At 67.2% G+C, this 224,415-nt stretch carries 209 protein-coding genes, 1 tRNA gene and 2 rRNA genes (2 of these 212 only partly in view); 114 read left to right on the top strand and 98 right to left on the bottom strand.

The window, feature by feature from the left end; translation table 11 throughout:
• The 10 genes from FHR21_RS04995 to FHR21_RS05040 form a co-directional block, all read left to right on the top strand.
• A 23S ribosomal RNA gene (locus FHR21_RS04995) occupies window positions 1–510 on the top strand; it begins 2,283 nt to the left of the window's first position.
• Window positions 511–642: 132 nt separating this feature from the next.
• Window positions 643–757, top strand: a 5S ribosomal RNA gene (gene rrf, locus FHR21_RS05000).
• Window positions 758–865: 108 nt separating this feature from the next.
• Window positions 866–942: transfer RNA gene (locus FHR21_RS05005), tRNA-Met, on the top strand.
• Between the two features lie 251 nt (window positions 943–1,193).
• Window positions 1,194–2,099, top strand: a complete 906-nt coding sequence (locus FHR21_RS05010; RefSeq protein ID WP_184095946.1) for an SPFH domain-containing protein — start codon at window positions 1,194–1,196, stop codon at window positions 2,097–2,099.
• Between the two features lie 108 nt (window positions 2,100–2,207).
• Window positions 2,208–2,411 (top strand): type II toxin-antitoxin system antitoxin, encoded by a 204-nt coding sequence (locus FHR21_RS05015; protein ID WP_184095948.1) that lies wholly within the window; start codon window positions 2,208–2,210, stop codon window positions 2,409–2,411.
• Window positions 2,411–2,692, top strand: coding sequence for a hypothetical protein (locus tag FHR21_RS05020; RefSeq protein WP_184095950.1), 282 nt, complete (start codon window positions 2,411–2,413; stop codon window positions 2,690–2,692). The genes FHR21_RS05015 and FHR21_RS05020 overlap by 1 nt, the downstream gene beginning before the upstream one ends.
• A 108-nt stretch (window positions 2,693–2,800) precedes the next feature.
• Window positions 2,801–3,475 (top strand): ribulose-phosphate 3-epimerase, encoded by a 675-nt coding sequence (gene rpe, locus FHR21_RS05025; protein ID WP_184095952.1) that lies wholly within the window; start codon window positions 2,801–2,803, stop codon window positions 3,473–3,475.
• Complete coding sequence (locus FHR21_RS05030) at window positions 3,441–5,258, top strand: heparinase II/III family protein (RefSeq protein ID WP_420825270.1); 1,818 nt, start codon at window positions 3,441–3,443, stop codon at window positions 5,256–5,258. The genes rpe and FHR21_RS05030 overlap by 35 nt, the downstream gene beginning before the upstream one ends.
• Before the next feature lie 240 nt (window positions 5,259–5,498).
• Window positions 5,499–7,091 (top strand): bifunctional phosphoribosylaminoimidazolecarboxamide formyltransferase/IMP cyclohydrolase, encoded by a 1,593-nt coding sequence (gene purH, locus FHR21_RS05035; RefSeq protein ID WP_184095954.1) that lies wholly within the window; start codon window positions 5,499–5,501, stop codon window positions 7,089–7,091.
• Between the two features lie 212 nt (window positions 7,092–7,303).
• A complete protein-coding gene (locus tag FHR21_RS05040; protein ID WP_184096483.1) occupies window positions 7,304–7,954 on the top strand; it encodes a YqaA family protein in 651 nt (216 codons plus the stop codon).
• Between the two features lie 39 nt (window positions 7,955–7,993).
• On the opposite strand, the gene FHR21_RS05045 is transcribed toward FHR21_RS05040, so the two are convergent.
• From FHR21_RS05045 to FHR21_RS05065, 5 genes are all read right to left on the bottom strand, one after another.
• A complete protein-coding gene (locus FHR21_RS05045; RefSeq protein ID WP_184095956.1) occupies window positions 7,994–8,557 on the bottom strand; it encodes a VOC family protein in 564 nt (187 codons plus the stop codon).
• Window positions 8,558–8,690: 133 nt separating this feature from the next.
• Window positions 8,691–9,791, bottom strand: coding sequence for a 4-hydroxyphenylpyruvate dioxygenase (gene hppD, locus FHR21_RS05050; RefSeq protein ID WP_184096485.1), 1,101 nt, complete (start codon window positions 9,789–9,791; stop codon window positions 8,691–8,693).
• Between the two features lie 164 nt (window positions 9,792–9,955).
• Complete coding sequence (locus tag FHR21_RS05055) at window positions 9,956–11,842, bottom strand: ABC-F family ATP-binding cassette domain-containing protein (RefSeq protein ID WP_184095958.1); 1,887 nt, start codon at window positions 11,840–11,842, stop codon at window positions 9,956–9,958.
• A 241-nt stretch (window positions 11,843–12,083) separates the two neighbouring features.
• Entirely contained in the window at window positions 12,084–14,279 is a 2,196-nt protein-coding gene (locus tag FHR21_RS05060; protein ID WP_184096487.1) for a M3 family metallopeptidase, read from the bottom strand.
• A gap of 80 nt (window positions 14,280–14,359) precedes the next feature.
• Window positions 14,360–15,229 carry an SMP-30/gluconolactonase/LRE family protein gene (locus FHR21_RS05065; RefSeq protein WP_184095960.1) on the bottom strand — a complete coding sequence of 290 codons (870 nt, stop codon included), beginning with the start codon at window positions 15,227–15,229 and terminating at the stop codon, window positions 14,360–14,362.
• A gap of 457 nt (window positions 15,230–15,686) precedes the next feature.
• On the opposite strand from FHR21_RS05065, the gene FHR21_RS05070 reads away from it, so the two are divergent.
• The 4 genes from FHR21_RS05070 (at window position 15,687) to FHR21_RS05085 (ending at window position 19,391) form a co-directional block, all read left to right on the top strand.
• Complete coding sequence (locus tag FHR21_RS05070; RefSeq protein WP_184095962.1) at window positions 15,687–16,841, top strand: acyl-CoA dehydrogenase family protein; 1,155 nt, start codon at window positions 15,687–15,689, stop codon at window positions 16,839–16,841.
• Window positions 16,842–16,897: 56 nt separating this feature from the next.
• Window positions 16,898–18,067 (top strand): acetyl-CoA C-acetyltransferase, encoded by a 1,170-nt coding sequence (locus FHR21_RS05075; protein ID WP_184095965.1) that lies wholly within the window; start codon window positions 16,898–16,900, stop codon window positions 18,065–18,067.
• A 102-nt stretch (window positions 18,068–18,169) separates the two neighbouring features.
• Complete coding sequence (locus tag FHR21_RS05080) at window positions 18,170–18,952, top strand: SDR family NAD(P)-dependent oxidoreductase (RefSeq protein WP_184095966.1); 783 nt, start codon at window positions 18,170–18,172, stop codon at window positions 18,950–18,952.
• A gap of 1 nt (window position 18,953) precedes the next feature.
• Window positions 18,954–19,391, top strand: coding sequence for an acyl-CoA thioesterase (locus tag FHR21_RS05085; RefSeq protein ID WP_184095968.1), 438 nt, complete (start codon window positions 18,954–18,956; stop codon window positions 19,389–19,391).
• 122 nt (window positions 19,392–19,513) lie between these two features.
• On the opposite strand, the gene gmk is transcribed toward FHR21_RS05085, so the two are convergent.
• Window positions 19,514–20,176 carry a guanylate kinase gene (gmk, locus tag FHR21_RS05090; RefSeq protein WP_184095970.1) on the bottom strand — a complete coding sequence of 221 codons (663 nt, stop codon included), beginning with the start codon at window positions 20,174–20,176 and terminating at the stop codon, window positions 19,514–19,516.
• Between the two features lie 49 nt (window positions 20,177–20,225).
• Here gmk and FHR21_RS05095 point away from each other — a divergent pair, with 49 nt between their 5' ends.
• Window positions 20,226–20,789, top strand: coding sequence for a DUF2585 domain-containing protein (locus FHR21_RS05095; RefSeq protein ID WP_184095972.1), 564 nt, complete (start codon window positions 20,226–20,228; stop codon window positions 20,787–20,789).
• 296 nt (window positions 20,790–21,085) lie between these two features.
• On the opposite strand, the gene FHR21_RS05100 is transcribed toward FHR21_RS05095, so the two are convergent.
• The 4 genes from FHR21_RS05100 to FHR21_RS05115 form a co-directional block, all read right to left on the bottom strand.
• Window positions 21,086–21,451, bottom strand: a complete 366-nt coding sequence (locus FHR21_RS05100; RefSeq protein WP_184095974.1) for a hypothetical protein — start codon at window positions 21,449–21,451, stop codon at window positions 21,086–21,088.
• A 124-nt stretch (window positions 21,452–21,575) separates the two neighbouring features.
• Window positions 21,576–22,991, bottom strand: a complete 1,416-nt coding sequence (fumC, locus tag FHR21_RS05105; protein WP_184095976.1) for a class II fumarate hydratase — start codon at window positions 22,989–22,991, stop codon at window positions 21,576–21,578.
• A complete protein-coding gene (locus FHR21_RS05110) occupies window positions 22,988–23,299 on the bottom strand; it encodes a hypothetical protein (protein ID WP_184095978.1) in 312 nt (103 codons plus the stop codon). Before FHR21_RS05110 ends, fumC begins: the two co-directional genes overlap by 4 nt.
• Window positions 23,300–23,302: 3 nt before the next feature.
• Complete coding sequence (locus FHR21_RS05115; RefSeq protein ID WP_184095980.1) at window positions 23,303–23,797, bottom strand: SspB family protein; 495 nt, start codon at window positions 23,795–23,797, stop codon at window positions 23,303–23,305.
• A gap of 87 nt (window positions 23,798–23,884) precedes the next feature.
• On the opposite strand from FHR21_RS05115, the gene hisB reads away from it, so the two are divergent.
• From hisB to hisF, 4 genes are all read left to right on the top strand, one after another.
• Window positions 23,885–24,472 carry an imidazoleglycerol-phosphate dehydratase HisB gene (gene hisB, locus FHR21_RS05120; RefSeq protein ID WP_184095982.1) on the top strand — a complete coding sequence of 196 codons (588 nt, stop codon included), beginning with the start codon at window positions 23,885–23,887 and terminating at the stop codon, window positions 24,470–24,472.
• 67 nt (window positions 24,473–24,539) lie between these two features.
• Window positions 24,540–25,184: an imidazole glycerol phosphate synthase subunit HisH gene (gene hisH / locus FHR21_RS05125; protein ID WP_184095984.1), complete on the top strand. Its 645-nt coding sequence runs from the start codon at window positions 24,540–24,542 to the stop codon at window positions 25,182–25,184.
• A gap of 145 nt (window positions 25,185–25,329) precedes the next feature.
• Window positions 25,330–26,082 (top strand): 1-(5-phosphoribosyl)-5-[(5-phosphoribosylamino)methylideneamino]imidazole-4-carboxamide isomerase, encoded by a 753-nt coding sequence (gene hisA, locus FHR21_RS05130; RefSeq protein ID WP_184095986.1) that lies wholly within the window; start codon window positions 25,330–25,332, stop codon window positions 26,080–26,082.
• Window positions 26,083–26,157: 75 nt separating this feature from the next.
• Window positions 26,158–26,937, top strand: a complete 780-nt coding sequence (gene hisF, locus FHR21_RS05135; RefSeq protein ID WP_184095988.1) for an imidazole glycerol phosphate synthase subunit HisF — start codon at window positions 26,158–26,160, stop codon at window positions 26,935–26,937.
• On the opposite strand, the gene FHR21_RS05140 is transcribed toward hisF, so the two are convergent.
• Complete coding sequence (locus tag FHR21_RS05140) at window positions 26,934–28,070, bottom strand: beta-ketoacyl-ACP synthase III (RefSeq protein ID WP_184095990.1); 1,137 nt, start codon at window positions 28,068–28,070, stop codon at window positions 26,934–26,936. The genes hisF and FHR21_RS05140 overlap by 4 nt on opposite strands.
• Window positions 28,071–28,259: 189 nt before the next feature.
• On the opposite strand from FHR21_RS05140, the gene FHR21_RS05145 reads away from it, so the two are divergent.
• A complete protein-coding gene (locus tag FHR21_RS05145) occupies window positions 28,260–28,811 on the top strand; it encodes a hypothetical protein (RefSeq protein WP_184095992.1) in 552 nt (183 codons plus the stop codon).
• Between the two features lie 19 nt (window positions 28,812–28,830).
• On the opposite strand, the gene FHR21_RS05150 is transcribed toward FHR21_RS05145, so the two are convergent.
• Window positions 28,831–29,598 (bottom strand): sulfite exporter TauE/SafE family protein, encoded by a 768-nt coding sequence (locus FHR21_RS05150; RefSeq protein ID WP_184095994.1) that lies wholly within the window; start codon window positions 29,596–29,598, stop codon window positions 28,831–28,833.
• Between the two features lie 121 nt (window positions 29,599–29,719).
• Complete coding sequence (locus FHR21_RS05155; RefSeq protein WP_184095996.1) at window positions 29,720–30,649, bottom strand: LysR family transcriptional regulator; 930 nt, start codon at window positions 30,647–30,649, stop codon at window positions 29,720–29,722.
• Window positions 30,650–30,732: 83 nt separating this feature from the next.
• Between FHR21_RS05155 and FHR21_RS05160 the strand changes: the two genes are divergently transcribed.
• Window positions 30,733–31,071: a hypothetical protein gene (locus FHR21_RS05160; protein WP_184095998.1), complete on the top strand. Its 339-nt coding sequence runs from the start codon at window positions 30,733–30,735 to the stop codon at window positions 31,069–31,071.
• A 229-nt stretch (window positions 31,072–31,300) separates the two neighbouring features.
• Window positions 31,301–32,083: a FadR/GntR family transcriptional regulator gene (locus tag FHR21_RS05165; protein WP_338113074.1), complete on the top strand. Its 783-nt coding sequence runs from the start codon at window positions 31,301–31,303 to the stop codon at window positions 32,081–32,083.
• 12 nt (window positions 32,084–32,095) lie between these two features.
• Here FHR21_RS05165 and FHR21_RS05170 read toward each other — a convergent pair whose 3' ends face one another.
• The 10 genes from FHR21_RS05170 to FHR21_RS05215 all read right to left on the bottom strand — a co-directional run bounded on the left by FHR21_RS05170 (window position 32,096) and on the right by FHR21_RS05215 (window position 44,242).
• Window positions 32,096–35,245 (bottom strand): alpha-L-rhamnosidase, encoded by a 3,150-nt coding sequence (locus FHR21_RS05170; protein ID WP_184096001.1) that lies wholly within the window; start codon window positions 35,243–35,245, stop codon window positions 32,096–32,098.
• Window positions 35,208–36,119, bottom strand: coding sequence for an amidohydrolase family protein (locus FHR21_RS05175; RefSeq protein WP_184096003.1), 912 nt, complete (start codon window positions 36,117–36,119; stop codon window positions 35,208–35,210). The genes FHR21_RS05170 and FHR21_RS05175 overlap by 38 nt, the downstream gene beginning before the upstream one ends.
• 1 nt (window position 36,120) lies before the next feature.
• Entirely contained in the window at window positions 36,121–36,873 is a 753-nt protein-coding gene (locus tag FHR21_RS05180) for an SDR family oxidoreductase (protein ID WP_184096005.1), read from the bottom strand.
• Window positions 36,861–37,712, bottom strand: coding sequence for a fumarylacetoacetate hydrolase family protein (locus FHR21_RS05185; protein ID WP_184096007.1), 852 nt, complete (start codon window positions 37,710–37,712; stop codon window positions 36,861–36,863). Before FHR21_RS05185 ends, FHR21_RS05180 begins: the two co-directional genes overlap by 13 nt.
• 10 nt (window positions 37,713–37,722) lie before the next feature.
• Window positions 37,723–38,946: an L-rhamnonate dehydratase gene (gene rhmD, locus FHR21_RS05190; protein ID WP_246427066.1), complete on the bottom strand. Its 1,224-nt coding sequence runs from the start codon at window positions 38,944–38,946 to the stop codon at window positions 37,723–37,725.
• Window positions 38,943–40,367, bottom strand: a complete 1,425-nt coding sequence (locus FHR21_RS05195; RefSeq protein WP_184096492.1) for a glycoside hydrolase family 140 protein — start codon at window positions 40,365–40,367, stop codon at window positions 38,943–38,945. Before FHR21_RS05195 ends, rhmD begins: the two co-directional genes overlap by 4 nt.
• Window positions 40,368–40,501: 134 nt before the next feature.
• Window positions 40,502–41,266 carry an L-rhamnose 1-dehydrogenase Lra1 gene (locus FHR21_RS05200; RefSeq protein WP_184096009.1) on the bottom strand — a complete coding sequence of 255 codons (765 nt, stop codon included), beginning with the start codon at window positions 41,264–41,266 and terminating at the stop codon, window positions 40,502–40,504.
• A 19-nt stretch (window positions 41,267–41,285) separates the two neighbouring features.
• Window positions 41,286–42,422 (bottom strand): FMN-dependent L-lactate dehydrogenase LldD, encoded by a 1,137-nt coding sequence (gene lldD, locus FHR21_RS05205; protein ID WP_184096011.1) that lies wholly within the window; start codon window positions 42,420–42,422, stop codon window positions 41,286–41,288.
• A gap of 10 nt (window positions 42,423–42,432) precedes the next feature.
• Window positions 42,433–43,416 (bottom strand): TIM barrel protein, encoded by a 984-nt coding sequence (locus tag FHR21_RS05210; protein WP_184096013.1) that lies wholly within the window; start codon window positions 43,414–43,416, stop codon window positions 42,433–42,435.
• A gap of 40 nt (window positions 43,417–43,456) precedes the next feature.
• Window positions 43,457–44,242, bottom strand: a complete 786-nt coding sequence (locus tag FHR21_RS05215) for a DeoR/GlpR family DNA-binding transcription regulator (RefSeq protein ID WP_184096015.1) — start codon at window positions 44,240–44,242, stop codon at window positions 43,457–43,459.
• Between the two features lie 231 nt (window positions 44,243–44,473).
• Here FHR21_RS05215 and FHR21_RS05220 point away from each other — a divergent pair, with 231 nt between their 5' ends.
• The 5 genes from FHR21_RS05220 to FHR21_RS05240 all read left to right on the top strand — a co-directional run bounded on the left by FHR21_RS05220 (window position 44,474) and on the right by FHR21_RS05240 (window position 50,712).
• Complete coding sequence (locus FHR21_RS05220; RefSeq protein ID WP_184096017.1) at window positions 44,474–45,349, top strand: transketolase; 876 nt, start codon at window positions 44,474–44,476, stop codon at window positions 45,347–45,349.
• On the top strand, window positions 45,346–46,302 hold the full coding sequence (locus FHR21_RS05225; protein WP_184096019.1) for a transketolase family protein: 957 nt from the start codon (window positions 45,346–45,348) through the stop codon (window positions 46,300–46,302). Before FHR21_RS05220 ends, FHR21_RS05225 begins: the two co-directional genes overlap by 4 nt.
• The gene (locus tag FHR21_RS05230; RefSeq protein ID WP_184096021.1) at window positions 46,302–47,777 is read left to right on the top strand and encodes an FGGY family carbohydrate kinase; all 1,476 of its coding nucleotides are present in this window, start codon (window positions 46,302–46,304) and stop codon (window positions 47,775–47,777) included. The genes FHR21_RS05225 and FHR21_RS05230 overlap by 1 nt, the downstream gene beginning before the upstream one ends.
• 89 nt (window positions 47,778–47,866) lie before the next feature.
• Window positions 47,867–49,138: an MFS transporter gene (locus FHR21_RS05235; RefSeq protein ID WP_184096023.1), complete on the top strand. Its 1,272-nt coding sequence runs from the start codon at window positions 47,867–47,869 to the stop codon at window positions 49,136–49,138.
• Entirely contained in the window at window positions 49,135–50,712 is a 1,578-nt protein-coding gene (locus tag FHR21_RS05240; protein ID WP_184096025.1) for a DUF5060 domain-containing protein, read from the top strand. Before FHR21_RS05235 ends, FHR21_RS05240 begins: the two co-directional genes overlap by 4 nt.
• 145 nt (window positions 50,713–50,857) lie before the next feature.
• Here the strand turns inward: FHR21_RS05240 and uxaC are convergent, their stop codons facing one another.
• Entirely contained in the window at window positions 50,858–52,315 is a 1,458-nt protein-coding gene (gene uxaC, locus FHR21_RS05245) for a glucuronate isomerase (RefSeq protein WP_184096027.1), read from the bottom strand.
• Window positions 52,316–52,521: 206 nt separating this feature from the next.
• Between uxaC and FHR21_RS05250 the strand changes: the two genes are divergently transcribed.
• The 4 genes from FHR21_RS05250 (at window position 52,522) to FHR21_RS05265 (ending at window position 59,836) form a co-directional block, all read left to right on the top strand.
• On the top strand, window positions 52,522–54,006 hold the full coding sequence (locus FHR21_RS05250; protein WP_184096029.1) for a UxaA family hydrolase: 1,485 nt from the start codon (window positions 52,522–52,524) through the stop codon (window positions 54,004–54,006).
• Window positions 54,003–55,442, top strand: a complete 1,440-nt coding sequence (locus FHR21_RS05255) for a mannitol dehydrogenase family protein (protein WP_184096032.1) — start codon at window positions 54,003–54,005, stop codon at window positions 55,440–55,442. Before FHR21_RS05250 ends, FHR21_RS05255 begins: the two co-directional genes overlap by 4 nt.
• A 51-nt stretch (window positions 55,443–55,493) precedes the next feature.
• Window positions 55,494–56,783 (top strand): MFS transporter, encoded by a 1,290-nt coding sequence (locus tag FHR21_RS05260; protein ID WP_184096034.1) that lies wholly within the window; start codon window positions 55,494–55,496, stop codon window positions 56,781–56,783.
• 272 nt (window positions 56,784–57,055) lie between these two features.
• Complete coding sequence (locus FHR21_RS05265) at window positions 57,056–59,836, top strand: TonB-dependent receptor (protein WP_184096036.1); 2,781 nt, start codon at window positions 57,056–57,058, stop codon at window positions 59,834–59,836.
• A gap of 288 nt (window positions 59,837–60,124) precedes the next feature.
• Here the strand turns inward: FHR21_RS05265 and FHR21_RS05270 are convergent, their stop codons facing one another.
• The 4 genes from FHR21_RS05270 to FHR21_RS05285 form a co-directional block, all read right to left on the bottom strand.
• On the bottom strand, window positions 60,125–60,511 hold the full coding sequence (locus tag FHR21_RS05270) for an L-rhamnose mutarotase (protein WP_184096038.1): 387 nt from the start codon (window positions 60,509–60,511) through the stop codon (window positions 60,125–60,127).
• A gap of 8 nt (window positions 60,512–60,519) precedes the next feature.
• Window positions 60,520–61,251: an SDR family oxidoreductase gene (locus FHR21_RS05275; RefSeq protein ID WP_184096040.1), complete on the bottom strand. Its 732-nt coding sequence runs from the start codon at window positions 61,249–61,251 to the stop codon at window positions 60,520–60,522.
• A gap of 19 nt (window positions 61,252–61,270) precedes the next feature.
• On the bottom strand, window positions 61,271–62,302 hold the full coding sequence (locus tag FHR21_RS05280) for an aldo/keto reductase (protein WP_184096042.1): 1,032 nt from the start codon (window positions 62,300–62,302) through the stop codon (window positions 61,271–61,273).
• Between the two features lie 180 nt (window positions 62,303–62,482).
• Window positions 62,483–63,202, bottom strand: a complete 720-nt coding sequence (locus FHR21_RS05285) for a GntR family transcriptional regulator (RefSeq protein ID WP_184096044.1) — start codon at window positions 63,200–63,202, stop codon at window positions 62,483–62,485.
• A gap of 58 nt (window positions 63,203–63,260) precedes the next feature.
• On the opposite strand from FHR21_RS05285, the gene FHR21_RS05290 reads away from it, so the two are divergent.
• Both FHR21_RS05290 and FHR21_RS05295 read left to right on the top strand, forming a co-directional pair.
• On the top strand, window positions 63,261–64,409 hold the full coding sequence (locus tag FHR21_RS05290; RefSeq protein WP_184096046.1) for a mandelate racemase/muconate lactonizing enzyme family protein: 1,149 nt from the start codon (window positions 63,261–63,263) through the stop codon (window positions 64,407–64,409).
• A 46-nt stretch (window positions 64,410–64,455) separates the two neighbouring features.
• Entirely contained in the window at window positions 64,456–65,757 is a 1,302-nt protein-coding gene (locus FHR21_RS05295; protein ID WP_184096048.1) for an MFS transporter, read from the top strand.
• A gap of 15 nt (window positions 65,758–65,772) precedes the next feature.
• Here FHR21_RS05295 and FHR21_RS05300 read toward each other — a convergent pair whose 3' ends face one another.
• The 12 genes from FHR21_RS05300 to FHR21_RS05355 all read right to left on the bottom strand — a co-directional run bounded on the left by FHR21_RS05300 (window position 65,773) and on the right by FHR21_RS05355 (window position 81,449).
• Window positions 65,773–67,899, bottom strand: coding sequence for a right-handed parallel beta-helix repeat-containing protein (locus tag FHR21_RS05300; RefSeq protein WP_184096049.1), 2,127 nt, complete (start codon window positions 67,897–67,899; stop codon window positions 65,773–65,775).
• An 18-nt stretch (window positions 67,900–67,917) separates the two neighbouring features.
• Window positions 67,918–68,688, bottom strand: coding sequence for an enoyl-CoA hydratase/isomerase family protein (locus tag FHR21_RS05305; protein WP_184096051.1), 771 nt, complete (start codon window positions 68,686–68,688; stop codon window positions 67,918–67,920).
• The gene (locus FHR21_RS05310) at window positions 68,685–69,806 is read right to left on the bottom strand and encodes an extracellular solute-binding protein (protein WP_184096053.1); all 1,122 of its coding nucleotides are present in this window, start codon (window positions 69,804–69,806) and stop codon (window positions 68,685–68,687) included. Before FHR21_RS05310 ends, FHR21_RS05305 begins: the two co-directional genes overlap by 4 nt.
• Window positions 69,806–70,993, bottom strand: coding sequence for a CaiB/BaiF CoA transferase family protein (locus FHR21_RS05315; RefSeq protein WP_184096055.1), 1,188 nt, complete (start codon window positions 70,991–70,993; stop codon window positions 69,806–69,808). Before FHR21_RS05315 ends, FHR21_RS05310 begins: the two co-directional genes overlap by 1 nt.
• A gap of 21 nt (window positions 70,994–71,014) precedes the next feature.
• The gene (locus FHR21_RS05320; protein WP_184096057.1) at window positions 71,015–71,761 is read right to left on the bottom strand and encodes an SDR family NAD(P)-dependent oxidoreductase; all 747 of its coding nucleotides are present in this window, start codon (window positions 71,759–71,761) and stop codon (window positions 71,015–71,017) included.
• On the bottom strand, window positions 71,758–72,948 hold the full coding sequence (locus FHR21_RS05325) for an aldose 1-epimerase family protein (protein ID WP_184096059.1): 1,191 nt from the start codon (window positions 72,946–72,948) through the stop codon (window positions 71,758–71,760). The genes FHR21_RS05320 and FHR21_RS05325 overlap by 4 nt, the downstream gene beginning before the upstream one ends.
• Window positions 72,949–73,015: 67 nt before the next feature.
• Window positions 73,016–74,140, bottom strand: coding sequence for a fumarylacetoacetate hydrolase family protein (locus FHR21_RS05330; protein WP_184096061.1), 1,125 nt, complete (start codon window positions 74,138–74,140; stop codon window positions 73,016–73,018).
• Window positions 74,137–74,934, bottom strand: a complete 798-nt coding sequence (locus FHR21_RS05335) for a kinase (protein WP_184096494.1) — start codon at window positions 74,932–74,934, stop codon at window positions 74,137–74,139. Before FHR21_RS05335 ends, FHR21_RS05330 begins: the two co-directional genes overlap by 4 nt.
• Window positions 74,935–74,959: 25 nt before the next feature.
• Complete coding sequence (locus tag FHR21_RS05340; RefSeq protein ID WP_184096063.1) at window positions 74,960–75,937, bottom strand: 2-hydroxyacid dehydrogenase; 978 nt, start codon at window positions 75,935–75,937, stop codon at window positions 74,960–74,962.
• Window positions 75,938–76,052: 115 nt separating this feature from the next.
• The gene (locus FHR21_RS05345) at window positions 76,053–77,690 is read right to left on the bottom strand and encodes a rhamnogalacturonidase (protein WP_246427067.1); all 1,638 of its coding nucleotides are present in this window, start codon (window positions 77,688–77,690) and stop codon (window positions 76,053–76,055) included.
• A 40-nt stretch (window positions 77,691–77,730) separates the two neighbouring features.
• Window positions 77,731–79,368: a rhamnogalacturonidase gene (locus FHR21_RS05350; RefSeq protein WP_246427068.1), complete on the bottom strand. Its 1,638-nt coding sequence runs from the start codon at window positions 79,366–79,368 to the stop codon at window positions 77,731–77,733.
• Window positions 79,365–81,449 (bottom strand): right-handed parallel beta-helix repeat-containing protein, encoded by a 2,085-nt coding sequence (locus FHR21_RS05355; protein ID WP_184096065.1) that lies wholly within the window; start codon window positions 81,447–81,449, stop codon window positions 79,365–79,367. Before FHR21_RS05355 ends, FHR21_RS05350 begins: the two co-directional genes overlap by 4 nt.
• A gap of 145 nt (window positions 81,450–81,594) precedes the next feature.
• Between FHR21_RS05355 and FHR21_RS05360 the strand changes: the two genes are divergently transcribed.
• Window positions 81,595–84,177, top strand: a complete 2,583-nt coding sequence (locus FHR21_RS05360; protein ID WP_221235012.1) for a glycoside hydrolase family 2 TIM barrel-domain containing protein — start codon at window positions 81,595–81,597, stop codon at window positions 84,175–84,177.
• Between the two features lie 20 nt (window positions 84,178–84,197).
• Here the strand turns inward: FHR21_RS05360 and FHR21_RS05365 are convergent, their stop codons facing one another.
• The 6 genes from FHR21_RS05365 to FHR21_RS05390 all read right to left on the bottom strand — a co-directional run bounded on the left by FHR21_RS05365 (window position 84,198) and on the right by FHR21_RS05390 (window position 90,962).
• A complete protein-coding gene (locus FHR21_RS05365) occupies window positions 84,198–84,962 on the bottom strand; it encodes an SDR family NAD(P)-dependent oxidoreductase (RefSeq protein ID WP_184096069.1) in 765 nt (254 codons plus the stop codon).
• Window positions 84,963–84,987: 25 nt separating this feature from the next.
• Window positions 84,988–86,430, bottom strand: coding sequence for an aldehyde dehydrogenase family protein (locus FHR21_RS05370; protein ID WP_184096072.1), 1,443 nt, complete (start codon window positions 86,428–86,430; stop codon window positions 84,988–84,990).
• 133 nt (window positions 86,431–86,563) lie between these two features.
• Window positions 86,564–87,277 carry a tRNA (guanine(46)-N(7))-methyltransferase TrmB gene (trmB, locus tag FHR21_RS05375; protein ID WP_184096074.1) on the bottom strand — a complete coding sequence of 238 codons (714 nt, stop codon included), beginning with the start codon at window positions 87,275–87,277 and terminating at the stop codon, window positions 86,564–86,566.
• Between the two features lie 52 nt (window positions 87,278–87,329).
• Entirely contained in the window at window positions 87,330–88,553 is a 1,224-nt protein-coding gene (gene metK, locus FHR21_RS05380) for a methionine adenosyltransferase (protein ID WP_184096076.1), read from the bottom strand.
• 49 nt (window positions 88,554–88,602) lie between these two features.
• Window positions 88,603–90,258, bottom strand: a complete 1,656-nt coding sequence (gene lnt, locus FHR21_RS05385; protein WP_184096078.1) for an apolipoprotein N-acyltransferase — start codon at window positions 90,256–90,258, stop codon at window positions 88,603–88,605.
• The gene (locus tag FHR21_RS05390) at window positions 90,255–90,962 is read right to left on the bottom strand and encodes a sterol desaturase family protein (RefSeq protein WP_184096500.1); all 708 of its coding nucleotides are present in this window, start codon (window positions 90,960–90,962) and stop codon (window positions 90,255–90,257) included. Before FHR21_RS05390 ends, lnt begins: the two co-directional genes overlap by 4 nt.
• Window positions 90,963–91,274: 312 nt before the next feature.
• Here FHR21_RS05390 and crtY point away from each other — a divergent pair, with 312 nt between their 5' ends.
• The 6 genes from crtY (at window position 91,275) to FHR21_RS05420 (ending at window position 96,767) form a co-directional block, all read left to right on the top strand.
• A complete protein-coding gene (crtY, locus tag FHR21_RS05395; RefSeq protein ID WP_184096080.1) occupies window positions 91,275–92,432 on the top strand; it encodes a lycopene beta-cyclase CrtY in 1,158 nt (385 codons plus the stop codon).
• Window positions 92,423–93,904: a phytoene desaturase gene (locus FHR21_RS05400; RefSeq protein WP_184096502.1), complete on the top strand. Its 1,482-nt coding sequence runs from the start codon at window positions 92,423–92,425 to the stop codon at window positions 93,902–93,904. The genes crtY and FHR21_RS05400 overlap by 10 nt, the downstream gene beginning before the upstream one ends.
• A 121-nt stretch (window positions 93,905–94,025) precedes the next feature.
• Window positions 94,026–94,607, top strand: coding sequence for an LOG family protein (locus FHR21_RS05405; protein ID WP_184096082.1), 582 nt, complete (start codon window positions 94,026–94,028; stop codon window positions 94,605–94,607).
• Between the two features lie 107 nt (window positions 94,608–94,714).
• Window positions 94,715–95,686, top strand: a complete 972-nt coding sequence (locus tag FHR21_RS05410) for a phytoene/squalene synthase family protein (RefSeq protein WP_184096084.1) — start codon at window positions 94,715–94,717, stop codon at window positions 95,684–95,686.
• The gene (pnuC, locus tag FHR21_RS05415) at window positions 95,683–96,252 is read left to right on the top strand and encodes a nicotinamide riboside transporter PnuC (RefSeq protein WP_184096086.1); all 570 of its coding nucleotides are present in this window, start codon (window positions 95,683–95,685) and stop codon (window positions 96,250–96,252) included. The genes FHR21_RS05410 and pnuC overlap by 4 nt, the downstream gene beginning before the upstream one ends.
• Window positions 96,249–96,767, top strand: a complete 519-nt coding sequence (locus FHR21_RS05420) for an AAA family ATPase (protein ID WP_184096088.1) — start codon at window positions 96,249–96,251, stop codon at window positions 96,765–96,767. Before pnuC ends, FHR21_RS05420 begins: the two co-directional genes overlap by 4 nt.
• A 215-nt stretch (window positions 96,768–96,982) precedes the next feature.
• Here the strand turns inward: FHR21_RS05420 and FHR21_RS05425 are convergent, their stop codons facing one another.
• The gene (locus tag FHR21_RS05425) at window positions 96,983–98,515 is read right to left on the bottom strand and encodes a class I adenylate-forming enzyme family protein (protein ID WP_184096090.1); all 1,533 of its coding nucleotides are present in this window, start codon (window positions 98,513–98,515) and stop codon (window positions 96,983–96,985) included.
• Window positions 98,516–98,588: 73 nt separating this feature from the next.
• Between FHR21_RS05425 and FHR21_RS05430 the strand changes: the two genes are divergently transcribed.
• The 4 genes from FHR21_RS05430 (at window position 98,589) to FHR21_RS05445 (ending at window position 102,337) form a co-directional block, all read left to right on the top strand.
• Complete coding sequence (locus FHR21_RS05430) at window positions 98,589–99,311, top strand: response regulator transcription factor (protein WP_246427069.1); 723 nt, start codon at window positions 98,589–98,591, stop codon at window positions 99,309–99,311.
• A gap of 61 nt (window positions 99,312–99,372) precedes the next feature.
• A complete protein-coding gene (locus FHR21_RS05435) occupies window positions 99,373–100,905 on the top strand; it encodes an acyl-CoA synthetase (RefSeq protein ID WP_184096092.1) in 1,533 nt (510 codons plus the stop codon).
• 4 nt (window positions 100,906–100,909) lie between these two features.
• Window positions 100,910–101,521 carry a 2-hydroxychromene-2-carboxylate isomerase gene (locus FHR21_RS05440; protein WP_184096094.1) on the top strand — a complete coding sequence of 204 codons (612 nt, stop codon included), beginning with the start codon at window positions 100,910–100,912 and terminating at the stop codon, window positions 101,519–101,521.
• 12 nt (window positions 101,522–101,533) lie between these two features.
• Window positions 101,534–102,337 carry a crotonase/enoyl-CoA hydratase family protein gene (locus tag FHR21_RS05445; RefSeq protein WP_184096096.1) on the top strand — a complete coding sequence of 268 codons (804 nt, stop codon included), beginning with the start codon at window positions 101,534–101,536 and terminating at the stop codon, window positions 102,335–102,337.
• Between the two features lie 82 nt (window positions 102,338–102,419).
• Here FHR21_RS05445 and FHR21_RS05450 read toward each other — a convergent pair whose 3' ends face one another.
• The 8 genes from FHR21_RS05450 to FHR21_RS05485 are packed head-to-tail and all read right to left on the bottom strand — an operon-like array spanning window position 102,420 to window position 108,463.
• Complete coding sequence (locus tag FHR21_RS05450) at window positions 102,420–103,124, bottom strand: META domain-containing protein (RefSeq protein ID WP_184096098.1); 705 nt, start codon at window positions 103,122–103,124, stop codon at window positions 102,420–102,422.
• 59 nt (window positions 103,125–103,183) lie between these two features.
• Window positions 103,184–104,011, bottom strand: coding sequence for a TrmH family RNA methyltransferase (locus tag FHR21_RS05455; protein ID WP_184096101.1), 828 nt, complete (start codon window positions 104,009–104,011; stop codon window positions 103,184–103,186).
• Window positions 104,012–104,015: 4 nt separating this feature from the next.
• The gene (locus FHR21_RS05460; RefSeq protein WP_184096103.1) at window positions 104,016–104,294 is read right to left on the bottom strand and encodes an HPr family phosphocarrier protein; all 279 of its coding nucleotides are present in this window, start codon (window positions 104,292–104,294) and stop codon (window positions 104,016–104,018) included.
• Entirely contained in the window at window positions 104,291–104,695 is a 405-nt protein-coding gene (locus tag FHR21_RS05465) for a PTS sugar transporter subunit IIA (protein WP_184096506.1), read from the bottom strand. Before FHR21_RS05465 ends, FHR21_RS05460 begins: the two co-directional genes overlap by 4 nt.
• Before the next feature lie 38 nt (window positions 104,696–104,733).
• Window positions 104,734–105,672, bottom strand: coding sequence for an RNase adapter RapZ (gene rapZ / locus FHR21_RS05470; protein WP_184096105.1), 939 nt, complete (start codon window positions 105,670–105,672; stop codon window positions 104,734–104,736).
• Window positions 105,669–106,115 carry an HPr kinase/phosphorylase gene (locus FHR21_RS05475; protein WP_184096107.1) on the bottom strand — a complete coding sequence of 149 codons (447 nt, stop codon included), beginning with the start codon at window positions 106,113–106,115 and terminating at the stop codon, window positions 105,669–105,671. The genes rapZ and FHR21_RS05475 overlap by 4 nt, the downstream gene beginning before the upstream one ends.
• A 52-nt stretch (window positions 106,116–106,167) precedes the next feature.
• Window positions 106,168–107,760: a sensor histidine kinase gene (locus FHR21_RS05480; RefSeq protein ID WP_184096110.1), complete on the bottom strand. Its 1,593-nt coding sequence runs from the start codon at window positions 107,758–107,760 to the stop codon at window positions 106,168–106,170.
• The gene (locus FHR21_RS05485) at window positions 107,753–108,463 is read right to left on the bottom strand and encodes a response regulator transcription factor (RefSeq protein WP_184096112.1); all 711 of its coding nucleotides are present in this window, start codon (window positions 108,461–108,463) and stop codon (window positions 107,753–107,755) included. Before FHR21_RS05485 ends, FHR21_RS05480 begins: the two co-directional genes overlap by 8 nt.
• A gap of 268 nt (window positions 108,464–108,731) precedes the next feature.
• Between FHR21_RS05485 and FHR21_RS05490 the strand changes: the two genes are divergently transcribed.
• Window positions 108,732–110,333, top strand: a complete 1,602-nt coding sequence (locus FHR21_RS05490) for a phosphoenolpyruvate carboxykinase (protein ID WP_184096114.1) — start codon at window positions 108,732–108,734, stop codon at window positions 110,331–110,333.
• A 48-nt stretch (window positions 110,334–110,381) separates the two neighbouring features.
• On the top strand, window positions 110,382–110,834 hold the full coding sequence (locus tag FHR21_RS05495; protein ID WP_184096116.1) for a hypothetical protein: 453 nt from the start codon (window positions 110,382–110,384) through the stop codon (window positions 110,832–110,834).
• Between the two features lie 109 nt (window positions 110,835–110,943).
• Here FHR21_RS05495 and FHR21_RS05500 read toward each other — a convergent pair whose 3' ends face one another.
• Window positions 110,944–112,839: a DUF885 domain-containing protein gene (locus FHR21_RS05500; RefSeq protein ID WP_184096118.1), complete on the bottom strand. Its 1,896-nt coding sequence runs from the start codon at window positions 112,837–112,839 to the stop codon at window positions 110,944–110,946.
• Between the two features lie 260 nt (window positions 112,840–113,099).
• Window positions 113,100–113,492, bottom strand: coding sequence for a DUF3597 domain-containing protein (locus tag FHR21_RS05505; protein WP_184096120.1), 393 nt, complete (start codon window positions 113,490–113,492; stop codon window positions 113,100–113,102).
• A 159-nt stretch (window positions 113,493–113,651) separates the two neighbouring features.
• On the opposite strand from FHR21_RS05505, the gene FHR21_RS05510 reads away from it, so the two are divergent.
• Window positions 113,652–114,242 (top strand): DUF937 domain-containing protein, encoded by a 591-nt coding sequence (locus FHR21_RS05510; RefSeq protein WP_184096122.1) that lies wholly within the window; start codon window positions 113,652–113,654, stop codon window positions 114,240–114,242.
• A 142-nt stretch (window positions 114,243–114,384) separates the two neighbouring features.
• Here the strand turns inward: FHR21_RS05510 and FHR21_RS05515 are convergent, their stop codons facing one another.
• The 3 genes from FHR21_RS05515 to rplU all read right to left on the bottom strand — a co-directional run bounded on the left by FHR21_RS05515 (window position 114,385) and on the right by rplU (window position 116,050).
• Complete coding sequence (locus FHR21_RS05515) at window positions 114,385–114,999, bottom strand: GNAT family N-acetyltransferase (RefSeq protein WP_184096124.1); 615 nt, start codon at window positions 114,997–114,999, stop codon at window positions 114,385–114,387.
• A 241-nt stretch (window positions 115,000–115,240) separates the two neighbouring features.
• Window positions 115,241–115,510 carry a 50S ribosomal protein L27 gene (rpmA, locus tag FHR21_RS05520; protein WP_184096126.1) on the bottom strand — a complete coding sequence of 90 codons (270 nt, stop codon included), beginning with the start codon at window positions 115,508–115,510 and terminating at the stop codon, window positions 115,241–115,243.
• 45 nt (window positions 115,511–115,555) lie between these two features.
• On the bottom strand, window positions 115,556–116,050 hold the full coding sequence (gene rplU / locus FHR21_RS05525) for a 50S ribosomal protein L21 (RefSeq protein ID WP_184096128.1): 495 nt from the start codon (window positions 116,048–116,050) through the stop codon (window positions 115,556–115,558).
• 230 nt (window positions 116,051–116,280) lie between these two features.
• On the opposite strand from rplU, the gene FHR21_RS05530 reads away from it, so the two are divergent.
• On the top strand, window positions 116,281–116,811 hold the full coding sequence (locus tag FHR21_RS05530) for a hypothetical protein (protein WP_184096130.1): 531 nt from the start codon (window positions 116,281–116,283) through the stop codon (window positions 116,809–116,811).
• Window positions 116,812–116,824: 13 nt separating this feature from the next.
• Here FHR21_RS05530 and pspF read toward each other — a convergent pair whose 3' ends face one another.
• Window positions 116,825–117,844 (bottom strand): phage shock protein operon transcriptional activator, encoded by a 1,020-nt coding sequence (pspF, locus tag FHR21_RS05535; protein WP_184096132.1) that lies wholly within the window; start codon window positions 117,842–117,844, stop codon window positions 116,825–116,827.
• Window positions 117,845–118,020: 176 nt separating this feature from the next.
• Between pspF and FHR21_RS05540 the strand changes: the two genes are divergently transcribed.
• From FHR21_RS05540 to FHR21_RS05585, 10 genes are all read left to right on the top strand, one after another.
• A complete protein-coding gene (locus FHR21_RS05540) occupies window positions 118,021–118,194 on the top strand; it encodes a hypothetical protein (RefSeq protein ID WP_184096134.1) in 174 nt (57 codons plus the stop codon).
• 88 nt (window positions 118,195–118,282) lie between these two features.
• Entirely contained in the window at window positions 118,283–118,945 is a 663-nt protein-coding gene (pspA, locus tag FHR21_RS05545; protein ID WP_184096136.1) for a phage shock protein PspA, read from the top strand.
• A 12-nt stretch (window positions 118,946–118,957) separates the two neighbouring features.
• Complete coding sequence (pspB, locus tag FHR21_RS05550; protein ID WP_184096138.1) at window positions 118,958–119,236, top strand: envelope stress response membrane protein PspB; 279 nt, start codon at window positions 118,958–118,960, stop codon at window positions 119,234–119,236.
• A gap of 1 nt (window position 119,237) precedes the next feature.
• Window positions 119,238–119,618 (top strand): envelope stress response membrane protein PspC, encoded by a 381-nt coding sequence (pspC, locus tag FHR21_RS05555; protein ID WP_184096140.1) that lies wholly within the window; start codon window positions 119,238–119,240, stop codon window positions 119,616–119,618.
• 34 nt (window positions 119,619–119,652) lie between these two features.
• Window positions 119,653–119,952 (top strand): hypothetical protein, encoded by a 300-nt coding sequence (locus FHR21_RS05560; protein ID WP_184096142.1) that lies wholly within the window; start codon window positions 119,653–119,655, stop codon window positions 119,950–119,952.
• 25 nt (window positions 119,953–119,977) lie between these two features.
• Entirely contained in the window at window positions 119,978–120,298 is a 321-nt protein-coding gene (locus FHR21_RS05565) for a hypothetical protein (protein WP_184096144.1), read from the top strand.
• Window positions 120,299–120,314: 16 nt separating this feature from the next.
• On the top strand, window positions 120,315–120,581 hold the full coding sequence (locus FHR21_RS05570) for a hypothetical protein (protein ID WP_184096145.1): 267 nt from the start codon (window positions 120,315–120,317) through the stop codon (window positions 120,579–120,581).
• A gap of 22 nt (window positions 120,582–120,603) precedes the next feature.
• Window positions 120,604–120,882 (top strand): hypothetical protein, encoded by a 279-nt coding sequence (locus FHR21_RS05575; protein ID WP_184096147.1) that lies wholly within the window; start codon window positions 120,604–120,606, stop codon window positions 120,880–120,882.
• Between the two features lie 24 nt (window positions 120,883–120,906).
• Window positions 120,907–121,167 carry a hypothetical protein gene (locus FHR21_RS05580; RefSeq protein ID WP_184096149.1) on the top strand — a complete coding sequence of 87 codons (261 nt, stop codon included), beginning with the start codon at window positions 120,907–120,909 and terminating at the stop codon, window positions 121,165–121,167.
• Window positions 121,168–121,283: 116 nt separating this feature from the next.
• Window positions 121,284–121,694, top strand: coding sequence for a SufE family protein (locus FHR21_RS05585; protein WP_184096151.1), 411 nt, complete (start codon window positions 121,284–121,286; stop codon window positions 121,692–121,694).
• Window positions 121,695–121,885: 191 nt separating this feature from the next.
• Here the strand turns inward: FHR21_RS05585 and FHR21_RS05590 are convergent, their stop codons facing one another.
• The 5 genes from FHR21_RS05590 to FHR21_RS05610 form a co-directional block, all read right to left on the bottom strand.
• On the bottom strand, window positions 121,886–124,396 hold the full coding sequence (locus tag FHR21_RS05590) for a TonB-dependent receptor (RefSeq protein ID WP_184096153.1): 2,511 nt from the start codon (window positions 124,394–124,396) through the stop codon (window positions 121,886–121,888).
• A gap of 335 nt (window positions 124,397–124,731) precedes the next feature.
• On the bottom strand, window positions 124,732–126,000 hold the full coding sequence (gene clpX, locus FHR21_RS05595; RefSeq protein WP_184096155.1) for an ATP-dependent Clp protease ATP-binding subunit ClpX: 1,269 nt from the start codon (window positions 125,998–126,000) through the stop codon (window positions 124,732–124,734).
• A gap of 195 nt (window positions 126,001–126,195) precedes the next feature.
• Window positions 126,196–126,846, bottom strand: coding sequence for an ATP-dependent Clp endopeptidase proteolytic subunit ClpP (gene clpP / locus FHR21_RS05600; RefSeq protein ID WP_184096157.1), 651 nt, complete (start codon window positions 126,844–126,846; stop codon window positions 126,196–126,198).
• A 217-nt stretch (window positions 126,847–127,063) separates the two neighbouring features.
• The gene (gene obgE, locus FHR21_RS05605; RefSeq protein ID WP_184096159.1) at window positions 127,064–128,107 is read right to left on the bottom strand and encodes a GTPase ObgE; all 1,044 of its coding nucleotides are present in this window, start codon (window positions 128,105–128,107) and stop codon (window positions 127,064–127,066) included.
• A gap of 232 nt (window positions 128,108–128,339) precedes the next feature.
• Entirely contained in the window at window positions 128,340–128,948 is a 609-nt protein-coding gene (locus tag FHR21_RS05610) for a TetR family transcriptional regulator (RefSeq protein WP_184096161.1), read from the bottom strand.
• Between the two features lie 76 nt (window positions 128,949–129,024).
• Between FHR21_RS05610 and FHR21_RS05615 the strand changes: the two genes are divergently transcribed.
• Window positions 129,025–129,909, top strand: a complete 885-nt coding sequence (locus FHR21_RS05615; RefSeq protein WP_184096163.1) for a metal-dependent hydrolase — start codon at window positions 129,025–129,027, stop codon at window positions 129,907–129,909.
• A 200-nt stretch (window positions 129,910–130,109) separates the two neighbouring features.
• A complete protein-coding gene (locus tag FHR21_RS05620; protein ID WP_184096165.1) occupies window positions 130,110–131,252 on the top strand; it encodes a hypothetical protein in 1,143 nt (380 codons plus the stop codon).
• 133 nt (window positions 131,253–131,385) lie between these two features.
• On the opposite strand, the gene FHR21_RS05625 is transcribed toward FHR21_RS05620, so the two are convergent.
• The 3 genes from FHR21_RS05625 to FHR21_RS05635 all read right to left on the bottom strand — a co-directional run bounded on the left by FHR21_RS05625 (window position 131,386) and on the right by FHR21_RS05635 (window position 135,437).
• Complete coding sequence (locus FHR21_RS05625) at window positions 131,386–132,801, bottom strand: hypothetical protein (RefSeq protein WP_184096167.1); 1,416 nt, start codon at window positions 132,799–132,801, stop codon at window positions 131,386–131,388.
• Window positions 132,802–132,867: 66 nt separating this feature from the next.
• Window positions 132,868–134,724, bottom strand: coding sequence for a sensor histidine kinase (locus tag FHR21_RS05630; protein ID WP_221235013.1), 1,857 nt, complete (start codon window positions 134,722–134,724; stop codon window positions 132,868–132,870).
• A gap of 14 nt (window positions 134,725–134,738) precedes the next feature.
• Window positions 134,739–135,437 (bottom strand): response regulator, encoded by a 699-nt coding sequence (locus tag FHR21_RS05635; RefSeq protein ID WP_184096169.1) that lies wholly within the window; start codon window positions 135,435–135,437, stop codon window positions 134,739–134,741.
• A 130-nt stretch (window positions 135,438–135,567) separates the two neighbouring features.
• Here FHR21_RS05635 and FHR21_RS05640 point away from each other — a divergent pair, with 130 nt between their 5' ends.
• Complete coding sequence (locus FHR21_RS05640; protein WP_184096171.1) at window positions 135,568–136,098, top strand: GNAT family N-acetyltransferase; 531 nt, start codon at window positions 135,568–135,570, stop codon at window positions 136,096–136,098.
• Between the two features lie 107 nt (window positions 136,099–136,205).
• Here the strand turns inward: FHR21_RS05640 and FHR21_RS05645 are convergent, their stop codons facing one another.
• The gene (locus FHR21_RS05645) at window positions 136,206–136,652 is read right to left on the bottom strand and encodes an NfeD family protein (RefSeq protein WP_184096173.1); all 447 of its coding nucleotides are present in this window, start codon (window positions 136,650–136,652) and stop codon (window positions 136,206–136,208) included.
• 1 nt (window position 136,653) lies between these two features.
• Window positions 136,654–137,568 (bottom strand): SPFH domain-containing protein, encoded by a 915-nt coding sequence (locus FHR21_RS05650; protein ID WP_184096175.1) that lies wholly within the window; start codon window positions 137,566–137,568, stop codon window positions 136,654–136,656.
• Between the two features lie 402 nt (window positions 137,569–137,970).
• Here FHR21_RS05650 and FHR21_RS05655 point away from each other — a divergent pair, with 402 nt between their 5' ends.
• Complete coding sequence (locus FHR21_RS05655) at window positions 137,971–139,494, top strand: M28 family peptidase (RefSeq protein ID WP_246427070.1); 1,524 nt, start codon at window positions 137,971–137,973, stop codon at window positions 139,492–139,494.
• Between the two features lie 260 nt (window positions 139,495–139,754).
• Here the strand turns inward: FHR21_RS05655 and FHR21_RS05660 are convergent, their stop codons facing one another.
• Window positions 139,755–141,128 carry a class II 3-deoxy-7-phosphoheptulonate synthase gene (locus FHR21_RS05660; RefSeq protein ID WP_184096180.1) on the bottom strand — a complete coding sequence of 458 codons (1,374 nt, stop codon included), beginning with the start codon at window positions 141,126–141,128 and terminating at the stop codon, window positions 139,755–139,757.
• Window positions 141,129–141,382: 254 nt separating this feature from the next.
• On the opposite strand from FHR21_RS05660, the gene FHR21_RS05665 reads away from it, so the two are divergent.
• The 4 genes from FHR21_RS05665 to FHR21_RS05680 are packed head-to-tail and all read left to right on the top strand — an operon-like array spanning window position 141,383 to window position 144,434.
• Complete coding sequence (locus FHR21_RS05665; RefSeq protein WP_184096182.1) at window positions 141,383–142,060, top strand: cyclic nucleotide-binding domain-containing protein; 678 nt, start codon at window positions 141,383–141,385, stop codon at window positions 142,058–142,060.
• A 9-nt stretch (window positions 142,061–142,069) separates the two neighbouring features.
• Window positions 142,070–142,420, top strand: coding sequence for an ArsC family reductase (locus FHR21_RS05670; RefSeq protein ID WP_184096184.1), 351 nt, complete (start codon window positions 142,070–142,072; stop codon window positions 142,418–142,420).
• On the top strand, window positions 142,417–143,493 hold the full coding sequence (locus FHR21_RS05675) for a glycerophosphodiester phosphodiesterase (protein ID WP_184096186.1): 1,077 nt from the start codon (window positions 142,417–142,419) through the stop codon (window positions 143,491–143,493). Before FHR21_RS05670 ends, FHR21_RS05675 begins: the two co-directional genes overlap by 4 nt.
• Window positions 143,490–144,434, top strand: a complete 945-nt coding sequence (locus tag FHR21_RS05680; RefSeq protein ID WP_184096188.1) for an aldo/keto reductase — start codon at window positions 143,490–143,492, stop codon at window positions 144,432–144,434. Before FHR21_RS05675 ends, FHR21_RS05680 begins: the two co-directional genes overlap by 4 nt.
• A 63-nt stretch (window positions 144,435–144,497) precedes the next feature.
• Here FHR21_RS05680 and FHR21_RS05685 read toward each other — a convergent pair whose 3' ends face one another.
• Window positions 144,498–144,719 (bottom strand): helix-turn-helix domain-containing protein, encoded by a 222-nt coding sequence (locus tag FHR21_RS05685; protein ID WP_184096190.1) that lies wholly within the window; start codon window positions 144,717–144,719, stop codon window positions 144,498–144,500.
• A 129-nt stretch (window positions 144,720–144,848) separates the two neighbouring features.
• Here FHR21_RS05685 and panB point away from each other — a divergent pair, with 129 nt between their 5' ends.
• The 6 genes from panB (at window position 144,849) to FHR21_RS05715 (ending at window position 150,073) form a co-directional block, all read left to right on the top strand.
• Entirely contained in the window at window positions 144,849–145,712 is an 864-nt protein-coding gene (gene panB, locus FHR21_RS05690) for a 3-methyl-2-oxobutanoate hydroxymethyltransferase (protein ID WP_184096192.1), read from the top strand.
• Between the two features lie 120 nt (window positions 145,713–145,832).
• Complete coding sequence (locus FHR21_RS05695) at window positions 145,833–146,606, top strand: tetratricopeptide repeat protein (RefSeq protein WP_184096194.1); 774 nt, start codon at window positions 145,833–145,835, stop codon at window positions 146,604–146,606.
• Between the two features lies 1 nt (window position 146,607).
• On the top strand, window positions 146,608–147,942 hold the full coding sequence (locus tag FHR21_RS05700; RefSeq protein WP_184096196.1) for an outer membrane protein assembly factor BamB family protein: 1,335 nt from the start codon (window positions 146,608–146,610) through the stop codon (window positions 147,940–147,942).
• 45 nt (window positions 147,943–147,987) lie between these two features.
• Entirely contained in the window at window positions 147,988–149,358 is a 1,371-nt protein-coding gene (gene der, locus FHR21_RS05705) for a ribosome biogenesis GTPase Der (RefSeq protein WP_184096198.1), read from the top strand.
• The gene (locus FHR21_RS05710; RefSeq protein WP_184096200.1) at window positions 149,348–149,560 is read left to right on the top strand and encodes a sulfurtransferase TusA family protein; all 213 of its coding nucleotides are present in this window, start codon (window positions 149,348–149,350) and stop codon (window positions 149,558–149,560) included. The genes der and FHR21_RS05710 overlap by 11 nt, the downstream gene beginning before the upstream one ends.
• Window positions 149,561–149,674: 114 nt before the next feature.
• Window positions 149,675–150,073: an Hpt domain-containing protein gene (locus tag FHR21_RS05715; protein ID WP_184096202.1), complete on the top strand. Its 399-nt coding sequence runs from the start codon at window positions 149,675–149,677 to the stop codon at window positions 150,071–150,073.
• Here FHR21_RS05715 and FHR21_RS05720 read toward each other — a convergent pair.
• Window positions 150,070–151,299, bottom strand: coding sequence for a DUF418 domain-containing protein (locus tag FHR21_RS05720; protein ID WP_184096204.1), 1,230 nt, complete (start codon window positions 151,297–151,299; stop codon window positions 150,070–150,072). The two genes, FHR21_RS05715 and FHR21_RS05720, sit on opposite strands and share 4 nt — an antisense overlap.
• Window positions 151,300–151,664: 365 nt before the next feature.
• On the opposite strand from FHR21_RS05720, the gene FHR21_RS05725 reads away from it, so the two are divergent.
• The gene (locus FHR21_RS05725; RefSeq protein WP_184096206.1) at window positions 151,665–152,483 is read left to right on the top strand and encodes a Coq4 family protein; all 819 of its coding nucleotides are present in this window, start codon (window positions 151,665–151,667) and stop codon (window positions 152,481–152,483) included.
• A 12-nt stretch (window positions 152,484–152,495) separates the two neighbouring features.
• Here FHR21_RS05725 and FHR21_RS05730 read toward each other — a convergent pair whose 3' ends face one another.
• The 4 genes from FHR21_RS05730 to FHR21_RS05745 all read right to left on the bottom strand — a co-directional run bounded on the left by FHR21_RS05730 (window position 152,496) and on the right by FHR21_RS05745 (window position 156,774).
• Entirely contained in the window at window positions 152,496–153,236 is a 741-nt protein-coding gene (locus FHR21_RS05730) for a DUF72 domain-containing protein (protein WP_184096208.1), read from the bottom strand.
• 6 nt (window positions 153,237–153,242) lie between these two features.
• Window positions 153,243–153,800, bottom strand: coding sequence for a nucleoside 2-deoxyribosyltransferase domain-containing protein (locus FHR21_RS05735; protein ID WP_246427071.1), 558 nt, complete (start codon window positions 153,798–153,800; stop codon window positions 153,243–153,245).
• On the bottom strand, window positions 153,797–156,040 hold the full coding sequence (gene purL, locus FHR21_RS05740) for a phosphoribosylformylglycinamidine synthase subunit PurL (RefSeq protein ID WP_184096209.1): 2,244 nt from the start codon (window positions 156,038–156,040) through the stop codon (window positions 153,797–153,799). Before purL ends, FHR21_RS05735 begins: the two co-directional genes overlap by 4 nt.
• 80 nt (window positions 156,041–156,120) lie before the next feature.
• Window positions 156,121–156,774 (bottom strand): hypothetical protein, encoded by a 654-nt coding sequence (locus FHR21_RS05745; protein ID WP_184096210.1) that lies wholly within the window; start codon window positions 156,772–156,774, stop codon window positions 156,121–156,123.
• A 73-nt stretch (window positions 156,775–156,847) separates the two neighbouring features.
• Here FHR21_RS05745 and FHR21_RS05750 point away from each other — a divergent pair, with 73 nt between their 5' ends.
• The 8 genes from FHR21_RS05750 (at window position 156,848) to tgt (ending at window position 164,473) form a co-directional block, all read left to right on the top strand.
• Window positions 156,848–157,123 carry an exodeoxyribonuclease VII small subunit gene (locus tag FHR21_RS05750; RefSeq protein ID WP_184096211.1) on the top strand — a complete coding sequence of 92 codons (276 nt, stop codon included), beginning with the start codon at window positions 156,848–156,850 and terminating at the stop codon, window positions 157,121–157,123.
• A gap of 3 nt (window positions 157,124–157,126) precedes the next feature.
• The gene (locus FHR21_RS05755) at window positions 157,127–158,047 is read left to right on the top strand and encodes a farnesyl diphosphate synthase (RefSeq protein ID WP_184096212.1); all 921 of its coding nucleotides are present in this window, start codon (window positions 157,127–157,129) and stop codon (window positions 158,045–158,047) included.
• A complete protein-coding gene (coaD, locus tag FHR21_RS05760; protein ID WP_184096213.1) occupies window positions 158,047–158,553 on the top strand; it encodes a pantetheine-phosphate adenylyltransferase in 507 nt (168 codons plus the stop codon). The genes FHR21_RS05755 and coaD overlap by 1 nt, the downstream gene beginning before the upstream one ends.
• Window positions 158,554–158,638: 85 nt before the next feature.
• Window positions 158,639–159,442: a peptidylprolyl isomerase gene (locus tag FHR21_RS05765; protein WP_246427072.1), complete on the top strand. Its 804-nt coding sequence runs from the start codon at window positions 158,639–158,641 to the stop codon at window positions 159,440–159,442.
• 147 nt (window positions 159,443–159,589) lie between these two features.
• Window positions 159,590–160,615, top strand: coding sequence for a tRNA preQ1(34) S-adenosylmethionine ribosyltransferase-isomerase QueA (gene queA / locus FHR21_RS05770; protein ID WP_184096214.1), 1,026 nt, complete (start codon window positions 159,590–159,592; stop codon window positions 160,613–160,615).
• Between the two features lie 107 nt (window positions 160,616–160,722).
• The gene (locus FHR21_RS05775) at window positions 160,723–162,906 is read left to right on the top strand and encodes a putative bifunctional diguanylate cyclase/phosphodiesterase (protein ID WP_246427073.1); all 2,184 of its coding nucleotides are present in this window, start codon (window positions 160,723–160,725) and stop codon (window positions 162,904–162,906) included.
• A gap of 102 nt (window positions 162,907–163,008) precedes the next feature.
• Entirely contained in the window at window positions 163,009–163,263 is a 255-nt protein-coding gene (locus FHR21_RS05780) for a hypothetical protein (protein WP_246427074.1), read from the top strand.
• A gap of 85 nt (window positions 163,264–163,348) precedes the next feature.
• Window positions 163,349–164,473, top strand: a complete 1,125-nt coding sequence (gene tgt / locus FHR21_RS05785) for a tRNA guanosine(34) transglycosylase Tgt (protein WP_184096216.1) — start codon at window positions 163,349–163,351, stop codon at window positions 164,471–164,473.
• A 25-nt stretch (window positions 164,474–164,498) separates the two neighbouring features.
• Here the strand turns inward: tgt and FHR21_RS20815 are convergent, their stop codons facing one another.
• Window positions 164,499–164,588 (bottom strand): NepR family anti-sigma factor, encoded by a 90-nt coding sequence (locus FHR21_RS20815; RefSeq protein WP_338113078.1) that lies wholly within the window; start codon window positions 164,586–164,588, stop codon window positions 164,499–164,501.
• Between the two features lie 293 nt (window positions 164,589–164,881).
• On the opposite strand from FHR21_RS20815, the gene FHR21_RS05795 reads away from it, so the two are divergent.
• The 7 genes from FHR21_RS05795 (at window position 164,882) to xth (ending at window position 172,035) form a co-directional block, all read left to right on the top strand.
• Window positions 164,882–165,673 (top strand): response regulator, encoded by a 792-nt coding sequence (locus FHR21_RS05795; RefSeq protein WP_184096218.1) that lies wholly within the window; start codon window positions 164,882–164,884, stop codon window positions 165,671–165,673.
• Between the two features lie 226 nt (window positions 165,674–165,899).
• Window positions 165,900–168,614 carry a bifunctional [glutamine synthetase] adenylyltransferase/[glutamine synthetase]-adenylyl-L-tyrosine phosphorylase gene (locus tag FHR21_RS05800; RefSeq protein WP_184096219.1) on the top strand — a complete coding sequence of 905 codons (2,715 nt, stop codon included), beginning with the start codon at window positions 165,900–165,902 and terminating at the stop codon, window positions 168,612–168,614.
• Window positions 168,611–169,078 carry a peroxiredoxin gene (locus tag FHR21_RS05805; RefSeq protein ID WP_184096220.1) on the top strand — a complete coding sequence of 156 codons (468 nt, stop codon included), beginning with the start codon at window positions 168,611–168,613 and terminating at the stop codon, window positions 169,076–169,078. Before FHR21_RS05800 ends, FHR21_RS05805 begins: the two co-directional genes overlap by 4 nt.
• A gap of 2 nt (window positions 169,079–169,080) precedes the next feature.
• On the top strand, window positions 169,081–169,872 hold the full coding sequence (locus FHR21_RS05810; RefSeq protein WP_184096221.1) for a ferritin-like domain-containing protein: 792 nt from the start codon (window positions 169,081–169,083) through the stop codon (window positions 169,870–169,872).
• Window positions 169,873–170,053: 181 nt separating this feature from the next.
• Window positions 170,054–170,701 carry a M23 family metallopeptidase gene (locus FHR21_RS05815; protein ID WP_184096222.1) on the top strand — a complete coding sequence of 216 codons (648 nt, stop codon included), beginning with the start codon at window positions 170,054–170,056 and terminating at the stop codon, window positions 170,699–170,701.
• Between the two features lie 89 nt (window positions 170,702–170,790).
• Window positions 170,791–171,135, top strand: coding sequence for an iron-sulfur cluster insertion protein ErpA (gene erpA, locus FHR21_RS05820; RefSeq protein ID WP_184096223.1), 345 nt, complete (start codon window positions 170,791–170,793; stop codon window positions 171,133–171,135).
• A gap of 120 nt (window positions 171,136–171,255) precedes the next feature.
• Entirely contained in the window at window positions 171,256–172,035 is a 780-nt protein-coding gene (xth, locus tag FHR21_RS05825) for an exodeoxyribonuclease III (RefSeq protein WP_184096514.1), read from the top strand.
• Window positions 172,036–172,095: 60 nt separating this feature from the next.
• Here the strand turns inward: xth and FHR21_RS05830 are convergent, their stop codons facing one another.
• The 3 genes from FHR21_RS05830 to FHR21_RS05840 all read right to left on the bottom strand — a co-directional run bounded on the left by FHR21_RS05830 (window position 172,096) and on the right by FHR21_RS05840 (window position 177,012).
• Entirely contained in the window at window positions 172,096–174,687 is a 2,592-nt protein-coding gene (locus FHR21_RS05830; RefSeq protein WP_184096224.1) for a TonB-dependent receptor, read from the bottom strand.
• 38 nt (window positions 174,688–174,725) lie between these two features.
• Window positions 174,726–175,664, bottom strand: coding sequence for a hypothetical protein (locus FHR21_RS05835; protein ID WP_184096225.1), 939 nt, complete (start codon window positions 175,662–175,664; stop codon window positions 174,726–174,728).
• Between the two features lie 178 nt (window positions 175,665–175,842).
• A complete protein-coding gene (locus FHR21_RS05840) occupies window positions 175,843–177,012 on the bottom strand; it encodes a GNAT family N-acetyltransferase family protein (RefSeq protein WP_184096226.1) in 1,170 nt (389 codons plus the stop codon).
• A gap of 118 nt (window positions 177,013–177,130) precedes the next feature.
• Here FHR21_RS05840 and FHR21_RS05845 point away from each other — a divergent pair, with 118 nt between their 5' ends.
• Window positions 177,131–178,264 carry a fatty acid desaturase family protein gene (locus FHR21_RS05845; RefSeq protein WP_184096227.1) on the top strand — a complete coding sequence of 378 codons (1,134 nt, stop codon included), beginning with the start codon at window positions 177,131–177,133 and terminating at the stop codon, window positions 178,262–178,264.
• Between the two features lie 65 nt (window positions 178,265–178,329).
• Here FHR21_RS05845 and lptG read toward each other — a convergent pair whose 3' ends face one another.
• Window positions 178,330–179,427, bottom strand: coding sequence for an LPS export ABC transporter permease LptG (gene lptG, locus FHR21_RS05850; protein ID WP_184096228.1), 1,098 nt, complete (start codon window positions 179,425–179,427; stop codon window positions 178,330–178,332).
• A complete protein-coding gene (lptF, locus tag FHR21_RS05855; protein ID WP_184096229.1) occupies window positions 179,427–180,635 on the bottom strand; it encodes an LPS export ABC transporter permease LptF in 1,209 nt (402 codons plus the stop codon). The genes lptG and lptF overlap by 1 nt, the downstream gene beginning before the upstream one ends.
• Before the next feature lie 132 nt (window positions 180,636–180,767).
• Here lptF and FHR21_RS05860 point away from each other — a divergent pair, with 132 nt between their 5' ends.
• The 3 genes from FHR21_RS05860 to FHR21_RS05870 are packed head-to-tail and all read left to right on the top strand — an operon-like array spanning window position 180,768 to window position 183,133.
• On the top strand, window positions 180,768–181,283 hold the full coding sequence (locus FHR21_RS05860) for a DUF2141 domain-containing protein (RefSeq protein ID WP_184096230.1): 516 nt from the start codon (window positions 180,768–180,770) through the stop codon (window positions 181,281–181,283).
• 18 nt (window positions 181,284–181,301) lie between these two features.
• Window positions 181,302–182,273 (top strand): diacylglycerol/lipid kinase family protein, encoded by a 972-nt coding sequence (locus tag FHR21_RS05865; protein WP_184096231.1) that lies wholly within the window; start codon window positions 181,302–181,304, stop codon window positions 182,271–182,273.
• A complete protein-coding gene (locus tag FHR21_RS05870; protein ID WP_184096232.1) occupies window positions 182,273–183,133 on the top strand; it encodes a hypothetical protein in 861 nt (286 codons plus the stop codon). Before FHR21_RS05865 ends, FHR21_RS05870 begins: the two co-directional genes overlap by 1 nt.
• Here the strand turns inward: FHR21_RS05870 and FHR21_RS05875 are convergent.
• The 3 genes from FHR21_RS05875 to FHR21_RS05885 form a co-directional block, all read right to left on the bottom strand.
• Window positions 183,130–185,088, bottom strand: a complete 1,959-nt coding sequence (locus FHR21_RS05875) for an ATP-binding protein (protein WP_184096233.1) — start codon at window positions 185,086–185,088, stop codon at window positions 183,130–183,132. The genes FHR21_RS05870 and FHR21_RS05875 overlap by 4 nt on opposite strands.
• 113 nt (window positions 185,089–185,201) lie before the next feature.
• Window positions 185,202–186,404, bottom strand: coding sequence for a serine palmitoyltransferase (gene spt / locus FHR21_RS05880; protein ID WP_184096234.1), 1,203 nt, complete (start codon window positions 186,402–186,404; stop codon window positions 185,202–185,204).
• Between the two features lie 109 nt (window positions 186,405–186,513).
• Entirely contained in the window at window positions 186,514–186,750 is a 237-nt protein-coding gene (locus tag FHR21_RS05885) for an acyl carrier protein (protein WP_184096235.1), read from the bottom strand.
• 147 nt (window positions 186,751–186,897) lie between these two features.
• Between FHR21_RS05885 and FHR21_RS05890 the strand changes: the two genes are divergently transcribed.
• From FHR21_RS05890 to FHR21_RS05910, 5 genes are all read left to right on the top strand, one after another.
• Window positions 186,898–187,452: a Pycsar system effector family protein gene (locus FHR21_RS05890; protein ID WP_184096236.1), complete on the top strand. Its 555-nt coding sequence runs from the start codon at window positions 186,898–186,900 to the stop codon at window positions 187,450–187,452.
• 122 nt (window positions 187,453–187,574) lie between these two features.
• A complete protein-coding gene (locus FHR21_RS05895) occupies window positions 187,575–188,972 on the top strand; it encodes an MATE family efflux transporter (RefSeq protein ID WP_184096237.1) in 1,398 nt (465 codons plus the stop codon).
• Between the two features lie 130 nt (window positions 188,973–189,102).
• The gene (gene groES / locus FHR21_RS05900; RefSeq protein WP_184096238.1) at window positions 189,103–189,390 is read left to right on the top strand and encodes a co-chaperone GroES; all 288 of its coding nucleotides are present in this window, start codon (window positions 189,103–189,105) and stop codon (window positions 189,388–189,390) included.
• 79 nt (window positions 189,391–189,469) lie between these two features.
• Complete coding sequence (groL, locus tag FHR21_RS05905; RefSeq protein ID WP_184096239.1) at window positions 189,470–191,113, top strand: chaperonin GroEL; 1,644 nt, start codon at window positions 189,470–189,472, stop codon at window positions 191,111–191,113.
• Window positions 191,114–191,236: 123 nt separating this feature from the next.
• Window positions 191,237–192,016 (top strand): glutaminyl-peptide cyclotransferase, encoded by a 780-nt coding sequence (locus FHR21_RS05910; protein ID WP_184096240.1) that lies wholly within the window; start codon window positions 191,237–191,239, stop codon window positions 192,014–192,016.
• 77 nt (window positions 192,017–192,093) lie between these two features.
• Here FHR21_RS05910 and FHR21_RS05915 read toward each other — a convergent pair whose 3' ends face one another.
• From FHR21_RS05915 to FHR21_RS05930, 4 genes are all read right to left on the bottom strand, one after another.
• The gene (locus FHR21_RS05915) at window positions 192,094–192,771 is read right to left on the bottom strand and encodes a DJ-1/PfpI family protein (RefSeq protein ID WP_184096241.1); all 678 of its coding nucleotides are present in this window, start codon (window positions 192,769–192,771) and stop codon (window positions 192,094–192,096) included.
• A 148-nt stretch (window positions 192,772–192,919) separates the two neighbouring features.
• Complete coding sequence (locus FHR21_RS05920) at window positions 192,920–193,111, bottom strand: hypothetical protein (RefSeq protein WP_184096242.1); 192 nt, start codon at window positions 193,109–193,111, stop codon at window positions 192,920–192,922.
• Window positions 193,112–193,200: 89 nt separating this feature from the next.
• The gene (locus FHR21_RS05925) at window positions 193,201–193,497 is read right to left on the bottom strand and encodes an entericidin EcnAB (protein WP_184096243.1); all 297 of its coding nucleotides are present in this window, start codon (window positions 193,495–193,497) and stop codon (window positions 193,201–193,203) included.
• A gap of 191 nt (window positions 193,498–193,688) precedes the next feature.
• Complete coding sequence (locus tag FHR21_RS05930; RefSeq protein ID WP_184096244.1) at window positions 193,689–194,009, bottom strand: hypothetical protein; 321 nt, start codon at window positions 194,007–194,009, stop codon at window positions 193,689–193,691.
• A 236-nt stretch (window positions 194,010–194,245) separates the two neighbouring features.
• Between FHR21_RS05930 and FHR21_RS05935 the strand changes: the two genes are divergently transcribed.
• From FHR21_RS05935 to FHR21_RS05960, 6 genes are all read left to right on the top strand, one after another.
• Window positions 194,246–195,238, top strand: coding sequence for an ArsR/SmtB family transcription factor (locus FHR21_RS05935; protein WP_184096245.1), 993 nt, complete (start codon window positions 194,246–194,248; stop codon window positions 195,236–195,238).
• Window positions 195,235–196,173, top strand: coding sequence for a methylenetetrahydrofolate reductase (gene metF / locus FHR21_RS05940; RefSeq protein WP_184096246.1), 939 nt, complete (start codon window positions 195,235–195,237; stop codon window positions 196,171–196,173). Before FHR21_RS05935 ends, metF begins: the two co-directional genes overlap by 4 nt.
• Window positions 196,170–197,228 carry a homocysteine S-methyltransferase family protein gene (locus FHR21_RS05945; protein ID WP_184096247.1) on the top strand — a complete coding sequence of 353 codons (1,059 nt, stop codon included), beginning with the start codon at window positions 196,170–196,172 and terminating at the stop codon, window positions 197,226–197,228. The genes metF and FHR21_RS05945 overlap by 4 nt, the downstream gene beginning before the upstream one ends.
• Window positions 197,228–197,752, top strand: coding sequence for a GNAT family N-acetyltransferase (locus FHR21_RS05950; RefSeq protein WP_184096248.1), 525 nt, complete (start codon window positions 197,228–197,230; stop codon window positions 197,750–197,752). The genes FHR21_RS05945 and FHR21_RS05950 overlap by 1 nt, the downstream gene beginning before the upstream one ends.
• A 23-nt stretch (window positions 197,753–197,775) precedes the next feature.
• Entirely contained in the window at window positions 197,776–200,397 is a 2,622-nt protein-coding gene (gene metH, locus FHR21_RS05955) for a methionine synthase (RefSeq protein ID WP_184096249.1), read from the top strand.
• Between the two features lie 93 nt (window positions 200,398–200,490).
• The gene (locus tag FHR21_RS05960; protein WP_184096250.1) at window positions 200,491–201,450 is read left to right on the top strand and encodes a right-handed parallel beta-helix repeat-containing protein; all 960 of its coding nucleotides are present in this window, start codon (window positions 200,491–200,493) and stop codon (window positions 201,448–201,450) included.
• 154 nt (window positions 201,451–201,604) lie between these two features.
• Here the strand turns inward: FHR21_RS05960 and FHR21_RS05965 are convergent, their stop codons facing one another.
• From FHR21_RS05965 to FHR21_RS05980, 4 genes are all read right to left on the bottom strand, one after another.
• The gene (locus tag FHR21_RS05965) at window positions 201,605–202,549 is read right to left on the bottom strand and encodes a glycine zipper 2TM domain-containing protein (RefSeq protein WP_184096251.1); all 945 of its coding nucleotides are present in this window, start codon (window positions 202,547–202,549) and stop codon (window positions 201,605–201,607) included.
• A gap of 119 nt (window positions 202,550–202,668) precedes the next feature.
• Window positions 202,669–203,160 (bottom strand): GAF domain-containing protein, encoded by a 492-nt coding sequence (locus FHR21_RS05970; protein ID WP_184096252.1) that lies wholly within the window; start codon window positions 203,158–203,160, stop codon window positions 202,669–202,671.
• Window positions 203,161–203,166: 6 nt separating this feature from the next.
• On the bottom strand, window positions 203,167–205,326 hold the full coding sequence (locus tag FHR21_RS05975; RefSeq protein ID WP_184096253.1) for a prolyl oligopeptidase family serine peptidase: 2,160 nt from the start codon (window positions 205,324–205,326) through the stop codon (window positions 203,167–203,169).
• Window positions 205,327–205,498: 172 nt separating this feature from the next.
• Window positions 205,499–206,542, bottom strand: a complete 1,044-nt coding sequence (locus FHR21_RS05980; protein WP_221235014.1) for an SGNH/GDSL hydrolase family protein — start codon at window positions 206,540–206,542, stop codon at window positions 205,499–205,501.
• Between the two features lie 433 nt (window positions 206,543–206,975).
• On the opposite strand from FHR21_RS05980, the gene FHR21_RS05985 reads away from it, so the two are divergent.
• The 3 genes from FHR21_RS05985 to FHR21_RS05995 all read left to right on the top strand — a co-directional run bounded on the left by FHR21_RS05985 (window position 206,976) and on the right by FHR21_RS05995 (window position 210,503).
• Window positions 206,976–207,752: an SDR family NAD(P)-dependent oxidoreductase gene (locus FHR21_RS05985; protein ID WP_184096254.1), complete on the top strand. Its 777-nt coding sequence runs from the start codon at window positions 206,976–206,978 to the stop codon at window positions 207,750–207,752.
• A complete protein-coding gene (locus FHR21_RS05990) occupies window positions 207,749–208,540 on the top strand; it encodes an enoyl-CoA hydratase-related protein (RefSeq protein WP_184096255.1) in 792 nt (263 codons plus the stop codon). Before FHR21_RS05985 ends, FHR21_RS05990 begins: the two co-directional genes overlap by 4 nt.
• A gap of 172 nt (window positions 208,541–208,712) precedes the next feature.
• Window positions 208,713–210,503 (top strand): arylsulfatase, encoded by a 1,791-nt coding sequence (locus FHR21_RS05995; protein ID WP_184096517.1) that lies wholly within the window; start codon window positions 208,713–208,715, stop codon window positions 210,501–210,503.
• On the opposite strand, the gene FHR21_RS06000 is transcribed toward FHR21_RS05995, so the two are convergent.
• A complete protein-coding gene (locus FHR21_RS06000; protein WP_184096256.1) occupies window positions 210,500–211,114 on the bottom strand; it encodes a TetR/AcrR family transcriptional regulator in 615 nt (204 codons plus the stop codon). The two genes, FHR21_RS05995 and FHR21_RS06000, sit on opposite strands and share 4 nt — an antisense overlap.
• A gap of 415 nt (window positions 211,115–211,529) precedes the next feature.
• Here FHR21_RS06000 and FHR21_RS06005 point away from each other — a divergent pair, with 415 nt between their 5' ends.
• From FHR21_RS06005 to FHR21_RS06030, 6 genes are all read left to right on the top strand, one after another.
• Entirely contained in the window at window positions 211,530–212,150 is a 621-nt protein-coding gene (locus FHR21_RS06005) for a hypothetical protein (RefSeq protein ID WP_184096257.1), read from the top strand.
• A 19-nt stretch (window positions 212,151–212,169) separates the two neighbouring features.
• Window positions 212,170–213,804 (top strand): sulfatase-like hydrolase/transferase, encoded by a 1,635-nt coding sequence (locus FHR21_RS06010; protein ID WP_184096258.1) that lies wholly within the window; start codon window positions 212,170–212,172, stop codon window positions 213,802–213,804.
• Window positions 213,805–214,046: 242 nt separating this feature from the next.
• Window positions 214,047–214,679 (top strand): TetR/AcrR family transcriptional regulator, encoded by a 633-nt coding sequence (locus FHR21_RS06015; protein ID WP_184096259.1) that lies wholly within the window; start codon window positions 214,047–214,049, stop codon window positions 214,677–214,679.
• Complete coding sequence (locus FHR21_RS06020) at window positions 214,672–216,345, top strand: MFS transporter (protein ID WP_184096260.1); 1,674 nt, start codon at window positions 214,672–214,674, stop codon at window positions 216,343–216,345. Before FHR21_RS06015 ends, FHR21_RS06020 begins: the two co-directional genes overlap by 8 nt.
• On the top strand, window positions 216,342–217,445 hold the full coding sequence (locus tag FHR21_RS06025; RefSeq protein WP_184096261.1) for an HlyD family secretion protein: 1,104 nt from the start codon (window positions 216,342–216,344) through the stop codon (window positions 217,443–217,445). The genes FHR21_RS06020 and FHR21_RS06025 overlap by 4 nt, the downstream gene beginning before the upstream one ends.
• Window positions 217,445–218,815 carry an efflux transporter outer membrane subunit gene (locus FHR21_RS06030; RefSeq protein WP_184096262.1) on the top strand — a complete coding sequence of 457 codons (1,371 nt, stop codon included), beginning with the start codon at window positions 217,445–217,447 and terminating at the stop codon, window positions 218,813–218,815. The genes FHR21_RS06025 and FHR21_RS06030 overlap by 1 nt, the downstream gene beginning before the upstream one ends.
• Window positions 218,816–218,818: 3 nt before the next feature.
• On the opposite strand, the gene FHR21_RS06035 is transcribed toward FHR21_RS06030, so the two are convergent.
• Together FHR21_RS06035 and FHR21_RS06040 are read right to left on the bottom strand one after the other, a co-directional pair.
• A complete protein-coding gene (locus tag FHR21_RS06035; RefSeq protein ID WP_184096263.1) occupies window positions 218,819–221,056 on the bottom strand; it encodes a S9 family peptidase in 2,238 nt (745 codons plus the stop codon).
• Window positions 221,057–221,219: 163 nt separating this feature from the next.
• Window positions 221,220–221,843, bottom strand: a complete 624-nt coding sequence (locus FHR21_RS06040; RefSeq protein ID WP_184096264.1) for a helix-turn-helix domain-containing protein — start codon at window positions 221,841–221,843, stop codon at window positions 221,220–221,222.
• Window positions 221,844–221,987: 144 nt separating this feature from the next.
• Here FHR21_RS06040 and FHR21_RS06045 point away from each other — a divergent pair, with 144 nt between their 5' ends.
• Window positions 221,988–223,973 carry a serine hydrolase domain-containing protein gene (locus FHR21_RS06045; protein WP_184096265.1) on the top strand — a complete coding sequence of 662 codons (1,986 nt, stop codon included), beginning with the start codon at window positions 221,988–221,990 and terminating at the stop codon, window positions 223,971–223,973.
• A protein-coding gene (locus FHR21_RS06050) for a dipeptide epimerase (RefSeq protein WP_184096266.1) crosses the window boundary here: on the top strand, window positions 223,973–224,415 show its start. The gene runs 568 nt beyond the window's last position; 443 of the gene's 1,011 nt are visible here — the first part of the coding sequence; the start codon lies at window positions 223,973–223,975; the stop codon falls past the right edge of the window. The genes FHR21_RS06045 and FHR21_RS06050 overlap by 1 nt, the downstream gene beginning before the upstream one ends.

Raw genomic sequence — 224,415 nt, forward strand, 5'->3', positions numbered from 1 at the left:
ACGAAAGTCGGTCATAGTGATCCGGTGGTCCCGAGTGGAAGGGCCATCGCTCAACGGATAAAAGGTACGCCGGGGATAACAGGCTGATGATTCCCAAGAGCTCATATCGACGGAATCGTTTGGCACCTCGATGTCGGCTCATCACATCCTGGGGCTGGAGCAGGTCCCAAGGGTTTGGCTGTTCGCCAATTAAAGTGGTACGTGAGCTGGGTTCAGAACGTCGTGAGACAGTTTGGTCCCTATCTGCCGTGGGCGTCGAAATTTGAGAGGAGTTGACCCTAGTACGAGAGGACCGGGTTGAACATACCTCTGGTGTACCTGTCGTGGCGCCAGCCGCGCAGCAGGGTAGCTATGTATGGACGGGATAACCGCTGAAAGCATCTAAGCGGGAAGCCTCCCTCAAGATAAGATTTCTTAGAGCCGTGGAAGACCACCACGTTGATAGATCGGATGTAGAAGCGCGGTAACGCGTGGAGCTAACCGATACTAATTGCTCTATTCGCGCTTGAAGAGTCCCACCATCAACGACAATCCTGATCGGCCGAAAGCCGTCGGTTGTCCGCGACGAGTGGATGATTGTTAAAGTCAGTATGCAGCACGGGCATCGATTGAACCCTTTTTCGACCTACGCCGGCTTCATTGCTTGGTGACCATGGCGTCAGTGACCCACCCGATCCCATCTCGAACTCGGCCGTGAAACCTGACAGCGCCGATGGTACTGTGGCTTAAGCCCCGGAAGAGTAGGACGTCGCCAGGCATTGCAGCCGGCGTGAGGTCGAAGGAAAACCCATTCACAAGTCGGGGCGGCGTTTGCCGCCCTTTGCTGTTTTCGCGGCGTCGCGTTTCGCGGACCGCACATCGGTGGCGCGGGATGGAGCAGCCCGGTAGCTCGTCAGGCTCATAACCTGAAGGTCGCAGGTTCAAATCCTGCTCCCGCAACCAGATCAACGCCCGTCGTCCCCTTGGGATGGCGGGCTTTTTTTCGCGCCCGAAACCGATCGATTTCGGCCCTATCCGATGTGATCCCCGGCGGATAAAAGCGGAATCCCGGATCAAGTTCGGGATGACGAAAGTGGCCAAGGCCGTGTCAACTCCCCACCCCAAAAAGCGGACACGCGCATCGAATCACGATTCCGCTTGATCGCTGCGCCATTTGATATAAATATGATATCATCTTTATATCGGAGGGTGTGATGAGTGATTCGACTGTGACCGCGGCGCTCAATCCGACGCGCGAGGTGCGCGCGGCGACCGCTAGCGGCTATCTGATGCTGTTCGTCTGGCTCGTCCTGCTGGCGCTCGCGCTATGGGCGGGCATCAGCAACGGGACCGCGGAGGTCCAGGTCGCGTGGAAATGGGTGATCGTGGTTCTCTCCGGAATCGTCGGCACACTGATCCTTTGCGGTTTCTACCTCATCAACCCGAACGAGGCGGCGGCGATCCAGCTCTTCGGCAGCTACAAGGGCACCGACCGCGAGACCGGGCTGCGCTGGGTGCTGCCTTGGCTGACGCGCAAGAAGATCGCGGTGCGCGCGAACAACATCATTTCGGAGAAGATCAAGGTCAACGACCTGCGCGGCAACCCGATCGAGATGGCGGCGCAGGTCGTGTGGCGCGTGACGGACACCGCGCAGGCGCTGTTCGATGTCGACGATTACAAGGAATTCGTCGTCGCGCAGATCGAGGCCGCGGTGCGTTCGATCGGCTCGCGCTATCCCTATGACGATATCGAGCATCAGGAGGTGACGCTGCGCGGCAATCACGACGAGGTCGGCGGCGAGCTGCGGAAGGCGCTGATCGAACGGCTCGCGGTCGCGGGGATCACCGTCGACGAATGCGGCCTCACCCACCTCGCCTATGCGCAGGAGATCGCCGGCGCGATGCTCCGCCGCCAGCAGGCCGAGGCGGTGATCGCGGCGCGCAAGAAGCTGGTCGAGGGCGCGGTGACGATGGTCGAGATGGCGCTCAACCATCTGTCCGAAAAGGACGTCGTTCACCTCGACGACGAGCGCAAGGCCGCGATGGTGTCGAACCTGATGGTCGTGCTGTGCGGCGAACGCGACACGCAGCCGGTGGTGAACGCGGGCTCGCTCTATTGATTTGCAAGGACCCGTTCGTGTCGAGCGAAGTCGAGACACCCATCATGGGCACCCGACCTCCCGGTATCTCGACTTCGCTCGATGCGAACGGGAATTGAGGTTCGTTTGATGTCCGCGTCGTCCAGAAAAGCCTTCGCTCTCCGTCTCGATCCCGCGCTCTACGCGGCGATCGAGCGCGCGGCGGCGGCCGACCTGCGCAGCGCCAACGCCCAAATCGAGGTGCTGCTGCGCGAGGCGCTGGCGCGGCGCGGGGTGAGCGTGAAACCGCCCGAACCGCCGAAACGCGGCCGGCCGCCCAGGGAGACTCGATGATGCTGCACCTGTTCCTCGACGAGCGTCCCTGGTTCCGCGCCAAGCGCCACGGCTATGGCACCGGCCTGCCGATCGCGTGGCAGGGCTGGGTCCTGCTCGCCGCGCATGTCGCGCTGATCGCGGGCGTCGCGACGCTGCTGCGCGGTCAGCCGATGGTGATGACAATCCTCGTCGTCGTCGCGGCACTCGCCCCGATGCCGCTCTATCGCGCGCGCACCGAAGGCGGCTGGCGCTGGCGCCGGGGCCAGCGCGGCGACACCAAAGGCAAACGGCGCAAATAACCCTTCCCGCCGTGTCGTCCGCAAGGATCGGCGCATAATCCACCGGCTTTGCCGCAGCCGCTCTCCAGCCACCTTGCCCGCCCCTTAGTTGATGGTTAAGGGCGGTCCATGACCGCCGATACGCCCCCCCCCGTCCGCATCGCTCCTTCCATTCTCAGCGCCGATTTCGCCGCGCTGGGCCAGGAGGTGCGCGCGATCGAGGCGGCGGGTGCCGACTGGGTGCATATCGACGTCATGGACGGCCATTATGTCCCCAATCTGACAATCGGCCCAGCGGTGGTGAAGGCGCTGCGCCCGCATTCGGCGCTGCCCTTCGACGTCCATCTGATGATCTCGCCGGTCGACGGCTTCCTCGACGCCTTCGCGGCCGCGGGCGCCGACATCATCACCGTCCATCCCGAGGCCGGGCCGCACATCCACCGCAGCGTCCAGCACATCAGGTCGCTCGGCAAAAAGGCCGGCGTATCGCTGAACCCGGCGACGCCGGCGAATATCCTCGACTATCTGATCGACGATGTCGACCTCGTCCTCGTCATGAGCGTCAACCCCGGCTTCGGCGGCCAGAGCTTCATCGCCAGCCAGCTCCGCAAGATCGAGGCGATCCGCAAGATGATCGACAAGTCGGGCCGCGACATAAGGCTGGAGGTCGACGGCGGCATCGACGCCGACACCGCCCCGCTCGCGATCGCGGCGGGCGCCGACGTGCTCGTCGCCGGCACCGCGACCTTCAAGGGCGGGCCGGATGCCTATGCCGGCAATATCCGGCGGCTGCGCGGCGCCTGACATGGGCGAGGGACGCCCCCTGACCTCGGCTCCCGCCGACCCACTTCCCGACGCGGCCGATGATACGCTGCCGCTCGACGACACGATCGAGCCCGGCAAGCGCCTGATCCGCCTGCCTGCCGACAAGGGGCTGTCGCTCGGCGACCGCATCGCCAACCACATCACCCGCCTGACCTGGCGCACGCCGCTGCACGCCTTTCGCCTGAAGGGCCGCTTTCCGCTCAAGCTGCTCGGCGTGCCCGCGGACCCGGTACCGGGCGATGCGCGCGCGGGCACCGCGATCCGCGCCGGTCATTTCCTCCACCGCGGGCTGAAGCTGCCGCTGACCGAGCTCGATTTCCCCTCGCTCGCCGTCGCGCCGGCCTTTGCCGACTATCTCCACAGCTTTGCCTGGCTGCGCGATCTCGCCGCCGCCGGCACCCGCGCCGAGACCTCGCCGATCGCCGAGGCGCTCGTCCGGCAATGGCTCGCCGCGCATGGCGAGACGGTGAGCGAGCCGGCATGGAGCGCCGAGAACAGCGGCTGGCGCATCCTCTTCTGGGCGAGCCATGCGCCGCTGATCCTGTCGTCGAGTGACCTCATCTATCGCTCGGCGGTGCTCAACCAGCTCGCGCGCGCGGCGCGCCACCTCGACCGCATCGCCGACAAGACGCGCCCCGGCGTCGGCCAGCTCGTCGCCTGGGTCGGCATCGTCGCCGCCTCGCTCCTGATGCCCGGCGGCGAGCCGCGGCAGGTGTTCGGCGAAGCGGGGCTGCGCAAGGTGCTCGAAACCAGCTTCTACGCCGACGGCGGCACCATCTCGCGCTCGCCGCAAGCGCAGCTCGATGCGATCATGGCGCTCTCGATGCTCGCGCGCATCTATGACATGCGCCGGATCGAGGTGCCGCCCTTCGTGCAGGAGGTGCTGGCGCGCGCCGTGCCCGCGCTGCTCGGCCTGACCCACAGCGACGGCGGCATGGGAAGCTGGCAGGGCAGCGGCGCGACCTCGGCCGCGGCGATCCAGGCGATCGTCGAGGCGAGCGGCGTGCGCACCCGCCCGCTCAAGCAGGCGCGCGACTGGGGCTATCAGCGGCTCGTCGCCAGCAAGGTCGTCGTCCTCGCCGACGCCGCCCCGCCGCCGATCGCGCGCGTGACCGAGGCGGGCTGCGCCTCCACCCTCGCCTTCGAACTGTCGGACGGCGACGAGCGGATCGTCGTCAACTGCGGCGGCGCCGCGCTGACCGGCGCGACCATTCCCGCCGACCTCGCGCGCGGGCTGCGCACTACCGCCGCCCATTCGACGCTGGTCGTCGCCGACAGCAATTCGACCGCGATCCTCGCCAACGGCTCGCTGGGCAAGGGGGTGACCGAGGTCGAGCTCGACCGGCGCGAGACGCAGCAGGGTAGCCGGCTGGAGATGAGCCACGACGGCTATGCGCGCCGCCACGGGCTGATCCATCGCCGCCTGCTGATCCTGTCGCCCAACGGTCGCGAGCTGCGCGGCGAGGACATGCTGCTTCCCGCCACGCGCAGCCGGCGCAAGGGCGACAAGGGCTTCGTGCTGCGTTTTCACCTTGGGCCCAATATTTCGGCCAGCCTGACCGCCGACGGACTGGGCGGCCTGCTGCGCATCGCCGGCGGGCCGCTGTGGCAGTTCCGCACGTCCGAGGGCTCGCTCGCGGTCGAGGAAAGCCTGTGGGTCGACGGCGAAGGCCGCCCGCACCCGACCGAACAGCTCGTCGTCACCAGCAGCGCCCCCGCGGGCGGCGCCAGCATCGGCTGGATCTTCAAGCATATCGGCTGACGGCTTCGAGCGAATCGCCGTACTTTCCCCTCCCCCGTCATGCTGAACTCGTTTCAGCATCCATGGCCCGCGCTCTCGTAAAGCGCGGCGTCATATTCGAGGACAGGCCATGGACCCTGAAACAAGTTCAGGGTGACGAGGAAGTGAGTATGGAACGCCTCCGCCTAAACCTTGCCCAACGGCGATCAGCGGCCTAGGGCGACGGCGACTCCTTTCACCGCCAGCCGAGGCTTCCTCCCCATGACCGATCTCGTTCCCGTCCGCCGTGCGCTCCTGTCCGTCAGCGACAAGGCGGGGCTCGCCGACCTTGCCGCCGCGCTCGTTCGTCATGGGGTCGAACTGGTGTCGACTGGCGGCACCGCGAAGGCGCTGCGCGAGGCGGGGCATGCGGTGCTCGACGTCGCCGACCTGACCGGCTTTCCCGAGATGATGGACGGCCGCGTCAAGACGCTGCACCCGACCGTCCACGGCGGCATCCTCGCGGTGCGCGACGATGCGGCGCACGTCGCCGCCATGGATGCGCACGGCATCGGCGGCATCGACCTGGTGGTCGTCAACCTCTATCCCTTCGCCGCGACCGTCGCCAAGGGCGCGCCGCGCGACGACATCATCGAGAATATCGACATCGGCGGCCCCGCAATGGTGCGCTCGGCGGCGAAGAACCACGCCTTCGTCGGCATCGTCACCGAACCCGAGGATTATGGCGCGGTGATCGCGGAGATGGACGCTCACGGCGGCGCGACCACCCTGGTGCTGCGCAAGCGCCTCGCTGCGACCGCCTTCGCGCACACCGCGACCTATGACGGCATGATCGCAAGCTGGTTCGCCTTCGCCGACCAGGGCAAGCTCTTCCCCGATACGCTGCCGCTGACCGCGAAGCTGGCGAGCGAACTGCGCTACGGCGAGAATCCGCACCAGAAGGCGGCACTCTACCTTCCCGCCGGTCCCGCGGCGCGCGGCATCGCGCAAGCCGAGCAGGTGCAGGGCAAGGAACTCAGCTACAACAATATCAACGACGCCGACGCCGCGCTCGATCTGGTCGCCGAATTCCGCGAGGCCGATCCCACCTGCGTCATCGTCAAGCATGCCAACCCGTGCGGCGTCGCGACCGCCGCGACGCTGACCGAAGCGTGGAACGAAGCGCTCGCCTGCGACAGCGTGTCGGCCTTCGGCGGCATCGTCGCGCTCAACCGCGCGCTCGACGGCGCGACCGCCGAGGCAATCGCGAGCATCTTTACCGAGGTCGTCGTCGCCCCCGACGCCGACGCCGACGCACGCGCGATCTTCGCGAAGAAGAAGAATCTTCGCCTGCTGCTCACCGGCGAACTGCCCGACCCGGCACGCGGCGGCCTTGTCATGAAGACGATCACCGGCGGCTGGCTCGCGCAGAACCGCGACAACGGCCGGATCACGAAGGGCGAACTGAAAGTCGTCACGACGCGCGCGCCGAGCGACGCGGAACTCGCCGACGCGCTCTTCGCCTGGACCGTCGCCAAGCATGTGAAGTCGAACGCGATCGTCTATGCCAAGGGCGGCGCGACCGCGGGCATCGGCGCAGGGCAGATGAACCGCCGCGATTCGTCGCGCATCGCCGCCGTCCGCGCGCGCGAAGCGGCCGAGGCCGCGGGCTGGGCCGAACCCCGCACCGTCGGCAGCGCGGTTGCGAGCGACGCCTTCTTCCCCTTCGCCGACGGCCTGCTCGCCGCCGCCGAAGCCGGCGCGACCTGCGTGATCCAGCCCGGCGGCTCGATCCGCGACGACGAGGTGATCGCGGCCGCGAACGAAGCCGGGCTGGCGATGGTCTTCACCGGGATGCGGCATTTCAGGCATTGATCGAATAGCGTCGCCCCCGCGACGGCGGGGGCCGTTGTCGGCCCTATTCAGCGATGAAGGCGTAAACCGCCGGCGGTCCCCGCCGTCGTGGGGGCGACGCTATATGCTGCATCGGGGCTTTATTTCGCTATGCCTCAACGGCATAGGAAAGCCGTGGTCATCCTGACCCGAAGCCAAGGACCAGCATGACCGCCACCGCCCGCAACAAGTCCATGATCCAGCGCCTCTACGGCTGGACCATGGAGAAATCGGCGCATCCGCACGCCGAATATTGGCTCGCGCTCGTCTCCTTCGTCGAGGCGAGCTTCTTTCCGATCCCGCCGCACCCGATGCTCGGGCTGATGTGCCTCGCCGATCCGAAGAAGGCGGTGCGCTATGCGCTGATCTGCACCCTCGCGTCGGTCGCGGGCGGCTGCCTCGGCTATACGATCGGCTTTTTCCTCTATGAAAGCGTCGGGCTGTGGCTGCTCGGCGTGCTCGGCCTGACCGACGCCTTCCCGCCCGCGGCCTGCTATCTGCGCGATTACGGGGCCGAGATCATCCTGGTGAAGGGCGCGACGCCGATCCCCTTCAAGCTGCTGACGATCACCGCCGGCTTCATCCACATGAATTTCTGGACGTTCCTGTGGGCGAGCCTCGCCAGCCGCGCCTTTTCCTTCATGCTCGTCGGCATATTGTTCCGGCTGTTCGGGGCGCCGATCAAGGCGTTCATCGACAAATATCTCGCCTGGGTCGCGGGCGGCTTCCTCGTCGCGGTGGTGGCCGGATTCCTGGTCGTCGGCGCGCTGTCCGGCGGGGGCGAGAAGGCCGCCGACAAATGCAGCGGCGCGACGCTGGAGAGCATCGGGCTGGACCGGACGTAGGTTGAACCGTCGCCCCCGCCTTCGCGGGGGCGACGGATATTACTCGTTCGCCGCCGCATGCAGCCAGTCGGCGTGGCGCGGGGCCTTCTTGGTCCGGCTCCATTCGTCGAGCATCAGCGGCGCGACGCGGCGCAGTTCGGCATATTGCGCGTCGGTACCGATGTCGCAGGCGAGTTCGACGCGGTGGCCGTTGGGGTCGAAGAAATAGATCGATTGGAAGATGCCGTGGTGCGTCGGCCCGAGCACGTCGACGCCGTTCGCCTCGAGATGCGCCTTCGCCGCGACCAGTTCGTCATAGCTGCCGACCTTGAACGCGAGATGCTGGACCCACGCCGGGGTGTTCTGGTCGCGGCCCATGTCGGGCTGGTTCGGCAGTTCGAAAAAGGCGAGGATATTGCCGCCGCCCGCGTCGAGAAAGACGTGCATATAGGGGTCGTACGCGCCGGTCGACGGCACATGATCCTCGGCAAAGGCGGTGGTATAGGTCATGCCGAGCATGCGCTCGTACCACTCGACCGTCGCCTTGGCGTCCTTGCAGCGATAGGCGGCGTGGTGGACCCCGCCCAGTTTGATGGGGCTTTTGAGGGGCGATTGACTGGTCACTATACCCAACTCCGTTCGTGCTGAGCCTGCCCGCAATTCCGTTCGCCCTGAGCTTGTCGAAGGGCTGTTCTTTTCTTTGGCGCCGCAAAGGAAGAACGGTGCTTCGACAAGCTCAGCACGAACGGGATTGGGATCAAGCCTCTTCTTTCACCTCCAGCGCGCCGCGGCGGATCTGGTCGAGTTCCATCGACTTGAAGAGCGCGGTGAAATTGCCTTCGCCGAAGCCTTCGTCCTTCTTGCGCTGGATGAATTCGAAGAAGACCGGGCCGATCACCGTCTGGCCGAAAATCTGGAGCAGCAGCCGCGGGTCGCCCTCGGTGGTCGAGCCGTCGAGCAGGATGCCGCGCGCCTTCAGTTCCGCGACCGGCTCGCCATGGCCGGGGAGGCGTTCGGCGAGCAGCTCGTAATAGGTTTCGGGCGGCGACGGCGCGAACGGATTGCCGAGCGCGGCGAGCTTGTCCCATGATGCGTAGAGGTCGTCGCAGGCGAAGGCGATGTGTTGGATGCCCTCGCCATTATAGGCGCGCAGATATTCCTCGATCTGGCCGCCGCCGCCCGCGCCTTCCTCGTTCAGCGGGATGCGGATCTTGCCGTCGGGCGCGGTCATCGCCTTCGAGGTCAGGCCGGTATATTCGCCCTTGATGTCGAAATAGCGGATCTCGCGGAAGCCCGCGATCCGCTCGTAGAAGGCGGCCCAATGCGCCATGCGGCCGCCGTAGACATTATGCGTCAGATGATCGATGATCTTCAGCCCCGCGCCGACGGGATGGCGGTCGACCCCCTCCTCATAGACGAAGTCGATGTCGTAGATCGACAGATCGTCGCCCCCCTTATTTCCTTCATAGCGGTCGATCAGATAGATGATCGACCCGCCGATGCCGCGGATCGCGGGCAGGCGCAGTTCCATCGGGCCGGTGCGCACCTCGACCGGCTCGGCGCCGCGGTCGATCGCCTCAGCATAGGCTTTCGCCGCATCGCGGCAGCGCCAGCCCATGCCGCACGCCGACGGGCCGTGCTCGGCGGCGAAATAGGCGGCGGGCGATTTCGGTTCGTAATTGGCGATCAGGTTGATGTCCCCCTGACGCCAGAGTTCGACGTCCTTCGAGCGGTGGCGCGCGATGCGGGTGAAACCCATGCGTTCGAACACCGGTTCGAGCTGCCCCTTTTCGGGTGCCGAGAATTCGACGAATTCGAAGCCGTCGAGCCCCAGCGGGTTGTCGAACAGGTCGGCCATGATCAGTCCCTCATATGGTTTCAATTGAAACTATTATGCGGGAACGTGATGCACGAGTCAATGTACGGAACTTTCGTTATGCCGGGTTTGACCCGGCATCCCGCTTTTCGGTCGCGTGGCAAAATCCTAGCGGGACCCCGGATCAAGTCCGGGGTGACGAAGACCTACGCGGCAGCGGTCTCGATCGCCTCGAGCGCCTCCATCCACGCCGCCTCGATACCCTCCAGCTCGGCCGCGAGCTTGCCGCGGCGCTGCGACAGGTCACCCATCGTCAGCTTGGCGAGCGCGGGCTCGGCGCTCGCGGGGTCGAACATCGCGCGGTCGACCGTCGAAATCCGCGCCGCGAGCTTCGCCGCCTGCGCTTCGAGCTCCTTCGCCGACTTGCGCAGCGCCGCCTGCGCCTCGCGCGCCTTCGCGGCTTCCTGCCGCGCGAGTTTCGCGTCCTTCGGCTTCGCGGGTGCCGTCCGGGCATCGTCGTTCGCGGCCGATTTTCCGAGGATGAAGGCAACATAATCGTCCATGCTGCCGTCGAAATCGCGTGCCGTGCCGCCGTCGACGAGCACGAGACGGTCGGCGGAAAGTTCGAGCATGTGGCGGTCGTGGCTGACGATCAGCACCGCGCCGTCGAAGCCGTTCAGCGCCTGCACCAGCGCCTCGCGCGCGTCGACGTCGAGGTGGTTGGTCGGCTCGTCGAGGATCAGCAGATGCGGCGCCTCGCGCGTGATCAGCGCGAGCGCGAGCCGCGCGCGCTCGCCGCCCGACAGCTTGCCGACCTCGGTCGTCGCCTTGTTGCCGGTGAAGCCGAAGCGCCCGAGCTGCGCACGCACCGCGCCCGGCGTCTTGCCCGCCATCACGCGCGTCATGTGCCCCAGGGGGGTATCGCTGCCGTCGAGTTCCTCGACCTGATATTGGGTGAAATAGCCGACGCGCATCTTGCCCGACGCGGCCATGGCGCCGTCCTCGGGCTTCAATTGCGCCGCGAGCAGCCGCGCGAGCGTCGTCTTCCCGTTGCCGTTGCGGCCGAGCAGCGCGATGCGGTCGTCGGGGTCGATACGCAGGTTGAGGCGCGAGAGCACCGGCGCACCCGGCGCATAGCCGACGCTCGCGAGGTCGAGCGTGATCAGCGGCGGCTTCAATTCGTCGCCGGGGCTCGGGAAATCGAACACCAGGCTCGGGTCCTCGGTGAGCGCGGCGACCGGCTGCATCCGCGCGAGCTGCTTGGCGCGCGACTGTGCCTGTTTCGCGGTCGAGGCGCGGGCGCTGTTGCGCGCGATATAATCCTGCAGCTTGGCGCGCTGCGCGTCCTGCGCCGCCTTCGCCGCGGCGAGCTGCGCTGTGCGTTCGGCGCGCTGGCGCTCGAACGCGTCGTAGCCGCCCGGATAGAGCGTCACCTTGCCGCCCTCCAGATGCAGGATATGGTCGACGACATTGTTCAGCAGGTCGCGCTCGTGACTGATGACGACGAGCTGGCCGGGATAGCCGCGCAGGAAGCTTTCGAGCCACATCGTCGCTTCGAGGTCGAGGTGGTTCGACGGCTCGTCGAGCAACAGCAGGTCGGGGTTGGAGAAGAGCAGCGCGGCGAGCGCGACGCGCATCTTCCACCCGCCCGAGAAGCTGTCGAGCGGCTGGCCCTGCATCGCCTCGTCGAAGCCGAGCCCGATCAGGATGCGCGCCGCGCGGGCCGGCGCGGTATAGGCGTCGATCGCGATCAGCCGTTCGTGGATGTCGCCGAGCCGGTCGGGGTCGGTGACCGTTTCGGACTGGGCGAGCAGTTCGGCGCGCTCGGTATCGGCGGCGAGCACGGTCTCGAACGGCGTCGCGGTTCCGCTCGGCGCGTCCTGCGCGATATAGCCGATGCGCGTCCGGCGCGGCATCTCGATGCCGCCCTCGTCGGCCTCGAGGCTGCCGATCATCGCCTTCATCAGCGTCGACTTGCCCGCGCCATTGCGGCCGATCAGCCCGGTACGGCTCTTCGCCGGCAGGTTCGCGCTCGCGCGGTCGAGGATGGTGCGCCCGCCGAGGCGCACGGTCAGGCCGTTGATCGTCAGCATGGCCGCGCGCCTAGCATGACGCGGCGCAAAGCCCAAGCCGCGCCATCGCGGGACGAAAGAAGAGCGGACGTCGCTTTATGTCCCGTCGTCATCCCGGACTTGATCCGGGATTCCGCTTTTGGGGGCATCGACCGGTTTCCGGATCAAGCGGGACCCGGATTAAGTCCGGGGTGATGATGAAAGAGCGCGCACGCTGGATGACGGCGCGTGGCGATTCCTCCGTCGTCCGGCCACGCCTGCCCTATTCCGTCGGGAAACCGCGGCGGACCAGCAGCGCCTTCACGTCGGGATCGCGGCCGCGGAAGGTGCGATAGGCTTCGGCGCGGTCGGTCTCGTTGCCGGTCATCAGCAGGATCGTGCGAAAACGGTCGGCGACCTTGCGGTCCCACGGCCCGCCCGCCTCGGTAAAGGCGGCCCAGGTGTCGGCGTCCATCGTCTCCGACCAGAGGTAGGAGTAATAGCCCGCCGAATAGGCGTCGCTCGAAAACAGGTGGCCGAATTGCGGCAGGCGGTGCCGCATCACGATCTCTTTCGGCATGCCGATTTCCGCGAGCGTGTCGCGCTCGAAGGCGTCGATGTCGGCGACGGGCGTGGTGCGGTCGTGGAGCTTCATGTCGACGATGGCGCTCGCCAGATATTCGACGGTCTCGAACCCCTGGTTGAATTTCTGGCTCGCCAGAATCTTGTCGACCAGCGCCTGCGGCATCGGCTCGCCGGTTCGATAATGGGTCGCGAACTTCGACAATATCTCGGGCGTCAGCAGCCAATTCTCGTTCACCTGGCTCGGATATTCGACGAAGTCGCGCGGGACGTTCGCGAGCCACGGATAGGTCACCTGCTGGAGCAGATAGTGGATGCCATGGCCGAATTCGTGGAACAGCGTCGAGGCGTCGTCGAGGCTGACGAGGGTCGGCACGCCCTTCGCGCCCTCGGTGAAATTATTATTGTTCGACGCGAGGACATTGCGTGTCCCGCCCAGCGTTTGCTGGCTGCGATAGGTGGTCATCCACGCGCCCGAGCGCTTTCCGTCGCGCGCGAAATTGTCGAGATAAAGGAGCCCGACATTCGCGTCGGTCTTGAGGTTATAGACCTCGAAAGTCCGCACCTTGGGATCGAAGACTGGGACGGCGCCGGTATTTTCCCGGAAACCGAGGTCATAGAGCCGGCCCGCCGACCAGAACATTGCGTCGACCAGCTTGTCGAGCTGGAGATAGGGTTTCACCTCGCTTTCATCGAGGTCATATTTCGCCTTGCGGACCTTCTCGGCATAATAGCGATAGTCCCACGGCTCGATGGTGATTTTCTGACCCTTGCCGGCCTTCGCGTCGGCGTCGGCGATCGCCTGCATGTCGGCGACCTCCTCATGCACGCGCGCCACCGCGGCGGGCCACACCTTCATCATCAGCGCCATCGCGTTGGCGGGCGTCTTCGCCATCGTGTCGGCCATGCGATAGTCGGCGTGCGTCCTGAAGCCGAGCAGCTCGGCGCGCGCCTGGCGCAGCTTCAGGATCGCGGCGATCGCCTGATTGGTGTCGTTGGCGTCGCCATTGTCGCCGCGGTCCACGAAGGCGCGCCAGACCTTTTCGCGCAAGGTCCGGTTGGTCGCATTCTGGAGGACCGGCTGCGCCGACGAGCGGGTATTCTTGATCGCCCACTGGCCGGGCTTGCCCTGCGCCGCGGCGGCATCGGCGAGCGAGGCGACGAAGGCGGGTTCGAGCCCCGCGAGTTCGGCCTCGTCGGCGACGAAGGTATAGCGTTTTTCATCGGCGAGCAGCTTTGACGAGAAGGCCGAGAACAGCCCTTCGAGTTCGGCGTTCATCGCGACCAGCTTCGCCTTGTCCGCCGCCGAAAGGTTCGCGCCGTCGCGCACCATCTCGTCATAGCTGCGCTCGACGATGCGGATCTGCTGCGCGTCGAGACCGCTGTCGTGGCGCTTGTCGTAGACCGCCTTGTAGCGCGCGAAGAGACCCGGATCGAGAAAGAGCTCGGTGTAGAAGCTCGACAGCTTCGGGCTCCATTCGGCGTCGAGTTCCTCGACCCGCGCGGTCGACTTGTTCGATGTCTGCACGCCCCACAGCGCATAGAGCCGGTCCATCGTGTCGCCCGCGAGCATCATCGGGACGAAGCTGTTGTCGAAGGTCGCGGCTTCGGGATTGTCGATCACCGCCTGCACCTCGGCCTTCACCTCCGCCATCGCCTGGGTGAAGGCGTCGGGGAACAGCTCGGGGTCCATCTTGTCCCACGGCGGCACCCCTTCGAAGGGGCCGGTCCATTTGGCGAGCAGTGGATTGTCGCCCGCAGGTGCGGTGGCGGCCGGAGCGGCGGAGGGCTCGGCGGCGGAGGCGGTCTGGATGTCCATGCCGCTATAACCCGCAAACAGGGCAGTGGATGCAAGCAGCATCGACAGCTTGCGGCGAGGGGACGCGGGGCGCGGCATCATGGAGTCTCCTGGAGGAACAGGTTTCGGACGAAACCGTATGCGCCTGCCCTAGCCGGATAGGACGGCGCCGCGCAAGCTCAGCCCGCGAAGGCGCGCTGCGCGAGGCCCGGCACATCGACGCGGAAGGTGAAGAGCCCGCCCGCGTGCGGTTGCGCCGCGCGCTCCGCGTCGGTCAGATTCTTGCCGGCGCTGGTGACGAAGGCAGTCGTGAGGTCTGCGCCGCCGAAGGCGATCATCGTCGGGCGCTGCACCGGCAGCTCGACGGTCTGGAGAAGCTCGCCCGCGGGCGACAGGCGCACGACGCGCCAGCCGTCCCAGAGCGCCGACCAGTAGCAGCCCTCGGCGTCGACCGCGGCGCCGTCGGGGCGGCCGGCGCCGTGCGCGAACTGGTGGAAGATGCGCCCGTCGCTCAGCGTTCCGGCGGCGGCGTCGACGTCATAGACGCGCACCGCATGGGTCGGGGTGTCGGCGTGGTAGAAGATGCGACCGTCGGGACTGAACGCCGCGCCGTTGCTCGTCGTCACGCCGCCGAAGATTTCGCTCAGCGATCCGTCGGGATCGAGGCGATAGAGCGCCGCCCGCGGGTTCGCCTTGTCGCTCGTCAGGCTGCCGACCCAGAGGCGTCCAAGGGCGTCGATGCAGCCGTCGTTGAAGCGCTGTTCGGGCTTGTCCGCCAGCGCCGCCTGGCCGAAGGTGCGCGGCACGTCGCCCCAGGCGTCGATCAGCGCGCAGCCGTCCTCGAGCGCGGCGACGAGTCCGCCACTCGCGCGCGGCGCGATGCAGCCAACCTGTTGATCGAGGACCATCACCTCGTCGATGCCGGTCGCGGGATCGGTGCGATGGATTTTCCGGCTTTCGATATCGACCCAGTAGAGGCGCTGTTCCTGTGCGCTCCAGCGCGGCGATTCGCCGAGCAAGGCGCCGGCGTCGAGGAGGAGTTGGACCATATACGAGGCTTAGCGCCCGCGGTCGCCGCTGCCCAGCATTGCAATGCTATTCGTCGCCCCAGACTTATTCCTCGTCACCCCGGATCGAGTCGGCGCTTATCGCTTTCGCATCCGTCATCCCGTCATTGCGAGCGGAGCGAAGCAATCCAGAGTGCGCGCAAACCGCTCTGGATTGCTTCGCTCCGCTCGCAATGACGAAGCAAGGAGGCTACGGATGCCAAGGGTATAATTGCCGATTGAGTCCGGGGTGGCGAAGGGAAGGATATTCCGGATCATAAGCGTATCCATTCGGGCAGATACGCCATCCATAGCCGTGCAAAGAAGGAGGGGCGTCCCATGAACTTCATGCCGTAGCGGCATTTCTACTTGACGTGCACGTAAACGTAAGGTCTCTTGGCCGCCGAAAAATGCGGCCGACTCCCCGCTCGCGTTCGGCTGCCCCAAGGGAAGGAAGATGATGTCGCTCGATAAGCTCTCGCGCACCGCCTATAATGAGGATCATGAGGCGTTCCGCGCGACGGTCCGCCAGTTCCTCGAAAAAGAAGTCGCGCCGAACGCCGCGAGGTGGGCCGAGGACGGAATCGTCCCCAAGTCGATCTGGCCCAAGGCGGGCGAGATCGGCATGCTGTGCCCGACGGTGCCCGAGGAATATGGCGGGCTCGGCCTCGACTTCGGCTATAATGCGATCGTCGACGAGGAAAGCGCCTATTACGGCCGCGCATCCACGGGCTTCTCGCTCCAGTCGGACATCGTCACCTCCTATATCGTCAAATATGGCAGCGAAGAGCAGAAGAAGCACTGGTTGCCCAAAATGGTGTCGGGCGAGACGATCACCGCGATCGCGATGACCGAACCGGGCACCGGCTCCGACCTTCAGGGGATGCGCACGACCGCGAAGAAGGATGGCAATCATTATGTCATCAACGGGTCGAAGACCTTCATCACCAACGGCCAGAACGCCGACCTGATCCTCGTCTGCGTCAAGACCGACACCGAGGTACAGCCGGCGTGGAAGGGCGTGTCGATCGTCCTCGTCGAGGCCGACCGCGAAGGATTCCAGCGCGGCCGCAACCTCGACAAGATCGGGCAGGACGAGGCCGATACGTCGGAGCTTTTCTTCAACGACGTCCGCGTGCCGATCACCAACTGCCTCGGCGAAGAGGGGCAGGGCTTCATCTATCTGATGAGCGAACTGCCGCAGGAGAGGCTTTCGATCGCGGTCAGCGCGCAGGCCTCGGCGCAGCGCGCCTTCGACGACACGGTCGAATACACCCGCGAGCGCAAGGCGTTCGGCAAGCCGATCCTCGATTTCCAGAACAGCCGCTTCGTCCTCGCCGATCTGAAGGCGAAGCTGCAGGTCGGCTGGGCGCATCTCGACTGGGCGCTGGCGCGCCACATGAAGAAGGAACTCACCCCCGAAGAGGGCGCGGCGGCCAAGCTCTGGCATACCGACCTCCAGTGGGAGGTGATGGACAAATGCCTCCAGCTCTTCGGCGGCTCGGGTTATATGAACGAATATCCGATCGCCCGCGCCTGGCGCGCGGCGCGCGTGACCCGCATCTTCGGCGGCACGAACGAGATCATGAAGGAACTGATCGGGCGCAAGCTTTGACCTGATTACCCCCTCCCCTGGAGGGGAGGGGCTTTAGGAAGGAAAGGAACTCCCCAATGGCTACAGCCTATATCGTCGACGCCGTCCGCACCGCCGGAGGCCGTCGCGGCGGCCGGCTCGCCGGCACGCACCCCGTCGATCTCGGCGCCGCGGTCTTCGACGCGATCGCCGAGCGCAACGATTTCGACCACAAGGCGATCGACGACGTCATCACCGGCTGCGTGTCGCAGGGCGGCGAGCAGACGATGGACCTCGGCCGCAACGCGGTGCTCGCCTCGAAGCTGCCCGATTCGATCCCCGCGGTCACCATCGACCGCCAGTGCGGTTCGTCGCAGCAGGCGGTGCAGTTCGCGGCGCAGGCGGTGATGTCGGGGACGCAGGACATCGTGCTGGCGAGCGGGATCGAGAGCATGACGCGGGTGCCGATGGGCAGCGTCGCGACGCTGTTCATGAAGGAAGGGCTGGGCAATTACAAATCGCCGCGGCTCGAGGAGCATTTCCCCGGCATCATGTTCAGCCAGTTCATGGGCGCCGAGATGATCGTCAAGAAGCACGGCCTGACCAAGGCCGACCTCGATGCCTTCGCGCTCGAAAGCCACCGCCGCGCCATCGCGGCGACCGAAGGCGGCAAGTTCGAGCGCGAGATCGTGCCGGTCGCGATCGAGACGCCCGAGGGCAGCGCGATCCACAAGGTCGACGAGGGCATCCGCTTCGACGCGACGCTGGAAAGCATCGCGGGGGTCAAGCTGCTCCAGGAAGGCGGCACGATCACCGCCGCGACCTCCAGCCAGATCTGCGACGGCGCCTCGGCGGTGCTGGTCGTGTCGGAGCAGGCGCTCAAGGATCATGGCCTGACCCCGCGCGCACGCATCCATCATGTGTCGGTGACCGCGGGCGACCCGGTCATCATGCTCGAGGAACCGCTGTTCGCGACCGAACGCGCGCTGAAGAAGGCGGGCATGACGATCGGCGACATCGACGCCTATGAAGTCAACGAGGCGTTCGCGCCGGTGCCGATCGCGTGGCTCAAATATCTGGGCGCCGATCCCGCGCGGATCAACGTTCACGGCGGCGCGATCGCGCTCGGCCACCCGCTCGGCGCGAGCGGCGCCAAGCTGATGGCGACCTTGCTCGGCGTGCTCGATGCCACCGGCGGCCAATATGGCCTCCAGACGATGTGCGAAGGCGGCGGCCAGGCCAACGTCACCATCATCGAGCGGCTTTGAGAATTCGGCGTCGCCCCCGCGAAGGCGGGGGCCGCTGTCGGCCTTGAGCAAGATTGCCAACGGCCCCCGCCTTCGCGGGGGCGACGAATTAGGGAGAACAAGATGAAACTCGACTCCGCCGTATCCGCCGTCGTCACCGGGGGCGCCTCGGGCCTTGGCGCCGCGACCGCGCGCGCGCTGGCCGCCAAGGGCGTCAAGGTCGCGATCTTCGACCTGCAGGAGGAAAAGGGCGTCGCCGTCGCGAACGAGATCGCCGGCGTTTTCTGTGAATGCAACGTCACCGACGACGCTTCGGTCGACGCGGCCTTCGCCAAGGCGCGCGAGGCGCATGGTCAGGAACGCATCCTGGTCAACTGCGCCGGCACCGGCAATGCGATCAAGACCGCGAGCCGCAGCAAGGAAGACGGCAGCATCAGGCATTTCCCGCTCGACGCGTTCAACTGGATCATCCAGATCAACCTCGTCGGCACCTTCCGCTGCATCGCCAAGTCGGCGGCCGGCATGCTGACGCTCGACCCCATGGCGGACGGCGAGCGCGGCGCGATCGTCAACACCGCATCGGTCGCGGCCGAGGACGGGCAGATCGGTCAGGCGGCCTATTCGGCGTCGAAGGGCGGCGTCGTCGGCATGACGCTCCCCGTCGCGCGCGACCTGGCGAGCGAGAATATCCGCGTCAATACCATCCTGCCGGGCATCTTCGACACCCCGCTGCTCGCGGGTGCGCCGCAGAATGTCCGCGACGCGCTCGGCGCCTCGGTGCTCAACCCGAAGCGGCTCGGCAATCCGGACGAATATGCCAATCTCGCGCTCTGCATGATCGAGAATGGCTATTTCAACGGCGAGGACGTGCGCCTCGACGGCGGCATCCGCATGGCGCCGCGCTGATATGGCCAAACCGGATAGCTGGCGGCTCGACCCCGCCAGCTACCCCGTCTGCGAGGCGTTCCAGACGCGCTTTCAGGACATGGATATCAACGGACACCTCAACAACGTAGCCTTCGCTGCGCTGTTCGAAAGCGGGCGCGTCATGATGAACCGCCATGTCCGGCCGATCGGCGAGCGGGCGGCAAACGAGCGGACGATGGTTGCGGCGGTCGAGATCAACTATCTGGTCGAAGGGAGTTTTCCGGACCCGGTTGAGATCGCGACCGGAATTGGCCGCATCGGCACCTCGAGCTGGACGATCGTCCAGGCGATGTTCCAGAACGGCCGCGCGATCGCGACCTGCGACACGGTGGTCGCGTGCCGCACCGACGGCGCGGCCAGGCCGCTGCGGGCGGAGGTGGTGGCGGAACTGGAGGCGAATCTGGCGAGAGCGGGCTGAATTTTCGTCATTGCGAGGAGCCGAAGGCGACGCGACAATCTCCAGCTATCGGCCTTGTCCGAAGGTCGATAGCTGGAGATTGCTTCCCCCGGCTTTCGCCGGGGTCACAATGACGAAGCGTATCAGAGCTTCGTATCGGCCTCGGGTACCGAGCGGATCAGGTCGCGGGCAAAGCCGATCAGGCCGATCTGGCGGCGGCGCTTCAGCCGTTCGGCGCGCAGGATCGCGCGGACCTCGTCGAAACAGCCATCGACATCGTCGTTGATCAGCACATAGTCATAGCCGTCCCAGTGGCTGATCTCGTTCGCCGCGCGCGCCATGCGCGCCGCGATCACCTCGTCGCTGTCGGTCCCCCGCGCGCGTAGCCGGCGTTCGAGTTCGTCCATCGTCGGCGGCAGGATGAAGACGCGCACGACGTCGGGTCCGGCCTCCTGATAAAGCTGCTGCGCGCCCTGCCAGTCGATGTCGAACAGCACGTCCTTGCCCGCGGCGAGCAGGTCCTCGACGCGATCGCGCGGGGTGCCGTAGCGGTGGCCGAAAACATGCGCCCATTCGAGGAATTCGCCGTCGGCGGCCATTGTCTTGAACCTGTCGACATCGACGAAATGATAATCGACCCCGTCGGTCTCGCCCGGCCGCATCGGCCGCGTCGTCGCCGAGATCGACAGCGCGATGTCGGGATCGGCGGCGAGCATCTTTCTGGAGATGGTGGTCTTGCCCGCGCCCGAAGGCGAGGAAAGGACGAACAACACGCCGCGGCGGTTCAGGTGGACGCTTTCAGCCATGGCGGCTAATTGCGCGAGGGACGGCGGCGGTCAAGCGGGAAGGGTGCGGATGGTCCGGGGAATTTCGCGAAGGGGGTGGCTTGTCGCAGCGGGCCTGATGCTGCTTCTGACCGCGATCCTGCTCGCGATGGGGCGTCCGGCCATCTGCCCGTGCGGCACGATCAGCCTGTGGCACGGCACCGTCCAGTCGAACCAGAACAGCCAGCAGATTTCGGACTGGTACAGCTTCAGCCACATCATCCACGGCTTTATCTTCTATGGCCTGTCGCGCTGGCTGATGCCGAAGCGGGCGTTGTGGGTGGCATTGGCGATCGCCATCGGGATCGAGGGCGCGTGGGAGATATTGGAGAATTCGCCCGTCATCATCGATCGCTATCGCGAGATGACGATGGCCTATGGCTATAGCGGCGATTCGGTGCTTAATTCGGTGAGCGACGCGACTTTCATGATCCTCGGTTTCCTGGCGGCGAGCCGGATGCGCTGGTGGCAGACCGTCGGCATCGCGCTGGCCTTCGAATTGTTCACGCTGTGGGCGATCCGCGACAATCTGACGCTCAACGTGCTGATGCTGGTGGCGCCGGTCGAAGCGGTGAAGGACTGGCAGGGGGGCTGATCTTCTCGTCGGGGCGACGATTGTAATTGGGCCATAGAGCAGCAAGCCGCAAATCCGCATCCCCATCCCCGTTCGCCCTGAGCTTGTCGAAGGGCTGTTCTTTCCTTGCGACGCCGAAAAGAAAGAACGGTGCTTCGACAAGCTCAGCACGAACGGAAGAAAGGGCGATGTAGGTTTACGGCTTGCTGCTCTTGTGGGGATTCAGGTTTCGGCGGTCCTATAACGGTAAAACCATGTGTCCCCGAGAAGGTGGGGACACACGGCTCGGGATTCCTCAAGATGAATCCCCGCAACCCCTAGTGAACCGACGGCTGCCCGTTCGCCGTCACCGGAATCGCCGGGGGCAGGGCGTCCCCGATGCTCGCTCCGTCGGTCGGGGGCGCATCGGTGCCCGCATAGGGGTCGACCACGCCGGCGCGGGCGAGGTCCGGGTCTGCGGCATGCGCCGCTTCGGCCGCCTTGCGCGCTTCGGCGCGGTCGGCCCATTTCTTGGTGAGATAGGCGGCGGCCGCCGTCGCCGCGAGCACCGCATAGCGCTGCGGGAACAGCCGCCTCGCCGCGAACAGCGCCCCGGCGCCGATCACCGCGCCGGCGACCGGATGATTGCCCTTGCCGCGCCCGATGGCGCTGCCCAGCACGCCGCCGATGATCCGACCCATCATCTTTCGTCTCCTTTTCGTTCCGAGGCGGCGTCGGCCCGCTCCCTCTCCCGGCTTCCCGACGATGGTAGCCTGTGGGAGGCCGGGAGGGGGAGCGAGCCGGCGCCGAACCGTCCTGTCGTTCCTATCAATCCGCGGCGGGCGATTCGGGTTCCGGCCCGAGCATGTGTCGCGGGTCGACGAGGCGGTCGAAGGTCGCGGCGTCGACGAAACCGAGGGCGAGCGCCGCCTCGCGCAGCGTCGTGCCTTGGTCGTGCGCCTGCTTCGCGATCTTCGCCGCCTTGTCATAGCCGATTTCGGGCGCGAGCGCGGTGACCAGCATCAGCGAGCGGTCGACCAGCTCGGCGATGCGGCCCTCGTTCGCCTCGATCCCCTCGACGCAGCGCTCGGCGAAACTCTCCATACCGGTCGCGAGCAGGTCGATCGAGCGCAGCAAATTGGCGCCGATCAGCGGCTTGAACACGTTGAGCTCGAGATGCCCCTGCATCCCACCGACGGTCACCGCCTGATGATTGCCGATCACCTGCGCTGCGACCATCGTCAGCATCTCGCACTGGGTCGGGTTGACCTTGCCGGGCATGATCGAGCTGCCGGGCTCGTTCGCGGGCAGCGACAGTTCGCCGAGCCCGGCGCGCGGGCCGGAGCCCAGAAGGCGGATGTCGTTGGCGATCTTGGTCAGCGCGACCGCGAGCGCGTTCAGCGTCCCCGACAGGTGGACGAGCGGGTCGTTCGACGCGAGCGCCTCGAACATATTCTCGGCGGGCAGGAAGGGGTGATCGCAGATTTCGCCGAGCGCCGCGCAGAACTCCGCGGAAAATCCCGCCGGCGAATTGAGCCCGGTGCCGACCGCGGTGCCGCCCTGCGCCAGCCGGTCGGTGCCGTGGGCGATCGCCGGCTCGATCCGCCGGCCGGCGCGATAGAGCTGGTTCGCATAGCCCGAAAATTCCTGGCCCAGCGTCAGCGGCGTCGCGTCCTGAAGGTGCGTGCGGCCGATCTTGACCAGGTCCGCCCATTGGGCCGCCTTGGCGTCGAGCGCGCCGTGCAGGCGCGTGAGCGCGGGGAAGAGGCGCCGTGTCGTCGCGAGCGAACAGGCGATGTGCAGCGCGGTCGGAAAGCTGTCGTTCGACGACTGGCCGCGATTGACGTCGTCGTTCGGGTGGACCGGCGTCTTGCCGCCGCGCGCGCCGGTGAGAATCTCGTTGGCGCGGCCCGCGATCACCTCGTTGGCGTTCATGTTGCTCTGGGTGCCGCTGCCGGTCTGCCAGATGACGAGCGGGAACTGGTCGTCGAGCCGACCCGCGGCGACTTCTGCGGCGGCCTGTTCGATGGCGTCGGCCTTTTCGGCGGCAAGCCCGTGCTTGCGGTTGACCCGCGCCGCCGCCTGCTTGACCAGCGCGAGCGCGTGGACGATCTCGATCGGCATCCGCTCGCGCGCGCCGAAGGGGAAATTTTCGATCGACCGCTGCGTCTGCGCGCCCCAATAGGCGTCCGCCGGCACCGCGATCTCGCCGATGCTGTCGCTTTCGGTTCGCGTCTCGCTCATCGCAGCAATATCCTCGTCACCAGGACCGACCCGGTCCAGATCATCGCGATCAGCCCGAGCAATTGCCAATAGCCGGCCTCACCCACCCGCCGCCGCAGCCACGCCGCCGCGAGCCAGGCGAGCACGAGCGCCGGAGTCAGGATCAGCAGCGTGAAGCGCAGCAAGCCTTCGGCGATCTGGCCGTGGCGGCGCGCCTCGAAGATCGCATAGCCCTCGACTCCCCACCAGAAGGCGGCGGTCAGCACCACCATCCCGGCGAGCGCCCAATATTGCCAGAAACGGCTGGGAGGCCATGCGGGGCCGCCCATGCGCTATTTTCGCTTGCCGAAGTCCACGGTCACGACGTTGGAGCCGTCTTCGGCCGTGACATCGGGGGCCGCGACATCAGGGCGGTCGTTGTCGGCCTCGTCGTGCGGTTCGGGCGCCTCGCCATCGTCGGCCACCTGGAATTGCAGCCCGAAATCGACTGAGGGATCGACGAAGGCGGTGATCGCCGCATAGGGAATGGTCAGGATCGACGGCGTCTGGTTGAACGACAGGCCGACGCTGAAATGATCCTCTTCGACGGTCAGGTCCCAGAAGCGATTCTGGAGGACGATCGTCATCTCGTCGGGATATTTGGCGATCAGATGGCCCGGAATCGCGACGCCGGGCGCCTGCGTCTTGAAGGTGATATAGAAATGATGCTCGCCGGGCAGGCTGTCGCTGCCCACGACCTGCGACAGCACGCGGCCGACCACGGCGCGCAGCGCATCCTGCACGATTTCGTCATAGGGAATCAGGCTGTCGCGGACGTCTTCACTCATGGGCGAGGGGGATGGACGGCGCGCGCGCGCCGGTCAAGTGGGGAGAGTCGCCTTGCAACGCGAAAAATAGGCTCTATGGCGTGCGCCATGCGAACCGCCACCGTCCAGCGCACGACCAAGGAAACGGATATCGCGATCACCGTCGATCTCGACGGCAGCGGCACCTATTCGGTTTCCACCGGCATCGGTTTCCTCGACCATATGGTCGAGCAATTGTCGCGCCATTCGCTGATCGACATCACGATGACGGTGAAGGGCGATCTGCATATCGACCAGCATCACACGGTCGAGGATTCGGCACTCGCGCTCGGCGAGGCTGTCGCCAAGGCGCTGGGCGACAAGCGCGGCATCGCCCGCTATGGCGAAGCGCACGCGCCGATGGACGAGACGCTGACCCGCTGCATCCTCGATATTTCGGGGCGGCCGCACTGCGTCTGGAAATCGGGTTTCTCGCAGCCGCGACTGGGCGAGATGGACACCGAGCTCTTCCCGCATTGGTTCCATAGCTTCGCGCAGACCGCGGGCATCACGCTGCACATCGAAACCCTTTATGGCGAGAACAACCACCATATCGCCGAGAGCATGTACAAGGCGTTGGCGCGCGCGCTGCGTCAGGCGGTCGAGATCGACCCGCGCAAGGGCGATACGATCCCGAGCACCAAGGGGGTGCTATGAGCCTCCCCTCCCGCTTGCGGGAGGGGTCGGGCGAGGGTCTGTTGCAGGCCGCCGCCACTAATCGGACATGCCCTCCGCCACCCCCTCCCGCAAGCGGGAGGGGAATTTGACCATCGCCCTGATCGACTATGGTGCGGGCAATCTTCGCTCGGTGCACAATGCGCTTTTGGCGGCGGGCGCACAGGATGTCGCGGTCACCGCCGATCCCGATATCGTGGCGAAGGCCGACCGGATCGTGCTGCCCGGCGTCGGCGCCTTCGCGGCCTGCATGAACGGCCTGTCGGCGATTTCGGGGCTGGTCGAGGCGATGGAGCGGCGGGTGCGCGACGAAGGCGCGCCCTTTCTCGGCATCTGCGTCGGCATGCAATTGCTCGCTGACGCGGGCGAGGAGCATGGGCGGCACGCCGGGCTGGGCTGGGTCGGCGGCACGGTGCGGCCCTTCGATCCGGCGCCGGGCCTTCGCATCCCGCACATGGGATGGAACGACGTCCTCCCGGCCTGCGCGCATCCGGTGATCGTGCGCGGCGAGGCCTATTATCTCCACGGCTATCATGTCGCCGGGGCCGCGCATGTCGCGGCGACCAGCGAGCATGGCGGGCCGTTCACCGCGGCGGTCGCCCGCGACACGATTGTCGGCGTCCAGTTTCATCCCGAAAAGAGCCAGGCCTATGGCCTTGCGACCTTGGAAAGGTTCCTCCAGTGGCGGCCCTGATTCACGCCCTCCCCTTCAGGGGAGGGCAGCGAGACTTGGGAGCTTGCTCCCTAGTCGCAGCGGGTGGGGGCCATCGGCCTCGCGCCATGCTGATAGCCCCCACCCCAACCCCTCCCCTGAAGGGGAGGGGCTTTAGGAAAGCGCCATGACCCTGACCATCTTCCCCGCGATCGACCTCAAGGGCGGGCAGGTGGTGCGGCTTGCTGAAGGCGATATGGCGCGCGCGACTGTCTATGGCGACGATCCCGCGGCGCAGGCGCGGCTGTTCGCCGATGCGGGCGCGACGCATCTGCACGTCGTCGATCTCGACGGCGCCTTTGCCGGGGAAAGCGTCAACGGCGCGGCGGCCGAGTCCATCATCGCCGCCTTTCCGGGCAAGGTGCAGGTCGGCGGCGGCATCCGGGATCGCGCTGGGGTCGACCGCTGGTTGGCGCTGGGCGTCGAGCGCGTCATCATTGGTACCGCGGCGCTCAAGGACCCGGATTTCGTCAAATCCGCCGCGCGCGACCTTCCGGGGCGGATCGTCGTCGGCGTCGACGCCCGGGACGGCATGGTGGCGACCGAGGGCTGGGCCGACGTGTCCGATGTGCGCGTCGAGGATCTCGCGCGGCGCTTCGAGGATGCGGGCGTCGCGGCGTTGCTCTTCACTGACGTCGGGCGCGACGGGCTGCTCAAGGGCTGCAACGTCGGGGCGACAGTGGCGCTGGCGCGCGCGGTCGATATTCCGGTGGTTGCGAGCGGCGGGGTCGCGGGGATCGACGATATTCATGCGCTGCGGCCGCATGTCGCCGACGGAATCGAGGGCGTGATTACCGGGCGGGCCCTCTACGACGGCCGGCTGGATCTGGCCGAGGCGATCGCGGTCGCCGGTTCCCCTCCCGCTTGCGGGAGGGGTTAGGGGAGGGCATGTGACGATGATGCGCTCCCGAAACAGGCCCTCCCCCGGCCCCTCCCGCAAGCGGGAGGGGAGCAGATGACCGTCCGCGTTCGCGTCATCCCCTGCCTCGACGTCGCCGACGGGCGCGTCGTCAAGGGCGTCAACTTCGTCAACTTGCGCGACGCCGGCGACCCGGTCGAGGCGGCGCGCGCCTATGACGCCGCGGGCGCCGACGAGCTTTGTTTCCTCGACATTTCGGCGAGTCACGAGGGGCGCGGCACGCTGCTCGACATGGTCGCCCGCACCGCCGAGGTCTGCTTCATGCCGCTGACCGTGGGCGGCGGCGTACGCAGCGCCGAGGATGCGCGCGCGCTGCTCCTCGCGGGCGCCGACAAGGTGGCGGTGAACAGCGCCGCGGTCGCGCGGCCCGAACTCGTCGCCGACATCGCCGACCGCTTCGGCAGCCAGTGCGCGGTCGGCAGCATCGACGCGCGGCGGGTCGACGCCAAAGACCACGGAGGGGGCCGCTGGGAAATCTTCACCCACGGCGGGCGCAAGCCGACCGGGATCGACGCGATCGAGCACGCCGTGCGACTGGCGTCGCTGGGCGCGGGCGAATTGCTCGTCACCTCGATGGACCGCGACGGCACCAGGGACGGCTACGACCTCGCGCTGATCCGCGCGGTCGCCGATGCCGTGACCGTGCCGGTGATCGCGAGCGGCGGGGTCGGCAACCTCGACCATCTGGTCGCCGGCGTGATCGACGGCGGCGCGAGCGCGGTGCTCGCCGCGAGCATCTTCCATTTCGGCGAGGCGACGATCGCCGAAGCCCACGCGCGGCTCGCCGCGGTGGGGCTGCCGGTGCGAAGCTATTAGGTCTTCCGCACGAACACCGTCCCAGCGCTATACCCCGCGCCGAACGAGCAGATCAGCCCGGTGTCGCCCGCCGCCATATCCTCGTTATGAAGGTGAAAGGCGATGATCGACCCCGCGCTCGACGTATTGCCATAGGTGTCGAGCACGGTCGGGCTTTCGTCGGCACTCGCCTCGTGGCCCAGCACGCGCTGCGCGATCAGGCGGTTCATATTGGTATTCGCCTGGTGCAGCCACAGACGGCGCATGTCGGCGCCCTCGAGCCCGAGCTTTTCCATCTCCGCGACGATCATCGCCGCGACCATCGGCACGACTTCCTTGAACACCTTGCGGCCTTCCTGGACGAAGAGCTTGTCGGTCTTTGGCCCCGACTGGTCGATGCCGCCGTGGGTGCGGTTGAGAAAGCCGAAATTGTTGCGGATATTGTTCGAGAAGACGGTCTTGAGCCGGGTGCCGAGGATATCCCAATGGCCCGCCGGAGCGATGCTCTTTTCCTCGACCAGGATCGCGGTCGCGACATCGCCGAAGATGAAGTGACTGTCGCGGTCGCGCCAGTTGAGGTGTCCCGAACAGATTTCGGGATTGACGACCAGCACGCTCTTCGCGTGGCCGGCGCGGATATAGTCGGCGGCGGTCTGGATGCCGAAGGTCGCCGACGAGCAGGCGACGTTCATGTCGAAGGCGAAGCCGTCGATGCCCAGCGCGTCCTGGATCTCGACCGCCATCGCGGGATAGGGGCGCTGCATGTTCGACGCGGCGCACAGCACGGCATCGACGTCGCCCGCGTCGCGGCCGGCGCGGGCGAGCGCGTCCCTGGCCGCCGCGACGCCGATCTCGGCGAGGATCGACAGTTCGTCGTTGCTCCGTTCGGGCAGGCGCGGGGCCATATGCGCGGGATCGAGGATACCCGCCTTATCGACGACGAAGCGCGAGCCGATGCCGCTCGCCTTCTCGATGAACTCGACGCTCGATTCGGTGAGTTCGGCGACCTCGCCCGCCGCGATCGCGTCGGCATTCTCGCGGTTATGACGCGCCACATATCGGTTGAAGCTGGCGACCAGTTCCTCGTTGGAGATCGCTTCGGCGGGGGTGAAGAGGCCGGTCGACGAAATGACCGGTTGCGGTGCGTGTGACATGGCGGTCCCTGCGGATGGTCTGTTCTGGTTCCGCCTGATTAGGCGCCCGCGCCATGCTGCGCAACGGCTCCCGCTTGCTGAACGGCGGCCGATATCATGGTTAACCTGCCGCTAACCCCTCGGGTGGCATGATGGCCGATGCAAGCCTCCGGGGGGACGGCTCCCCGGGCGCGATGCGGGAGCATGACCATGGCGACGCGTTCCGGACCGGCCGCAGGCGACCTGTCCCTTGCCGAGATCAAGGAATTCGCGGGCTTTGCCGCCGCGACCCAGCGCTATATCCGCCGCTCGCTCGACATCGGGCTCGAGCGCGACGATGCGATCGCGCGCTGGTCGCGCGACCGGGTCGAGGAAACCGCGATCCGGGTGCAGGCGAAGGTCTATCAGCGGCTCGGTGACATCCGCGCGCATATTCCCGACGACAGCGGTCTCGACGCACTCGAAGGCTTCATGGCGCCGCTCGTCGCGGTGTCGGCCTTCGACCTCGGGCAGGACCGGCTGCCGAGCTTCGCGGCGTATCGCTTCCTCTATGAGCGGTTGCTCGGCGCGCATGCGCGGCCGTGGCTGCCGGGCGCCTTCTGCGCCGCGGCGTCGCTGCCGCACCTTCACCCCGACAAGCGCAAGGTCCTGCTGCAGTCGATCAGCGAGGCGGCGGCGACCGCTCCCGGCTGGTCGGCGCGCGAGCCGAGCTTCTATCCCGAATGGGTCGAGAAGATCGACGAGACGCGGCCGGCGAACTGAGCGGGACCGGCCGCGCGACCTATTTCAACACCTGCCACAGGCCGAAGGCGCTGGTGGCGGTCAGCACGACGCCGACGAGGACCAGCATCAGCTTGGGCGAAAAGCGCTTCGCCATGAAGGCGCCGAGCGGCGCCGCGAGGACGCCGCCGATCAGCAGGCCGAGCGTCGCGCCCGCGATGTCGGCGAAGCCGAGGTGCCAGATGAAGGTCGCCGACACGGCAAGGGTCAGGAAGAATTCGACGCTGTTGACGGTGCCCACCACCTTGCGCGGCTCGGCGCCCTGGACGAGCAGGTTCGAGGTGACGACCGGCCCCCAGCCGCCGCCGCCCGCGGCATCCAGAAATCCGCCGATCAGGCCGAGCGGCACGATGACCGTCGGCTTGCGGATCTTGGGGGGATAGAGCAGGCCGCGGACGAGCAGCCAGATGCCGATGGCGACCAGATAGGCGAGCACGAAGGGCTTGACCAGCTCGCCGTGCAGCGAACTCAGCACATAGGCGCCGGTGACGCCGCCGATCAGGCCGGGAACGAGCAGGCGGAAGAAGAGCGGCCATTCGATGTTGCGGTGGATCAGGTGGCTGATCCCCGACACGCCGGTCGTGAACATCTCGACGACATGGATGCGTGCCGAGGCGGTCGCCGGCGGCACGCCCATCACCGCGACGAGCAGCGTGTTGCAGATGACCCCGAAGGCCATGCCGAGCGCGCCGTCGACGAGCTGCGCCGCAAAGCCGATCAGGATGAAGGGCAGCAGGGCGGTGGGGTCTAGCGCCGCAAGATCGAGCATGAAAGCATCCCAACTGGTCTGATCGACAACCCGCTGCCGCCTTTCCAGGCCCAGCGCGAGTCCATTTTTTCTGCTGGCGGCGAAGGGATTTGTTTTCGCGGCCAGGCGAAACCCCTTAAAATCAGGGGGTTGTTATGTCCTGGGGCAGATAGTCGCGGACATAATCGATGAAGGCACGCAGTTTCGGCATCACCTGCTTGCGGCTGGGATAATAGAGAAAGAGGCCCGAGGTCGTGGCGGCATGGTCGGTGAGCAGCAGTTCGAGTTCGCCCGCCTCGGCCAGGGCCTTGGCGGTCGGCTCCGCGATCATGCCCATCGCGACGCCGGTGCTGACGGCGACCATCATCGCGTGGAAATCGTTGACGATGACCGGGCCGGTCACCGCAACCTCGAACTCGCGATTGCCGCGCGCGAAGGTCCACGGCATCATCGCGCCGGTGCCGAGACGCAGCCGCACGCAGCGGTGCTCGCGCAGGTCCCCGGGCGTTTCGGGGCGTCCATAGCGGGCGATATAGGCGGGCGCCGCGGCGACGACGAAGCGGAACGGGCCGGTCAGCCGCACCGCGATCACGTCGGCGTCGAGCGATTCGCCCATGCGGATTCCGGCGTCGAACCCGCCCGCGCTGAGGTCGGAAAAGGCGTCGTCGGCGAAAATCTCGATCTCGATCTCGGGATAGGCTTCGCAGAAGCCGGCGAGGATCGGTTCGAACAGCGGCTGCACCGCGCCGCGCATCAGGTTGATCCGCAGCCGCCCGGCGGGTCGGTTGCCGAGGTTGCGCGCCGCTTCATAGGCGTCGGCGAGCCCGGCATAGGCGGGCGCTGCGCGTTCGAGGAACATCTCGCCCGCCTGAGTCAGCCCGACGCTGCGCGTCGTGCGCATGAACAGCGGCGCGCCGACGCGCGCTTCGAGCGCCTTGACCGTCTGGCTGATCGCGGAAGGAGAGACGCCGAGGTCCGAGGCCGCGGCCGAAAAGCTCCGCCTTTCCGCGACGCGCAGGAAAGCCTCGATCCCGTCGAGCGCCCCATGGGGAATTGTTAAGTCCTGCTTCAAGGCACTTGCAGATTATAGAGGATTATCTATTGGCGCAACCGTGCCTAAAAAGGTTGCACAACGAAACGAAAGGAACCTCTCCCATGGCCTATCAGCTCTCCTCTTTCCGCCGCTTCCCCTCCGCCTTCGCGATCGTTGCCGCCTCGGCGCTGGCTTTCACCGGCCTGATTGCCTCGACCTCGCCGGTCCAGGCCCAGCCGAAGGCGGGCGACTATCGCTGCGCCGGCCTCGCCGATCAGGCGCGCACCGCCGCCGATGCCATGCAGACCGAAAAGCAGTCGAGCGCCAAGCGCTTCGTCGCGACCGGCAACAAGCTGTGCGAGGCCGGCAACGAACGCGCCGCCGCCAAGCAGTATCGCGCCGCGCTGAAGATCGCCGGCGTCGCCGAAGTCGAAACCGACAGCCAGATGGCCGCCCGCTAAGCCATCCGGCACCAATCTCCGGCCTGCCCCTCTCCCTCTCCCGGCAGGCACCACAACTGGGGCGACGCCAATCCGGCGCCGCCCCATTTATTTTGGCGCGGATTTTCCCGGCCTGCGCCGCACCAGCCGTTTACAGACGCGGGTATCGAAAATATGACAGGGCCGTGAACCGAAAGCGCGGTGGCGGGACCCATCTCTTGTCGCAGCCGCATGACGATCAGATATCGGGGTGGCTGCATTGAACGATTTTTCCGATGCCCAGAAGGCGGGCGGCCGCGCCGGTTTCGACCGAGCCCCGGGTGGCGCGCGGTCGAACCACGACTATGTCGCGCAGGCGCTGGGCAACGACATATTGTCCGGCGTTTATCCCGCCGGGGCAAAGCTGCCGCCCGAAGCCGAGATGCTGAAGCGCTTCGGCATTTCGCGCACCGTATTGCGCGAGGTGTTCAAGACGCTGACCGCGAAGGGGCTGATCGTAGCCAAGACGCGCGTCGGCACGGCGGTTCTCGACAGCTCGCACTGGAATTTCTTCGACGCCGATATCCTGTCGTGGAAGGTCAGCCAGGAATTCGACCTCGATTTCATCCGCTCGCTCGCCGAGGTGCGGCTCGCGGTCGAGGCCGCGGCGGCCGAGGGCGCGGCGCGGCGGCGCAGCGAGGCGGATATCGCGGCGATGCGCGACGCGCTGGGCCGCATGGACGCCGCGACCGACAATGCCCGCGATTTCGCCGAGGCCGACCTCGATTTCCACGAAGCGGTCGGGCACGCGTCGGGCAATGTGCTGATGCGCTCGCTGGCGGCGGTGATCGAGACTGCGCTCGTTGCCTCCTTCCGCATGAGTTCGCCGGTGAACGAGGCCGAAGCGCACCGCGCGAGCGTGCGCGGCCACGCCCGCATCGTCGACGCGATCGAGGCCGGCGACGGCGCGCGCGCGGCCGATGCGATGCGGGAAATCATCGGCCACGGCCTCGGCCGCATCGAAGCGGCGGCGGGGCGCAAGGGGAAGGGGTAGCGGCGGCCCGGTTCAGACCGCGAAATCGTAGCGGCCCGATCCGACCTCGAAGCGGACGCCTCCCGCATCGCGCGCGAGCGCGCGGACGTCGGGATGATCGGCGAGCGGCCGGTCGCCCTCGCGCCAGTCGCGCGGCGGCAGTTCGACCTCGGCAACGGTGCCGGCGGGGACGGAGAGGGTGAAGCGGGTCAATCCGTCCGCGTCGCCTTCGGTCGCGGCGGCGATCGGGCCGAGTGGCGAATCGAAGCGGGCGGCGACGCGGCCGACCGCGGGCAGCCACAAGGGCCGCGCCGCGATGCGCCGGAATCCGGGCGCGGCGGGTGCAATACCGGCGAGGCGGCGATAGAAGAAGCCGACCACCGCGCCGAACGCATAATGATTATAGCTGTTCATCGCGAGATCGCCGGTGTCGCCGTTCCAGCGTTCCCACATCGTCGTCGCGCCCTTCGCCACCATATAGCCCCAGCTCGGATAACCGGTCTGAAGCAGCAGGCCCGCCACCTCGTCCGGCTTGCCGGCGTCGGCGAGGACGTCGAGCAGATAGGGGGTGCCGAGGAAACCCGTCGACAATGTCATCCCGCGCGCGCGGATGTTAGCGGCGAGGATATCGGCGGCGGCACCGCGCAGCGCCGGCGGGACGAGGCGCATGTGGAGCGACAGGGTCTGGCTCGTCTGGCTGCCGTTGCCGCAGACGCCGTCGGCCGAGACGAATTCGGCGGCGAAGGCGGTGCCGATCGCCTGCCGCAGCGTGCGGTAGCGCGCAGCATCGGCGGCGCGGCCGGTCGCGTCGGCCATCGCGGCCATCAGCTCGGCCGACCAGGCCCAATAGGCAGTCGCGCACAGCGCGCGCGGCGTCGTCTCGTCGTCGGGCTTGACCGCATCGACCGACAGCCAGTCGCCCAGGTCGAGCCCGCGCTCGTGGCGCCAGACGTTATCGGGATTGACGCGCGCGACGAAGGCCATCCACGCCTCCATCGCGTCCCAATTCTCGTCGATCACGGCGGTGTCGCCATAGCGCTGCCAGAGCATCCACGGCAGGATGATCCCCGCCTCGCTCCATCCCGCCGTCACCACGTCGGGGAAGGAGAGCGGCTGCGGCACGACGATCGGATAGGCGCCATCGGCGCGCTGCGCCGCGCGCGCTTCGCGCAGGAAGCGCCGGATGAAGGGATCGACCTCCATGGTGAACGCCGCCGCGTCGAGGAAAACCTGGATGTCGCCCATCCACCCCATGCGCTCGTCGCGCTGCGGACAGTCGGTCGGGACCGTGACGAAATTGCTCCGCTGGCTCCACAGCGCGTTCTGCCAGATCGCCTGGAGCAGCGGCGCGTCGGGAAAATCCATGCCGCCGACCTCGCGGCAGGCGCTGTGGACGACCACGGCCTCGATATCGTCGGCGCTCGGCGTTCCGGGATAGCCGGTCACCTCGACATAGCGGAAGCCGTGATAGGTGAAGTGCGGCTCGAACGTCTCGGCGCCGCCGGTGCCCGCAAGGGTGAAGCGGTCGGTCGCGCGGGCGAGGCGCAAATTGGCGAGGTCGGCGGTGCCGTCGGGGGCGAGCAACTCGGCGAATTGGGCGGTGATCGTCGTGCCGGCCGGCCCGCGGGCGCGGATGCGCGCCCAGCCCGACAGATTCTGGCCGAAGTCGAAGACGAAGCGGCCGGGCGACGGTTCGCTGACCGACCGCGCGCGGCGCATCCCCATGCGCTCGATCGCGGGCGACGTCTGCGCGACGAGGCGCGCGGCCGGCGCGGCACCGACGCGGGCGGGCGCCCAGTCCGACGCGTCGAAGCCGGGGCGGTCCCAGCCCGGGTGCTCGGCGCGGGCATCGTAGGTTTCACCGTCGTAAAGCTCCGATTTCAGGATCGGCGAGGGGGCGATCATCCAGTCCGGCCCGGTGGCGACCCATTCGCGGCTGCCGTCGGCATAGTCGATCCGAAGCTGGGCGCGAAAGCGGCGCGGGGCGGGGCCGAAGCCATAGCGCTCGATCCGCCAGCCGAAGGGGCTGGCATACCAGCCGTCGCCGACGATCGCGCCGAGGAGGTTCTCGCCCTCGGCGATCAGCGCCGTGACGTCATGGCATTGATAGAGGATATGGCTTTTTGCGACCGTGGTTTCGGGGGCGAGGACCGCGTCCGACACGCGCTGGCCGTTGATCCGCGCCTCATAGGCGCCGAGCGCGGTCGCATAGAGGCGGGCGGCGGCGACCGGCTTCGCGGCGGTGAAGGCCGTGCGCAGCAGCATCGCCGGCTCGCTCGGGCGCGGGTCGCCCTGCGCCCAGGCGGTACTGGCGACGACGGGCGCCCAGCCGCCGGCGTCGAAGTCGGGGTCGGTCCAGCCCGGCGCGGGATCGGGCGCGACGCGAAAGGCGGCGGTGGCGATGCGATCTATGCGCCCGTCGGTGCGGTGCAGCCGGACGAGCGCGGCGAAGGCGCCGCCGTCGACCGGGAAGAAGCCCTCGGTATCGGCTTCGACCAGCGCGCACAGGCTGTTGCGGCCGGGCGTCACCTTGCCCTCGAAGGCGGTGAGCGTGCCCCAGAAGGGAAGATGCGTGTCCCAGCCGAACGGCCGGTCGAGCGGCGAGGGCGCGCCGTTCACCCACACCCCGCGCAGATGGTCCTTGCCCGAAACGAGCAGTTCGGCGCGCACCAGATCGGCCGGCGCGTCGAAATCGAGGCGGAAGGCGTGCGGGCGGGGGTCGAGCGCGGTGTCGCTCCACATCCAGCGCACGCCCGCGGCGCGATCGGCGGCGGCAAGCGTGTCCTCGGCCTCGATCCAGTCGCCGCGCCAGTCCTCGGGCGCGAGCAGCCCCGTTTCGAACCATGCCGGGTCAGAGCGGGCGGCGTCGTTCACCTCGACGTCCCACCAGACGCGCTGCATGGCGGCGAGGGCGGGACCGTCCCAGGCAATATCGAGCAAGGCGCCCGATGCGACCCGGCCGCTGTCCCATAGCAGATCGTCCGCCGCCAGCGCCTCGGGGCTGGCGGCGGCGCGGATGCGATAGTGCGTCTGGACGGCGCCGCGCGCGTCGCTTTCGATCCGCCACGACAGGCGCGGGCGCGCTTCTTCGGTGCCCAGCAGGCCGGTCACATGCTCGGCGCGCAGATCGACGACGCGCATCCTCTTAAAGGTCCAGGCCGAGCCGGTAGATGCGGTTGGCATTGCCCGCGAACAGCGCGTGACGCTCGTCGGCGGAGAAATCGGCGGTGATCGCGTCATAGGCGCCAAGGTGCCGGTCGAAGCTGCCGAACAATTTGTCGGTCGGGAAATTGCTGGCGACCATCGCGCGATCGCTGCCGAAGATCTCGATCGTTTCGAGCACATAGGGCCGCGCCTGCTCGATGTCCCACGGGCGCCAGGTGAAGCCCATGCCGGAAATCTTGACTGCGACATGCGGCAGCGCCGCGAGCGCCGCCATGCCGCGCCGCCACAGGCCCCAGCCGTCGGGATCGTCGGGGATCGCCATGCCGGTGTGATCGAGGATCACCGGCGTGTCGGGATGCTTCGCGAACAGCGCGGCGAGATGCGCGAACTGGCCGGCATAGGCCTGAAGATCGAAGCTCAGCCCATATTTGCGGAGCCGCGCGAAGCCCCGCGCCCAGGCGTCGCTGGTCGTCGCGTCGGCGGCGGCATAGCTGCGCGCGGGGTCGGGGTGCCAGTTGACGATGTGACGGATGCCGCGGACGTTCGGATGGTCCGCATGGCTGGCGAGCAGGCTTTCGACGGCGGGATCGTCGAGCGCGGCGAAGGCGACGATACCGCTCGGCAGGCCGCGTGCGTCGGCCATGGCCTGCAACCATTGCGTTTCTTTCAACGCGTCATCGGGGTGCGCGCCGGCGTCGATATGGACGATGCCGCGCACGTCCCAGCCGCGCGCGTCGGCCAGATAGGCGTCCAGCGGATAGTCGACTGCGATCGGCTCGACGCTGCCGTTGGGATTGTCGGCGTCGAACGGCGGCGTCAGCCACGGATAGCGGATATGCGCCAGATCCCACAGGTGAACATGCGGGTCGACGAGGGGCGGGCGCTGGCTCATCCTAGAAGGTCGTCCGGCCGCCCGAGGTGTCGAAGGTCGCCGCGGTGGTGAAGCTGCATTCCTCGCTTGCCATGAAACAGACCATCGCCGCGCTCTCCGCGATTTCGCCGAGCCGGCCCATCGGGATCTTCGAGCGCATATAATCGACCTGGCTTTGCGGCAATTGCGCCAGGATCGGGCTTTCGAACGTCGCGGGGGTCAGCGAATTGGCGATGACGCCCTTGCCCGCCAGCTCCTTGCCGAGGCTCTTGGTCAGGCCGATCACCGCCGCCTTCGACGCCGAATAGGCGCTGGCGTTGGGGTTGCCTTCCTTGCCCGCGACCGAGGCGATGTTGACGATCCGCCCATAGCCGCCGGCGAGCATCAGCGGCACGAGCGCGCGGTTGCAATAGAAGAGGCCGTTGACGTTGATGTCGAAGACACGCAGCCAACTGTCGATCGGATAGTCGTGGACCGGCGCGGTGGCGCCGGTGATCCCCGCCGAGCAGACGAGGATGTCGACCCGCCCGCCGAGCGCGGTGGCGCTGGCCTGCGCCGCCGCCTCGACCCGCGCCGCGTCGGACACGTCGAGCGCCTCGATGTGGATGGCGCCGGTTTCGGCGCGCGCGGCGTCGAGCGCGTCGGCGCTCAAATCCCACAGCGCGACCCGGCCGCCCTCGGCGACGATGCGCGCGGCGACCGCCTTGCCCAGCCCCGACGCGCCGCCGGTGATGATCGCCGTGCGGCCGGCGAAACGCCCGCTCATCCCTGCCACGCGACGAAGTCCTGGCGCTGCTGCCCCAGCTTGTCGATGCCGAGTTCGACGACGTCGCCGGCCTTCAGATACCAGGGCGCGGGCTTTTGCCCCAGGCCGACGCCCGGCGGGGTGCCGGTCGTGATGATGTCGCCGGGCTCCAGCGTCATGAACTGCGAAAGATAGGCGACGATCTGGGCGACGGTGAAGATCATCGTCTTGGTGTTCCCGTCCTGCACGCGCTTGCCGTTGACCGAGAGCCACATCGACAGCGCCTGCGGGTCGCCGACCTCGTCGGCGGTGACCAGCCACGGGCCGACCGGGCCGAAGGTCGGGAAACCCTTGCCCTTGTCCCAGGTCATGCCGCGTTCCTGCTGCCAGTGGCGTTCGGACACGTCGTTGACGACGCAATAGCCGGCGACATGGCGCAGCGCGTCGGCTTCCGACACATAGGAGGCGCGGGTGCCGATGACGACGCCCAGCTCGACCTCCCAGTCGGTCTTCTGCGAATCCCTGGGGATGGTGACCGGATCGTTCGGGCCCTGGATGCAACTCACCCATTTGTTGAAGACGACCGGCTCCTCCGGGATCGGCAGGTTCGATTCGGCGGCGTGATCGGCATAGTTGAGGCCGATGGCGACGAAGTGGCGCGTGCCGGCGACGCAGGGGCCATAGCGGACCTCGCCCTCGACCAGCGGCAGCGACGCGGGGTCGAGTCCGGCGAGTTTCGCGAGGCCTACGGGGCCGATCGCGGCGCCGTCGATGTCGGCGACATGCGCCGACAGGTCGCGGATGCGGCCCTCGGCGTCGACCAGACCGGGCTTTTCGGCGCCCGGGGCGCCATGGCGGCAAAGTTTCATGGGTCTTTCCTCAGTTCGGATAGGGACGGTGGAGGGGAATGTCGCGGTTGAGTTCGACGCCGAAGCCCGGCCGGTCGAGTTCGCTCGCACGGATGCGGCCGTTCACCGGCACCGGCTCGCCGAGCAGTTGCGGTGCGAACATCGGCACCACCTCGGTCGGGCCGGGGTGCATCATCAGAAATTCGGCGAAGGGCGAGTTATGGCGGGTTATCACGAAATGATAGCTGTACACCGAAGAGCCGTGCGGCACCATCATCACGCCCTTGCTGTCGGCATAATTGGCGATCTTGATCAGCTCGGTGACGCCGCCGCACCAGCCGACGTCGGGCTGGATGATGTCGCAGCAGTCCATGTCCATCAGCATGCGAAAGCCCCAGCGCGTCGCTTCATGCTCGCCGGTGGTGACCAGCAGCCCCTTGGGCGCCTGTTTCTTGAGCGCGGCATAGCCCCAATAATCGTCGGGGGAGAGCGCTTCCTCGATCCATTTGAGCCCGCATTCGTCCCAGGCGCGGTGGGCGAGGCGGGTCGCATAGTCGAGGTCGAGGCTCATCCAGCAATCATACATCAGCCAGAAATCGTCGCCGCATTTCGCGCGCATGTCGGCGAGCAGCGCGATATTCCTGTCCAGCCCCTCCAGCCCCTCGGCGGGGCCGTGGTGGAGCGGCAGCTTGCCGCCGATGAAACCCATCTCCTTCGCCAGATCGGGGCGCGCGCCGGTGGCATAGAATTGCAACTCGTCGCGCACCGCGCCGCCCAGCATATGATAGACGGGTTCGCCGCGCAGCTTGCCGAGCAGGTCCCAGAGCGCGAGGTCGACGCCCGAAATGGCGTTCACGACCAACCCCTTGCGCCCATAATATTGGGTTGCGAAATACATCTGGTCCCAGATCTTCTCATACTCCGTCGGGCTGCGGCCGATCAGGAAGCGGGCGAGATGCCTTTCGACGATGAAGCAGGCCGGCTCGCCGCCCGTCGTTACCGCGAAGCCGACCGTGCCGTCCTCGGCCTCGATCTCGACGACCAGCGTGCCGAGCACGTTGATCCCGAAGCTTTGCCGCGAGGCGCGATATTCGGGATAGCGCGCCATCGGTGTCGCGATATGGTCGTCGATCCAGTGGCCGCCCGGCTGGTCGTGATAGTCGGCGCCGCCGCCGCGCACGGTGAAGGCGCGGACATGCCGGATTTTCGGCAGGCCGCGCGCCCTGCCGAGGTCGATCTGTTGCTGCTTGGTCAAGGATGGCGTCCTGTCGTGCCGGGAGCGGGAAAGGCGGCGGCCGCATCGTCGAGGACGAGCGTCCAGTCGTTGCCGGGCGCGGTCTCGCCCGGCGGGTCGAAGCGTCGGCTGCCGCGATTGGCGAAGGTGCCGATCGGCGTCACGGCCCCGTCGCGCGGCGAATACCAGGCGGCGCGGACCTGCCGGCCGGAAATCGCACCGAGCCGCAGCGTGAAGGGGCGCCCGCTATAGCTGTAGGCGAAGGCATAGCCCTTGCCCCGGCTCGCGAGCACGCGGTCGTAGCGCGGGCCATTGTCGACGATCAGCGACGGGTCGGGCACGCGGTCCAGCATCGGGCGCGATTCGATCAGCGCCTTGAGGTGGCGCATCTGGTCCGCGCCCGCCGCGTTCGGCGCCGTCAGCGCCTGATGCCATGGCAGGATCGGCTCGAAATTGGCGGTGTCGGCGCCGGGCAGATACATCTGCATGACGTGATTCTCGCCATAGGTGTGGCCGAAGGCGCCCGCCATGACCGCCCACCAGGCGTAGCGGCGGACGTCGGCGGCCTGCCAGCGCGGCGCGCCGGCCGGCTCGTGCAGCCCGTGCGGGATATTCTCATAGCTCGGTTCGCCGTCGATCACCGGCTTGGCGGGCTCGCGCGCCCAGGCATCGGCGATATAGCGCCAATTATCTTCGCCGATCGCGTTCGGCCCCTCCTGATCGTAGGACCGGTGCCCCGACTGGACCATGTTGAAATCGAGCCACGGCGCCTGGTGCCACTGCCATGCCGACGAGGTGCGCCCGATCGGGTGGAAGGTCATGAGTTGGCGCGGCGCGATGGCCTTGATCGTCGTCCCCAGCGCGTCCCAGACCGCGGACCGCGTTTCGGAGCGGGTGTCGCCGCCGTTGAGCCAGACGATGTTCGGCCGCTGGCCGTAACGCTCGGCCAGGAAGCGGCCATAGACGGGGGCATTGGCCTCGGTGAGCTGGCGGTCGGTCGCAAGGTCCCCCCAGGCGGGCACCATCGCGACATAGATGCCGTGCGCAGCGGCGCGGTCGACCACCCAGTCGACATGGTCCCAATAATCATATTCGCCCGGCCTGGCGGGGTCGTTGCCCGGCGTGGTGCGCGGGCGGGCGGGGTCGCCGTCGACCAGCGCCGGCGCGCCGGTGCGGCTCGTCATCTTCGGCGTGTGGAGCAGCATGACCTGGATGACGTTGAAACCCTGCGCCGCGCGCACGGTCAGATAGCGTTCGGTCTCGTCGCGGTCGAGGCGGCTGAGCAGCAGCCAGGCGGTATCGCCGAGCCAGAACCAGGGCTCGCCCCCGGCTTCGAGATGGCGGTGGTCGGCCGCGACCGAAAGCGGCGGGGGCGCCGCGGGCGCGGCCAGCGCGGGCTGCGCCGCCGCGGCGGCCAGTGCCGTCAGGATCGTGCCGAACATGTCCTTCACATCGCCCCTCCGGACCCGCGGCCCACAAGTTTTCGTGCCGCGGAATCACCCGGGGCTATTGGGTCGCGATTATAAATATAATAATACTAATTGGTCAAGACGACGCCGGACCGATTTCGCGCGCCCTATTGCAGGTTCACGAACATTCCGCCGTCGACGAGCAGCGCGGCGCCGGTGACATAGGCGGCCATGTCGGAGGCGAGGAAGACGATCGGGCCGATCAGGTCCTCGGGCTGGCCGAGGCGGCCGAGCGGGGTGCGCGATTCCATATATCGGCGCTTGTCCGCGTCGGCGAGGTCGTCCTTGTTGATCTCGGTCAGGATCGTGCCGGGCAGCACGCTGTTGCAGCGGATGCCGTGGCGGCCGAGCGCGATCGCGGCCGACTGCATCAGCGAATGCACCCCCGCCTTGGTCGGCGTATAATGGGTCTGATACTCGCCGCCGACGAGCGCCGAGATCGACGAAACCGCGACGATCGCGCCGCCGTCCCCCTGCGCGACCATCTGCCGCGCCGCCGCCTGGCACATATAATAGGCGCCGTGCATATTGACGCGCTGGGTGCGCTCGAACGTCTCGGCGGGCATGTCGAGAAAGGCGTGGAAGGGGCAGATGCCGGCGTTCGACACCATCACGTCGACGCGGCCGAAGGCGTCCACCGCCTGCGCGACGAAATCGCTCGCGGTCTCGGGCAGCGCGACGTCGCCCTTCACGGCGAGACCTTTCTGCCCGAGCGCTTCGATTTCCGCGATGCACGATGCGGCCTTGTCGTCGCTCGACGCGTAATTGATCGCGACGTTCGCGCCATGCTGCGCGGCGCCGATCGCCGCGGCGCGGCCGATGCCGGTCGAGCCGCCGGTGACCAGCACCGTCTTTCCTTCGAGAAGTCTCATTGCGGGGTCCCGTTCATGGTCATGGAGTTTCGGCGAGGATCGAGCGGTCGATGGCGTCCACCCGGTTCACGCCGGTCAGCGTCATCGCGACGGTCATCTCCTTCGCGATCAGGTCGAGCAGCTTGGTGACACCCGCCTCGCCCTGCGCGGCGAGGGCATAGACCCAGGCGCGGCCGAGCAGCACGCCCTTCGCGCCGAGCGCCAGCATCCGCACGACGTCGAGGCCGCTGCGTACCCCGCCATCGGCGAGGACGGTCAGCGCGTCGCCCACCGCGTCGGCGATCGGCGGCAGCGCGCGGGCGCTCGACAGCACGCCGTCGAGCTGGCGCCCGCCATGGTTCGACACGACGATGCCGTCGGCGCCGATCGCCGCCGCCTCGCGCGCATCCTCGGGGTCCAATATGCCCTTGATGATGAGCGGGCCGTCCCATGCGGCGCGAATCCAGTCGAGGTCCTTCCACTGGATCGACGGATCGAAATTGGCGCCGAGCCAGCCCATATAGTCGTTGAGCCCGCTGTCCTTGCCGAGCACCGGTAGCAGATTGCCCAGCATGTGAGGCCGGCCCATCAGGCCGACGTCCCATGCCCAGCCCGGCTTGCCCATCGCCTGGATTACGCGGCGCAGCGGCCCGCGCGGCCCCGACATGCCCGAATGGGCGTCGCGATAGCGCGCGCCGGGCACCGGCATGTCGACGGTGAAGACCAGCGCCTGTGCCCCCGCCGCCTTCGCGCGCGCGATCAGGTCGGTCATGAAGGCGCGGTCGCGGATGACATAGAGCTGGAACCAGAAGGGGTTCGCGGCGCGCGCCACCTCCTCGATCGAACAGATCGACACGGTGGACAGGCAGGTCGGAATGCCCGCCGCCGCCGCCGCGCGCGCCGCCTGCAATTCGCCGCGCCGCGCATACATGCCGCTGATCCCGACCGGGCCGAGCGCGACCGGCAGCGCGAGCTTGCGCCCGAACAGCGTCGCGGACAGGTCGATGCTCGCGACGTCCTTCAGCACCCGCTGGCGCAGCGCGACGCCCGCGAGGTCGCCGACATTGCGGCGCAGCGTTTCCTCGGCGTTGGCGCCGCCGTCGGCATAGTCGAACAGGAAGCGCGGAATGCGCCGCCGCGCCGCCGCGCGGAAATCATTGGCCGAAGAGATGATCACGCCCGCGCCCTCAATAGGAGGTGAAGAGCGCGCGGCGCGCGAGGTCGAGCGCGGTGACCGCATCGTGCCGGTCCTGCGCCGCCTGCATCGCCTCGAAATCCAGCTTGTCGAGCGCGCGGTCGATGACTTTCAGAAAACCGATCGCCGAATTGGCGGCGGCAACGCTGTCTTCGCGGAAGGGGAACTGGTCGAGCTGCCACACGCCCTCCCACTTGTTCTTGCGCAGCGTATAGAAGAATTCGAACAGCTCGATCGGATGGACCGACCCGGCGATCAGATCGTCGTCCCAGCTTCGGAAATTGTCGTTCACGTCCATGCCGAACAGCCGGCCGTGATCGATCGCGAGCTGCGCCGCGTCGGCCGGCGATTCGCCGCCATAGAGCGAGTGGCCGAAATCGAGCAGGATGCCGACATTGGGCAGTCCCATCTTCTCGATCCCGAGCAGGGTGCGCGCGACGCTGTCATAGCTCATGTGGACGCGCGGCTCGCGCGGCTTGTATTCGATCACGAACTTCAGGTCGGGATTCTGGCTCGCCAGCTCGCCGATGCCGTCGATGCTGAGCTGCCACAGCGTCTTGTGATCGACCTGGAACGGATAGTCCCAGCCGTCCTGCCCCGGCCACAGCTTGACATAATCGGCGCCGAAGCGGCGCACGACATTGGCGGCGTCGTTGACCATCTCGTTCGCGAGGCGGCGGATGCCGGGATCGGGGTTGGTGAAGGCGCCCTTGGCGAAGCGGCGCGTATAGATTTCGGGGGTGATGCCGATGACCGACAGCTTGTTGCGCGTCAGCGCCGCCTCGACGGCGTCCAGCGACAGGTCGGGGTCGACGAAGGGATAGTTGATGTCGACGACCGACAGATCCTCGACCTGCCCGGCGAGGTCGATCATCTCGATCAGCGAGCGCGGCGGGCCGTATCCGTCGGTCGCATAGCGGTCGACATAGGTCGCGAAGTGCCAGATGCCGGCGCCGAATTTCAGGTTGCTGCTCACGCTATGATCCTCATCCTTGGAAAAATTCTCTGCCTGTCCGTCAGGCGACGATGACCTCCACGCCCGCCGCCTCGATCGCCGCCCGGTCCGCGTCGCGGATGCGGTCGTCGGTAATCAGCATATGGACGAGGTCGAGCCCGCCGAGCGCGGTGAAGGAGCGCAGGGCGATCTTGCTCGCGTCGGCGACCAGGCAGACGCGGTCGGCGGCGGCGATCATCGCGCGCTTGACCGCGATGTCGGACAATGCGGGATAGGTCAGCCCCGCCTCGACGTCGATCGCCGCGGTGGCGAGGAACAGGGTCTTCGCGAACAGGCCGCGGAAATAGTCGGCGGAGCGGTCGCCGCTCAGCGACAGCGTCGGCGCCTTGAAATGGCCGCCGGGCATATGGACCTCGAACCCCGGTTCGGCGCCGAGCATCAGCGCGATGTTGAGCGCGTTGGTGACCACCGTCATGTCGCGGCGGCCGATCAGCGCAGCGGCGACCTCGGTCGTCGTCGATCCGGAATCGAGGATGATCGTCTCGCCGTCGCCGACCAGCGCCGCGGCGGCGCGGCCGATGCGGCGCTTTTCGTCCATATTTTCGTGATGCTGGAGCGCGAGGGCGCGCACCTGCTGTGGCACCGATTTCAGGAAGGCGCCGCCATGCTCGCGGACGATATGCCCCTCCGCCTCCAGCTTTTCCAGGTCCTGCCGCACCGTCACCTCGGACACCGCGAAGGCGTCGGCGAGCGCGCGGACGCGGGCGCTGCCCTCTTCGCGCAGCCAGGCCAGGATCTTCGCGCGGCGGACCTCGCCGAGCAGCCGGGGGCGCGCGGGGGCGGTCATGCGGCGGGGTCGGCGGCGCGGCGCGCGGGCGGGACGGGGAAGGGCGACATGCTGGGTCCGAACCTTTCGTTCGCGTTCGATCACGACTGCCCTCCTAATCCGTTCTTTCGATTTTTGTCAATTTGAAGCAAAATCGAAAATAATCGAAATTGCGATTCGCAAGCATATATAATATTACTATTCCTTGCGCCGGGTTTCAACATCCGTTATCGGGTGGACAAGGAGAGAGCGATGACAGACGGTTCCGACCCCTCGACGAATGCCGGTTCCAGACCGGAAAACCGCCGCATTGAGTATGTCCGCGAGCGCGCGAACTGGATGCGTCGGCGGCTGCTGCGGATGATCGTCGACGCGGGGCAGGGGCATCCGGGGGGCGATCTTTCGGCGACCGACATCCTCGCGGCGCTCTATTTCGATATTCTTCGAATCGATCCAGCCAATCCCCGATCGCCGGATCGCGACCGCTTCGTGATGAGCAAGGGGCATTGCACCGGCGCGCTCTATAGCGCGCTCGCGGGGGCGGGCTTCTTTCCCGAGGCCGAACTCGACACCTATCTGAAGCCCGAATCGCGGCTCAATGGCCATCCCAACCGCACCTATCTGCCGGGGGTCGAAACCAACACCGGGCCGCTCGGCCATGGCCTGCCGGTCGCAGTCGGCATCGCGGTGGCGGCGCAGATCGACGGCGCGGACCATCATGTCTTCGCGCTCACCGGGGACGGCGAACTGCAGGAAGGCAGCATGTGGGAGGCGGCGATGTTCGCCGGTCACCGCGGGCTCGGCAACCTGACCGTCATCGTCGACCGCAACCGGCTTCAGCAGGGCGCGGGGACCGAGAATACCAATGCGCTCGAACCGCTCGCCGACAAGTGGCGTGCCTTCGGCTGGCGGGTCGAGGGCGTCGACGGGCACGATCCTGCCGCGCTGCTCGCCGCCTTCGACGCGGCGCGGGCCCCGCGCGAAACGCCGCTGTGCCTGATCGCCGACACGCACAAGGGCCAGGGGGTCAGCTTCATGCGCGACCAGGCCGGCTGGCACCATGGCGTGCCGAACGCCGAGCAATATGCGCAGGCGATCCGCGAACTCGAAGAGGAGATGGCCCGATGAGCGCCCCTGCCCCCGCTACCGGCCTGTTCGACTGCCGCGACGCCTATGTCCGCGCGGTCGAGGAACTGGCCGCAGCCGATCCGCGTATCGTCGCCGTCGTCAACGATTCGGTCGGGTCGTCGAAGCTCGGCAAGTTCCGCGACCGCTTTCCCGATCGGCTGATCAACGTCGGCATCGCCGAACAGAATATGGTCGGGGTCGGCGCCGGGCTCGCCAACGGCGGCAAGATCCCGTTCGTCAGCGGCGCTTCCTGTTTCCTGACCGCGCGCGCGATGGAGCAGATCAAGGCCGATTGCGCCTATAGCTTCGCCAATGTGAAGCTGTGCGGCATTTCGAGCGGCGTCGCCTATGGCGAACTGGGCGCGACGCACCACAGCATCGAGGATATCGCCTGGCTGCGCGCGATCGACCGGCTGGCGGTGATCGTGCCGGCCGACCCGTGGGAAACCGCCGAGGCGATCAAGGCCGCCGCCGCCTATGACGGACCGGTCTATGTCCGCATCAGCCGGATGCCGGTGCCCGAGCTGGCGCGCGAGCGGACGCGGTTCGCGATCGGTCATGGCGAGACGCTGCGCGAGGGCGGCGACATCGCGATCGTCGCGAACGGCACCCTCGTCCACCGCGCGCTCGCCGCCGCCGACGCGCTCGCGGCCGAGGGCGTCGCGGCGCGGGTCGTCAACATGGCGAGCATCGCTCCGCTCGACACCGAACTGCTCGCCGAGGCGGCGAAGACCGGCGCGATCGTCACCGCCGAAGAAGGGCTGGCACGCGGCGGGCTCGGCGGCGCGGTCGCCGAATGGTGCGCCGAGAACGCCCCGGTGCGGATGCGGATGCTCGGCTTTCCGGGCTTCCTGCCTACCGGCTCGGCGGCGTGGCTGATGGACCGTTTCGGCCTGTCGGCGGACGGTATCGCCACGGCGGCGCGCGAGTTGCTGGGGCTGCGGGCCGGTTGATGACCGGCCCCGTCATCCTCGCGATCGACCAGGGGACGACGAATAGCAAGGCGCTGCTCGTCGCGCCCGACGGATCGGTGCTGGCGGCGCACGCGCGGCCGATGCCGGTCGATTATCCGCGCCCCGGCTGGGCCGAGCAATCGGCGACCGCGATCTGGGAAGCGGTTGCCGGGCTGATCGCCGAGGTCGTCGCGGCGACCCCCGAGGCGGAGATCGCCGCGCTCGCCCTGTCGAACCAGCGCGAAACGATCGTGCTCTGGGACGCCACGACCGGCGAGCCGCTGGCTCCCGCGGTGATCTGGCAATGCCAGCGCTCGGTCGATCGCTGCCGGGCGCTGCGCGATGCCGGCCTCGAAGACGAGATCGCGGCGCGCAGCGGACTTGGCATCGATCCGCTGTTTCCCGCCGCGAAGATCGGCTGGCTGCTCGACGCCATCCCCGGCGCGCGGGCGCGGGCCGAGCGCGGCGAGCTGCGCTGCGGCACGGTCGATAGCTGGCTGCTCTGGAACCTCAGCGGCGGGACGCTGCACGCGACCGACCCCAGCAACGCCTCGCGCACCCAGCTCTTCAATCTCGAAAGCCGGACGTGGGACGAAAGGCTGGCGGAGATTTTCGCCGTGCCGCCGGTTCTGCTGCCGTGCATCCTGCCGTCCGACGGCGGTTTCGGCACCGTCGCGGCGGGACGGACGGCGCTGCCCGCCGGTACGCCGATCCGCGTGATGCTGGGCGACAGTCACGCCGCGCTCTTCGCGCACGGCATCGCGGCGCCCGGCCGGGTCAAGGCGACGATCGGCACCGGCAGCTCGCTGATGGCCGCGACGGCGGCGCGCGCGCAATCGACGCACGGCCTGTCCGCGACGGTTGCCTGGCAGCACGCCGAAGCCGCGCCGCAATATGCGATCGAGGGCAATATCTCGGTCTCGGGCCATGCCGCGGCCTTTGCGACCGCGCTGCTCGGCCTCGCCGACGAAGCCGAACTGACGCGCCTCGCCGCGAGCGTGCCCGACAGCGGCGGCGCCGTCTTCGTTCCCGCGCTCGCGGGGCTCGGCGCGCCGCACTGGCAGCCGGGCGCGCGCGGGCTGATCGCGGGCATGACGCTCGGCACCCAGCCGGCGCATATTGCGCGCGCGACGCTGGAGGCGATCGCGCTCCAGATCGGCGACGTGCTCGACGCGATGGAGGCCGACCTCGGCCTGCGCCTTGCGGACCTGTCGATCGACGGCGGCGCGGCACGTAGCGATTTCCTCGCGCAGCTTCTCGCCGACCTGACCGGCCGTGTCGTCGTTCGTCCCGATATCGCGGAGGCGAGCGCGCTCGGCGTCGCGCGAATGGCGGCGGAGGCGCTCGGCCTGGACGACTGGCGGACGCCCGATGCCGCGCGGTTCGAGCCGCAGCTTGCCGCGGACCGGCGCGACGCGATCCGCCGTCGCTGGCGCATCGCGCTGGCGGCGGCGGTCGCCGCGGGGGCGCCATAGGATTATCGACGCCGGGCGGCCGACAAGGGGTCGCGGTCCCGGCAGGACCAGCTATGGCGGGAACCGCCGCCGCGACCCGGAGAGGATATATGACGAGCGCAACCGCAGACCGCGAAGACTGGAAGAACACGATCCTCGCCGGTCTCGCCAATTATATCGACGCGGGGTCGATCGTCGCGGGCGCCGCGGCGCTCGCGCTGTGGGTCGAGGCCTATCGGCTCGATACCGACCTCGTCGGCCTGATCGGCGCCTTCGGCCCGAATGCGATCGCCGCCGGCATCGGCGCCTTGATCGGCGGGCGGCTCTGCGACCTGTTCGGGCGCAAGAAGATCTACCAGTATGACATGCTCTTCTACGCCTTCGGCATGTTGTGGCTGGTGTTCGCGATGAATGCGTGGATGGTCGTGACAGGATTTTTCCTCGTCGGCCTCGCGGTCGGCGCCGACATTCCCGCCTCCTGGTCGCTGATCGCCGAGATGGCGCCCAACGACAAGCGCGGCAAGCACAGCGGCGTCGCGCAGGTGCTTTGGTATCTGGGGCCTGTCGTCGTGCTGCTGATGTTCCTCGCGCTGTCGCCGCTCGGCCTGCTCGGGGCGCGGATCGTCTTCGCGCATCTCGCGATCCTTGCCGTCGCGCTGACCTTCCTGCGCTCGCGGATGCACGAATCGCCGCGCTGGCTGGAGGCGCAGGCCGCCGAGGCGAACGGCGGGGAGGGCGGGCCCGCGCGCGGGCGGTGGCGCGACCTCTTCACGCGCCAGCATATCGGCTCGATGGCCTTCCTGTCGGGCATGTATCTGTTCTGGAACCTGTGGGCGGGCACCAACGGCTTCTTCTTTCCCTATATCCTGCGCACCGTCGGCAACCAGACGCAGGCGATGTCGGTCGCGGTGCAGGCGCTCAGCTTCCTGCTCGGCATGGCGTCGATCTTCTTCATCTTCATGAAGCTGTCCGACCGGGTGAACCAGCGGCTGCTGTTCGGTCTGTCGGCGATCACCCAGGTGATCGGCATGGCGCTGCTCGCCATCTTTCCGCTGACGCTGCCGGTCGCGCTGATCCACGTCTTCCTGATGGCGGTCGGGCAGGGTTTCGGCGCGCAATGCTTCTTCCAGCTCTGGAGTTCGGAAATGTTTCCGACGCTGCTGCGCAGCACCGCGCAGGGGGTGATGTTCGCCGTCGTCCGCATCGCGCTCGGCATCTTCAGCTTCTTCGTGCCCTGGCTGACGGCGACGGGCTTCCAGACGCTCGCATGGATATTGGTCGGTTTCCTCGCGATCAGCGGGCTGATCGGCTTCATCTGGGCGCCGCGCAACGAGGGCAAGTCGCTCGAGCAGCTTGCCGCCATGCGGGGAGAAGCCGGATGACGGTCTCGCGTCGCACGATGCTGAAGGGCGGACTGGCGGCGGGGGCCGCGATGGCGGCCCCCGCGGTCGCGCGCGAAGGGACCGCTCGCACCGAGCGCTGGGGCGTCCATGAACTGGTCTTCGACGGGCCGGCACAGGGCAATCCCTTTGTCGACGTCGAACTGGCGGCGACCTTCGAAAGCAGCGGCCGCAGCATCCGCGTGCCCGGCTTCTACGACGGCGAAGGCGTTTATCGCATCCGCTTCAGCCCGCCCGAAGAAGGGCGATGGACATGGCGGAGCGAAAGCAACGCCGCGGCGCTCGCCGGCCAGACGGGCGCATTCGACTGCACCGCGCCGGGGCCGGGCAATCACGGGCCGGTACGCGTCAGCGACGACGGCTTTCACTTCGTCCATGCCGACGGCACGCCGTTCCGGCAGATCGGCACCACCGCCTATAGCTGGGCGCTGCAATCCGACGCCAAATGCGCCGAGACGCTGGCGACGCTGAAGCGCGCGCCGTTCAACAAGATGCGGATGCTGGTCTTTCCGAACGTCCAGTCGGTCGCGACCGATCCCTTCGCGCGCACCGGCACGGGGCCGCGCGACTGGGACCCGGCGCGCTTCGATCCCGCCTATTTTCGCCGGTTCGAGGATCGCATCGTCCGTCTGGGCGAACTGGGGATAGAGGCCGACGTCATCCTCTTTCACCCCTATGACAAGGCACGCGGCTACAGCGCCATGGCGCGCACCGACGACGAACGCTATGTTCGCTACGCCGCCGCGCGCTGGGGCGCCTATCGCAACCTCTGGTGGTCGATGGCGAACGAATATGACGCGGTCGAAAGCAAGACGGTCGCCGACTGGGACCATCTGTTTCAGGTGCTGGTCGTCGCCGACCCGCACCAGCGGCTGCGCTCGATCCACCAGCTTCACCTCTATTACGATCATCGCAAGCCGTGGATCACCCACGCCAGCATCCAGAACGGCGCCGCGGTCCTCGACGATATCCGCGCCGCGTTGCACCGCGACTTCGCGCAAAAGCCGGTGATCTTCGACGAGGTGGTCTATGAAGGCAATTCGGCCGCGCGCTGGGCGAACCTCAGCGGCGAGGAAATGGTCGAACGCTTCTGGTGGGGGCTCGTCGGCGGCACTTATGTGGGCCACAGCGAAACCTATGCCGCCGACCGCAACCCCGATTTCTCGTGGCTGGGGCAGGGCGGCAGCCTCCAGGGCAGCAGCGCGCCGCGCCTCGCCTTCCTGAAACGCATCATGGAGGAGGGACCGGTGCCCGGCATCGACCCGATCCAGCATCTGTGGAACTATCATCTCGGCGGCCGGGACGGCGATTATTATCTTCATTATTTCGGTAGCGCCGCGCCGACCGAATGGCGCCTGTCGCTGCCGGTCAAGAAGGGCGAGCCGCTGTACTGCTACCGCGTCGACATCATCGACACCTGGAATATGACCGTCACCCCGGTCGAGGGGCCGTTCGCGATGGCGCGGCGCGACGATTACGACGTCCACGACCCGGCGCGCCCGACGATCGCGCTGCCCGGCAAGCCGTGGATCGCGGTGCGGGTGCGCCGGGCTTGATGCGGTAGGCTTTAAATCCGTTCGCCCTGAGCTTGTCGAAGGGCCGCCCTTTCTTGCGACGCCGCGAAGAAAGAAGGGCGGTGCTTCCCCCGGACTTGATCCGGGGTCAGCACGAACGGATTTGATTTACCACGTTGGTGCGATGTCAGGCCGGAACCGCCTCCGCCGCGCGCGGCGCGAAGGCTGGGTCGTCGAGCTTGTAGGCCTTGCGGACCAATCCATGGGCAAGTTCGCGCGCCACGTCGGCGGCTTCCCAGTCGGCCAGGCGATGCTCGGCGACGAGGCGTGCGAGAAAGGCGCAATCGACCCGCCGCGCGACGTCGTGCCGCGCCGGGATCGACAGAAAGGCGCGCGTGTCGTCGTTGAAGCCGACCGTGTTGTAGAAACCGGCGGTCTCGGTCGTCATCTCGCGGAAGCGGCGCATGCCCTCGGGGCTGTCGTGGAACCACCAGGCCGGACCGAGCTTCAGGCAGGGATAATGGCCGGCGAGCGGTGCGAGCTCGCGCGCATAGGTCGATTCGTCGAGCGTGAAGAGGATGATCGACAGCCGCGTCTCGGTCCCGAAGCGGTCGAGCAGCGGCTTCAGCGCCTGGACATAGTCGGTGCGCATCGGAATGTCGCAGCCCTTGTCGCGGCCATGGCTTTCGAACAGCTTGTGATTATGGTTGCGGCACGCGCCGGGATGAATCTGCATCACCATGCCGTCCTCGACGCTCATCGCGGCGAGTTCGGTCAGCATCTGGGCGCGGAACAACTCGGCATCGGCCGGCGTCCAGCGCCCGCCGACGACCTTCGCGAACAGCGCCTCGGCCTCGGTCGGCGACAGGTTGGCGGTCGCGGCGCTCGGATGGCCATGGTCGGTCGCGGTCGCGCCGGCGGCGCGGAAATCGGCGCGGCGCTTGCGGTGCGCGGCCAGATAGCCCTGCCAGCTTTCGACATCCTCGCCGGTCAGTTCGGCAAAGCGCCGCATCGCAGCGGCGAAATCATGATGCTCGGGGTCGACCACTGCGTCGGGGCGATAGGTTGTGACGACGCGGCCCGCCCAGCCCGAGGCGCGGATCGCGGCATGATGATCCAGATCCTCGTGCGCGCCCTCGGTGGTCGCGAGCAGTTCGATGTTGAAGCGGTCGAACAGCGCGCGCGGGCGAAAGGCCGGGCTGGCGAGGCTTTCGTTGACCCGGTCGTAATAGAGGTCGGCGGTCGAGGCATCGAGCGCGACGTCGAAGTCGAAGACGTCGGCGAAGACATGATCGAGCCACATGCGCGAGGGGGTGCCCCGGAACAGGTGGAAATTGGCGGCGAACAGCCGCCACGCCGCGCGCGGGTCGGTCGCCGGCGCGCCGCTGCGGTCGGGCACGCCCAACGCGTCGAGCGCGATCCCCTGGCTATAGAGCATGCGATAGAGATAATGGTCGGGCGCGAGCAGCAATTCGGTCGCGTTCGACCAGTTGGCGTCGGTTGCGAACCAGGCCGGATCGGTGTGGCCGTGCGGGCTGACGATCGGCAGCGCCTTCACCTCGGCATAGAGCGCGCGCGCGATGTCGCGCGTCTTGCCCTCGGCCGGAAACAGGCGGTCGGGGCTGATGTTCAGCGGTTTTGCCATCGTCGTTCTTTTCCCATTATAGCGTGCGGCGCGGGCAGGGGCCATGGGGTGCCGCCGCGCCGCGCCATCTTCGATCCGGCCCCTATTCGCGAAGCGCGCTTGCAGGGGCGGTTCGATTGGTGATATATAACATTGACGTTTTGATATATGACACCGTTTTCGATCGAAGACAAGCCAGCCCATAGGGCAAGGATGCCGCGCCGCCCATGACCGCGAACAACGCCATTTTCATCGACCCCCGCGATTCGGTCGCGACCGCGCTGCGCGATTTGGACGCCGGCGAGCGGCTCGACGTCGCGGAGGGAATCACGCTGACCGAACCGGTCGCGCGCGGGCACAAGATCGCGGTCGTCGACATCGCCGCCGGCGCGCCGGTCATCAAGTTCGGTTTTCCGATCGGCACGGCAAAGGCGGCGATCGCGCGCGGCGCGCATGTCCACAGTCATAATATGGCGACGGCGCTGACCGCGGACGGCGGCCATGCCTATCGCCCGGCCGCCGACCCGGCGACGCCGCTGGCCGATCCGCCGACCTTCCTGGGCTATCTGCGCCCCGACGGGCGCGCGGCGACGCGCAACGAGATCTGGGTGCTGCCGACCGTCGGCTGCGTCGCGCGCACCGCGGCCAAGATCGCCGAGGCGGCCGACCGGCGCCATCGCGGCCGGGTCGACGGGGTCCATGCTTTCACCCATCCCTTCGGCTGCTCGCAGCTCGGCGACGATCTCGACGGCACGCGCGCGATCCTCGCGGCGCTGGCGTCGCATCCCAATGCCGGCGGGGTGCTGCTCGTCGGGCTCGGCTGCGAATCGAACCAGATCGACCGGCTGATCGAGGACATCCCGCCCGAGGCGCGGGGCCGCGTACGCAGCCTGCGCGCGCAGAGCGCGGGCGACGAGATCGACGAAGGCCTGACGCTGGTCGACGAACTCGTCGAAGCGGCCGCGACTGCGAAGCGCGAGCCGCTGCCGCTCGGCAAGCTGGTGCTCGGGGTCAAGTGCGGCGGGTCGGACGGCCTCAGCGGTCTGACCGCCAACCCGCTCGTCGGGCGGATGAGCGACGCGGTGACCGGGGCGGGCGGCCAGGCGATCCTGACCGAGATCCCGGAGATTTTCGGCGCCGAGCATCTGCTGATGGCGCGCGCCGCCGATCGCGATACCTTCGAGGCGATCGAGCGGCTGGTCGACGGCTTCAAGGCCTATTTCACCGCGCACGGTGAGCCGGTTTCCGAAAATCCGTCGCCGGGCAATATTGCCGGCGGCCTGACGACGCTCGAGGAAAAGTCGCTCGGCGCGGTGCAGAAGGCGGGGCGCGCGGTGGTCACCGACGTCCTCGGCTATGGCGCGCGCGTATCGAAGCCGGGGCTGACTTTGCTCGAGGCGCCGGGGAACGACGCCGTCTCCTCGACCGCGCTGTCGGCGGCGGGGGCGACGGTGATCCTGTTCACGACCGGGCGCGGCACGCCGCTCGGCTTTCCAGTGCCGACGATCAAGGTCGCGTCGAACCACGACCTCGCCGCGCGCAAGCCCGGCTGGATCGACTTCGACGGCGGGCAGGTGCTCGATGACGGGATGGACGCGGGCGCCGCGGCGCTGCTCGGGCTGATCGCAGAGGTCGCGTCGGGGCGCGAGACGGCAGCCGAGCGCAACGGCGAGCGCGAGATCGCGATCTGGAAACGCGGGGTGACGCTGTGACCCGCCTGTCGCGCGCCACGCTCGCGGCGCTTCCCGATTCGGTCGCGCGGCCGGGGCACGACCCCGCCGCGATCCGCACCGGCATCGTCCATTTCGGTCCCGGCGCCTTTCACCGCGCGCATCAGGCCAGCTATATCGACACGCTACTGGGCAGCGATCCGCGCTGGGGAATCGCGGCGGTGTCGCTGCGCTCGGCGGGCACCGTCGACGCGCTGGCGCGGCAGGACGGGCTCTACAGCCTGACGACGCTCGATCGCGAGACGGGCATTCGCGCGATCGCCGCGCACAGCGCCTTCGTACGGCCGGGCGAGGATGCGCGGGTCCACCGTCTGCTCGCCGATCCCGATGTGCGGCTGCTGACGAGCACGGTGACCGAGAAGGGTTATTGCCTCGCCCCCGACGGCACGCTCGACCTGTCGCATCCCGATATCGTCCACGACCTGGCCGATCGCGCCGCGCCGGTCAGTATCGTCGGCTGGATCGTCGCCGGGCTTGCGGCGCGCCGCGCGGCGGGAACGGCGCCCTTCGCGGTGCTGTGCTGCGACAATATGAACGGCAATGGCGCCAGGCTGGGCGCCGCTGCGGCGCTCTTCGCGCGCCAGTTCGATCCGGGGCTTGCCGACTGGATCGCGGGTGAGGTCGCTTTTCCGAACACGATGGTCGATTCGATCACCCCCGCGACCGACGCCGCGCATCTGGCCCGCGCGCGCGGCCTGCTCGGCGTCGACGATGCGGCGGCGGTGCAGCGCGAAGGCTTCACCCAATGGGTGATCGAGCATTTCGACCTTCCGGGCGGCCCCGATCTTTCGGGCGCCGGGGTTCAGATGACCGGCGACGTCGCGGCCTATGAAAAGGCGAAGCTGCGCATCCTCAACGGCGCGCACAGCAGCCTCGCCTATATCGGCTTCGCGCTCGGTCACGACAGCGTCGCCGACGCGATGGGCGACCCGCGCCTCGCCGCCTTTGCCGAGCGGCTGGTGCGCAGCGACATCATCCCTTCGCTCGCCCCTGCCGCGGGGCTCGACCTTTCCGCCTATGCCGGCGCGGTGCTCGACCGCTTCCGCAACCCGGCGATCCGCCATCGGCTCAGCCAGATCGCGTGGGACGGCAGCCAGAAGCTGCCCTATCGCCTGCTCGACACGACCGACGAGGCGCGCGCCGCCGGGCGGCCGGTTGCCAGGCTCGCGGTGCCGGTCGCGGCGTGGATGGCTTTCATCCGGCGCATGGCGCGCGGTGGCACGGCGATCGTCGACCCGCTCGCGTCCCGCCTTGCCGCCATCGGCCGCACGGCGGGCGATGCGGCATCGCTGGCGGACGCGTTGCTCGCGCTCGACCTGTTTCCGCGCGCCCTCGTCGCCGACCCGGCCTGGCGCGCCGCGGTCCTCGCCGCGCTGGAGCGGATCGAAGGGCCGGACCCCTATAGCGCGCTTGCCTGACGCCGTCCGCGGGCGCGCGCCACCGATAAACATATAAGGGAAGGATCGCCGATGGCCACGCGAGAGACTGAAACGATCGAAAGGGCTGCGGCGCGGGCCGGGCAATATCGCTGGGTGGTGGTGGGGCTGCTCTTCGCCGCGACCGTCATCAACTATATCGACCGCCAGATGATCGGCGTGCTCAAGCCCGTGCTGTCGGCCGATCTCGGCTGGAGCGAGACCGACTTCGCCAATGTGATCTTCTGGTTCCAGGCCGCCTATGCGATCGGCTATCTCGGCTTCGGCCGCATCGTCGATGTCATCGGCGCCCGCGCCGGCTATGCGGTCGCCTTCGTGATCTGGCAGCTCGCCCATATCGCGCACGGCGGCGCGATGTCGGTCACCCAGTTCGCGCTCGCGCGCTTCGGCCTCGGCATCGGCGAATCGGGCAATTTCCCCGCCGGGATCAAGGCGGTCACCGAATGGTTCCCGGCCAGGGAGCGCGCGCTGGCGATCGGCATCTTCAACGCCGGTGCCAATGTCGGCGCGATCGTCACCCCGCTGCTCGTGCCGTGGCTGGTGCTCGCCTATGGCTGGCGGATGGCGTTCGTGGTCACCGGCGTCGCCGCCTTCGTCTGGCTGATCGCCTGGTGGGGCCTCTATCGCCGCCCGCGCGAACATCCGAAGCTGAGCGCCGGCGAACTCGCCTGGATCGAGCAGGACCCCGTCGACCCCGTCGTCCAACTCCCGTGGAAGCGGTTGATCCGCGTTCGCGAGACCTGGGCTTATGCGGTCGGCAAATTCTGCATCGACCCGATCTGGTGGTTCTTTCTTTTCTGGCTGCCGGGCTATCTCGGCGACCGCTACGGCCTCGATCTGCTCAGCTTCGGGCCGCCGCTCGTCGCGGTCTATCTGCTCTCCGACGTCGGCAGCGTCGCGGGCGGGTGGATGTCGTCGCGGCTGATGAAGGCGGGCCGCAGCGTCAACTATGCGCGCAAGGCGGCGATGCTGGTCAGCGCGGTCGCGGTGCTCCCGGTCTTCTTCGCGCAGAGCATCGACAATCTGTGGCTCGCGGTGCTGGTGATCGGTATCGCGGCGGCGGCGCACCAGGCCTTTTCCGCCAATCTCTACACGCTGCCATCCGACGTCTTCCCCCGCGCGGCGGTCGGATCGGTGATCGGTATCGGCGGCACCGCCGGCGCGATCGGCGGGATGCTGATGGCGAAATATGCGGGCTTCGTCCTCGACCATCTCGGCACCTACACGCCGCTCTTCGCGGTGGCGGGCAGCGCCTATTTCATCGCCCTGATCGCGGTCCATCTCCTGTCGCCGCGGCTCGAGCCCGTCGCCGTGGCACGCTGACGCCCGCTATGCCGCCCGAGGCCGAGCCATCCGGTCTCGGGCTTGCGCTTCAATAAATATAATAATACTAATAACTAAAGCGTGACAGTGCCGGTCGGAGCACGCCGGCGCGCGGGCGCAAGCCGGGTTTTCGACGGGATCGCTTGCTTTTTTGCGGTCGGGGCAGCGAAAACCTGTTGCCATTGCCATGTCAGTTGCTGTATCTGAAATATCAGATAAGGACGGTGCGATTTCTGACGACACCGCCGCTTTGCCCGTGGAGGAGGTTTTTCATGTCTGTTTTCAAGCATATTCTGGCCGGCGGCATTGCCGTTTCGGCCCTCGGCGTCGGCCTGTCGGCGCCCGCCTTTGCCCAGACCGAGTCGGCCGACGCGCCGCAGCCGGTCGCCGAGGATGAGGGCGACGCGATCGTCGTCACCGGCATTCGCGCCAGCCAGCGCGCTTCGATCGACCTCAAGCGCGACAATATCGCGGTGGTCGATTCGATCGTGGCCGAGGATCTCGGCAAGCTGCCCGACCAGAATGTCGCCGAATCGCTTCAGCGCATCGCCGGCGTGACGATCGAACGCAACCGCGGCGAGGGCCGCTTCGTGACCGTCCGCGGCTTCGGTCCCAAATTCAACGCGGTCACCGTCAACGGCCGCACTCTCGCCACCGACAACAATGGCCGCGAATTCTCGTTCGACGTCCTGCCGTCGGAAATGATCACCGGCGCCGACGTCTATAAGTCGCCGCAGGCCAACCTCAACCACGCCTCGGTCGGCGCGACGGTCGATATCCGCACGATGCGGCCGCTCGACCAGCCGGCTGGCCTGCGGCTCGTGGGGTCGGGCCGGATGCAATATTCGGAACTGTCGGAAAAGCTGAACCCCGAACTGTCGGCGGTGGGAAGCTGGCGCAACGACGCCGGCAGCTTCGGCGTCGCGCTGTCGGCGGTCTGGGCGAAGCAGCAGAATCGCGACGATGAATTCACCATCGGCGCGGGTCATGTCCACCGGTCGAGCACGGACAGCTATTATCGGGCCGGCGGCGTCGATGGCGCCCGTGTCGGACCGGATGTCGATCCGTTCGCCAACGTCTCGATGCCCTCGAACCTCTCGCCCTTCTTCTTCGAGCGCGACATGAAGCGCTGGGGCCTCAGCGGCGCGATCCAGCTCCGTCCGTCGGACCGCTTCACCGTGACGATCGACGGTCTCTACACCAAATCGCGTTTCCTCGAGCAGCAGACCGGCCTCGCCTACGACTTCTCGGGCGGCACGCTGGTCGAACAGGTCGTCGAGGGCGGCAGCGTCGTGAACGGTGTCCAGACCGGCGGCGAAGCCGTCTATCAGCGCTATGTCGGCGGCTTCGTCGACGAGATCATCCAATATGACGATCGCGACGTCACGACCGATCAGATCGGCGTCAACGTCGACTGGCAGGCGACCGACGATCTGAAGGTCCGGCTCGACATGTCGCTGTCGAACGCGCGCAAGCGCGGGGGCGAGAACAATCTGTTCACGACGATCCGCCGCAAGAATATCGACCATTGGTTCGACCGCCGCTCGGGCAATCCGATCTACGACTATGGCTTCGACAGCCCCAATTACGCCAATGCGGCGACCAATCCGCAGGGACTGACCGCGCATTATTATATCTGGGGCGGCGGTGCAGAGGCCGACGACGAGATCCAGGAATATCGCGGCGATCTGGAATGGAATCCGGGCGGTGGCGACCTGACGCTGGCGGGCGGTGTCTTTGCCTCGTCACGGATCAAGACGATCAACGGCTTTGAAATGCCGTTCGGCCAGCAATGCGCCTATTGCGGGTCCGACCGCGCGCTTCCCGAAGCCCTGTTCCAGTCGACGAACCGCAATTTCTTTTCGGGCTATAATGGCAATATCCTGCACGACTGGATCATCTACGATCCGCGCGAACTGGTGAATCTCGTCGATCAATATGCCGCAGAAGACGGCATCACCTTCGACCCTGCGGTGCGTTCGGCGTCGGCCTCGTCGGTCATCAACGAAAGCGTCCGCGCCGCCTATCTGATGGCGTCGCTCGACACCGAGATCGGCGGCATGCCGCTCGCGATCAACGCCGGCCTGCGCTACGAGGATACAGACTATACCTCGTCGGGCGCGTCGAAGACCGTGATCAGCGCCAAGCCGCGCCTCGACGAGAATGGTGACCCGACCGGACAGAATGACATCGTCGTGTCCGACATCATTCCGGTCAGCTTCCACGGCAAATATCGCGACTGGCTGCCGTCGCTGAACGTGCGGCTCGACGTGACCGACAATCTGGTGCTGCGTTTCGCGGGGTCGAAAGTCATGACCCGCCCGACTCTCACCGACCTGTCGCCGCGCCAGTCGATCCAGACCAACCCGGGCAACGAAACGATCAAGCGCGGCAACCCCGACCTCCAGCCCTTCCGGGCATGGCAGGCGGAAATCGGCGCCGAATGGTATTTCGCGTCCGATTCGCTGCTCAACGTCGCGGCCTTCTACAAGAAGATCGACAGCTTCGTGACGCAGATCACGACCCCGCAGACGGTCGACGAGATCACCTTCCAGGTCACCGTGCCGGGCAATGGCGACGGCGCGACGGTCAAGGGGTTCGAAGTCGGCTATCGCCAGTCCTTCGCCAACTGGCTGCCCGCGCCCTTCGACGGTTTCGGCGTCCAGACCAGCTTCAACTACACCAAGTCGAACGCCAATTATCCGAGCGTGGTGGCGGGGGCGACCTACAGCCTCGAGGGGCTGTCCAAATATTCCTACAGCCTCGTCGGCTATTACGAAAAATACGGCATCCAGGCGCGCGTCGCCTATACCTATCGCGACGACTTCCTCCAGACCGCCGTGGGCCGCAACAGCGAACAGGAATATTTCAACGGCTATGGGCAGCTCGACGCGAGCCTGTCCTACGACCTGACCGACAATTTCACGGTCTTCGTCGACGGGCTCAACCTGACGAACTCGAAGGAGTTCCTCTATTCGATGACGCCCGACCGCACCAAGGAATATCGCATGACCGGCCGCCGTCTGTCGTTCGGCGCGCGCGTGAAATTCTGACCTGTCCCCCCGGGCGGCCACCCTCCCGGCCGCCCCTCAGGCATCGAGGGGCCTTCCGTCTGCCGGAAGGCCCCTCTTTTTTTGGCCTATATCGCTTGCAACCGCATCTGCGTTCGAGATGATCCAGCGCTCTATCGTCACCCTGAACTTGTTTCAGGGTCCATGGCCTGCCCCTGAACCGAGCGCAGCGTGGAAGGAGGGCATTGGGTCATGGATGCTGAAACAAGTTCAGCATGACGAAGGGCGGCGGGCAGGGCGCTTCGCCCTACTGCCCCGCCTGCGACTCCGTCAGCGCGCGATGGCGTGAAAGTCCAGGTGGTCGGTCAGGCGGTAGATGCAATCCATCGCCATCCACGTCCCGTCGGGTCCCGCGGCCGGGATCGGCTGCTGGAATCGCTGCATCAGCGCGATCCATTTCTGCACATGCGGATTGGCGGCGTCGGCCTTCGCCTTCGCCTCGTCCGAATATTCCGCCTCGGCGTCGATGATCATGAACAGGCGGTTGCCCGCCCGATAGATTTCCATATTGGCGATGCCCGCCTCGTGGATCGATCGGACGATCTCGACCGGCGCTTCGCCGGGGCGGTGCCAGCGTTCATAGTCGGCGATCAGCTCGGCATCGTCGACAAGGTCGAGTGCCAGGCAGATGCGGCGGGTCGGGCGACCTTTCGTCATGCGCCCGGTCACGCGTTCGTCCAGCCACCGTCGATGATCTGCGCGGTGCCGGTCGTATAGGCCGATTCGTCGCTGGCCAGATAAAGGGCAAGCTGTGCGACCTCTTCGGCGTGGCCGACGCGGCCCATCGGCTGACGGGCGACGAACTCGGCGCGCGCCTTGGCGGCATCGCCGGTCGCGGCCAGCCGCTCGTCGAGCGAGGGTGACTGCACGGTGCCGGGGCAGATGGCGTTGCAGCGGATACCCTGGGTGACGAAATCCTGCGCGACCGACTTGGTGAGGCCGATCACCGCGGCCTTCGACGCGCCATAGACGAAGCGGTTGTTCACCCCGATGATCGACCCCGCGACCGACGCCATGTTGACGATCGACCCGCCGCCGCGCGCGATCATCGCGGGCAGGAAGGCGCGGATCATCCGATAGGCCGACTTGACGTTGAGGTCGAAGGAGAAGTCGAAATCCTTCTCCTCGGTCGTCAATATCGTGCCGGCGTGAACGAAGCCGGCGCAGTTGAACAGGATGTCGACGCCGCCGACCTCGGCCGCGAGGGCGGCGATCGCCGCGCCGTCGAGCAGGTCCATCACCCGCGTCTCGCAGCCCTCGACGCTGGCGAGCGTGTCGGGGTTGATGTCGACGGCGATGGTGCGCGCGCCTTCGCGGGCGAAGAGTTCGGCGCTGGCGCGGCCGATTCCCTGTCCGGCGGCGGTCACGATGGCGGTCTTGCCGGCGAGGCGGGGCATGGCTTTTCCTTTCGAAGTCTCAGGCAGGGGTGGGGGCGTCGGCGCGGATCAGGCCCGCGGCGCGCATATCCGCCCAGAAGGTGGCGGGAATCGCTTGTTCGGCCAGCGCGACCGCCTGCACGACGCGCGCGGCGCTGTTCATGCCGGGGATCACCGAGGCGACCTGCGGATGGGCGAGCGGGAATTGCAGCGCGGCGGCGGCGAGCGGCACGCCATGGGTATCGCACAGCGCCTCGATCGCGGCGACCCGCGCGACGATCTCGGGCGAGGCGGGCTGATATTCGTAATGGAACGGTCCCGGCCCCTTCACTCCATGCGCCAGGATGCCGCTGTTGTAGGGGCCGCCGATGACGAGCCGGACCCCGCGCGCCGCGCACAGCGGCAGGAAGCTGTCGAGCGCGCCCTGTTCGAGCAGCGTGTAGCGTCCCGCGAGCAACATCATGTCGAAATCGCCGGCGGCAAGCGCCTCCTCGCACACCTGCCATTCGTTGACGCCGAGCCCGATCGCACCGACCGCGCCGCCGTCGCGCAGCTCGCGCAGCGCGCGATAGCCGCCGTCCATCAACTCGCGAAACAGCCGCGGGTGCGCGTCGCCATGCGCGTAGCGGCCGATATCGTGGACATAGAGGATGTCGATGCGCTCGCGCCGCAGCCGCCGCCGGCTGTCCTCCCACGAACGCATGACTGCGTCATAGCTATAGTCGAACACGCTTTCATAGGGTTCGGGCGAAACGAAGGCCTGGCGCAGCGCCGACAGGTCGGTGCCGGGCGCGACCGCGTCGAGCCGGCGCCCGACCTTGGTCGAGACGATGGTGCTTTCCTGGGGGTCCGCCTCGGCGAGTGCGGCGCCGAGCCGCTTTTCGGCAAGCCCGAAACCATAATGCGGCGCGACGTCGAAATAGGTGATCCCGGCATCGAGCGCGGCGTGGACGGTTGCCGCGGCCGCCGCGTCGCTCATCCGCCGATAGAGATTGCCGAGCGTCGAGGCGCCGAAACCGAGGCGGCCGAGCGTCGTCTGATCGAAGCGGTGGGCGGCGGGTGCGATGTCCATGCCTTGCGCCTAAACTGATATCTCAAAAATCTCAATTCATATTTCAGATCGATCAGATGGAAAAGCGTCAGCCGACTTCACTTTCCTCGTCACCCCGGACTTGATCCGGGGTCCCGCTTTTCCGGCGCTGCTGAGCGGGCCCCCGGATCGAGTCCGGGGTGACGAGAAGGGGCAGGCCGGTCAGAACATCCCCAGGATGCGCTGCAACGCGGCCTGGAAGTGCGATGCGATCGCCGCTTCGGCGCGATCGGGATCGCGGGCGACGAAGGCTTCGAGAATTTCGAGATGCTCGCCCAGCGTCCGCAGCGCGAGCGGTGCGGTGACCAGCCGGTCGAGCCGGATCAGCGTGACATAATTCTTCAGCCGCTGCGCGGTCGTCTCGATCAGCGGATTCTTCATATTGGCGATCATGCTGCCGTGCAGCCCGACCTCCAGCACCTCCAGCGCTTCGAGCGCGCCGTCGGTCAGGCCCTCCTTCTCGATTCGCGCCATCAGCGCCTTGTGGCCGGCGATCAGGTCGCGAGCCCTTTCGGCGTCGCCGGTCTCGGCATAGCGCCGCGCCGCCGCGCGCTCGATGATCGAGCGGAACTGATAGGTGCTGCGCGCGAGTTCGAGGTCGGGCTTCAGAAACTGGATGCCCGAGCGCGGGTGGATGGTGAGCACGCCCTCGGCCTCGAGCACGCGCAGCGCGTCGCGCAGCGGCTGCACCGGAATGCCGAGCAGGCGGACAAGATCATTCTGCGAGACGAAGGCGCCCGCGGGCACCTTCTGGTCGAACAGCCCCTGCAGGATCGCCCGATAGGCGACGTCGCTGAGCCGTTCGCCGTTCGCCGGGCGCTCGCCGCCGACTTCTGCCGATTCGGCGACGAATCCAGCTTGCCGTTTGCCCCCATCTGTCATATCTAATCCCTATCGTTGATATTTCACGTTTGGCATCTGGAAGATGGTAGCACCGAATATGCCCCTAGTCGACTTTCGCATTACCCGCTTTCAGTTCGCCCGCGACCGGGTGATCGGCGACAGCCAGGTGCGCGCCGACGACGTCCATGTCGCGGCGCTGGAACTGGTCGATTCGGCCGGCCGGACCGGGCTCGGCTTCGTCCAGTCGCTCTTCCATCCGCTCCCCGCCGAGGCCGAACTCGAGCGCGTGTTCCGCGGCGAGGCCTGGCCCGCGCTCGAAGGCGAAAGCCCGCTCGCGCTCGCGCACCGGGTCGGCCGGCCGCGCGGCGGCAATATTCGCCGGATGAGCGTGCCGTTCGAGGAAGCGCTGCAACAGGCGGTCTGGGATCTGGCGGCGAAGGCGTCCGACCTGCCGCTGTGGAAGATGCTGGGCGCGCGGCGTGACCGCGTCCGCGCCTATGCGAGCGGGCTCGATTTCCATCTGTCCGACGAGGATTTCGGCGCGCTGTTCGCCGCCGCCGCCGAGCAGGGCTATACCGCCTTCAAGATTAAGGTCGGCCATGCCGAACTCGACCGCGACATCCACCGCCTCGACCTGCTCAAGCGCGCCGTCGGCAAGGACGCGACGGTGATGATCGACGCGAACGAGTCCTGGTCGCCCCGGCAGACGCTTCAGAACCTCGCCGCGATGCACCGCGCGGGCCACGCCATCTACTGGATGGAGGACCCGATCCTGCGCTCCGATTTCGAGGGGCTTCGGATGCTGCGCGGCACGCTCGGCGAAACCCAGCTCAATTCGGGCGAATATCTCGACGTGTCGGGCAAGCGCGCGCTGATCCAGGCGGGCGGGGCCGACATGCTCAACGTCCATGGCCATGTCACCGACGTGATGCGGATCGGCTGGCTTGCGGCCGACATGGGGGTCGAGGTGACGATGGGCAACAGCTTCCTGGAGGTCGGCGTCAACATGGCGCTGGCGCTGCCCGAGGTCGCCTGGGTCGAGTACAGTTTCCAGAATTTCGAGCATCTGGTCGAGCGGCCCTATACGATCAGGGACGGCTTCATCCACGGCAGCGATGCGCCCGGGCACGGGCTCGTCCTCAGCGAAACCGCGCGCCGCGACGAGCGGCGGCCCGAGATACTGGAGCGCGATGCGCTCGGGACGGCGCCGGTTCAGCAGCGGGTGGATATCAGGAAGGCCGCATGACGGCATGACCGGCGGCGACATCGCGGCGCCGGGACGGGAGAATGGGATGTCGGACCTGAATGCCGCCCTGGCCGGCGGCGCGCCCGAGGAAGCCGCCTTTCTGCAAGGCTCGATCGCCCATGTCCGCGGACGCGAGAAATGGGTGCTGCTCGTTTCGATGACGGCGGTCTTCTTCGTCCTGCTCGCCCTTTATGCGGCGGTGCTGGCGGTGCTGCTTCCCAACCAGATTCAGGCGCTCGATCCCGCCAACAAGGCGAGCGGGCTGGCGGTGGTGTTCGCGATCACCTCGATCTTCAGCACCCTGACGACGCCGATCGCAGGGGCCCTGTCGGATCGCACCCGCACCCGCTGGGGACGGCGGACGCCGTGGATCGTGACCGGATCGCTGGTCGGCGGCCTCTGCCTGTTCGCGGTGCCGCAGATGACAAGCCTGTGGGCGATCACCCTCTTCTGGGTCGGCGCCGTGATCGCGCTCAATTCGATGCAGGCGGCGCTGACCACGGTGGTCGCCGACCGGTTCGCGCCGAACGAGCGCGGCACCGCGTCGGGCTTCGTCGGCGCCGGCATGACCTCGGGCCTGACGGTGGGCACGATCGTCGCCGGATTGCTCGCCGGGACGATCACTTTCGCCTATTGGCTGTTCGCGGGGGCGATCATCGTCGTCTGCCTCGCCTTCGTGGCCATCAACCGCGAGCCGAAAGTCGAGGCGGCCCTGCCGCCGCCCTTCCGCGCCTCCGAATTCCTCAAGAGCTTCTGGGTCAGTCCGCGCGAGCATCCCGATTTCGCCTGGGCCTTTTTCGGGCGCTTCACCATCTACATGGGCTATCAGGGTGTGATCACCTACATGCTCTATATCCTGCAGGACTATATCGGCCTGTCGCTCGCCGACGCGAACCGGACGATCGCGACGCTGTCGACGATCACCTTCTTCGCGCTGGTGTTCGCCGCCTTCACCTCGGGGCTGCTGTCCGACCGGATCGGGCGGCGCAAGCCGATCGTCTTCGCCTCCAGCATCGTCATGGGCGCCGCGCTCACCGTGCCGCTGTTCCTGCCCTCGCTGCAGGGGATGCTGATCTATGCGGCGCTGATCGGGATCGGCTACGGCGCCTTCATGTCGGTCGACATGGCGCTGATGACCCAGGTGCTGCCCAAGGCCGATGGCGAGGCGACCGGCAAGGACCTCGGCATCCTGACCACCGCGGTGAACATTCCGCAGATATTGAGTCCGGTGTTCGCGGCCTGGCTGCTCAGCCTGTCGGGCGGCGACTATACGGCGCTGTTCATCGCCGCGATCGTCTTCGTCTATGCCGGCTCCTTCTTCGTCCTGCCAATCAAGAGCGTGAAATAGGCGCCGCCGCCGGCTTCACTCGCCGGCGGGTTTCGGCGCCGTCTTCGGATTGTTGCGGCCATAGGTGCCGCGTCCGCCCGGCAGCGGCGCTGGCAGACCGACCTTCGGCCGCGGCTCGTAATCGAGGTAGGACGGCACCTTGCTCTCCGCCTCGAGCCCGGCGTGGCCCATCACATGCAGCGCGCCGCCCGGCCAGCTTCCGAACAGGACGACATGATCGTCCTCGATCCGGTTGTTCATATAGGCGTTCCAGATGCCGCCGACATTGATCGCCTCGTGCCAGTTGCCGCGCGCGACATTGTTCATCGAATTGGTGCGGCCCGGCTGAAAGGCGCTGGCCGTATTGACGTTCAGCCACTGGCGGACCGCGCCCTCGACGACATTGTCGCGGACGGTGAAGCCGCGCGACCCTTCGTCGAGATAGAGCGCGACGCGCGGGCCGATGTCGAAGATGTGATTTTCGGCGATGACGCAGTCCTGGCACGCTGACAGATTATAGATCGCCCCGCCGTCGTCGGCGACCCGCTTGACCTTGTAGAGGCGGTTGAAGGCGACGATCGCGTCGCGGCGGATGGTCGGCGTGTCCCAGACCGGGTTGACGCCCGAATCATAGCCGCGCTGGCGGGCGCGGTAGTTGGGATTGCCGCCCTGGTCGACATAGCCCCAGCCGAAGCCGATATCGATGCCGTCATAGGGGGCGTCGGAGATGTCGTTGTGGATGATGACCGACCCGTCCCAATAGGTTGCGAGCACCGCGGCATTGTCGGTGTAATCGCGCCCGACCCCCTGGATCAGATTGCCGCGGATCATGAGCTGGCGGTTGGTCAGCGCGGGATCGGAAGGGTGATGGGCGTCGGGCCGCACCCCGCCGGCGACGATCGCGCCGCCCGACAGGTCGGCGAACAGATTGTCGCGGATCGTGACGTCGACCGTGGCGAGCCCGACGCCCGAGACATTGGCGTTGGCGTCCATGCCGACGCCCAGCGCATATTGGCCAAGATGCGCAAAGACATTCTCGCTGATCGTGACATGCTGCGCCGCGGAAACCTGCACCGCCGCCGGCATCTGGCGCCAGACGTTGCGTTCGTTCTCGAACTCGGGGCAGCCCTGCTGGCAGGTCCCCAGCGGATCGGCGGGAAAGGCCTTCGACTGGCCGGTGATGAAGGTACCGCTCTGCTGGTTGGCATAGCCATGCTCGGACGGGCCGGTCCAGCTCGTATGGGAAAAGCGGAAACCCGACAGGGTCAGGTCGCGGATCGGGTGCTGCGCCGTCCCCGCAACGCTGACCAGCACGGGAAGGCGGGGAAGCCGGACGTCGGCCTTCGCCATGTCCACGCCCGCGGCCGGCTTGTAATAAAGCTTGCCCGCCTCGGGATCGAGATACCATTCCCCGGCTTCGTCGAGAAAGGCCAGCGCGTTGGAGACGTACAGGCGCGCCTCTTCCGGGTGGAAGGGGTCGGGAATGGTGTCATAGCCCCAGATATTGTTGTTCCACGCCGGCTGGCGCATGTCGAGCCGCGCTCCTGCGATGCGCTCGACGGGCGAGAATCGGTGGGTGAAGAAACCCGTCGCCTCGACGTCGACGTGCCGCTGGCCCGCCGCCTGCGCCACCACATCGGCGCCCGCGCCGACGAAGCTGATGCCGCGCGCGTCGAACCGGGCATCGCCGCGGTCGATCTCGGTGCGGGCGCGTCGGGCCAGCTTGCCGTCGACCCAGAGCTGGCGGGCGGACGTCCCCCTCGGCACGTCGGCCGTATAGATGCCGCGTGCCTTGTCCTGAAGCTGCCAGTCGGCGACGGCCATGCCGCCGGTGATCAGCGGCCGCGCGTCGTCCGCGCCGCGCCAGCGAACCGCAAAGCCGTTCTGCCCGCCGTCCTTCGCGGTGAAGACCAGCGGCTCGGTCCGCGTCCACACTCCGCCATGGACGATGACGGTCACGTCCTGATGAGCATTCGCCGTGCGAACCGCGGCTTGGGCGCGCTCCAGCGAACGGAACGGCGCCGCCGCGCTGCCTGCCGCCTTGTCATCGCCGTCGGGAGAGACATGGAAAATGCTGTTCGGCTTGTCCCACACCGTCTGCGCCAGCGCGGCGGTCGGCAAGACTACCACCGCGACCGCGGCCATCGCTCGCCACATCGTCATTCTTCCCTCCCTCGGTTTTCAGCGCCGATGGAACTGCGGCGGGCGCTTTTCGGTGAAGGCGGCGCGGCCTTCCTTCGCATCGTCGGTCGCGAAGCAGATCGCCTGCAGGTCGCGCTCATATTCCATCGCCTTGTCGAGCGGCATCGACACCGCCGCGCGCAGGTTCAGCTTCGCCGTCTCGGCGGCGATCGGCGCGCGCGAGGCGATGGTCGCGGCCAGTTCGCGCGCGCGGTCCATCAGCGCCTCGGGCTCGACCACCTCGCTGACCAGCCCCCATTGCAGCGCGCGCTGCGCGTCGATCAGGTCGCCCGACATGATCATCAGCGCGGCGTTGGACAGGCCGATCGAATGGGCGAGCATCGCCGCCATGCCGCCGCCGCCGATCCAGCCCAGCTTGATCTCGGGCGCCGCGAAACGCGCATTGCTCGACGCGAGACGGATATCGCACGACAGCGCGGTTTCCAGCCCGCCGCCGAGCGCATAGCCGTTCACCGCCGCGATCGTCGGCTTCAGCAGCCGGTGGATCGCGTCGCAATAGTCGGACCGGTTGCGGAAATCCCAGGGCGTCGCATAGCTGTCGAGTTCAGAGATGTCCGACCCGGCACAAAAGGCCTTGGGGCCGGCGCCGGTGACGATGACGCAGCGGATCGTGTCGCTGTCGTTGCACGCCGTCACCGCCGCGACGATCGCTTTCGCCATTTCGGGGGTCGCGGCGTTGAGCTTGTCGGGGCGGTTGAGGGTGATCGTCGCGACGGCACCGTCGACGGTGAAAAGAATGGTGTCGGTCATGGCTTGCGGCTCCGGCTATAGGCGGCTTGCAGGCGGTCGAGCAGCGCGGCGTGCGGCGTGCCCGCGTCGAGGCCGTCGCGGATCAGCGCCGCCGCCTCGGTCTGAAAGGCGATGGCGCCGTCGTGGCGCGGGCGGACATAAGCGGCTTCGAGCGTCGCGGCGGTGTTCCGGTAGAAATTGCCCCAGCGCGCGTTGACCGCCGGGTCGTGCCATGCGGCGCGCCGGCTCGGCTGACCGTCGTGCGCGGGAATGAAGCCGCGTTGCGCATCGTCGCTCATCAGCCAGCGCAGATGCGCGAGCAGGGTGGGGGTCATCGCGCAGCGCACCGAAATGCCGATGCCGGTGCCGCCGAGAGTCGAGCCGGGTTCGCCAACGGGGCTCCCGCGCGGCGCGTCGGTGAAGGCGAGGGGCTTGGCGGAGGCATTGGCCGGTGCGGCATAGTTCACATAGCCATAGATCAGCGGACAGAGCGCGACATCGTCATGCGCCGCCATATGGGCGAGGATGCCGATGGGGTTGAGGTCGCGTACCGACGCCGGGCTGCGCGCGGCGAGCGCCGCCATGATGTCGAGCGCGCGCGCACCGGTCGCGGCGGATACGAAGATCTCGGGGTCGTCCGTGGCGCAGCGCTCGCCCAGCGCGGCGGCGATCGACTGGAAGGAGAGCGCGCTGTGCGGCCCGGCGAGCGACAGCGCGACCGGGCAGCGTTCGGACAGCGCCAGCACATCGTCCCACGTCCGCGGCGCCTGGCCCGCCAGGTCGGCGCGGCGCGCCATGACCTGGGTCGCGGCGTCGAGCGGCAAGGCCCAATGCTTCCCCTCGTAACGATAGCTGGCGAGGCTGGGGCCGATGCTCTCGGCATCGAGCGCGGCGATCTCGTCGGCGCCGAAATGATCCTCCAGCGGTTGCAGGCAGCCCGCCGCGACCGCTTCGCCGACATGCGGATGGTCGAGGACGACGAGATCGTAGCGCGCGCACAGGTCGGCGATCGGATGCGCCTCGAACCCTTCGAGCGGCTGCTTGTCCCAGCCGAGTTCGCCATCGGTCCGGGTCGCCGCCGCCGCGGCAAGGGCGTTATAGCCGCGCGGATGATCCCAGGTCAGGCCGCGAGTGCGCATTAGTCCTGCTTCACGACGCCGCCGGCCAGCAGCCGGTCGATCTCGTCGGCGGCGATCCCGGCCTCGGCCAGGATTTCGCGGCTGTGCTCGCCGACCTGCGGAGCGCCGCGGTCGAGCGCCGAGGGGGTTTTGGAAAAGCGGATCGGAAAGCCCGGCGTCTTTACCCGGCCCTCGCTCGGGTGGTCATATTCGATGAAGCTGCCATTGTGCCGGACCTGCGGGTCCTCGACCAGTTCGGCATAGCCGTGCACCGGTCCGGCCCAGACGCCGGCGGGCAGCAATATGTCGAGCCATTCGGCGGTCGTCTTCGCCTTCAGCCGTTCGCGCGTCTTGGCGAAAATTTCATCGCGATGGGCCCAGCTATCGGTCTCGTCGTCCATGCCGGCAAAGCTCGGCTCGCCGATCAGCGTGCCGAAGGCGTCGAGGCTGGCGAAGGCGACGACGATATAATGGTCGGCGGTCTCGAACACGCCATAGGGTGCGCGGATATAGCTGTGCGCGTGCGGTTCGGCCGAGCGCGTCTGCGCTTTGCCGCCGACGGTGTGGACCGAGATTTCCTGCATCTGCACCGCCGCCATCGCGTCGAGCATATTGACCTGGACGAGTTGCCCCTCGCCCGTGCGCTCGCGATGGAGCAGCGCGGCGAGCGCGCCCTCGAAGGCGGTATAGGCGGTGATCGCGTCGGCGAGGAACTGCCCCGCGGGCTGCGGCGGATCGCTTTCGCGCCCGGCCGACAGCATCGCGCCCGACAGCGCCTGCAGCAGCAGGTCCTGCCCCGGCCGGTCGACATAGGGCCCGCTCTCGCCATAGCCCGACATGGACACATAGATCAGGCGCGGATTGATCGCCGACAGCGTTTCATAATCGACGCCCAGCCGCTTGGCGACGCCGGGGCGGTAATTCTGGATGAAGACGTCGGCGCTCTTGACCAGATCGAGCAGGATCGCCTTGCCCTCCGGCGCCTTGAGGTCGACCGCGAGCGAACGCTTGTTGCGGTTGAGCGACAGGAAGGAGACGTTGATCCGGTTGCCGCGCGCGCCGCCCGCCGAGGCATGGCGCTGCCATTCGCCGGTCACCGGTTCGACCTTGACCACATCGGCGCCCAGATCGCCCAGCCGCTGCGCCGCGAACGGCCCCGCCATCGCGATCGAGCAATCGAGAACCCGATAGCCGCTCAAAATACCCATGATCTGCTGCTTTCCTCGTCGTCAGTGCATGACCCAGCCGCCATCGACATTCAGCGTCTGGCCGGTGATGAATCCCGCCGCGTCGGAAGCGAGGAAGGCGAGCGCTTCGGCGATGTCGTCGGGGGTGCCGCGGCGCTTGACCGCCTGATGGTCGAGCACGAAGCGCGTATAGCCTTCCGGGTCGGGATGGATTTTCTCGGCGTCGGTCGGGAAGGCGCCGGGCGCGATCGCGTTGACGGTGACGCCGTCGGGGCCGAACTCGCGCGCCCACGCCCGCGTCAGCCCGACCAGCGCGCCCTTCGACGCGACATAGGGCGACAGCAGCGCCCAGCCGCCATAGAAGGTGACGCTCGCGATATTGACGATGCGGCCCCAGCCGCGCGCGCGCATCGTCGGCAGCGCGACCTGCACCGCGACGATGCCGGCGTCGACATTGACGCGCTGCACCGCCTGATGCTCCTCGACGGTGAATTCGTCGAAGGGTTTGGACGGATAGAGGGCGGCATTGTTGATCACGACGTCGAAGCCGCCGGTCGCGGCGCTCGCCTCGGTCAGCGCGGCGCGAAAACCATCGAGGTCGGACATGTCGGTCGCGACGAGGTGCAGCCCTGCGTCGCCGCCCGCCGCCTCGGTCAGCGCCGCGATTTTCGCGGGGTCGTGGTCGACCGCGACGACGCGCGCGCCCTTCGCCAGCAGCGCCAGCGTCGAGCGCAGCCCGAGCCCGCCCGCGGCCCCGGTGTAGAGGATGGTCTTGCCCGCGACGCTCATGCCCGCGCCCCGCGCCCGGCGATCGGCCGATAATCGCCCGTCGGCTCGGGATAGTCGGTATCGGGCTGGGGCGCGATCGCGCGGATGCGCGCTTCGCTCCCGGCGATCGCGGCGCCGCCGTCGAGGATGCGCAGCACGGTGTCGTACCGCCGCTCGTCGCCATGGTCGAGCCAAATCAGCTCGCCGCGCTCGCGTGCGAAGGGCTTGCCGAGGACATGGTTGGTCGAGGGCTCGATGCCCATCGCATATTGGCCCGACTGCAGATTCTGCCACTGATATTGGCAAGGAAACTGGTCCTTGCGCGTCACCACCTCAAAGCCGAGGCCGACCGCGTCGTTGACCAGCGCGACCGGCACCTCGCCGGCGGCATCGGCGACCATCTCGTGCTGCCACACCTGTTCGTGGAAATTCATTTGCGGCGCGGGAAGGGTGCGATAGCCGGCGCCCTGCTTACGATAATCGTCGCCGGCGTGCGCGGCCCACACCGTCTCGGCAATGGGCGCGAGATAGCGCGATCCCTCGGCAAGCACCGGATGGCCGACGTTGATATGATAGCAATACATGTGCGGCGTGCGGTAAAAGCCGTGGTTGACGACGCGGTCGTGCAGCCGGATCTCGTCGCTGCCGACCTTTGCCTCGATGCGGCGGATCAGGTGGAGGTCCTCGCCGAACACCGTCGATTGCTGGACGACGCCCTCGCACCATAACGTGCATTCATCGCCGTCCCAGCGCTCGCCATAGCCGGTCAGCCGCGCCGGGATCGTCCCGATCCGGCCGTGGAGCGAGGAGGAGACGGTCTCGCGCGGGCGATAGACATAGTGACTCGCATCGTCGTCATCCATGAACAGGATATGGTCGAGCCCGCAGGTGACGATCAGCCCCGAAAAGGAGCGCAGCCAGGCGAGCCCGCCCTCGCCCTCATAGTCGTGCAAGCCGGGATGGCGAAAGCCCGCGGGCGAGTTCCAGCCGACCGCCCGCCCCTTGTGCTCGCAATCGGCGATGTCGAGCGCGCGGTCGACGAGGACGGTGAAGCGCAGCCCCGTCCCGGTCCGGAATTCGAGCATGCGGATGCCGCGCTCGACCCCGTCGCCCAGCGTCATCAGGCGCACGCCCGCGAATTGCGACAGCGCACCGCAATGCGCGGCGACGGCGCGGCGGCTCATGCGGCGGCCGAAAAGGTCGACCATCAGAAAAACCCTCTCTGCTGTTATGCCGCAAGCATATACAGAGAGATCAATTCAATCAATAGATATATCAGTTCAGCAGGCCGCGCCGCGCGAGATTGCGCATCAGCGCGCCGATGCCGCGGGTCCAGGCGGGCGCTTCGGCGCTGGTCCGCACGCGGTTCACCAGCGCGCCGAGCCGCGGTTCGGCGATGCGTACGAGGTCGCCGACCTTGTGGGTGAAGCCGCGCCCCGGCTCGTCGCGATCCTGCGTCGGCGCGAACAGCGTGCCGAGGAAAAGGACGAAGCCGTCGGGATAATGATGCTCGCTCATCGCCTGGCGCAGCAGCTCTTCGGGATCGCGGCTGATCTGGTCCATCGCGCTGCGGCCTTCGAGACGGTAACCCTCCGGCCCGTCGATGGTCAGGTCGACGACCGCGCCGCGCACATCGTCCATGCCGAAATCATCGCCGAACAGGCGGATGAACGGGCCGATCGCGCAGGAGGCATTATTGTCCTTCGCCTTGCCGAGCAGCAGCGCCGAACGCCCCTCGAAATCGCGCAGGTTGACGTCATTGCCCAGCGTCGCGCCCACCGCGCGGCCATCGGGATCGGCGACGAGCACGATCTCGGGTTCGGGATTGTTCCAGGTCGAATCGGATCGCACCCCGATGTCGCCGCCCGCGCCGACGGTCGACAGCACCGGCGACTTGGTGAAAATCTCGGCATCGGGGCCGATCGCGACCTCCAGATATTGCGACCACAGCCCTTCGCCGATCAGCGCTTCCTTGAGCGCGGCGGCGGCATCGGTGCCGGGCACGACCGAACGGATGCTGGCGCCGACGCGCGCTTCCAGCGCGGCGCGGATCGCGCCCGCCGCCGCCGCGTCGCCGCGTGCGCGTTCCTCGATCACCCGCTCGACCGCCGACAGGGCGAAGGTCACCCCCGCGGCTTTCACGCATTGCAGGTCGATGGGCGACAGCAGCGCCAGCGTCGGCGCAAGATCGTCCAGCGGGCCGATCGCGTGCCCGGCGCCCGCATCGAAGGCGCGCGCTTCGACCAGCGCCGCGACGGTCGGCGCGACCGCGCTCATGTCGTGGACGATGCCGCCCGCGACGAGCACCGGGGTCGGCCCGTCGGCGGTCTCGATCCGCCCGAGCAGCCGTGCGCTCCGCCAGTCGTCGGGAAGCCAGTCGGGCGTAAAGGGAAGCGTCATCGGGATATATCCTTGCTGTCGGCGCGGATCACGCGCCGGTCGGGGTCGAGGTGGAGGGTGAGGTCGGCGCGGCCGGGCATTTCGGTCAGGATGTGCCGCGTCAGTCGCTCATAATATTGAATGAAGACGCCCACGGCGGCGGCGTCCATCAGGCCCGCGCCCTCGGGCTGGAGGGTACGCAACGCCTCTTCCTGCTGAAGCCGCCAGCGATGCACGACCTCGAAGCCGGGCGCCGCGAGCAGGATCAGCCGGTCGATACGGTCGGACAGCGCGCGATAGGGGCCGGCGAGCGCGGCGTTGACATGGCGCCGCCAGACGCCGTGCGCATCGGCTTCGGCCTCCAGCGCGTTGACGGGATCGGCGAGGTCGGCGGCCGCTTGCGGCGCCGCACCGACGCACCAGCCCTCGAACAGGATGATGTCGAACGGTCCCGCCACCGTCGCGGGCGCGGCGCGGTCGTCGGTCGCCTTGTCGAAGCGGGGCAGGACCACCGGCCCCGGCTGGCCGAGCCGGTCGAGCAGCGCCAGACCGCGTTCGGGGTCGTGGGTGCCGGGCACGCCGCGCACGCGCAGCAGCGGATGGACCGTGCGTGCAAGGGCGGCGCGCTCCGCGGCGGGCAGATAGAGGTCGTCGAGGGCGAGAATGGCGGTGCGATGTCCGGCGGCGGTCAGCCGGTCCGCAAGCGCGGCGGCGAGCGTCGACTTGCCGCTGCCCTGCGCGCCGCACAGGCCGACGACCAGCGGGCGCGGCGCATCCGGCTCCGCCGCCCAGCCCAGGATGGCGGTGGCGGCAATGGCGAGGGCGGTGGCAGGAGCGCTGTCAGGCGACACGGTCGGGCAGGTCGCGGCCGGCGAACCAGGCTTCCAGATTGGCGGCGGCGCGCATCCCCATCGCGGTGCGCGCCTCGATCGTCGCGCTGCCGAGGTGCGGCAGCAGCACCGCATTGTCGCAGGCGAGCAGCGCCGGATGCACCGCCGGCTCGCGCTCGAACACGTCCAGCCCGGCGGCGGCGACATGCCCGCTCGCGAGCGCCGCGGCGAGCGCCGCCTCGTCGATCGCGCTGCCGCGCGCGGTGTTGACGATAACCGCGCCGGGCTTCAGCGCGGCGAGCAGCGGTGCGTCGATCATGTGCCGCGTCTCGGCGCCGCCGGGGACGTGCAGCGACAGGATGTCGGCCTCGCGGGCGAGCGCCTTCAGCGTCGGGTAAAAGACCGCATCCCCCGCATCCTCGGCTTCGCGGCGGCTGAAATAGGCGATTCTCATGCCGAAGCCGGCGCGCGCGCGCTCTGCGGTGGCGCGCGCGATGCGCCCGAACCCGACGAGGCCGAGCGTCTTGCCCGCCACCCCCTGGCCGATCATGTGGGTCGGCCGCCAGCCGGTCCAGCGCCCGGCGCGCAGCTCGCGCTCGCCCTCGCCGGCGCGCCGCGTCGCCATCAGCATCAGCAGGATGGCCAGGTCGGCGGTCGCCTCGGTCAGCACGTCGGGGGTGTTGGTGACGGCAATGCCGGCGCGCTTTGCCGCGTCGAGGTCGATATGCTCGAAACCCGCGCCGTAATTGGCCAGGATTGTCACGGTCGCGCCGGGCGCGTCCAGAACCGCCGCGTCGAAACGGTCGGTGATCGTCGGACAGATGGCGTCGAACCGCGTCATCGCCGCGCGCAGCGCCGCGGCGTCGAGCGGTGTGTCGGCGGGGTTGAGTTCGACGTCGTATCGGGCGCGGAAATGATCCTCGACGGCCGCTGGCAGCCGCCGCGTGACGAGCAGGCGGGGTCTGGATGCCCTGGATCGCAATGACATCAAGCTGCCCTCTTTTGTCCGTTCGTGTCGAGCGTAGTCGAGACACCCATCAAAGTAGCGCGAGGCCGATGGGTGTCTCGACTGCGCTCGACACGAACGGGACAAACCAAAAGCATCAGCTCAGTTGCACCGTGTCGACCGCCTTCACCCGGCCGCCATTGCGGGCCACGACCGCCTCGTCCGGCGCGTGCTGCGACCGCAGGCCGGACACGAAGCCGCTGCTCTGATTGTCGAACAGGATCGCGGGCCGCGCGTCGGGTTTTTCGGTGACGAAGCTGCAATCGACCGCCGCGATCCGCTGCGCATGGCGGACATAGAGGCCGTGCGCCGGAAAGGTCTTCATGAAGCTCGGCTCAAGGCTGCTGTTGCGGCGCTCGGGCGGCTCCAGCGCCGCATCGGCCGCGGTCCCGCCGCCCTCGCTCGACACGTGGACGCCGGAGAAGGTGACGTCCCGGATGATCCCGTCCTCGACGCCGACGACGCCGCAGGCATAGCGGCCGTTGGCGCCCGACACGTTGATATCGTCGAACCGCACGCGCCGCACCGTCGCGACGCCGGCGTCGCGCGGCGCGCGGTTGCGCACCGACAGGCGGACGAAGATCGGGTGGTTGACGATGTTGCGCATCGTGATGTCGCTGAAGGTCACATCCTCCAGCGTGCCGCCGTCGATGGCGCCCATCTGAAGCCCGCGCGAATTTTCGCAGGTGCAGCCGGTGACCAGGATGTTGCGGAAGCCGCCGACCGAATCGGTGCCCAGCTTGATCCGCCCGAGCACGCCGACATCGTCGGGCGCGCGATAGTCGGACAATTGATAGGTGCCGTCGAGCATCGTGCCGAGCGCATAGCCGCTGGTCTTGCAGCCGATGATCGTTACATCCTCGCACATCAGCTTGCGTTCGAGCGCGTAGCTGCTCTTGAGGACGATCGCGTCGTCCTTGTGCGCGTTGACCGTGCAATTGCTGATCTTGACGTCGCGGCAGCAGTCGATGTCGAGGCCGTCACGGTCGGTATCGACGCGCAGATTGTCTATCGTCATTCCCGAACAGCCGAGCGCATATAGACAGAAATGACCGCCTTGCAGGATGGTGATGTCGCGCAGCAGGACATTGCGGCAATTCTTGAAGGCGAGCGACTTGTTGCCCTTGCCTTCCTCGGCGCGTTCGGCGGGATCGCTCAGCCGCGCCTCGTGCGGATCCATGCCGCGCGCCTTCGGCGATACCCAGCCCTTGACGCCGTGCCACTTCGGCCCCGGGCCCGCGCGGCGCAGGCCCAGCCCGTGAATCATGCCGGGGCCGAGCACCGCGACGTCGCTGACCCCGTCGCCATAGATCAGGCTGTTGTGATAATGGGCGAGGCCGTAATCGACATATTGCTCCTCATAGACCCCCTCGGGCAGGTCATATTGGCCCGGATGTTTCGTCGGATCGGCGGCCTCGAGCACCGCGCCCTGCGCGATCAGCAGCGTGATGTGGCTCTGCAACCGGATCGAGAAGGACAGATAGCGCCCCGGCGGGATGATGACCGTGCCGCCGCCGGCGCGCGAGGCGGCCATGATGGCCTTGTTGATCGCGTCCGAATCGACCGTGCGGCCGTCCCCCTTGGCGCCATAGTCGCGCACGTCGTGAAAACCCGACAGCGACCCGGTCGCACGGACGATCGACGGGCTCATCGCCGCGGCGGTGGTAATGCCGAACAGGGCGGCGCGCCGGCTGACGTCGGCGCGCTCGATCATGTGGTGGGAAACTCCGGTCATCGGTCGTCCTTCGTGGGGAAATGGAAATGGGGAAGGCGCATCAACCCACCGTTCGCACGTCGCCGAGCGCCACGTTGCTGCTACCGCGCTGGACCAGCGCCTTGTCGCGCGGCTGCGCGGAGGTCACGCCGTCGATCGTCGCGCCCTGCACGTCGTCGAGCAGGAACAGCGGCCGCGCGTCGGGTTTGTCGACCACGAATTCGACGCCGCGCACCGTCAGCCGCTCGGCATGGCGGGCATAGAGGCCCTGCGCGGGCAGCGTGCGCAGATAGCTGACCTCGAGGCTCGACGTCGGACGCTCCTCGGGCACGCGCGCGGCGTCGGCCGCGGTGCCGCCGCCGGCGCTCTGGACGAAGATGTTGGAGAAGGTCACATCCTCGATCGGATAGCCCTTCTGCCCCGTCAGCCCGCACGGGAAGCGCGGGTTGGCGCCCGACACGTTGATATTGTCGAAACGGATGCGGCGGCATTGGCCGATCATCGTCCCCTCGGGCGCGCGCAGGCGGCCCGACTGGTGGACGAACAGCGGATGGTTGACCGGATCGCGCATCACGATGTCCGACACCACCACATCCTCCATGGTGCCGCCGTCGACGACGCCGATCAGGATGCCGCGGCTCGCTTCGCAGGTGCAGTCGGAAATCAATATGTTGCGGAAACCGCCGTTGGTTTCGGTCCCCATCTTGATCCGGCCGAGCGGGCCGAGCTTGTCGGGCGCGGCATAGTCCGATTTGCGATAGCTGCCGTCGAGCAGGCTGCCCATCGTATAGCCGCTGGTCTTGCAGCCGAGGATCGCGATATCCTCGCACCGGACCTTGCGTCCCAGCGCATAGCTGCTTTTCAGCACGATCGCGTCGTCCTTGGGCGCGTTGACGATGCAGTTCGTCACGCGTACGTCGCGGCAGCAATCGATGTCGATGCCGTCGCGGTCGGTGTCGATCGTCAGCGCGTCGATCGTCATGTTGGTCACGCCGTGCGCGATCACGCTGAAATGGCCCGCCTGCAGGATGGTGAAATCGCGCAGCAGGATGTTGCGGCAGTTCATCAGCCCGATCGCCTTGTTGGCGCGGCCCAGCGTGGCCTGTTCCTTGGGGTCGCGCAGCAGCAGCTCCCTGGGCGAGATGCCGAGCGCCTTCGCCGACTGCCACCCCTCGACCCCGTGCCAGTGCGCGCCCGGTCCCTCGCGGTCGAGCCCCAGCCCGTGCAGCATCCCCCGGCCGACGATGGCGGCATTGCTGACGCCGTCGCCATAGATCAGGCTGTTGTGGACGTGGGTGATCCCGAAATCCTGGAATTGCTCCTCCAGATAATTTTCGGGCGCGTCATAGCGGCCGCCATGCCTGTCGGGGTCCGCGGCCTCGATGACGGCGCCGGCCGTGAGCGCGATGGTGACGTCGTTCTGCAGCCGGATCGAGAAACAGAGATAGCGGCCCGGCGGAACCACGACGGTGCCGCCGCCGGCACGCGCGGCGGCCGTGATCGCCTTGTTGATCGCGCCCGAATCGACCGTGCGGCCGTCACCCCTGGCGCCATAATCGCGCACATTGTGAAAGCCCGCCAGCGATCCGGTCGCGCGGACGATCGACGGGCTCATCGCCGCCGCGGTACCGATGCCGAGCAGCGCGGCGCGCCGGCTGACGTCGGCGCGATCGAGCATGGAACGCGAAACGCCGGTCATTTGTCGTCCTTCGTCTTGGCATGGGGATTGGGACGGGCGCGCACGTCGCGATAGGATATGTCGCCCGCGCCCGGCTCGATGCCCGCATTGGCCATCACCGCGATCGCCTCGGCCGGCCAGGCGTCGCCCGTGACGGGATGATCCTCTTCGATCCGGTTGTTCAGATAGGGGGTCCACCAGCCGCCGACCTCGCCGCCATTGTGCCAGTTGCCGGTCGCGAGATTGTCGGTCGACACGCGCAGCCACATCTTGACCGCCGGGGTCACCGCATTGATGTTGAGCCACTTGCCCGCGTCGTCGACGACGTTGTTCCGTACCGTGATATATTTCGACCCCTCGTCGAGATAGAGGGCGATGCGGCGGTTGAGGTCGAAGATGTGGTTTTCGGCGATCACCGTGCCCGGGCTGGCGGACAGATTGTAGATCGCGCCGCCATCCTCGAAATGCGTCTTGGTGTCGTAGATGCGGTTATAGGCGACGACGACGTTGCGGTGCGTGGTCGGCGTTTCATAGACCTTGTTCTGCGGCCAGTCGTAGCCGTGCATCCGCGTGCGGTAATTGGGATTGCCGCCCGCATCGTGCATCCCCCAGCCATAGCCGATGTCGATCGCGTCATAGGGCGTGTCGCTGATGTCATTGTGGACGATCTGCGCCCCGTCGACATAGGTGGAGAGGATCGCGCTGTTGTCGCTGTAGTCCTTCGACACCGACCGGACGAGGTTGTTGACGATGGTGAGCTGGCGGTTGGTCATCCGCGGGTCGGAAGGGTGGTGTGCGTCGCGCCGCACCCCGCCCGCGACGATCGCGCCGCCGGCCAGGTCGGTGAAGACGTTGCGCGAGACGACGACATCGACCGCGCCCAGCCCGACGCCCGAGGCATTGGCGCTCGGATCATTGCCGATGCCGAGCGCATATTGGCCGAGATGGGCGAAGACATTGCCGTCGAAGCGGATGCCCTCGGCCGCCGCCACCTGCACCGCGGCGGGCATCTGCGACCATTCATTGCGCACGCTTTCGAACGCGGGGCAGCCCCATTTGCAGGTGACGAGCGGGTCGGCGGGATAGGCGGCGGCGCGGCCGGTCAGATAGGAGCCGCTCTGCTGGCTCGCATAGCCCTCCGGCCCGTTGGGGCCGCGCCAGCTCGTGTGCGAAAAGCGCAGCCCGCGAACCGTCACGTTGCGCACCGGCGCGTCATAGGTGCCGGCGATATGGAGCAGGCTTTCGAGGCGCGGCAGCTCGACGTCGAGCTGCGCGATGTCGGCGCCGTCGGCGGGCCGGTAATAGAGCTTGCCCGCCGCGGCATCGAGCACCCACTGGTTCGGCCGGGTCAGGAAGGCGAGGTCGCCGCGCAGATAGAGCTTGCCCTCTTCGGGGTTATAGGGATGCGCGAGCGTGTCATAGCCCCAGATATTGTTCGCCCACGCGGGCTGCTTCATCACCAGCGTCCGGCCTTCGATGCGCTCGACCGGCGAAAAGCGGGTGGTGAAATGGCCAAGCCCGACCAGTTCGAGCGCCCCGTTGCGGCCGAGGCGCGACAGGTCGCCGGCGACGGGATCGTCCACTTCGAGCCCCGCGTCGGTGAAGCGGACTTTGCTGCGATCCAGCTCGACCGCGGCGCGCTCGGCCATCCGGCCGTCGACGAACAGATGGCGGCTCGCGATGCCGCGCGGGACGTCGGCGACATAGATATGGCGCGCCTTGTCGTGGAGTTTCCACCCCGTCACCGCGACCCCGCCCGACAGCACGGGCTTCGCGCCGGGCGCCGCGGCCCAGGTGACGACCCAGCCCTTCTGCCCGCCGTCGGCGGCAGCCAAGGTGATCGGCGCGTCGAGGCGATAGGTGCCGTCGGCGATCCGCACGACGACGTCGCTGTTCGCATTGGCGGCGCGTACCGCAGCCTGCGCGCGGGTCAGGGTGCGAAAGGGGTGGGCGACGCTGCCGTCGGCGGCGTCGTTGCCGGCCGGCGATACCGCGATGGTGACGGTCGGGCGCGTCAATCCCTCGGTCTGCGCCACGGCGGACGGCGCCAGCATCGCGGCGGCCAGCACCGCAAGGCTTGTCGTTCCGATTCGGCCCGGCATGTCGCATCTCCCCGATTTTGCGTTTCGGGCGACGTTATGCCTTGGCGTTTCTGAGATATCAATATATGATTCTTATATTTCAGAAACGCGGGAGATGGATGTGCGGTGGATCGCGACGATATCGGCTTTGGCTCTGACGGCGGCAATGCCCGCCGAAGCGCGCGAGGTGCAGGCGCTGGCCGACGGCTGGTCGTTCGACTTCGGAATCGCCGACGAATTGCCCGCCCGGCCGGGCTTCGACGATAGCGACTGGGCAAAGGTCGCGGTGCCGCACACGTGGAACCGGCTCGGCAATCCTGGCACGGCCCGCGACGCGACGATCAACGCCGACCGCGGCATGGGCTGGTATCGCCGCACCCTCTGCGCGCCTGCGGCGGGCAAGCGTAGCTTCCTGGAATTCGACGCGGCGAGCATCGTCGCCGACGTCTGGCTGAACGGCGTCAGGCTTGGTCGCCACGAAGGTGCCTTCTCGCGCTTCCGCCTCGATGCGAGTGCGGCGATGCGGCCCGGCTGCGACAATGTGCTGGCGGTGCGGACCGACAACAGCAAGCCCGATCCGGGCAGCGCGACCTGGCATGTCGTGCCGCTGTCGGGCGATTTCATGATGTTCGGCGGCCTCTATCGCCCGGTGACGCAGATCGCCGTCGATCCCGTCCACATCGACCTGATGGATCATGGCGGCCCCGGCGTTTACGGCCATGTCGCCGCGCTCGACGCGGCGGGGGCAGAGGTGGCGGTGCGCACGCGCCTCGCGAACGACGGCGCGAAGGCGGCCGAGGCGCGGCTGCGGGTGACCATCCTCGATGCCGATGGAAAGGTCGTCGCGCGCAGCGACCGCAAGGTGCCGATCGCCGCCGATGCCGTCGCCAGCGACGAGACGCGGCTGCGCGTCGCCGATCCGCATCGCTGGAACGGGCTCGCCGATCCCTATCTCTATCGCATCCTGGCCGAGGTGCGCGACGCGAAGGGCCGACTGATCGACCGGGTCGAACAGCCGCTCGGCATCCGCACCATCGCCATCGACGCGGACAAGGGCTTTTTCCTCAACGGCAAGCCGCTCAAGCTCCACGGCGTGTCGCGCCACCAGGACCGCTATGCCAGGGGCTGGGCGCTGACCAAGGCCGACCATGAACAGGATATGGCGCTGATCCGCGACCTCGGCGCCAATACGGTGCGGCTGTCGCACTATAATCAGGCGACGCCCTTCTACGACCTCGCCGACAGCACCGGCATGATCCTGTGGGCCGAACTCGGCCTCGTCAACCAGACCGCGCCCAAGGGGGTGAAGGACACGCCGCCCGAAATGCGCGCCAATGCCGAAATGCAGATGATCGAGCTGATCCGGCAGAATTACAACCACCCCTCGGTCGCGATGTGGTCGATCGGCAACGAGGTCACCAACTGGAGCTGGAAGGGGCTGACCCCCTCCAACCCGCGGCCGCTGATGGAGGCGCTGAACGCGCTGGCCAAGCGCGAGGACCCGACGCGCCCGACGACGATGGCGACCTGTTGCGAGCCGTTGCCGGGCGAGGATGACGACCGCCCGATTCTGACCGGCATCGCCGACACGGTCGGCTTCAACCGCTATATCGGCTGGTACGGCAAGGGCTATGTCGACGAGGTCGAGGATCTCGCCGCGCATCTGACCGAATTGCATCGCAAATTCCCCGGCCTGCCCGTCTCGCTCGGCGAATATGGCGGCGGCGGCGCCCTCAGCCAGCACACCGACAATGTCCATGGCGGCAAGGTCATGAACGTGTCGCGCCCGCAGCCCGAAGAGATCGAAAGCTATATCCACGAACGCTCGTGGGCGCAGATCAAGGGGCTCGAGTGGCTCTATGGCGCATGGGTCTGGCAGATGTTCGACGCCGCGAGCGAGGTGCGCGAGGAAGGCGACACCACCGACGTCAACACCAAGGGGCTGGTCAGCTTCGACCGCAAGGTGAAGAAGGACGCTTATTATTTCTATCAGGCCGCGTGGCGGACCGACGTGCCGGTGCTGCACCTGACCGGCAAGCGCTACACCGATCGCGCCTATCGCAGCGTCGATGTGCGCGCCTATTCGAACCAGCCGCGCGCGCGGCTGTCGGTCAACGGCCGCGACATCGGCTGGACGAATTGCATCGACGCTGTTTGCGTATGGAAATCCGTCCGGCTCGATGCGGGCGCGAACAACCTCGTCGCCGAGGCGGGATTGGTGCGCGACAGCGCCGAATGGCGCTACGACGGCGGCGCGAACGACGTCCATATCCGCAGCGGCACGCTGACCGGCGCGGTGGTGGGCGGCGTCCGCTACGGCTCGGACAATTATTTCGACGGTGGCAAGGGCGCGCCGCTCAACCGCTTCCGCCGCGAGATCTATGCCGCGCCGGGCAGCGAGGAACAGGACCCGCATTTGCAGGTCACGGGGACCGATCAGCCGGCGCTCTATGAAAATTACCGCAGCGGCATCGCCGCCTATCGCGTTCCCGTCGCCAACGGCCGCTACCGCGTGACGCTCCATCTCTTCGAACCGGCAGAGGACGCCGCGGGCAAGCGCGTGTTCGACGTCGCGGTCAGCGGCGGCGCCGCGCGGCGCGGGGTCGACCCCTTCGCGCTCGGCAAGGGCAAGCTGAAGGCGGCGACGATCGTTCTGCCGGCGCGCGTGTCGGACGGGATACTGACGATCGACTTTACGAAGCGGGTCGGCGAACCGATCGTCTCGGCGGTCGATATCGTCGCCGAATAGGGTCAGGACCTTGGCGCGCGTCAGAAGGCGTGGAGCGCCCCGCCGTCGACCGCCAGCACCTGTCCGGTGACATAGGCGGCGGCGGGGGAGGCGAGATAGACCATCGCCAGCCCGATCTCCTCGGGCGTGCCGAAGCGGCCCATCGGAATGCGCCGGTTGATCCGGTCGACACGCGCGGGGTCCTTCGCGCTCGCGCTCCGGAACAGCGGCGTGTCGATCCAGCCCGGCGCGACGGCGTTGACGCGCACGCCGCGCGGCGCCAACTCGGTCGCCAGCGAGCGCGTCAGGCCGACGAGCGCGGCCTTCGCCGCCGAATAGCCCGCGATCTCGGGGATGCCGAGGAAGGAGGCCATCGACGCGGTGAACAGCACCGATCCCGCGCCGTGCGCGGCGATCTGCGGCAGAAAGGCGCGGGTGAGCGCGAAGGCGCCCGAGACATGGACATCGAGCACCGACTGGAAATCGGCGGGCGTCATCGCGTCGAGCGGCTTCTTGACCGTGTTGCCGGCGTTGTTGACCAGAACCGATACCGGACCATGCCTATCGGCGACGCGCGCGGCGAAGTCCTCCGCCGCCTCGACCGCGGTGACGTCGAACGCCATCGCCGACACGTCGCCGAGTTCGGCCCGTGCGCGGGCGAGCTTCGCCGCATCGGTGCCGACGATGGTGACCGCCGCCCCGGCTTCGCGCATACAGCGCGCCGCCGCCAGGCCAAGCCCGCTGCCGCCGCCGGTGATCAGCGCATGATGGCCGGAGAGGCCGAAGGGCGACGCAAGATCGGCCATGGCTTCCTCCTCGCCGGCGGGGCCGTCAGTCGGCGGTATAGACGGTCTTCATCTGCGTGTAATATTCGACCGCGGCGAACCCCTGTTCGCGCGGGCCATAGCTCGACCCGCGCGTGCCGCCGAAGGGGACGTGATAGTCGACTCCGGCGGTCGGCAGATTGACCATGACCATCCCGGCGCGGACATTGCGGCGGAAATGGCGCGCGTGCTTGAGCGAGGTCGTGACGATGCCCGCCGACAGTCCGAAATTCCCTTGGTTGGCCAGCGCGAGCGCCGCTTCATAATCCTTGACGCGCACGGTGGAGACGACAGGGCCGAACACCTCCTCCCTGTTGATCCGCATGTCGGGATCGGTGTCGGCGATCAGCGCCGGGCTCATATAATAGCCGGGCGTGGCGAGCCGCAGCGCCTCGCCGCCGGCGACGAGCCGGCCGCCCTCCTGCTGCGCCAGCTCGACATAATGGCGATTCTGTTCGAACTGCTGCTCGCTCGCCGCTGGGCCGACCTGGGTATCGGGGTCTAGCGCGGCGCCGACCTTCAGCGCCCGCGCGCGTTCGGCGAGCGCGGCGACGAAGCGGTCGTGGATCGCGTCCTCGACGATCACGCGGCTCGACGCGGTGCAGCGCTGGCCGGTCTGGAAGAAGCCGCCGTCGAGCGCGATGGCGACCGCTTTGTCCAGATCGGCGTCGGCGAGGATGACAAGCGGATTCTTGCCGCCCATCTCCATCTGCACCCGCGCCTGCCGGGCCATCGCGGCCATGCCGACCTTGGCGCCGACCGCCTGCGATCCGGTGAAGCTGACCCCCGCGATGCCGGGATGGTCGGCGATCGCGGCGCCGACTCCGCCCTGGCCGAGCACGAGGTTGAAGATGCCGCCCGGCGCCTTCAGGCTGTCGGTGGCCTCGTGGATGATCGCTGCCAGCGCGTGGGCGATCGCCGGGGTCGCGTTGGCGGGCTTGATGACCACCGTGTTGCCGAAGGCGAGCGCGGGCGCCGCCTTCCACGCAGGGATCGCGATCGGGAAATTCCATGGGGTGATCAGGCCGAACACGCCGACCGCCTCGCGATACGTCGCGGCGTCGACGCCGGGGCGCGTCGATTCGAGCGTCCGGCCGTGGCGGCGCAGCGCCTCGCCCGCGAAATATTTGAAGATGCGCGCGGCGCGCAGCACTTCGCCCGTCGCCTCGGCGCGGGTCTTGCCTTCCTCGCGCGCAAGCAGTTCGCCCAGCGCCGCGGCCTCGGCGAACAGCCGCGTCCCGACGCGGTCGAGCAGATCGGACCGCAGCTCGGGGGACGCCTGCGACCAGGCCGGGAAAGCGGCGGCGGCGGCCTCGACCGCCGCATCGACCTCGGCCGCGCCGCCGGCGGGATAGGTGGCGACGGTCTCGTCGGTGTTCGACGGGTTCAGGCTTGCGAACGGCGTGTCGGCGGCGACGGATTTGCCGCCGATGAAATGGGTGAGTTGCATGCGATCCTCGCTGGCCGGTGACGGGGCAGGTGGCGAACGGACGGGGCGCGCACGCCCTCCGTCCGCCCCGGCCTATACAGGCTTGGCCGGTCGCGCGTAAATCAAAATATTATATGATTATATTGCGGCGCCGCTATTTGCGGCGGTAGCGGAAATACCAGACCTCATGCCCCTGTGCCCGCGCCTTGGCTTCGTAGCGCGTCTCGGGCCAGCCGGCGGGGCGGGTCAGGAAATCCTCCGCGCTTTCCGCCAGCCATTCGAACTGGTGCCGGTGCCGCCGCATCACCATCAGCGCGTGGGCGAGGTAGACGGGATGGTCGGTGCCGAAGCGGAATTCCCCTCCGGGCTTCAGCTTTGCGGCGATCAGGTCGACCGGGCCGTCGTTCATCATCCGCCGCTTCGCGTGCCGCGCCTTGGGCCAGGGATCGGGATGGAGCAGATAGACGAAGGACAAGGCACTATCCGGCACCCGGCGCAGCACCTCCAGCGCGTCGCCATGCCGGATGCGGACGTTGCCCAGCGGCGGGTGCTGTCCATGATCCCCCGCGACATGGACGAGGGCCTGCGCGACGCCATTCACAAAGGGTTCGGCGCCGATGAAGCCGTGATCGGGCAGCATGTCGGCGCGCGCCGCCATATGCTCGCCGCCGCCGAAACCGATCTCGAAATGCAGCGGACGATCGTCGCCGAACAGACGCTGCGCGCCAACTTCGCCGCCATCCGGCACCGCGATGCGCGGCAGCAGGCTGTCGATCAACTCCTGCTGCCCGGCGCGCAGGGGCTTGCCCTTGGCGCGGCCATAGAGGCGGTTGAGCGTGGTCGGGTCGCCGGACTTGTAAGCGGTCATGGCGGGCGCGTTAGCGATACGGCGCCGGGGCGGCAAGCGCCCCGGCGGTCGATCAGGCGAATGCCGCCTTCAGCTTGTCGGTCAGGTCGGTGCGTTCCCACGGGAAAGCATCGCCGTTCGCCTGGCGGCCGAAATGGCCATAGGCGGCGGTTTCGCGATAGATCGGCTTGTTGAGGCCAAGGTGGGTGCGGATGCCCTTGGGCGTCAGCCGAACGAGCTGCGGGATCAGCTGTTCGATCGCCGCCTCGGTCACACCCTCGGCCGCGGTGCCGTGCAGGTCGACATAGACCGACAGCGGCTCGGCGACGCCGATTGCATAGGCAAGCTGGATCGTGCAGCGGCGCGAGAGGCCCGCGGCGACGATATTCTTGGCGAGGTAGCGGGTGATATAGGCTGCCGAGCGGTCGACCTTGGTCGGGTCCTTGCCGCTGAACGCGCCGCCGCCATGCGGGCTCGCGCCGCCATAGGTGTCGACGATGATCTTGCGACCGGTCAGCCCGGCGTCGCCGTCGGGTCCGCCGATCTCGAAGCGCCCGGTCGGGTTGATGTGATAGACGGTGTTCGCGGTCAGCAGTTCGGCGGGCAGAACGTCGGCGACCACGCCCTTCACATAGTCGCGCAGCTCGGCATATTTCGCCTCGTCGCCTTCGCCGCCATGGAAATAATAGCCCGGCGCATGCTGGGTCGACACCACGATCGCGGTCGCCTCGACCGGGCGCTCGTTGGCATAGCGCAGCGTGACCTGGCTCTTGGCGTCGGGCTCGAGGAAGGGCGCCGTGCCCGCCTTGCGGTCGGCCGCCATGCGCTCGAGAATCTTGTGGCTGTAGTCGAGCGTCGCGGGCATCAGGTCGGGCGTCTCGTCCGACGCATAGCCGAACATGATGCCCTGGTCGCCGGCGCCCTCGTCCTTGTCGGCGGCTTCGTCGACCCCCTGCGCGATATGCGCCGACTGGCCGTGGAGATTATTCTCGAAGCGCAGCGTCTCCCAGTGGAAGCCGTCCTGCTCGTAGCCGATCTCCTTCACCGTGCGGCGCACGGTGGCCTCGATCTCGTCGAGTGCGCCCGGCGCCCAGGCGCCATTCTCATAAACGCCCTTGCAGCGGATCTCGCCCGCCAGCACGACGAGCTGGGTCGTGGTCAGCGTTTCGCACGCGACGCGTGCTTCGGGGTCTTTCGACAGGAACAGGTCGACGATCGAATCCGAAATCTGGTCCGACACCTTGTCGGGATGCCCTTCGGACACGCTTTCGGACGTGAAGAGGAAGCTGTTGCGCATGGGAGGCCTTCTGATTCGAATATAAAGGATGCTTTATGTCCGGCCGCTGTTAGCGTCCGCGACGCCTGAACGCAATGGCAAGTGCGAGGAGCAGCAGCGCAAAGCCGACGGACAGATAGTTGCCGTGCCGCGCGAAGGGTGTCGGCGCATGGGCGCGCGGGATATGCGTGTCGATCCGTCCCGCCCGGTGCATCGGGATCGATTCGAGCACCCGTCCATCGGCATCGATCACGGCGCTGATCCCGGTCGGGGTCGCGCGGACGATCGGCAGCCCTTCCTCGATTGCCCGCAGCCGCGCCTGCGCCAGATGCTGCGGCGGCCCCCACGCGCCGAACCAGGCGTCGTTGGAGGGGTTGAAGAGGAAATCGGGCCGGTGCGCGCGGTCGACGACCTGGCCCGAAAAGATGATCTCGTAGCAGATCTGCAACCCCGCCTTGCCAAAGGCGCCGAGGTCGATCGTGCGCGGCCCCGGCCCCGGCCAGAAATCGATGTCGCCGGGCGCGAGCCGCGACAGGCCGATCGCCGACAGCAAAGGCCGCATCGGCAGATATTCGCCATAGGGAACCAGATGCGCCTTGTCGTAGCGCGGGCCGAGGCTGCCGTCGGCATGCACCGTCATCACCGCGTTGCGCGCGCCGACGACCTCGCCCGTCGGGTCGACCTCCAGCTTCAGCGCGCCGAGCAGCATCAGGTCGTTCGGGTTCATCAGGCTGGTCAGCCGCCCGCGCGCCTCGGCCGGCGAACGGTCGTAATAGACGGGCGGATAGCCCGCCTCGAGATAGTCGGGAATCGCCGCCTCGGGCCACAGGATCAGGCGCGGCGCGTCGCCCTTCGGCACCGTCAGCCCGGCGAGCTTGGCGAAATTGACATCGGCCTTGCCGCCCTCCCACTTGTCCTCCTGCCCGATATTGGGCTGGACGAGGGTGATGGGGATGCGCTGCGGGGCATCCACGGCCTTGCCGTTTATCGCGGCGGCGGCCCCCGCGCCGGCGATGCTGGCAATGGCACCGGCCGTGATGCCTGCCAGGAGCAGGGCGGCAAGCCCGGCCAGCTTCCATCGCCGCGCGACCAGCAGAAGCGGAACGCCTGCCGCCAGCACGGCCAGTGCGCCGAGCCCATAGGTTCCGATCCAGATCGCGGGAGACGCCATCGGTCCGACCGCAACCGCGCCGAGCGGATTCCACGCAAAGCCCGTAAACACCCAGCTTCGCAGCCATTCGCTCAGCGTCCATAGTGCGGCGAAAGCGAGGATGAAGGACGGCGTCGCCCCTGCGAAGGCAGGGGCCGCATTCGGCCTTGCGCCTTGGCTGCCCGCCGCCGCCGCCTTCGCAGGGGCGACGAATGTCTGCACGGCCCAAGCCCCCCACGCCGCGAGCGCCGGATAGGCAGCCAGATAGAGCGCCAGCAGCAGCACCGCGACCCAGCCGAGCCACGCCGGCATCGCCGCCTGATAGGTGAAGGCGGTCGCGATCCAGTTCAGGCCAAGCGTGAAATGGCCGACCCCGAATGCCCAGCCGATCCCGAGCGCGCGCCGGCCGCGCGGGGCTCGCGCGACGAGCATCATCCATGCCGCGAAGGCGAGCAGCGTCAGCGGCCACAGGCCGAGCGGCGCGAAGCCTGTGGCCGAGACGAGGCCGAGCAGCAGCGCGAGGCCCTTGGGCCAGCGGTCGGCGAACAGGAGGATGCGCGAGGAAAAGCCGGTCACGCTCGCGGCCCTAGCCGGGACGGCGGCAAGTCGCCAAGCCCGATATCGGTACCGCACGCCTTGTCCCAGAAACGGAAATAGAGGCCATAATTTCCCCGATAGGCGGCGTGGTGCCGCTGGTGATGCGTCGCCGTTATCAGCCAGCGCCCCGCCGGTCCATGGACGAGCGCGCGCGGAAACATCTCCCACCCCATATGATTGCCGATGCCCATCACCGTCATGATCGCGAGCACGAGGCCGAGCACCGCGACATGGATCGGGATCAGGAAGACAAGCGCGGGAACGACGATCGCGCCCGTGACCGCCTCGATCGGGTGAAAGCTCATCGCCGCCCACGCGGTCGGCGGTCGGCTTTCATGGTGCACCGCATGGGCGAGGCGGAACCAGCGCGGGCGATGGAGCAGCCGGTGGGTCCAATAGAAGAAACTGTCGTGGAGCAGCAGATAGAGAAGCAGGCTGACCGGCAGATACCAGAGCGGCCGGGCGTCGATGTCGCCATAGATGCGGGTCCAGCCATGCGCCTGCCAGCCCCAGGCGACGATGCCGGCGGGCAGGCCGTAGATCGCGGTGCTGGCGAGGCTCCAGCCGATCTCGCGCCGCATCTGGGCGCCGCGCCCGCGATAGAGACCAGGGTGCCGGAGGCGCGTCGCAAGGGCGAAGGCGCCGCTGCTGACCAGATAGCGCAGCGCGACGATTGCCGTCATCGCCAGCGCGGAGAGCGCGATGGCAAGCGCGGTTGCGGTGGATGCGGTCGGGAGCGCGATATCGGACACCGGCGGATTTAGCCGGAAGCGGGCAGCCTTGTCATCCGCGGCGTTGGTTTAAACCGTCATTGCGAGCGCAGCGAAGCAATCCAGAGCGGTTACCGCCTGCCCTGGATTTGCTTTGCTGCGCTCGCAATGACGAAGGTGGCCATAGCCTGTCGGAGGCATGTTTGCGACGGACGCCCCTTCGACGGGCTCAGAATGAGCGGAGAGAGGCTTTTCCACGCTATCGCGCTCGGCTACGCCAGCCCGATGACCGCCACCCCGTCCTCGCGCTGCGACATCGCCATCGTCGGCGGTGGGCTGGCCGGCGGGCTGGCGGCGCTTGCGTTCGCGGCGAAGCGGCCCGACCTCGACGTGCGGCTGATCGAGGCCGGGGCGGTTGGCGGCAACCATATCTGGTCTTTCTTCGACAGCGACATCGCGAAGCGCGACCGCTGGCTGGTGGCGCCGCTCGTCCGCCATCACTGGCCCGCCTATGACGTCCGCTTCCCCGGCCACGCCCGCACGCTACGCATGGGCTACAAGAGCATCACTGGCGAGGCACTGGCCGAAGGGGTCGCGGCGGCGCTGCCCGCGGGGCATGTCGTCGCCGACCGCGCGCTCCACGTCGCGCCCGATCATGTGCTGCTCGCCGCGGGCGGACGGCTCGACGCGCGGCACGTCATCGACGCGCGCGGCGCCGGCAACGGGTCAGCGCTGACCTGCGGCTGGCAGACATTCGTCGGGCAGGCGCTGACCGTTCGGGGCGGGCACGGGCTGACGCGGCCGGTGGTCATGGACGCGACGGTCGAGCAGGTGGACGGCTATCGCTTCGCCTATCTGCTCCCGCTCGATGCGGAGACGATCTTCATCGAGGACACTTGCTTCGGCGATTCGCCCGACATCGACGTTCCGGCGGCCCGCGCGCGCATCAGGGCCTATGCCGGGGCGCAGGGGTGGAAGGCGAAGAGGGCGGCGGCGCGCGAAGAGAGCGGGGTGCTGCCGGTGGTGATCGCGGGCGATTTCGACCGCTATTGGCCGCGCTCGGACCGCACCGCGCGCATCGGCGCGCGCGCCGGGACGTTTCACGCGACGACCGGCTATTCCCTTCCCGATGCCGTGCGCACCGCCGCCGCGCTTCTCGAGTCGATCGGTCCCGACCTGCCCGCCTTGCTGCGCGAGCGCGCCGCGGCGTCATGGCGGCGCCAGCGCTTCTACCGGATGCTCGGCGCGATGCTGTTCCGCGCGGCGCAGCCCGATGAGCGCTACCGTATCTTCGAACGCTTCTATCGCCTGCCTGCGGGACTGATCGCGCGTTTCTATGCCGGCCGTTCGCGCCGCGGCGACAAGCTGCGGTTGCTGGTCGGCAGGCCGCCGGTACCCATCGGCCGCGCCGTCGCTGCGCTCCGGCGTTTCGACTGGCGATGAAGGCTATCGTCGTCGGCGCGGGGTTCGGCGGCCTCGCGCTCGCGATCCGGCTCCAGTCGGCGGGCGTGGCGACCACCATCGTCGAGGCGCGCGATCGGCCCGGCGGGCGTGCCTATCACTGGCGGCGCGAGGGCTTCACCTTCGACGCCGGGCCGACCGTCATCACCGATCCGCCGTGCCTTGGGGATCTCTGGGCGCTGAGCGGGCAGGACATGGCCGCCGACGTCGAACTGGTGCCCGTCGCGCCATTCTACCGGCTCGACTGGCCCGATGGCTCGCGCTTCGACTATTCGAACGACGAGCCCGCGCTGCGCGCCGAAATCGCGCGGTTCAACCCCGCTGACGTCGCGGGCTACGAGCGCTTCCTCGATTATGCGAAGGGGGTGTATCGGGAAGGCTATGTAAAACTCGGCTCGGCCGCTTTCCTCGACATGGCGTCGATGCTCCGCGCCGCGCCCGCGCTGATGCGCCATCGCGCGTGGCGCAGCGTCTATTCGGTCGTCTCCTCGCATGTGAAAGACGGTCGATTGCGACAGGCGCTGTCGTTCCACAGCCTGCTCGTCGGCGGCAATCCGATGACGACGAGCGCAATCTATGCGCCGATCCATATGATCGAGAAACAGGGCGGGCTGTGGTGGGCGCGCGGCGGCACCAATGCGCTGGTCGCGGGGCTGGTGCGGCTGTTCGAACGATTGGGCGGCACGCTGCGGCTCGGTGATCCGGTGACGGCCATCGAGACGCGGGGCGACCGCGCGACCGGGGTGACGACACGAAGCGGCTGGCGCGCCGATGCCGATGCGGTCGCGTGTAACGGCGACCTGATGCACAGCTACCGCGACCTTCTCGCCGGGCATCGGCGCGGACCGAAAGCCTCGCGCCGCCTCGCGCGCAAGCGCTGGTCGCCCTCGCTGTTCGTGGTCCATTTCGGGGTGAAGGGCGCCTATCCCGACATCGCGCATCACAATATCCTGTTCGGCCCGCGCTATCGGGGTCTGCTCGACGACATCTACCGCAAGGGCGTCGTGCCCGGCGATTTTTCGCTCTACCTCCACCATCCGAGCGCGACCGACGCCGGCATGGCGCCGGCGGGGCACGCCTGTTTCTATGCGCTCGCGCCGGTCGCGCATCTCGGCAAGACGCAGGCCGACTGGGACGGCGCGTTCGGGCAGCGCTTCGCCGACGCGATCCTCGCCGAGGTCGAGCGGCGCGTGCTGCCGGGGCTGCGCGCCAATCTCGTCACCCGCTTTCACTATACGCCGCGTGATTTCGGGCGCGACCTCTCGGCGCATCTCGGCAGCGCCTTCAGCCTCGAACCGCTGCTGCGGCAGAGCGCCTGGTTCCGCGCCCACAATCGGGACGACGCGATTTCCAATCTTTACTTCGTCGGCGCGGGGACGCATCCGGGCGCAGGTATCCCCGGGGTCGTCGGCAGCGCCAAGGCGACGGCTGCGCTGATGCTGGAAAGGATATAGGGTCTTCACATTTTCGTCATTCCCGCGAAGGCGGGAATCCATCTCCTGACGGTTTTCAGGCGAAGGCAGGTGATGGATTCCCGCCTTCGCGGGAATGACGATCAAGATAGAGTGTCATGCTATGAAACGCCTCGCCGTCTATTGCGGGTCCGCGACCCCCGCCGATCCCGTCTATATCGAAACCGCGCGCCACGTCGGCCGTACGCTGGCGAGCCGCGGCATCGGCGTCGTCTATGGCGGCGGGCGGCTCGGGCTGATGGGCGCGGTCGCCGATTCGGCGCTCGAGGCGGGCGGCGAGGTGATCGGGGTGATCCCCGACGCGCTCGTCGGCACCGAGGTCGCGCACCGCGGCGTCACCGAGCTCCATGTCGTCTCGGGGATGCACGAGCGCAAGCGCATGTTCACTGACCTCTCCGACGGCTTCCTCACCATCCCCGGCGGTGTCGGGACGATGGACGAGCTGTGGGAGGCGATAAGCTGGGCGCAGCTCGGCTATCATGCCAAGCCGGTGGGGCTGCTCAACGCGGCGGGTTTCTACAATGATCTGATCGCCTTCAATCGCCGGATGATCGACACCGGCTTCATCCGCCCGGCGCACGCCGGGATCATGATCGTCGACGCCGGGATCGACGAGCTGCTCGACAAGATGGCGGATTATCGCCCGCACGAACCGATCTTCGCGATGAAGGCCGACGATTTGTGATCTCCCCCTTTCCTTGGGGAAAGGGGATCGGGGGGGAGGGGGCGGATGCGTGAACTTGCCTTTTTCATTCCCCTCTTCCAACCCTCTCCCCTGAGGGGGAGAGGGTTATGAGCTACGACGCCGACGCCCTCCACGGTTTCGCGCACGACAGCATCGCGCGGGGCTCGAAGAGCTTCGCGCTCGCGAGCCGGCTGTTCGACCGGCAGACGCGCGAGCGCGTCTGGCTGCTCTACGCCTGGTGCCGCGCCGCCGACGACCTCGTCGACGGACAGGATCATGGCGGGGCGATGCGGCACGGCGGCGGCGGCAAGCATGATGCGAAGGCGGCGCTCGCGCGCATCGACGCGCTGACCGACCGGGCCTATGCGGGCGATCCGACCGGTGAACCCGCGTGCGACGCGCTCGGCCTGCTGCTCACCGAAATCGCCATTCCGCGCAGCGTCATCGACGACATCATTGCCGGCTTCGCGCTCGACGCGGACGACTGGCGGCCGCGCAGCGAGGCCGACCTGCTGCGCTATTGCTATCATGTCGCGGGCGCGGTCGGGGTCGCGATGGCGCTGATGATGGGGATCGACCCCGGCGACGAGACGACGCTCGACCGCGCCTCGGATCTCGGCATCGCCTTCCAGCTCGCCAATATCGCGCGCGACGTGGCGGAGGATGCCGCCGCCGACCGCTGCTACCTGCCCGACGAATGGCTGGTCGAACTCGACATCCCGCCGGGCCAGCACATGCACCCCGCCTTCCGCCCGCGCCTGTCGGTGATGGCCAAATGGCTGGCCGAGATGGCGGGGGATTATGAGGCGTCGGCGCGCTGGGGTGCGCGCAAGCTTGGCCCGCGCAGCCGCTGGGCGGTGCTCGCCGCGACCGGCATCTACGGCGATATCGCCCGCGAGGTGCGGCGGCGCGGCGATCATGCCTGGGACCACCGCACCGCGACGTCCTTCGCCGCCAAGCTCGGCTGGGTCGCGCGTGCCGGCTGGTCGGTGCTGCGCCGGCCGCCGCAGCGCCGGATCAGCCGCGAAGGGCTGTGGACGCGACCCCGGGCAGAAGCGCGCACGGGGGCAGGCGAATGAGTCAGATCGAATGGCTGGCCGCCGCGCTGGTCCTGATCAACGTCGCGCTGGTCGCGCTGCGCAGCGTGTGGAACTATCCCTTCGCGCTCGTCGCGGTCAGCCTCTACGCGCTCGTCTTCTACGAGGCGAAGCTCTACAGCGACATGCTGCTCCAGGGTTTTTTCTTCGCGCTCAATCTCTACGGTTGGACCGCCTGGGTGCGCGCCCGGGACGACAGCGGCATTCCGGTCGGCTGGCTGAGCGCGCGGGCGCGTCGGCTTTGGGGTAGCGCGACCGTCGCGGCGTGGGCCATGTGGAGCGCCGCGATGCACCGCTTCACCGACGCCGCGGCGCCGTGGATCGACGGAGCGATCGCGATGCTCAGCATCACCGCGCAAGGACTGCTGGCGTGGCGCCGTGTCGAAAGCTGGTGGCTGTGGATATTCGTCGACCTGATCGCGGTGCCGCTCTTCGCGTGGCGCGGCCTCTACGCGACCAGCGCGGTCTATGTCGTGCTGCTCGGCCTCTCGATCGACGGGCTGATCCAGTGGCGCCGCGCCGCGGCGGCCGGAACGGCGCCGGCATGACCCGTCACATCTGCCTTCACGGCGCCGAAAGCACCGGAAAATCGACGCTGGCGCCGCGTCTCGCCGCGCGTCTCGGCGGCGTGGTCGTGCCCGAATATGGCCGCGCCTATGCCGAGGCGAACGGCACCGAATTCGGCGAGGTCGATCTGCTCGCGATTTTCGACGGCCATGTCGCGGCGACACGCGACGCGATGGCGCAAAATCCCGAATGGCTGATGTCCGACACCGATCCGCTGATGACGCAGGCGTGGGCGATCATGCTGCTCGGACGGCGACTGCCCGCGCTCGACGCGTGGCGCGAGACGGCCGACCTCTATCTCGTCCCCGCGATGGACCTGCCGTGGCAGGAGGATGGCACGCGCCTGTTCGGCAGCGACCTCGCGCGGCGTCAGTTCATGGAGGTTGCACTTGGCGAACTCGAACGACGGCGGCTGCCATGGGCGTGGGTCGAGGGAGAAGGCGACGCGCGGCTGGTCAGCGCGCTGGCGGCAATCGAGGCGGCGGGACTCGCGTAACCCGGAAAGCAGCCGGATGTCGGACTATCGGGGTGGGGAGTGGTCATTCGAAGATTGAATGATCTCCCCTCTCGCTTGCGGGATGGGCAGCGAGGCTTACCAGCTTGCTGGTTAGCCGCAGCGGGGTGGGGTCCTTGCACCGTCGCTGCCCACCTCCAACCCCTCCCGCAAGCGGGAGGGAGGAATTATGTTCGCTGCCGGCCGCCACCCGCCGCTCACCCCGCATAGGCGTCGCGCAATTCCCGTTTCAGCACCTTGCCGATCGGGCTGCGCGGCAGTTCGTCGACGACGCGGATCGCGCTCAGCCGCTGGGTCTTGCCGACCTTGGCGTTGCAATCGGCGCGCACCGCCTCCGCGTCGGCATCGTCCTTCAGCACGACGAACGCCACCGGGGTCTCGCCCCACTCCTCGCTCGGTATACCGACCACGGCGGCGTCCACGACGCGGTCGTCGGCGATCAATATCGCCTCGAGGTCGCTCGGGAAGATGTTGAAGCCGCCCGAGATGATCATATCCTTGGCGCGGTCCATCAGGGTCAGGAAGCCGTCTTCGTCGAAACGCCCGATGTCGCCGTGGCGATAGAAGAGATTTCCGTCGGCGTCGTGCCAGTGCATCGCCCTGGTCGCGTCGGGCCGGTTGTTGTAGCCGGTCATCATCGCCGGCGAGCGGCCGACGATCTCGCCGACCTCGCCTTGCGGCAATTCCTTGCCTTCTTCGTCTATGACTTTGGCGATGTGGCCCGGCGCCGGGCGACCGACCGTGTGCAGCTTGTCGGGGAACTGGTGCGCCTCAAGGATGAAGGCTGCGCCGCCCTCGGTCATGCCATAGATTTCGACGAGCCCGCCGGGCCAGCGTTTCAGCACATCGGCCTTGAGCGCGGCGGGGAAGGGCGCGGATGTGCAATATTTCATGATGAAGCTCGAAAGATCGAAGCGGTCGAAGTCCTCGAGCGCCATGATGCGGCGATATTGCACCGGCACCAGCATCGTGTTGGTCGCGCGCTCGCGCTCGGCCAGTTCCAGAAAGCCGTGCGCGTCGAACTTCTTCATCAGCACGGTCTGCCCGCCCGACCCGACCGTCGGCAGGAAACTCGCCATCGTCGTGTTCGAATAGAGCGGGGTCGACAGGATCGTCACCGCCTGCGGGCCGTAAGCGGGAACGCCGCGCTGGATATGCTGCCAGCGCATCGCATGGCTGTGGACGATGCCCTTCGGCGTGCCGGTGGTGCCCGACGAATAGATGATGTTGAAGCCGTCGGGCGGCTCGATCGCGACCGGTTCGGGCGTCGTGCCTTCGGGCGCCATCCAGTCGTCCAGCGGCGTACCGATATCGCTGCCGTCCATCGCGATGCGGTCGCTCGCGGTCACCGTCTGGCCTTCGAGGCTTGCCGCCGCCGCGCTGTCGAGGAACAGGTGGCGCGCGCCGGTGTCGGCGATCATCGCCGCCATCTGCTCGCCGGTTGCGCTGTTGGTGATCAGTCCCGCGATGCCGCCGACGCGTAGCGTCCCCAGTATCGCTGCCATCTGTTCGACGCTGTTGAGCCCCGCGATCGCCGTGCGGTCGCCCTTCGCGAATCCATCCCGCTGCAATCGCGCGGCGATTCGGTCGATCATCCGGTCCAGTTCGGACCAGGTTAGGCGCCGGAATGGATCGGCTGCCGCTACGGCATCCGGGCGCTCCTGCGCATGGGCGCGGATCAGATCGGGCAAAGTGGCGAAGTCGGAGGCGAGCAGGTCGGCACTGGTCATAGCGATTCGTTAGCACAGCGGAGATAGCGTGCAACGTCATCGAAGAGAGGTCGGGACGAATGGGAGAGGGGCGATGGGTGAATCCGGCGGTCGCGCCGCGACCGGCCCCCCGCCGCTCGTCGCCATCCACCATCCGCACGGCGACAGGGCACGGACGCTCGCCGCCGCGGTAGCCGCCGCGGGCTTCGGCACCATGCTGCTGCCGCCGTTCGCCGGGGCCGCAAGCGACTGGCGTGACGGTTGTTTCGATTGCCTCGTGCTCGATCCGTTCGGCGGTACGCAGCCGCCGCGAGAGCTTATCCTTCTGGCGCGCGGTATCGCGGCACGCCGACCGCTGCTGATCCTGTCCGACCGCGACAGCCGGGCCGACCGGATGCTTGCGCTCGGTGCGGGCGCCGACGATGCGGTGGGGTGGGCGGAGAATCCGATCGAGGTCGTTGCGCGCATCGCGAGCCTCGTCCGCCGCAGCCGGCTGGCGGCGGGGCAACTCGGGGCCGGCGAACTACGAATTGACCTGATCGACCGGCGCGTCGAGCGCGCGGGACGACTGATCCGCTTGCCGCTGCGCGAATTCGACCTGCTCGCCAATCTCGCGCGCGTGCCCGGTCGCCCGGTCTCGCGCGAGACCTTGCTCAAGGCCGTATGGCGGATCGACTTCGACCCCGGCACCAACCGGGTCGAGGTGCATATGTCGCGGCTGCGCGCCCGGATCGACCGCGGCTTCGCCTGGCCGATGCTGCACACGGTCAAGGGGCGCGGCTACGCGCTGCGTACCCGGCCCGGCGAGCTTGCTTGACCAAAAGTTTCAACCCGCTACTCATCCTGGGAATAAAGAAATCATCCGGAGACGATGTCCGATGCACCCCTCAGTTCATGCGTGTACCCATCCCGACAAGCCCGCCGTCATCGTCGCCGAAACGGGCGAGGCGATCAGCTATGGCGATCTCGATGCGGCGTCGAACCGCGCCGCGCAGATGTTCCGCGACCATGGACTGGGGCATGACGATGTCGTCGCCTTCATGCTCGACAATACGCCCCATTATTACGGGCTTACCTGGGGCGCGCAGCGTGCCGGGCTGCGCTATGTCTGCATCTCGTCGCGGCTGACGCAGGACGAGACCGACTATATCCTCGACAATTCGAGCGCGAAGATGCTCGTCGTCTCGGCGAGCCTCGCCCCCGCGGCGCAGCAATTGCAGACGCGGATCGAGCGTTTCTCGATGGGCGGCGCCATCGCCGGCTGGCCCGCGATCGAGGATGAATTGGCGAGGATGCCCGCGACGCGAATCGCGGACGAACGCGCGGGGGTCGACATGCTCTATTCGTCGGGGACGACAGGGCGGCCCAAGGGCGTGCGGGTGCCGCTGCCCGAGGAACCGGCGATCGATGCGCCGAACACCATGGTCATGCTCGCGGCCGCGGCGTTCGGCATCGGGCCGGACAGCGTCTATCTCTCGCCCGCGCCGCTCTATCATGCCGCGCCGCTGCGCTGGTCGATGACGATCCATCGGCTCGGCGGCACGGTGGTGCTGATGAAGAAATTCGATCCCGAGGGCGCGCTCGCCGCGATCCAGCATTACCGCTGCAACGCGGCGCAGTTCGTCCCAACCCATTTCGTGCGGATGCTCAAGCTGCCCGACGCGATTCGCGCCCAATATGACGTGACGTCGATGAAGAGCGCCATCCACGCCGCGGCGCCGTGCCCGGTGCCGGTCAAACAGGCGATGATCGACTGGTGGGGACCGGTGCTGCTCGAATATTATGCGGGATCGGAGGGCAATGGCATGACCTTCGCGACCAGCCAGGACTGGCTGACGCACAAGGGCACCGTCGGCCGCGCGATCAGCGGCACGGTCCATATCGTGGGCGAGGACAACGAGACCGAGCTCGCCGTCGGCGAGGAAGGCGCCGTCTTCTTCGAGAGCGAAAATGTCTTTGAATATCATGATGATCCGGAAAAAACTGCGTCGAGCCGCAACAGCCGCGGCTGGTCGACCCTGGGCGATGTGGGTAGAGTTGATGAAGATGGCTTCCTCTACCTGACCGACCGCAAGAGCTTCATGATCATCTCGGGCGGGGTGAACATCTATCCGCAGGAGATCGAGAATCATCTCGTCACCCATCCGAAGGTCGCCGACGTCGCGGTGGTCGGCGGCCCGCACGAGGAGATGGGGGAGGAAGTGATCGCGGTCGTCCAGCCCGCCGACATGGCCGACGCCACCGACGCCTTCCGCGAGGAACTGGGCGCCTATGCGCGCGAGAAATTGTCGGGGGTCAAGGTCCCGCGGCGGATCGACTTCATGGAGGCGCTGCCGCGGCACGACACCGGCAAGCTCTACAAGCGCCTGCTGCGCGACCGCTATTGGGAGAAGGCGAAGGAAAAGGCGTGATCCGATGACCGCCCGCGTCGAATTCTTCTTCGATCTGTCCTCGCCCTGGACCTGCCTTGCCTTCCGCAACCTGCCGGCGGTGCTCGAACGGACCGGCGCTACCGCGCGCTACCGCCCGATCCTCGTCGGCGGCGTATTCAATGCCGTGAACCCGGCGGTCTATGCGGCGCGCGAGCAGAGCGACAACCGGCGGATGGCGCATAGCTGGAAGGTGCTGAAGGACTGGGCGCGCCTCGCGGGCGTGCCGATGAATTTCCCGTCGCGCTGGCATCCGGCGAAGAGCGTGGCGGCGATGCGCTTCTGCTGCGCGCTCGAAGAGGATCAGGCGGCGCTGGCGCGGTTCGCGCGCGGCGCCTTCGCCAGCTATTTCGACCGGCAGGAGAATCTCGACGACCCGGCGGTTCTGGCCGCGGTCGCCGATGCCGAAGGACTCGACGGCGCCGCGCTCGCCGAGGCGGCAACCGGCGATGCCGCGAAAGCCCGGCTGCGTGCCAACACCGAAGAGGTCATCGCGCGCGGCGGCTATGGCTCGCCGACCATCTTCGTCGATGGCGACGACATGTATTTCGGCAACGACCAGCTCCCGCTTGTCGAAGCCGCGCTCAACCGGACATAGGAAGACTCCCCGATGAAGGATCGCGTTTCCATCACCATGCTGGACGGCGGCATCGCCGACGTCCGTCTGATCCGCGCCGACAAGATGAACGCGCTCGATGCGGCCATGTGGTTGGCGCTCGCCGAGGCGATCGACGACCTCAAGGCCCGGCAGGGTCTTCGCGTCGTCGTGCTGTCGGGCGAGGGGCGCGCCTTTTGCGCCGGGCTCGACCTTTCGAGCCTCAGCGCCGAGCGCGATCCGGGGGCGAGCAGCGCGGGGGGCACGCTCTCCGACCGCACGCGCGGCATCGCCAACAACGCCCAATATGCCGCATGGGGCTGGCGCGAGCTGCCGGTGCCGGTGATCGCGGCGGTGCACGGCGTCGCCTTCGGCGCGGGCAGTCAGATCATGGCCGCCGCCGACATCCGCATTGTTCACCCCGACACGCGCATCGCGATCATGGAGATGCGCTGGGGTCTTGTCCCCGACGTTGCCGGTATGGCGCTGTGGCGCACCCAGGTCGCCGACGATGTGCTGCGCGAGCTGATCTACACCAATCGCGAATTCACCGGATCGGAGGCGAAGCTGCTCGGCTTTGCGACCCACGTCGCCGACGATCCGCTGACGAAGGCGATGGAGCTGGCGGCTGCGATCGCCGACAAGAATCCCCACGCGATCCGCGGCGCCAAGCGATTGTGCAACCTGCTGGCCGACGCGAACGATGCCCAGATATTGCAGGCTGAAAGCGACGAACAGGTCAAGGTCATCCGCAAACCCAATCAGGTCGAGGCGGTGATGGCGCATATGCAGAAGCGGAAACCGAATTTCGTGGATTGACCGTCGCCCCGTGAAGGCGGTCGTTGTCATCGACAGCCGGGAAGCCTGCTTTCGCACGGGGCGATGATTCTCGGCCTGGACTCTAGATCACCCGCTTCAGCACCACCGTCTGTCCGTCGGCGCCGGTCAGGATCAGCGTGCCGTCAGCAGGAAAATCCAGACTGACCGGGCCGCGCATCAACTGAAAGAAAGCCATTTCCTGCGTCATGCCGGCGCCGGGGCAAGCCATTTTGGTCGCCATCAGCGGGCCGGCGGTCAGCGTCCTGCCGTCACTTTCGTAGCCGCCCGAAAAGCGGTTGCAGCCGGCGCTGCCGCTCAGTTTCGCGCCGTCGAAGGCAAGCGAGGTCGGGCGATCCTGTGCGACGGGCACGCCGCCGACCGACACGAAGCGCCAGTTGGTGCCCGCGAGCTCTTCGGGCGCCAGGATGCCGCCGCCGCAGCCCTTCACCGTCTTGCCGTCGGCCACCACCGTCACCGTGTCGCGATAGCGGCGGTCGCTCATCCCGTCGCTGCATTCGGCGTGGGTGACGTCGACGGCCAGCCGGTCGGTGACATAGCGCTCGCCATTGACGCTCGGCCGCGCGCCGGGGTTGGCGACGACGATTTTCGTCTCGCCATAGTCGCCGTCATAGTTGAGCCGATCGGGCGTGATCTCGAGCGTCCAGCCGGGTTCGGTGCCGAGCGCCATATAGGCCGCGGCGGGCGGCGGCGGGGTTTCGGGCGGAACCTCGACCGCGCAGGCGGCGAGGGTGAGGGGAAGGGCGAATGCCGCGGCTGGTCTGACCATCATGTCTCTCCTTCTCGACACGAACGGAAGAGGGAGGTGTTGGTTGCGCCGTGCTGCCTTCAAGCTGAAGGCCCGCTTCGACGCTGGTTCAGCACCTCATAGGCCATCACCGCGCCTGCGACCGCGGCGTTCAGGCTGTCGGCCTTGCCCATCATCGGCATCCTGACGCGCACGTCGGCGGCGGCGGCATAGGCTTCGGGCAGGCCCTGCGATTCATTGCCGACGAGGATGAAGGTCGGCGCCGCGTAGCGGACCGCCTGATAATCCTTCGTATCCTTGCCCAGCCAGGTCGCGACCAGCTCGCCCGGCCCCGCGCGCAGCCAGGCGAGGAAATCGTCCCAGCGTGCCTGCACAAGCCGCTGGGTGAAGATAGCGCCCATGCTCGCGCGCACCGCCTCGACGCCATAGGGGTCGGTCGAATCGTCGAGGAGGATCAGCCCGCCCGCGCCGACCGCGTCGCCGGTGCGCAGCATCGTGCCGAGGTTGCCGGGGTCGCGCAGCCGCTCGGCGACGAGCCAGATCGGGGCGGCTCCGCGGTCGAGGTCGGCGAGCGCGGTTCGCGGCTCGGCATAGATGCCGACGACGGTCTGCGGATTGTCCTTGCCCGAGAGCTTCGACAGGATCGCGGGGGTGGTGTCAATCACCTCACCGCCGCTCACTAGCGTCGCGTCGACGAGCGTTCGTGTGAGCGGATGCGCGGCGGCGCCTTCGTCGGCGAGGAACAGCCAGCGCGGCAGCACCCTCGCTTCGCGCGCCTCGGTCGCGATACGAAGGCCCTCGGCGAGGAACAGTTCTTCGGCGCGGCGGTGGCGCTTCTCGCGCAGCAGCCGCATCCGCTTGACGAGCGGGTTCGAGAGGCTTTCGATGCGGCTGCGGCGGCCGGACATGGCTTCAATCCTCGCCAAAGCTGTCCTTGACCAGCCCGACCAGCTTGAGGAGTGCGGTGTCGGCGCCGTCGCCGCGCGTGTGGATGGTGATGCTGTCGCCTTTCGCGGCGCCGAGCATCATCAGCCCCATGATCGACGTGCCGGCGACGCGGTTGCCGCCCTTTTCAACCTCAACGGTGACGGTTTCGGGCAGGCGGCTGACGAAGGTGACGAATTTGGCGCTGGCGCGCGCGTGAAGACCGCGCTGATTGGTGATCTCGACGGTCTCCGACAAATCGCTCAAAGGCCCACTCCCAGCATTTCCGATGCTACCGATATATATTTCTGCCCCGCCTCGCGCGCCGCGATCACCGCCGGACGCAATTCCATGGTCTTGCGCGCACTTTCGAGCCGGATCAGCATCGGCAGGTTGACCCCGGCAATCACCTCCGTGCGCCCCGCCTCGAGCAGGCTGATCGCGAGGTTGGATGGGGTGCCGCCGAACAGGTCGGTCAGCATGATGACGCCGCGACCCTCGTCGACGCCGCGAATCGCGTCGGCGATCTCCTGACGCCGCATCTCCATATTGTCGTTGGGGCCGATGCAGACGGTTGCGATCGCGCGCTGCGGGCCGACGACATGCTCCATCGCGGTCACCATTTCCTCGGCGAGTCGTCCATGGGTGACGAGAACCATTCCGAGCAGCGGCAGTGCTTTATCGCTGGGCATGCAGTCGATTACCCTCAAGATTTTCCGCCGGGTGCGGGAGAAGCGGGCGGGGGCTTGCCCTCAAGCCCATCTTGCGGTGCGGAGTCAAGGTTGCGGTGGCTGACCGTCGGCGCATGACCCGCGTCGCGCAGGGTGCGGGCGACCCGCTCGGCGCAATGGACGGAGCGGTGGCGGCCGCCGGTGCAGCCGAAGGCGATGGTGACATAGCTCTTGCCCTCCGCGCGGTAGCGGGGGAGCAGGGTCAGCAGCAGCGTCTCGATCTGCGCCAGCGTCGCCTCATAGGCGGGGTCGGCGGTGATATAGGCCGAGACGTCGGCGTCCAGCCCGGTGCCGGGACGTAGTTTCGTATCCCAATGCGGATTGCGCAGATAGCGCATGTCGAACACCAGATCGGCATGGCGGGGCAGGCCGCGCGCGAAGCCGAAGCTCAGGATGTTGAGTGCCGGCTCGTCGTCCTCCGCTTCTGCGAAGCGCTGGCGAATTTCCTGTTGCAGGTCGTTGCTGCTGTAATTGGTGGTGTCGACGACATGCTCGGCCCAGCGGCGGAGCGATTCCATCATCTCGCGCTCGCGCGCGATGCCGTCGGCGGCGGGGCGGTCCTCGGCGAGCGGGTGGCGGCGGCGCGTTTCGGAAAAGCGCCGCTCGAGCTCGGCGCCGGCGCAGTCGAGGAACAGCGTCTCGATCTCGCGCCCGCCCGCCGCGCGCAGCTCCTTGATCCGCTTGACGAGCAGCGCTGGCTTGAAGCCGCGGCTGCGGCTGTCGATGCCGACGGCTAGCGGCCGGTTCATCTCGCTGCGGTGGACCGGCGCCTCGATCAGCGGCTCGAGCAGCGAGAGCGGAAGATTGTCGACGACTTCCCAGCCCAGATCCTCGAGCACCCTGAGCACGGTCGACTTTCCCGCGCCCGAAAGGCCGGTGACGAGCAGCAGACGCGGTTCGGCGGGGGCGCTCATGCCGCGGGCGCCAGCCGTTCGAGCGCGAGCAATATCTTGATCGGCGCCGACGCCTCGAAGGCCGAGAGCAGTAGCGCGGGCAGCGGATGCCCGGCGACCGTTTCGACCTGATTCGCCGTGGGCATGCGGTCGTAGCGGTCGGTCAGCCGCACCGCGAGCGCGAGCGGGACGGGGGCGGTCCACGGCTGCTCGACGATGCCGATCCCGCGCACTTCGATCTTGCCGGCCAGTGGCCCTGGCGGGCGGCACCACAGGCGACCGCGCTCGTGCCAGACGTCGCAACGGTCGTCGGCGACGAGCCGTGCGCCGCGGTCGATCAGGCGCAGCGCGAGGTCGGACTTGCCCTGTCCCGACTGGCCGAGGATCAGCACCCCGCCATTGCCCGCCGCGACGCAACTCGCGTGGATGTTGACGATGTCGAGGGCGGTCCGGCTCGGAAGCATGGGGCAGGCTTAGCCATGCCCGCATGCGGCTGCAAGGCGGATAGGTCGGCGTTCAGGCCTCGCCGCCCTCGCGCGCCGGGAGGGTGATGAGCAGGCTGGCGCCCGGCTGGTGGTCGTCGCGGTCGCGCGCCGCGATCGTGCCGCCATGTCCCTCGACGATCGCGCGCGCGATGGCGAGGCCCAGCCCGCTGTGGCGGCCGAACGCCTCGCCGTCGGGGCGTTCGCTGTGGAAGCGGCGGAAGATTGCCTCGCGCTGCGCGGCGGGAATGCCGGGGCCGTCGTCGTCGACGCGCACATGCACCTCGTCGCCCAGGCGGGTCGCGGCGATGCAGACGAGGCCGCCCGGCGGCGAGAAGCTGATCGCATTGTCGATGATATTGTCGATGGCGCGCTCGAGGCGGTGACCGTCGCCCATCACCGTCGCCGTGCCCCGACGTGGGCGGGCGAAGGCGATGCGAGGACCGGCAGCGCCCTGTTCGGCGCGCGCGGCGCGCGAAGCGAGCATCGATTCGATCATCAGTCCGATGTCGATCGGCTCGAAATGGGTCCGCGAAAGTTGCGCGTCGATGCGGCTCGCGTCGCTGATATCGGTGACGAGCCGGTCGAGACGACGAACGTCCTCGCTCGCGATGCCGAGAAGCTGCGCGCGCTGCTCCTCGCTCTTCACCCGCTCCAGCCCCTCGATGGCCGACCGCAACGAGGCGATCGGATTCTTGAGTTCATGCGTCACGTCGGCGGCGAAATGCTCGCCCGCATCGATGCGTTCGCGCAGCGCCTGCGTCATGTCGGATAGAGCACGGGCCAGCGTGCCGATCTCGTCGCGGCGGCTGGGCAGGCGCGGGACGACGACCTCGCGCGCGCGGCCAAGCCGCACGCGCACCGCGGCGCGGGCGAGACGGCGCAGCGGGCGGACGATGGTGCGTGCGAGGAAAAGCGATAACAGAACAGAGGCGCACAGCACCATTGCAAGCACCACCGCGAGACGGAAGCGTTCGGCGCGCACGGTGCGGGTGATGTCGCGCGCGTTGAGGGTCATCAACATCACTTCGGGGCGTTCGAGGTCGACGACGCGCGTTGCGCTCAAAAGCGGGGTACGTTCGGGGGCATAGCGGAAGCGGGTCGCTTCCTCACCGCTGCGCAGAGCGTCCATGACCTCGGGCCAGGCGGCGGCGCGGTCGTTTGCCGGTTCCTCGAACTCGGGATAGTCGGGCGCGCCGACGATCCAGTCGATGCCGCGATCCATGGCGCGCGCGACGTCACGTTTCCACGGCTGCAGGTCGGGATCGCGCAGCGTATAAGTCGGCGGCGCATGGGCGAAGCTGTCGTCGATCTTGCGCCCGCTTGTGTCGTAGAAGCGCAGCCGCGATTCGGTCACGCGCGTGAATTCGCCGATCAGCCGCTGGCGCTGATCGGGTCGCGCCGCCTCGAGCGCCACGTCGAACATCGCGAGCTTGTCGACCATCACGGCGATGCGCGTGTCGACCAGCCGGGTGCGATAGGTGTCGAGATAGAAAAAGCCGCCCGCGAGCAGCGCGACCGCGAGGATGTTGACCGCGAGGATGCGGGTGGTCAGCGACCAGCGTGCCGACCAGACGAGCGGCGCATCCTCGGGCTCGGCAGCGGTATCGGTCTTGATTCTAGCCATCGTCGGAGAAGCGGTAGCCCGCACCATAAAGGGTCGCAATCGCGTCGAAATCGGGGTCGACCTCGCGGAACTTGCGGCGCAGGCGCTTGATGTGGCTGTCGATCGTGCGGTCGTCGATATAGACGTCGTCCTGATAGGCCGCATCCATCAGCTGATTGCGGCTGCGCACGATGCCCGGGCGGCTCGCGAGCGTTTCGAGGATCAGGAATTCGGTGACGGTCAGCGTCACGCCCTGGCCGTCCCAGCTCACCTTGTGGCGCGCGGGGTCCATCGTCAGCCGTCCGCGCGTGATCGGCTCTGCGACGGGTTCGTCCTCGTCGCTCGGCGCGCTCTTGTTGAGTTCGACGCGGCGCAGGATCGCCCGGATACGCGCGATGACCAACCGCTGCGAAAAGGGTTTGGCGATATAGTCGTCGGCGCCCATCGCTAGGCCCAGCGCCTCGTCGATCTCGTCGTCCTTGCTGGTCAGAAAGATGACGGGAAGCTGGCTCTTCTCGCGCAACCGCCGCAGCAGTTCGAGCCCGTCCATCCGCGGCATCTTGATGTCGAAGACCGCGAGGTCGGGCGGATTGTCGATCAGCGGTTTCAGTGCCGCTTCGCCGTCCGAATAGACACGCGTGACGAAACCCTCGGCCTGCAGGGCTATCGACAGCGACTGGAGGATGTTGCGGTCGTCGTCGACCAGCGCGATGGTTGCCGTCATGCTCTTTCCAGTGGGGGCGGACCCGCGCCGGATTAGCCGATCCGTCCGCAAGCGACAACCGCGCGAACGGACCCTGCGGCACTCATCGCAGAGCGGGCACAAGTCTCGCGTTAATCTTTTGACGCGCCGTGCCTTCCTCGCTAACGCGACGGGGAATTTCGGAATCGGCGTCACGTCGGCACCCATTGCAGATGCGGGCCTGCCCTTTTGCTCGGCGGGTATTGCATAGGTATGCAAGGACGCGGCGGACAAGGGAAAGGCCAGGATAATGACCAAGGTGGTGATCGGCAGTCGGACCGTCGAAACGCAGGCGGATGTGGCTGAAAACTGGGGTGCGGCGCGGCTGGTCGAGGAAGCGGTCCGTCACGGCGAAGGACTGCTGGCCAAGGACGGTCCACTCGTCGTCGCCACCGGCCAGCACACCGGCCGCAGCGCCAAGGACAAGTTCATCGTCCAGGATGCGGAGACCGCCGACACTATCTGGTGGGGCAAGACCAATGTGGCGATGACGCCGGCGCATTTCGCCGCGCTGAAGGAAGATTTCCTCGCGCATCTCGCGAGTCGCGACCGGCTCTATCGCCAGCAACTCTTCGGCGGCTCGCAGCCCGAGCATCGCGTCGGCGTCCAGGTCGTCACCGAACTCGCGTGGCACAGCCAGTTCATCCGTACCCTGCTCTGCCGCCCGACCGCGGCCGAACTCGCGGTGTTCGACAGCGAATATACGATCATCGACCTGCCGAGCTTTCGTGCCGATCCCGCGAAGCATGGCACGCGCAGCGAGACGGTGGTCGCGGTCAATTTCACCGAGAAGCTCGTGCTGATCGGCGGCACCGCCTATGCCGGCGAGATGAAGAAGTCGGTATTTGGCATCCTCAACTATCTGCTCCCCGTAAAGGGCGTGATGCCGATGCACTGTTCGGCGAATATCGGGCCGGACGGCGACACCGCGGTCTTCTTCGGCCTCTCGGGCACCGGCAAGACGACGCTGTCGGCCGATGCCTCGCGTACGCTGATCGGCGACGACGAGCATGGCTGGTCGGACACCGCGGTCTTCAATTTCGAGGGCGGCTGCTATGCGAAGATGATCCGCCTGTCCGAAGAAGCCGAACCCGAAATCTATGCGACCACGCGCCGCTTCGGCACCGTGCTCGAAAACGTCGTGATCGATTCCGAAACGCGCGCGCTCGACCTCGACGACAACAGCCTCGCCGAGAACACCCGCGGCGCCTATCCGATCGACTTCATTCCGAACGCGTCGGAAAAGAATATGGGGCCGGTGCCGCGCACCGTCATCATGCTGACCGCCGACGCCTTCGGCGTGCTGCCGCCGATCGCCAAGCTGACCCCCGACCAGGCGATGTATCATTTCCTGTCGGGCTATACCGCGAAGGTCGCGGGGACCGAGATCGGCGTGACCGAGCCCGAGGCGACCTTCTCGACCTGCTTCGGCGCCCCCTTCATGCCGCGCCACCCGTCGGTCTATGGCAATCTCCTCAAGGACCGCATCGCCAAGGGCGGCGTCCAGTGCTGGCTCGTCAACACCGGCTGGACCGGTGGCATGGCGACGATGGGTGGGATCAAGCGCATGCCGATCAAGGCGACCCGCGCGCTGCTCAACGCTGCGCTTGATGGCAGCCTCAACGATGCCGAGTTCCGCAAGGACCCGAATTTCGGCTTCCTCGTCCCGGTCGCGGTGCCGGGGGTCGATACTGCGCTGCTCGATCCGCGCGAGGCATGGGCCGACAAGGCGGCCTATGACCGCACTGCCGAGGCGCTGGTGCAGCAATTCATCGACAATTTCGCGCAATTTGCGGACCATGTTGACGAAGGCGTCCGTCAAGCCGCTCCGCAGGCGGCCGTCGCAGCCTGATCCCGCCCGGTTCCTCCGGGTGGCCTGTCACCCGGAAGGAACCGGACGATGACCACCGATTTTTCGCCGCGCCTGTTCGAGCGCGACCATGACATCCGCGCGCTCGGCGAGGGGCTGCTCGCTTGCGCGCTGCCGCGTGAGGCGTGGACGCACGAGGCGCATCTCGCCGCCTGCCTGTGTCTGCTGACCGAGCGCCCCGACATCGACGTCGATGCCGAGATCGCGGGACTGATCCGCCGTTTCAACGAGAGTGTCGGCGGGGTGAACGACGATAGCCAAGGCTATCACGACAGCATCACTCGCGCCTATGTCGCGGGGGTGCGGCTGTTCCTGTCGGAAACGGTCGAGACGGGACTGGCGGCGCGGGTCAACGCGCTGCTGCGGTCGGACATGGGCCGACGCGACTGGCCGCTGCGCTTCTACAGCCACGAGTTGCTGTTCTCGGTCGCGGCGCGGCGGGGGTATATCGAGCCCGATCTGGCGCCGCTGCCCTCGCTATAGGTCTCGTCATTGCGAGGAGCCGAAGGCGACGCGGCAAAATCCCGCTGTCGGCCCTGCGCAAGGCCGACAGCGGGAGATTGCTTCGCTCCGTTCGCCATGACGGAGTTGGTCAGGCGTTTCCGCCCGCGATATACTCGTCGACATTCTTCGCGAGCACGTCGAGCGGGACGTTGCCGCCCTCGACGACGACATTGTCGAAGTCGCGCAGGTCATAGCGCGGCCCGAGCGCCGCCTGGGCGCGGCCGCGCTGGCGGACGATCTCGCTATGGCCGACCTTGTAGCCGCAGGCCTGGCCGGCCCAACTGCAATAGCGGTCGACCTCGCTCGACACTTCGAGCGGGTTCGACCCGTTGCGCTCGACGAAGAAGCGGACGCCTTCCTCGCGCGTCCAGCGCTTGGCGTGGAGGCCGGTGTCGACGACGAGGCGGCAGGCGCGGAAGGCGAGCGACTGGAGATAGCCGAGGCGCCCGACCTCGAAATCGTCATAGAGGCCGAGTTCGTCGGCGAGCTGCTCGGCATAAAGCGCCCAGCCTTCGCTATAGGCGTTGAAGGCGAGCATCGAGCGGATCAGCGGCATCTGGTTCGCATATTCGCCCTGCCAGACATGCCCCGGAATCGCCTCGTGCATCGCGAGGTCGGGCAGCGAATATTTGCTGTGCAGGTCGGTGGTGCGCAGGTTGATCCACATCTTGCCCGGAATGCTGCCGTCGATCGATCCCGCGCCGCCATAGGCTGCGGGCGCGCCCGGCTCCTCGGCGAGCGGCAGGCGCTTCACCTCGACATTGCCCTTGACCAAAGTGCGGAAGGCGCGCGGCAGTTCGGCGCGAATCCTGGCGAGCCAGGTCTGGATATAGGTCTTGATCTCCTCGCGTCCCTTGTCGCCCTCGGGGAATTTGTAGCGCGGGTCGTCGGCGAGCGCGTTCATCCGCGCGCCGACCGTGCCGTCGGTGTAGCCGAGCTTGCGCAGGATCGGGTCCATCCGCCCTTGCAGCTCGGCCAGCTCGTCGAGGCCCATCCGGTGGACCTCCTCGGGCGTCATGCGCGTCGTGGTCGAGGCGCGCAGACCCCATGCATACCATTCGTCACCGCCGGGGCGCGCCCATAGCCCCGCGTCCATCGTCGCCTGCGGGCGCTGGGCCTGCATCGCCGCGATCTGGCGTTCGAGCGCGGGGACGACCGCGCTCTTGACGATCCGCTCGGCGCGCGGCTCCCAGTCGCCGGCGATCCGCGCGGCGCGCGTCCGTTCGGTCAGGCCGCCCACCAGCCCGCCACCCGCGCGCGCGTCGGCAAGGCTCGCTTCCATCTGTTTCAGCGCCGCGTCGATCAGGAAGGCGGGTGCGATCAGCCCCTGCGCCCCGGCCGCCTTCAGCCGTTCGGTTTCGCCGTCGAGGACGCCCGGATAGGCATTGAGACGCGACAGATAGGCTTCGGCGTCGGCGGCGTTGCGTACCGGATGATCGCTACCGAGAAAGCGCGGCACGTCGAGATAGGCGCCGACATTCTGGATCACGACATAGGGGGTGTTGCGCCAGCCGCCGACCGCCACGTCGCCATAGGGGAGCGCGAAGCCGTCGAGTGCGGTGCTGTAGGCGCTGTCGATCACCGCGAGGCTGGTGCGCGTCGCATGGTCGAGGCCGGCGGTGTCGACGGCGCGGACGCGCGCGAGGTCGGCCTTGAGCGTCGCGGCGAGCGCCGCGACTCCGGCGGGCGAGCGGTCGGAAAGCTGCGCGCGCATCGCCGCGCGATCGCCGGTGTCGATGCCGAGCGCGGTCGCCCCCTCGGGCGAATGGGCGAGCAGGTTGTCGGCGACCGAGTCGAGCAGCGCGGTCGCCCCGCCACCGCCGGCACCGGCGCCGGTTCCCGGCGGCGCCGGCGGGATCACCGCCGCATCGTCGGGCAGTGCGCCGCCGGTCGAACAGGCGGCAAGCGTCAGCCCCGCGGCGCCGGTGCCGAGCGCGGCGAGCGTCTGGCGACGGCTCAGCGGCGTGGACAATCTATCGGACATGTGGTGGATCCCCTTGCAGCCCTGGTTTCGGTTGAAACGGATTTCGCAGGGCGCGGTGCGGGGGTCAACGCGTTTCCCGGAAGCGACGCCGAGGATGGCCGGTTCGGAATATTGCTCTCTCCCCTTCAGGGGAGAGATACGCAGGCTTGCGAGCTTGCTCGCCAGCCGGAACTGAGAGGGGGAGGCTACGTCCCCCTCTCCCCAACCCTCTCCTCTGAAGGGGAGAGGGCTTTGCTGCCCCATGAGGCAGGGGCGCCGGCTCAGTCGGTCAGGTCGGCCGGCACCTTGCCGCCGTTGGCGGCGAGTTCGCGCATCACCGCCTTGTGCAGCCAGATGTTCATCTCGGCGCTGCCGTCGAGCGCGCCGGTATAGCCGAGCTCCTGCGCCAGTTCCTTGCGGTTCGCGAGGCTGGAATCAATGTCGAGCAGCTTCATCAGGTCGACAATCGAGGTCCGCCAGTTGAGCGGTTGGGTGGCATAGGCGTTCTGCGCGGTCAGGATCGCCTCGACGTCGACCTCGCTGACGGCCGCCGGGGCGGCGGGGACGGGCTGCGGCGCGGCGGGGGCGGCGGTCGTGGCCGGGGCGGCGGGGGGCGTCGCGGCCTCTGCCTTCTTGCCGAAGATCGCGTCCTTGATCTTGCCGAAAATGCTCATGCTGGGGACTCCCTCTCGTGAAGCGGCCGCGAAGGGCGGCAGCGTTGCAGATTGGCGCCGGCCGATGACAGGAGAATGAACGACTCCCCACCCGCCTGCGCGCTGCTATACCAACCCCTATCGGCGCATTTCGATCCGCGCCGCAGATGGAGAAAAGCCATGAACCTCACGGACATCTTGCAGCAGGCGGGCGGCATCGAATCGATGGCGAAGGAACTGGGCGTGTCGCCCGGCGTCGCGCAGCAGGGCGCGGACGCCTTGCTCCCCGCGATTCTCGGCGGTTTTCAGAAGCAGGCGCAGGGCAGCGGCATCGAGGGACTCGGCGGATTGATCGCCGGGCTGGGCGGCAGCGGGCTGCTCGATTCGGTGCTGGGATCGCAGCCGACGCCGGTCGGGCAGGGCAACGAGATACTGGGCCAGATCTTCGGATCGAAGGACGTTAGCCGCACCGTCGCGGGCCATGCCGCGACGCAGAGCGGGCTCGACGCCGGGCTGCTCAAGAAGATGCTGCCGATGCTCGCGATGCTCGTCGCGGGCTATATGGCCAAACAGGGTGGCCAGACGGCCGGCGGCGGCGCGCCCGCGGGCGGACTGGGCGGGATGCTCGGCAATGTGCTCGGCGGGCTGGTCGGCGGTGGCAGTGCGCCCGCGGCGGGCGGGCTCGGCGGGCTGGGCCAGTTGATCGACCGCAACGGCGACGGCAATCCGCTCGACGATATCCTCGGCATGGCGGGGAAACTGCGGGGGTGACGGAAGCCGCTCCTCTTCAGAGGAGGGGTTTGGGGTGGTGGCGCGCGACAGCGCGCATAAGCCATACACCACCCCGTTGCGCCTAGGGCGCAAAGCGCCCAAGTCTCGCTACCCCTCCTCTGAAGAGGAGGGGGATACGGCTTTACGCCGCCGCCAGCCGCCATTCCTCGCGGAGCCGGTCGGGCCATCGGGCGGCGCCGAGCATGGCGACAGGCCCGTCATCGTCGTCGCGGTCCTGGCCGGGCGCCGCGACCTCGCGAACATATTCGACGGTCGGCGCGGGGGTGCCGCGCCCGAGGCTCGCGCGTTCGATACGGCGTCCGGTCGGCCGGAAGCCGAGCTTGCGGAGCACTGCGCCCGAGGCGGGATTGTCGACGAAATGCGCTGCGGTCAGCCGCGGGATGCCGAGCGTGCGCGCGAGGTCGAGCATGTGGCGCCCGGCCTCGGTCGCATAGCCGAGTCCCCAATAGGACCGCGCAACCCAATAGCCGAGCTCGACCTCGCCATTTTCGCGGCGGTCGATGCCGATGCCGCCGATCAGGCGCGGCGCGCTCGCGGTGCGGCGGACCATCAGGAAGCGGCTGGGATGGCCGTCGGTCCAGCCGGACAGGAATGCCTCGGCATCGGTCTCGCGATAGGGCCAGGGCGCGCGCGCCAGGTTGCGCACGATCGCTTCATCGCCGATGGCCTGGGCGAGCGCCGGGGCGTCCTCGCGCCAGCCGGGCCGCAGCAACAGTCTTTCGGTACGCGCAAACATCTGAATTCACTCCCACTGGCTTGTCGCCCTGGCGCCAGATGGTGACGCTTTGACGACAGGCGATATGCGAGGGAGATGATCGGCCCCGTTTTCGCGCCCGCCCGCGGGGGCGGGCATGCGGGCAAGAAAAAAGGGAGTCCGGGGGGCGACCCGTCTCCCTCTTTTCGAACCTGGTTTCCGCTGGTGGCGGAAAGGGCGGCTCCGGGTCGTCCCTGGTGGACGACCTCGGTAAAGTCGTCCCTTATTCGGCGGCGTCTGCCATACAGTCGACCGATACATATTTGCGGCCGAGCTTGCCGTCGTGGAATCGGACGCGGCCGTCGGCGGTCGCGAACAGCGTGTGGTCCTTGCCCATCCCGACGTTGACGCCCGGATAGACCTTGGTCCCGCGCTGGCGCACGATAATGTTGCCGCCGATCACGTCCTGACCGCCGAACTTCTTCACGCCAAGGCGGCGGCCGGCTGAGTCGCGACCGTTGCGCGAGGAACCGCCTGCTTTCTTATGTGCCATGACCGATGCTCCTAAAATCTTGTGGGCCGAGCCGCGGGTTCGCGCTCAGGCGTCCTTCTTCGGGGCCGCTTTCTTGGCGGCGGGCTTCTTGGCGGGCGCGGCCTTCTCGGCAGCGGCGTCCGTCTTCGGAGCTGCGGCCTTCTTGGGCGCGGCGTCCTTCGCTACGGGCGCGGCCTTCGCCTCGGCGGCCGGGGCCGCTTCGGTCTTCGGCGCGGCGTCCTTCTTCGGCGCGGCCTTCTTGGCTTCGCCGACCGCGGTGATGCGCAGCAGCGTTAGCGACTGGCGGTGACCGTTGCGACGGCGATAGTTGTGCCGGCGGCGTTTCTTGAAGACGATGACCTTTTCGCCGCGGGTCTGCGCGATGATCTCGGCCGAGACGGTGAGGCCCTTGGCGTCCTTCACCTCGCCGCCGTCGCCGGCCAGCAGGACGTCGCCCAGCGACACGGTGTCGCCCGCTTCACCCTCGATCTTCTCGACAGCGATCTTGTCTCCGGCGGCGACGCGATATTGTTTGCCGCCCGTGCGCACGATTGCGAACATGGTCTTCCATCCAATCAGAAACTAAAACGCCCGCGCTGCCAGTCCCCCGCCGAAGCAGGCGATTTTCCGGCATGCGGGAAAGTCAGCGCCACTAGCGACGAACGCGGGGGCTGTCAACCGCATATTTCCGGGATTTTCGGGCTTCGGCCGCATCCCGCGGGCGGGCGTCCGCGCTTTCCCCGATTCGCCCTTGCCGCTCGCCGCTGCGGCCCATATCAGGAGCGGCGATGATGCGCATCCCCTCTCTCGCCCCCCCTCTCGCCCTCGCGGCCCTCGTCGCTGCGCTGTCGCTGTCAGGCTGCGCTGCGGCGCAGGACGGCGGGGCGCCGTCGCTCGCGCCGCGCCCGGTCGAGGGGCGCTTCGACGTCGCGCCGCCAGCGGTGGTGGTTGAGCCGCCGGGGCCGCTGCCCACCGACCTGGCGGGGCGGCTCGCGCGCTGGGACGCCGACGCGACGAAGGCGCAGCAGGATTTTGCCGCTGAGCGCAATCTGACCGCGCCGCTGGTGTCGGCCGCCACCGGATCGGCGATGTCGAGCGAGCGCTGGGTGGTGGCGCAGCAGGCGATCTCGCGTCTGATCGCGGCGCGCGCGCCGCTGACCGGCGCGCTGGCCGATATCGACCGTCTCTATATCGACCGCAGCGTCGAGGAGCAGATCGACGGCCTGCCCGACATCTATGCGCTGCGCGACCGGCTGGCCGGGATGGTGTCGGCGCAGGATGCGGTGATCGGGGCGCTGCAGGCCGAACTGCCGGGGCAATAGGGCGCGCTCAGGGTCAATTGAGCCCATGCTTCTTGAGGGCGTGGCGGATCTGGTCATAGCTGAGGCCGAGCGCCTCGGCCGCGACTTTCTGGTTGAAGCGGCAGCGCGCCATGGTGTCCGACAATATCCGCCGCTCATAGGCGTCAACCGCAGCGCGCAGGTCGCTGATTGGGCCGGGTGCGGGGGTGGCGGCCGTGGGCTCGGGCGCGGGGCTCGGGGCGTCCGCCGCCGTCGCCGCGGCGTTGCGCGCGGCGGGCTGCCAGGGACTGGCGAAGGGGTCGAAGGTCAGCGCATCGACCGGGCGCGTCGGGTCGGCCCAGCGATAGATGGCGCGCTCGATGACGTTGCGCAGTTCGCGGACATTGCCTGGCCAGTCGTGGCCCTCCATCGCCGCGAGCGCGCGCGGCCCGAAGCCGGGCCATTCCTCCCAGCCGAGCACCGCCGCCATCCGCTGCCCGAAATAGGTGGCGAGCACCTCGATATCGCCTTCGCGCGCGCGTAGCGGGGGAAGGGTGATGACCTCGAACGACAGCCGGTCGAGCAGGTCGGCGCGGAAGCGGTTCTGGTCGGCGAGCGCGGGCAGATTCTCGTTGGTCGCGGCGACAATGCGGACGTCGACGCGGATCGGGCGCGACGCGCCGACGCGGGTGATCTCTCCATATTCGATCGCGCGCAGCAGCCGTTCCTGCGCGCCCATCGACATGGTCGCCAGCTCGTCGAGGAAGAGGGTGCCGCCGTCGGCTTCCTCGAACCGGCCCGCGCGGCTGCGCGTCGCGCCGGTGAAGGCGCCCGCTTCGTGCCCGAACAGCTCGGCCTCGATCAGCGTCTCGGGCAGCGCGGCACAGTTCATGATGATATAGGGCTTGTCCCAGCGCGCCGACAGGCGGTGGAGGCGTTCGGCGATCAGCTCCTTGCCGGTGCCGCGTTCGCCGATGACGAGGACGGGGCGGTCGAGCGTCGCCGCCTGGCTCGCGCGTTCGACCGCGTCCTGAAAGGCCGCCGATTGGCCGATGAACTGCGTCTCGCGCTCCATTCCCAATCATTGGCAATATTTCCCGACGATTGGCAAGGAAAATCGCTTTGGAACCGGATTGTGCGGGAAACTTGCCTGCTTTTCCGCGCCGCGCCGCAGTTGGCACGCTCCCTGCAAAGAGAAGCATGAACCGGCGCATTGCGTGCCGGCGCAGCGAAAACAGGGAAGGTTGATCCATGAAGACGATATTTGCCCAGGCCGCCACTTTCGCGCTCAGCGCGGCGGGAGCGCTGGCCATCATCGTCGGCGTGATCGACCAGCCCCCAGTCGCCCCCGGCGCCACCGGACACCCCGTCGGCGCGTCGGGAGCGGCCGCTGCGGCTTCCCCGGCGGTCGGCCCCATGGCCTGACCGGCTCTGGTGCCGGGGCACTCTCCCCCTTGCCCCGCCCCGGCACCAGCATCATTCTGACCGCGTTTCGATTAGGAGTTTAGTTAAAATGGGTATTTTCTCACGGACCCGCGACATCATCGCCGCCAATGTCACCGACCTGCTCGACCGCGCGGAGGATCCCGAAAAGATGATCCGCCAGATCATCTTCGAGATGAACGAGACGCTGGTCGAGGTCCGCGCCTCCGCCGCCCGCACGATCGCGGACCAGAAGGAGATGCGCCGCCATATCGCCAAGCTGGAAAGCCTGCAGGACAGTTGGAAGGAGAAGGCCGAACTCGCGCTGTCGAAGGACCGTGAGGACCTGGCCACCGCCGCGCTGGTCGAGAAGCAGAAGGCCGGCGACATGGCCGAGAAGCTGAAGGCCGAGATCGCGGTGCTCGATGACGCGCTCAAGGGCTATGAGGGCGATATCGCCAAGCTGCAGAAGAAGCTTTCGGAAGCGCGGGCGCGCCAGTCGAGCGTCGTCAATCGCCTCGAAAGCGCAGAAAACCGCTACAAGCTGCGCGAGATGACCAACGGCGACCGCGTCGAGGATGCCTTCTCGCGCTTCGAGATGCTCGAACGTCGCGTCGACGAGGCCGAGGGCCGTGCGGACGCGCTGGGTCTCGGCTACAAGAAGTCGCTCGACGAAGAGATCGCCGAACTGCAGGCCGCCGACAAGGTTGCCGACGAGCTCGCCGCGCTGAAGGCCGCGCAGGGCAAGAAATAAGGAGCCGGACCGATGGAAGAAGTCATCATCGTCCCGATCGTCATCGGCACGCTCTTCCTCGGTCTGCCCTGGCTGATCCTCCACTACATCACCAAGTGGAAGCAGGCCAAGACACTGACCGGAGAGGATGAGCAACTGCTCGACGAACTTTACGATACGGCTCGGAGGCTCGAGAATCGTCTCCATACCGTCGAACGCATCATCAGCGCCGACCATCCCGATTTCCGCCCTGCGGTTCGCAGCGATGAGGATCTGGCGCAACTCGAAAACAATATGAGCCGGAGGAACTGAGATGTCTGCCAGCCGCACGAAATTCTATCTCGACAAGCAGAACGCCAAATGGAGCGGCGTGTGCGCGGGAATCGCGGACTATAGCGGGATTGATGCCCTGTGGGTCCGGGTCGGCGCGGTGCTGCTCACGCTGATGGGCGGCTTCCCCTGGACGCTGATCGCCTATTGGCTCGTCGCCTGGATGGCGACCCCCAAGCCTTTCGCCCTCTACGGCTCGCAGGAGGAAGCGAAATTCTGGCAGGGTGTGCGGTCGAACCCCAGCGCGTCGACCCGCGACATCCGCTCGCGCTTTCGCGACATCGACCGCCGGCTCGCCGACATCGAGCTGTACTACACCAGCCACAACCGCCGACTCGCCGACGAGATCGAGGCGCTGCGCTGAGCCTGGCTGAAGAACGAGAACAGGGAGACGACCGATGAGTTGGGGTGGACCCGGATTTGTTCTCGCCATCATCGCCATGTCGATGGTCGGCTGGATGGTCACCACCTGGCTGCGCGCGAAGCACGGCTATCCGGTGGAGAATGAATGGGGCGGCACGGTTCATCGAACCGCCCCCGACGCTGATCGAAAAATCGCCTTGCTGACCGACGATAATGCCAGACTCGCCGACAAGATAAGCCGGCTGGAGGATCGCATTTCGGTGCTGGAACGCATCGCGACCGAAACCAACGGCCAGGCGGCGCAGCTCGCCGACCAGATCGACCGGCTGCGCTGAGACAAGACAAGAGAGGATTTGGAAAATGGACGCTCTGACCATTATCAGCGCCGTGGCCCCGATCGTGACGATCGTCGCGGTGGTCGCGATCGGCGGCTGGGTCTTTACCACCTGGCTGCGCATCAAGAACGGCTACCCGCTCGATGGCGCCTGGGGGCAGGCCATCTATCCGAAGACCAGCGACGAGGCGATGGAGCGCGTCAAGCTGATCAGCCAGGAAAACGCCCAACTCCGCGCCGAACTGGGATCGGTCAAGGACCGGCTCGCGGTGGTCGAGCGCATCGTCACCGACGAAAGCCACCGCGTGGCCAGCGAGATCGAGGCGCTGCGGCGTCCGGCGAACTGAAAGAAAGGAAGGCGCCGTGGATAGCTGGGTTCAATTCTTTCTGATCGTCGTCGGCCTGCCCGTCGTGCTGGGCATCGGCAGCGACATGTATCGCCGGCACCTGAAGTTCAAGGAACGGCAACTGACCGCGATCTCGCACGAAACGGCGGAAAAGGCCGCGCAATATGCGGCCCAGACCGAACGACTGGAGGAACGCGTCCGCGTCCTCGAACGCATCGTGACCGACAAGGGCATCGATGTCGCCGACGAAATCGAAAAGCTGCGCGACGCGCCGCTCAACTGACATTCGCGAAAGGAACCTCCCCATGAACCCCTTTGAAATGGTCATCGGCATCGTCCTGATCGTGACGATCGGCAGCATCATCCGCGCGAAATATGGCGTGCATTCCGGCTTTCGTGGCCGCCGCGGCCACGACGGTCCCGAATTCGTGCCGCACGACGATGCCGAAACCAAGGCGTTGAAGGCCGAGATCCGGGCGCTCAAGGAGCGTATCCAGGTGCTCGAGCGCATCGCCACCGACAGCAACCGCGCCGCCAGCCTCGACGAAGAGATCGAGAAGCTGCGCGACCGGTCGCTCCCGTAAGAGCGACGAAGAAGGAGCCGACCCATGGGCACCATGACGTCCGACCTCAGTACCAATCTGATTACCGCGGCGATTGCGCTCAGCGCGCTGACCATCATCAGCCTCGTCGCACTGCGCGGCTGGCGCGACTGGATCCAGCTCAAGCGCGAGGAACTCGCCGCGGGCCACGCTCCGGCGCAGGATCAGGATCCGGCGGTCCCGCACGCGGGCTCACGGATCGAGATCGCCGATCTGAAGGAGCGGCTGCGCAAGCTCGAAGCGATTGCGGCGGGGGTCGACCTCTGATCCTCCCGCCGACCCGGATCCGCGTCGCCCCGACCCTTGCAAAAAGGGGCGACGCGGAGACAGGGGGACGCCGCTTTCCCTTTCCCGCGGCGCGCAAATCTGTCAGAGGCGCGGCCATGCGCAGCCTCGACGATATTTTCACAGAATATGACTTCCTCGACAGCGACGATCGCTATCGCCTGCTGATCGACCTTGGGCGCGAGCTGGAACCGATGCCGGGCGCGCTCAAGACCGACGCGACGCTGGTACGCGGCTGCTCGGCGAGCGTCTGGGTCTATCCGGTGCCGCAGCCGGATGGCCTGCTCCACTTCCTAGCCGACAGCAATGCCGCGATCACCAAGGGCATCGTCGCGCTCGTCCTCGCCGCGGTGCAGGACAGGCCCGCGGCCGAGGTCGCCGCGATGGACATCGCCGGCCGGCTCGCCCCCTTCGACCTGACGCGCCAGCTCTCGTCGAACCGCACCCAGGGCGTCCCCAACATGATCGCGCTGGTGCAGGACACGGCGCGGCGGATCGCGGCGGACTGAGCCCGCACCGGCGATGGGGCTTCGCCGGTGACGGCCTGGGGCGGAGAGCGGACATTCATCCATCGTCGTCATCCCGGGCTTGATCCGGGATGACGATTAAATAACGTCGCCAACCGGTCACCAGCCGCCCATGAAAAAGGGGCGCGGGAGTTGCCTCCCGCGCCCCTTTTTTTTGCTGCGCTTGCCGCGGCTTAGAAAGCGACGGTCAGCGTGCCGCTGACGGTGCGCGGCGCACCGATCTGGGCGTTCGGTGCCGAAGACCCCTGCTCGAGCGAGGTCGAGAACCGGCCGACATACAGCGTGTCGAACAGGTTATAGACGTTGAGCTGGAAGAAGGTCTGGTCATTGAGACCCAGGAACTCCAGATTCACGCGGGCATCGAGGTTGACCAGCCAATAGGCATTGGTCTTGGCCCCATAGACCTGGTCGCCACCGAAGACGATCGGCAGGTTGGTGTCATAGAGGTAGCGTCCGCCGGTGCGCTTGGCCGTGACACCCAGTTCGACCGGACCCAGCGTGCCGCGCGCCGACCCGCCGAAGGTGTAGGCCGGAGCGCCGGATTCGCGCTTGCCCGCGGTGGGCGTGAAGACCGGATCGCCGTTGCCGTCAACGCCCGCCTGGACATCGTCCTTGATCTTCGACTTCAGATAGGAACCGAAGACATAGAGGGCGAGTTCGGGAACCGGCTGCCACGCGACGCTGCCGTCGATGCCATATTTGTCGACGCGGCCAAGGTTGCGATACAGGTTGCGATCGGTCACCGGATCATAGGCCGAGGCCAGGCGATTGTCGTACTTGGTGAACCAGCCCGACACCTGCGCCTGCACCTTCCCGGTGCGATAGCGCACGCCGAGATCGAAATTGTCCGTCGTTTCGGGCTCGGGGCGCGCCGACGGCGTGTCGGCGTCGAAGTAGAAGGCATTGTAGAGCGCGTCGGTGCCCGGAACCTGAAGGCCTTTCGAATAGTTGGCGAAGATCGAAACCTGGTTGCTCGGCTTGAACAGCAGGCCGACGTTCGGCAGCACGTCGTCATACTTCAGCACACGCTGCTGCGGACCCTGCCGCACCGATCCGTCGGAATTGGTCGGGTTGGCCGTAGCATAGAGAGCGTTACGCGGATCGTCCTTGCCGAAGCAATCGACGAAGCCCGTATCGCTGGTCGTGAAGCAATAATTGTTCAGATCGCGCTTGAAGAAGGGCGCGCGGATGCCGAGCGTCGTGACCAGCGCACCGTCCAGGAATTCGCCGCGATACTCGCCCGAAACCTGACTGAGGATCGCATAGGACAGGCGGTCGCGCTTTTGCAGCACGGCGCCGGACACGTCGACCTGCGGATCGTCCATCGGGAAGACGTCGAACGGCTCGCCATTATACTGCAACAGGCCAACCTGGCCCGTCTGGCGGTGGCGGGCGCGGTCATAGGTGAAACCGACGCGGACCGTATGGGCTTCGTTGATGTCCCAGCGCAGGTTGGCGATCACGCCGTAGCGATCGGTGCGCGTCTGGCTGGGCGCGAGCATCGTGACTTCGTCGAGCAGATCACCGTCGCCGTTGAGGTCCATCCCGAAATAGGGGCGACCGCCGATATAGCCCGACAGCCCGTTGCTCAGCCGCTCGCGCGCGTTGACCGTGCCGCCGCCATTCGCCTTCACATATTGATAGCTGGGGTCGACGGTCAGGACGAGGCCATCGGTCAGGGTGAAGCGCGACGCGCCGCGGATATTGCCCGTGTTCGACGGATTGTAGCGACGGTCGAATTCGGTGCCGCAACCGTTGGTCAGATCCTCTTCCCCCGGCGTTGCTACGGTGCTGACGGTGCAGGGATAGTTGATCAGATATTCGCGTTCGTCCTTGGTGATCGGGAAGCGATCGTTGCGGCCCGAACCGACGTTCAGATCCGGGTCGAGGCGCAGCGGCACCGAACCGAAGAAATTGTTGCGATTGACGTTGTAATGACCCGCGACCGAAACGAAGTCGCCATTGTCGCCGATCGGCTGCCAGACGCGCGCGTTGAACTGCTTCTTGCGGACGCGGCCGTAGTTGTTGAACGGATTGTCGTTTGACGCCGTCGAGGCAGAGAAGAAGGCGCGGGTTCCGAAGGGCGTGAATTCGCCGGTGTTGACCAGGCCGAAGATGCGGAAGAATTTATACTCGCCCGCCGAACCCGACACCTTGACGCCGAAGTCTTCGGTCGGAACCATGGTGCGGTAGTTGACCGTCGAACCGGTCGCCGCGGCAGTGGGGCTGTCGACGTCGGTGGTGCCGAGGTTGACGTTGACCTGCTCGATCAGCTCGGGGTCGAGCTGCTGGTTCGAATAGATGGCATAATTGCCCGAATCGTTGAGCGGCACGCCGTCGAAGGTCAGGCTGATGCGGTCTTCGGAGAAGCCGCGGATCGAGAGCTGGCCGCCCGACGAACCATAAGCGTCATTGTTGGTGAAGACGACACCCGGCACCAGGTTGATGGTGTCGAGGATGGTCTGACCGGGGTTCTGGCGCGCGATGACTTCCTGACCCAGCACCGACTTCGCCTTCGACGTGTCGGGGGACTGGATGCCCGCGACGTCGGTCGTGCGCGATCCGGTGACGACGATGTCGTTCTCGAAATCGACCGAACCCGTCGACTGGGCGAAGGCCGGCGTGGAAAGCAGCGCGACCGGAATCAGCGCGACGCTGGCGGCAAGCGTGTGACGAAATTTCATGTCAGGATGTCCCCTTGGTGGTTGGCTGTCGGCCGTAGCGTGCGACACGCACGCGATAACCTGGCCGGGCCCCTGACGCCCCTCTATGGCATGATTGTGACAGTGCAAGCCCGGACCGGCCGCGAGGGAGAGGCGGAATCCCGGAAAACCACGGTTTTTCTGTTACAATGGAAGCTGGCCTGGGGTGGCCGAACGGCTTTTTTTCGCTAACTGTTGCTGCAATGCAACATAGCCTTGAGGCGACTCGACAGAAGTCGTCGATTGGCCTTTGGGGAAGAGGCGAAAGCCCGATCGCCGGTCCTGCAGAGCGGGCGGACAGGTCCGCCCGCGTCCCGTCAGGCGGCGTCGCCCGCTTCCTTGGCCTTGTCGGCATAGACGCGGACTGGCTGCTTGCGGCCCTCGACGACGTCCTTGTCGACGACGACCTCGACCACGTCGGTCAGGTCGGGCAGGTCGAACATGGTATCGAGCAGGATCGCCTCGACGATCGAACGCAGCCCGCGGGCGCCGGTCTTGCGCTCGATCGCCTTCTTTGCGACCGCGATCAGCGCGTCGTCGGTGAAGGTCAGGCCGACCTCCTCCAGGTCGAACAGTTTCTTGTACTGCTTGACCAGCGCATTCTTGGGCTCGCCGAGAATCTTGACCAGCGCGTCGACGTCGAGGTCCTCGAGCGTCGCGATGACGGGCAGACGACCGACGAATTCGGGAATCAGGCCGAACTTGAGCAAATCCTCGGGCTCGATCTGCTTGAGCACCTCGCCCGCGCGGCGTTCGTCTGGGCCGGCGACATGCGCGCCGAAGCCGATCGACTTGCCCTGCAGGCGGTCGCCGATGATCTTTTCGAGGCCGGCGAAGGCGCCGCCCGCGATGAACAATATGTTCGTCGTGTCGACCTGCAGGAATTCCTGCTGCGGATGCTTGCGGCCGCCCTGTGGCGGGACGCTCGCGGTCGTGCCTTCCATCAGCTTCAGCAGCGCCTGCTGCACGCCCTCGCCCGACACGTCGCGGGTGATCGACGGATTTTCGGCCTTGCGGCTGATCTTGTCGATCTCGTCGATATAGACGATGCCGCGTTGCGCCTTTTCGACGTTGTAGTCCGACGCCTGGAGCAGCTTGAGGATGATGTTCTCGACATCCTCGCCGACATAGCCCGCCTCGGTCAGCGTCGTGGCGTCGGCCATGGTGAAGGGCACGTCGAGGAAGCGAGCGAGCGTCTGCGCGAGCAGGGTCTTGCCGCTGCCGGTCGGGCCGACGAGCAGGATGTTCGACTTGGCGAGCTCGACATCGTCGCCGCGGCCCGAATTGGCGAGGCGCTTGTAATGGTTATGCACCGCGACCGACAGCACGCGCTTCGCGGTGTTCTGGCCGATCACATAGGCGTCGAGGTGCTGGCAGATTTCCAGCGGGGTCGGAACCGCGCCGTCCTTGCGCGCGGCGACGCCGCCCTTGATCTCCTCGCGGATGATGTCGTTGCACAGCTCGACGCATTCGTCGCAGATGAACACGGTCGGGCCCGCAATCAGCTTGCGAACCTCGTGCTGCGACTTGCCGCAGAAGGAGCAGTAGAGAGTGCTCTTGCTGTCGGAGCCGCTCAATTTTGTCATAAAACTTCCTCTGGCGGGCGCGGGAAGGCGCGCCGCCATCCTTATCCTAGTCCGCGGCCACCCAATTACAATATGGCAATTGGGTGACGCGGGTTCAATGTTCCGCCTAGCGCCAAGGCGCCAAGCGGGCGTCAAGAAACAGGGTTACCGCTTTGGTCGCCCCGGGCCTGATCGGGGGAACGGCGGCGGGCTATGTCAGGGCGTCGGGCCTTCGCTGACATCCTTGGGCGCCTCGTCGCCGGGCATGGTCGGGCGGCGGTCGAAGACCTGGTCGACGAGGCCGAACTCCTTGGCTTCGTCGGCCTCGAGGAAGGTGTCGCGGTCCATCGCTTTTTCAATGTCTTTCAGCGGTTTGCCGGTATATTTGACATAGAGGTCGTTCATCCGCTTCTTGATACGGAGGATTTCCTTGGCCTGAATCTCGATGTCCGACGCCATGCCGCGCGCGCCGCCCGAGGGCTGGTGGACCATGATCCGCGCATTCGACAGCGCGACGCGCATCCCCGGCTCGCCGGCCGCGAGCAGGAAGCTGCCCATCGACGCGGCCTGGCCGATGCAGACGGTGCCCACACGCGGGCGGATGTACTGCATCGTGTCGTGGATCGCCATGCCCGCCGTGACGACCCCGCCCGGCGAGTTGATGTACATATAGATGTCCTTCTTCGGATTTTCCGATTCGAGGAACAGGAGCTGGGCGACGATCAGCGAGGCCATCTGGTCCTCCACCTCTCCGGTCACGAAGACGATCCGTTCGCGCAGCAGGCGGGAGAAGATGTCGAAGCTGCGTTCGCCGCGGCTCGTCTGCTCGACGACGACGGGAACAAGGGCGGCGAGCGGGTCGATCATGCGAATTTCGTCCTTCGTTGTGGAGCGCCGCGCCGAGAACCGGCGGGCTGGCCCTTCCGGCGCCCTACATCGGCGGCAATGCGGCGGGTTTCAAGGGGGCAATCGCGCCGGCCGTTTCGGGAAGCGGATCGCGGGACAGCTTCGGAGTGTGAGAGGTAGTAGCCCCGCAGGAACCGACGGAGGGGACGAGCGCGCAGCGCTCGCTATGCTCGCGGCCCTAGATCGGCGACCAGTCGCCGCCGGCGTCTTCGCTGCCGTCCCCGGCCGGTTCGGGGTGGCCGATCGCTTCGAGCAGGGTGTCGAGCACCGCCGCCACTCCCGCGCCGCTGGCGCCTGAGAGCGCCATGACCGGGCGGCCGCTTTCGGCGGCGAGTTCGGCCGACAGCGCGGCGATCAGCTCGTCGTCGAGCGTGTCGACCTTGTTGAGCGCGACGACGACCGGCTTGTCGGTCAGGCCGGCGCCATAGGCCTCGAGCTCGTCGCGCACGACGCGGTAGCTGGTGGCGACATCGGCATCGTTCGCGTCGACGAGGTGCAGCAGCACGCGGCAGCGTTCGATATGGCCGAGGAAGCGGTCGCCGATCCCGGCGCCGTCCGCGGCGCCCTCGATCAGACCCGGAATGTCGGCGATCACGAATTCGCGGCCCTTGTGACTGACGACGCCGAGTTGCGGGCGGGTGGTGGTGAAGGCATAGGCGCCGACCTTGGCCTGCGCGTTGGTGACCGCGTTGATGAAGGTCGACTTGCCGGCGTTGGGCAGGCCGACGAGGCCGGCGTCGGCGAGCAGCTTCAGCCGCAGCCACACCCACATCTCTTCGCCCGGCCAGCCGGGGCCGTGCTGGCGCGGGGCGCGGTTGGTCGAGCTTTTGTAGCTGGCGTTGCCGCGCCCGCCGTCGCCGCCGCGCAGGAAGGCGACGCGCTCGCCCTCCTTCGTCAGGTCGGCGAGCAGGCTGCGCTCCTCGTCGTCGGCAAGAATCTGGGTGCCGACCGGCACCGGGATGACCAGATCGTCGCCGCCCGCACCGGTGCGGTCGCGGCCGGCGCCGGGGGTGCCGCGCCTTGCCTTGAAATGCTGGGTGTAGCGAAAGTCGATCAGCGTGTTGAGTCCGCCGACCGCCTCGAACACCACATCGCCGCCCTTGCCGCCGTTGCCGCCGTCGGGGCCGCCATATTCGATATATTTCTCGCGCCGGAACGACACGGCGCCGGGGCCGCCGTCGCCGGACTTGATGAAGATCTTGGCCTGGTCGAGAAAATGCATCGCCGCCCTTTAGGGGGACGGCCGGGATTTGGCTAGGGACCGTGGGCGGCAGAGTCGGGGGGCGGTGCGGGGGCTTTGGGCGGAGAGTGGACATTCTTCCACCAACGTCATCCCGGACTCGATCCGGGATTCATTCACGCAGCGCTTGGGCCAGTGGATTCCGGATCAAGTCCGGGATGACGATTGAAATAGCGTCGCCAATCGGTCAAAGCCGGCCGTTCGCGCTATGCCTTCAGCAGTCCGGCTTGCTGCCCTGTTCGGCCCAGAAGGTTCCGATCCGCCCCGTGATCAGCTCGGTCGCGAGCGCGCGGGCGGTGTCGCGGGGGAGGGCAAGGGCTTCGGCCATCGGGCCGCCGAGCTGGGCGTCGCCCATCGCCATCAGGACGAGCGCCAGCGTATCCTCATGCATCAGGCGCTTTTCGTGCGCGTCGGGCGCCATGCCGTCGATCAGGCGGTGGATCGCGGCGATGATCGGGTCGAGCGCGTCGTCGTTGCCGGTCGCCGCCATCCACGTCGCGAGCGCGCCGGCGCCGCCGCTGTCGAAGGCGTCGAAGGCGAGGTCGACGATCTCGCGCACATTGCGCTCGCCCGGCGGCGAGGCGGTCATCTTGGCGGCGATGGTATCGCACACGGTTTCGGCGAGGTAGGCGGCGAGCGCCTTTTGCAGCCCCGCGGCGCTGCCGAAATGGTGGAGAAGGTTGGCGTGGGTGCGGTCGATTTGCGACGCCACGGCTTTCAGCGTCACCGCCTGCGGCCCCATCTCGATCAATATCTGCCGCGCCGCCTCCAGCGCGACCGAACGGCTTTCCTCCGGGCTGAGGCGCTTCTTTGCTATTGACACCACTGTAAGTAATTCCTAGATACTTGCCCCTACGGCGCCGCCGCGCCTTCATCCCCTATTCGCCGGTGAGGAAGATATGTCCAGCCTTTCGCTCTCCCCGACCCCCGCCGACCTGTCGATCACCCCGCGCGACCGACGCTTCGGCCGCGACGATCCGCAGGGCCGCTGGTGGCTGAACGGCGATCCGATCGGGTCGGTCTTTCACACCGCGCTGTCGGTGACCTTTCCCAAGGGCGAAGCGATGTTCATCGAGGCGGTGAAGGCGCACCGCGACGGCGTGCCCGACAAGCTTGCCCGCGAAATCCGCGCGTTCACCCAGCAGGAGGTGATCCACAGCCGCGAGCATGTCGTCTTCAACCGCAAGGCCGGCGAGGCGGGCTATGACCTGTCCGATCTGGAGGCCGACGTCGACACGGTGATGGAGATGATCCGGCAGCGCCCGCCGATCGTCAACCTGATGGCGACGATCGCGCTCGAACATTATACCGCGATGCTCGCCGCGATCATGCTGAAAGACCCGGCGATGTACGCGGGCGCCGAGCCCGAATGGGGCGCGCTGTGGAAATGGCACGCGATCGAGGAGATCGAGCACAAGGGCGTCGCCTATGACACCTGGCTGCACGCGACGAAGGACTGGAGCCGCTGGCGGCGCTGGAAGGCGAAGTCGCTGATGATGCTGGCGATCACGACGCGTTTCTGGCCGAAGCGGGTGCGCGGCATGAAGGCGCTGCTGAAACAGGACGGGCTGACCGGCTGGCGCGTCACGGCGCGCATCTGGTGGTATCTGCTCGGCAAGCCGGGGGTGCTGCGCAAGAGCTTCCTGCCCTGGCTCGCCTATTTCATGCCCGGCTTCCACCCGTGGAACCACGACGACCGCGCGCTGATCGGCAAATATGAAAGCGACTATGCCGATGCGCTGATGCCGCGGCAGAGCTCGGCGCCGGCGGTCATCGCCGCCTAGGACCGACTGGCCTGAGGCTCCGCCGTCCCGCGAAATTGGCGGTTTTCGGCCGCCGGATCGGTGCGAGGCACCGGCCATCCCATATATCTGGTATTTCGTCCCCGGCCGCTTGGTGGTTTCTTCCCCGCCATCACGTTCAGGCATGGGGGAATATCATCATGGAAAAGCCTTTGGTTTCAAGGGGGCGGCAGGCTGCCTCGGTGGCGGTCATTCTGGCGCTGCTGTCGGCGCCCGCGGCGAATGCGGAGGATTGCACGACCAACGCCGACGCGATGCGCGAAAAAATCTCGGCGTTCCAGAAGCAGGCGCAGGACGCCTATGGCACGATCCAGAGCGAGTTCGGAAAATCGACGTCGAGCAGCTATTCCAAGGATTATTTTGCGAAGTTCGAGGATATCAACAAGGGCGCCAAGGAGGCCGCGGACCTGGTCACCAAGGGCTATGACATCGCCAATTATGTAAAGCCATTGGCGGAAGGCACCATTCGCACCACGATGCCGCCCGTCGTCACCAACACGATGAGCAATGCGGTCGAGTTGGCGCAGGCGGCGCTGGACGAGGAAAATTCGAAGCTGGACATCGCGCAGCTCCGCTGCAACCAGTCCACCGAGGACGCCGCCCTCTCCGCTTTTCTCGCGCAGGCGGACAGCGGGACGGTTTCCAACTTCAAATCGGCCAAATACAATGCCTGCAAGGCGGTCCAGATCCTCGCCGACCTGCAGGACAAGCGGGAAAAGCTGAACGACTTCCGCACGAACGGCTATCCGCTCTTCTTTCTGCACGCCAAGGAGAAGAAGAAATTCGACGGACATGAACGCACGATCCAGCTCAAGCTCGATCTGCGGATGTATCCCATCTATCCGTCGAAGCCGAAGAATGTCGACCGGACGGGGCAGCCGATCCTGCTGGGCCAGATCAAGGGGATCGACCTGTCGTACAATTCCTATTTCAAGTGGAGCGACAATAATTGGACGACGCTCAACCTCTATCAATATCTGATCGACGAGACCGATCAGGACGAGATTTGCGCACCGCCCCTGGACATCACCAGCAGCGTGAAGGCCAAGCTGTGCACGCGCGTGGAATCGATATCGTCGGACAAGACCAAGATCACCCTGAAGAGCCGGGCGCAGTTCAAATATAAGGGCGAATGGCACGGTGTCAGCCTGGGTTCGCGCACCATCTATGCGCCCTTCGGCTATCTGGCCGACCTTTCCGACCGCAAGGAAAAGAAGATGGACGAGTTGCAATCGAAGGTCGCCAAGCGCCTCGCCTCGCTGCTCGGCGATTATGGCGAGATGGTCGAGGAAGCGAAGAAGTGGCAGGGATCCTGCGCTTCGTGACGGACAGGCAGACCTTCTCCGGCTTTCGCCGGAGAAGGCCGCCGGTTCGAAGCGGGCCATCGTCCTGAAGGATCAAAAAAGGGGGGGCGAGGCTCGGCAGGACGGAAGCGGGAGGTCCGGGCCGATCCGGGAATCAGCCGGCCAGGTCGCGAAAGCCGGCGAGCAGCGTTTCGAGCGCCGGTTCGGGGGTATCCGACGGGCGCGCGCCATAGGCCTCTGGCGCGGGCAGGGCTTTTCCGAACAGGCGCTCGGCGATCGCATCGGCATCGAGCGGCGGGGCGCCTTCGTCGGCGGCCCGGCGGACCGAGATCAGCGCGAGGACATCGCGCCGCGCGGCGCCCGTTCCCTTCGTCGACAGCCCCGGCACCGGCATGGCGACCAGCGAACGATTGGCGCTGGTGCGGCGGGTGAGCGACCCGGTGGAGCCGACGAGCACGGCCTTGCGGAACGGCACGCGCGCGGTCACTTCGACCCGCGTCTTGTCGGTCTGCAGCAGGCTGGCGCCGCGGCCCGCGCTGCTCAGGCTCTGGCCCGTGATGTTGGACAGTTCGAGCACGACGGCGAGGTCGACGTCGTCCGACCCGATCCGTTCGGGCGTGACTTCGAGCGTGATGCCGATATCGCGTTCGACGGGATCGCTGTCGTCCGCCAGAGGGACGATGAGGACCGAGCCGCCCTCCAGAAATTTCGAGGTCTTTCCCTGACGCGCGATCACCACCGGGCTGGCCTCGATCGACACATGCGAAAGGTCGCGGTTCGCGAGGTTCAGCGAATAGGTGATCCCCGGCAGGGTCACCGCGACGTCGCCGGTCGTATCGTCGCTTTCCTTGTCATAGCTGTAGTTGACGAGCGTCCCGTCGAATTGAAGCGCGAGGCTGTCGAGCAGGTTGATGCCCTTGTCCATCGCGGCGTTGCGTGTGTCGCGGATCAGAAAGGCTTCGATCAGGATGTTGCGGTCCGCATCGGCCGGCGCGGCCGGCGGCGACCCGGCGTCTGGCGTGCGCGGGTGCCAGGCGTCGCGGCCGGCAAAGGCCCGGTCCAGGAATTGCGCGCCTTCGCCCGCCTGTCCGGTTGCGGCCGCGAAGGCCAGGCGCGCCAGTTCGGGCTGCTGCGCGCGATAGGCCACCAGCGCATAGGGCATCGCCAGGTCGCCGAGCGCGCCGCGCCGGTCGACCGCTTCGGACAGCGCGGCGAGCGCGTCGCGATATTCGCCGAGTCGGTAATGGGCGGCGGCGAGCCCGACCATCGGTTCCCACAGATCGGGCGCGAGCCGCGCCGCGGTCTGAAAGCCGCTCTTGGCGAGTTCGATGTCGGCGCGGGTGCGGGCGCCGCGCGCGAGCAGGTCGAGGCTGGTCTGGATATGCGCGCGCGCGTTGAGCGGTTCGCGCCGGGCCGCCTCGAATCCTTCGGGAACGGCGGGCAACCCCGTCAGTTCCATCGATCGTTCGAGGGTGGTCGTCGCGCAGCCACCCAAGAGCGCGGGTAGCAGCGCCAGCGAGGCCGGAGCCAGAAAAGCCCGGCGCGCGCGCGCCGACCCGTTTGACAGCATTGCTTATTCCCCCGCTCGAAAACGCCCAGCCGATAGAGTCCGGGCGAGCGGGTCGCCATCCCATGATTATGGGACTGACGCGGACCGATCGCCGGACGCCGGTCCACGGCGCGGCAGGTCGAGGACGATGCGCGTTTCTCCGCCGATGTGCCTCATGGTCAGCCGCCCCGCCAGCCGGTCGGCGCGCATCCGCATGTTGGCGAGGCCGCTTCCGCCCGAACCGGGCGAAAAATCGGCGCCGTCGTCACAGATCGCGACCGCGATGCGATCGGCGTCGGCGGAGGTTTCGATCCGCACATAGGAGGCGCCGGCATGCTTGATCACATTGGTCACGGCTTCCTGCACGATGCGCAGCACGTCGAGCACCTGCGCGGGGCCGAATTTCTCCAGCGGCGGAACATCGTCGACGGACCACACCAGCCGGAGCCCCGCGGCGCGCAGTTGCGGTTCGGCGCGCTCGCGCCAGGCGACGAGCGCGAGCGACAGGTCGCCGCCATAATCCTCGAGCGAACCGATAATCAGGCGCATGTCGGTGAGCGCGGCGCGGGCATGGCGTGCGATCTCCTGCGTCCGCGGTGCCGGCGCATCGGCGAGGGCGAGCATCGACGCCAGTTCGCCGCCGATTCCGTCGTGCAGGTCGCGCATCAGGCGCGCACGCTCGCGGTTGATCGCCTCGGCCTCGCGGCGCGCCCGCAACTCGTCATAGGTCGCGCGCAATTCGGCCTCGGCCTCTGCCACGCGCACGCTGAGCGCCACCGCGGTGCTGTCGAGTTCGCGCATCGCACGGACGAAACGCAGCGTCATCAGCCCGGCAACGGCGAGAAGGAAGCCGCTATAGGCGGCGCGTGCGAGGAAGACGCGGCTGAAGCCCGGATCGAGGATCGAGGTCAGGTCCCACAGCACGAAGCCCGAGAGCAGGATGATGCCGGGTACCACGATCAGCGCGTCGCGATTGCCGTTCGCCGCCGCGCGGATCAGCACCCAGTTTGCGAGGCCCAGATAGAGGACGACCAGCGCCATCGCCGCCCGCACCAGCATCGGGATCATGCCGATGGCGGGGCTGAGGACATAGAGGATCGTTAGCACCAGCGGTGCGGCCGCGAACAGGCGCAAGGTCGGGCTGGGCGCGCGTGCGAGCGCGGCGCAGAACATCAGGCCCGCCGCCGCTTCCCACACCGCGAGCAGGTTCCAGAAGGGAAGGTCGATGCCGGCGAAGCCGAAATCGGGGATCATCACCGAACCGCGGACGGCGGCAAGGGCGAGCGTGGCGGCAAGCCAGCCGAATTCGGCTTCGCGTCGCCGCGCCACCCAGATCAGCGCCAGCACGACGGCGAGCGCGATCTCGCCGCCGACGACCACGGTCGGCAGCACCGCGGCGGCGAACCAGCGGGCGTGATAATAGGGTCTCAACTCGTCTTCCGGTCCGATAAAGACGCGGTCGAGCGCGACACTGTGCCCCGGCAGGGCGGACAGGGTGATGCGAAAATGGTTGCGCCCCTCGTGCAGGACGTCGCGGAGCGCCGGCGCGAAAGCGGGAAAGGAGGAATAGCGCAGGTTGCGCATCATATAGAGCTGCGCGAAGGCCACGCGCTCGCCATTGACCTCTATCGTGATCGAATCGGCGAAGGATGGGATGAGCAAGGCTGCGCCGCCGATCTCGCCCGTCGCGAAATCCCGGGTGAAATCGCACCGGATGGTGCTGGCGGTGCGGGGCATTTTCGGCGGGGCGGAAAAGGGGAAGCCGACGATCTTTCGCGATCCGGTCGCTGTTCCCGCAGAGTTGAGCGGTTGGCAGTTCGCGCTTTCGATCGCCAGCGCGCGCCTCGGCTCGCTGAAGGCGGTGGTCGAGGTGACGATGCTGAGCCCCGCCAGCGCGACGATCAGCCACAGGAGGCCGAGGCCAAGCCTCCAGCGCGCGCTCATCGCCCCTTCCCCCGTCAAAGCTTGATGAGGCCGTATTGGATGGCCTCGTACACCGCCTCGCCGCGCGTCTCCACCTGCAGCTTGCGATAGATCGCCTTGATATGGCTCGGCACGGTATGGCGCGACAGACCCAGCCGGTCGGCGATCTCGTTATAGGTCAGCCCCTTGGCGATGCCCCACAATATGTCGAACTCGCGCGCCGTCAGGCTGGGGGCGTTGGGGTTGGGAACCGGCGTGTCGGTGACGCTTTCCCCCCGCGCGCGCCGGACGATGAAGCGCGCGATGGAGGGCGAGATCGGCGAGCCGCCCGACAGGACTTCGAGCGCGGTCGAATGAATATCCTCGGGCAGCGCATCCTTCAATATATAGCCCGAGGCGCCCGCCGCGATCGCCGCGAGGATCGTCGTTTCGTCGCCGAGGACCGAAATCACCAATATCTCGATCTCCGGCTGGCGTTCGCGCGCCTCGGCCAGGAAATCGATCGCCAGACCGTCGGGCAGCCCCAGGTCGGCGACGATCAGGTCGGGCGGCTGCTGCGCGAGCAGGGTGCGCGCTTCGGCGAGGTTCGCGGCTTCGGCGACGATACAGTCGCCGTGCGCGGTCAGCGCACCGGCCAGCCGCTCGCGGATCGGCGGATCGTCCTCGATCAGCAACACCCGGTGCCTGTGCTTGCCGTCGGCACCCCCGCCCAGATCTCCCTTTTCGCCCGTCATCGTTGCAGCCTAGAAGAGGAGGGCAAGGGTCCGCCACCCCATAAATCGGGGATCGCGCCCCATTTTATAAGAAGGCAGGCGGGCGGTGCCCCCGCTTGCCGCATCGTCGTGGCGCTGATAGCGCCGTGTCATGCCTTCGATCCCGCCCGTCATCGACACGCCGCGCCTGCGGCTGCGCGAGCCGCGCCTTGCCGACAAGGACCGGCATGTCGCGATGTGGGCCGACCCCCGCACCACGCGCTTCATCGGCGGCGAGCCGCGGACCCCCGATGTGAGTTGGAACAAGTTCCTGGGCGCCGCGGGGCTGTGGCCGGTGATGGGCTATGGCTATTGGGTGTTCGCCGACCGCGCCGATGACCGGCTGGTCGGCATGGGCGGGCTCGCCTATTTCTGCCGCGGTATCGCCGAACTGGAGGGTTTTCCCGAGGCGGGCTGGGCCTTCGATGCCGACCATTGGGGCGCGGGCCTAGCGACCGAGGCGATGGGCGCGGCGCTCGGCTGGGCCGACGCGCATCTCGACGCCGCGGAGGTGCGCTGCATCATCGATCCGGGGCATGCTGCGTCGGAACGGGTGGCAGAAAAGCTGGGTTTCCGGCGCATCGGCGACAGCGATGCGCTGGGCGAGGTGGTGGGGATTTTTTCACGGCCGCGGGACGGCTGAACCGTTATGGCGAGCGGAGGAAGCAGTCTCCAGTAATCGATCTTGTGCAAGGTCGATAGCTGGCGATTGCCGCGTCGCCTTCGGCTCCTCGCAATGACGGATTCGGGCTAAGCCGCCTCCACCACCAGCACCCCGCCGTCGGCGCTGACGACGCGGACCTTGGCGCCCTCGGCGGCGTCGGGGCCGTGGACCGGCCATTCGCCGTCGCCGACCCTGGCGCGGCCGCGGCCGTCCTCGATCGCCGTCGTCACCGTCAGCACCTCGCCGACCAGCCGGCTCGCGCGCTGGTTGAGATGAGGGTCGGTCGAGGTGATCGGATTGTCGCGCAGCCATTTGCGCGCGCCATAGAGGATGACGACCGCCAGCAGTGCGAAGAGGCCGAGCTGGACGGGGACGCCGATCGGGGCGACCCAGGCGACGATGCCGGTGACGATCGCCGCCGCGCCGATCCAGATCAGGAAGAAGCCCGGCGCGACTATCTCGGCCGCGGCGAGCAGCACGCCGAGTGACAGCCAGGCCCAATGCGGCTCCATGTTGGTCAGCCAGTCGGGCATGTCAGGCCCCCGCCTTGCGGTCGAGCGCATCCTTCGCGAGCTCGCCGATGCCGCCCAGCGTGCCGATGAGTTGCGTTGCCTCGACCGGGAAGAGGATGGTCTTGCTGTTCGGGCTGGTCGCGAACTGGCTGACCGCCTCGACATATTTCTGCGCGACGAAATAGTTGATCGCCTGCGTGTTGCCGCTGGCGATGGCGTCGGACACCATCTGCGTCGCCTTGGCCTCGGCCTCCGCCTGCCGCTCGCGCGCCTCGGCGTCGCGGAAGGCGGCCTCGCGGCGACCCTCGGCCTGCAATATCTGGCCCTGTTTCTCGCCCTCGGCACGCAGGATCTCGGACGCCCGCATGCCTTCGGCCTCCAGGATATTGGCGCGCTTTTCGCGCTCAGCCTTCATCTGCCGCGCCATCGCGTTCGAGATGTCGGCGGGCGGGCGGATATCCTTGATCTCGACGCGGGTGATCTTGACTCCCCAGGGGGTCGTCGCATCGTCGACGACATGCAGCAGCCTGGTGTTGATTTCGTCGCGCTTCGACAGCGTGCCGTCGAGGTCCATCGACCCCATGACGGTGCGCAAGTTCGTCGTCGTCAGGTTCATGATCGCGAGATAAAGGTCGCTGACCTCATAGGCTGCCTTGGCGGCGTCGAGCACCTGGAAGAAGACGACGCCGTCGACGGCGACCATCGCATTGTCCTTGGTGATGATCTCCTGCCCTGGAATGTCGAGCACCTGCTCCATCATGTTCACCTTGCGCCCGACGCGGTCGAAGATCGGCATGATGAAGTTGAGCCCCGGCTGCGCCGTATGGGTGTAACGGCCGAAGCGCTCGATCGTATAGGCATAGCCCTGCTTGACCGGAGTCAGCGCCCAGATCAGGAAGACCAGCGCCAATACCACCAGCGTAATCGCGAAATACATCGAATTCCCCTCCGTCCGTCGCTTTCGCCACCAATCGCTTCCTTATTGCGGCAATGGCCGCGCCGCGCCACAGAAAAGCGCATGACTCCCATCGACCCCGCCCCTCGTTCCTTGCTCTATGTCCCCGCCTCGCATGCCTGCGCTCTCGACAAGGCGCTGCTGGCAGGGGTGGGGCGATAGGGTCATCGATCGGTCCGAATGGGATCGGCCGAAAATCAAGCCCGTTCGCCCTGAGCGTGTCGAAGGGCCGCTTGTTCTGTCAACGGTGAAAATAAGGACGGTGCGTCGACAGGCTCAGCACGAACGGATTTGGGGGGGGCGGTATGCCGGTCGGACGCCGCCGTTCGTCGTTCGACGAACACGCCTTGCCTCGCCCGGCGGGGCATGTCATGCGGCCGGCCCATGCGAAACCGTCTTTTTCCGGCCGCCGCGGCCGCCCTGTTCCTGACCGCGCTGGCGGTTCCTGCCGCCCATGCCAAGGGCGGCGACGCGCCGGTGACCGAGGCCGAGCTAGCGGGTCATATCCGCATCCTGGCGAGCGATGCGTTCGAAGGTCGCGCGCCCGGCACCGGGGGCGAGGACCGGACCATCGCCTATATCGTCGGCGAATGGGTGAAGGCGGGGCTCGAGCCCGTGCCCGGCAGCGCGACGCCGTGGCTGCAGCCGGTGCCTTTCGTCGAGAGCGAACCGCTGACCAGCCGCGCGACATTCAAGGTCCGCGGCCGCGATATCCGGTTGGAGGAGGATGGCGTCATCGTCGCCGGCCGCGATCCGTCGGTGTCGCTGAGGGACGCGCCGGCGGTCTTCGTCGGCTATGGCGTCGACGGCGCGGGCCACGTCAATACCGACGTGCGCGGCAAGCTGGCGATCATGCTGTACGGCAACGCGCCGTTCGGCGCCAAGCTGCCGGGCTATCGCGAGCGGCGGCGGATGCTGGCCAATGCGGGCGCCGCGGGGGTGCTGGTGATCGCGGGCGACGCAATTCCCTGGGCGCGGCTGCGCGATGCCGTCGCCGGCAAGACGGTGCGCCTCGCCGATCCGGCCGAGGCCCCGCCGTCGGTCAGCGGCTTCCTGTCGCTCGAAGCCGCCGACGCGCTGTTCGCCCGGGCCGGCCAGGACGGTGCTGCGGCGCGCGAGGCGGCGAAGGCCGCCGGCTATCGCGGCGCCGAGTTGCCGGTGACCGCCGATATCGAGACGACGGCGCGAATCCGTCCTTTCGCGAGCAACAATGTCATCGCGAAGCTGCCCGGCGCCCGGCCCGACGGCAAGGCGGTGCTGTTCCTCGGCCATTGGGATCATCTCGGCATCTGCGGCGAGGAGGGCGACGCCGACCGCATCTGCAACGGCGCGGTCGACAATGCGAGCGGCATCGCGGTGCTGATCGAGGTCGCGAAACGCCTTGCGAGCGGCCCGCGGCCCGACCGCGACATCTATTTCATGGCGACCACCGCCGAGGAGAAGGGGCTGCTCGGCGCGACCTGGTTCGCCGACCATCCGGTGCTGCCTCTGGAGGATATCACGGTCGCGCTCAACATCGACACCATCGCCATCTCGCCGCGCGGCACGCCGGTCGCGACGATCGGCCGCGGCCGCCCCGCCTATGACGCGATGGTGCGCAGCGTGGCGGCAAAGCTGGGCCGCAAGGTCGACGCGGACGGCGAGGCCGATGCCTTCGCGCAGCGGCAGGACGGCTGGGCGCTGGGCGCCAAGGGCGTACCGTCGCTGATGGTCGGGGGCAGCTTTTCCGACATGCCGTTGCTCGAGGCGTTCCTGGGCAGCGACTATCACGGGCCGGCCGACGAATTTTCGGACAAGGTGCCGCTGGGCGGCGCGGCGGAGGACGCCGACCTGCACGTCGCGCTGGGCCGCGCGTTCGCTGATACCAAACGGTGGACGGGGACGGCCGACCAGAGCGGCGTGCCGTAAATCTGCATCACTCATCCCCGTTCGCCCTGAGCTTGTCGAAGGGCTGTTCTTTCTTTCAAGCGTAGCAAGAAAAAGGACGGTGCTTCCCCCGGACTTGATCCGGGGTCAGCACGAACGGAAGAAAGGGTGATGCAGATTTAACGCACGCCGCTTTAGGTCCTGTTTCTCGTCATTGCGAGCGAAGCGAAGCAATCCAGGGGCGGCCTTGCACCGCTCTGGATTGCTTCGCTTCGCTCGCAATGACGGAATGGAAGAGGCGCTTACGCCGCCTGCTTCGCCCGCTCGTTCATTTCCTGGTTGAGCATCTCCGCCAGCAGGAACGCCAGCTCCAGCGACTGCCCCGCGTTGAGGCGCGGGTCGCAGTGGGTGTGGTAGCGGTCGGCGAGGTCCATCTGGGTCACGTCCATCGCGCCACCGGTGCATTCGGTGACGTTCTGGCCGGTCATCTCAATATGGATGCCGCCGCCGTGCGTGCCCTCGGCGCGGTGGACGGCGAAGAAACCGCGCACTTCGGCCAGGATGCGCTCGAAGGGCCGCGTCTTGTAACCGGTCGAGGTCTTGATGACGTTGCCGTGCATCGGGTCGCACGACCAGACGACGGGATGGCCCGATTCCTTCACCGCGCGCACCAGCTTCGGCAGATGCGCCTCGATCTTGTCGTGGCCGTAGCGGGTGATGAGCGTCATGCGGCCGGGCACATGACCGGGGTTCAGCGTGTCGAGCAGGCGCAGCAGCACGTCGGGCTCGAGGCTCGGCCCGCATTTCATGCCGACCGGATTGCCGATGCCGCGCAGATATTCGATGTGCGCCGAGCCTTCGAAGCGGGTGCGGTCGCCGACCCACAGCATATGGCCCGAGGTGTCGTACCAGCCGCCGGTCAGGCTGTCCTGCCGGGTCAGCGCCTGCTCATAGGGGAGCAGCAGCGCCTCGTGGCTGGTGTAGAAGCTGGTGCCCTTGATCTGCGGCACGGTGTCCGGTGTCACCCCGCACGCTTCCATGAAGGCGAGCGCCTCGGAAATGCGCGCGGCGGTTTCCTGATATTTCTTGGCCCACGGGCTGCGGTCCATGAAGTCGTGCGTCCAGGCGTTGACCTGGTGCAGGTTCGCATAGCCGCCGTTGGCGAAGGCGCGCAGCAGATTCAGCGTCGCCGCCGACTGGTTGTAGGCCTTGACCATCCGCTTCGGGTCGGGCTCGCGGCCTGCCGCCTCGAAGCCGATGTCGTTGATGATGTCGCCGCGATAGCTGGGAAGCGACGTGCCGTTCACTTCCTCCATGTCGGCCGAGCGCGGCTTGGCGAACTGGCCCGCCATGCGGCCGAGCTTCACCACCGGCATTTTCGACGCAAAGGTCAGCACCACCGCCATCTGGAGCAGGACGCGGAAGGTGTCGCGGATGTTGTTCGGATGGAATTCCGCAAAGCTCTCGGCGCAGTCGCCACCCTGAAGCAGAAAGGCCTTGCCCTCGGCGACGCGGGCGAGCTCGTTCGTCAGGTCGCGCGCCTCGCCGGCAAAGACGAGCGGCGGATAGCCCGCGAGCTCGCGCTCCGCCGCGGCCAGCGCGGCCTCGTCGGCGTAGGTGGGAAGCTGGCGCGCTTCGTGCGAGCGCCAGCTATGCGGTTGCCAGGTCTGCGTCATCTCTTGAAACTTCATCGTCCAAAAATCTGCGAGTCGCGCGCTGCCTTGGCGCGAAAGGGCGGGCAAGGCAAGGACGGGGAAATTAGCATTGCGGCGCCTTTCGCGCACCTATGCTTTTCTTTGGACCCCAAAACTGCTAATTTTATGGAGGTTTTCAAGGGACGCGCGCCGGGGAAACGTCTCTGCATTCGGTAATCGGTAACCTTGCAAGATTAGGCTTCTAAGCAAGGGACCGCGACGCGAAACGATTGACGATGGCGAATTTCGACCCGGCATGGCTCGGTTACGCAGCCTTGGTGTCGCTTCTGGCGGCCGGATTCGTCGCGCGCGTCGAGCAGGTACGACTCGGCATCGCGGTCGCGGCGCTGCTGGCGCTGCCCGCCGCGATCTTCGGCTGGCGCAGCCTGGGGGCGACCGCGCTGCTTGCGGCGATCTTCGTCTTTCACCTCGTCCTCGCCGCGCGCGGCTGGTACCGCGATGCGGGCATCCGCTTCACGCCCGAGGAACTGGCGCTGCGCAGCCTGCATTTCGACGGCCTCAGCGCCGCGAGCGCGCGGCGGCTGATCGACCAGGGGCACTGGATCTCGGCCCGGCGCGGCGAGGTGCTGATCCGCGAGAATCAGGCGGCGCCCAGCCTCTTCTACCTCGCCGAGGGGCGGGCACTGATCCAGCGCGACGGGGCGGACGTCGGCACGCTCGCCGACGGGGCGCTGATCGGCGAGGCGACGGTGCTCGACGGCGCGCATGCGACGGGCACGGTGACGCTGACCGCCAACGCGCGGCTGTGGTTCGTGCCCGCGGCGGCGCTGCGCACCTTCCTCGCCGCCAACCCCGACCTCGCGGCGGCGCTGCACCAGGGCTTCGCGCGCGCGCTGCGCGGCAAGTTGGCGAGCGCCAACACGCGCATTGCCGACCTGCCGCCGCTCTCCTAAAGTCGATGGATGACACTGACTCTCTATGGCATTCCGAACTGCGATACGGTGAAGAAGGCGCGGCGCTGGCTTGACGGCGCGGGCGTTTCCTATCGCTTCCACGATTTCCGCAAGGACGGGCTTGACCCCGCGAAATTGCAGAGCTGGATCGACGCGGTCGGCTGGGACAGGCTGCTCAACAAGAGCGGGACGACCTTCCGCAAGCTGCCCGATGCCGACAAGGCGGGGCTCGACGCGGCGAAGGCCAAGGCGCTGATGCTCGACCAGCCGGCGATGATTCGCCGCCCGGTGGTCGAGGCGGCGGATGGCGTCAGCGTCGGATTTTCCGAGAGCGACTGGCAGGCCCGCTTTGCGGCATGAAGCGCTGGCGCGCCGCGTCGCTCGCGCTGCTGGCGCTAGCGGGCTGCGGGGCTGAGCCGATGGCGGCGGAGTCCACGCTCGACGGCCGGCCGCCGATCGTCATCGCGCATCGCGGCGCGTCGGGCGAGCGGCCCGAGCATACGCTTGCGAGTTATGAACTGGCGATCGAGCAGGACGCCGATTTCATCGAACCCGATCTGGTGCTAACCGGGGACGGGGTGCTCGTCGCGCGGCACGAGAATGAGATTTCGGAGACCACCGACGTCGCCGATCATCCCGAATATGCGAATCGAAAGACGACGAAGACGATCGACGGCAAGGCGGTCACGGGCTGGTTCACCGAGGATTTCACCCTCTCCGAATTGAAGACGCTGCGCGCGAAGGAGCGTATCCCGCGGCTGCGCGGCACTGCCAATGACGGCAAGTTCGAGATCCCGACCTTCGAGGAGATTCTCGACCTGCTCGCCCGCGTCAACAAGGGGCGCGCCCACCCGGTCGGCGTCTATCCCGAGACCAAGCATCCAAGCTATTTCGCGTCGATCGGATTACCGCACGAGGCGCCCATGCTCGCGCTGCTAACCCGATACGGCTATCGCGGCCGCACCGCGCCGGTGTTCATCCAGAGCTTCGAGGTCGGTAATCTGAAGGCCATTCGCGCGAAGAGCGACCTGCCGCTGATCCAGCTCATCGACGGCGAGGGCGGGCCGGCCGACGACCCGGCGCTCAGCTATGCCGCGATGGCGACGCCCGAGGGGCTGAAGGCGGTCGCCGCCTATGCCGACGGCATCGGCCCGAACAAGGATATGGTCATCCCGCGCGGCCGGCTCGGAACGCTGGGCGAACCGACGCGTCTGGTGCATGACGCGCATGCCGCGGGGCTGAAGGTGCATCCCTGGACCTTCCGCCGCGAGAATTATTTCCTGCCGCTCGCCGACAAGGGTGGCATCAACCCCGCCGGGCATGGCGATCTTGCCGCCGAGATCCGCAGCTTTCTGGCGGCGGGCATCGACGGGCTGTTCAGCGACAATCCCCGCGAGGCCGTGCCCGCGGTGAAGCAAGGAGAAACCCGATGACCGAACGCGCGCTGGGCGACAGCGGCCTTGCCGTCCGCCCCTTCGTCCTCGGCGGCAATGTCTTCGGGTGGACCGCGGACCGCGCCGCGAGCTTCGCGATCCTCGACCGCTTCGTCGAACATGGTGGCGGCATGATCGATACCGCCGACGTCTATTCGGCGTGGGTGCCGGGCCACACGGGCGGCGAATCCGAAGCGATGATGGGCGCATGGCTGAAGGCGAGCGGCGCGCGCGACCGGGTGCTGATCGCGACCAAGGTCGGAATGGGCGAGGGCGGCCTGAAACCCGACCGCATCCGCGCGGCGGTACAGGGCTCGCTCGACCGCCTGGGGGTCGATGTCATCGACCTTTATTTCGCGCACAAGGACGATCCCGACGTGCCGCTCGATGAAATGCTCGGCGCGTTTGGCGAGCTGGTCGACGCGGGGCAGGTGCGCGCGATCGGTGCGAGCAATTATTCGGCCGAGCGGCTCGCCGAGGCGCTGCGCGTGTCGGCGGAGACGCGGCTGCCGCGCTTCACCGTGATGCAGCCCGAGCTCAATCTGCTCCACCGCGACCAGTATGAAGGTCCGCTGCAGGAACTGTGCATCGCCGAGGGCATCGGGGTCATCCCCTATTACAGCCTCGCCGCGGGCTATCTGACCGGCAAATATCGCGGCGCCGACGACCTGGGGCAGAGCGCGCGCGGCTATAAGGCGAAAGCCTATATGGCGGGCCGGGGTCCGGCGGTGCTCGCCGCGATGGACGGCATCGCGGCGGAGACCGGCGCGACGCTGTCGCAGATCGCGCTCGCCTGGGTCGCGGCGCAGCCCGGCGTCACCGCGCCGATCGCCAGCGCGACGAGCGTGCGCCAGCTCGACGAGATCATGGGGAGCCTGGACGTCGTGCTGACGGACGAGCAGCTTGCGGCGCTGACCGAGGCGGGACGCGGCGGCGACTAATGGATTCCTCCCTGTCGCGCAGCGATGGGGAGGATCGTCGAACCCGTTACCCCGCGCGTCGCTTCAATCCCGGTCCGCGTCCCACTGGAATACGGCTTCGAGCGGCTTGCCGAAGACGCGGGCGATGCGAAAGGCGACCTCGAGCGAGGGCGAATATTTGCCCTGCTCGATCGCCGCGACCGTCTGGCGGGTCACGCCAACCCGGTCGCCGAGTTTGCCCTGCGTCATTTTGCCGGCGAGGAAGCGCAGCGTGCGGATGTCGTTGGTGAAGGGCGGTGTCGCCACGAGTCTGCTCCTGATTTATCCGCTTCATATGCCTGAATGTCAGATAACTTTAACATACAGTCAAAAAATCATGACACAAGGGACGGAACCGCTTTTGCGCTGCAACATTCGGGGCTAAGCCCCCGCGCCATGTCCACTCTCCCCAAAACCCTCACCCTCGACACCTCGACCAGCCGCGCCAATCCGACGCCGCAACCGATGAAGCGGCTGACCGTGCCGCGCATCCGGCAGCGCAAGGGGGGCGAGCCGCTGGTGATGCTCACCGCCTATACGGTGCGCCAGGCGCAGCTTCTCGATCCGCATTGCGACATGCTGCTCGTCGGCGATTCGCTGGCGCAGGTCATCTATGGCCTGCCGCACACGGTCGGCGTGACGATGGAGATGATGGCGCTGCACGGCGCGGCGGTGGTGCGCGGCACCTATCACGCCGCGGTGATCGTCGACATGCCCTTCGGCAGCTATGAAGGCAGCCCGGAACGGGCGTTCGACAATGCCGCGACCCTGCTCAAGGAAACCGGCGCCGCAGCGGTCAAGGTCGAGGGGGGCAAGGTGCTGGCGCCGACGATCGAATTCCTGACCCAGCGCGGCATCCCGGTGATGGGCCATGTCGGGCTGACGCCGCAGGCGGTCAACATCCTGGGCGGCTATGGCGTGCGCGGCAAGAGCGAGGAGGAAGCGCGCTCGATCGTCGAGGACGCGGTCGCCGTCGCCAAGGCCGGCGCCTTCGCGATCGTCATCGAGGGCGTGCTCGAATCGATCGCGATCGAGATCACGCAGAAGGTCGCCTGCCCGACCATCGGCATCGGCGCCTCGGCGCAATGCGACGGGCAGGTTCTGGTCACCGACGACATGCTCGGCATGTTCGAGCGGGTGCCCAAATTCGTGAAGCGGTACCAGGACATGGCCGGCGTCATCAATGGCGCGGTCAAGGACTATGCCGAGCAAGTCAGGTCCCGTTCATTCCCGACGGAGGATCAGATCTACGCTGGTTGACGGCCATCGTGCCGCGCCGGCCGGGGTCAAGTGAATCGCTTGGCCTTTTTCCGCATGCTCGCTAAGGAAGCGGCCGGCGGGGAGCTGTGCCCGGAGCCGGAAGACATGATGGAGGTTTGATTGGCCCTGAGCCCGACGAACAATGCCGCCCTGCTTCAGGAGGTCGACGAGGCGGTCCGCAAGGATCAGCTCGAATCGATCTGGAAGACCTACGGCCTGTGGATCGTCGTTGCGGTGATCGGCGCGTTGATCGCCTTTGGCGGCTATCTGGTCTGGAGGCATATCGATCAGGGCAATCGCGGCGAGCAGGCGGAGGCGCTGGTCGCCGCGCTCGACAAGGCGAACACCAGCCAGCCGAAGGCCGCGACCGAAGCGCTGGACAGGATCATCGCGGAGGACAATGGCGCCTATCGCTCGGCCGCGCTGATCCAGCAGGCCAATATGAAGGCGCAGACCGGCGACCTGAAGGCGGCGGCGGCGCTGATGGCGAAGGTGGCGGGCGACACGTCGGTCGACCAGTCGCTGCGCGACCTGGCGCTGGTGCGCCAGACCGCATTCGAGTTCGACACGCTGAAGCCCGAGGCGGTGATCGCGCGGATGAAGCCGCTGGTCGAGGCCAAAGACCCGGCGTCGAGCTGGTTCCCGAGCGCCGCCGAACTGAGCGCGATCGCGCACTATCAGCTCGGCCAGTTCGATCAGGCGGGCGCGCTCTATGGCCGCATCGCCAAGCTGCCCGATATTCCCAAGTCGCTGCAGTCGCGCAGTGTGCAGATGGCGGGGATGCTGGGCATCGACGCCGTCACCGACCGCGCGGACGAAAGCGCCGAAGCGGACAAGACAGGCAGCGCCGCGCCCAAGGCAGCGGCCGCCAAGACAAGCAAGGAATCCGAATAATATGCTGAAAAGGCGTTTTTTGTTGGCCGCGGCGCTCGTCGCGCTGCCGCTCGCCGGTTGCGGCGTGTTCAAGGGCGGCGGCGGTCCCAAGACTCCGACCGTCGGCGATCGGGTGTCGATCCTGTCGAACGATGCGAGCATCAAGGTCGATCCCGCGCTTGCCGAAACGGCGGTTGTGCTGCCCGCGGCGGTCGCCAACGCCGATTGGGCACAATCGGGCGGCAACGCCTCGAAATCGATGGGCCATCTGGCGCTCGCCGCGTCGCGCAGCCAGATCTGGAGCGCCAGCATCGCCGGCAGCACCAAGACGCAGCGGCTGGGCGCTGCGCCGGTGGTCGCCGACAACCGGCTGGTCGTCGTCGATACCGACGCGGTCGTGACCGCCTTCAATGCCGAGACCGGCGCCAAGCTGTGGAGCACGGCGATCGGCAGCACGGGCAAGGATTTCAAGAAATCGCTGTTCGGCGGCGGCGCCGGCATCGACGGCGACGTTGTCTATGCGACGAGCGGCGTCGGCGATGTCGCGGCGCTCAATGCCAAGGACGGATCGGTGATCTGGAAGGTCAAGCCGACCGGCCCGCTGCGCGGGGCTCCGACGATTGCTTTCGGCGGCGTCTATGTCATCACCCAGGACAATCAGATTCTCGCGCTCAACGCATCGAACGGCGCGGTCTTGTGGCAGGCGACGGCATCGCTCGAATCGGGCAGCGTGTTTGGCGCGGCGTCGCCCGCGGCAGGCGAAGCGACGATCGTCGCCGGCTTTTCGTCGGGCGAGGTGCAGGCCTATCGCTACGAGAATGGCCGCGACCTGTGGGAGGATGCGCTCGCCCGCACCTCGATGGCGCTTTCGGTCTCCACCCTGACCGACGTCGACGCCGATCCGGTGATCGACCGCGGCCGCGTCTTTGCCCTGGGCCAGGGCGGCCGCATGGCGAGCTATGAACTCAACACCGGCCTTCGGAGCTGGGAAATCTCGATCGCGGGCATTTCGACGCCCTATGTGGTCGGCGAATGGGTGTTCGCGATCACCGACGATGCGAAGCTGCTGTGCGTCGCGCGCGCGTCGGGCAAGATTCGCTGGATCCAGCAGCTTCGCCGCTATCGCGTCGAAAAGGAAAAGACGAAGAAGGATCCGGTCCGCTGGACGGGACCGGTCCTCGCGGGTGGCCGTCTGATCGCGGTGAACAGCCTTGGCGAACTCGCCGAAATATCGCCGACCGACGGATCGGTACTGACGACGACCGACCTGAAGGCGCCGCTGTCGCAGACGCCGGTGGTCGCGAACCAGACGCTTTACATATTGGCGGACGACGGGCGCATCACCGCCTGGCGGTAACAGGGCGGGCCGCTTTCCGGCGGCTTCGGACGATAGGATAAAAGCATGGCGCGGTCCGCGACGATCGCCATTGTCGGCCGGCCCAATGTCGGCAAATCGACCTTGTTCAACCGGCTCGTCGGCAAGCGGCTCGCGCTTGTCGACGACCAGCCGGGGGTGACGCGCGACCGGCGCGAGGGCGACGGCGAACTGCTCGGCCTGACCTTTCGCATCGTCGACACCGCGGGGTTCGAGGACCAGGACGCGGCGACGCTGCCGGGTCGGATGCGCGCGCAGACCGAAAAAGCGGTGCGTGAGGCCGACGCGGCGCTGTTCCTGATCGACGCGCGCGCCGGCGTCACCCCGCTCGACGAGGAGATCGCGCGCTGGCTGCGCAGCGAGGACACGCCGATCATCCTCTGCGTCAACAAGGCCGAGGGCAAGCAGGGCGAGGCGGGGCTGATGGAATCCTATGCGCTCGGCTTCGACAATCCGCTCGCGCTCAGCGCCGAACATGGCGAGGGGCTGGTCGAGCTGTTCGACGCGCTTCGCCCGATCGTCGAGCCCTTCATGGACGCGGACGAGGCAGCGGCGGAGAGTGACGAGGAAGAGGCGCTCGGCCCGCTCAAGCTGGCGATCGTCGGGCGGCCCAACGCCGGCAAGTCGACCCTCATCAACCGCATGATCGGCGAGGATCGGCTGATTACAGGGCCGGAGGCCGGGATCACGCGCGATTCGATCCGCGTCGACTGGCAGTGGGAAAGCGACGGCGAGGTCCATCCGATCCAGCTTTTCGACACCGCCGGGATGCGCAAGCGCGCCAAGGTGCAGGACAAGCTGGAGAAATTGTCGGTCGCCGACGCGCTGCACGCGGTCGATTTCGCTGAGGTCGTCGTGCTGTTGCTCGACGCGACCAAGGGGCTGGAGGCGCAGGACCTGCGCATCGCCGACAAGGTGCTGGAGGAAGGGCGCGCGCTGATCGTCGCGCTCAACAAATGGGACGTGGCGGAAGAGCCCTCCGCGCTGTTCAACGGCGTGCGCGCGGCGCTCGAGGACGGGCTGTCGCAGATCAAGGGCGTGCCGCTGCTCAGCATCTCGGGCGCGACCGGCAAGGGGATCGAAACGCTGGTGCGCGTCGCCTTCGAACAGCGCGACATCTGGACGCGCCGCGTCTCGACCGCAAAGCTGAACCGCTGGTTCGAGGGTGCGGTCACAGCCAACCCGCCGCCGGCGCCCGGCGGCAAGCGGATCAAGCTGCGCTATATGACGCAGGCGCGCACCCGCCCGCCGACCTTCGTCATCTTCGGCACCCGTACCGACGTGCTGCCGGCCAGCTATCATCGCTATCTGGTCAACGGGATGCGCCGGGAACTGGGGTTCCAGGGCGTGCCGATCCGCATCAATTTCCGTAATTCGCGCAATCCCTATGACGATTGAGGCGGAGGCGGTCACCGTCGACGCGCGCGGGATGCGCTGTCCCTGGCCCGCGCTACGCCTTGCGCGCGCGATGCGGAGCGCGGCGCGCGTACGGCTGATCGCCGACGATCCGCAGGCGGCGCGTGAGATCGCGGCGCTCGCCGCCGAGCGCGGCTGGACGCTCGCGGCCGAGGCCGGGGACCGCTGGCTGGTCGGGCGTTGAGCCCGAGCTGCCCCGTTTAGGGTCGGGTATCGGGCCGTAACGGCTTTTTTACCGAACTTCGTCATGGAGGATGGCAGGGACCAAGGACCAAAACGAACACCAAGGAACGGAACATTGGACGAGATCCTGGTCGATTGGGATGAATTCCGCGCGACGCGCACCCAATTGGGCGCCGCTTTCGTGCGCATTCTCGGCTATTTTCGCGAGGATGGCGTCAAGTCGGTGGCGGCGATCGAAGAGGCGATGCGCGCTCGCGATGCCCGCGGTCTCGTCATGCCCGCGCACACGCTGAAGAGCGAGGCGCGCCAGTTCGGCGCCGAAAAGCTGGGCGCGCTGGCAGAGGATATCGAGATGTTCGCGCGCCGCTGCGTCGAAAGCCAGGTCAGCCCCGAGGAATATCTGCCGCGCGTCGTCGAGCTGCGTCCGCTGTTCGAAACGACGCTGTCGGCACTGGAGCGCGAGGCAAACCCGCTGGTCCGCCGCCGCCCCAGCTTCGGCAACGCCGTCAGCTAATAGCGCCGCCGCATCGGCTGCGGCCTGGCCCGTGCGAGGCTGCGCCACAGCCATTCGAACGGGCCGTAGTGGAAGCGGTCGAGCCACGGCTTCGACCACAGCAGCATCGCCGCCCACATGCCGAAGCAGAAGAGATAGAGCGCTGCGCGGCCGACGCTGCCGAACAGGCCGAGGCCATAGCCGTAGAAGATCGTCGTCATGACGATTGAGGTCATCAGATAATTGGTGAAGGCCATGCGCCCCGCCGCCGCGAGCCGCGCGCGCGCCGCGTCGCTCGCCGTGACCGCGATCAGCCACAGGATCAGCGCCGCCCAGCCGAGCGTCATGACGAGGTCGAAGGGCAGCGACAGCGCCGCCGTCGCGCCGAACACGGTCACGGCGTCGAAGCCCGCGCCGATCTGCCACGCGGCCAGCGCGGCGAGCGGCGGGATCGTGACGGTGAAGCTGACGATCGCCCATTTGCGATAGCGCGCGACGGGCCATTCGCCGGTCAGCATATGCGCCCTGAACAGCGCCATGCCGGTCAGCATCAGCCCCATCGTCTCCCACAGCATGACCAACACGCCCTGCACCGGCTCGTCCAGTTGCTCGGTCGTCCGATAGGCGAGGAGGTCGGCATAGCGGCCGAGGTGCAGCGCGACCTGCTGTGCATAGGTCGGCGAATCCGCGCCCATCTCTTCGTGAATCTGCGTCAGCGCGTCCTGCATGTCGGGCGCGGCGCCGCTCGCCGCCGCCACTAGTCCGCTCCACAGGCCGAAGAAGAGCGCGAAATCGAGCAAGAAAAAGCCCGCCGCCCACCAGAGCAGCGCCTTGATGGACAGGTTGCGGAAGAGAAAGAGCAGCAGCCCGCACATCGCATAGAGGAACAGGATGTCGCCGAACCAGATCAGGTAGAAATGCGCGAGACCGAACAGCGCCAGCCATATCATGCGGGCATAATGCGCCGCCGCCGGGCTGCGCCCCTGCGCCGCGGCGCGTTCGATGACCAGCAGCGTGCTGGCGCCGAACAGCAGCGAGAAGAGTCCGCGCATCTTCGAATCGACGAAGACGAAGTCGAAGACCCAGGTCGCGAGGTCGGCCGACGCGGGCGGGCCGCCGGCGGCGGGGTTCGAATAGGCCGAAAAGGGCAGGGCGAAGGCGACGATGTTCATCGCCAATATGCCCATCACCGCGACGCCCCGGATCGCGTCGAGGCTTTCGAAGCGCTGGTTCGTCGCCGCGTTCATGGCCTGCCCCTTGCTGTCTTATGGGGGTGATACGGTGGATGGGCAGCGGCGTCCAGCGCGAGGTGGTGACAGGTTCGAAGAGCATTGTCGCCCCGGATCAAGTCGGCAATTATACCCTTGGCATCCGCAAGCCTCCTTACTTCGTCATTGCGACGCCGGCGAAAGCCGGGGGAAGCAATCCAGAGCGGTTTGCGCGCACTCTGGATTGCTTCGCTCCGCTCGCAATGACGGGATTACGGATGCGAAAGGGATAAGCGCCGATCAAGTCCGGGTGACGAGGAGGGAGTGGCCAGCGCGATGCAGTATTGACATTTGTGTCAGTAGTGCTAAATTGGACCCGACATCGATTCTCAGCGAGACCCGACATGACCACGCTGCCGCTCTCCCACCCCGATCGCACCGATGCGGGATTCCGTCCGTTCAGGGCGCTGCATCATTTCCGCAGGCTGATCGCCGACAAAGAGGACACCGAACAGGTGTTCCACATCATCGACGCGCTGCGCGACAAGCGCTTCGGCCGCTCGGTCGAGCGGTTCTTCACGACGCCCGAGGGCCGCCGCGTACTCGCCGAGCGCCCCTATCTGCCCGCGCTGCTCGACGATCATGACGCGCTGCGCCGCCTGCCCGAGGGCAGCGTTGGCCGCGTCTATGTCGACTTCATGGAACGCGAGGGGCTGACCGCGCAGGGGCTGGTCGACGAATCGCTGAAGTTCCGCCGCGGCAAGCCGAGCCATGACGACATGCTGGAGCTGTATGGCAACCGGCTACGCGACACGCACGACCTGTTCCACATCCTGACCGGCTACGGCCGCGACGCGCTCGGCGAGCAATGCGTGCTCGCCTTCTCCTACAGCCAGACGCCGAGCTGGGGCACCTTGTTCATCGCCTGGGCCGGCGCGCGCGAAATCCGCAAGGGCTTCGGCCGCCGCTATCCCATCTATGGGGCGGTTCGTGAAGGCCAGCGCATCGGCCGCGTCGCGCAGCAGATCGCGCACCAGAATATCGAGACGCTGCTCGCCGAGCCGCTCGATGCGGCGCGCGCGCGGCTGGGGATCGCCGAACCGACGGTGTACAAGCAGGTCCACGCGATGATGCGCGCCGACGGGATCGATCCCTATGACCTGCTCGGCACCAAGGCGGCCGAGGCGGCGGCGGTACAGCCGGAGCTGGCGCAGGCGGCCTGACGGCGGCCGCCGTCATTCACCCAATTTCGCGATCAACGCCTGCGCCGCGGCGGGATTGCGCACCTTCGCGCCCGCGATGAAGAAGAGATAGACGTCGCGGCCGCCCTTCGCCCAGCCGCGCGCGCGGTCGGCCCAATGGTCGAGCGCCTTGCCGTCATAGCCGGTTTCGACATCCTCCCGGCTGCGTTGCAGGCGCGCATAGGTGAAGTCGGCGGTCTGCTCGTCGATGCACGGAAACTCATCGCTGTCGGCGAAGACGATAGCCATGTTCCGCTCGCGCGCGAGGTCGACGAAGGCGGGGTCGCGGAAGCTTTCGTGCCGCACCTCAAGCGCATGGCGTAGCGGCAGCCCGTCCTGCGCCTCGGGAAGCAGGTCGAGGAAGGCGGCGAAATCGTCACGCTCGAATGTCTTCGTCGCCATGAACTGCCACAGGATCGGTCCGAGCCGGTCGCCGAGCCGCGTCAGTCCCTGCGTCAGGAATTTCTCGACCGACGCGGCGCCGTCGGCCAGCACCTTGCGGTTGGTCGCGAAGCGCGACGCCTTGACGCTGAAGCGGAAGTCGTCGGGCACCGAGGCCGCCCAATTGGCAAAGCTTTCGGGCTTCTGGCTGCCGTAATAGGTGCCGTTGATCTCGATGCCCGTCAGATGCTGACCGGCATAGTCCAGCTCGCGCTTCTGCGGGTGCTTCGGCGGATAGAAGGTTCCGCGCCACGGCTCATAGGTCCAGCCGCCGATTCCGACATATAGGCTCATCGTCCGTCACTCCTGCGGGGACGTCTCCGGCACCGTCCAGTCCGCCACCCGGCGCCGCACCGCCGCGGCGAGTTCGTCCATCGTCGCGACCTGTTCGATACCATAGCGTTCGGCGGTGATATCGACATTGCCCTTGCGCCAGAAGCCTTCGGGGCAGAGCAGGATCAGCTTTCCGCCGCGCGCATGCAACCCCGTTTCGAGCAGGCTGATCGGGCTTTGCGACCCCGGCGCGAGAACCATGACGATGATGTCGGCCGATTCGAGCGCCGCCAGTTCCCATTCGACCTGGCGGCGGAATTCGGGTTCCTCGGCGACCGGCTTCCACTCCGGGTTCCAGTCGGGCCGCCGCGGATTGAGGATCACGACGTCGAGGTCGCCGAGCGTCCGGGTCAGATCGGCCTGCCAGTCGGCGGCGCGGCCCATGTCGATGCTGCCGCCCAGAAAGATACGCGGCCGGTCGTGACCGGCGGGCGCTTGCTGCGGCGCCGTTACGACCAGCGGTGCGGCCCAAGCCGGCGCCCCGAGCGCGAGCAGGGAGAGGGCGGTCAGCGCGCCGCGCATCATGCGAGCGCCGCGTCGGCCCCCATCAGCGCCGGGAAAAAGCCCTCATGCGCCTCGCGCAGCTCGGCGAGCGTGACCTGATGATCGCTCTCGGGCAGTTCGAAGACGATGCGGTCCTTGATCGTGCGGCCGAGCGGGTCGACCGGAACGTCGGCGCGGTTCGCGGCGTCGAGGAAGTCGGCGAGACAGGTGTCGCAGACGGTGACCAGATAAAGACCCTGGTCCTCGCCGAAGAAGCTTTCGGCGATGCCGAAGGGCTGTTCCTCGCTGACGAGCACGCCGATGTTCGACTTGAGCGCCATTTCGGCGAGCGCGACCGCGACGCCGCCGTCGGAGACGTCGTGGCATGCCGTGATCCAGCCGGCGCTGATCGCGCCGCGGATGAAATCGCCGGTGCGCTTTTCGGCTTTCGGGTCGACGGGCGGCGGCGGGCCTTCCTCGCGACCATGGATTTCGCGCAGCCACATCGACTGGCCGAGGTGACCCATGCGTTCCCCAACGGCCAGTACGATGTCGCCGGTACGTTGGAAGCCGATGCCGACCGCCTTGGTAAGGTCTTCGATCACGCCGACGCCGCCAATCGCGGGCGTGGGCAGGATCGCGCTGCCGCCGCCGGTTGCCTTGGACTCGTTGTAGAGGCTGACGTTGCCCGACACGATCGGATAGTCGAGCGCGCGGCACGCCTGGCCCATCCCGTCGAGGCAGCCGGTGATTTGCCCCATGATCTCGGGGCGCTGCGGGTTCGCGAAGTTGAGGCAGTTGGTGATCGCGAGCGGCGTGGCGCCGACCGCGGTGATGTTGCGCCACGTCTCGGCGACCGCCTGCTTGCCGCCTTCGACCGGGTCGGCGTAGCAATAGCGCGGGGTGCAGTCGGTGGTCATCGCGAGCGCCCGGCCCGTGCCGTGGATGCGGACGAGCGCGGCGTCGCCCCCGGTCTGCACCGTGTCGGCGCCGACCTGGCTGTCATATTGTTCCCAGATCCAGCGGCGGCTGGCGATGTCGGGGGTGCCCATCAGCACCTTGAGGTCGGCGGCGACGTCCTGTGTCTCGGGCACGTTGGTCAGCGGCGCGGCCTTGGGGGTCGGGACGTGCGGGCGGTCATAGAGCGGCGCGTCGTCGGCGAGGGGGGCGAGCGGGATATCGCAGACGATCTCGCCATGATGTTCGAGCACCATGCGGCCGGTGTCGGTGACGGTGCCGATGACCGCGAAGTCGAGCTCCCATTTCTCGAAGATCGCCTTGGCGAAGGCCTCCTTGCCGGGCTTCAGGACCATCAGCATGCGTTCCTGGCTTTCCGACAGCATCATCTCGTAAGCCGTCATGCCGGTCTCGCGCTGCGGCACGTCGTCCATCCGGAGGTGGAGGCCGACGCCGCCCTTCGACGCCATCTCGACCGAGGAAGAGGTAAGGCCCGCGGCGCCCATGTCCTGAATCGCGACGATCGCGTCCGACGCCATCAGTTCGAGACACGCCTCGATCAGCAGCTTTTCGGTGAAGGGGTCGCCGACCTGCACGGTCGGGCGCTTCTCCTCGGCATCCTCGCCGAAGTCCGCGCTCGCCATGGTCGCGCCGTGGATGCCGTCGCGGCCGGTTTTCGAGCCGACATAGACGATCGGATTGCCGACGCCCGATGCGGCGGAGTAAAATATCTTGTCCTGCTCGGCGACGCCGACCGTCATCGCGTTGACCAGGATGTTGCCGTCATAGGCCTTGTGGAAATTGACCTCGCCGCCGACCGTGGGGACGCCGACGCAATTGCCGTAGCCGCCGATGCCGTGGACGACGCCCGAGATCAGATGCTTCATCTTCGGATGGTCGGGGCGGCCGAAGCGCAGGGCGTTGAGGTTGGCGACCGGGCGGGCGCCCATGGTGAACACGTCGCGCAAAATGCCGCCCACCCCGGTCGCCGCGCCCTGATAGGGTTCGATATACGAGGGGTGGTTGTGGCTCTCCATCTTGAAGATGGCGGCGAGCTTCTTGCCGTCAGGGCCTTCGCCGATGTCGATGACGCCGGCATTCTCGCCGGGGCCGCAGATCACCCACGGCGCCTCGGTCGGCAGCTTCTTCAGATGGATGCGCGAACTTTTATAGCTGCAATGCTCGGACCACATGACCGAGAAGATACCGAGTTCGACGAGGTTCGGCTCGCGCCCGATGGCGTTCAGGACGCGATCATATTCCTCGGGCGAAAGGCCGTGGTCGGCGACGATTTCGGGGGTGATGGCGGAGCTGGGCTGAGTCATGGCGCGCCTTTAGCCCTGCGCGCGCGATAGGAACAGACCCCATGAGCCCTTTTTGGGGTGGGGGCGTCCGATCGCCGGGCTCAAGCGGCCGCCGGCGCGCGGTCGCGTCCCGCCCACCATGCCGCCAGCGCGAGCAGTGCATAGGCGAAGAGCATCGTCGCAGGGATGGCGAGCGAATAGGCGGGCTGTTTCGGACCGAACCAGTCGATGGCCTGGAACAGCGCAAGCAGCCCTGCCAGCACCCACAACCGAAGATGGCCTGAGGGCGCCCGCGTCCGCGCCGCATAATAGAGGAGCGCGCCGCCGGTCAGCGCGATTTCGAGCGGCATTTCGATCAGCGGGTGATTCCACAGCCCCAGCCCCAGCTTCGGCGGGGCGCCGAACAGGGTCAGGTCCGGGATATGGACGATCAGGTCGAGCAGCCAGTGCGACAGGACGACGAGTCCCGCGCCGACCGCCGCCGCCCGCCGCCGTGTTACGAAACCGACCAGCGCGGCGAAGAGCGTGGCCCACAACGCGGCGCCAAGCAGGCTGTGCGTATAGGGCATGTGATAGAGGTCCATCGGGTTCATCGCGGTGATGCCGGGGGCGATCCGCATCGCCTCTATGCCCGGGATCAGCAGCGCCGCGAAGCCGATGTCGACGATCTGCGCAGCGACGAACAGGGTGCCCAGCCCGGCGGCGTGGGGGCGGGTTGCGGCGATCAGCGCCGGGGCGAAGTGACCGACGAACATGGCGCGATGCTAGAGCGGCGCGGGGCGACGTCAAGCTTGACCGCATGGGGGCGAAGAGGCCAAAGCAGGCGCCATGACGGACACCCCCGAACCCGCCGCCGCGCCCGCCGCAGGCCCGGCCATCGCCTCGCTGTCGTTCGAGGCCGCGATGGGCGAGCTCGAAACCATCGTCCGGCGGCTCGAAAGCGGCGACGTCAGCCTTGAGGAATCGGTAGCCCTTTACGAGCGCGGCCATGCGCTGCGCGCGCATTGCGAGGCGCGCCTCGCCGCGGCGCAGGCGCGGATCGAGCAGGTCAGCCTCGGCGCCGACGGCCAGCCGTCGGGAACCGCGCCCTTCGGCGAAGGCTGAGCCGTGCCGGCGCTCGTCGAGAGCGATGCGAAGGAGGCGGCGTTGCTGCGCGCCGCGCAGGAGGAGGTTGCGCTCGGCATCGACCGCCTGTTCGACCAGTGGCTCGCGCTGCCCGCCGACCCGCGCGGCCGGCTCTATCAGGCGATGCGCCACGCTGCGATCGGCGGCGGCAAGCGGCTGCGGCCGCTGCTCGTCCGCGCCGCCGGCGACCTCTTCCACGTCGACTGCGCGCTCAGCCTGCGCGCCGGCGCGGCGGTCGAGGCGATGCATGTCTATTCGCTGATCCACGACGATCTGCCCTGCATGGACGACGACGACATGCGGCGCGGCAAGCCGACGGTGCACCGCGCGTTCGACGAGGCGACCGCGGTGCTCGCGGGCGATTCGCTCCACGCGCTCGCCTTCGAATGGTTGGTCGACCCCGCGACCCATACCGATCCCTTCGTGCGCAGCGAACTGGTCCGCGAACTGGCGCGCGCCGCGGGGCCGGCGGGCATGGCGGGCGGGCAGATGATGGACCTCGCCGCCGAGACCGCCGATTTCGACCTGCCGACCGTGACGCGGCTGCAACAGCTCAAGACCGGGGCGCTGATCGGCTTTTCGGTCGAGGCGGGCGCGATCCTCGCGCGCATCCCGGCCGAGGGGCGCGGTCCGCTGCGTGCCTATGCTCGCGACATCGGCCTCGCCTTCCAGATCGCCGACGACATATTGGACGTCGAGGGCGACGAAGCGGTGGCCGGCAAGGCGCTGCACAAGGACGATGCCGCGGGCAAGGCGACCTTCGTCACGCTGATGGGCATCGCGCGGGCGCGCGAGCAGGCGGCGGCGCTGGTCGATCAGGCCATCGGCCATCTCGCTGCCTTCGGCGAAGAGGCGGCGCTGCTGCGCGCGATCGCGCGCTATGTCGTGGAAAGGGACCGTTGATGCGTATTGGGGTTTATCCCGGAACATTCGATCCGATCACGCTGGGGCATATGGACATCATCCGCCGCGGCGCGAAGCTGGTCGACCGGCTGGTCATCGGGGTGACGACCAATATCGCCAAGTCGCCGCTGTTCGACGACGACGAGCGCATCGCGATGGTGCGGAACGAGGTCGGCGCGATCGACGGCGACATCCGCGTCGTCGGCTTCAATTCGCTGCTGATGGATTTCGCCGAGCGCGAGGGAGCGAGCGTCATCGTCCGCGGGCTGCGCGCAGTCGCCGACTTCGAATATGAATATCAGATGGCGGGAATGAACCAGCAGCTCAACGACCGGATCGAAACGGTGTTCCTGATGGCCGACGTGGGGTTGCAGCCCATCGCATCGCGGCTGGTCAAGGAGATCGCGATCTTCGGCGGCGAGATCCACAAGTTCGTCACCCCCGCCGTCCGCGAGGCGGTGGAGAGCCGCATCGCCGAAAGGGGCTTGCGTCAAGGCGAGCGTTGACCGCAATCATTGAGCGTTCAGCTTTTTCCCGCTAGGTCGCGCCGACGGGGCGCAAACCGGATTCATTCGCAAAGGCCGATCGAGTATGACATTCACCTTCCGCCCCCTGGTCCTGACGGCGATGGCGCTGGGAATCGCGACGGCTGCCGTGGCGCAGGAGGCGCCTCCCTCTCCGCCGCCGACGCCCGAGGAGGCGCCGACCGCTCCCCCGGTAGAGGCGCCGCCTGAAGTCCCCGAAACCCCGCCGGCGACCCCGCCCGCCGACGCGCCTGCCGCCGAGGCCGCGACCACCGAGGTCGCGCCGGCGACCCCGACGATCACGCCCGAGCAATATATGGGCAACCCCGAATATATGCTCAATCTCGACCTCTCGACCGGCGGTCGGGTGGTGATCCAGCTCTATCCCGATGTCGCGCCGCACCATGTCGAGCGCGTCAAGCAGCTCGCGCGCGCGGGCTTCTATAACGGGGTCAAGTTCCACCGCGTGATCGACGGCTTCATGGCGCAGACGGGCGACCCGACCGCGACCGGCCAGGGCGGGTCCGATCTTCCCGACCTGAAGGCCGAGTTCAACGACCGGCCGCACCTGCGCGGCACCGTGGCGATGGCGCGCGCCGACAGCCCCGACAGCGCGAACAGCCAGTTCTTCATCATGCTGCAGCCGCGTTTCAGCCTCGATCACCGCTATACGGTGTTCGGACGTGTCGTGTCGGGGATGCAGTTTGTCGATGCGATCCACAAGGGCGAGCCGCCCGCGGTGATGTCGCGCATGGTGCAGGTGTCGGTCGCGGCCGACAACAAGCCGGTCCCGCCTGCGTCGCTGCTGGTCGAGGACAAGCCGGCCGCGCCTGAGATCACCGCCGACGATCTGAACGCCCCGATGCCCTGAGCGGGCGACGGCGCTCTCCGGTGCCGCCTTGCGGAAAGGGAATCGAATATCACCGAAGCCCTGAGCCTGTCGAAGGGCGCTTATCGTGGATAGACGCCCTTCGACAGGCTCCGGGCTTCGGTTCAATCGACAAAACGGACTCTGCCGATGCGCGTCGATGCGTTCGATTTCCACCTGCCGCCCGAACGGATCGCGCTGCGCCCCGCGCGGCCGCGCGATGCCGCGCGGATGCTTGTCGTCGAGGGTGGGGCGGTCGGCGATGCGGGCGTGCGCGACCTGCCGCAGCGGCTGCGCGCGGGCGATTGCCTCGTCTTCAACGATACGCGGGTGATCCCCGCGCAGCTCGAAGGGCGGCGGGGGGAGGCGAGCATCGGCGCGACGCTCCACAAGCGCATCGACCTGCGCCGCTGGCAGGCGTTCGTCCGCAACGCCAAGCGGCTGCGGGTCGGCGAGACGGTCGATTTCGGCGCGGGGGTCGAGGCGCTGGCCGAGGAGCGGCTCGCGGACGGCAGCTTCGTCCTCGCCTTTGCGGGGGACGAGCCGGTCGAGCTGTTGCTCGAACGCGCGGGCCGCATGCCGCTGCCGCCCTATATTGCGGGCAAGCGTCCGACCGACGAGGCCGACCGCAGCGACTATCAGACGATGTTCGCGAAAAAGGACGGCGCCGTCGCCGCCCCCACCGCGGCGCTGCATTTCACGCCCGCACTGCTGGAGGCGATCGCCGCAGCCGGGATCCGATGCGAAACGCTGACCCTCCATGTCGGCGCCGGCACCTTCCTGCCGGTGAAGGCGGACGACACCGACGATCATGTCATGCACGCCGAATGGGGCCGGATCGAGCCCGATACCGCCGACCGCCTCAATGCGCTGCGCGTCGCGGGGGGACGGGTGATCGCGGTCGGCACGACCAGCCTCCGCCTGCTGGAAAGCGCGGCGCGCGCCGACGGCACCATCGCGCCCTTCGCGGGCGACACGTCGATCTTCATCACGCCGGGCTATCGGTTTCGCGCGATCGACGGGCTGATGACCAATTTCCATTTGCCGCGCTCGACGCTGTTCATGCTGGTCAGCGCGCTGATGGGGCTGGAGGCGATGCAGGCGGCCTATGCCCATGCAATCGCGCAGGGTTACCGCTTCTACAGCTATGGCGACGCGAGCCTGCTGCTTCCCTGAATGGGACAGCTTCGCCGTTTTCGGCGTTCGTCTTTACCCGATTGCAAGGCATTGCGGTCCATGCGTAGGCCCATCTTCGGGGGCCAGTAAGAGTTTCTTGGATGGACATGCCATCACGCATCGATGCCGACGGCCAGGGGGAAGCCGTCCATGACGAGACGCAGCGCGGCCTTCTGGGCCGGATCGGCTCGCGCATCGGCAAGGTGCGCGGTCCGGTGCCCGCGGCACTCCAGACACGCGAGGCGCTACTGCTGCTGCGCAATTACGAGGAAAGCGGCCGCGGCTGGTTCTGGTCCACCGATGCCGACGGGCGGCTGACCTATATCAGCGAGGCGGTGGCGGCGCTGATGGGGCGGAGCGGCGGCGAGTTGCTGGGCACCGTCTTCACCGACCTGTTCCAGCCGGCCGATGGGCAGGACGAGCGCCAGCGCAGCCTGCCCTTCCTGCTGATGCGCCAGTCGAAGTTCGACGAGCTGCCGCTGCGCGCGGCGGTGGAGGGCGAAACGCGCTGGTGGGCGATTTCGGGGCGTCCGCAGGTCGACACCGGCGGCCGGTTTGCCGGCTATCGCGGCAGCGGTGCCGACATCACGGCGCAGCGCCAGTCGGCCGAAGACGCATCGCGGCTCGCGCTCTACGATTCGCTGACCGGCCTCGCCAACCGCTTCCACATCTCGAAAAAGCTCGACACGACGCTCGCCGCCTTCACCCAGCAGCAGCGGTCGTGCGCGATCATGCTGCTCGACCTCGACCGCTTCAAGCAGGTCAACGACACGCTCGGCCACCCGGCGGGCGACGCGCTGCTGAAGCAGGTCGCCGAGCGATTGCTGAAGATCGTCGGCGACAAGGAGATGGTCAGTCGCCTCGGCGGCGACGAATTCCAGATCATCCTTCCCGACCAGGAGGATCGCGGCAAACTGGGCGACCTGGCGCGCGACATCATCGCCAGCCTGTCGCAACCCTATTCGGTCGAGGGCAGCCGCTGTATCATCGGCGCGTCGGTCGGGGTCGCGATCGCGCCCTTCGACGGCATGACGAGCGACGACCTGGTCCGCAACGCCGACCTTGCCCTTTATGCTGCCAAGGGGAGCGGCCGCGGCCGTTTCCGCTTCTATTCAAGCGACCTGCATCAGGCAGCCGAGGATCGTCGCGTCCTGGAAGAGGATCTGCGCGACGCGCTGGCGCGCGGGCAGATGGAGCTCAACTATCAGCCGATCGTGAATGCCAAGACCAACATGGTCACCGGGGTCGAGGCGCTGATCCGCTGGAACCATCCCGAACGCGGCGCCATCTCGCCTTCCATCTTCGTGCCGATCGCCGAGGAAGCCAATCTGATCTGGCCGATCGGCGAATGGGTACTGCGCCGGGCGTGCGAAGAGGCCGCGCGCTGGCCGAGCAAGCTGCGCGTCGCGGTCAATGTCTCGCCGATTCAGTTCGCCAACGAGGAACTGCCGAAGATCGTGGCTAACGCGCTCGCAACGACGGGGCTCGCCCCCGACCGGCTCGAGCTCGAGATCACCGAAAGCGTGTTTCTGGGCGATTCGAACGAGACCGCGCGCATGTTCAAGGCGCTCAAGGGCCTTGGCGTGCGGCTCGCGCTCGACGATTTCGGCACCGGCTATTCGTCGCTCGGCTATCTGCAGTCGGCACCGTTCGACAAGATCAAGATCGACCAGAGCTTCGTGCGCGGGGCGACGGTGCAGGGGTCGCGCAACGGCGCGATCATCGCCGCGATCGTCGCGCTCGCCGAGGCGCTGGAGATGGAGACGACCGCAGAGGGCATCGAGTCGCTGGACCAGCTCGACCTGATCCGCAAGCTCAACGTCAGCCATGTGCAGGGCTTCGTCTACAGCCAGCCGGTGCCGCAGGCCGAACTGGTCGAACGCGCCGAGGCGGGATCGTGGTCGATCAAGCCAGCGGGGCCGGCGAAGCAGCGTACCGACCGCGTCTCGCTGTTCCGCAAGGTCGCGGCGATCCACGACAACCACCGCTATGGCGTCGTGATGCGCAACCTATCGGCGAGCGGCGCCTTCATCGAAGGGCTGCTCGACGTGCCCGTCGGGACGCGCTTCGTCATCGATTTCGGCGAGGGGCAGCTCGTCACCGCGATCGTGCGCCGCTCGATGAATCACCAGCAGGGGGTCGAATTCGAAATCCCGCTGGTCAGCGACGGCAACGGCGGCCTGTGCACGCGCCACCGCGTCTCACCCTATCTGATCGCGGCGGCGGCGCAGCAAACCTCGGCGATGACGCTGCCGACCTTCACGACGACGAGCGACTGGAAGGCCGCCTGACGGAATCGCCGCGGCGGCCGTCCGTTCTGACCTCCGACCCCTTTTCCAGGATGAGGCAGAGTACAGCCCAGACGAGAATCTTCGCGTGGCTCAAGGCCGATCATGATCGCCACCGCAAATTGCCGACCGAACTCTACGAGATGGGCCTCGACCGGCTGGCCGACCCGTTTCCGCACGATGAAGGATCGGTACATCCACCATATCGACGAGGAAGAGGAAGGGATGTTCCCCGCGGCCGAGAAGGATTTGTCGGAGGCGGAGAAAAAGGAACTGCTCGCCATCTTCGAGAAGGAGAAGCCGAAGGAAAAGGTCAAGGCGGCCGCCGATGAGCCGTCGAGCGAGGATGAGCGGGAGTAGGACAAGCTATCCCCGCCTCTTCAGAGGAGGGGCTTTATTCCCGCCATCTCGACTTTCCGCGCCGCTCCGCCCATAGGCGCGCGCCATGACCGACAGATTCGCATTCCGGCTCGCCGCGACCGACGGCGCGGCGCGTACCGGCGTCATCCGCATGACGCGCGGCGAGATCCGCACCCCCGCCTTCATGCCCGTCGGCACCGCGGCGACGGTGAAGGCGATGCGTCCGGCCGAGGTGCGCGCCACCGGCGCCGACATCATCCTGGGCAACACCTATCATCTGATGCTGCGTCCAGGCGCCGAGCGCATGGTACGCCTGGGCGGGCTGCACGCCTTCATGGGCTGGGACCGCCCGATCCTGACCGACAGCGGCGGCTATCAGGTGATGAGCCTCTCCGCGCTGACCAAACAGAGCGAGGAGGGGGTCGCGTTCAAGAGCCATCTCGACGGATCGCGCCATCTGCTGACGCCCGAGCGCTCGATGGAGATTCAGCGGTTACTGGGCAGCGATATCGTCATGGCGTTCGACGAATGCCCGCCCGCCGGGGTCGATGCGAAGCGCGCCGGGGCGAGCATGGAACGCTCGATGCGCTGGGCGGCGCGCAGCCGCGCGGGCTTCGATGCGGGGGAAGAGCATGCCGCGCGCGCGGCGCTGTTCGGCATCCAGCAGGGCTCGCTCGACGAGACATTGCGCGCGTGCTCGGCCGCGGCGCTGACCGATATCGGCTTCGACGGCTATGCGATCGGCGGGCTTGCGGTGGGCGAGGGGCAGGAGGCGATGTTCGGCGTGCTCGATTTTGCGCCGGCGCAGCTTCCTGCCGACAAGCCGCGCTATCTGATGGGCGTCGGCAAGCCCGACGATCTGGTTGGCGCGGTCGCGCGCGGGGTCGACATGTTCGATTGCGTGCTGCCGACACGCTCGGGCCGCAACGGCCAGGCCTTCACCTGGGACGGGCCTGTCAACATCCGCAACGCGAAACATGCCGAGGATCAGGGACCGCTCGACGCATCGTGCGATTGCCCGGTCTGCACGACCTGGTCGCGCGCCTATCTTCATCATCTCGTCCGTGCGGGCGAGATGCTGGGCGCGATGCTGATGACGCAGCATAATCTGCATTTCTATCAGGCGCTGATGCAGGCGATGCGCGATGCGATCGCAGCCGGCAGATTCGGCGAATTTCAGGCGACGTTCGCCGCGCGCTATCGACGTTAATTTTTTGTTTACCGCCGGGCGAGGCTCAGTTGAGCTTGTCGAGCAGGTCCAGCATCGACTGCGGAATCGATTCGTCGACCGCGGACTCATAGGCACGGCGCAGGGCGATGTTCACGTCCTGGCCTTTCCTTGACATCTTCTTTTCGACGTCTTTCCGGGAAGCCTTTTGTCGGGGCGAACCGGATTCAGACGACATTATCGAAACATTCGCTGAACATGGGGCTTTCTGCTAACCGCGCCTTCACCAAAGCGCAATGGCGCGCACCAACCTTTTTCCATGAAACCATTGTCCCACAAAATCGTTCCGCTAGGGTAAAATTATGCGGGCGCGGGCCATGTTTTTGCAAGCAGAACCCGATATTCCGCGATTATGAGGCGGGCTGCGGCCTGAATCCGGAGGTTTCATCTATGTCATTGGGTCAGGCGATCGCGCCGCATCTTCCCTATCTGCGGCGCTATGGCCGGGCGATTTCGGGAAGCCAGACGAGCGGCGACGCGCTGGTCGCGCGGTTGCTGCAAACGCTGGTCGCCGATCCGGACGCCGTCGATACCGGCGTCGACCTGCGCATCCAGCTTTATCGCATGGTCCACGACAATTTCGGCGTTGCCGCCGAGGCGGCGGCGGCCGACGAAGAGGCCGGCGCCGATATCCGCATCGCCGATGCGCGCCTCAGCCGCATTCCCTCGCTCGCGCGGCAGGCGCTGCTGCTCACCGCGGTCGAGGGGTTCAGCGAGCAGGAGACGGGTCGCATCATCGGTCGCGACGTGGACGAGGTGCACCGGCTGATCGGCGAGGCGACGGAAGAGATCGACCGCCAGACCCGCGCGCGCATCCTGATCATCGAGGACGAGCCGATCATCGCGATGGATATCGAAATGATCGTGCGCGATCTGGGGCACGAGGTCGTCGCGGTCGCGACCACCCACCGCGAGGCGGTCGCCGAGGCCCATACGCATCAGCCGGGCCTCGTCCTCGCCGACATCCAGCTCGCCGACAACAGCTCGGGGATCGAGGCGGTGCAGGAGATTTTGACCGAGCTGACGGTGCCGGTGATCTTCGTCACCGCCTTTCCCGAACGGCTGCTCACCGGCGAGCGGCCCGAACCCGCCTTCCTGCTCACCAAGCCCTATCAGCCCGCGACGCTGCGCGCGGCGATCTCGCAGGTGCTCTTTTTCGACGAAAGCACGGTTCCGGCCTGACGCCTCTTCGACCGGGAGGTGACAGAGGCGACGTCGGATATCTCCCAATCCTGTCATTCCCGCGAAAGCGGGAATCCAGCGTGGGGTCAGCCGACGCATGCTCTGGATTTTCGCTTTCGCGGGAATGACAAGGGTGGAGGAATGTCTGCTCCCCACCCCGAAGCGGCCGCTGCCCAGATTCCGTGCGTCTTGTAAAGGATCGCGGCACGGGTGATAGCGGCGGACGATGACCGCATCCTCCGCCTCCCGCCAGTCCGCGCTCGACCGACTGACCGCCAATGCGCCCTTCCTCGCGCGGCTTGCCGAATGCCATCCGGACGATGGGGCGCGCTTTCTGGCCGAGGGAGCGGACGCGGCGCTGGAGGCGGTCGCGCCGCCGCTGGTCGACGACGACATCATGGCCGGCCTGCGCCGATGGCGCGGGCGGATCGCGCTGCTGCTCGCGCTCGGCGACATCGCCGGCGAACATGACGTCGCGGCGACGACGCGGCATCTGTCGGACTTTGCCGATACCGCCTGCGACCTCGCGCTTGCCGCCGCCTTTGCCGAGCGCGTGCCCGGCGAAGACGCGCGCGGGATCGCGGTCGTCGCGCTCGGCAAGCTCGGCAGTCACGAGCTTAATTATTCGTCCGACATCGACCCGATCCTTATCTTCGACCCCGACACGCTGCCGCGCCGCTCGCGCGACGACCCCGACGAGGCGGCGGTCCGCATCGCGCGGCGGATGGTCGAGATCTTGTCGTCGCGCACCGCCGACGGCCATGTGCTGCGCGTCGACCTGCGGCTGCGCCCGCATCCCGAGGTAACGCCGATCGTGCTGCCGGTGAACGCCGCCATCTCCTATTATGAATCGCAGGCGCTGGCGTGGGAGCAGGCGGCGTTCATCCGCTCGCGCGCATCGGCGGGCGACCGCGCGCTCGGTCGCGATTTTCTGGCGGCGATCCAGCCTTTCATCTGGCGCCGCAGCCTCGATTTCCGCCAGCTCAAGGAAATCGGCGCGATGAGCGACCGCATCCGCGACCATTTCGCGCAGGGGCAAGCCTTCGGCCCTGGCTACGACCTCAAGCGCGGGCGCGGCGGCATCCGCGAGATCGAATTCTTCGCGCAGGTGCATCAGCTCATCTACGGTGGCCGCGAGCCGGCGTTGCGCGCACCCGCGACGGTCGACGCGCTCGCGGCGCTTGCACAGGCGGGACGGATCGCCCCCGACATCGCGGCGCGGCTGGCCGATCATTATGCGGTGCTGCGGCGGATTGAGCACCGGCTCCAGATGATCGAGGATCAGCAGACGCACAGCCTGCCGGTGCAGGGCGCGGCGCTCGACGCGGTCGCACGGCTCGACGGCCAAAAGGACGGCGCCGCGCTGCTCGCGCTGCTCGAGCCCGTCGTGACCGACGTCGGCGCCTGCTACGACCGGCTCGTCGCCGAGCGCGCGGTGACGCGCGGTCTGCCGCGCGACGAGAGCGAACTGGCGGGCGCGCTGGTCGCCGCGGGGTTCGTGGCCCCCGATGCGGCGCTACGCACCGTTGCCGAATGGCGCTCCGGCAAGCTGCGCGCGCTGCGCAGCCCGGCGGCGCTCGAAGCGCTGGAAACGGTGCTGCCCGAGCTGATGAAGGCGCTCGGCAAGGCGCCCGACCCCGATGCAGCGTTGACCCGCTTCGACAAGCTGGTCGCCGGTCTGCCGAGCGCGGTCCATTTCTTTCATCTCCTCGCCGCGCAGCCCGCGCTGGCACAGATCGCGACGCGCATCCTGTCGCTCGCCCCGACACTCGCCGATGCGCTCGGCGCGCGGGTCGAACTGATCGACGGGCTGATCGACGCCCACGCCTTCGACGCGCCGGCGAGCAAGGTCGAGCTGATCGAGGAATGGGCGCCGGCGCTCGCCGGGCTCGATTACGAGCGATTGCTCGACCGCGTCCGCGACCGGGTCGGCGAGCGGCGCTTCGCCTATGGCGTGCAACTGATCGCGGGGGCGACCGACCCGCTCACCGTCGCGCGCGGCTATTCGGAGCTCGCCGAGGCGGCGCTGCAGCGGCTCGCCGACGCGGCGGTCGCGGAATTCGTCGCCGCGCACGGCCGCGTCCCCGACAGCGAACTCGTCATCCTCGCGCTCGGGCGGCTCGGTGGGCGTGTGCTCACCCACGCGTCCGACCTCGACCTCATCTATCTGTTCACCGGCGATCATCTGGCCGAATCGGACGGGCCGCGCCCGCTCGGCGCGACGACCTATTACAACCGCCTCGCGCAGCGCGTGACCGCCGCCATGTCGGTGCCCACCGCCGCGGGCAAGCTCTACGACGTCGACACCCGCCTTCGCCCGCAGGGTGCGCAGGGACCGCTCGTCGTCACGCTCGACAGCTTCGAGCGCTATCAGCGCGAGGAAGCGTGGACGTGGGAGCATATGGCGCTGCTGCGCGCGCGCGCGGTCTATGGCTCGGACGCGGCGCGCGCCGCGGTCGACCGGATCGTGGCCGAGGTGCTCGCATCGCCGCGCGATGGAGCGGCGGTCGCGACGGACGCGGCGGGGATGCGCGACAAGATGGCGGCGCACAAGCCGCCGAAGGGCGCGCTCGACGTCAAGAACGGCCCCGGCGGGCTCGTCGATCTGGAATTCGCGATGCAGGTGACCCAGCTCGCCTCGGGGCGGTGCCACGACCCGCATATTCCGACTGCGCTCGCCTGCCTGACCGCCTCGGGGCTGGCGCCCGCGGGCATCGCCGCGGCGCATCATCTGCTCGCCGCCATGCTGGTCATGCTGCGCCTGACCGCGCCCGAGGGCGAGCCCTCGACCCCGGCGGCGCGCCAGCTCGTTGCGGAGGCATGCGGCTGCGACGACTGGACCGCGCTGCTTGCCGCGCACGAAGCGGCGCGGCAGGAGATCATGGACTGGTGGGTCGCGATTCGGCCCGCCGCCGACGCACAGCAGGAGAAACAGGCATGAGCGCACTGGCGATCGGGGACGCGATCCCCCCGGCGAAGCTGATCGACGCTGACGGCGCGACGATCGACCTGAAGGGACTGAAGGGAGCCCCGCTGGTCGTCTACTTCTATCCCAAGGCCGACACCCCCGGCTGCACTGTCGAGGCACAGGATTTCACGCGCCTCGCGCCCGAATTCGCGCATCTGGGCGCGCATGTCGTCGCGGTGTCGCGCGATGCGCCGGCGAAGCTGTGCAAGTTCCGCGACAAATATGGGCTCATCGTCCGCCTCGCCTCGGACGAGGATGGCAGCGTTTGCGAGGCGTTCGGCACCTGGGTCGAAAAGCAGAATTACGGCCGTACCTATATGGGGATCGAACGCTCGACCTTCCTGTTCGGTGCCGACGGCAAACTTGCGAAGCTATGGCGCAAGGTGCGCGTGAAGGGCCATGCCGAAGCGGTGCTGGAGACCGCGAAGGCGCTCTGAGCATGGAGGTGTTGGGCGAAGTCGCGCGCGCGGTCCTGCTGACGGCGGACCCGCATGCGAAGCGGCGCGAGGCGCGGGGTCTCGCGCGGGCGTGGCGCCGCGGCGCGCTCGTGCATCGCTGCGATGCCACCATGCCCGACCAACCGGCCCGGCCCGACGCGCCCGAACTGCTCGCCCCCAGCCAGATGCCGCGGCGCCGCAAGGGCGGGTCAGAGCGCGGCCGCATCGCGATGCTGCATGCGCTCGCGCATATCGAATTCGTCGCCATCGACCTCGCGGTCGACCTCGTGGGCCGTTTCGGCGGCGAATTCCCGCGCGCTTTCGTCGACGACTGGCTCGGCGTCGCGGCCGACGAGGCGATGCACTTCGCGCTGCTCGACCGGCGACTGCGCGCGCTTGGCAGCCATTACGGCGCGCTGCCGGCCCACGCGGGGCTGTGGGAAGCGGCGGAGGCGACCGCCGACGACGCGCTCGCGCGTCTCGCGATCGTCCCGATGGTGCTCGAGGCGCGGGGTCTCGACGTCACGCCGGCCACCGTCGAGCGCTTCCGCGCCACTGGCGACGAAGCGTCGGCACGGATTTTGGAGCGCATCTATCGCGACGAAATCCGCCATGTCGGCGCGGGCACGCGCTGGTTCGAATGGCTGTGCGACGAGCGGGGATTCGAGCCCGCCGCAACCTGGCAAAACCTCGTAAAATCGCGATTTCGGGGGTCGTTGAAGCCGCCGTTCAACGACTCGGCGCGTCGTCATGCCGGTTTAACGCAAGAATACTACGGCGTTATTGCGCGTTAACCACCGCCCATGCACCAAGGCTCGCGGGCGGGGATTTCGGTCCCATCCAGAACAACAACCGGCACCGGCGGCGCGCGAAAGGCCCCGCCGGCGACATGGCGAAGAGCGGGGTCGATAAGTGCGAAACGCGACACTGACGAAAAAGTTTCCTCTCGGGCTGATTTTCGGCGCGGCGGCCCTGATGGGCATGGTGCCCGCGGCCCATGCGGTCGAAAACAGCGCCGATGCCGGCGTGGTGGTTCCCGACGAACCCGATGACGAGGCTTTCAATCCCGGCGTGACTTCGCCGGTCGACGAGAATCAGGATGCGCGCGCCGTGTTCCAGGCATGGAAGCGCCTCGACACCGGCCTCACCGCGACCCTCGGCGTTTCGGTGCCCTCGCGCCAGCCGCTTGAGAAGATGTCGCTGTCCTCTTCCTACGGGATGCGCGTTCATCCCATCACCGGCCGCGTCGCGCGCCACAACGGCATCGACATTCCGGCGCCCTACGGCACCCCGATCTACGCCACCGCCGACGGCACCGTCGGCCGCGCCCAGCGCCTCGGCGGCTACGGCAATTATGTCGAGATCGAACATGGCAATGCGATCGAGACGCGCTACGGTCATATGTCGCGCTTCGTCGTCCAGTCGGGGCAGCATGTGAAGAAGGGCGACATCATCGGCTATGTCGGCTCGACGGGCCGTTCGACGGGCAATCATCTTCACTATGAAGTCCGCATCGATGGCGCGCCGGTCAATCCGCTGCCCTTCGTCCGCGCCGATTCGATGGCGATCGCGGCGCTCAGCGGCGATCAGGCCAGGCTGGCGATGGGCGGTCCCGAAGAATAGATTTTCCCGGTTCGGAGAGGAGGGGGCGTCCTCCGGCCAGCGGCCGGGGCGCCCTTTTCTTTTGCGGCCGCAGACCCTATCTTGACGTCATGGCAACGCAGCTTTCGCCCGACATCGTCCTTTCGCCCGCCGCGGCGGCGCGCGTCCGCTGGATCGCCGAGCGCAAGGCCGGCGCGCTGGCCGCGCTGCGCCTCGCGGTCGACGGTGGCGGCTGTTCGGGCTTCACCTATCGCTTCGGCCTGGCCGAGAGCGTCGACGCCGACGATATCGTCACCGAAACCGACGGGGTGAAGCTGGTGGTCGATCCGATCAGCCTCGACCTCGTGCGCGGCTGCACGGTCGACTTCGTCGATTCGCTCGGCGGATCGTCGTTCAAGGTCGACAATCCCAACGCCGCCTCGGGCTGCGGCTGCGGGTCGAGCTTCGCGATCTGACGCCTCCTTTTCTTTTCCGTTCGTGCTGAGCTTGTCGAAACACCGCCCTTCTTTTAGGCAGAAGGAGAGAACGGCCCTTCGACAGGCTCAGGGCGAACGGAGAAGGACAGTCCCGTGGCCCTGAAAATCGCGACCTTCAACATCAACGGCATCAAGGCACGCCTGCCGCGCCTGATCGAATGGCTCGAGGAAACCCAGCCCGACATCGCCTGTCTGCAGGAACTGAAATCGAGCGACGAGACGATCCCGACCGCCGAGATCGAGGCCGCGGGCTATGGCGCGCTGTTCCACGGGCAAAAGGGGTTCAACGGCGTCGCCATCCTCGCGCGGGGCGCCGAGCCGGTCGAGGTGCAGCGCGGCCTGGCGGGCGAGGATGAGGATGAGCAGTCGCGCTATCTGGAGGCCGACGTCTTCGGCCTCCGTGTCGCCTCCATCTATCTGCCCAACGGCAATCCGCAGCCCGGCCCGAAGTTCGATTACAAGCTGCGCTGGATGAAGCGACTGCGCGACCGCGCGCAGGCGCTGCTCGCCGCGGAGGTCCCGACGGTGCTCACGGGCGATTACAACGTCATCCCGCACGACGACGATGTGTGGGACCCGCGCGCGATGGCGAACGACGCGCTGATGCAGCCCGATTCGCGCGATGCCTGGTTCCGGATGCTCGGCGACGGCTGGACCGACGCGCTGCGCAGCCGCCATCCCACCGGCCATGTCTGGACCTTCTGGGACTATCAGGCCGGCGGCTGGCAGCGCGATCATGGCTTTCGCATCGACCATCTTCTGCTCAGCCCCGCGCTCGCCGACCGGCTGGTCGACGCCGGCGTCGACAAGGACCATCGCGGCCGCGAAAAGGCGAGCGACCATGCGCCGACGTGGATTCGGCTTGCCGCCCGATTCTGACGAGTCCGGCTGTCATGCCGGACCCGACAAGTCGGATGAACGGGAGGCCGGGAACCAGGCCTAATAACGAAAGTTGAACCTGAGGCCGACGGTACGGGGGTCGGGGAGATTGGCCAGAGCAGCGCTGCTAGCGGCTGACAACCCCAATGGAATCCTGTCTATGTCGCCGGTCTTGATGCTCGCGCTTTGTACCCGGTTGCTGTCGAACAGATTATCGACATAGGCGATGGCTTCCCAATTTGACCCACGTAGACCCACGCGGAGGCTGGTCAGCGAATTGGGTCTCAGGCGCCGCTCATTATCATGATCGACAAAGCGGCTGGATTGATAGCTGGTGTCGGTTTCGATGAGCCAATCGACATCGTTGCCGATCAGACCGAACCTGTCCGAATAGGCGACGCTGAAAACCAGCGAATGCCTGGGCGCCCTTTCGAGGCGTTTGCCGCTTAAATCCACCTCGCAGACCATCTTGTCGAGCATGGCCGGCGTACACCCCCCGGCCGTGATAATGCCGCTCTTGGTATCGGTGTATATGGAGAAGTCCGTATAGCGTGTGTCCAGGAAGGTGTAGGCGAAGCCAAGGTCCAACCCGCGGGACACGCGCCAGTGGCCTTCCAGTTCGAGCCCCCATACCCGTGCGGCTCCGGCATTCTCGATGATCGCGATGGGATAGCCCGAGGGCGTGCTCTGCGTCGAGACAACCTGCTTGTCGGAATAATCCGAATAGAAGCCAGCGATATTGGTATAGGCCGCGCCATTGGCCCAGTTGATCTTCGCCCCGACTTCGTAGGTCCATACGGTTTCGCTGTCGAACGCCAGTTCGTCCGTATCGCCGTCGAGGTCGGAGTCGAGCCAGGACCCCCCCGCGAGCGTCGACGTGCCGCCAGGCTTTACGCCCTTTGCCGCGCTTGCATAATAAGTCATGTCGGCTTCGGGCCGCCACTCCAGAGTAAAGCGCGGCGTGAAGAATTTGTTGGAAGTCCGGATGGTTTTGGGCACGCCATAGAGGGAAGCGGGCGTCCGGCCATCCGCCAGCAACGTGCTGGGACCGAAAACGGGGGGCGTAAAGGCGCTCGTCGCATAAGGATCTCCGCATTGCACGCCAAATCGGTTGGTTCCGAGGCCGCAGTTGGAGCCGATGACGGTTTCCTTTTCCCAGGCATATCGCCCCTCGGCCGACAGTGCGACGTTATCGGCCACCGTCCATTCGAGCGAGCCATAGGCCGACCAGTGCTTGATCGCACGGCTGGCGACATCGTCATTGGGGGTGATGAACGGTACACGACCGGCGGCGCCGTCAGCGCATTCCGCGATCGTCACTGCACAGGCCACGGTGATGGTGCGGGCGTTCCGATAGGAATCCTCTTTCCAGTAGAGCCCCCCGACGGTGAACTGCAACGGCCCTTCGAAGGAGGAAGTAAAGCGCAATTCCTGGCTGAACTGCTTGGTATGCGTATCGGAATCCTGTATCAAAGTGCGGTTTGCGGTATCGATCTGGTGTCCGATCGGGCCGGTCAGCAGAGCGTCCTGATCGAAATCCTGCCTGTTCTTGAAATCGCCGTCCATATAGCCGGTCCATGCGTTCAGCGTGCCAATGCCGGTATCCAGGCTGGATATCAGGCTCAATCGCAGGACATTCTGATCCGCTCCCGGAAAGCTGCGGCCGGTGAGGGGGTCGGGGCTATAGAGCGGGCGGCCCAACGTGTCGGCGTCAGGTATCGTCCCGGTGAAAACGGCAAAAGGCGCGGCGCTTATGACCCCGCCGGCATAGGCGGCGGCAAGCGCTTCATTGTTCGCGGGAGACAAGAGGCCGCTGTTCGAGCGAATGAGATATTGCGCCGCCGGATCATAATGATCGTCGAAATATTCGATGCGGCCCTTGAAGCTGAGGTTCGGGGACGGTGTGAACAGCAGCGAGAGTGCGCCCCCATAGCCATGACCGCCTCCCAGATCGCCGAGCGTGGCCTGATCGCGATAGAAACCGCCGTGATTCCAGCCGCCGCCGACCACCCGTGCGGCGAGGACGTCGGGCACGATGGGACCGCTCACGGACACCCGGCCGGAATAGCGGTCGTGGCTCCCGATGTCGAAGGCCGCGCGTCCCTCCAGTCCGGCCATCGAGGGATCGCGCGTCACATATTGGATGCCGCCGGCAAAGGCGCTACGGCCATACTGGACGCTTTGCGGACCCCGCACGATCTCCACCCGCTCCAGATCGAGCAGACGCATGGAAAGGAGGGCGCCTCCGCCCGCCGAACCGATGGCCTCGGTCGTGACGTCGATGCTATCGACGAGGATCGCGACGTTCGACCGGCCGCGCGTCGGCGACAGGCCGCGGATCGAAATAGTCGCGGCTTCCGGATTTGCACCTTTGTCGAGGATCAGGGAAGGGGTTCGGCTCAGGATCGCTTGCGTGTCGGCAAGACCCTGGCGGTCGAGTTCCGCCGCCGAAAGTACTTGAATGGCAAGGGGAACGTCCTGCAAACGCTCCTCCCGTTTGCGCGCGGTCACGACGATATCCTTCGCGCCCTCGGCGACCGGACCCTCCGGCGCGGGGGCGTCGGCGGCATGGACGGCCGTTGCGGTGGCAAAAATGGATGCCGTAGAGAGCGCGAACGACAGCACACGCGCATGCCTGGAAAGCAGCAGCATAGAACCCCCTGAACTGTTAGAGCATGTAAAACGCTTCGTTAGACTTTCGGGCGCGTCCTGACCTTCTGCTTGCGCTGCGGCATATAGACCGGCAGAATTAGTAGAATGATGGTGACCGCCAGCACGCCGATGATTTCGGACGTATATTCGGTGGGGTGCAGCCAGAACTCCTTGTACCACCCCAGGCGTGGCCCATATTCGCCGAACACGATCCAGAAGAGAGCCTTGGTCGGAATGGCGTAGCGAATAGCCGCCATGATTCTGGTGAATTTCGACAGCTTCCAGATCAGATAGAGCGACCAGATGCCGATCGCCGCTACAATGACATAAGTCGCCGGATGCTTATATCCGAGGAAACGGTCATCGCCGAGAAATAGGGTGAAGCCATAGCAGAACCAGGTGACGTAAATCGTCTCCATGAACGTGATCTTGGCGAAGTTGCGGTCCTGCCCCGAATCCGCGCGTCCGAAAGACAGATGCAGTTTGCGTTGAAGCCATCGGAAAGCATTGCACTTCGTATTCTTGTCGAGAACGAAATAAAGCAGGGTGGCTACGCAAATCCCGAACGACCCCTGCATGAACAGAAGGCTCAAAGGACGGCTCTGCTCGGGCGTGATATCCATCATGGGCCGCCCGAGCGCCATGTGGTTGTATGCGAACATATAGGCGGCCCAGCCAGTCCACAGCATGAGGCCGGAGATGAAGCCGAGGAGCGTTCCCTTGGTTTCCTGCTGGCCATCCCGAATGGCGTATATCAGCAGGCCCAGCCCGCACAGGCCCAGCAGGAAATTGGCGGGCCCCGACGCGGCCGCCGGGATAATCTCGCGAGTGAAGGCGGACCAGCTATGGGCGACCGGCAAGGTCAGCAGCACCGCCAGAAAGGCAAAGATGCCGATCAGCGGCGGACGATGCCACTCCTTCATTAGGCCGGGTATGCCATCCGTACCTCTTTCTTCAGCGTTCCCCGCCTCGGCCATCGATCGCTCTCCCAAGCTACTATGGATTTTTGTTATATCATCATATAGAGATAATGACTATCCTTTGTCAAGGGCCGGAATTGACCCTCGTGGGACTGAGCAATGGACAGAAAATCTACCTGGTGCTCGGCCGCATTGAGCCGACGGCGGCTGGGGTCTGATGCTGTCGGCCGCGCCGTCAGCTCAGCGGCTTGTCGTAGATCTGATAGACGCGGTTCTCGGTTGCCTCGATCGCGTTGGCGACCGCGATCATGCCCTGATTGTCGTCGAGCACCCAGCCGATATCGCCATATTCGGACCCGTATTGGACGATGGCGTCGCGGCGGATGAATTCGATCATCATGAAGGCGAGGGTACTCGCCATGCGGCTGTTCTGGAGGGATTTGACCACGCCCATCAGCGGCACGCGCAGCGTCCGGCTCTTCGGCTTGCGCAGCCACCAGAGCAGCCGCGCCCAGCCGAAGGGCAGCAGTGAGCCGTCCATGTCGATCAGCAGTTCGTTGATGTTGGGGAGGACGATCATGAAGGCCACCGGTTCGCCGTCGACCTCTGCGACCCGGATCAAATCCTCGAACACCAGCGTTTTCAGCTTCTTGCCGACATAGGCGATCTCGCTGTCGGTCAGCGGCACGAAGCCCCAATTGTCCGACCAGGCGTCGTTCAATATGCCCATGATCAGTCGCGCCTCGGCATCGAAGCGGCTCTTGTCGACGCAGCGGATGCGGATGCGCGCATTCTTTTCGCCCGCCGCGACGATGCGGTCGACGATCGGGGGAAACCCGTCGGTAATCGGCACGCCATAGTTGATGAGCCGCTTGACCGGCCGATAGCCTGCGTCCTCGATCCACGCGCGATAGAGCGGGCTGTTGTGACCGAGCATGATCGTCGGCGGATTGTCGAACCCTTCGATCAGCAGCCCCGGCTCGTCCCAGATCGAGATCGAGAGGGGGCCGAGTGCGCGCGTCATGCCTTGCTGGCGCAGCCAGTCCTCGGCCGCGGTGAGCAATGCGGTCGCCACCTCGGCGTCCTCGGCCTCGAGCAGCCCCCAGTTTCCGGTGCCCGGCCCCATCCCCTGCTCGGCGGGTTGGGCGAGGGCGAGCTCGTCGATATGCGCCGAAATCCGCCCCACCGTGCGCCCGTCGCGGCGCGCGAGGAGCAATTGCGCCTTGCCATGTTCGAACCAGGGATTCTTGCCGGGGGTCAAAAGGTCGAACACCTCGCCCTTCAGCGGCGGCACCCAGGCGGGGTCGCCGCGGTTGAGGCGGAAGGCGAGCTCGACGAACTCGCGCTTGTCCGCCTTGGTCTGGACCGGAAGGATGGTGACGGGTCCCTGGGTATGTGCGGCCATCTCTGGTTTCCTGGCTGGAGCGTCCTATATTCTGCGCGACGCATTACGGCATTGATGCGGCGCTGGCGACCCGCATTCGGCCATTTTGCTGCCACGAAATCATGGTGAAGAGCCGGATATGACGACGATGAATCCCCCTGCCGATCGGCTGGCCACACCCCCCGCGCCGCCGGTCACCAAGGCGCCCCCGTCGGCGGACGCCGACAAGATGCCGAAGTCGGCGATTGCCGACGATATGGCGATGATCCGCGCGGCGTCGGAGCTGACGCGCGACCTCGTGACGCCGAGCGCGCGCATCTATTGGGCCGATTTCCTCGCCTCTGCCTTCGTCGGCTATGCGGGCGTCGTCGCCGCGATCCTCGCGCCCTCGACGCCGTGGATGCTCGCCGCGGCGCTGGTCGCGGTGCTCGCGCTCTACCGCGCGGGCAGCTTCATTCATGAGATCACCCATATCCGCAAGCAGGCGCTGCCGGGCTTTCGCCTGGGGTGGAACATTCTGATTGGCGTGCCGCTGTTGATCCCCTCCTTCATGTACGAGGGCATCCACAGCCTGCACCACAATCGCACCAAGTACGGCACGGTCGAGGACCCCGAATATCTGCCGCTCGCGCTGATGAAGCCGTGGACGGTGCCGCTGTTCGTCGTTGCGGCGGCGTTTGCACCGATCGCGCTCGTCTTCCGCTATGCGGTGCTGACGCCGCTCTCCTTCCTCATCCCGCCGCTGCGGCGGATCGTGATGGAGCGCTATTCGGGCCTCATCATCAACCCGATGTTTCGCCGCAAACCGCCCGAGGGCGAGTTCCGCCGCCAATGGGCGTGGCAGGAAGGTGGCGCCTGGGCCTGGTCGACCCTGCTGATCGCGGCGGCCGTCTTCGGCTGGGTGCCGCTGCGCGCGCTGCTGATCTTCGGTGCCATCGCCTCGGCGAGCATCGTGCTCAACCAGATCCGCACCCTCGTCGCGCATCTGTGGGAGAATGATGGCGCGGTACTGACCGTGACCGCGCAGTTTCTCGACAGCGTCAACGTCCCGCCGCCGGGCCTGCTGCCCGAATTGTGGGCGCCGGTGGGTCTGCGCTATCACGCGCTCCATCATCTGCTGCCGGGCGTTCCCTATCACGCGCTGCCCGAGGCGCACCGCCGCCTGAAGGCCGCGCTGCCGGACGATTCGCAATATCACAAGGCGAATTACCGCAGCCTGCCGAAACTGGTCGCGAACCTTGTCGCCGGTTCGGCCAAGGGCGCAGCGGCCTGAGGGCGGCCATTCCTCAACCCTTGTCGGGAGACACCCGACACCGCCTCCGGCCCAAACCGCCGGCTCTATTCCTCGGTCCGGATCAAAATCATCTCGCCGATCAGCGCGAAGAGGATGAAGGGCCCCCAGGCGGCGAGGAAGGGCGGATAGGCGCCGAGGTCGCCCATCGCGAGCGCGAAATTGTCGGCGACGAAATAGGCGAAGCCCAGCGCCATCCCCAGGATCGCGCGCACGAACAGCTTGCCCGATCGCGCGAGGCCGAAGGCCGCGACCGCGCCGAGCAGCGGCATCAGGATCGCCGACAACGGCCCCGAAATCTTGTGCCAGAGCACGCCCTTCAGCGCGTCGACCGGCCGCCCCGCGGCCTCCAGGTCGGCGATCGCGCTTTTGAGCTGGGGGAAGGGAAGTTCGTCGCCATCCACCTGCGCCAGTGTGAACTGGTCGGGGCGCACGCCCTTGGCGGCGACCACGGTGCCGAGTTGTTCGACCGTCCCCGAACGGCGCAGGAAGCGCTTCGCATCGGTCAGCTCCCAGCCGCCCGCGACCGCGCGGCCGCTGTCCGCCGACAGGATCGACGACAGCACCCCGCCGTTGCGCTCATAGATTTTGACGCCGCGCAGCACGATCGCCGGGCCGCCGGTCTCGACCGTCCGCGCGTTGATCAGGTCGCCGCCCTCGCGCACCCAGATATTCGACCGTACGCCGCTGTCGGGCGGAACTTTCGCATATTCGACCTTCTGCCACGCGCCGAGCGCCGCGGTCGCGCGCGCGACGATCCGTTCGTTGAAGGCGAAGCTGATCGCGGCGACGAGCAGGGCGGCGAGGAACAGCGGCGCGAGCACCTGATGCGCCGACATGCCCGCCGATTTCATCGCCACCACCTCGCTGTTCTGGTTCAGTGTCGCCAGCGTCAATATGGTGCCGAGCAGAACCGAAAAGGGCAGGAAAGTCTCGATGATCTGCGGGATGCGCAGGCCGACATAGCGCCAGACCTCGGCGTCGCCATTGCCCGCGACCGCCAGGATCTTGCCGCTCTCGCCCAGCAAATCGAGCGTCTGGAGGATGATGACCAGCGCGAAGAGGATCGCGAAGCTGCGCACGAGGAAGAGGCGGCCGACATAGATCGCCATGGTACGCGACGGGAAGAAATGGAGCTGGTGCATCAGGCGGGCGCCTGCTTGCGCTGGAACAGGCGGAACAGTGCCTTGATCCGCCCGCCTGCCTTCGCCGCCACACGTTCGAGCGCTCCGATCGGCTGGCCGCCCGGCACATGTGCGAGCGTGTAGTACATCCAGATCGCGAGCGCGGCGAACAGCAGATAGGGCACCCACAGCGCGAGGATCGGGTCGACCGTGCCGCGCGCGCCCAGATCCTCGGCATATTGGTTGATCTTGTGCTGCGTCACCAGGATCACGATCGACAGGAAGACGCCGAGCGACGAGGTCGATCGCTTCGGCGGAATGGCGAGTGCGATCGCGAGCAGCGGGATCAGGAACATCGACGCGACCTCGACGATGCGGAAATGGAAATTGGCGCGCGTCTCCAGCCGGGTCGCGAGCGGTTCGTTCCGGTCGCGGCCGACGACGAACAATTCGGGAATGGTCAGTTCGCGGTCGGCGCCGCCGCGCAGGCGAAAGGCCTCGATCTTGGGCAGCGGGATCGGCAGGTCGTGATTGTCGAAGGTCAGCACGCGCGGCACTGCGAATTTGGGCGATTCGTGGATCAATACGCCCTTGGTCAGTCGCAGGATGATCGTGTTCGGATCGTCGGTCGCCAGGAACTGCCCCTGCGCCGCGGTTGCCGACACCGCCTGTCCGTCGTTGTTCTCGCCACGCACGAAGATGCCGCGCAGACTTCGCCCGTCGTTATAGCTTTCCTCGATCCGCAGCGTCATCCGGCTGCCGAGCTTGGTGAACTCGCCGACCTTGATCGACGCGCCGAGCGCGCCCGAGCGCAGCTCGAACTGCAACCCCTCATAGGCATAGCGCGCATAGGGCTGGATGAAGCCGACGATCGCCAGATTCAGCAATGCCAGTGCGAAAGCAAAGGCATAGGGCACACGCATCAGCCGGCCGAAGCTCAGGCCCACCCCGCGCAACACATCGAGCTCGCTCGACGTCGCGAGCCGGCGGAAGGCAAGGAGGATGCCGAGCATCAGCCCGATCGGGATGCCGAGCGAGAGATATTCGGGGATCAGATTGGCGAGCATCCGCCACACGACGCTGACCGGGCCGCCCTCGGTCGCGACGAAATCGAACAGGCGCAGCATCTTTTCCAGCACCAGCAGCATCGCCGAAAGGACGAGCGTGCCGAGCATGGGAAAGAAGACAAGCCGCGCGATATAGCGGTCGATGGCGGGTATTCTGTTCAAGCTTTCGTCGCCCCATCACCATGATTTGGCCGCAAAGGTTTCCGATATGCCGAGTCAAGGGCGACAGGGACCCATGTCGGCGCGCGCTTTCGCGTGGCTGGCGTGGCTATAGCCTCTGGAGGAATTGAGGTCATGTCGAAAATGTTTTTCGCCGGGATACTCGCCGCCGGTGCCGCCTGCGCGCTCGTCGCGCCCGTCGCGGCACAGGGCGCTACGCTGGGTCCGGCGGCTGCCCTCTGCAACAAGAACGCCACCGCCGTCCTCGTCGATGTACGTGGGTTCAAGGCGCATACGGGCACGCTGCGCGTCCAGATCTACAATGCCGACAAAAGCTATCTCGAAAAGCGCAAATGGCTCGACCGCATCGACGTGCCGGTGTCGCATTCGGGCAATATGCAGGTCTGCGTGCCGGTCGAGAAGCCCGGAAATTACGTCGTTTCGGTGCGCCACGACCTCAACGGCAACGGCAAATCGGACCGTAGCGACGGCGGCGGCCTGTCGGGCAATCCCGACATGAAGGTCACCGATTTCATCTTCAACCGCAAGCCGAAGCTCACGACCGTCAGCTTCGCGGTGGGCGGCGCGACCAAGCGCGTGCCCGTCACGCTGAACTATGTCAGCGGGCTGTCGTTCGAGCCGGTCAAGTAAGGAAGGGATCGGAGGGGCATGGCCAGCGTCGCGCTTCTTTCCAATCCGCGCTCCACGGGCAATCGCGCCCTGTTGCCGCGGGTGCGGGAATATTGCGCCGCGCACCCCGACATCTTCCATTACGAGGTCGAGCATGTCGACCAGATCGGCGAGGCGATCCGCACCATCGCGATGGTCTCGCCGCGCGTCGTCGCGATCAACGGCGGCGACGGCACGGTGCAGGCGGCGCTGACCGAACTCTATTCGGGCGGCCATTTCGGCGGTTCGCCGCCGCCGGTCGCGGTGCTGCCGAACGGCAAGACCAATTTGATCGCGCTCGATCTCGGTGCCGAGGGCGATCCGATCAAGGCGCTCGAGCGCGTCGTCGAGCTGGTCGAAAGCGGCCGGATCGAGGATCATGTGATCGAGCGCCAGCTCATCGCGCTCGACCGCGGCGGCGAGCGGCCGGTGCTCGGCATGTTTCTGGGCGGGGCCTATCTCGCCGACGTCATGCTCTATTGCCGGCACCGCATCTATCCGCTCGGCCTGCCCAACGGCATCTCGCACTTCCTGGCCGCGATGCTCGCCTTCGTCTCGATCCTCTTCGGGCTCGGCGGTGGCCGACTGCCACCCAAGCCCGAACCGATGACGGTGTCGTTGATCCGCCAGGGCGAATTCAAGGGCAAATTCTCGCTGCTGATCGTGACGACGCTCGAAAAGCTGCTGCTCAGCATCCGCACCAGCGACCGATCCGGCACCGCCGGGAACATGAAGTTGCTCGCCACCGAAAGCAGCGTCGGGGCGCTGTTCCGGATGCTCGGCGCGACGTGGCGTGGCACGCTCGGCCAGCGCGAGTTGGCGGGGGTCCATTTCCAGCAGGGCGACGAAATCCGCATCGAAGGCGAGCGCTCGAATGTCATCCTCGACGGCGAGATTTTCGAAGCGATGGGCGGCAAGCCGATCATCTTGACCTCGACCCAGCCGGTGCCCTTCCTGCGCCTCGCGGCCTGATGTCCGACCTTCCGGCCCTGGTCCGCGCCGAACTGGCGCTTCCGGTCGATCCGCGCGTCGCCGCGATGGCGGCCGCGATCGCGGCGCACTATCCCGGCAGCGCGCGCGCGGTGCTCTTTTACGGAAGCTGCCTGCGCGAAACGCAGCTCGACGGGCTGATGCTCGATTTCTACCTGATCGTGTCGGATTATGGCGACGCCTATGACAGGCGCTGGCTGGCGCTCGCCAACCGGCTGATCCCGCCCAATGTCTTTCCCTTCGAGCATCAAGGGCTGATCGCCAAATATGCGGTCCTGAGCGAGGGGGATTTCGACCGGCTGAGCGGCCCCGAGACGCGCAATGTGTCGGTATGGGCGCGCTTTGCGCAACCCTCGCGTCTCGTCTGGGCGGTCGACGATACCGCGCGCGATCGGGCAGTGGCGGCGGTCGCGCGCGCGGCGCCGACGCTGCTTGCAGCCGCAGGACGGGTCGAGGGCGAGGCGCCGCTCGACTGGTGGCGCCGCGCCTTCTCGCTCACCTACTCGGTCGAGCTGCGCGCCGAGCGGACGAACCGCGCGCAGTCGGTGGTCGACGCCGACCCCGACCGCTATCGCCGCTTTGCCGTGCCGGCGATGGCGGCCATTCCAGCCGGCGCGGCGAGCGGCGGCTGGACGCGCCGGCGGATCGAGGGGAAGCTGCTCAGCATCGTGCGGCTGGCGAAGGCGAGCCTGACCTATGCCGGCGGCATCGATTACCTCGCATGGAAGATCAACCGCCACGCCGGCACGAAGATCGAGATCAAACCCTGGCAGCGCCGCTGGCCGCTGATCGCCGCCCTGACCTTGGTGCCGCGCCTGGTGCGGAGTGGCGCGATCCGCTAGCTCGCCAGCCGCTGCCCCTCGCGCGGTTCGCTGCTGCGGCGAATCGCCTGGTCGAGCGCGGCAAGGGTGAAGGGCTTCCGCAGCACGTCATGGTCGCCGAAGCTCGCGATCTCGCTCGCATCGCCGGCAAAGCCGGTGACGAACAGCACCGAGAGGTCGGGCCAGCGCTGCTTGAGCTGCGCGACCATTTCGGGGCCGGTGAGTTCGGGCATCAGCACGTCGGACAGGATGAGGTCGAAGCCGTCCTCGCGTTCCACCAGCGCCTCGGCGTCGAGCGGATTGCCGCAGGCAACCGCGCGGTGCCCGAGTTCGCCCACCGCGTCGACCGTCGCCGCCAGCACGCGCTCGTCGTCCTCGACCACCAGAATATTGAGCGCCGTGCCGGGCGCCGCAGTCATGGCCGCGGCGTTGCCGCTGTCGGCTTCGGCGAGTCCGGTGGCGGGTTTGGCGACCGGCAGCAGCATCGCGACGCGCGTGCCTTCGCCTTCGGTCGACTGGATCTGCACCTCGCCGCCCGACTGGCGGCAGAAGGCGAAGACCTGGCTCATCCCCAGTCCGGTGCCCTTGCCCGCCGGCTTGGTGGTGTAGAAGGGGTCGAAGACGCGTTCGAGCACCTCCGGCGCCATGCCGCAGCCGGTGTCGATCACCTGCACCGCCAGTCCTGTCGCTTCCTCCTCCTCGTCGCGCAGGGTGCGGATGGTCAGCGACCCGTGGCCATCCATCGCATCGCGCGCGTTGACCGCGAGGTTCAGCAGCGCATTCTCGAACTGCTGGCGGTCGAGCCAGCACCGCAACCCTTCGGTATGAAGGTCGAGCGTCAGCGCGATCCGGTCGCCGATCGTCCGTTCGATGAGCTGCGCGAAGGAGGCGATGCACGCATCGACGTCGGTCATCTCGGGCCGCGCCGGTTCCGAGCGCGCGAAGGTGAGCAGGCGCCGGGTCAGGTCGGCGGCGCGGTTGGCGCCGTCGAGCGCGTTGTCGATGTGGCGCTGTGCCTTGTCGGGCGCCTCCGACAACCAGCGCTGCGCGAGTTCGAGCCCGCCGACGACGACCGCGAGCATATTGTTGAAGTCGTGCGCGATGCCGCCGGTGAGCTGGCCGACCGCCTCCATCTTCTGCGCCTGGCGCAGCCGCGCCTCGGCCGTCTCGCGCTCGGTCATTTCGGTGCGCAGCGCATTGTTGGCACGTTCGAGCTCGGCGGTGCGCGCCTCGACCGCAACCTCCAGTTCGGACGCGCGTTCGCTTTCGGCGACCTGCTCGCGCCGTGCGAGTCGGCGTTCGCTCTCGGCGCGCAGCAGCGAAAAGGTCGCGCCGATCGCGATCACGGCCGCGGCGGCACCGAGCAGCGAAAAGAGCAGGATTGCCTGGTTGAGGCTCGCCCGGTCCGACGCTGCGATCCGGTTGCGCTGTGCAAGCAGCGCGCGCTCGTCGCGGATCAACTGGGTCAGCAGGCGGTCGATGCGGATCAGTGCGGGGTCGTGCCCGGCGGCATTATATTTGGAAATGGCGGCGACGGTCTGGTTGTAATTGGCGCTGAGCGCCGCATCGCCGAGTTGCTCGCCGCGAGCCTCCAACTCGGCGGTCAGCTTCGCGACCAGCGCGGCCTGCGGCGGATTGTCGCGGACATTGCGTTGCAGCAGGCGCAGATATTGCATCGCGACGCCCCATTGCTGCTGATAGACGCGCCCGTCGCCCTTTTGCAGTCCGACCGCGAAGCGCCCGAGCGCCGCCTCGGCGCGGGCGAGCGCGGCGTCGAGCGAGCGCGTCTGCGAGATGACCTCCAGGCTGTGCGCCTGCCAGCCGAGCGAGCGATCGTAATCGTCGTTGGCCCGCATCAGCAGCAGGACGAGCGCCGCGACGACGCCGACCAATATGGCGCCGACCCCCGCGGTCAGCCAGAAACGCAGCCGCTGGCGGCGTCCATCCCCGTCGCTGTCGAAATCCCGCTCAAACACCGGCACCTCTTACCGGCAATCGCCGGTCGCGGAAAGCCGCGAAGGCAGGGCGCTGTCCGGTACCGTACGGCTCGCCGCGAAAAGCTGTCCGCCGATCCGTCGAACCGTCCGGCTCAGCCGATGATTCCGGCGCGCTTGCCGGCGCGTTCGAAGCGCGCGAGAATCTCGCCGACCTGATCGCTGCTGTGCTCGGCGCACAGCGAGCAGCGCAGCAGCGTCATGCCTGCGGGGGTCGCCGGCGGACGCGCCAGGTTGACGTAGAGGCCTTCCTCGAGCAGCGCCTCCCACATCGTCGCGCCCTTTTCGAGATCGGGCATGATGACCGCGATGATCGCCGACTGCGGCTCCTCGGTGCCGAGCGTGAAGCCGAGGTCCCTCAGCCCCTTGTGCAGCGTCTTCGAATTCTCCCACAGATGCGCGCGCTTGTTCGACCCGTGCATCAGCTTGCGGATGCTGGTCGCGGCGGTCGCGACGACGCTCGGCGGCAGCGAGGCGGTGAAGACATAGGGGCGGCAGACCAGCCGCATGATCTCGAACTTCGGATGGTTCGACACGCAGAAGCCGCCGACGGTGCCGACGCTCTTGCTGAACGTGCCGATGATGAAGTCGACATCGTCGATCACCCCCTGCGCCTCGGCGACGCCGCGGCCGTGCTCGCCGATGAAGCCCATCGAATGCGCCTCGTCGACCAGCACCATCGCGCCATTTTCCTTGGCGACGCGGATCATGTCCTTGAGCGGTGCGACGTCGCCGAGCATCGAATAGACGCCCTCCAGCACGACGAGCTTGCCCGCCTCGGCGGGCAGGCGCTTCAGCCGCTTTTCGAGCGCCTCGATGTCGTTGTGGCGAAAGGCGACGATTTCGGCATCGCCCATCTTGCACCCGTCATAGATCGACGCATGGCTGTCGATGTCGAGGATGACATAGTCGCCCTTGCCGGCGATGGTCGAGATGATGCCGAGGTTCGCCTGATAGCCGGTCGAGAAGACCATGGCGTGATCCATGGCGTAGAATTCTTTCAGCGCCTCCTCGACCTCCTTGTGGCCCTGGTAGGTGCCGTTGAGGACGCGGCTGCCGGTGGTGCCGCTGCCGAACTTGTCGAGCGCCTCCTTGCCCGCGGCGATCACGTCGTCGTCGAAGGTCATGCCCATATAATTATAGGTGCCGAGCAGGATGGTCTTGCGCCCGTTGCACATCGCGACGGTGGGCGAGAGAACCTTTTCCATCACCAGATTGAACGGATCGGTGACGCCGGTGGCGAGCAGGTCCGCGCGCTGCTGGATCAGCGGGTCGAATTTGGAGAAGAGATCGGTCATATCAAATATCCCATGCCCGTTCGTGTCGAGCGAAGTCGAGACACCCGTCGGCACGGCGCTATGTCGAGGGCCATCTCGACTTCGCTCGATGCGAACGGTGAAGAGGGGGTTACCCCTGCAGTTTTTCCACCGCGGCGACGAGTTGGCCGACATTCTCGATCTCGGCCTGCTGGTTCATGCTGATGATGATGTCGAACGTGTCCTCGACCTCGGCGACGAAATCCATCACCGTCAGGCTGTCCCATTCGAGATCGCCGGCAAAGGTGGTGGCGTCGGTCAGATCGGCGCCCTTCTTGTTGAACGGTTCGATCAGGCCGTAAATCTGATCCTTGAGAGCGGTGCTCATGGGTGCGTCCCTAAAGATGGTGAACTGCGCGCGGCAATGCCGCGCCACCATCCGCTTGGCAAGCGAATGCGGCGGCAATCGGGCAGCATCTTGCCGATCCGGGCCGGACATGCCATCGCTGGCGGGTCGAGACAGGGGATCCGTCTAATGGACGACCGGCAAGAGGGCGCCGCGCACAGCTTTCCGCCCAATGCGGTGCATCTGGTGCGCACCAATCAGCAATTGACGATGCAATTGTCGCAGATGGCGGATCAGAAGGCGTCGATTCTGATGGGAGCGACCTTTGTCGTCTTCACCCTCGCGATCGGACAGGCGCGCGCGGGCGCCGGCGCGTTCGCGCTGCCGCTGACCATCCTGGCGACCTTTTCCTTTCTGTCGGCATTGCTGGCGGTTTCGGCGGTGCTGCCGCGTGTCGGCAAGGCGCCGGCGCAGGACGGGGATGGGAAGGATCGCGGCAACATCCTCTTCTTCGGCCATTTCGCCGATATGGAGGAGGCGGCATTCATCGCGGCGGTGAAGGCGCGGCTGCGGACCGAAGAGGATATCTACGAGACCATATTGCGCGACACCTGGCAGAATGGCGTCGTCCTCGCGCGGCGCAAATATCGCTACCTCGCCTATGCCTATCGACTGTTCGTCGTCGGGCTGACGCTGACCTTCCTGGCGTTCGCGGCCGAGATGGCGATGGCCTGGATGGGGTGAGGCGGAACTAGGCGGGGCGACGCCGGGCGGCTGTTGCCATTTCGTCACCCTCGCCCTGAATTTCCGTTAGCGGCGGCAATTGCGGTGGCGCGGCCGGATCGCTTCCCCTATCCGGGCCGGCCATGTCGAGCCAGGCCGCTCCTCTGACCGGTGCTCCCGCACCCACGTTGCGTGCCGAATTCGGCGCGACGATGGCGCTCGCCTGGCCGCTGGCGGCGGCGAATCTGCTGCAGATGATGGTGCATGCGATCGACGTGATCTTCGTCGCGCGGCTCGGCGAGGCGTCGCTCGCCGCCGCATCGCTTGCCATTTCGATCTTCGGCCTGCTGCTGTGGACCAGCACCGGCCTCGTCGGCGCGGCAGCGCCGCTGATTGCGGCCGAACTCGGGCGGCGCAAGCACGCGGTGCGCGAGGTACGGCGCACGGTGCGCATGGCGCTGTGGCTCAGTCTGCTCGTCGCGATCGCTGCGATGGGCGTCTGTGCGGCGGGCGGAGCGATCATGCGCGCGACGGGGCAGGCGCCCGAACTGTCGGCGCATGCGTCCGGCTTCCTGCGCATCCTGATGTGGGCGATGTTTCCGATGATCGCGGCGAGCGTGCTGCGCATCTTCGTGTCGGCGCTCGGCCGACCCAAGATCGCGACCGCGATCACCTTCCTCGCGCTCTTCGTCAACGCGCTCGGTAACTGGGCGCTGGTGTTCGGCCACCTCGGCCTGCCGGCGCTCGGCCTGCACGGGTCGGCGCTGTCGAGCATCATCACCAGCAGCGTGATGCTGCTCGCCTATATCGTCGTCATCCAGTCCGACCGGCGGTTGCGGCGCTATCATCTCTTCGGCAACTGGTGGCGCCCCGAATGGCCCCGGTTTCGAGAGATCGTGCGGATCGGCACCCCGATCGGCCTCATCATCCTGGCCGAGGCGGGGCTATTCACCGGCGCCGCCTTCCTGATGGGGCGGATCGGCGAAGAACAGCTCGCCGGGCACACGTTGGCGCTGCAGATCGCGGCGCTTGCCTTTCAGGTGCCGTTCGGCGTCGCGCAGGCGGCGACGATCCGCGTCGGCCTCTCCTATGGCGCGCGCGACCACCACGGCATCGCGCTCGCGGGGCAGGCATCGCTGATCCTCGGCATCGGCTTCATGGTGGTGACCGCGGCGATCATGTGGCTCTTTCCGCGGCTGGTGCTGTCGATCTATGTCGACGTCGATGCGGCGCGCAACGCGGCGCTCGTCGGCTATGCGATGCAGTTCCTCGTCGTCGCCGCCGCCTTCCAGCTTTTCGACGGGGCGCAGACGGTCGCGGCGGGCGTGCTGCGCGGCCTTCAGGACACGCGCGTCCCGATGGTCATCGCGGTGTGCGGTTACTGGCTCGCAGGATACGGCGCCGCGATCTACCTCGGCTTCTGGACTCCGCTCGCCGGGGTCGGCATCTGGATCGGCCTCGCGGTCGGGCTCGTCGTGGTCGCCGGGCTGCTGCTCATGCGCTGGCGGATGCGGGCGCGGCTGGGGCTTCTCCCGGCCTGACGAAAAAAAGGCGGAAAGAATCTTCGTCCGCCGCTTGACGCTCCGCGACCATCGACCCATATGCCCGCCTGTTAGCACTCTCCCATGGCGAGTGCTAAACTGACATCCATTGCATATCCGGAGGACATCCATGCAATTTCGTCCGTTGCACGACCGCGTGCTGGTTCGCCGCATCGAAGCCGAGGAAAAGACGGCTGGCGGCATCATCATCCCCGACACCGCCAAGGAAAAGCCGCAGGAAGGCGAAGTCGTCGCCGTCGGCACCGGCATCAAGGCCGAAGACGGCAAGGTTACGCCGCTCGACGTCAAGGCGGGCGACCGCATCCTGTTCGGCAAATGGTCGGGCACCGAAGTCAAGGTCGACGGCGAAGAGCTGTTGATCATGAAGGAATCGGACATTCTCGGCGTCATCGCCTGAGCCGGTCCCGCCGATCCGGCGGAACCCCGATTTCAGTGTGAAGTTACGCAGTTTTCTGCGGAATCGAAAGGAAGCATAAATGGCTGCCAAGGACGTTAAATTCAGCCGCGACGCGCGCGAGCGCATCCTCAAGGGCGTCGACACCCTCGCCGACGCGGTGAAGGTCACCCTCGGGCCCAAGGGCCGCAACGTCGTGATCGATAAGAGCTTCGGCGCGCCCCGCATCACCAAGGACGGCGTCACCGTCGCCAAGGAAATCGAACTCAAGGACAAGTTCGAGAATATGGGCGCGCAGATGCTGCGCGAAGTCGCCAGCAAGGCAAACGACAAGGCCGGCGACGGCACCACCACCGCGACCGTTCTCGCCCAGGCGATCGTGCGCGAAGGCATGAAGTCGGTTGCCGCCGGCATGAACCCGATGGACCTGAAGCGCGGCATCGACATCGCGGTGACCAAGGTCGTCGACACGCTGAAGGGCCAGTCGAAGGCCGTTTCGGGTTCGTCCGAGATCGCCCAGGTCGGCATCATCTCGGCCAACGGCGACAAGGAAGTCGGTGAGAAGATCGCCGAGGCGATGGAAAAGGTCGGCAAGGAAGGCGTCATCACCGTCGAGGAAGCCAAGGGCCTCGATTTCGAGCTCGACGTCGTCGAAGGCATGCAGTTCGACCGCGGCTATCTGAGCCCCTATTTCATCACCAACCCGGAAAAGATGCTCGTCGAGCTGTCCGATCCGTACATCCTGATCTTCGAGAAGAAGCTGTCGAACCTCCAGTCGATGCTGCCGATCCTCGAAGCGGTGGTGCAGTCGGGCCGTCCGCTCCTGATCATCGCCGAGGATATCGAAGGCGAAGCGTTGGCGACCCTCGTCGTCAACCGCCTGCGCGGCGGCCTGAAGGTCGCGGCCGTCAAGGCGCCGGGCTTCGGCGATCGCCGCAAGGCGATGCTGCAGGACATCGCGATCCTGACCGCCGGCGAGATGATCAGCGAAGACCTGGGCATCAAGCTCGAATCGGTCACGCTCAACATGCTGGGCCAGGCCAAGCGCGTCACCATCGACAAGGACAACACCACGATCGTCGACGGTGCCGGCGAAGCCGATGCGATCAAGGGTCGCGTCGAGCAGATCCGCGCGCAGATCGAGACCACGACGTCGGACTACGACCGTGAAAAGCTGCAGGAACGCCTGGCGAAGCTCGCCGGCGGCGTTGCGGTCATCAAGGTCGGCGGCGCGTCGGAAGTCGAGGTGAAGGAACGCAAGGACCGCGTCGACGATGCGCTCCACGCGACCCGCGCCGCAGTCGAGGAAGGCATCGTCCCCGGTGGCGGCACCGCGCTCCTCTATGCGACCAAGGCGCTCGAAGGCCTCACCGGCGAGAATGAGGATCAGACCCGCGGCATCGACATCATCCGTCGCGCGCTTCAGTCGCCGGTTCGCCAGATCGCCGAGAACGCCGGCTTTGACGGCGCGGTGGTCGCGGGCAAGCTGTTCGACCAGTCGGACGCGAACTTCGGCTTCAACGCCGCGACCGACACCTATGAGGATCTGGTCAAGGCCGGCGTCATCGACCCGACCAAGGTCGTCCGCACCGCGCTGCAGGATTCGGCTTCGGTCGCGGGCCTGCTCATCACCACCGAAGCGGCGGTGAGCGAGCTTCCCGAAGACAAGCCGGCGATGCCGATGGGCGGCGGCGGCATGGGTGGCATGGGCGGCATGGACTTCTAAGTCCGCGCTGCCACGCCATCCGGCTTCGACCCGAAAGGGCGCGCCGAAAGATCGGGGGCCGGGACGCCATGTCCCGGCCCCTTTTCATTTGCCAGCGGGTCCGTGCTGGCATAGCCAGCGGGCATGAGCCTGCTTCTGGCCCTTCTCGCCGTCTTCGCTGCGCCGGCCCCTGCGGCGCCGGCTCCCGCCGATCAGCCGGCCGCCGTTGTCCGCTGCAGCTACAGCATCGTCCACACCTGGCCCCACGACCCGCACAGCTTCACTCAGGGGCTCTTCTGGTACGACGGTCATCTCTACGAAGGCACCGGCCAGTATCGGCGTTCGCGCATCGCGCGCCTCGACCTCGAAACGGGCAAGGCGCTGGCCGAGACGCCGCTGCCGCCCGACCAGTTCGGTGAAGGCATCGCGCGCTGGGGCGACCAGATCGTCGGCGTCACCTGGAAGGGCGGCGTCGGCCATCGCTGGCGCCTCAAGGACCTGCAGCCGCTCGGCACCTTCACCTATGAAGGCGAGGGCTGGGGGCTCGCGTCGCACGGCGACCGCCTCGTCCTCAGCGACGGCACCGCCAACCTGCGCTTCTTCGATCCCGCGACGATGACCGAAACCGGGCGCGTGCCCGTCACGCTGGCCGGCCGGCCGCTGCGGATGCTCAACGAGCTTGAGGAGATCGACGGCGAGCTTTGGGCCAATGTCTGGATGACCGACGCGATCGTCCGCATCGACCCCGAAACCGGGGTCGTCGGCTCAATCATCGATCTGCGCGGATTGCGGCAGGATGCGGGCGCCGCGGGCTATGACAGCGTGCTCAACGGCATCGCCTGGGACGCGAAGGGAAAGCGCCTGTTCGTCACCGGCAAATATTGGCCGAAGCTTTACGAGATAAAGCCTGCCGACTGCCGCTAGGCGCCGAGCATTGGATCGGCGTCACTTCTCTTTTCGCTCGACACGAACGGGACGGTGGGTCGGGTCAAACATTGACCCTAGCCGCCGAGCGCCGCCGCCATTCGCGCCGTCGCCGCATCATAGACGCGGGCCTTCAGACCCTCCGTGACCGCCGCCGGCGCATGGTCCGGATGGCCGCCGGCGAAGGGCGGGGCGGGATCATATTCGATGGCGAGCTGGATCGCCTGCGCGACCGCGTCGCCGCGCAGCCGGGCGATCAGCGTCAGCGCGAAATCGAGGCCGGACGTGACCCCGCCGCTGGTGACGATATTGCCGTCCTCGACGACGCGGCCGGGCGCCGGCTCGGCGCCGACCAGCGGCAGCAGATGGGTGTAGGCCCAGTGCGTCGTCGCGCGCCGCCCCGCGAGCAGGCCGGCGCGGCCGAGCAAAAAGGCGCCGGTGCACACGCTCGTCACCCACTGGGCGCCGGCGGCCTGCCGCGCGACGAAATCGACGGCCTCGGCGTCGCCGAGCGCGTCGGCCACGCCGTGCCCGCCCGGCACGCACAGGATATCGGCCTGGGGGCAGGCGGCGAAATCATGCGTCGGCACGATTGCGAAGCCGCTGTCGGTGACGATCGCCTCGCGCGTTGCGGCGGCACCGGCAAGCCGCGCGCCGGGCATGCGCGACAGCGCCTGCGCGGGCGCGGTGAAATCGAGCTGGGTGATGCCGGGGAACAGCAGGAAAACGATTCGAGTCGGCGCGGTGTCGGTCATCGACATGGTCCTTGCGATGGCGGTGGATCACCCAGGCGCGCGGCTCGCATGGCGGATCGCCAATCCCACTTCCCGATAGGACTCCATCTTGCAGCGCCAGTTGCGGGACGTGTGCAGCCTATCGCAGCGTCGGCGGCGCGGAAAGAGGTTACGGCGCTTTCGGCGGTTCCTGAGCGTTCGCTGGCGGGTCGCTGTCGCGACTTTCCAGCATCGCCGCCGCGTCGTCGAGCGCCTTCGCCTCGCTGACCGTCACGCCGCCCGGTCCGGGTTCATTGTCGGTGCGGCTGCATCCCGTCAGGGCGATGGCGGCGAGGAGCATGAGGCAGGCAGGACGGGTCATCGCTCTCTCCTACACAGGAAAAAGGGGGCCGCTCATGCCGAGCGAACCCCCTTTCGTCCCGAGCTGCACGCCGCGGCGTGCAAGCCCGATCACTGCTTGTCGTTGGCTTCGGCCTTCGCCGTTTCCTCTGCGACCTTGTCGCCGGCGGTCGCGGCGGCGTCGCCCGCAGCGTTGACCGCGCCTTCGACGGCATTGCCGGCGTCCTTGGCGGCATCGGCGGTTGCGTCGGCGGCGTCGGCGGCGCCTTCGGCCATCGCGTCGCCGGTGGCCGCGACATCATCAGCAACCGCCGCGCCGGCTTCCGACGTTTCCTGCTGCGCCTTGTCGGAGCAGGCAGCGAGGCTGAAGGCCGCGGCGGCCATCGAGGCGATGATCAATTTGCGCATGGTAATTCCTTTCGAATGCCAGGGTGGCCGGGCTCCGGCCCCTGGGCGCAAGGATTAACCGCCGATGAAGGGCTTGGCAACCGCGCAAGCCGCGCCACCCTGGCCGCGCCCGGTTCCGCAACGAAAAGGGCCGCCGGCACGAAGCGCGGCGACCCTCTTTTCCTGCGGCCCGAAAGCCGGAAAGAAGCAGCTTACTGCTTGGCTTCTTCCATCGCGCCCTTGGCGGCGTCGGTCGCTTCCTTGGCGGCGTCGGCAGCTTCGGCGGCCTTGTCGGTCGCGGTCGCGGCGTCGCCCGCAGCAGCGGCGTCGGCCGCGTCGCCGGCAGCGGCGGTCGCATCGGCAGCGGCGTCGGCAGCGCCCGACGCGGCGTCCATCGCGCCGTCGGCAGCGCCTTCGACGGTCGCCGCGGTGTCTTCGGTGGTCGCGGCCGTGTCGTCGGCAGCCTTTTCACCGCAAGCGGCGAGGCCGAGCGAAGCGGCAAGGACGAGCGACAGAGTGATCGACTTCTTCATGTGGGAATACCCCTCTTGATGGAACTGATCGACCGGCATGCGGATGCGAAGCATTCGACCCGGCAATTTGCCAATCGCGCTTAGAGCTACAGACTCGCCAAATCGCGTGCAACGCCCTTTTTTTGCGATCCTGTCCCAATTCGTCCCGTTCGGCGCACTTCGTTGCGGCGAGCGGCGGGAAAAAGGAGGGCGACGACCCGTTGACCGGATATAAAGAAAGCTTTATATCCTATGTCATGACCGAGCTGCTCGATATTTTTCGTGCGCTAGCCGATCCGACCCGGCTGCGAATCGTCGCGCTTCTGCGCGAGATGGAGCTGGCGATCGGCGAACTGGCGGTCGTGCTCGACCAGAGCCAGCCGCGCGTGTCGCGCCATGTCCGCATATTGGTCGAGGCCGGAATCGTCGAACGGCGGCGCGAGGGAAGCTGGGTATTCCTGCGTATCATCCGGGGCGGCGCGGTAGGCGATATCCTCGCGCACGCCGACGACTGGCCCTTTTCGGCGCGCGAGGCGCTGGTGGTCGCGCACGACGCGCGCCGGCTCGCGGCGATCCGCACCGAGCGCGTCGCCGCCGCCGAGCGCTATTTCGCCGAACATGCCGCCGAATGGGACGCGATCCGCTCGCGCCACGTCGCCGAGAGCGAGGTCGAGGCGGCGATGCTGGCGATGCTGCACAACCGCCGGCTCGGCCATCTGCTCGACATCGGCACGGGCACGGGCCGGATGGCGGAGATTTTCGCGCCGACCGCGCGCCATGTCACCGCGCTCGACCGCAGCCCCGACATGCTGCGCATCGCGCGCGCCAAGCTGACTGACCAGCCGGTGCCGGTCGACCTCATCCAGGGCGATTTCCTGAACCTGCCGATGGCCGATGCGACGATCGACAGCATCGTCATCCACCAGGCGCTGCATTTCGCGCATGAACCCGATCGGGTGATCGCGGAGGCGGGGCGGGTGCTGCGCGGCGGCGGGCATCTGCTCGTCGTCGATTTCGCGCCGCACGAGGACGAGGAACTGCGCACGCTCGCGGCGCACGCGCGCCTCGGCTTTTCGGACGCGCAGATCCGCGGCTGGTTCGCCTCGGCGGGCCTGCTGCTCGAAACCACCCAAACGCTCGAAGGCGGGGAGCTGGCCGTGAAGCTCTGGCTCGGCCGCCGGCGCAGCGATGAAGATCAACCGCCGGTCGTCCGCGATGGCGACGGCTCGCATAAAAGGCTCGCGGCATGACATCGACCCTCGACTCCCTCGCCGAAGCGCGCCGCGCCGCGGCCTCGCCGCTGTTCGCCGACCTGGCGGGCGATATCGGCGTCAGCTTCGAATTCTTCCCGCCCAAGACCGAGAAGATGGAAGCGCAGCTTTGGGAAACCTTTCACACGCTCGAGCCGCTCGCCCCGCGTTTCGTCTCGGTGACCTATGGCGCCGGCGGCTCGACGCGCGAGCGCACCCACGCCACCGTCGCGCGCATCGCGAAGGAGAGCCCGGTGCCGCCCGCGGCGCACCTGACCTGCGTCGAAGCGTCGCGCGAAGAGATTGACGCGGTTGCGCGTGCCTATTGGGATGCCGGCGTGCGCCACATCGTCGCGCTGCGCGGCGACGTGCCGGGGGGCGAGCCCTATCGCGCCCACCCCGACGGCTATGCCAATGCCGCCGAACTGGTCGCGGGGCTGAAGGCGATCGCGCCCTTCGATATTTCGGTCGCCGCCTATCCCGAGACGCATCCCGATTCCGATTGCCCGCAGGCCGACCTCGACAATCTGAAGCGCAAGTTCGACGCCGGCGCGACGCGCGCGATCACCCAATTCTTCTTTTCGCCCGATGCCTTTCTGCGTTTCCGCGACGCGGCGGCGGCGGCGGGGATCGATGCGCCGATCCTGCCCGGCATCCTGCCGGTATCGAACGTGTCGCAGACGAGGCGCATGGCCGATATGTGCGGCACCTCGATCCCGGCCTGGATGGTCTCGATCTTCGACGGGCTCGACGATCATCCCGCCGCGCGTCAGCTCGTCGCCGCGACGATCGCGGCCGAGCTCTGCCGGCGCCTGTATGCGGGCGGGGTGCGCGATTTCCATTTCTACACGCTCAACCGCGCCGAGCTCAGCTATGCGATCTGCCATATGCTCGGGCTGCGGCCGACCGCCCCCGCCAAGGAGAAAGCCGCATGACCAGCAGCGCACGCGACGCCCTGCACGCCGCAGCGAAGGAGCGCATCCTCCTCACCGACGGCGGCTGGGGCACCCAGATCCAGATTCGCAAACTTGCCGAGGCCGACTATGCCGGCGCCCTCGGCCTGTCGCACGACCAGAAGGGCAACAACGACATCCTCGCGCTGACGCGGCAGGATGTCGTGACGGCGATCGGCGAGGCCTATCTGGCGGCGGGGTCCGACATCGTGTCGACCAACACCTTCAGCGCCAACCGGATCAGCCAGGCCGATTATGGCGCTGAGGCGCTGGTCGCCGACATCAATCATGAAAGCGCGCGGCTGGGGCGCGAGGCGGCCGACAAGTTCGCCGCGCAGGACGGTCGTCGCCGCTTCGTCGCGGGGGCCGTCGGACCGACCAACAAGACGCTGTCGCTGTCGCCCGACGTCAACAACCCCGGTTATCGCGAGATCGATTTCGACGAATTGAAGGACGTCTATCTGGAACAGGTGGTCGCGCTGGCCGAGGGCGGCGCCGATTTCATCCTGATCGAGACGATCTTCGACACGCTGAACGCCAAGGCTGGCATCGCCGCGACGCTGGAGGCCGGGGCGAAGGTTGGACGCGACCTGCCGCTGATGATCTCGATGACCTTGACCGACCTGTCGGGGCGCAACCTGTCGGGCCACACGGTCGAAGCCTTCTGGTATGCGGTGCGCCATGCGCGGCCGCTGACCGTCGGGCTCAACTGCTCGTTCGGCGCCGCGCAGCTTCGTCCGCACGTCCGCGTGCTTTCGGACCTCGCCGACACGCTGGTGATGGTCTACCCCAACGCCGGCCTGCCCAACGAACTCGGCGAATATGACGAGCAGCCGGAGACGACGGCTGGGCTCGTGCGCGAATGGGCCGAGCATGGCCAGGTCAACATCCTCGGCGGCTGCTGCGGTTCGACCCCGGCGCATATCGCCGCGATGGCGAAGGCGGTCGCGGGGCTGGCGCCGCGGCATATCCCCGACGTGCCGGTCCGCACGCGGCTCGCCGGGCTCGAACCCTTCACCATGGCGGCCGCCTCCTGATGGACGAGGGACCGACATGGACGATCCGCGAAGCCGGGGAGAGCGATGCGCCGGCGCTCGCGCTGATCGGCGCGGCGACTTTCCTCGAAACCTTCGCCGGCATCATCGACGGCGCGGCGATCCTCGGCCATTGCGCCGCGCAGCATAGCGCGGCGGCCTATCGGGACCATCTTGCGGCGGGCGCGCGGGCGTGGCTCGCCGAGGCGCTGCCGGGCGGCGCGCCGATCGGTTTCGCGCTGATTACCAAACCCGATCTCGCCGCCGCGGCGGAGGGCGATATCGAGCTCAAGCGCATCTATTCGCTGTCTCGCTTCCACGGCACCGGCCTTGGCGCCGCGCTGATGGAGCGGGCCGTTGCCGCGGCCGAGGGTCATCGCCGCCTGCTCCTCGGCGTCTATGCCCGCAACGATCGGGCGCTCGCCTTCTATCGCAAGCAGGGTTTCGCCGACATCGGCACGCGCCGGTTCGACGTCGGGGGCAAGCTCTACGACGACCGCGTCCTTGCCCGCCCGCTCGCTTCCTGATTCTTCTTTTTTTGGACGTATCGATGACCGCTACTCTCTCCTCGTCTTCCTTCGTCAATATCGGTGAACGCACCAACGTCACCGGCTCGGCGGCGTTCAAGAAACTGATCTTGGCCGACGATTTCACCGCCGCGGTCGAGGTCGCGCGCCAGCAGGTCGAAAATGGCGCCCAGGTCATCGACGTCAACATGGACGAAGGGCTGCTCGACGCCGAACGCGCGATGACGACCTTTCTCAAGCTGATCGCCGCCGAGCCCGACATCGCGCGCGTGCCGGTGATGATCGATTCGTCGAAATGGAGCGTCATCGAGGCCGGCCTGAAATGCGTACCCGGCAAGCCGATCGTCAATTCGATCAGCATGAAGGAAGGCGAGGAGCCGTTCCTCGACCAGGCGCGCAAGTGCAGGGCTTACGGCGCGGCGGTGGTCGTGATGGCGTTCGACGAGGTTGGGCAGGCCGACACGAAAGAACGCAAGATCGAGATATGCGAGCGCGCCTACAAGCTGCTGACCGGCATCGGCTTCCCGGCAGAGGACATCATCTTCGACCCCAATATCTTCGCCATCGCGACAGGGCTCGAGGAACATGACAATTATGCGGTCGATTTCATCGAGGCGTTGAAGGAAATCCGCGTCCGCTGTCCGCACGCCCATTTCTCGGGCGGCCTTTCCAACCTGTCGTTCGGGTTCCGCGGCAACGAGGTGGTGCGCCGCGCGATGCACAGCGTCTTCCTCTATTATGCGATCCCCGCCGGGCTCGACATGGCGATCGTCAACGCGGGGCAACTCGACGTCTATGACACGATCGATCCCGAATTGCGCAATGCGTGCGAGGACGTCATCCTCAACCGCAAGGCCGAAGGGGAGGCCGAAAGCCCGACCGAGCGACTGATCGCGCTCGCCGAACGCTATAAGGGCAAGGACGCGGCGCAGGAAAAGGCGGCAGAGGAATGGCGCGGCTGGCCGGTCCAGAAGCGGCTCGAACATGCGCTCGTCAAGGGCATCGACGCCTATGTCGTCGACGATACCGAAGAGATGCGCCTGGCGATGGACCGGCCGATCGAGGTGATCGAAGGGCCGCTGATGGACGGGATGAACGTCGTCGGCGACCTGTTCGGATCGGGCAAGATGTTCCTGCCGCAGGTGGTGAAATCGGCGCGCGTGATGAAGAAGGCGGTCGCCCACCTGCTGCCCTTCATCGAGGCCGAGAAGCAGCCGGGCGCGAAGGGCAAGGGCAAGATCGTGATGGCGACCGTCAAGGGCGACGTCCACGACATCGGCAAGAATATCGTCGGCGTCGTGCTCCAGTGCAACGGCTTCGAGGTCGTCGACCTGGGCGTGATGGTGCCCTGGTCGAAGATCCTGGAGGCGGCGAACGAGAATGACGCCGACATGATCGGCCTGTCGGGCCTCATCACCCCGTCGCTCGACGAGATGGTGACGGTGGCGGAAGAGATGCAGCGCGCCGGCATGACGATGCCGCTGCTGATCGGCGGCGCGACTACGTCGAAAGTCCACACCGCGCTGCGCATCGACCCCGCCTATGATGGGCCTGTGCTCCATGTCCTCGACGCGAGCCGCGCGGTGGGCGTCGCGACCTCGCTGGTCAGCGACACGGGGCGCGACGCCTTCGTCGAGGGCTATAAGAGCGACTATGCCCATATCCGCGACGTGCGGGCGAACAAGGGGCAGAGCGCGCTGATCCCGATCGCCGATGCGCGCGCCAACGGCTTCGTCGTCGACGAGCATATCCGGCCCTTCCCGCCCGAAAAGCCGGGCGTGCATGCGTTCGAAAGCTGGAACATGGCGGAACTGGTCAAGTGGTTCGACTGGACGCCCTTCTTTCGCGCGTGGGAACTCGCCGGCGTCTATCCCGCGATCCTCGACGACGCGGTCGTGGGGGAAAGCGCGCGCAGTCTTTTTGCCGACGCGCGGGCAATGCTCGACCGCATCGTCGGCGAAGGCTGGCTTCACGCGCAGGGCGTCGCGGGCCTCTGGCCGTGCCGGCGCGAGGGTGACGACGTCATCATCCACCTCGAGGAAGAGGAACGCCACGTCCGCATCCCCTTCCTGCGCCAGCAGATCGCCAAGCGCGAGGGCCGTCCCAATATGTGCCTCGCCGATTTCATCAGCCCCGACGGCGACTGGATCGGCGGCTTCTCGGTGGCGATCCACGGTATCGAGCCGCATCTCGCCCGCTTCAAGGCGGCGCACGACGATTACAGCGACATCCTGCTGAAGGCGCTCGCCGACCGTTTCGCCGAAGCCTTCGCCGAGCGGCTCCATGCGCATGTCCGCACCGATCTGTGGGGCTATGCGCCCGGCGAGCAACTGACGCCCGAGGCGATCATCAAGGAGGAATATCGCGGCATCCGCCCGGCGCCGGGCTATCCGGCCTGTCCCGAGCACAGCCTGAAGCGTATCCTGTTCGATCTGCTCGACGCCGGCAACACGTCGGGCGCGATGCTGACCGACCATTTCGCGATGCTGCCCACCGCAGCGGTCTCGGGCTTTTATTTCGGCCATCCCGACGCGAGCTATTTTGGCGTTGCGCGGGTCGGCGAGGATCAACTCGTCGAATATGCCGAGCGGCGCGGGGTCGATCTGGAAACCGCACGACGCTGGTTGCGGCCGAATCTGGATTAACGCCGGCGCGGTCGACTGTCCGATAAGGGGACAGTGCGCCGATTAACCAGCTTCGCGAAGGACTTGCTTCGCGCGCTCGGCTATTCTGGCGCCATGGTGAAAAAAATCCTCCGCCGGCCGCTGTTGCCGCTCGCTGCCCTTCCGTTGCTGTTCGCGCCTGCGCCGCTGCCGGCGCAGGAGGGCGTCGCGCCCTATGTCGTCGCCGAGAGCGGGCGCGGCTTCGCCCGCCTGCAGGATGCCGTCGACGCGATCGGCGACGGGCAAGGGACGATCCGCGTCGCATCCGGCTATCACCGGGACTGCGCGGTGCAGACGGCGGGACGCATTGCCTTCGTCGCCGCCGAGCCCGGCCGTGCGATCTTCGATGGCGTCACCTGCGAAGGCAAGGCGGCACTGGTGCTGCGCGGCAATGGCGCGCGCGTTGACGGGCTCGTCTTCCAGAATATGCGCGTGCCCGACGGCAATGGCGCGGGCATCCGCCTCGAACGCAGCGATCTTCAGGTCATCAACAGCCTGTTCCGGGGGAGCGAGGAAGGCATATTGACCGCCAACGATCCCGGTGCGACGCTGAGCATCGACCGCTCGACCTTCTCGCGCCTCGGTCGTTGCGACCGCGGGCTGAGTTGCGCGCACAGCGTCTATACCGGTGTCTATGGTCAGGTGACGGTGACGCACAGCCGTTTCGAAAAGGGCAGCGGAGGCCATTATCTGAAGACGCGCGCGGCTCGGGTCGCCGTCGTGGACAACAGCTTCGACGACACGCAGGGCAGCGCGACCAATTACATGATCGACCTGCCCGCCGGCGCGACGGGCCGCATCGCGAACAATCTTTTCGTCCAGGGGCGCGACAAGGAAAATTATTCGGCGATCATCGCCGTCGCGGCCGAGGGGACCGACAACAGCTCGGCCGGCCTGACGATCGAGGGCAATCGGGCAAGCCTGCCCGAAGGACTCGGCCGCAAGGTGGCGTTCGTCGCTGACTGGAGCGGCGACGCTTTGAAGATCGGCGACAACGAGTTGGGGGCGGGACTAGTGCGCTTCGAGAAGCGGTAAAGCCCCGAAATATTCGGTTCGTCCTGTGGGCGCTCGGGCTTCCGGTACTTAGAGCACGGTGCGTTGAATCGGCATCATCTCTCTTCGCTCGACACGAACGGGAAGATGGGGTGGATCGAATGCGCGCCGCTCCAGCCGGAAGCTGGCGCCTCCATCACTTGCAGATGCAGCGGACCTTGCGCTTGGGTTTCGGCTTCCACTTTTTCTTGGCGACATGGCGTTTGCGGACCGGCACCGTTTCATAATAGGTCCGGGTCGATGTCTCGACATGCTCGGTGACGATCGGCGGGCCGTTGATGATCGTGGTCACCACCACGCCCGGCGAATACCAGCCATAGCCGTAACCATAGCCATAGTTCTGATAGAGGCCGCCCGGGTACGTGCCGCCCGGGTACGTGCCCCCCGGATAGGCGCCGCCATAATATTGGCTGCGGCTCGACCACCATTGCTCACATGTCCTGCGATCCGCCTCGCTGCCGATGGCGGCACCGGCAAGCGCTCCGACGCCGCCGCCGATCAGCGTGCCGGCGGTGCGGTCGCCCTTGCCCGCGATGCGGTTGCCGGCGACGCCCCCCAACAGTCCGCCGACAACCGCGCCGCCGACGGCGTTGCCATGGCCGCAGCGGCGGACCATGTCGGCATCGTCGCGCGGGTCATATCCGCCGCGATAGGTGCGGTCGTAATAGGGATCATAAGGCGGCGGCGCATAGTCGACGCCGGGGCGTCCCTCGACCGTGCCTTCGTAGCGCCCCTCGTAACGGCGACCGTCGGGCGCCTCATAGGTGCCGTCCCAGCTACCGGTCCAGCGCCCCTCCACATCATAGGTGCCGCTGTACACCGCGTCGGGCGGCGGCGGGGGCGGATAGGGGCCGCCGCGATAGTCGACCTCGCTCGGCACCCGGTCGGGATAGCCGGTGTAGACGCGCGTATCGGTGGCGGCCGGTGCGCCATAGTCCAGGGTCGGGCGCGGATCGCCGCCGAACGCGGCGCTGCGGCTGCGGTCGCTGTGCGGACCGGGCAGCGGCGCCTCGGCGCTCGTTGCATGCCCCGACAGAATCAGCGATCCTGCGGCGACCCCGAGCAGCAAAATGGTGCGCATGGCTAACTCCCTGTTCCGGTAGCCCTCACACGAGAGCGATTGGTTAACAGTTTATTAGCAAAAAGTCCGATTTTCCGCGAATCCGTTAACCCTGGAATGCGCGTCCCATTTTGGGGCAGTCAGGTGTCGGCGAGCGCGCTCGCGATCCGGACGATCAGCGCTTCGGCGCCCGCCTGATCGTCGGGCGTGAAGCGGCCGGGGTGCGGACTGTCGAGGTCGAGGACGCCGATCAGTCGATCGGCCGCGACGATCGGCACGACGAGTTCGCTGCGACTTGCGGTATCGCAGGCGATATGACCGGGAAAGGCGTTGACGTCCTCGACCCGCTGGCTTGCGCGCAGCCGCGCCGCGGCGCCGCACACCCCTTTGTCGAGGGGGATGCGAATGCACGCCGCCTTGCCCTGGAACGGCCCGAGCACCAGTTCCCTGCCGTCGAAGCGATAGAAGCCAGCCCAGTTGAGATCGGGGATCGCCTGCCAGATCAGCGCCGCGACATTCGCCATATTAGCGATGCCGTCGCGCTCGCCGGCGACCAGCGCCTCGGCGGCGTCGGCGGCTTCGGCCCAGAGCTCGTCGGGCGCGGTGGCGGTAAAGGAGAAGGCGTGGGACATGGGCCGCTATTCCACGCTCAGTCCGGTCCATTTCGCGGCGAAGGCATATTTGTCGGCGGCCTCGGTGATGATCTTGTCGGTCGGCTTGCCCGACCCGTGGCCGGCGCGTGTCTCGATGCGGATCAGGTGCGGCCTGTCGCCCGCATCGGCGTGCTGGAGCGCGGCGGTATATTTGAAGCTGTGCCCCGGCACGACGCGGTCGTCGGTGTCGGCGGTAGTCACCAGCACCGCCGGATACTCCACCCCGTCCTTGATGTTGTGATAGGGCGAATAGGTCAGCAGATTCCGGAAATCGGCCTCCTTCGACGGATAGCCATAATCGTCGACCCAATAGCGCCCGGCGGTGAAGCGGTCGAAGCGCAGCATGTCCATGACGCCGACCGCGGGCAGCGCCGCGGCGAACAGGTCGGGGCGCTGGTTGATCACCGCGCCGACGAGCAGCCCGCCGTTCGACCCGCCCTCGATCGCGAGCTGGCCCTTGCCGGTGATGCCTTCGCCGATCAGATATTCGCCCGCGGCGATGAAGTCGTCGAAGACATTCTGCTTCTTGTCGAGCCGCCCGGCGTCGTGCCACGCCTTGCCATATTCGCCGCCGCCGCGCAGGTTCGCGATAGCGAGCACGCCACCCTTGTCTACCCAGGCGAGCCTGGTCGGCGAGAAGGCGGGGGTCATCGAGACGTTGAAGCCGCCATAGCCGTAGAGCAGCGTCGGCGATCCTTTGCTGCGGTCGATCCCTTTCTTCATCACGACGAACATCGGCACTTCGGTGCCGTCCTTCGACTTGTAGAAGCGCTGCTCGACCGAGAATTGCTTCGGGTCGAAGGTCAGTTTCGGCTCGGCGAACACGCTGCTATCCCCCGTCACCGTGTCGAGACGATAGATGGTCGTCGGCCGCGCATAGCTGGAAAAGGCATAGAAGGTTTCGGGGTTGCCCGGCTTGCCGCCGAAGCCCGAGGCCGAGCCGATGTCGGCGAGGTTGATCTCCGCGACCGGCTGGCCGCCCAGCGTCACCATCCGCGCCTCCGACTTGGCATCGCCGAGGTAGGAGAGGATGATGCGGTTGCCGACCTGCGAGGCGCCGACCAGCGTCGCCTCGCTCTCCGCGACCAGTGGCGTCAGCGCCCGGGGTTTGCGGATGTCCATCGCGACGAGCCGCTGGCGCGGCGCATCCTTGTTGGTCAGGAAGATGAACAGCGGACCGTCGTTGCCGACATATTCCCAATTGTCCGCGAAATCCCCGACAAGTGGCTTCGGCTTCAAGCTGCGCTTGCCGAGATCGTAGAGCGTCAGGCCATAGCGCGCATCGGTGCCCTCGGACGAGGTGACGAGCAGATAGCGGCCGTCGTCGGTGACCTGGGCTGTATGGTTGAGCGCCGGCGTGTCGGGCGTCGCGTGGATGAGCACATCGTCGCTCTGCGGCGTCCCGAGCTTATGGAACCAGACCGCCTGATTCTCGTTGAGCGACTGGAAAGTCTCGCCTTCCTCGGGCGCGGGGAAGCGCGAATAGTAAAAGCCGCTGCCGTCCTTCGTCCAGTCGAGCGCGGAAAATTTCACCCAGCGCACCTCGTCGGGCAGATCGGCGCCGGTCGCGACGTCCTTCACGCGGACGATGCGCCAGTCGGTACCGCCGTCCTGCACCGCATAAAGAAGGTGGGTGCCATCCTTCGACGGCGTCCATTCGGCGAGCGCGGTCGCGCCGTCCTTGGCCCAGGCATTGGGGTCGATCAGGACCCGGCCTTCGCCCGCCAGCCCGTCGCGGACATAGAGTAGCGACTGCGGCTGCAATCCGTCGTTGCGCGTGTAGAAATAACGGTCGCCGGCCTTCTCCGGCAGGCCGAAGCGCTCGTAATTGTAAAGCTCGGTCATCCGCTTGGCGAAGACGTCGCGGCCCGGCAGCGTGTCGAGATAGGCGTCGGTCACCTGGTTTTCCGCCGCGACCCACGCCGCGACCTCCGGATTGACGCGGACATCGTCCTCGAGCCAGCGATAGGGATCGGCGACGTCGACGCCGAACTGCGTGTCGACCGTGTCGCCGCGCGCCGTATTGGGATAGGTCAGCGCGGGCGCAGGCGCGGCCGCGACGCTGGTCTCCGCCCCCTGGGCCATGGCGGGCGCGGTCATCAGCAGCGCGAGCGCGAGCGGCGCGCGGTATATATGTCGAAGCATGGCAAGGCGGTCCTCATCGTCCGGGTAATAATCGTGCGCGGCACTGTAAGCATCGCCAAGGTCCGGGCAAGGGGATTCGGCGCTCAGTGGCGCTCCGTCTCGATACCAAGCGCGGCGAGCAAATCCTGGTCGAACGGCCGCAGACGCGCAGCTTTGGGCCACTGACCCCGCTTCAGCGGCTTTCGATAACGCGGACGAGCTGGTCGGCGATCCGGCGGTGATCGGCGAGCGACGGATGGGCGTGGCAGCCGCCGAAATCGAGGCCCGTGAAGTGCAGCGTCGTGACGCGGCCGGGCAGTCCGGCTTGTAGTGTTGCCGCGACCGCTGCGACCTCGGGAAAGAAGAGGTCCGATCCCATCAGGATGAAGCGCGCCTGCGGTTGCCGCGCGGCGAGTTCGGTGACGAAGGCGGCGTAGCGGTCACGATAGGCCGTCTTGAGCGCGGCTGTATCGGCCCAGGGCTCGCTCGCCTGGACCGGTGTCGAGAAATCATTGGTGCCCAGATTGATGACGATCGCATCCGGATGCCAATCGGCATCGGCGGCGGCGGGCGCCGGATCGCCGGGAAGGGCGAGGGAATAACGATCGGGCAGGCTGTCGCCGGCCGCGCGGCCATTATAGTTGCGGACCATCCCGAAGCCCGAAAAGGCATGGATGCGATAATCGGCGTCGAGCGCGCGAGCGGTCAGCGGCCCAAAGGCGCGCGTCGTGTCGGTAAGGTCGTGGACTTGTCGCTCGCTGCACTCGCGGTTGGGCGAGAGATTGCCATAGCCGACCGAGAAGCTGTCGCCGATGAACTCGATCTGCCGCGCCCGGGTTGGGGGTGCGAGCGGCGCGCCGGCGGCTGCGAAGCCGAGAAAGCGGCTGCCGCCGGTCTGGCTTTCGGTCAGCTTGTCGAGCCGGACGATGTGCACGCCGTCGACAAGACCCGCGAGCATGGTGTCGACCGTACCGGGCGCGCGGAAGACGGCGCGTTCGGTCCCGTCGATCGACAGCCGAAGATGATCGGTCGGCGCTGCGAAGCGGACGCGCACTGCGGTTCCGTGAAAGCGCCCTTCGACATAGACGCCAGGCCAGCCAAAGGCGAGGCTGCTGTCCGCTGCTGCAGCGGTGCGGCCGCCGACATGCACCGCGAGCGGCGCGAAGGCGGGCCGCTCCGTCGGCGCGGCACCGGCGAGCGTCAGAGCCAGAAGCGGCATGAACAGCGGGCGGATCATGAGCCGGTGATAAAGGCCCATCGGGTCAGCGGCAATGCGATGCGAGACGCCCGAACCGGACCCTTTATCCCCCGCCCGCCGCGCTCGGCGGCCGCGACGGGGGAATAGGTTGTGTGTGCACGATGGGAACATTAGGTGAACATTCGCGGTATGTCAAGCCTGCGGGGATGAGCGTGGCGACTCAGTGAAAGCAGGAGCGTGATTTGCCTTCTTCGTCACCCCGGACTTGATCCGGGGTGACGATACAGGAAATGGTCCCTTCCAAGGCCAAGCTACGTCATCACCGTGGCGAGAAAGCAAAATGCCCATCTCTCCCGGTTGACGTAAACGTAAAGGGGGCTATCCCGATTTCGATGGCCGGGGCGAGCCCGAACAAGGCCGGACGACATCGACCGGCGCGCACCGTCCGCGCCGCAACGGACTGGAGCAGGACATGGGCAAGGAGCCGCAATTCGATCTTTCGGGGCGCGTCGCGCTGGTTACGGGCGCGTCGTCGGGGCTCGGCGCGGGGTTCGCGAAGGCGCTTGCCGCCGCGGGCGCCAGGGTCGTGCTCGCCGCGCGCCGCGCCGACCGGCTCGCCGAGCAGGTCGCGGCGATTGAGGCGGCGGGCGGGCAGGCGATCGCCGTGTCGCTCGACGTCACCGACGAAGCCTCTACCAAGGCCGCCTATGACGCCGCCGAGGCCGCGTTCGGGACCGTCGACACGATCGTCGCCAACGCCGGTGTCGCGACCGAAAAGGTTGCGCTCGGCCTCAGCGTCGACGAGGTCGACAGCCTGCTCGCCGCCAATGTCCGCGGCGTCTTCCTGACGGTTACCGAGGGCGCGCGGCGGCTCGAGGCGGGGGGAAGCCGTGAGAAGCAGCACGGCCGTGTCGTCATCATCGGCTCGATCACCGCTGACAAGATCTTTCCCGCGACCTCGGTCTATGGCGCGACCAAGGCGGCGGTGCGGCATATGGGCAAGGCGCTGGCGCGCGAATGGGCGCGGCGCGGCATCAATGTGAACATCATCCAGCCGGGCTATTTCGAATCGGAGATGACCGCCGACCTGTTCGCCAGCGAAGCCGGTCGCAAATTCGTTGCGTCCTTCCCGCGCCAGCGACTACGTCCGCCCGCCGATCTCCATGCGCCGCTGCTCATGCTCTGCTCCGACGCCGCACTCGGCCTCACCGGCGCGGTGATCACCGTCGACGACGGCCAGTCGCTGTGAGCGATACGCTGCTGGTCGAGGCGCGCGGTGCGGTTGAGATCGCGACGCTGAACCGGCCCGAGCGATTGAACGCGCTGAACGGGGACCTGGTCGACGAACTCAATGCCTATTTCGGCGGACTGGCCGAGCGCCGCGAGGTACGCGTCGTCATCCTGCGCGGCGCCGGTCGCGGCTTCTGCGCCGGGCTCGACATCCAGGAGGATCGCGCGACCGACGAGACCCCCGTGCTGCGCACGCTGCGCACCCAGACCAGCATCGGCAACATCTATCGCAAGATGCGCGCCTGCCCACAGCCGATCATCGCGCTCGGCCACGGCGCGGCAGCGGGCGGCGGGCTGTCGCTGCTGCTCGCCTCCGACGTGCGCTATGCCGCGCCTTCCTTCCGCTGCAACGCCGCCTATATCCGCATTGGCCTCGGTGGCTGCGACATGGCGTCGAGCTATTTCCTGCCGCGCCTCGTCGGTGCGAGCCTCGCCGCGGAGATGATCCTGACCGGCCGCTTCATCGACGCCGGGCGGGCGCTGAGCGCCGGGCTGGTCAGCGAGATCGTCGACGAGGACGAATTGCTCGACCGCGGCATCGCGCTGGCGGGTGAGATGCTCGCGACCAGCCCGCACGGGCTGCGACTGTCGAAACAGGCGCTGAACCTCAATATCGACGCGCCGAGCCTCGAGGCGGCGATGGCGATCGAGGACCGGCAGCAGGTGATCCTGTCGGCGACCGAGGATCACAGGGAGGCGCTCGCCGCCTTCCTCGAAAAACGCACGCCCGCCTATCGCGAGCGATAGCGCCGCACCTCGGCATTGCCTTTTGCGAATCTATTGGCATATAGTCTGCCAATAGATTAGAAGCAACAGGGAGGGGGCGATGGCCGGACGCTTTTCGACTGGGGGGTCGATGCCGCCGGGCGGCATATGGAAGCGAACGGCCGTCATCGCAGCATGCGTTTCGTTCGCCGTGATGCCGCCGACCGCGGCGCCGGCGGCGGCCCCCAACCCGACCCCCCCTCCTGCGGTACAGGCCAAGACGTCGCACCCCAATATCGTGATCCTCGTCGCCGACGACTGGGGGTTCAGCGACGTCGGCTCCTTCGGCGCTGGCTATGCGACGCCGAACATCGATGCTCTCGCGCATGCCGGGGTGCGCTTTTCCAACTTTCACGTCTCGGGGTCCTGCTCGCCGACCCGGGCGATGCTGCAGACGGGGGTGATGAACCACCGCAACGGTCTCGGCAACATGCCCGAGACGATCCCGCCCGAGCATGTCGGCAAGCCGGGCTATGACACGGTGCTCAACCACCGCGTCGTCACCATCGGCGACATCCTGCGCGCCGCGGGCTATCGCACCTATCTGACCGGAAAATGGCATCTCGGCAGCGACGCGACCCGGCTGCCCGTCGCGCGCGGCTACGACCGCGCCTTCAGTCTCGCCGACGCGGGCGCCGACAATTTCGACCAGCGGCCGATCGAGGGCATGTACGATACGGCGCGCTGGACCGAGGATGGCAAGCCCGCGACGCTACCCAGGGATTATTATTCGTCGCGCTTCGTGGTCGACAAGATGATCGACTATATCGACGGCGGCGCGGCAAGCGGCAAACCCTTCCTTGCCTCGATCAATTTCCTCGCCAACCATATTCCGGTGCAGGCGCCCGACAGCGATATCGCGCGCTATGCCGCGATGTATCACGACGGCTGGACCGCGCTGCGCGAAGCGCGGACGAAGCGCGCCGCGGCGCTCGGCATCATGCCGGAAAACGCGCCGATGGTGATGATGGCGACGACCCCTGACTGGTCGAAACTGAGCGCCGACGAACGCAAGGCCGCGGCGCGGGTGATGCAGGCCTATGCCGGCATGGCGACGGCGATGGACCGCGAGATCGGCCGGCTGGTCGCGCATCTGAAGGCGACCGGCCAGTACGACAATACCGTCTTCGTCTTTCTCTCAGACAATGGGCCGGAGCCGACCGATCCCTATAACCGGCTGCGCAACCGCATCTTCCTGAATATCGAATATGATACCTCGTTCGACAATATCGGACGGCGCAACAGCCTGAGCGCGATCGGCCCCGGCTGGGCGAGCGCCGCGGCGTCCCCGCTGTCGGGCTACAAGTTCAGCGCCGCCGAGGGCGGGCTGCGCGTGCCGCTGATCGTCGCCTGGCCGGGCAATGCGAAGATACGCGCCAGCGTCATCAGCAACGGTTTCGCGCATGTCACCGATATCGTGCCGACGCTCGCCGATCTTGCCGGCGTGCCGCTGCCCGGTGGGACGTGGGACGGCAAGGCGGTCGAGCCGGTCACGGGCCGCAGTCTCGTCCCGATGCTGGAGGGGGTGGAAGGCAGCGTCCACGGTGACGCGCCGCTCGGCTATGAACTGGCGGGCAATGCCGCGCTGTTCCGGGGGCGTTACAAGCTGGTCCGCAACCTGCCGCCGATCGGCGACGGCGGCTGGCGGCTCTACGACATCGGCGCCGACCCCGGCGAAACGCGCGACCTGTCGGCGGCCATGCCCGACCGCTTCGCCGCGATGCAGGCCGACTACCGCGCCTTCGCGCAGGAGAATGGCGTGCTCGACATGCCGCCGGGCTATACCGCCGACGAGCAGATCAACCGCTATGCATGGGAGCATCAGGGCCGCAAGCGCGCGATTCAGGCGGGCGCGGTGCTGGGCGGAATCCTGGCGGCGCTGATCGCGCTGCTCTGGGTCTGGCACCGCCGGCGCCGGGCGCGGAATAGCCTAGCGGGGGGTTAACGCTCCGGCATCGCGGCGACCAGCGCCGCGACCATGTGGGTCAGCACCGATCCCGCATCCTCGACCGTCAACGCCTGGTCGCGGCGCAGCGCGCGCCAGGTCTGGAAGGACAGCATCGCGATCAGCGCCTCGGCGCGGGTGCGGTCGGCGCGCACCGGATCGGGGAGCAGCCGCAGCACCAGTTCGCGCTCTAGGCGCACCACGCGCGTATATTCGGCCATGAGGAAGGGCGATTGGTATCGTTTGATGTTCGCGGCGAGGCGGAAGGGCAGCATCGCCTCGAACACGCGGACGCGCCGCTGGGTCAGGTCGCGCAGGTTCGCGCGCCAGTCGGCGCCCGCATAGGGCGCGGTGACGATCGGCATCACCCGTTCTGCGATCGTCGCCGAAATCTCGCTGTAGAGCGAATCCATGTCGTCGAAATGGCGAAAGACGGTGCGCAGCCCGACGCCCGCTTCCTCGGCGACGCGCGCCGCGCTCGGCATCGGGTCGCCGCCCTCGATCAGTTCGAGCATCGCGGCGACGATGCGCCGCCGGCTCGACCGGCTGCGCTCGCGGCGGCCGTCGACCCGCTTCGCTGTCTTCGCCACGGATTTGGTGCTCGTCGTCATCGCCGCCCCTGCTGACCCCGGGGTCAGGACCCCTTAATTCCACGTTCGAGGCGTCGAAATGGCGAAGATATCGGGCTTGAGCGGGTGCAGCGGGTAGCATCGCTACCCGCAAGGCCGCACGGGTCCGAGATCGAAGCCATTTCGGCGTCCCTGCGGGATTTGACCGATTTTGCCCATAGCTTCGTCGAAAAGCCTTGAAATATGCTCATATTCCTACGCCTTTTCTCCTCGCCCTGTGCAAAATCGCTTCAAACCTCGAGCGCGGAATTAAGGGCCCCTGACCCTAGTTGACGCGTCGGGTCAAGCCCGATGCCGAAGTGGCTTGCGCCTTCCTTAATATAATGACACATATAGTGCCATAAGTTTTCGAGGTCGGATAATCGGTGGGGCGATGGACGATCGAGGTCTTTGGATCATGGCGATATGGAGCGCCGCGCTGCTGCTGTGGCTCGGCTTCCGGCTGTTCTACGACGGGCTGCGGCGGCCGCTGCGGCCGCATGAGATCGAGACCTTCCTCGCGGGACTCGGCGCGCGGATGGATGCGACCGGCAACGACGCCGCGCGCCTGCGCGCCTTTCTGGAGGCCGACGACGGGCGCGAATTCGTCATGCTCAATCTCGTCAAGACGCGCCCCGGCATCGTCGCCGATCCCGACAGCGGCGAGGCGCTGGGCGGGGCCGCATGGCTGGGGCGCTATTCGCGGGTCTTCGTGCGCGGCCTGATGCGCCGCGGTGGGCATCCGCTGTTCGTCGGGCGCAAGGTCGGCGGCTATATCGACGCGTGGAATATGCCCGCCGACCCCGGCTGGACGCTGTTCGGGACGATGCGATACCGCAGCCGTCGCGACCTGATCCATATGGCGGGTGATCCCGCCTTTCGCGCCGTGCATCCGGCGAAGCTGCTCGGGACCGAGGCGACCTTCAGCTTTCCGGCGCAACGCATCCTTGGCTTTCACGCCGGGCCGCGCACGACCGTCGGACTGGCGCTCGCGCTATGCGCCGCGCTCGGCCACATCGCGATATTGACGTGGGGATAGGAAAGGGAGAGCGGCGGCAATGAAGAAAAGATGGATCGCGCTCGGCCTCGTCGCGCTGGCCGCGGTGGGGGGCTATCAGGCGTTTGAGGCGAACAAATATCGCCTGCCGGGCATCGTCCAGGACTGGCGCGATCCGGTGCAGCCCAATCGCGCCGTGGCGTGGCAGCAGGGGCCGGCGACGCCGCCCGCGGCCAAGCGGCCACCGAACATCATCCTGATCGTCGCCGACGACATGGGCTGGAACGACATCAGCCTGAACGGCGGCGGGGTCGCGGGCGGAATCGTCAAGACGCCCAACATCGACGCGCTGGCGCGGCAGGGGGTGGATTTCACCACCGCCTATGCCGCCAACGCCACCTGCTCGCCGTCGCGCGCGGCGATGCTGACCGGGCGCTATCCGACCCGCTTCGGCTTTGAATATACGGCGGTTCCGGTCGAATTCGCCGAGAATCTGACCCATGGCAGCGGCATCGGCCCGCTGAAGCCGATCTTTCACAAGGAATTGATTACCGACGACATCCCCGACTATCCCGACATGGGCGTGCCGCCGGGCGAAGTGACGATTGCGGAGGCGGTGAAGGCGGCCGGCTATCACACCATCCACATCGGCAAATGGCATCTGGGTGAGGCGCCGCGGCTGCAACCGCAGGCTCAGGGTTTCGACGAAAGCCTCGCGGTGCTGGCGGGCGGCGCCAAATATCTGACCGACGACGATCCCGACGCGGTCAACGCCAAGCTGCCCTGGGATCCGATCGACCGCTTCATCTGGGCCAATCTGCGCCAGGCGGTGACCTTCAACGGCAGCAAGCGCTTTCATCCCAAGGGGCATATGACCGACTATTTCGCCGATCAGGCGATCGAGGCGATCGAGGCCAACCGAAACCGGCCCTTCTTCATGTACCTCGCCTTCAACGCGCCGCACACGCCGCTGCAGGCTACGAAGGAAGAATATGCGAAGCTGCCGCAGATCAAGGACAAGAAGACGCGCGTTTATGGCGCGATGATCGCGCAGCTCGACCGCCGCATCGGCGACGTGATGGCCGAGCTGAAGCGCGCCGGGATCGACGACAATACGCTTGTCATCTTCACCAGCGACAATGGCGGAGCGTGGTACAATGGCATGCCCGATCTCAACGCGCCCTATCGGGGGTGGAAGGCGACTTTCTTCGAAGGCGGCATCCGCACCCCGCTGTTCATGCGCTGGCCCGGCCATATCGCGCCGGGATCGACGCGCGGCGACCTGACCGGCCACATCGATCTTTTCGCGACGATCGCGGCGGCGGCCGGGGCGAAGCTGCCGACCGACCGGGTCATGGACAGCCAGAATATCCTCGCCGGGCCCGCGACGCGCGACGCGCTCTATTGGCGGTCGGGCGACTATCGCGCGGTGCGTGCCGGCGACTGGAAACTGCAGGTGACCAAGCGTCCCGAAAAGGTCCGCCTCTACAATCTCGCGACCGACCCGACCGAACGGCACGATCTGTCGGTCGAGCAACCGCAGCGCGTCGCCCAACTCCGCGCGATGATCGAAGCGCAGAACAGGGACATGGCGAAACCGATCTGGCCTGGCCTGATCGAAGGCCCGATCCGTATCGACGTGCCGATGAATGCGCCGTGGCGCGATGGGCAGGATTATATTTACTGGACGAATTAGGGGGCGAGATCGGTTGAGATCGTCATTGCGAGCGAAGCGAAGCAATCTCCAGCGCGCGTTCTTTCCGGACGATAGCTGGAGGTTGCTTCGTCGCCTACGGCTCCTCGCAATGACGGGGAGGGCGCCTACGGCCACCCTTTCCGCAACCCGCTGAATAGGAATTCATCACTCGTTGAATTATTCGCATTGCATCGTTACGTGCGCCGGGCGTTATTGTTCTTGGCAGCAAGGGAATGCGGCGGATGGCGCATCCATCTTCCCGACGCGGGCGGCGGCCCGCCGATCATGGCGACACGGAGCGCAGCATCCGGCTCGCGGCGCTGACGCGCTTTGCCGACCAGGGGTTCGATGCGACCGGTCTGCGCGATATCGCCGCCGACGCCGGGGTCGACGTCGCGCTGATCTCCTATAAATTCGGGTCGAAGCTGGGCCTGTGGAAGGCGGTGGTCGAGCGGGTCGGGGTGGTGAAGATGGAGCAGCTTCGCGCGGCCCTGTCCGCCCGACCCGATCGCGAGGACCGGCCGCTGGTCGCCTCGATGGAGGCGCTCGTCGACATCTACCTTGCCAACGACACGGTGCCGCGTTTCCTGCTGCGCGACGCGAGCCACGATCCCGAGCGCGCGGGCTGGGTGTTCGACCATGTGTCGCGGCCGCTGCTCGACCATTTCTTGCCGCTGATCCGCCGCGCACAAGCCGCGGGGCGGGTGTCGGCGCCGATTCCGGAGATGTTCTTCCTCAGCTTCGCCTATGGCGTCGCGGTCAATGTCGTGCGGCGCGCGCTGCTCACCGGCTTCGCGCCGGCGCTCGCCGACGACGGGGAATTCCGCGCCGCCCTTTATGCGACGCTCGTCGCGCCGCAGCTCCGCCATGGCTGATCCGGCCGCCCCCGCAACCGGCTATGTCTTCAAGCCGCACGAGCGTCCCTTCATGCCGGGTTCGCCGGCGTCGCCCGACCATCCGGTGCGGCGCAAGATCTTCTATTTCCTGATCGGCCTCTATCTCGCCATCGTCGGCGGGTTCCAGAACGGCCTGCTGGTCGCCAATTTGACCGCGATGCAGGGGCATCTCGATCTGACGCCGGTCGATGCCGGCTGGGTCACCGTCGCCTATAACATGACCAACGCGTGCATGAGCATCCTGCTCTACAAGTCGCGCCAGCAATTCGGGATCCAGCGCTTCGTGCGCGCGGTGATGCTGGCGCTGCTGCTCGCCAATTTCCTGCAATTGTTCGACGCGGGCTATCGGATGGAGCTCGTCGCGCGTGGCGTGTCGGGCATCGCGGCGAGCGGGCTGTCGACGCTCGCCGCCTTCTATCTGATGCAGGGGCTGCCGCAGGACAAGCGCATTGCGGGCTTCCTGCTCGCGATCGGGCTGACCCAGGTTGCGGTGCCGCTCGCGCGCGCGATCTCGCCGCTGCTGCTCGCCGACGGCGACATCGCCAATCTGTTCATCCTGCAATTCGCGCTGTCGCTCGTCGCGGTGGGACTGGTCAACATCCTCCACCTGCCGCCGGGCGACACGATCCGTTCGTTCGAGAAGCTCGACCTGGTGACCTTTCCGATGCTCGCCGTCGGGGTCGGGCTGCTCTGCGCCTTCCTGGTGCAGGGGCGTATCCAATGGTGGTCGACGCCATGGCTGGGCGGCGCGCTCGCGGCGTCGGTGGTGCTGATCGGCGCGGCCTTCCTGATCGAGCATTACCGCGCCAATCCGATGCTCCAGACGCGCTGGATGGGCAGCCGCGACCTCGTCAAATTCGCGCTGACCGGCGCATTGGTGCGCGTGCTGACGTCGGAGCAGAATTTCGGTGCGACGGGGCTTCTCGCGGCGACCGGTCTCGTCAACGACCAGCTCGTGACCTATTATGCCGTGCTGACGGCGGCGACGCTCGCCGGCGCGCTGCTCGCCATCGTCCGTCTCGATCCCACCGACCTCAGGCGCCCGACGCTGGTGTCCCTCGGCATAATCGCGGTCGGCGCCTTTCTCGATACCCATTCGGGGCTGCGCACCGGACCGATGAACCTCTATGTCTCGCAGGCCATGATCGCCTTTGCCGCGGTCTATTTCATGGGCCCGATGCTGATGGAGGGGCTGCTGCGCGCGCTGTCGAAGGGGCCGTCCTATCTGGTCAGCTTCGTTGGGGTGTTCAGCCTGTCGCAGACGCTCGGCGGCCTTGCCGGTGTCGCGGCGCTCTCCGCCTTTCATACTTTGCGCGCCAAGGCGCATCTGATGACGCTGGGCGGCAGCATCTCGGCCGCCGACCCCGATGTCGCGCAGGGGCTGGGCCGGCTCGCCGCGGCGCAGGCCGGCACGATCCTCGATCCCGCGCTGCGCAGCGCCAGCGCCGGGGCGCAGGTGGTGCGCGAAGCGGCGCGCGAGGCGACGATCCTCGCCTATAACGACGTGTTTTTTGTCATCGGCGCGCTCGCCGCGCTCGCCTTCGCGGCGATGCTGGCGCGCTGGATCTACGACCGGCGGCGCGGGCACAATCCGCTCGCTGCCGAACTCGAAGCGCTTCAGAAGATGAGGGCAGCCAATCCATGACCGACGAATCGAAGACCGAAGCCCCGGCCGATCCGCCCCCCGCTCAAACCGACGAGGGGTGGAAGCCGCCGCGCTCGCGACCGCGCATCCTCTTCTTCGGGGCGCTGATCCTGATCGGGGCGCTCGCGATCCTCTATGCCTGGGGCCTGCCGCCCTTCCGGCCCGACAGCCAGACTACCGACAATGCCTATGTCCGCGGCCAGACTACGATCATCGCGCCGCAGGTCGGCGGCTATGTGACCGAGGTGCCGGTGCAGGATTTCGCGACGGTGAAGAAGGGGCAGATCCTCGCCCGCATCGACGACCGCATCTATCGCCAGCGCGTCGCGCAGGGGCTGGCGAGTATCGCGGCGCAGGAAGCGACCCTCGACAACAGCGCGCAGAGCCTGCGCTCGGCCGAGGCGCAGGTGCAGTTGCAGGAGGCCGCGGTCACGAGCGCCAAAGCGCAGCTCGCCCGCGCGCAGGCCGACATGCGGCGCGTCGACGATCTGGTCGGCGAAGGATCGGTGTCGCTGCGCGAGCGCGACCAGACCCTCGCCGCGCTGCGCCAGGCCGAGGCGGCGGTCCGCCAGGCGGCGGCGCAGCGCGCGATCGCGGCGCAGCAGGTCCGCTCGGTCGGCGTCGGGCGCGGCGGGCTGGAGGCCGGGGTCGCCAATGCGAAGGCGCAGCGCGGTCTTGCCGACATCGATCTGGAGAACACCGTCATCCGCGCGCCGCGCGACGGCCGGCTGAGCGAGGTGACGGTGCGCGTCGGGCAGCTCGTCAACCCGGGCACCCAGCTCATGTATCTGGTTCCCGAGCGCCATTGGGTCGTCGCCAATTTCAAGGAAGCGCAGACCGCGAACATCCGCATCGGCCAGCCGGCGACGCTGCGCGTCGACGCGCTCGGCGGTGCGAAGCTGACCGGCCATGTCGAAAGCGTCGCCCCGGCGGCCGGCAGCGAGTTCAGCGTCATCAAACCCGACACCGGATCGGGCAATTTCGTCAAGGTGCCGCAGCGTATCGCGGTGCGCATCCGCATCGACCGCGACCAGACGCTCGCCGAGCGGCTGGGGCCGGGCATGTCGGTCGTCGCGACCGTGCATACCGGGACCGACTGATGGCGCGCCCACTCTCTCTCGCCGCGCTGATCCTGCCGCTGCTGCTCGCTGCCTGCGCACCCGCAATCGCCCCGCGGCCCGAGGCGAGCCTGGTCGCGCCGCCCGCCGGCTGGCGCACCGCGCTGCCCGAAAGCGGCGCGATGGACCGGCAGTGGTGGACCCGCTTCGCCGATCCCGCGCTGACCGCGCTGGTCAAACAGGCGCGCGCGAACAACAGCGATATCGCGATCGCCGCCGCGCGCGTCGCCGAGGCGCGGGCGCAGGAAAGGGTCGCCCGCTCGCTGCTGCTCCCGACGCTCAGCGTCGGCGGCCCGGCGGCCGAGCAGCGCAGCCTCAACGCCTTCGGGGTCGCGACGACGAGCACGGTGGCGCAGCCGGCTTTCCAGGCAGCGTATGAGGTCGACCTGTTCGGCCGCAATGCCGCGCAGACCGAGGCGGCGCGCGCCAATGCCGCCGCGACCGCCGCGGCGCGCGAGACTGTCACTCTGTCGGTCAGCGCGGCGACCGCGAGCGGCTATATCGGCCTGCTCGCGCTCGACGCGCGCCGCGACCTGCTCCGCCAGACGCTCGCGTCGCGTGGCGAGGCGCTGCGCATCGCGCGCGACCGCGCCGAAGCGGGCTATACCTCGCAGCTCGAACTGCGGCAGGCCGAGGCCGAATATCATGCGACCGAGCAGCAGGTGCCCGCGATCGAGGCGGCGATCGCGCGGCAGGAAAATGCGCTGTCGCTGCTCGCCGGCGACACGCCGCACGCGATTGCGCGCGGCGCCGGCTTCGACGCGCTGACGGCGCCCGCCGTTCCCGCCGTCCTGCCGTCGGAGCTCGTCCGCCGCCGTCCCGATATCGCGCAGGCCGAATATGCGCTCGCCGCGACCGACGCCAATCTGCGCGCGGCGCGGGCGCAATTCCTGCCGCAGGTCCGGCTGTCGGCGTCGGCAGGGGCGGCGATCTCGTCGGCGCTGTCCGACCCGGTCGGCATCTGGTCGATCGGCGGCAGCATCCTGGCGCCGCTGTTCCAGGGCGGGCGGCTGCAGGGTCAGTTCGATGCCGCGACCGCGCAGCGCGACCAGGCCGCCTTCGCCTATCGCAAGACGGTGCTCACCGTCTTTCGCGAGGTCGAGGACCAGCTTGCGGTGATCGACCGCCTCGGCGCGCAGGAGCAGGCGCTGCTCGCGCAGCGCAGCGCGGTCGCCGACGCGCTGCGCCACGCGACCAACCGCTACCGCGCCGGCTATTCCTCCTATCTCGAACAGATCGACGCGCAGCGCGCGCTGCTTTCGGTCGACCTCGCGCTGATCCAGCTCCGCGCCGACCGGCTCACCGCCTATGTCGCGCTCTATCAGGCGCTGGGCGGCGGCGCGGCGGCCTGACCGTCATTCGGCGTGTTTCGGGCGGCTGCGGTCGAGGAAGCGCTCGACCGTCCGCCACAGATGCGTCTGCCGCTCGGGCCCGGCGATGCGGTGCGTCTGGCCGGGGTAGAGCATCATTTCGAACGGCGTGTCGCTTTCCTGCAGTTTCGAAATGACCGCGGCGGCGTGGTCGAAGACGACATTGTCGTCCGACATGCCGTGGATCAGCAACAGCGGCGTGCGGATGCGGCCCGCGTCGGCGATTGCATTCGACGCCTCATAGGGGGCGGGGTCGACCGCCGGATTGCCCATATAGCGTTCGGTATAGCCGGTGTCGTAGAGCTGCCAGCGCGTCACCGATCCGCCCGCGATCCCCGCCGCGTAAAATCCCGGCGGCGCCTTTTCGAGCAGTTTCAGCGTCATATAGCCGCCATAGGACCAGCCATAGATGGTGATGGCGTCGGGATCGACGAAGGGCTGCGCCTTCAGCCAGCGCGCGCCGAGCATCTGGTCCTCGACCTCGACTGTGCCCATCGCATGATAGATCTGGTCCTCGAAGGCGCGGCCGCGGTTCGCCGAGCCGCGATTGTCGATCTGGAAATAGATCCAGCCCTTCGACACCAGATATTGCGCGAAAGGCTTCATCCACTCGCGCGTCACCTCCTGCGCGGTCGGGCCGCCATAATGTTCGACGAACACGGGGTAGCGCTTGCCCGCTTCGAGTTCGGGCGTGATCATCCGATAATGCAGCGTGCTGCCGTCGGTCGCGGTCATCGTGCCGAAGGTCACCGGGCGATGCGCGGCGAGATAGGGCGCATAGGGATGCTTCGCGTCGATGCGGTTTTCCGAAATCCAGCCGCTCCGCCGGCCGTCGGCGCTCGCGGCATAGACCTGCGGTGGCTGCGTCGGCGACGACCGGGTGACGATCATCGCGCTGCCCGCCTTGTTCATCACCGCCGTGTTCGAAAAACCCGCTTCGGTCAGCCGCTGCGGTTCGCCGGGCGCGCGATAGTCGATGCTGTAGACATGCTCCTCGATCGCCTCGTCGCGGTTCGCGGTGAAGAAGGCGCGGTGCGCCGCCTGATCGACCCCGATCAGTTTCTGTACCGTCCAGGTGCCGCGCGTGAGCTGGGTCATTGCGCCGTCTGCCCAGCGATAGAGGTGCATGAAGCCGTCGCGATCCGAACTCCACAGCAGGCTGCCGTCCTTCAGCGGCCGCAGATTGCCGGTGACGTTGACCCAGGTTTTCGCGGTTTCGGCGAACAGCGTCTTCGCCGCGCCGCTCGCCGCATCGACCGCGAGCAGGTCGAGCCGCTTCTGGTCGCGGTTCAGCCGCTGGACATAGAGGGTGCGCCCGTCGGCCGCCCAGCCCACCCCGACCAGATAGACATCGGGGTCGCTCCCCAGATCGACCTTCTGTCGCCCGCTGCCGTCGGGATTCGCGACCCACAGCGACACGGTCGCATTGGCGGTGCCCGCGGCGGGATAGCGCTGGTCATAGGTGCTGGCACCCTCGGCGCCGATCGCGGTGCGCGTGACCACCTGAACCGCGCTTTCGTCGAAACATTCGAAGGCGATGCGGTCGCCGGCGGGCGACCACCAGGCCCCGGTCGAGCGGCCGAACTCCTCCTGCGCGACGAATTCGGCGGTGCCGCATGTGATCGTCCCCTTGCCGTCGGTCGTGATCTGCGCCTCGCGCCCGTCGGCGAGCGATACGGCGAACAGATTCTGGTCGCGCACGAAGCTGATCCGCCGCCCGTCGTCGGCGATGTTGAGGTCGATTTCAGAGGCCTCGCTGCTCGTCAGCCGCCGCGTCTTGCCGTCCAGCGTCACCGTATAGACATCGCCGTCGAGCGCGAAGGCGACGAAACTTCCGTCGGGCGACCAGCTATAGTCGACCAGTCCCGACGATCCGCCGAGCCGCGCGCGTTCGCGCCGCATCTTTTCCGCCTCGGACAAGGCGGCGCCCGACCCCAGCCTTTCGGTGTCGACGAGCATCCGGGCGTGGCGCCCGTCGCGTCCGACCAGCCACAGGTCGCGGCGTTGCGCATCGTCGTCGCGGCCCTTCAGATAGGCGACGAAGCGCCCGTCGGGGGACGGCCGCACCGCGCGCAGCGACGCGCCGTCGAGCGAGGGATCGGCGAACAGGCGTTCGAGAGTCAGCGGCTGCGGCTCGACCCGATCGCGCGCGGCGGCGGGGAGCGGGGTCATTCCGATCGTCAATGCCATTGCCAGTCCGCCCAGCCCCGTCTTTCCGCGCATATGTCCTCCCGCCTCGCTCAACCGTGCACGCCGCCCGCATGTCGGGAGGATACGCCTTTGTCAAACCGGTGGAGGCGAAGATGATTGGCTTTGAAAGGATCGTTTATCCGCTTCGTCACCCCGGATCAGGTCCGGGATGACGAAGGGGTAGCGCCGCGCCCGGTCAGCCGTGGAGGTTCATCAGCGAATCCATCAGCCCCTCGTCGGCGCTTGAGCAGACGCCGAGGACGAGCGCTTCCTCGCAGCCCTCGCCGACGACATAGGCATGGCCCATCGACGAATCGATATAGATGCCTTCGCCCGTTTCGAGCGCGACGGGGTCGTAGAATTCGCTGTGCACCTCGATCCGCCCTTCGAGGACATAGATGAATTCCTCGCCCTGATGGCGCACCAGGTCGCCGAACTCGCGCGCGCTATGGGCGCGGATGCGCGTGAGGATCGGGATCATCCGCTTTTGCCGCAGGTCGGTGCAGAGGTAATGATAGTCGTAATTGTCGGTGGTCACGCGCACCGCCGAATCGAGCGTGCCGATGCTGCGGCGGCCGGTGACGCGCGGCGCCGGGTCCTCGCTGCCTTCGGCGAACAGGTCCGACATGCGGATGTTCAGGCGCTGGCTGAGTTGCTGGAGCTTGTCGTAACTGAGTGTCAGCCGGTCGTGCTCGACCTTCGACAGCGTCGAGACCGGGATGCCCGATTTGGCGCTCATTTCCTTGAGCGTCCAGCCGCTGCGGCTGCGAATGCCGCGCATCACGGCGCCCAGCGTCGGGGGGTCCGTGAGGGTCGCCATCAATTTTTCCATTCCATGTTTGACAATTTTCCAATCAGGATCATTATGTCCCTATCGGGCTAACGAACTGTTGGTCCCTTGGTAAGGGGTCGCGCCGCTCGCCGCAAGGTGTCACGAGCGCACCCGAACATGGGGGAGGAAGCGATGCGGATCTTTCGCAAGCTGATGATGGGATTGGCGGCGCTCGCCGCCTTGCCGCTGGCCGCGGCACAGGGGCCGGTGCCGCAGCAACCGGCGCGGCAGCCGGAGGCGTCCGTGCCGCCGGCGACCGCAGCCCCGGCGACACCCGCCGCGCTCGACGCCAGGGATGTCGAGGCGTGGCTCGACGGCTTCATGCCCTATGCGCTCGACCGCGGCCGTATCGGCGGCGCGGTGGTTGTCGTCGTGCGCGGCGACGGGCCGGTGCTGGCGAAGGGCTATGGTTTCGCCGACGTCGCCTCGCGCAAGCCGGTCGACCCGGCGACGACGCTGTTCCGGCCCGGATCGGTGTCGAAGCTCTTCACCTGGACCGCGGTCATGCAGCAGGTCGAGGCGGGCAAGCTCGACCTCGACAAGGACGTCAACGCCTATCTCGATTTCAAGATTCCGCCCTATGACGGCAAGCCGATCACGCTGCGTAACATCATGACGCACACCGCCGGCTTCGAGGAATCGGTCCGCTATCTGATCAGCAGCGACCCCAAGGCGGTGATGCCGCTGCAGGACTTCGCGAAGAAGGCGCTGCCCGCGCGCGTGTTCGCGCCGGGGACGACGCCGGCCTATTCCAACTATGCCACCGCGCTCGCCGGCTATATCGTCCAGCGCGTCAGCGGCGAGCCGTTCGACGATTATATCGACCGGCACATCTTCACGCCGCTCGGCATGAAATACGCAACCTTCCGCCAGCCGCTGCCGAAGGCGCTCGCTCCCTATATGGCGAGCGGCTATTCGACCGTCGCCGAAAAGGCCAAGCCGTTCGAGATCGTCGTCCCCGCGCCGGCGGGCAGCCTGTCGGCCTCGGGCGATGCGATGGGCAAGTTCATGATCGCGCACCTGAACGACGGCGCCGGGCTGCTGAAGCCCGAAACGGCGCGGATGATGCACGATTTCCATGCGCCCGGCACGGGTCCGCTCAACACGATGGCGCTCGGATTCTACGAACAATGGGTCAACGGTCATCGCGCGATCGCGCATGGCGGCGATACGGAATGGTTCCATTCCTATCTGTGGCTGTTCCCCGACGCCGACATCGGCCTGTTCGTGTCGATGAACAGCCCGGGCAAGGAGGGCGCGGCGGGCGCGATCCGCAGCGCGCTGTTCCACGAATTCGCCGACCGCTACCTGCCCGGCGAAGCCGTGCCCGCGGCGCGCGTCGACGCGAAGACCGCGCGCGAGCATGCCGCGATGCTGGCCGGCCATTATGTGTCGAGCCGCGGTTCCTTCACCAATTTCATCAGCCTGTTCGGCCTGCTCGGCCAGGCCGAGATCGTGGTGAACGCCGACGGCAAGATCGCGATGCCGGCGCTCGACGGCCTCAGCGCCGGCGCGCGCGACTGGGTCGAGGTCGAACCCTTCGTCTGGTACGACACCGGCACCGGCGAGCGGCTCGCGGCCGAGGTGAAGGATGGGCGCATCGTGCGCATCAGCATCGACGCCGTCTCGCCCTTCATGCTGTTCGAGCCGGCGCCCGCCGGGGTCGATACGGCGTGGCTGATGCCCGCGCTGCTGATCTCGCTCGGTCTCGTCCTGCTCGCCGCCATCGCCTGGCCGGTGCGCGCGCTGATACGCCGCCATTATCAGACGCCCTTCGCGCTCGAAGGCCGTGCGCGGCGCGCGTGGCGCCTGTCGCGGCTGTTCGCCTGGCTGGTGCTGCTCGCGGTCGCCGGCTGGATGCTGCTGCTAGTCAGCTTCTCGGGCGATATCGGCAGCATCGGCGGTCCGCTCGACTGGCTGATCATCCTGCTTCGCGTGCTGACCCCGCTCGCGGCCTTCGGCCTGCTCGCGGCGTCGGCGTGGCACCTGTGGCTGTGCGTGCAGGGCAAGCGCCGCTGGACGATGACGCTCGGCGCGGTGCTGCTGCTGCTCGCGGCGCTGGTGCTCGTCTGGGTGACGCTCGCCTTTCACCTCTATGGCTTCAGCATGGTCTACTGATGACAACGCAAAGCACGCAACTGGCGCTCGACCTTCGGGTCGAGCGCTTTCCCTATCACCGGCCCTTCCGCATCTCGGGCCATGTCTTCACCGAGACGGCGCTGCTCGTCGCCACCCTGTCGGACGGCGAGCATGTCGGGCGCGGCGAGGGCAACGGGGTCTATTATCTCGGCGACGATATCGACCATATGCTCGCCGAGGCGCAGCGCGTACGCGGCGCGATCGAGGCGGGGGCGACCCGCGACGACCTGCAGTCGCTGTTGCCGCCGGGCGGCGCGCGCAACGCGCTCGACTGCGCCTTCTGGGAACTGGAGGCGAAGCGCGCCGGGCGGCCGGTGTGGGACCTTGCCGGGCTCGACCAGCCGCGCGCGTTGCGCTCGACGCTGACGCTCGGTGCCGACGCGCCAGAGGCGATGGCGAAGGCGGCGCTCGCCATCGATCC

It is taken from the genome of Sphingopyxis panaciterrulae, assembly GCF_014199295.1.
GTDB lineage: Bacteria > Pseudomonadota > Alphaproteobacteria > Sphingomonadales > Sphingomonadaceae > Sphingopyxis > Sphingopyxis panaciterrulae.

What these genes read in the sequence shown, in the direction of transcription:
- FHR21_RS05765 (WP_246427072.1), top strand. Translation starts at nt 158,639, where the DNA reads ATGACATTCACCTTCCGCCCCCTGGTCCTGACGGCGATGGCGCTGGGA.
- FHR21_RS05665 (WP_184096182.1), top strand. Translation starts at nt 141,383, where the DNA reads ATGGCGAATTTCGACCCGGCATGGCTCGGTTACGCAGCCTTGGTGTCG.
- trmB (WP_184096074.1), bottom strand. Translation starts at nt 87,277, where the DNA reads ATGACCGCTTACAAGTCCGGCGACCCGACCACGCTCAACCGCCTCTAT.
- FHR21_RS06025 (WP_184096261.1), top strand. Translation starts at nt 216,342, where the DNA reads ATGACCGACGAATCGAAGACCGAAGCCCCGGCCGATCCGCCCCCCGCT.
- FHR21_RS06020 (WP_184096260.1), top strand. Translation starts at nt 214,672, where the DNA reads ATGGCTGATCCGGCCGCCCCCGCAACCGGCTATGTCTTCAAGCCGCAC.
- FHR21_RS05285 (WP_184096044.1), bottom strand. Translation starts at nt 63,202, where the DNA reads ATGACAGATGGGGGCAAACGGCAAGCTGGATTCGTCGCCGAATCGGCA.
- FHR21_RS05405 (WP_184096082.1), top strand. Translation starts at nt 94,026, where the DNA reads ATGAAACGCCTCGCCGTCTATTGCGGGTCCGCGACCCCCGCCGATCCC.
- FHR21_RS05540 (WP_184096134.1), top strand. Translation starts at nt 118,021, where the DNA reads ATGAAGACGATATTTGCCCAGGCCGCCACTTTCGCGCTCAGCGCGGCG.
- rplU (WP_184096128.1), bottom strand. Translation starts at nt 116,050, where the DNA reads ATGTTCGCAATCGTGCGCACGGGCGGCAAACAATATCGCGTCGCCGCC.
- FHR21_RS06035 (WP_184096263.1), bottom strand. Translation starts at nt 221,056, where the DNA reads ATGCGCGGAAAGACGGGGCTGGGCGGACTGGCAATGGCATTGACGATC.
- tgt (WP_184096216.1), top strand. Translation starts at nt 163,349, where the DNA reads ATGACCGACAGATTCGCATTCCGGCTCGCCGCGACCGACGGCGCGGCG.
- FHR21_RS05670 (WP_184096184.1), top strand. Translation starts at nt 142,070, where the DNA reads ATGACACTGACTCTCTATGGCATTCCGAACTGCGATACGGTGAAGAAG.
- FHR21_RS05175 (WP_184096003.1), bottom strand. Translation starts at nt 36,119, where the DNA reads ATGAGCCAGCGCCCGCCCCTCGTCGACCCGCATGTTCACCTGTGGGAT.
- metF (WP_184096246.1), top strand. Translation starts at nt 195,235, where the DNA reads ATGACATCGACCCTCGACTCCCTCGCCGAAGCGCGCCGCGCCGCGGCC.
- der (WP_184096198.1), top strand. Translation starts at nt 147,988, where the DNA reads ATGGCGCGGTCCGCGACGATCGCCATTGTCGGCCGGCCCAATGTCGGC.
- FHR21_RS05150 (WP_184095994.1), bottom strand. Translation starts at nt 29,598, where the DNA reads ATGCTCGATCTTGCGGCGCTAGACCCCACCGCCCTGCTGCCCTTCATC.
- FHR21_RS05530 (WP_184096130.1), top strand. Translation starts at nt 116,281, where the DNA reads ATGCGCATCCCCTCTCTCGCCCCCCCTCTCGCCCTCGCGGCCCTCGTC.
- FHR21_RS05350 (WP_246427068.1), bottom strand. Translation starts at nt 79,368, where the DNA reads ATGACCGGCGTTTCGCGTTCCATGCTCGATCGCGCCGACGTCAGCCGG.
- fumC (WP_184095976.1), bottom strand. Translation starts at nt 22,991, where the DNA reads ATGAGCGAGACGCGAACCGAAAGCGACAGCATCGGCGAGATCGCGGTG.
- FHR21_RS05585 (WP_184096151.1), top strand. Translation starts at nt 121,284, where the DNA reads ATGCGCAGCCTCGACGATATTTTCACAGAATATGACTTCCTCGACAGC.
- FHR21_RS05780 (WP_246427074.1), top strand. Translation starts at nt 163,009, where the DNA reads ATGATCGCCACCGCAAATTGCCGACCGAACTCTACGAGATGGGCCTCG.
- pspA (WP_184096136.1), top strand. Translation starts at nt 118,283, where the DNA reads ATGGGTATTTTCTCACGGACCCGCGACATCATCGCCGCCAATGTCACC.
- FHR21_RS05275 (WP_184096040.1), bottom strand. Translation starts at nt 61,251, where the DNA reads ATGCCCCGCCTCGCCGGCAAGACCGCCATCGTGACCGCCGCCGGACAG.
- rapZ (WP_184096105.1), bottom strand. Translation starts at nt 105,672, where the DNA reads ATGAGCGCCCCCGCCGAACCGCGTCTGCTGCTCGTCACCGGCCTTTCG.
- FHR21_RS05515 (WP_184096124.1), bottom strand. Translation starts at nt 114,999, where the DNA reads ATGTTTGCGCGTACCGAAAGACTGTTGCTGCGGCCCGGCTGGCGCGAG.
- FHR21_RS05290 (WP_184096046.1), top strand. Translation starts at nt 63,261, where the DNA reads ATGCCCCTAGTCGACTTTCGCATTACCCGCTTTCAGTTCGCCCGCGAC.
- FHR21_RS05885 (WP_184096235.1), bottom strand. Translation starts at nt 186,750, where the DNA reads ATGAGCACCGCTCTCAAGGATCAGATTTACGGCCTGATCGAACCGTTC.
- FHR21_RS05345 (WP_246427067.1), bottom strand. Translation starts at nt 77,690, where the DNA reads ATGACCGGAGTTTCCCACCACATGATCGAGCGCGCCGACGTCAGCCGG.
- hppD (WP_184096485.1), bottom strand. Translation starts at nt 9,791, where the DNA reads ATGGCCGACCTGTTCGACAACCCGCTGGGGCTCGACGGCTTCGAATTC.
- FHR21_RS05420 (WP_184096088.1), top strand. Translation starts at nt 96,249, where the DNA reads ATGACCCGTCACATCTGCCTTCACGGCGCCGAAAGCACCGGAAAATCG.
- groES (WP_184096238.1), top strand. Translation starts at nt 189,103, where the DNA reads ATGCAATTTCGTCCGTTGCACGACCGCGTGCTGGTTCGCCGCATCGAA.
- FHR21_RS05700 (WP_184096196.1), top strand. Translation starts at nt 146,608, where the DNA reads ATGCTGAAAAGGCGTTTTTTGTTGGCCGCGGCGCTCGTCGCGCTGCCG.
- erpA (WP_184096223.1), top strand. Translation starts at nt 170,791, where the DNA reads ATGGCAACGCAGCTTTCGCCCGACATCGTCCTTTCGCCCGCCGCGGCG.
- FHR21_RS05260 (WP_184096034.1), top strand. Translation starts at nt 55,494, where the DNA reads ATGGCCACGCGAGAGACTGAAACGATCGAAAGGGCTGCGGCGCGGGCC.
- FHR21_RS05560 (WP_184096142.1), top strand. Translation starts at nt 119,653, where the DNA reads ATGAGTTGGGGTGGACCCGGATTTGTTCTCGCCATCATCGCCATGTCG.
- FHR21_RS05970 (WP_184096252.1), bottom strand. Translation starts at nt 203,160, where the DNA reads ATGTCCCACGCCTTCTCCTTTACCGCCACCGCGCCCGACGAGCTCTGG.
- FHR21_RS05445 (WP_184096096.1), top strand. Translation starts at nt 101,534, where the DNA reads ATGAAGGATCGCGTTTCCATCACCATGCTGGACGGCGGCATCGCCGAC.
- FHR21_RS05485 (WP_184096112.1), bottom strand. Translation starts at nt 108,463, where the DNA reads ATGACGGCAACCATCGCGCTGGTCGACGACGACCGCAACATCCTCCAG.
- FHR21_RS05250 (WP_184096029.1), top strand. Translation starts at nt 52,522, where the DNA reads ATGACCGCGAACAACGCCATTTTCATCGACCCCCGCGATTCGGTCGCG.
- FHR21_RS05845 (WP_184096227.1), top strand. Translation starts at nt 177,131, where the DNA reads ATGACGACGATGAATCCCCCTGCCGATCGGCTGGCCACACCCCCCGCG.
- hisB (WP_184095982.1), top strand. Translation starts at nt 23,885, where the DNA reads ATGCGAACCGCCACCGTCCAGCGCACGACCAAGGAAACGGATATCGCG.
- FHR21_RS05995 (WP_184096517.1), top strand. Translation starts at nt 208,713, where the DNA reads ATGCCGCCGACCGCGGCGCCGGCGGCGGCCCCCAACCCGACCCCCCCT.
- FHR21_RS05320 (WP_184096057.1), bottom strand. Translation starts at nt 71,761, where the DNA reads ATGAGCGTCGCGGGCAAGACCATCCTCTACACCGGGGCCGCGGGCGGG.
- FHR21_RS06040 (WP_184096264.1), bottom strand. Translation starts at nt 221,843, where the DNA reads ATGGCGACCCTCACGGACCCCCCGACGCTGGGCGCCGTGATGCGCGGC.
- FHR21_RS05920 (WP_184096242.1), bottom strand. Translation starts at nt 193,111, where the DNA reads ATGACCCGTCCTGCCTGCCTCATGCTCCTCGCCGCCATCGCCCTGACG.
- pspC (WP_184096140.1), top strand. Translation starts at nt 119,238, where the DNA reads ATGTCTGCCAGCCGCACGAAATTCTATCTCGACAAGCAGAACGCCAAA.
- coaD (WP_184096213.1), top strand. Translation starts at nt 158,047, where the DNA reads ATGCGTATTGGGGTTTATCCCGGAACATTCGATCCGATCACGCTGGGG.
- FHR21_RS05655 (WP_246427070.1), top strand. Translation starts at nt 137,971, where the DNA reads ATGCGAAACCGTCTTTTTCCGGCCGCCGCGGCCGCCCTGTTCCTGACC.
- FHR21_RS05020 (WP_184095950.1), top strand. Translation starts at nt 2,411, where the DNA reads ATGCTGCACCTGTTCCTCGACGAGCGTCCCTGGTTCCGCGCCAAGCGC.
- FHR21_RS05645 (WP_184096173.1), bottom strand. Translation starts at nt 136,652, where the DNA reads ATGCCCGACTGGCTGACCAACATGGAGCCGCATTGGGCCTGGCTGTCA.
- FHR21_RS05390 (WP_184096500.1), bottom strand. Translation starts at nt 90,962, where the DNA reads ATGACGGCAATCGTCGCGCTGCGCTATCTGGTCAGCAGCGGCGCCTTC.
- FHR21_RS05960 (WP_184096250.1), top strand. Translation starts at nt 200,491, where the DNA reads ATGGTGAAAAAAATCCTCCGCCGGCCGCTGTTGCCGCTCGCTGCCCTT.
- FHR21_RS05660 (WP_184096180.1), bottom strand. Translation starts at nt 141,128, where the DNA reads ATGACGCAGACCTGGCAACCGCATAGCTGGCGCTCGCACGAAGCGCGC.
- FHR21_RS05975 (WP_184096253.1), bottom strand. Translation starts at nt 205,326, where the DNA reads ATGCTTCGACATATATACCGCGCGCCGCTCGCGCTCGCGCTGCTGATG.
- pnuC (WP_184096086.1), top strand. Translation starts at nt 95,683, where the DNA reads ATGAGTCAGATCGAATGGCTGGCCGCCGCGCTGGTCCTGATCAACGTC.
- FHR21_RS05830 (WP_184096224.1), bottom strand. Translation starts at nt 174,687, where the DNA reads ATGCTGCTGCTTTCCAGGCATGCGCGTGTGCTGTCGTTCGCGCTCTCT.
- FHR21_RS05720 (WP_184096204.1), bottom strand. Translation starts at nt 151,299, where the DNA reads ATGAACGCGGCGACGAACCAGCGCTTCGAAAGCCTCGACGCGATCCGG.
- FHR21_RS05635 (WP_184096169.1), bottom strand. Translation starts at nt 135,437, where the DNA reads ATGACGGGCGAAAAGGGAGATCTGGGCGGGGGTGCCGACGGCAAGCAC.
- FHR21_RS05215 (WP_184096015.1), bottom strand. Translation starts at nt 44,242, where the DNA reads ATGACCGCCCCCGCGCGCCCCCGGCTGCTCGGCGAGGTCCGCCGCGCG.
- FHR21_RS06010 (WP_184096258.1), top strand. Translation starts at nt 212,170, where the DNA reads ATGAAGAAAAGATGGATCGCGCTCGGCCTCGTCGCGCTGGCCGCGGTG.
- gmk (WP_184095970.1), bottom strand. Translation starts at nt 20,176, where the DNA reads ATGGCTGAAAGCGTCCACCTGAACCGCCGCGGCGTGTTGTTCGTCCTT.
- FHR21_RS05860 (WP_184096230.1), top strand. Translation starts at nt 180,768, where the DNA reads ATGTCGAAAATGTTTTTCGCCGGGATACTCGCCGCCGGTGCCGCCTGC.
- FHR21_RS05650 (WP_184096175.1), bottom strand. Translation starts at nt 137,568, where the DNA reads ATGTATTTCGCGATTACGCTGGTGGTATTGGCGCTGGTCTTCCTGATC.
- FHR21_RS05315 (WP_184096055.1), bottom strand. Translation starts at nt 70,993, where the DNA reads ATGGGTATTTTGAGCGGCTATCGGGTTCTCGATTGCTCGATCGCGATG.
- FHR21_RS05265 (WP_184096036.1), top strand. Translation starts at nt 57,056, where the DNA reads ATGTCTGTTTTCAAGCATATTCTGGCCGGCGGCATTGCCGTTTCGGCC.
- FHR21_RS05495 (WP_184096116.1), top strand. Translation starts at nt 110,382, where the DNA reads ATGACCACCGATTTTTCGCCGCGCCTGTTCGAGCGCGACCATGACATC.
- FHR21_RS05575 (WP_184096147.1), top strand. Translation starts at nt 120,604, where the DNA reads ATGAACCCCTTTGAAATGGTCATCGGCATCGTCCTGATCGTGACGATC.
- FHR21_RS05965 (WP_184096251.1), bottom strand. Translation starts at nt 202,549, where the DNA reads ATGCGCACCATTTTGCTGCTCGGGGTCGCCGCAGGATCGCTGATTCTG.
- clpX (WP_184096155.1), bottom strand. Translation starts at nt 126,000, where the DNA reads ATGACAAAATTGAGCGGCTCCGACAGCAAGAGCACTCTCTACTGCTCC.
- FHR21_RS05065 (WP_184095960.1), bottom strand. Translation starts at nt 15,229, where the DNA reads ATGGTCCAACTCCTCCTCGACGCCGGCGCCTTGCTCGGCGAATCGCCG.
- pspF (WP_184096132.1), bottom strand. Translation starts at nt 117,844, where the DNA reads ATGGAGCGCGAGACGCAGTTCATCGGCCAATCGGCGGCCTTTCAGGAC.
- FHR21_RS05735 (WP_246427071.1), bottom strand. Translation starts at nt 153,800, where the DNA reads ATGATGCGCGGCGCGCTGACCGCCCTCTCCCTGCTCGCGCTCGGGGCG.
- FHR21_RS05745 (WP_184096210.1), bottom strand. Translation starts at nt 156,774, where the DNA reads ATGTTCGTCGGTCACTTCGCCCCGGCGCTGATCGCCGCAACCCGCCCC.
- FHR21_RS05100 (WP_184095974.1), bottom strand. Translation starts at nt 21,451, where the DNA reads ATGATGGGTCGGATCATCGGCGGCGTGCTGGGCAGCGCCATCGGGCGC.
- FHR21_RS05450 (WP_184096098.1), bottom strand. Translation starts at nt 103,124, where the DNA reads ATGGTCAGACCAGCCGCGGCATTCGCCCTTCCCCTCACCCTCGCCGCC.
- FHR21_RS05565 (WP_184096144.1), top strand. Translation starts at nt 119,978, where the DNA reads ATGGACGCTCTGACCATTATCAGCGCCGTGGCCCCGATCGTGACGATC.
- FHR21_RS05505 (WP_184096120.1), bottom strand. Translation starts at nt 113,492, where the DNA reads ATGAGCATTTTCGGCAAGATCAAGGACGCGATCTTCGGCAAGAAGGCA.
- spt (WP_184096234.1), bottom strand. Translation starts at nt 186,404, where the DNA reads ATGACCGATCTCTTCTCCAAATTCGACCCGCTGATCCAGCAGCGCGCG.
- FHR21_RS05300 (WP_184096049.1), bottom strand. Translation starts at nt 67,899, where the DNA reads ATGACGATGTGGCGAGCGATGGCCGCGGTCGCGGTGGTAGTCTTGCCG.
- FHR21_RS05950 (WP_184096248.1), top strand. Translation starts at nt 197,228, where the DNA reads ATGGACGAGGGACCGACATGGACGATCCGCGAAGCCGGGGAGAGCGAT.
- FHR21_RS05340 (WP_184096063.1), bottom strand. Translation starts at nt 75,937, where the DNA reads ATGTCATTGCGATCCAGGGCATCCAGACCCCGCCTGCTCGTCACGCGG.
- FHR21_RS05915 (WP_184096241.1), bottom strand. Translation starts at nt 192,771, where the DNA reads ATGACCGACACCGCGCCGACTCGAATCGTTTTCCTGCTGTTCCCCGGC.
- FHR21_RS05160 (WP_184095998.1), top strand. Translation starts at nt 30,733, where the DNA reads ATGGCCTATCAGCTCTCCTCTTTCCGCCGCTTCCCCTCCGCCTTCGCG.
- FHR21_RS05475 (WP_184096107.1), bottom strand. Translation starts at nt 106,115, where the DNA reads ATGCTTCCGAGCCGGACCGCCCTCGACATCGTCAACATCCACGCGAGT.
- FHR21_RS05040 (WP_184096483.1), top strand. Translation starts at nt 7,304, where the DNA reads ATGATCCAGCGCCTCTACGGCTGGACCATGGAGAAATCGGCGCATCCG.
- FHR21_RS05010 (WP_184095946.1), top strand. Translation starts at nt 1,194, where the DNA reads ATGAGTGATTCGACTGTGACCGCGGCGCTCAATCCGACGCGCGAGGTG.
- FHR21_RS05625 (WP_184096167.1), bottom strand. Translation starts at nt 132,801, where the DNA reads ATGCTGTCAAACGGGTCGGCGCGCGCGCGCCGGGCTTTTCTGGCTCCG.
- FHR21_RS05280 (WP_184096042.1), bottom strand. Translation starts at nt 62,302, where the DNA reads ATGGACATCGCACCCGCCGCCCACCGCTTCGATCAGACGACGCTCGGC.
- FHR21_RS05980 (WP_221235014.1), bottom strand. Translation starts at nt 206,542, where the DNA reads ATGATCCGCCCGCTGTTCATGCCGCTTCTGGCTCTGACGCTCGCCGGT.
- FHR21_RS05295 (WP_184096048.1), top strand. Translation starts at nt 64,456, where the DNA reads ATGTCGGACCTGAATGCCGCCCTGGCCGGCGGCGCGCCCGAGGAAGCC.
- FHR21_RS05870 (WP_184096232.1), top strand. Translation starts at nt 182,273, where the DNA reads ATGTCCGACCTTCCGGCCCTGGTCCGCGCCGAACTGGCGCTTCCGGTC.
- FHR21_RS05325 (WP_184096059.1), bottom strand. Translation starts at nt 72,948, where the DNA reads ATGGTCGACCTTTTCGGCCGCCGCATGAGCCGCCGCGCCGTCGCCGCG.
- FHR21_RS05680 (WP_184096188.1), top strand. Translation starts at nt 143,490, where the DNA reads ATGACCGAACGCGCGCTGGGCGACAGCGGCCTTGCCGTCCGCCCCTTC.
- FHR21_RS05435 (WP_184096092.1), top strand. Translation starts at nt 99,373, where the DNA reads ATGCACCCCTCAGTTCATGCGTGTACCCATCCCGACAAGCCCGCCGTC.
- FHR21_RS05985 (WP_184096254.1), top strand. Translation starts at nt 206,976, where the DNA reads ATGGGCAAGGAGCCGCAATTCGATCTTTCGGGGCGCGTCGCGCTGGTT.
- FHR21_RS05220 (WP_184096017.1), top strand. Translation starts at nt 44,474, where the DNA reads ATGACAGACGGTTCCGACCCCTCGACGAATGCCGGTTCCAGACCGGAA.
- FHR21_RS05070 (WP_184095962.1), top strand. Translation starts at nt 15,687, where the DNA reads ATGTCGCTCGATAAGCTCTCGCGCACCGCCTATAATGAGGATCATGAG.
- FHR21_RS05240 (WP_184096025.1), top strand. Translation starts at nt 49,135, where the DNA reads ATGACGGTCTCGCGTCGCACGATGCTGAAGGGCGGACTGGCGGCGGGG.
- queA (WP_184096214.1), top strand. Translation starts at nt 159,590, where the DNA reads ATGCGCGTCGATGCGTTCGATTTCCACCTGCCGCCCGAACGGATCGCG.
- FHR21_RS05355 (WP_184096065.1), bottom strand. Translation starts at nt 81,449, where the DNA reads ATGCCGGGCCGAATCGGAACGACAAGCCTTGCGGTGCTGGCCGCCGCG.
- FHR21_RS05115 (WP_184095980.1), bottom strand. Translation starts at nt 23,797, where the DNA reads ATGAGTGAAGACGTCCGCGACAGCCTGATTCCCTATGACGAAATCGTG.
- obgE (WP_184096159.1), bottom strand. Translation starts at nt 128,107, where the DNA reads ATGCATTTTCTCGACCAGGCCAAGATCTTCATCAAGTCCGGCGACGGC.
- hisA (WP_184095986.1), top strand. Translation starts at nt 25,330, where the DNA reads ATGACCCTGACCATCTTCCCCGCGATCGACCTCAAGGGCGGGCAGGTG.
- FHR21_RS05800 (WP_184096219.1), top strand. Translation starts at nt 165,900, where the DNA reads ATGACCGCATCCTCCGCCTCCCGCCAGTCCGCGCTCGACCGACTGACC.
- FHR21_RS05110 (WP_184095978.1), bottom strand. Translation starts at nt 23,299, where the DNA reads ATGGGCGGCCCCGCATGGCCTCCCAGCCGTTTCTGGCAATATTGGGCG.
- groL (WP_184096239.1), top strand. Translation starts at nt 189,470, where the DNA reads ATGGCTGCCAAGGACGTTAAATTCAGCCGCGACGCGCGCGAGCGCATC.
- FHR21_RS06030 (WP_184096262.1), top strand. Translation starts at nt 217,445, where the DNA reads ATGGCGCGCCCACTCTCTCTCGCCGCGCTGATCCTGCCGCTGCTGCTC.
- FHR21_RS05440 (WP_184096094.1), top strand. Translation starts at nt 100,910, where the DNA reads ATGACCGCCCGCGTCGAATTCTTCTTCGATCTGTCCTCGCCCTGGACC.
- FHR21_RS05580 (WP_184096149.1), top strand. Translation starts at nt 120,907, where the DNA reads ATGGGCACCATGACGTCCGACCTCAGTACCAATCTGATTACCGCGGCG.
- FHR21_RS05170 (WP_184096001.1), bottom strand. Translation starts at nt 35,245, where the DNA reads ATGCCAACCGCATCTACCGGCTCGGCCTGGACCTTTAAGAGGATGCGC.
- FHR21_RS05330 (WP_184096061.1), bottom strand. Translation starts at nt 74,140, where the DNA reads ATGACGCTTCCCTTTACGCCCGACTGGCTTCCCGACGACTGGCGGAGC.
- FHR21_RS05615 (WP_184096163.1), top strand. Translation starts at nt 129,025, where the DNA reads ATGTCCAGCCTTTCGCTCTCCCCGACCCCCGCCGACCTGTCGATCACC.
- metH (WP_184096249.1), top strand. Translation starts at nt 197,776, where the DNA reads ATGACCGCTACTCTCTCCTCGTCTTCCTTCGTCAATATCGGTGAACGC.
- FHR21_RS05015 (WP_184095948.1), top strand. Translation starts at nt 2,208, where the DNA reads ATGTCCGCGTCGTCCAGAAAAGCCTTCGCTCTCCGTCTCGATCCCGCG.
- FHR21_RS05075 (WP_184095965.1), top strand. Translation starts at nt 16,898, where the DNA reads ATGGCTACAGCCTATATCGTCGACGCCGTCCGCACCGCCGGAGGCCGT.
- FHR21_RS05840 (WP_184096226.1), bottom strand. Translation starts at nt 177,012, where the DNA reads ATGGCCGCACATACCCAGGGACCCGTCACCATCCTTCCGGTCCAGACC.
- FHR21_RS05730 (WP_184096208.1), bottom strand. Translation starts at nt 153,236, where the DNA reads ATGAGCCTATATGTCGGAATCGGCGGCTGGACCTATGAGCCGTGGCGC.
- FHR21_RS05055 (WP_184095958.1), bottom strand. Translation starts at nt 11,842, where the DNA reads ATGCTGACGATCAACGGCCTGACCGTGCGCCTCGGCGGGCGCACCATC.
- FHR21_RS05455 (WP_184096101.1), bottom strand. Translation starts at nt 104,011, where the DNA reads ATGTCCGGCCGCCGCAGCCGCATCGAAAGCCTCTCGAACCCGCTCGTC.
- FHR21_RS05270 (WP_184096038.1), bottom strand. Translation starts at nt 60,511, where the DNA reads ATGACGAAAGGTCGCCCGACCCGCCGCATCTGCCTGGCACTCGACCTT.
- FHR21_RS05310 (WP_184096053.1), bottom strand. Translation starts at nt 69,806, where the DNA reads ATGCGCACTCGCGGCCTGACCTGGGATCATCCGCGCGGCTATAACGCC.
- FHR21_RS05725 (WP_184096206.1), top strand. Translation starts at nt 151,665, where the DNA reads ATGACCACGCTGCCGCTCTCCCACCCCGATCGCACCGATGCGGGATTC.
- FHR21_RS05225 (WP_184096019.1), top strand. Translation starts at nt 45,346, where the DNA reads ATGAGCGCCCCTGCCCCCGCTACCGGCCTGTTCGACTGCCGCGACGCC.
- FHR21_RS05140 (WP_184095990.1), bottom strand. Translation starts at nt 28,070, where the DNA reads ATGTCACACGCACCGCAACCGGTCATTTCGTCGACCGGCCTCTTCACC.
- crtY (WP_184096080.1), top strand. Translation starts at nt 91,275, where the DNA reads ATGACCGCCACCCCGTCCTCGCGCTGCGACATCGCCATCGTCGGCGGT.
- FHR21_RS06015 (WP_184096259.1), top strand. Translation starts at nt 214,047, where the DNA reads ATGGCGCATCCATCTTCCCGACGCGGGCGGCGGCCCGCCGATCATGGC.
- metK (WP_184096076.1), bottom strand. Translation starts at nt 88,553, where the DNA reads ATGCGCAACAGCTTCCTCTTCACGTCCGAAAGCGTGTCCGAAGGGCAT.
- FHR21_RS05095 (WP_184095972.1), top strand. Translation starts at nt 20,226, where the DNA reads ATGGTCCGGGGAATTTCGCGAAGGGGGTGGCTTGTCGCAGCGGGCCTG.
- FHR21_RS05490 (WP_184096114.1), top strand. Translation starts at nt 108,732, where the DNA reads ATGACCAAGGTGGTGATCGGCAGTCGGACCGTCGAAACGCAGGCGGAT.
- rpmA (WP_184096126.1), bottom strand. Translation starts at nt 115,510, where the DNA reads ATGGCACATAAGAAAGCAGGCGGTTCCTCGCGCAACGGTCGCGACTCA.
- FHR21_RS05815 (WP_184096222.1), top strand. Translation starts at nt 170,054, where the DNA reads ATGGGCATGGTGCCCGCGGCCCATGCGGTCGAAAACAGCGCCGATGCC.
- FHR21_RS05890 (WP_184096236.1), top strand. Translation starts at nt 186,898, where the DNA reads ATGGACGACCGGCAAGAGGGCGCCGCGCACAGCTTTCCGCCCAATGCG.
- FHR21_RS05895 (WP_184096237.1), top strand. Translation starts at nt 187,575, where the DNA reads ATGTCGAGCCAGGCCGCTCCTCTGACCGGTGCTCCCGCACCCACGTTG.
- FHR21_RS05795 (WP_184096218.1), top strand. Translation starts at nt 164,882, where the DNA reads ATGTCATTGGGTCAGGCGATCGCGCCGCATCTTCCCTATCTGCGGCGC.
- lptG (WP_184096228.1), bottom strand. Translation starts at nt 179,427, where the DNA reads ATGCACCAGCTCCATTTCTTCCCGTCGCGTACCATGGCGATCTATGTC.
- FHR21_RS05365 (WP_184096069.1), bottom strand. Translation starts at nt 84,962, where the DNA reads ATGGCCGATCTTGCGTCGCCCTTCGGCCTCTCCGGCCATCATGCGCTG.
- FHR21_RS05305 (WP_184096051.1), bottom strand. Translation starts at nt 68,688, where the DNA reads ATGACCGACACCATTCTTTTCACCGTCGACGGTGCCGTCGCGACGATC.
- FHR21_RS05935 (WP_184096245.1), top strand. Translation starts at nt 194,246, where the DNA reads ATGACCGAGCTGCTCGATATTTTTCGTGCGCTAGCCGATCCGACCCGG.
- FHR21_RS06000 (WP_184096256.1), bottom strand. Translation starts at nt 211,114, where the DNA reads ATGACGACGAGCACCAAATCCGTGGCGAAGACAGCGAAGCGGGTCGAC.
- FHR21_RS06045 (WP_184096265.1), top strand. Translation starts at nt 221,988, where the DNA reads ATGCGGATCTTTCGCAAGCTGATGATGGGATTGGCGGCGCTCGCCGCC.
- FHR21_RS05590 (WP_184096153.1), bottom strand. Translation starts at nt 124,396, where the DNA reads ATGAAATTTCGTCACACGCTTGCCGCCAGCGTCGCGCTGATTCCGGTC.
- FHR21_RS05200 (WP_184096009.1), bottom strand. Translation starts at nt 41,266, where the DNA reads ATGAGACTTCTCGAAGGAAAGACGGTGCTGGTCACCGGCGGCTCGACC.
- purL (WP_184096209.1), bottom strand. Translation starts at nt 156,040, where the DNA reads ATGACTCAGCCCAGCTCCGCCATCACCCCCGAAATCGTCGCCGACCAC.
- clpP (WP_184096157.1), bottom strand. Translation starts at nt 126,846, where the DNA reads ATGATCGACCCGCTCGCCGCCCTTGTTCCCGTCGTCGTCGAGCAGACG.
- FHR21_RS05930 (WP_184096244.1), bottom strand. Translation starts at nt 194,009, where the DNA reads ATGAAGAAGTCGATCACTCTGTCGCTCGTCCTTGCCGCTTCGCTCGGC.
- FHR21_RS05430 (WP_246427069.1), top strand. Translation starts at nt 98,589, where the DNA reads ATGGGTGAATCCGGCGGTCGCGCCGCGACCGGCCCCCCGCCGCTCGTC.
- FHR21_RS05370 (WP_184096072.1), bottom strand. Translation starts at nt 86,430, where the DNA reads ATGCAACTCACCCATTTCATCGGCGGCAAATCCGTCGCCGCCGACACG.
- rpe (WP_184095952.1), top strand. Translation starts at nt 2,801, where the DNA reads ATGACCGCCGATACGCCCCCCCCCGTCCGCATCGCTCCTTCCATTCTC.
- FHR21_RS05775 (WP_246427073.1), top strand. Translation starts at nt 160,723, where the DNA reads ATGCCATCACGCATCGATGCCGACGGCCAGGGGGAAGCCGTCCATGAC.
- FHR21_RS05925 (WP_184096243.1), bottom strand. Translation starts at nt 193,497, where the DNA reads ATGCGCAAATTGATCATCGCCTCGATGGCCGCCGCGGCCTTCAGCCTC.
- hisH (WP_184095984.1), top strand. Translation starts at nt 24,540, where the DNA reads ATGCCCTCCGCCACCCCCTCCCGCAAGCGGGAGGGGAATTTGACCATC.
- FHR21_RS05750 (WP_184096211.1), top strand. Translation starts at nt 156,848, where the DNA reads ATGACGGACACCCCCGAACCCGCCGCCGCGCCCGCCGCAGGCCCGGCC.
- FHR21_RS05945 (WP_184096247.1), top strand. Translation starts at nt 196,170, where the DNA reads ATGACCAGCAGCGCACGCGACGCCCTGCACGCCGCAGCGAAGGAGCGC.
- FHR21_RS05805 (WP_184096220.1), top strand. Translation starts at nt 168,611, where the DNA reads ATGAGCGCACTGGCGATCGGGGACGCGATCCCCCCGGCGAAGCTGATC.
- FHR21_RS05230 (WP_184096021.1), top strand. Translation starts at nt 46,302, where the DNA reads ATGACCGGCCCCGTCATCCTCGCGATCGACCAGGGGACGACGAATAGC.
- FHR21_RS05810 (WP_184096221.1), top strand. Translation starts at nt 169,081, where the DNA reads ATGGAGGTGTTGGGCGAAGTCGCGCGCGCGGTCCTGCTGACGGCGGAC.
- FHR21_RS05640 (WP_184096171.1), top strand. Translation starts at nt 135,568, where the DNA reads ATGCCTTCGATCCCGCCCGTCATCGACACGCCGCGCCTGCGGCTGCGC.
- FHR21_RS05360 (WP_221235012.1), top strand. Translation starts at nt 81,595, where the DNA reads ATGCCCGCCGAAGCGCGCGAGGTGCAGGCGCTGGCCGACGGCTGGTCG.
- FHR21_RS05185 (WP_184096007.1), bottom strand. Translation starts at nt 37,712, where the DNA reads ATGAAACTTTGCCGCCATGGCGCCCCGGGCGCCGAAAAGCCCGGTCTG.
- FHR21_RS05145 (WP_184095992.1), top strand. Translation starts at nt 28,260, where the DNA reads ATGGCGACGCGTTCCGGACCGGCCGCAGGCGACCTGTCCCTTGCCGAG.
- FHR21_RS05195 (WP_184096492.1), bottom strand. Translation starts at nt 40,367, where the DNA reads ATGTTCGGCACGATCCTGACGGCACTGGCCGCCGCGGCGGCGCAGCCC.
- FHR21_RS05080 (WP_184095966.1), top strand. Translation starts at nt 18,170, where the DNA reads ATGAAACTCGACTCCGCCGTATCCGCCGTCGTCACCGGGGGCGCCTCG.
- FHR21_RS05630 (WP_221235013.1), bottom strand. Translation starts at nt 134,724, where the DNA reads ATGAGCGCGCGCTGGAGGCTTGGCCTCGGCCTCCTGTGGCTGATCGTC.
- FHR21_RS05835 (WP_184096225.1), bottom strand. Translation starts at nt 175,664, where the DNA reads ATGGCCGAGGCGGGGAACGCTGAAGAAAGAGGTACGGATGGCATACCC.
- FHR21_RS05060 (WP_184096487.1), bottom strand. Translation starts at nt 14,279, where the DNA reads ATGCCGCGCCCCGCGTCCCCTCGCCGCAAGCTGTCGATGCTGCTTGCA.
- panB (WP_184096192.1), top strand. Translation starts at nt 144,849, where the DNA reads ATGTCCACTCTCCCCAAAACCCTCACCCTCGACACCTCGACCAGCCGC.
- uxaC (WP_184096027.1), bottom strand. Translation starts at nt 52,315, where the DNA reads ATGGCAAAACCGCTGAACATCAGCCCCGACCGCCTGTTTCCGGCCGAG.
- FHR21_RS05500 (WP_184096118.1), bottom strand. Translation starts at nt 112,839, where the DNA reads ATGTCCGATAGATTGTCCACGCCGCTGAGCCGTCGCCAGACGCTCGCC.
- purH (WP_184095954.1), top strand. Translation starts at nt 5,499, where the DNA reads ATGACCGATCTCGTTCCCGTCCGCCGTGCGCTCCTGTCCGTCAGCGAC.
- FHR21_RS05865 (WP_184096231.1), top strand. Translation starts at nt 181,302, where the DNA reads ATGGCCAGCGTCGCGCTTCTTTCCAATCCGCGCTCCACGGGCAATCGC.
- pspB (WP_184096138.1), top strand. Translation starts at nt 118,958, where the DNA reads ATGGAAGAAGTCATCATCGTCCCGATCGTCATCGGCACGCTCTTCCTC.
- FHR21_RS05710 (WP_184096200.1), top strand. Translation starts at nt 149,348, where the DNA reads ATGACGATTGAGGCGGAGGCGGTCACCGTCGACGCGCGCGGGATGCGC.
- FHR21_RS05910 (WP_184096240.1), top strand. Translation starts at nt 191,237, where the DNA reads ATGAGCCTGCTTCTGGCCCTTCTCGCCGTCTTCGCTGCGCCGGCCCCT.
- FHR21_RS05235 (WP_184096023.1), top strand. Translation starts at nt 47,867, where the DNA reads ATGACGAGCGCAACCGCAGACCGCGAAGACTGGAAGAACACGATCCTC.
- FHR21_RS05085 (WP_184095968.1), top strand. Translation starts at nt 18,954, where the DNA reads ATGGCCAAACCGGATAGCTGGCGGCTCGACCCCGCCAGCTACCCCGTC.
- FHR21_RS05410 (WP_184096084.1), top strand. Translation starts at nt 94,715, where the DNA reads ATGAGCTACGACGCCGACGCCCTCCACGGTTTCGCGCACGACAGCATC.
- FHR21_RS05480 (WP_184096110.1), bottom strand. Translation starts at nt 107,760, where the DNA reads ATGGCTAGAATCAAGACCGATACCGCTGCCGAGCCCGAGGATGCGCCG.
- hisF (WP_184095988.1), top strand. Translation starts at nt 26,158, where the DNA reads ATGACCGTCCGCGTTCGCGTCATCCCCTGCCTCGACGTCGCCGACGGG.
- FHR21_RS05425 (WP_184096090.1), bottom strand. Translation starts at nt 98,515, where the DNA reads ATGACCAGTGCCGACCTGCTCGCCTCCGACTTCGCCACTTTGCCCGAT.
- FHR21_RS05030 (WP_420825270.1), top strand. Translation starts at nt 3,441, where the DNA reads ATGCCGGCAATATCCGGCGGCTGCGCGGCGCCTGACATGGGCGAGGGA.
- FHR21_RS05675 (WP_184096186.1), top strand. Translation starts at nt 142,417, where the DNA reads ATGAAGCGCTGGCGCGCCGCGTCGCTCGCGCTGCTGGCGCTAGCGGGC.
- FHR21_RS05510 (WP_184096122.1), top strand. Translation starts at nt 113,652, where the DNA reads ATGAACCTCACGGACATCTTGCAGCAGGCGGGCGGCATCGAATCGATG.
- FHR21_RS06005 (WP_184096257.1), top strand. Translation starts at nt 211,530, where the DNA reads ATGGCGATATGGAGCGCCGCGCTGCTGCTGTGGCTCGGCTTCCGGCTG.